At 67.4% G+C, this 181,038-nt stretch carries 168 protein-coding genes, 2 tRNA genes, 2 pseudogenes and 2 riboswitches; of the genes and pseudogenes, 117 read left to right on the top strand and 55 right to left on the bottom strand.

Annotation, left to right across the window (positions count from 1 at the left end; genetic code table 11):
• Positions 1–139 precede the first annotated feature (139 nt).
• The 4 genes from NS1_RS19925 (at position 140) to NS1_RS19940 (ending at position 4,214) form a co-directional block, all read left to right on the top strand.
• On the top strand, positions 140–763 hold the full coding sequence (locus NS1_RS19925; protein ID WP_062986840.1) for a TetR/AcrR family transcriptional regulator: 624 nt from the start codon (positions 140–142) through the stop codon (positions 761–763).
• A complete protein-coding gene (locus NS1_RS19930) occupies positions 760–2,433 on the top strand; it encodes an FAD-binding dehydrogenase (protein WP_062986842.1) in 1,674 nt (557 codons plus the stop codon). The genes NS1_RS19925 and NS1_RS19930 overlap by 4 nt, the downstream gene beginning before the upstream one ends.
• Positions 2,434–2,508: 75 nt before the next feature.
• On the top strand, positions 2,509–3,162 hold the full coding sequence (locus NS1_RS19935) for a TetR/AcrR family transcriptional regulator (protein ID WP_062986844.1): 654 nt from the start codon (positions 2,509–2,511) through the stop codon (positions 3,160–3,162).
• A 14-nt stretch (positions 3,163–3,176) separates the two neighbouring features.
• Positions 3,177–4,214, top strand: coding sequence for an oxygenase MpaB family protein (locus tag NS1_RS19940; RefSeq protein ID WP_062986845.1), 1,038 nt, complete (start codon positions 3,177–3,179; stop codon positions 4,212–4,214).
• Here the strand turns inward: NS1_RS19940 and NS1_RS19945 are convergent.
• Entirely contained in the window at positions 4,201–5,352 is a 1,152-nt protein-coding gene (locus NS1_RS19945) for an epoxide hydrolase family protein (RefSeq protein WP_062986946.1), read from the bottom strand. The two genes, NS1_RS19940 and NS1_RS19945, sit on opposite strands and share 14 nt — an antisense overlap.
• A gap of 63 nt (positions 5,353–5,415) precedes the next feature.
• Here NS1_RS19945 and NS1_RS19950 point away from each other — a divergent pair, with 63 nt between their 5' ends.
• Entirely contained in the window at positions 5,416–6,399 is a 984-nt protein-coding gene (locus NS1_RS19950) for a helix-turn-helix transcriptional regulator (RefSeq protein ID WP_062986947.1), read from the top strand.
• Positions 6,400–6,608: 209 nt separating this feature from the next.
• A complete protein-coding gene (locus tag NS1_RS19955) occupies positions 6,609–7,043 on the top strand; it encodes an ester cyclase (RefSeq protein ID WP_062986846.1) in 435 nt (144 codons plus the stop codon).
• 83 nt (positions 7,044–7,126) lie between these two features.
• On the opposite strand, the gene NS1_RS39175 is transcribed toward NS1_RS19955, so the two are convergent.
• Together NS1_RS39175 and NS1_RS19965 are read right to left on the bottom strand one after the other, a co-directional pair.
• Positions 7,127–8,020 carry an alpha/beta fold hydrolase gene (locus NS1_RS39175; protein ID WP_084503861.1) on the bottom strand — a complete coding sequence of 298 codons (894 nt, stop codon included), beginning with the start codon at positions 8,018–8,020 and terminating at the stop codon, positions 7,127–7,129.
• 18 nt (positions 8,021–8,038) lie between these two features.
• Positions 8,039–8,353: a DMT family transporter gene (locus NS1_RS19965; RefSeq protein ID WP_062986848.1), complete on the bottom strand. Its 315-nt coding sequence runs from the start codon at positions 8,351–8,353 to the stop codon at positions 8,039–8,041.
• Positions 8,354–8,363: 10 nt separating this feature from the next.
• Positions 8,364–8,428: riboswitch (guanidine-III (ykkC-III) riboswitch) on the bottom strand.
• Between the two features lie 769 nt (positions 8,429–9,197).
• Between NS1_RS19965 and NS1_RS19970 the strand changes: the two genes are divergently transcribed.
• The 4 genes from NS1_RS19970 to ligA all read left to right on the top strand — a co-directional run bounded on the left by NS1_RS19970 (position 9,198) and on the right by ligA (position 14,944).
• Entirely contained in the window at positions 9,198–10,421 is a 1,224-nt protein-coding gene (locus tag NS1_RS19970) for a cysteine desulfurase family protein (protein ID WP_062986849.1), read from the top strand.
• On the top strand, positions 10,418–11,536 hold the full coding sequence (gene mnmA, locus NS1_RS19975) for a tRNA 2-thiouridine(34) synthase MnmA (protein ID WP_062986850.1): 1,119 nt from the start codon (positions 10,418–10,420) through the stop codon (positions 11,534–11,536). The genes NS1_RS19970 and mnmA overlap by 4 nt, the downstream gene beginning before the upstream one ends.
• 142 nt (positions 11,537–11,678) lie before the next feature.
• Positions 11,679–12,731, top strand: a complete 1,053-nt coding sequence (locus NS1_RS19980) for a methionine synthase (protein ID WP_062986948.1) — start codon at positions 11,679–11,681, stop codon at positions 12,729–12,731.
• 89 nt (positions 12,732–12,820) lie between these two features.
• Positions 12,821–14,944, top strand: coding sequence for an NAD-dependent DNA ligase LigA (gene ligA / locus NS1_RS19985; RefSeq protein ID WP_373864351.1), 2,124 nt, complete (start codon positions 12,821–12,823; stop codon positions 14,942–14,944).
• Positions 14,945–14,966: 22 nt separating this feature from the next.
• On the opposite strand, the gene NS1_RS19990 is transcribed toward ligA, so the two are convergent.
• On the bottom strand, positions 14,967–15,278 hold the full coding sequence (locus NS1_RS19990; protein WP_062986851.1) for a hypothetical protein: 312 nt from the start codon (positions 15,276–15,278) through the stop codon (positions 14,967–14,969).
• A 229-nt stretch (positions 15,279–15,507) separates the two neighbouring features.
• Between NS1_RS19990 and NS1_RS19995 the strand changes: the two genes are divergently transcribed.
• The 3 genes from NS1_RS19995 (at position 15,508) to NS1_RS20005 (ending at position 17,621) form a co-directional block, all read left to right on the top strand.
• Positions 15,508–16,668 (top strand): AAA family ATPase, encoded by a 1,161-nt coding sequence (locus NS1_RS19995; RefSeq protein ID WP_255284615.1) that lies wholly within the window; start codon positions 15,508–15,510, stop codon positions 16,666–16,668.
• A gap of 22 nt (positions 16,669–16,690) precedes the next feature.
• On the top strand, positions 16,691–17,035 hold the full coding sequence (locus NS1_RS20000) for a hypothetical protein (RefSeq protein WP_062986853.1): 345 nt from the start codon (positions 16,691–16,693) through the stop codon (positions 17,033–17,035).
• A 70-nt stretch (positions 17,036–17,105) separates the two neighbouring features.
• Complete coding sequence (locus tag NS1_RS20005) at positions 17,106–17,621, top strand: GNAT family N-acetyltransferase (RefSeq protein ID WP_062986854.1); 516 nt, start codon at positions 17,106–17,108, stop codon at positions 17,619–17,621.
• Positions 17,622–17,625: 4 nt separating this feature from the next.
• On the opposite strand, the gene NS1_RS20010 is transcribed toward NS1_RS20005, so the two are convergent.
• Positions 17,626–18,276, bottom strand: coding sequence for an ACT domain-containing protein (locus NS1_RS20010; RefSeq protein ID WP_056812152.1), 651 nt, complete (start codon positions 18,274–18,276; stop codon positions 17,626–17,628).
• 233 nt (positions 18,277–18,509) lie between these two features.
• Between NS1_RS20010 and gatC the strand changes: the two genes are divergently transcribed.
• Entirely contained in the window at positions 18,510–18,806 is a 297-nt protein-coding gene (gatC, locus tag NS1_RS20015; RefSeq protein WP_056812149.1) for an Asp-tRNA(Asn)/Glu-tRNA(Gln) amidotransferase subunit GatC, read from the top strand.
• Entirely contained in the window at positions 18,803–20,290 is a 1,488-nt protein-coding gene (gene gatA / locus NS1_RS20020) for an Asp-tRNA(Asn)/Glu-tRNA(Gln) amidotransferase subunit GatA (RefSeq protein ID WP_062986855.1), read from the top strand. The genes gatC and gatA overlap by 4 nt, the downstream gene beginning before the upstream one ends.
• 85 nt (positions 20,291–20,375) lie before the next feature.
• Here gatA and NS1_RS20025 read toward each other — a convergent pair whose 3' ends face one another.
• A complete protein-coding gene (locus NS1_RS20025) occupies positions 20,376–20,807 on the bottom strand; it encodes an SRPBCC domain-containing protein (protein ID WP_062986856.1) in 432 nt (143 codons plus the stop codon).
• A gap of 104 nt (positions 20,808–20,911) precedes the next feature.
• The gene (locus NS1_RS20030; RefSeq protein WP_063816206.1) at positions 20,912–21,670 is read right to left on the bottom strand and encodes a hypothetical protein; all 759 of its coding nucleotides are present in this window, start codon (positions 21,668–21,670) and stop codon (positions 20,912–20,914) included.
• A 167-nt stretch (positions 21,671–21,837) separates the two neighbouring features.
• Here NS1_RS20030 and NS1_RS20035 point away from each other — a divergent pair, with 167 nt between their 5' ends.
• Both NS1_RS20035 and NS1_RS20040 read left to right on the top strand, forming a co-directional pair.
• Positions 21,838–23,001, top strand: a complete 1,164-nt coding sequence (locus tag NS1_RS20035; protein ID WP_062986858.1) for a sensor histidine kinase — start codon at positions 21,838–21,840, stop codon at positions 22,999–23,001.
• Positions 23,002–23,079: 78 nt separating this feature from the next.
• A complete protein-coding gene (locus NS1_RS20040) occupies positions 23,080–23,745 on the top strand; it encodes a response regulator (protein WP_056812133.1) in 666 nt (221 codons plus the stop codon).
• A 10-nt stretch (positions 23,746–23,755) separates the two neighbouring features.
• Here NS1_RS20040 and NS1_RS20045 read toward each other — a convergent pair whose 3' ends face one another.
• Complete coding sequence (locus NS1_RS20045) at positions 23,756–24,652, bottom strand: serine hydrolase (RefSeq protein ID WP_255284616.1); 897 nt, start codon at positions 24,650–24,652, stop codon at positions 23,756–23,758.
• A 155-nt stretch (positions 24,653–24,807) separates the two neighbouring features.
• On the opposite strand from NS1_RS20045, the gene NS1_RS41265 reads away from it, so the two are divergent.
• A complete protein-coding gene (locus NS1_RS41265) occupies positions 24,808–27,165 on the top strand; it encodes a serine/threonine-protein kinase (protein WP_084503863.1) in 2,358 nt (785 codons plus the stop codon).
• Between the two features lie 60 nt (positions 27,166–27,225).
• Here the strand turns inward: NS1_RS41265 and NS1_RS20055 are convergent, their stop codons facing one another.
• From NS1_RS20055 to NS1_RS20065, 3 genes are read right to left on the bottom strand one after another with little or no spacing between them, the layout of a single operon-like run.
• Positions 27,226–29,718 (bottom strand): ABC transporter permease, encoded by a 2,493-nt coding sequence (locus NS1_RS20055; protein WP_062986860.1) that lies wholly within the window; start codon positions 29,716–29,718, stop codon positions 27,226–27,228.
• On the bottom strand, positions 29,715–30,437 hold the full coding sequence (locus tag NS1_RS20060) for an ABC transporter ATP-binding protein (RefSeq protein WP_062986861.1): 723 nt from the start codon (positions 30,435–30,437) through the stop codon (positions 29,715–29,717). The genes NS1_RS20055 and NS1_RS20060 overlap by 4 nt, the downstream gene beginning before the upstream one ends.
• Before the next feature lie 27 nt (positions 30,438–30,464).
• Entirely contained in the window at positions 30,465–30,788 is a 324-nt protein-coding gene (locus NS1_RS20065; protein WP_062986862.1) for a hypothetical protein, read from the bottom strand.
• Positions 30,789–30,945: 157 nt separating this feature from the next.
• Between NS1_RS20065 and NS1_RS20070 the strand changes: the two genes are divergently transcribed.
• Genes NS1_RS20070 through NS1_RS42460 form a run of 3 tightly spaced genes read left to right on the top strand, consistent with a single transcriptional unit; the run spans position 30,946 to position 35,836 of the window.
• Complete coding sequence (locus NS1_RS20070; RefSeq protein ID WP_084503864.1) at positions 30,946–32,265, top strand: sensor histidine kinase; 1,320 nt, start codon at positions 30,946–30,948, stop codon at positions 32,263–32,265.
• Entirely contained in the window at positions 32,262–32,951 is a 690-nt protein-coding gene (locus NS1_RS20075; protein WP_131816592.1) for a response regulator, read from the top strand. Before NS1_RS20070 ends, NS1_RS20075 begins: the two co-directional genes overlap by 4 nt.
• A 44-nt stretch (positions 32,952–32,995) precedes the next feature.
• On the top strand, positions 32,996–35,836 hold the full coding sequence (locus NS1_RS42460) for a serine/threonine-protein kinase (protein ID WP_373864352.1): 2,841 nt from the start codon (positions 32,996–32,998) through the stop codon (positions 35,834–35,836).
• 47 nt (positions 35,837–35,883) lie between these two features.
• On the opposite strand, the gene NS1_RS20085 is transcribed toward NS1_RS42460, so the two are convergent.
• On the bottom strand, positions 35,884–36,384 hold the full coding sequence (locus NS1_RS20085) for an NADPH-dependent FMN reductase (protein ID WP_062986864.1): 501 nt from the start codon (positions 36,382–36,384) through the stop codon (positions 35,884–35,886).
• Positions 36,384–38,711, bottom strand: a complete 2,328-nt coding sequence (locus tag NS1_RS20090; RefSeq protein WP_084503865.1) for an FdhF/YdeP family oxidoreductase — start codon at positions 38,709–38,711, stop codon at positions 36,384–36,386. The genes NS1_RS20085 and NS1_RS20090 overlap by 1 nt, the downstream gene beginning before the upstream one ends.
• Positions 38,712–38,844: 133 nt before the next feature.
• Between NS1_RS20090 and NS1_RS40870 the strand changes: the two genes are divergently transcribed.
• The 6 genes from NS1_RS40870 to gatB all read left to right on the top strand — a co-directional run bounded on the left by NS1_RS40870 (position 38,845) and on the right by gatB (position 44,892).
• Positions 38,845–39,015 carry a hypothetical protein gene (locus NS1_RS40870; protein WP_165610217.1) on the top strand — a complete coding sequence of 57 codons (171 nt, stop codon included), beginning with the start codon at positions 38,845–38,847 and terminating at the stop codon, positions 39,013–39,015.
• A 25-nt stretch (positions 39,016–39,040) separates the two neighbouring features.
• Entirely contained in the window at positions 39,041–39,850 is an 810-nt protein-coding gene (gene fdhD / locus NS1_RS20095) for a formate dehydrogenase accessory sulfurtransferase FdhD (protein ID WP_062986865.1), read from the top strand.
• 108 nt (positions 39,851–39,958) lie between these two features.
• Positions 39,959–40,843: a hypothetical protein gene (locus tag NS1_RS20100; protein ID WP_062986952.1), complete on the top strand. Its 885-nt coding sequence runs from the start codon at positions 39,959–39,961 to the stop codon at positions 40,841–40,843.
• Between the two features lie 28 nt (positions 40,844–40,871).
• Positions 40,872–41,906, top strand: a complete 1,035-nt coding sequence (locus tag NS1_RS20105) for an ATP-dependent 6-phosphofructokinase (RefSeq protein ID WP_062986953.1) — start codon at positions 40,872–40,874, stop codon at positions 41,904–41,906.
• Between the two features lie 38 nt (positions 41,907–41,944).
• On the top strand, positions 41,945–43,342 hold the full coding sequence (locus NS1_RS20110; RefSeq protein ID WP_062986866.1) for an alpha/beta hydrolase family protein: 1,398 nt from the start codon (positions 41,945–41,947) through the stop codon (positions 43,340–43,342).
• Positions 43,343–43,386: 44 nt separating this feature from the next.
• Positions 43,387–44,892 carry an Asp-tRNA(Asn)/Glu-tRNA(Gln) amidotransferase subunit GatB gene (gene gatB, locus NS1_RS20115; RefSeq protein ID WP_062986867.1) on the top strand — a complete coding sequence of 502 codons (1,506 nt, stop codon included), beginning with the start codon at positions 43,387–43,389 and terminating at the stop codon, positions 44,890–44,892.
• Between the two features lie 55 nt (positions 44,893–44,947).
• Here gatB and NS1_RS20120 read toward each other — a convergent pair whose 3' ends face one another.
• Positions 44,948–46,069: a PQQ-dependent sugar dehydrogenase gene (locus tag NS1_RS20120; RefSeq protein WP_062986868.1), complete on the bottom strand. Its 1,122-nt coding sequence runs from the start codon at positions 46,067–46,069 to the stop codon at positions 44,948–44,950.
• Positions 46,070–46,210: 141 nt separating this feature from the next.
• On the opposite strand from NS1_RS20120, the gene NS1_RS20125 reads away from it, so the two are divergent.
• Positions 46,211–47,062: a DoxX family protein gene (locus NS1_RS20125; protein ID WP_062986869.1), complete on the top strand. Its 852-nt coding sequence runs from the start codon at positions 46,211–46,213 to the stop codon at positions 47,060–47,062.
• Here the strand turns inward: NS1_RS20125 and NS1_RS20130 are convergent.
• Entirely contained in the window at positions 47,055–47,549 is a 495-nt protein-coding gene (locus tag NS1_RS20130; RefSeq protein ID WP_062986870.1) for a MarR family winged helix-turn-helix transcriptional regulator, read from the bottom strand. The genes NS1_RS20125 and NS1_RS20130 overlap by 8 nt on opposite strands.
• An 86-nt stretch (positions 47,550–47,635) precedes the next feature.
• Between NS1_RS20130 and NS1_RS20135 the strand changes: the two genes are divergently transcribed.
• Entirely contained in the window at positions 47,636–49,255 is a 1,620-nt protein-coding gene (locus NS1_RS20135; RefSeq protein ID WP_062986871.1) for a DHA2 family efflux MFS transporter permease subunit, read from the top strand.
• A gap of 190 nt (positions 49,256–49,445) precedes the next feature.
• Here NS1_RS20135 and ilvD read toward each other — a convergent pair whose 3' ends face one another.
• Positions 49,446–51,287: a dihydroxy-acid dehydratase gene (ilvD, locus tag NS1_RS20140; protein ID WP_062986872.1), complete on the bottom strand. Its 1,842-nt coding sequence runs from the start codon at positions 51,285–51,287 to the stop codon at positions 49,446–49,448.
• Between the two features lie 291 nt (positions 51,288–51,578).
• Positions 51,579–52,346 (bottom strand): PH domain-containing protein, encoded by a 768-nt coding sequence (locus tag NS1_RS20145; protein WP_255284617.1) that lies wholly within the window; start codon positions 52,344–52,346, stop codon positions 51,579–51,581.
• Between the two features lie 315 nt (positions 52,347–52,661).
• On the opposite strand from NS1_RS20145, the gene NS1_RS20150 reads away from it, so the two are divergent.
• The 8 genes and pseudogenes from NS1_RS20150 to NS1_RS20175 all read left to right on the top strand — a co-directional run bounded on the left by NS1_RS20150 (position 52,662) and on the right by NS1_RS20175 (position 59,965).
• Positions 52,662–54,590 carry an acetolactate synthase large subunit gene (locus tag NS1_RS20150; RefSeq protein ID WP_062986873.1) on the top strand — a complete coding sequence of 643 codons (1,929 nt, stop codon included), beginning with the start codon at positions 52,662–52,664 and terminating at the stop codon, positions 54,588–54,590.
• Positions 54,587–55,090, top strand: a complete 504-nt coding sequence (gene ilvN / locus NS1_RS20155) for an acetolactate synthase small subunit (RefSeq protein ID WP_019048314.1) — start codon at positions 54,587–54,589, stop codon at positions 55,088–55,090. The genes NS1_RS20150 and ilvN overlap by 4 nt, the downstream gene beginning before the upstream one ends.
• A gap of 63 nt (positions 55,091–55,153) precedes the next feature.
• A complete protein-coding gene (gene ilvC, locus NS1_RS20160) occupies positions 55,154–56,167 on the top strand; it encodes a ketol-acid reductoisomerase (protein ID WP_056812085.1) in 1,014 nt (337 codons plus the stop codon).
• 75 nt (positions 56,168–56,242) lie between these two features.
• Complete coding sequence (locus NS1_RS41765; protein ID WP_255284618.1) at positions 56,243–56,443, top strand: hypothetical protein; 201 nt, start codon at positions 56,243–56,245, stop codon at positions 56,441–56,443.
• Positions 56,440–57,024, top strand: a complete 585-nt coding sequence (locus NS1_RS20165) for a nucleotidyl transferase AbiEii/AbiGii toxin family protein (protein WP_062986874.1) — start codon at positions 56,440–56,442, stop codon at positions 57,022–57,024. Before NS1_RS41765 ends, NS1_RS20165 begins: the two co-directional genes overlap by 4 nt.
• Before the next feature lie 95 nt (positions 57,025–57,119).
• A pseudogene (locus tag NS1_RS40875) lies at positions 57,120–57,239 on the top strand (ketol-acid reductoisomerase); the annotation flags it as partial.
• 158 nt (positions 57,240–57,397) lie between these two features.
• Positions 57,398–58,495, top strand: a complete 1,098-nt coding sequence (locus NS1_RS20170) for a DUF4185 domain-containing protein (protein ID WP_062986875.1) — start codon at positions 57,398–57,400, stop codon at positions 58,493–58,495.
• Positions 58,496–58,606: 111 nt separating this feature from the next.
• Complete coding sequence (locus NS1_RS20175) at positions 58,607–59,965, top strand: DUF2252 domain-containing protein (RefSeq protein ID WP_062986876.1); 1,359 nt, start codon at positions 58,607–58,609, stop codon at positions 59,963–59,965.
• On the opposite strand, the gene NS1_RS20180 is transcribed toward NS1_RS20175, so the two are convergent.
• Complete coding sequence (locus NS1_RS20180) at positions 59,935–60,597, bottom strand: hypothetical protein (RefSeq protein WP_218019953.1); 663 nt, start codon at positions 60,595–60,597, stop codon at positions 59,935–59,937. The two genes, NS1_RS20175 and NS1_RS20180, sit on opposite strands and share 31 nt — an antisense overlap.
• Before the next feature lie 88 nt (positions 60,598–60,685).
• Here NS1_RS20180 and NS1_RS20185 point away from each other — a divergent pair, with 88 nt between their 5' ends.
• Genes NS1_RS20185 through NS1_RS20195 form a run of 3 tightly spaced genes read left to right on the top strand, consistent with a single transcriptional unit; the run spans position 60,686 to position 63,723 of the window.
• A complete protein-coding gene (locus NS1_RS20185) occupies positions 60,686–61,411 on the top strand; it encodes a TetR/AcrR family transcriptional regulator C-terminal domain-containing protein (protein ID WP_062986877.1) in 726 nt (241 codons plus the stop codon).
• 54 nt (positions 61,412–61,465) lie between these two features.
• Positions 61,466–62,350: an AAA family ATPase gene (locus tag NS1_RS20190; RefSeq protein ID WP_062986878.1), complete on the top strand. Its 885-nt coding sequence runs from the start codon at positions 61,466–61,468 to the stop codon at positions 62,348–62,350.
• Entirely contained in the window at positions 62,350–63,723 is a 1,374-nt protein-coding gene (locus tag NS1_RS20195) for a vWA domain-containing protein (RefSeq protein ID WP_062986879.1), read from the top strand. The genes NS1_RS20190 and NS1_RS20195 overlap by 1 nt, the downstream gene beginning before the upstream one ends.
• Before the next feature lies 1 nt (position 63,724).
• On the opposite strand, the gene NS1_RS20200 is transcribed toward NS1_RS20195, so the two are convergent.
• The 3 genes from NS1_RS20200 to NS1_RS20210 all read right to left on the bottom strand — a co-directional run bounded on the left by NS1_RS20200 (position 63,725) and on the right by NS1_RS20210 (position 65,446).
• Positions 63,725–64,378, bottom strand: coding sequence for a hypothetical protein (locus tag NS1_RS20200; protein WP_062986880.1), 654 nt, complete (start codon positions 64,376–64,378; stop codon positions 63,725–63,727).
• Positions 64,379–64,503: 125 nt separating this feature from the next.
• Positions 64,504–64,959 (bottom strand): nitroreductase family deazaflavin-dependent oxidoreductase, encoded by a 456-nt coding sequence (locus NS1_RS20205; RefSeq protein ID WP_062986956.1) that lies wholly within the window; start codon positions 64,957–64,959, stop codon positions 64,504–64,506.
• 31 nt (positions 64,960–64,990) lie between these two features.
• Positions 64,991–65,446, bottom strand: a complete 456-nt coding sequence (locus NS1_RS20210; protein WP_056812067.1) for a carboxymuconolactone decarboxylase family protein — start codon at positions 65,444–65,446, stop codon at positions 64,991–64,993.
• Positions 65,447–65,622: 176 nt separating this feature from the next.
• Between NS1_RS20210 and NS1_RS20215 the strand changes: the two genes are divergently transcribed.
• Positions 65,623–68,112, top strand: a complete 2,490-nt coding sequence (locus tag NS1_RS20215; RefSeq protein ID WP_062986881.1) for a tetratricopeptide repeat protein — start codon at positions 65,623–65,625, stop codon at positions 68,110–68,112.
• On the opposite strand, the gene NS1_RS20220 is transcribed toward NS1_RS20215, so the two are convergent.
• Positions 68,072–68,599 carry a DinB family protein gene (locus NS1_RS20220; protein ID WP_062986882.1) on the bottom strand — a complete coding sequence of 176 codons (528 nt, stop codon included), beginning with the start codon at positions 68,597–68,599 and terminating at the stop codon, positions 68,072–68,074. The two genes, NS1_RS20215 and NS1_RS20220, sit on opposite strands and share 41 nt — an antisense overlap.
• An 89-nt stretch (positions 68,600–68,688) precedes the next feature.
• Between NS1_RS20220 and NS1_RS20225 the strand changes: the two genes are divergently transcribed.
• Together NS1_RS20225 and NS1_RS20230 are read left to right on the top strand one after the other, a co-directional pair.
• Positions 68,689–69,648: a helix-turn-helix transcriptional regulator gene (locus NS1_RS20225; RefSeq protein WP_062986883.1), complete on the top strand. Its 960-nt coding sequence runs from the start codon at positions 68,689–68,691 to the stop codon at positions 69,646–69,648.
• A gap of 37 nt (positions 69,649–69,685) precedes the next feature.
• The gene (locus NS1_RS20230) at positions 69,686–70,063 is read left to right on the top strand and encodes a hypothetical protein (protein ID WP_056812055.1); all 378 of its coding nucleotides are present in this window, start codon (positions 69,686–69,688) and stop codon (positions 70,061–70,063) included.
• A gap of 6 nt (positions 70,064–70,069) precedes the next feature.
• Here the strand turns inward: NS1_RS20230 and NS1_RS20235 are convergent, their stop codons facing one another.
• The 3 genes from NS1_RS20235 to NS1_RS20245 form a co-directional block, all read right to left on the bottom strand.
• Positions 70,070–71,341: a hypothetical protein gene (locus NS1_RS20235; protein ID WP_062986884.1), complete on the bottom strand. Its 1,272-nt coding sequence runs from the start codon at positions 71,339–71,341 to the stop codon at positions 70,070–70,072.
• Positions 71,338–71,553, bottom strand: a complete 216-nt coding sequence (locus NS1_RS20240) for a hypothetical protein (RefSeq protein WP_056812051.1) — start codon at positions 71,551–71,553, stop codon at positions 71,338–71,340. Before NS1_RS20240 ends, NS1_RS20235 begins: the two co-directional genes overlap by 4 nt.
• A 645-nt stretch (positions 71,554–72,198) precedes the next feature.
• Positions 72,199–73,536 carry a DNA cytosine methyltransferase gene (locus NS1_RS20245; RefSeq protein ID WP_062986885.1) on the bottom strand — a complete coding sequence of 446 codons (1,338 nt, stop codon included), beginning with the start codon at positions 73,534–73,536 and terminating at the stop codon, positions 72,199–72,201.
• 180 nt (positions 73,537–73,716) lie between these two features.
• Here NS1_RS20245 and NS1_RS20250 point away from each other — a divergent pair, with 180 nt between their 5' ends.
• Both NS1_RS20250 and NS1_RS20255 read left to right on the top strand, forming a co-directional pair.
• Positions 73,717–74,103, top strand: coding sequence for a very short patch repair endonuclease (locus NS1_RS20250; protein ID WP_062986886.1), 387 nt, complete (start codon positions 73,717–73,719; stop codon positions 74,101–74,103).
• Between the two features lie 63 nt (positions 74,104–74,166).
• The gene (locus NS1_RS20255) at positions 74,167–74,943 is read left to right on the top strand and encodes an NgoMIV family type II restriction endonuclease (protein ID WP_062986887.1); all 777 of its coding nucleotides are present in this window, start codon (positions 74,167–74,169) and stop codon (positions 74,941–74,943) included.
• 28 nt (positions 74,944–74,971) lie between these two features.
• Here the strand turns inward: NS1_RS20255 and NS1_RS20260 are convergent, their stop codons facing one another.
• From NS1_RS20260 to NS1_RS20270, 3 genes are all read right to left on the bottom strand, one after another.
• Complete coding sequence (locus NS1_RS20260) at positions 74,972–76,753, bottom strand: DEAD/DEAH box helicase (protein ID WP_255284619.1); 1,782 nt, start codon at positions 76,751–76,753, stop codon at positions 74,972–74,974.
• 59 nt (positions 76,754–76,812) lie between these two features.
• Positions 76,813–78,195, bottom strand: coding sequence for a ParB N-terminal domain-containing protein (locus tag NS1_RS20265; RefSeq protein ID WP_218019954.1), 1,383 nt, complete (start codon positions 78,193–78,195; stop codon positions 76,813–76,815).
• Positions 78,196–78,299: 104 nt separating this feature from the next.
• Positions 78,300–78,974 carry a KpnI family restriction enzyme N-terminal domain-containing protein gene (locus NS1_RS20270; RefSeq protein ID WP_062986890.1) on the bottom strand — a complete coding sequence of 225 codons (675 nt, stop codon included), beginning with the start codon at positions 78,972–78,974 and terminating at the stop codon, positions 78,300–78,302.
• Between the two features lie 329 nt (positions 78,975–79,303).
• Here NS1_RS20270 and NS1_RS20275 point away from each other — a divergent pair, with 329 nt between their 5' ends.
• Together NS1_RS20275 and NS1_RS20280 are read left to right on the top strand one after the other, a co-directional pair.
• Positions 79,304–80,041 (top strand): hypothetical protein, encoded by a 738-nt coding sequence (locus NS1_RS20275; protein ID WP_157125319.1) that lies wholly within the window; start codon positions 79,304–79,306, stop codon positions 80,039–80,041.
• Positions 80,042–80,323: 282 nt separating this feature from the next.
• Positions 80,324–80,791, top strand: coding sequence for an NUDIX hydrolase (locus tag NS1_RS20280; protein ID WP_062986892.1), 468 nt, complete (start codon positions 80,324–80,326; stop codon positions 80,789–80,791).
• Here NS1_RS20280 and NS1_RS20285 read toward each other — a convergent pair.
• Together NS1_RS20285 and NS1_RS42275 are read right to left on the bottom strand one after the other, a co-directional pair.
• Entirely contained in the window at positions 80,773–81,345 is a 573-nt protein-coding gene (locus tag NS1_RS20285; RefSeq protein WP_255284620.1) for an HD domain-containing protein, read from the bottom strand. The genes NS1_RS20280 and NS1_RS20285 overlap by 19 nt on opposite strands.
• Before the next feature lie 135 nt (positions 81,346–81,480).
• Positions 81,481–81,585: pseudogene (locus tag NS1_RS42275) on the bottom strand (AraC family transcriptional regulator); the annotation flags it as partial.
• A 108-nt stretch (positions 81,586–81,693) separates the two neighbouring features.
• On the opposite strand from NS1_RS42275, the gene NS1_RS20290 reads away from it, so the two are divergent.
• Positions 81,694–81,945 (top strand): hypothetical protein, encoded by a 252-nt coding sequence (locus NS1_RS20290; RefSeq protein WP_062986893.1) that lies wholly within the window; start codon positions 81,694–81,696, stop codon positions 81,943–81,945.
• 17 nt (positions 81,946–81,962) lie between these two features.
• Here the strand turns inward: NS1_RS20290 and NS1_RS20295 are convergent, their stop codons facing one another.
• The gene (locus tag NS1_RS20295) at positions 81,963–82,607 is read right to left on the bottom strand and encodes a hypothetical protein (protein ID WP_062986894.1); all 645 of its coding nucleotides are present in this window, start codon (positions 82,605–82,607) and stop codon (positions 81,963–81,965) included.
• 76 nt (positions 82,608–82,683) lie between these two features.
• Here NS1_RS20295 and NS1_RS20300 point away from each other — a divergent pair, with 76 nt between their 5' ends.
• Positions 82,684–83,127 (top strand): NUDIX hydrolase, encoded by a 444-nt coding sequence (locus NS1_RS20300; RefSeq protein ID WP_062986958.1) that lies wholly within the window; start codon positions 82,684–82,686, stop codon positions 83,125–83,127.
• Here the strand turns inward: NS1_RS20300 and NS1_RS20305 are convergent.
• Complete coding sequence (locus tag NS1_RS20305) at positions 83,117–84,409, bottom strand: hypothetical protein (protein WP_062986895.1); 1,293 nt, start codon at positions 84,407–84,409, stop codon at positions 83,117–83,119. The two genes, NS1_RS20300 and NS1_RS20305, sit on opposite strands and share 11 nt — an antisense overlap.
• A gap of 168 nt (positions 84,410–84,577) precedes the next feature.
• On the opposite strand from NS1_RS20305, the gene NS1_RS20310 reads away from it, so the two are divergent.
• The gene (locus tag NS1_RS20310) at positions 84,578–84,781 is read left to right on the top strand and encodes a cold-shock protein (RefSeq protein ID WP_056815711.1); all 204 of its coding nucleotides are present in this window, start codon (positions 84,578–84,580) and stop codon (positions 84,779–84,781) included.
• A 13-nt stretch (positions 84,782–84,794) separates the two neighbouring features.
• Here the strand turns inward: NS1_RS20310 and NS1_RS20315 are convergent, their stop codons facing one another.
• Complete coding sequence (locus tag NS1_RS20315) at positions 84,795–85,577, bottom strand: MHYT domain-containing protein (protein WP_062986896.1); 783 nt, start codon at positions 85,575–85,577, stop codon at positions 84,795–84,797.
• A gap of 421 nt (positions 85,578–85,998) precedes the next feature.
• Here NS1_RS20315 and NS1_RS20320 point away from each other — a divergent pair, with 421 nt between their 5' ends.
• Positions 85,999–86,202: a cold-shock protein gene (locus tag NS1_RS20320; RefSeq protein WP_056812000.1), complete on the top strand. Its 204-nt coding sequence runs from the start codon at positions 85,999–86,001 to the stop codon at positions 86,200–86,202.
• A 72-nt stretch (positions 86,203–86,274) separates the two neighbouring features.
• On the opposite strand, the gene NS1_RS20325 is transcribed toward NS1_RS20320, so the two are convergent.
• Positions 86,275–87,078: a nucleotidyltransferase domain-containing protein gene (locus NS1_RS20325; RefSeq protein ID WP_169812808.1), complete on the bottom strand. Its 804-nt coding sequence runs from the start codon at positions 87,076–87,078 to the stop codon at positions 86,275–86,277.
• Between the two features lie 136 nt (positions 87,079–87,214).
• Between NS1_RS20325 and serA the strand changes: the two genes are divergently transcribed.
• Positions 87,215–88,813 (top strand): phosphoglycerate dehydrogenase, encoded by a 1,599-nt coding sequence (gene serA / locus NS1_RS20330; RefSeq protein ID WP_062986897.1) that lies wholly within the window; start codon positions 87,215–87,217, stop codon positions 88,811–88,813.
• 237 nt (positions 88,814–89,050) lie between these two features.
• Positions 89,051–90,058, top strand: a complete 1,008-nt coding sequence (locus tag NS1_RS20335) for a 3-isopropylmalate dehydrogenase (protein WP_062986960.1) — start codon at positions 89,051–89,053, stop codon at positions 90,056–90,058.
• Positions 90,059–90,212: 154 nt separating this feature from the next.
• Here NS1_RS20335 and NS1_RS20340 read toward each other — a convergent pair whose 3' ends face one another.
• Positions 90,213–91,388, bottom strand: a complete 1,176-nt coding sequence (locus NS1_RS20340) for an MFS transporter (RefSeq protein WP_062986961.1) — start codon at positions 91,386–91,388, stop codon at positions 90,213–90,215.
• 303 nt (positions 91,389–91,691) lie between these two features.
• Here NS1_RS20340 and NS1_RS20345 point away from each other — a divergent pair, with 303 nt between their 5' ends.
• The 4 genes from NS1_RS20345 (at position 91,692) to NS1_RS20360 (ending at position 94,324) form a co-directional block, all read left to right on the top strand.
• Positions 91,692–92,465, top strand: coding sequence for a fumarylacetoacetate hydrolase family protein (locus NS1_RS20345; RefSeq protein ID WP_056811986.1), 774 nt, complete (start codon positions 91,692–91,694; stop codon positions 92,463–92,465).
• 19 nt (positions 92,466–92,484) lie between these two features.
• Positions 92,485–93,960: a glutamate--tRNA ligase gene (gene gltX / locus NS1_RS20350; protein WP_062986898.1), complete on the top strand. Its 1,476-nt coding sequence runs from the start codon at positions 92,485–92,487 to the stop codon at positions 93,958–93,960.
• Between the two features lie 192 nt (positions 93,961–94,152).
• A tRNA-Gln gene (locus tag NS1_RS20355) sits at positions 94,153–94,224 on the top strand.
• Positions 94,225–94,251: 27 nt separating this feature from the next.
• A tRNA-Glu gene (locus NS1_RS20360) sits at positions 94,252–94,324 on the top strand.
• 51 nt (positions 94,325–94,375) lie between these two features.
• Here the strand turns inward: NS1_RS20360 and NS1_RS20365 are convergent.
• Complete coding sequence (locus NS1_RS20365) at positions 94,376–95,077, bottom strand: IclR family transcriptional regulator (RefSeq protein ID WP_062986899.1); 702 nt, start codon at positions 95,075–95,077, stop codon at positions 94,376–94,378.
• 63 nt (positions 95,078–95,140) lie between these two features.
• On the opposite strand from NS1_RS20365, the gene leuC reads away from it, so the two are divergent.
• The 3 genes from leuC (at position 95,141) to NS1_RS20380 (ending at position 98,012) form a co-directional block, all read left to right on the top strand.
• Positions 95,141–96,565 carry a 3-isopropylmalate dehydratase large subunit gene (gene leuC, locus NS1_RS20370; RefSeq protein ID WP_056811977.1) on the top strand — a complete coding sequence of 475 codons (1,425 nt, stop codon included), beginning with the start codon at positions 95,141–95,143 and terminating at the stop codon, positions 96,563–96,565.
• A gap of 34 nt (positions 96,566–96,599) precedes the next feature.
• Positions 96,600–97,208 carry a 3-isopropylmalate dehydratase small subunit gene (gene leuD / locus NS1_RS20375; RefSeq protein ID WP_056811976.1) on the top strand — a complete coding sequence of 203 codons (609 nt, stop codon included), beginning with the start codon at positions 96,600–96,602 and terminating at the stop codon, positions 97,206–97,208.
• Between the two features lie 156 nt (positions 97,209–97,364).
• A complete protein-coding gene (locus tag NS1_RS20380; RefSeq protein ID WP_056811975.1) occupies positions 97,365–98,012 on the top strand; it encodes an HU family DNA-binding protein in 648 nt (215 codons plus the stop codon).
• A 121-nt stretch (positions 98,013–98,133) separates the two neighbouring features.
• On the opposite strand, the gene NS1_RS20385 is transcribed toward NS1_RS20380, so the two are convergent.
• The 3 genes from NS1_RS20385 to cofC form a co-directional block, all read right to left on the bottom strand.
• Entirely contained in the window at positions 98,134–99,081 is a 948-nt protein-coding gene (locus tag NS1_RS20385; protein WP_062986900.1) for an NUDIX hydrolase, read from the bottom strand.
• Positions 99,078–101,246, bottom strand: coding sequence for an RNA degradosome polyphosphate kinase (locus tag NS1_RS20390; RefSeq protein ID WP_062986901.1), 2,169 nt, complete (start codon positions 101,244–101,246; stop codon positions 99,078–99,080). Before NS1_RS20390 ends, NS1_RS20385 begins: the two co-directional genes overlap by 4 nt.
• 72 nt (positions 101,247–101,318) lie before the next feature.
• Positions 101,319–101,990, bottom strand: coding sequence for a 2-phospho-L-lactate guanylyltransferase (gene cofC, locus NS1_RS20395; RefSeq protein WP_056811967.1), 672 nt, complete (start codon positions 101,988–101,990; stop codon positions 101,319–101,321).
• Positions 101,991–102,021: 31 nt separating this feature from the next.
• Between cofC and NS1_RS20400 the strand changes: the two genes are divergently transcribed.
• Entirely contained in the window at positions 102,022–103,017 is a 996-nt protein-coding gene (locus tag NS1_RS20400) for an NAD(P)H-dependent glycerol-3-phosphate dehydrogenase (RefSeq protein WP_056811965.1), read from the top strand.
• 44 nt (positions 103,018–103,061) lie between these two features.
• Positions 103,062–104,153: a D-alanine--D-alanine ligase family protein gene (locus tag NS1_RS20405; protein ID WP_062986962.1), complete on the top strand. Its 1,092-nt coding sequence runs from the start codon at positions 103,062–103,064 to the stop codon at positions 104,151–104,153.
• Between the two features lie 69 nt (positions 104,154–104,222).
• Here NS1_RS20405 and NS1_RS20410 read toward each other — a convergent pair whose 3' ends face one another.
• Entirely contained in the window at positions 104,223–104,999 is a 777-nt protein-coding gene (locus tag NS1_RS20410; protein ID WP_062986902.1) for a DUF3515 domain-containing protein, read from the bottom strand.
• Positions 105,000–105,118: 119 nt separating this feature from the next.
• Between NS1_RS20410 and NS1_RS20415 the strand changes: the two genes are divergently transcribed.
• The 3 genes from NS1_RS20415 to NS1_RS20425 are packed head-to-tail and all read left to right on the top strand — an operon-like array spanning position 105,119 to position 107,119.
• On the top strand, positions 105,119–106,123 hold the full coding sequence (locus tag NS1_RS20415) for a thiamine-phosphate kinase (RefSeq protein ID WP_084503869.1): 1,005 nt from the start codon (positions 105,119–105,121) through the stop codon (positions 106,121–106,123).
• Between the two features lie 11 nt (positions 106,124–106,134).
• Positions 106,135–106,818 carry a uracil-DNA glycosylase gene (locus NS1_RS20420; protein WP_062986904.1) on the top strand — a complete coding sequence of 228 codons (684 nt, stop codon included), beginning with the start codon at positions 106,135–106,137 and terminating at the stop codon, positions 106,816–106,818.
• A 49-nt stretch (positions 106,819–106,867) separates the two neighbouring features.
• Positions 106,868–107,119 carry a hypothetical protein gene (locus NS1_RS20425; RefSeq protein WP_062986963.1) on the top strand — a complete coding sequence of 84 codons (252 nt, stop codon included), beginning with the start codon at positions 106,868–106,870 and terminating at the stop codon, positions 107,117–107,119.
• 186 nt (positions 107,120–107,305) lie between these two features.
• On the opposite strand, the gene NS1_RS20430 is transcribed toward NS1_RS20425, so the two are convergent.
• The 3 genes from NS1_RS20430 to rpmB all read right to left on the bottom strand — a co-directional run bounded on the left by NS1_RS20430 (position 107,306) and on the right by rpmB (position 108,975).
• Positions 107,306–108,094: an enoyl-CoA hydratase/isomerase family protein gene (locus NS1_RS20430; protein WP_062986905.1), complete on the bottom strand. Its 789-nt coding sequence runs from the start codon at positions 108,092–108,094 to the stop codon at positions 107,306–107,308.
• A 92-nt stretch (positions 108,095–108,186) separates the two neighbouring features.
• Positions 108,187–108,687 (bottom strand): GNAT family N-acetyltransferase, encoded by a 501-nt coding sequence (locus NS1_RS20435; protein ID WP_062986906.1) that lies wholly within the window; start codon positions 108,685–108,687, stop codon positions 108,187–108,189.
• A gap of 96 nt (positions 108,688–108,783) precedes the next feature.
• Positions 108,784–108,975: a 50S ribosomal protein L28 gene (gene rpmB / locus NS1_RS20440; RefSeq protein WP_039799620.1), complete on the bottom strand. Its 192-nt coding sequence runs from the start codon at positions 108,973–108,975 to the stop codon at positions 108,784–108,786.
• A gap of 315 nt (positions 108,976–109,290) precedes the next feature.
• Between rpmB and fakA the strand changes: the two genes are divergently transcribed.
• Together fakA and recG are read left to right on the top strand one after the other, a co-directional pair.
• Positions 109,291–111,135 (top strand): DAK2 domain-containing protein, encoded by a 1,845-nt coding sequence (fakA, locus tag NS1_RS20445; RefSeq protein ID WP_062986964.1) that lies wholly within the window; start codon positions 109,291–109,293, stop codon positions 111,133–111,135.
• Positions 111,136–113,394 carry an ATP-dependent DNA helicase RecG gene (gene recG, locus NS1_RS20450; protein ID WP_062986907.1) on the top strand — a complete coding sequence of 753 codons (2,259 nt, stop codon included), beginning with the start codon at positions 111,136–111,138 and terminating at the stop codon, positions 113,392–113,394.
• Between the two features lie 6 nt (positions 113,395–113,400).
• On the opposite strand, the gene NS1_RS20455 is transcribed toward recG, so the two are convergent.
• Positions 113,401–114,825, bottom strand: a complete 1,425-nt coding sequence (locus NS1_RS20455) for a short-chain fatty acyl-CoA regulator family protein (RefSeq protein ID WP_174562667.1) — start codon at positions 114,823–114,825, stop codon at positions 113,401–113,403.
• A gap of 348 nt (positions 114,826–115,173) precedes the next feature.
• On the opposite strand from NS1_RS20455, the gene NS1_RS20460 reads away from it, so the two are divergent.
• From NS1_RS20460 to NS1_RS20470, 3 genes are read left to right on the top strand one after another with little or no spacing between them, the layout of a single operon-like run.
• Entirely contained in the window at positions 115,174–116,697 is a 1,524-nt protein-coding gene (locus NS1_RS20460) for an MmgE/PrpD family protein (RefSeq protein ID WP_062986909.1), read from the top strand.
• Positions 116,697–117,611 carry a methylisocitrate lyase gene (gene prpB, locus NS1_RS20465; RefSeq protein ID WP_062986910.1) on the top strand — a complete coding sequence of 305 codons (915 nt, stop codon included), beginning with the start codon at positions 116,697–116,699 and terminating at the stop codon, positions 117,609–117,611. The genes NS1_RS20460 and prpB overlap by 1 nt, the downstream gene beginning before the upstream one ends.
• Before the next feature lie 2 nt (positions 117,612–117,613).
• Positions 117,614–118,756, top strand: a complete 1,143-nt coding sequence (locus tag NS1_RS20470; protein WP_062986911.1) for a bifunctional 2-methylcitrate synthase/citrate synthase — start codon at positions 117,614–117,616, stop codon at positions 118,754–118,756.
• Between the two features lie 70 nt (positions 118,757–118,826).
• Here NS1_RS20470 and metE read toward each other — a convergent pair whose 3' ends face one another.
• Entirely contained in the window at positions 118,827–121,091 is a 2,265-nt protein-coding gene (gene metE, locus NS1_RS20475) for a 5-methyltetrahydropteroyltriglutamate--homocysteine S-methyltransferase (protein WP_062986912.1), read from the bottom strand.
• A 141-nt stretch (positions 121,092–121,232) separates the two neighbouring features.
• Positions 121,233–121,418: riboswitch (cobalamin riboswitch) on the bottom strand.
• Positions 121,419–121,718: 300 nt separating this feature from the next.
• On the opposite strand from metE, the gene NS1_RS20480 reads away from it, so the two are divergent.
• From NS1_RS20480 to coaD, 3 genes are read left to right on the top strand one after another with little or no spacing between them, the layout of a single operon-like run.
• Entirely contained in the window at positions 121,719–125,117 is a 3,399-nt protein-coding gene (locus tag NS1_RS20480; protein WP_056811932.1) for a pyruvate carboxylase, read from the top strand.
• Entirely contained in the window at positions 125,114–125,677 is a 564-nt protein-coding gene (gene rsmD, locus NS1_RS20485) for a 16S rRNA (guanine(966)-N(2))-methyltransferase RsmD (protein WP_062986913.1), read from the top strand. The genes NS1_RS20480 and rsmD overlap by 4 nt, the downstream gene beginning before the upstream one ends.
• A gap of 3 nt (positions 125,678–125,680) precedes the next feature.
• Positions 125,681–126,166, top strand: coding sequence for a pantetheine-phosphate adenylyltransferase (gene coaD / locus NS1_RS20490; RefSeq protein WP_056811926.1), 486 nt, complete (start codon positions 125,681–125,683; stop codon positions 126,164–126,166).
• Here coaD and NS1_RS20495 read toward each other — a convergent pair.
• Positions 126,163–126,708 carry a GtrA family protein gene (locus NS1_RS20495; protein WP_062986914.1) on the bottom strand — a complete coding sequence of 182 codons (546 nt, stop codon included), beginning with the start codon at positions 126,706–126,708 and terminating at the stop codon, positions 126,163–126,165. The two genes, coaD and NS1_RS20495, sit on opposite strands and share 4 nt — an antisense overlap.
• 252 nt (positions 126,709–126,960) lie before the next feature.
• On the opposite strand from NS1_RS20495, the gene NS1_RS20500 reads away from it, so the two are divergent.
• The 10 genes from NS1_RS20500 to NS1_RS20540 all read left to right on the top strand — a co-directional run bounded on the left by NS1_RS20500 (position 126,961) and on the right by NS1_RS20540 (position 137,200).
• A complete protein-coding gene (locus NS1_RS20500) occupies positions 126,961–127,734 on the top strand; it encodes a DivIVA domain-containing protein (protein ID WP_062986915.1) in 774 nt (257 codons plus the stop codon).
• A gap of 87 nt (positions 127,735–127,821) precedes the next feature.
• Positions 127,822–128,427 (top strand): YceD family protein, encoded by a 606-nt coding sequence (locus NS1_RS20505; protein ID WP_062986916.1) that lies wholly within the window; start codon positions 127,822–127,824, stop codon positions 128,425–128,427.
• 80 nt (positions 128,428–128,507) lie between these two features.
• Positions 128,508–128,690 carry a 50S ribosomal protein L32 gene (gene rpmF, locus NS1_RS39190; protein ID WP_040708879.1) on the top strand — a complete coding sequence of 61 codons (183 nt, stop codon included), beginning with the start codon at positions 128,508–128,510 and terminating at the stop codon, positions 128,688–128,690.
• Between the two features lie 24 nt (positions 128,691–128,714).
• Positions 128,715–129,446, top strand: a complete 732-nt coding sequence (gene rnc / locus NS1_RS20510) for a ribonuclease III (RefSeq protein ID WP_062986917.1) — start codon at positions 128,715–128,717, stop codon at positions 129,444–129,446.
• Between the two features lie 3 nt (positions 129,447–129,449).
• On the top strand, positions 129,450–130,310 hold the full coding sequence (gene mutM, locus NS1_RS20515; protein ID WP_056811911.1) for a bifunctional DNA-formamidopyrimidine glycosylase/DNA-(apurinic or apyrimidinic site) lyase: 861 nt from the start codon (positions 129,450–129,452) through the stop codon (positions 130,308–130,310).
• Positions 130,311–130,374: 64 nt separating this feature from the next.
• A complete protein-coding gene (locus NS1_RS20520; RefSeq protein ID WP_056811908.1) occupies positions 130,375–130,956 on the top strand; it encodes a dihydrofolate reductase family protein in 582 nt (193 codons plus the stop codon).
• A gap of 5 nt (positions 130,957–130,961) precedes the next feature.
• Positions 130,962–131,999 (top strand): PHP domain-containing protein, encoded by a 1,038-nt coding sequence (locus NS1_RS20525; RefSeq protein WP_062986918.1) that lies wholly within the window; start codon positions 130,962–130,964, stop codon positions 131,997–131,999.
• A 92-nt stretch (positions 132,000–132,091) separates the two neighbouring features.
• A complete protein-coding gene (locus NS1_RS20530) occupies positions 132,092–133,603 on the top strand; it encodes a PstS family phosphate ABC transporter substrate-binding protein (protein ID WP_062986919.1) in 1,512 nt (503 codons plus the stop codon).
• A 286-nt stretch (positions 133,604–133,889) separates the two neighbouring features.
• Positions 133,890–135,059: a glycosyltransferase family 4 protein gene (locus NS1_RS20535; protein ID WP_056811899.1), complete on the top strand. Its 1,170-nt coding sequence runs from the start codon at positions 133,890–133,892 to the stop codon at positions 135,057–135,059.
• Complete coding sequence (locus tag NS1_RS20540) at positions 135,056–137,200, top strand: amylo-alpha-1,6-glucosidase (protein ID WP_056811896.1); 2,145 nt, start codon at positions 135,056–135,058, stop codon at positions 137,198–137,200. Before NS1_RS20535 ends, NS1_RS20540 begins: the two co-directional genes overlap by 4 nt.
• 54 nt (positions 137,201–137,254) lie before the next feature.
• On the opposite strand, the gene NS1_RS20545 is transcribed toward NS1_RS20540, so the two are convergent.
• From NS1_RS20545 to NS1_RS40170, 4 genes are all read right to left on the bottom strand, one after another.
• Positions 137,255–138,124 (bottom strand): potassium-transporting ATPase subunit C, encoded by an 870-nt coding sequence (locus NS1_RS20545; protein ID WP_062986920.1) that lies wholly within the window; start codon positions 138,122–138,124, stop codon positions 137,255–137,257.
• 1 nt (position 138,125) lies between these two features.
• Positions 138,126–140,261: a potassium-transporting ATPase subunit KdpB gene (gene kdpB, locus NS1_RS20550; RefSeq protein WP_062986921.1), complete on the bottom strand. Its 2,136-nt coding sequence runs from the start codon at positions 140,259–140,261 to the stop codon at positions 138,126–138,128.
• Position 140,262: 1 nt separating this feature from the next.
• Positions 140,263–141,933: a potassium-transporting ATPase subunit KdpA gene (kdpA, locus tag NS1_RS20555; RefSeq protein WP_062986922.1), complete on the bottom strand. Its 1,671-nt coding sequence runs from the start codon at positions 141,931–141,933 to the stop codon at positions 140,263–140,265.
• Positions 141,934–142,016: 83 nt separating this feature from the next.
• Positions 142,017–142,100 carry a potassium-transporting ATPase gene (locus tag NS1_RS40170; RefSeq protein ID WP_067449012.1) on the bottom strand — a complete coding sequence of 28 codons (84 nt, stop codon included), beginning with the start codon at positions 142,098–142,100 and terminating at the stop codon, positions 142,017–142,019.
• 280 nt (positions 142,101–142,380) lie between these two features.
• On the opposite strand from NS1_RS40170, the gene NS1_RS20565 reads away from it, so the two are divergent.
• The 10 genes from NS1_RS20565 to smc all read left to right on the top strand — a co-directional run bounded on the left by NS1_RS20565 (position 142,381) and on the right by smc (position 153,510).
• Positions 142,381–142,545: a hypothetical protein gene (locus NS1_RS20565; RefSeq protein ID WP_157125321.1), complete on the top strand. Its 165-nt coding sequence runs from the start codon at positions 142,381–142,383 to the stop codon at positions 142,543–142,545.
• Complete coding sequence (locus tag NS1_RS20570; protein ID WP_062986924.1) at positions 142,542–145,064, top strand: sensor histidine kinase; 2,523 nt, start codon at positions 142,542–142,544, stop codon at positions 145,062–145,064. The genes NS1_RS20565 and NS1_RS20570 overlap by 4 nt, the downstream gene beginning before the upstream one ends.
• Before the next feature lie 130 nt (positions 145,065–145,194).
• On the top strand, positions 145,195–145,866 hold the full coding sequence (locus tag NS1_RS20575) for a response regulator (protein ID WP_235569449.1): 672 nt from the start codon (positions 145,195–145,197) through the stop codon (positions 145,864–145,866).
• A 90-nt stretch (positions 145,867–145,956) separates the two neighbouring features.
• Positions 145,957–146,400 (top strand): OsmC family protein, encoded by a 444-nt coding sequence (locus NS1_RS20580; protein ID WP_062986925.1) that lies wholly within the window; start codon positions 145,957–145,959, stop codon positions 146,398–146,400.
• On the top strand, positions 146,397–146,732 hold the full coding sequence (locus NS1_RS20585; RefSeq protein WP_056811877.1) for an acylphosphatase: 336 nt from the start codon (positions 146,397–146,399) through the stop codon (positions 146,730–146,732). Before NS1_RS20580 ends, NS1_RS20585 begins: the two co-directional genes overlap by 4 nt.
• 31 nt (positions 146,733–146,763) lie before the next feature.
• Positions 146,764–147,507: a hypothetical protein gene (locus NS1_RS20590; RefSeq protein ID WP_062986926.1), complete on the top strand. Its 744-nt coding sequence runs from the start codon at positions 146,764–146,766 to the stop codon at positions 147,505–147,507.
• Positions 147,508–148,671, top strand: a complete 1,164-nt coding sequence (locus NS1_RS20595; RefSeq protein WP_062986927.1) for a glutathionylspermidine synthase family protein — start codon at positions 147,508–147,510, stop codon at positions 148,669–148,671.
• Between the two features lie 37 nt (positions 148,672–148,708).
• Positions 148,709–149,164: a DUF350 domain-containing protein gene (locus tag NS1_RS20600; RefSeq protein ID WP_062986928.1), complete on the top strand. Its 456-nt coding sequence runs from the start codon at positions 148,709–148,711 to the stop codon at positions 149,162–149,164.
• An 87-nt stretch (positions 149,165–149,251) separates the two neighbouring features.
• Positions 149,252–149,728, top strand: coding sequence for a DUF1707 SHOCT-like domain-containing protein (locus NS1_RS20605; RefSeq protein ID WP_063816209.1), 477 nt, complete (start codon positions 149,252–149,254; stop codon positions 149,726–149,728).
• Positions 149,729–149,883: 155 nt separating this feature from the next.
• On the top strand, positions 149,884–153,510 hold the full coding sequence (smc, locus tag NS1_RS20610) for a chromosome segregation protein SMC (protein WP_062986929.1): 3,627 nt from the start codon (positions 149,884–149,886) through the stop codon (positions 153,508–153,510).
• A 22-nt stretch (positions 153,511–153,532) separates the two neighbouring features.
• Here smc and NS1_RS20615 read toward each other — a convergent pair whose 3' ends face one another.
• Entirely contained in the window at positions 153,533–154,453 is a 921-nt protein-coding gene (locus NS1_RS20615) for an NmrA/HSCARG family protein (protein WP_062986930.1), read from the bottom strand.
• 123 nt (positions 154,454–154,576) lie between these two features.
• Here NS1_RS20615 and NS1_RS20620 point away from each other — a divergent pair, with 123 nt between their 5' ends.
• Positions 154,577–155,365 (top strand): TetR family transcriptional regulator, encoded by a 789-nt coding sequence (locus tag NS1_RS20620; protein WP_062986931.1) that lies wholly within the window; start codon positions 154,577–154,579, stop codon positions 155,363–155,365.
• On the opposite strand, the gene NS1_RS20625 is transcribed toward NS1_RS20620, so the two are convergent.
• Entirely contained in the window at positions 155,349–155,738 is a 390-nt protein-coding gene (locus NS1_RS20625) for a DUF2237 family protein (RefSeq protein ID WP_014987060.1), read from the bottom strand. The genes NS1_RS20620 and NS1_RS20625 overlap by 17 nt on opposite strands.
• 154 nt (positions 155,739–155,892) lie before the next feature.
• On the opposite strand from NS1_RS20625, the gene ftsY reads away from it, so the two are divergent.
• From ftsY to ffh, 6 genes are all read left to right on the top strand, one after another.
• The gene (ftsY, locus tag NS1_RS20630; protein ID WP_062986932.1) at positions 155,893–157,344 is read left to right on the top strand and encodes a signal recognition particle-docking protein FtsY; all 1,452 of its coding nucleotides are present in this window, start codon (positions 155,893–155,895) and stop codon (positions 157,342–157,344) included.
• A 315-nt stretch (positions 157,345–157,659) separates the two neighbouring features.
• Positions 157,660–159,006, top strand: a complete 1,347-nt coding sequence (locus NS1_RS20635) for an ammonium transporter (RefSeq protein WP_062986933.1) — start codon at positions 157,660–157,662, stop codon at positions 159,004–159,006.
• A 5-nt stretch (positions 159,007–159,011) separates the two neighbouring features.
• Complete coding sequence (locus NS1_RS20640) at positions 159,012–159,350, top strand: P-II family nitrogen regulator (RefSeq protein ID WP_062986965.1); 339 nt, start codon at positions 159,012–159,014, stop codon at positions 159,348–159,350.
• 91 nt (positions 159,351–159,441) lie between these two features.
• A complete protein-coding gene (locus tag NS1_RS20645) occupies positions 159,442–161,886 on the top strand; it encodes a [protein-PII] uridylyltransferase (RefSeq protein ID WP_062986934.1) in 2,445 nt (814 codons plus the stop codon).
• A gap of 132 nt (positions 161,887–162,018) precedes the next feature.
• Positions 162,019–162,333, top strand: a complete 315-nt coding sequence (locus tag NS1_RS20650; protein ID WP_235569337.1) for a hypothetical protein — start codon at positions 162,019–162,021, stop codon at positions 162,331–162,333.
• An 80-nt stretch (positions 162,334–162,413) separates the two neighbouring features.
• The gene (ffh, locus tag NS1_RS20655; protein ID WP_056811842.1) at positions 162,414–163,979 is read left to right on the top strand and encodes a signal recognition particle protein; all 1,566 of its coding nucleotides are present in this window, start codon (positions 162,414–162,416) and stop codon (positions 163,977–163,979) included.
• A gap of 60 nt (positions 163,980–164,039) precedes the next feature.
• On the opposite strand, the gene NS1_RS20660 is transcribed toward ffh, so the two are convergent.
• Positions 164,040–164,831, bottom strand: a complete 792-nt coding sequence (locus tag NS1_RS20660) for a phosphatidylethanolamine N-methyltransferase family domain-containing protein (protein ID WP_062986935.1) — start codon at positions 164,829–164,831, stop codon at positions 164,040–164,042.
• 104 nt (positions 164,832–164,935) lie between these two features.
• Here NS1_RS20660 and NS1_RS20665 point away from each other — a divergent pair, with 104 nt between their 5' ends.
• From NS1_RS20665 to trmD, 6 genes are all read left to right on the top strand, one after another.
• The gene (locus NS1_RS20665) at positions 164,936–165,754 is read left to right on the top strand and encodes a nuclear transport factor 2 family protein (RefSeq protein ID WP_062986936.1); all 819 of its coding nucleotides are present in this window, start codon (positions 164,936–164,938) and stop codon (positions 165,752–165,754) included.
• A gap of 100 nt (positions 165,755–165,854) precedes the next feature.
• A complete protein-coding gene (locus NS1_RS20670) occupies positions 165,855–166,949 on the top strand; it encodes a metal-dependent hydrolase family protein (RefSeq protein WP_062986937.1) in 1,095 nt (364 codons plus the stop codon).
• 209 nt (positions 166,950–167,158) lie between these two features.
• Positions 167,159–167,596 (top strand): 30S ribosomal protein S16, encoded by a 438-nt coding sequence (rpsP, locus tag NS1_RS20675; protein WP_062986938.1) that lies wholly within the window; start codon positions 167,159–167,161, stop codon positions 167,594–167,596.
• A complete protein-coding gene (locus tag NS1_RS20680; RefSeq protein ID WP_056811833.1) occupies positions 167,596–167,838 on the top strand; it encodes an RNA-binding protein in 243 nt (80 codons plus the stop codon). Before rpsP ends, NS1_RS20680 begins: the two co-directional genes overlap by 1 nt.
• Positions 167,839–168,363 carry a ribosome maturation factor RimM gene (gene rimM, locus NS1_RS20685; RefSeq protein WP_062986939.1) on the top strand — a complete coding sequence of 175 codons (525 nt, stop codon included), beginning with the start codon at positions 167,839–167,841 and terminating at the stop codon, positions 168,361–168,363.
• Between the two features lie 3 nt (positions 168,364–168,366).
• On the top strand, positions 168,367–169,044 hold the full coding sequence (gene trmD, locus NS1_RS20690; protein WP_056811827.1) for a tRNA (guanosine(37)-N1)-methyltransferase TrmD: 678 nt from the start codon (positions 168,367–168,369) through the stop codon (positions 169,042–169,044).
• 1 nt (position 169,045) lies between these two features.
• Here trmD and NS1_RS20695 read toward each other — a convergent pair whose 3' ends face one another.
• Both NS1_RS20695 and NS1_RS20700 read right to left on the bottom strand, forming a co-directional pair.
• Positions 169,046–169,414 carry a VOC family protein gene (locus NS1_RS20695; protein WP_056811825.1) on the bottom strand — a complete coding sequence of 123 codons (369 nt, stop codon included), beginning with the start codon at positions 169,412–169,414 and terminating at the stop codon, positions 169,046–169,048.
• Between the two features lie 402 nt (positions 169,415–169,816).
• On the bottom strand, positions 169,817–170,662 hold the full coding sequence (locus tag NS1_RS20700) for a helix-turn-helix transcriptional regulator (RefSeq protein ID WP_062986940.1): 846 nt from the start codon (positions 170,660–170,662) through the stop codon (positions 169,817–169,819).
• Between the two features lie 97 nt (positions 170,663–170,759).
• On the opposite strand from NS1_RS20700, the gene NS1_RS20705 reads away from it, so the two are divergent.
• The 11 genes from NS1_RS20705 to NS1_RS20750 form a co-directional block, all read left to right on the top strand.
• A complete protein-coding gene (locus NS1_RS20705; protein WP_062986941.1) occupies positions 170,760–172,373 on the top strand; it encodes an AMP-binding protein in 1,614 nt (537 codons plus the stop codon).
• Positions 172,373–173,986 carry an AMP-binding protein gene (locus NS1_RS20710; protein WP_062986942.1) on the top strand — a complete coding sequence of 538 codons (1,614 nt, stop codon included), beginning with the start codon at positions 172,373–172,375 and terminating at the stop codon, positions 173,984–173,986. Before NS1_RS20705 ends, NS1_RS20710 begins: the two co-directional genes overlap by 1 nt.
• Positions 173,987–174,124 (top strand): hypothetical protein, encoded by a 138-nt coding sequence (locus tag NS1_RS40175; protein WP_157125322.1) that lies wholly within the window; start codon positions 173,987–173,989, stop codon positions 174,122–174,124.
• Positions 174,125–174,171: 47 nt separating this feature from the next.
• Positions 174,172–176,553: a Tex family protein gene (locus NS1_RS20715; protein ID WP_084503871.1), complete on the top strand. Its 2,382-nt coding sequence runs from the start codon at positions 174,172–174,174 to the stop codon at positions 176,551–176,553.
• 28 nt (positions 176,554–176,581) lie between these two features.
• Positions 176,582–177,478, top strand: a complete 897-nt coding sequence (locus tag NS1_RS20720) for a hypothetical protein (protein ID WP_062986943.1) — start codon at positions 176,582–176,584, stop codon at positions 177,476–177,478.
• A gap of 157 nt (positions 177,479–177,635) precedes the next feature.
• Complete coding sequence (rplS, locus tag NS1_RS20725; RefSeq protein ID WP_062986944.1) at positions 177,636–177,977, top strand: 50S ribosomal protein L19; 342 nt, start codon at positions 177,636–177,638, stop codon at positions 177,975–177,977.
• An 86-nt stretch (positions 177,978–178,063) separates the two neighbouring features.
• The gene (gene lepB, locus NS1_RS20730) at positions 178,064–178,828 is read left to right on the top strand and encodes a signal peptidase I (protein ID WP_373864353.1); all 765 of its coding nucleotides are present in this window, start codon (positions 178,064–178,066) and stop codon (positions 178,826–178,828) included.
• 78 nt (positions 178,829–178,906) lie between these two features.
• On the top strand, positions 178,907–179,611 hold the full coding sequence (locus NS1_RS20735) for a ribonuclease HII (protein WP_084503872.1): 705 nt from the start codon (positions 178,907–178,909) through the stop codon (positions 179,609–179,611).
• Between the two features lie 46 nt (positions 179,612–179,657).
• Positions 179,658–179,963, top strand: coding sequence for a DUF2469 domain-containing protein (locus NS1_RS20740; protein ID WP_011210678.1), 306 nt, complete (start codon positions 179,658–179,660; stop codon positions 179,961–179,963).
• 90 nt (positions 179,964–180,053) lie between these two features.
• Positions 180,054–180,410, top strand: coding sequence for a YraN family protein (locus NS1_RS20745; RefSeq protein ID WP_062986945.1), 357 nt, complete (start codon positions 180,054–180,056; stop codon positions 180,408–180,410).
• On the top strand, positions 180,410–181,038 hold a 629-nt coding region (locus tag NS1_RS20750; RefSeq protein ID WP_169812809.1), incomplete at its 3' end, for a magnesium chelatase domain-containing protein. The genes NS1_RS20745 and NS1_RS20750, both read left to right, overlap by 1 nt.

Genomic DNA, 181,038 nt, shown 5'->3' on the forward strand with positions numbered 1-181,038 from the left:
GTGGGCGCGGACTGTGTGAGAACTCTGACACGTGGTCATCCTGACAGCTGTCGGAAACGGGCACCGGCCTTCGGGCAGTACGCCGTCGCTCCCGATCCCATCGGATACTAAATAGTATCCGATACCTTATAGTATCCATATGGTAGAGAAGTCCCCTCCGATCAGTCGCCGTCGACAGGCGACCCGTCGGCGACTGATCGAAGCCGCGCTCGACGTCTTCGCTGAACGGGGCTTCGGCAGCAGCACGGTGGATCAGGTGTGCGAACGAGCCCAGTTCACCAAGGGCGCCTTCTATTCCAACTTCGCGGCATTGGACGAGCTGTTCCTCGCCGCGTGGGAACAGCGCTCGGCGCAGATGCTGGCCGCCGTCGAGGCGTTGGTCGCCGATCGAGTGTGCGCACAGGTGTCATCGACGCGCGACGTCGTCGAGCAGGTGCTCGAAACGATTCCCGTCGACGACAAGTGGTATCGCCTCACGGCCGAATTCACCGCCCACGCTCTGCGTAACCCGTCGCTCAAGCGGGTGGTGGCCGCGCGTGAGGAGACCATCCTCGCGACGCTGATGCCCCTGCTCGAGCTGCTCGTCGCGCAATTGGGGCGCGAGATCACCGACGCCGCGGCGTTCGGTTCCGCCTTGGTTGCCGTGCACGACGGCACGACTGTGCAATGCCTCATCGACTCCGATACCGACGCCGCGCGAGCCCGTCGGACCGATCTGTTCGTCCTGCTCGTCGAGCACCACACCAGGGAGATCCGTTCATGACCGACACATTCGAACCCGATGTCATCGTGGTCGGCGCGGGCCTGGCGGGCCTGGTCGCCACCCACGAGCTGGCCGCCGCGGGGCGCCGGGTGCTGGTCCTCGACCAGGAGAACCGCGACAACTTGGGCGGGCAGGCGTTCTGGTCTCTCGGTGGACTGTTCCTGGTCGACAGCCCCGAGCAACGCCGCATGGGCATCAAGGATTCCTACGAACTCGCACTACAGGATTGGCTGGGTTCGGCGGCCTTCGACCGGCTCGACGGCGAGGACATCTGGCCGCGCCGGTGGGCGGAGGCGTATGTCCGTTTCGCGGCGACCGAGAAGCGTCGATACCTGCGCGACCTCGGGCTGCGGTTGGTGCCGTTGGTGGGGTGGGCGGAGCGAGGCTCCGGGTCGGCCACCGGTCACGGCAACTCGGTGCCTCGGTTCCACCTCACGTGGGGGACCGGTCCGGAGGTCGTTCGGGTGTTTCGCGAGCCTGTCGAACGCGCCGAGCGGGCCGGGCTCGTCCGATTCGCGTTTCGGCATCAGGTCGACGAGCTCCTCGTCGAGGGTGATGCCTGCGTCGGCGTCCGCGGCACCATCTTGGAAAGCAGTGCCACGGCACGCGGCGTCGCATCGTCGCGATCCGAGGCCGGATCTTTCGAATACCGCGCACCGGCGGTCATCGTCACCTCCGGGGGTATCGGCCACAACCACGACCTGATTCGGAAGAGCTGGCCGACCGAACGGCTCGGCGCCGCGCCGAAGCACCTGATCTCGGGGGTCCCCGCGCATGTGGACGGACGGATGCTCGCGATCAGTGAGCAGGCCGGGGCCAGCATCGTCAATCGCGACCGTCTGTGGGCCTACACCGAAGGCATCCACAACTGGGATCCGGTCTGGCCCGACCACGCGATCCGGATCATCCCCGGTCCGTCGTCGTTGTGGTTCGACGCGACCGGACAGCGCATGCCCGCACCACATTTCCCCGGTTTCGACAGCCTCGCCACGATGAAGCAGATCCTGGCGACGGGGCACGACTACTCCTGGTTCGTGCTCACCCAAACCATCATCGAAAAAGAGTTCGCGCTGTCGGGATCCGAACAGAACCCCGACATCACCGGCAAGAGCATTCGCCAAGTCCTCGGCAATCGTCTCGCCAAGGGCGCGCCGGGACCGGTGGAGAAGTTCAAGCAGAACGGGCAGGACTTCGTGGTGGCCGACACCCTCGCCGAACTCGTCGAAGGCATGAACAAATTGGCCAGAGGCCCGCAACTGGACGCCGCCGACATGGAACGTCAGATCGTGGCCCGTGATCGCGAACTGGACAATCCCTTCAGCAAAGACCTTCAACTGATGGCGATCGAGAACGCCCGCCGATCACGCAGCGACCGACTGGCGCGGGTCGCCGCACCGCATCGGATCCTGGACCCGGCGCACGGCCCGCTCATCGCTGTCCGCCTCAATATCCTGACCCGAAAGACCTTGGGCGGCATCGAGACCGACCTCGACAGCCAGGTGCTCCGCCCCGACGGCACGCCACTGACAGGGCTCTACGCCGCCGGCGAGGTGGCGGGCTTCGGCGGAGGCGGTGTCCACGGTTACAACGCGCTCGAAGGCACGTTCCTGGGCGGATGCATCTTCTCCGGCCGCGCGGCCGGTCGCGCACTCGCCCGAAAATCGGAGTGATGACCGCTAGCCTGTGAATGCAACACTTTGAACATGAACTGTTGCTTACGTTGCTTTGGGTGCTAGCGTAGGGGCATGCATCAGAACGTGGCCGCGTTCCTCGTCGGCGGCATGGGCGGAGGGTCCGACGAACACGACGACCGGACCGCACAGCGGGTTCTCGACGCCGCGGTCACGGAGATCGCGGCCTCGGGGATGGGCAAGCTCAAGATCGACCCGGTCGCCCGTCGAGCGGGGGTGAACCGGGCGACGATCTATCGCCGTTTCGGTGACCTCGACGGCTTGCTCGAGGCGGTGACCATGCGTGAAGGTCGCCGCATGGCCGAGACGGTGGCCGAGGCCGTGGCCGGTCGCACCGATCACCGTGAGCGTGCGGTGGAGGCGTTCGTGGCGTGTCTGCGGATGGCGCGGGAGCATCCGGTGATCGCGCGGGTCGCCGCCCTCGAGCCGCAGGCGCTGATCGAGGCGGGGCTGGCCGACGACGCGGCGTTGCTGTCGCTGGGTGGCGCGGTCGTCGCCGAACAGTTGCGTGCGGCCCGATCCGACGGGCTGGCAACGCATCTGGATCCCGACGAGGCCGGGCGCACCGTCGCGATGCTGTTCGCCGCGTGCGTGGTGCTGCCGACCAAGCACGGTGTCGATCTGCGCACCGACGAATCGGTGCGCGCGTACGCGCGCCGCACCCTGATCCCCATGATCTTCGGGCCCGACGAAGCGGCTCGGCAGTGAGAGGAACGATCCCGATGAGCAACCACAACGACGTGGTACCCCACCAGGACTACGGATTCTTCGGCCCGGATTCGGTGGCCTGGAGAGTGTTCCGGTACCCGACCACCCTGTCGGTGGCGTTCCAGCGCACCGCGGTGACAGAGATGTTCGAGCCGTTCCTGATGGCCTCGGTCGCCGATACCGGCGCGGTCCTGAACCGCCCCGATATCCGCTTCGACCGGACCTTGCAGTACATGGCGACCCTGGTCTTCGGCGACACCGCCTCGGTGCTGAAAGCCTCGCAGGTGCTGGTGAGGATCCACACCAAGATCACCGGAATCGAACCGATCAGCGGATTGCGTTACGACGCCAACGATCCCGACGCGCAGCTGTGGATTCATCTGACCGCGTGGCATTCGGTGCTGTACTGCTACGAGAAGTTCGGCCCCGGCCCGTTGAGCGAAGACGACGACCTCCGCTATTGGGCCGAATGCGCCCGCGCCGCACAGTTCCAGACCATCGATCCCGCCGCGGTACCGCACTCGCGCGAGCAGATGCGCGCCTACTACGCACGCATGAAACCGGTTCTGGCCGCGCGGGTCGTGACCCAGGAGCATGTGGACCATCTCCTCGACGGGGCCAGACTGATGGTGCCGCGGCGTCGGGGAATGCGCCCGCTCGCCGAGGTCAACCGGGTGCTGTTCCGGGCCGCGACCATCGCGACACTGCCGCGGTGGATGCGCACGATGGCCGGTATCCGGCAGAACGCGGTCACCGACGCCGCGATCACCGCGGTGATGCGAGTGCTGTTCGGTGCACTCGACCGCAGCGTCTCCGCGCAACGGTTCATCGTCGCGACCAACAGCCCGCACACCGCACCGGTGGTGGACCCGATCCTGTGTGATGTGGCGCCGAAGAACCCGGTCGTGCGGACCCCGGAGCAGGCGCGCGCCGAATTCGGTGTGCCGACCCCGGCCGAGCAGTACGCGGCCATCCGCACCGCCCGCGGTGCTGCCGAGCTGCCCGACCACGCAGACCGCGACGGCGCCGAACCTCTACTCAGCTTTCAGTGACGGAAATACCGCGGAAGAACGTACGGATATCGTCGGCGAGCAGTTCCGTCTCCTCCATCGCGGGGAAGTGACCGCCCTCGGTGAACTCGCTCCAGTGGTCGACCGCCTTCCACGGGTCCAACGCACGGCGCATGAGCGGGTGGGTGTCGAACACGGCCCATCCGGACGGCACGCCGGAGGCCATGAGCCAGTCGAGTCCGGAGTGCTCGCCCTCGTAGTAGAACTGCGCGCTCGACGCACCGCTGCGGGTGAACCAGTACAGGCTGATGTTGGTGAGTAGCTGGTCGCGGTCGACCGACTCGTCCGGCGTCCGGAACGCGCCGCCGTTCCTGGTCTTGAACTTCTCGGCGATCCACGCGAGCTGACCGACCGGCGAGTCGGTCAGCGCCGCACCGATCGTGTCGGGCCGGTGGTTCTGCATCTCCAGGTATCCGCGCTCGGCCGCGTCCTCGGTGCGCACCGCCTCGATCTGGGCGATCTCGTCCTCGGACAGATCTTCGGGGTAAGGGAACTTGTCGCCGACCAACCCGAGCCACCGGGGGTCCGCGCCGATGTGTGTGCCGATGACGCGCTCCGGGTAGAGCGCCGCGAGGCGGCCGGTGGTGCCCGAACCGATATCGGTGCCGTGGGCCGCGAACCTCTCGTAGCCCAGACGCGTCATGATCTCGGCATAGGCCTCCGTCGTCCGCGCCAGCTCCCAGCCGGTCCCGGACAGCGGGGTGGAGAACCCGAAGCCGGGCAGCGCCGGGACGACCACGTGGAACTCGTCGGTCAGCAGCGGGATGAGGTGCTGGTACTCGACGAACGAGCCCGGCCAGCCGTGGTTCAGGATCAGCGGGGTGGCCTGCGGGTTCGCTGATCGCGCGTGGACGACGTGGAACGTCTGGCCGTCGACGACTGTCGTGAACTGTTCGTACTCGTTGAGCTTCGCTTCCTGCGCACGCCAGTCGAACCCGTCGCGCCAGTACTCGGCGAGCTCCTTCAGATACCCCAGCGGAATGCCCCGGCTGAAGTCGGTGCGATCGTCACGGCCCGGCACGGGGATCGGCCAGCGCGTGCGTGCCAGCCGGTCGCGCAGGTCGTCGACGTCGGCCTGCGGGATGTCGATGCGAAACGGTGTGAGTGCGTTCTCGGTCATGACATCCACGTTCCCGGGTAATGCGGCAGGTTAGCTTCCGCAATTGCTGAAATGATCGAGAACATGTTGGAGACCTCGGCCCGCCTGCTCGAACTGCTGTCGTTGCTCCAGCTCAAACGCGACTGGACGAGCTCCGAGCTCGCCGGTCGGCTCGAGGTGAGCACCAGGACCGTGCGCGCCGACATCGGCAAGCTGCGTTCGCTCGGCTATCCCGTGAACGCGCGCCCCGGCGTCGCGGGCGGATACCGGCTGGCCGCCGGAACGGCGATGCCCCCACTCCTGCTCGACGACGACGAGGCCGTCGCCGTGGCGGTTGGACTGGGTGCGGTCGCGACCCAGCGGCTCGGAGTCGAGGAGACATCGCTCACCGCGCTCGCGAAGCTGGAGCAAGTGCTGCCCTCGCGCCTGCGTCGGCGCGTCGAGGCGGTCCGCGAGGCGACGAGCGTCGTGCCAGGGGCTGAGCCGCCGCTCGATCTCTCGGTTCTCGGCGCGGTCGCCGCCGCGATCCGCGGCCACGAACGGATCCGGTTCGGCTACACCAAGTACGGGGGCGGCGAAGGCGCCCGCCACACGGAACCGCAACGGCTGGTGAGCTGGGGGCCGTTCTGGTACCTGCTCGCGTGGGATATCGACCGGGACGACTGGCGGGTCTTCCGTGTCGACCGCATGGTTCCGCGCGCGCCGACGGGTGCGCGGTTCCAGCCGCGGGTGATCCCGGCCGACGATGTTGTCGCCTACGTCGTCGGACGCGTCAGCAAAGCGGGCTGGAAATACCGCGCCCGGGTACTCGTGCATGCCCCCGCCGCCGAGGTCGCCGCGAAGATCACCATCCCGGTCGATATCGAGGCGGTCGACGAGTCCACGTGCCGTGTCGAGCTGGGTTCCGACGACCCGGACCGGCTCGCGCTGTGGCTGACACAGCTCGACGTCGACATCGAGGTGATCGACGGAGACGAACTCGCCATGGCCTTCGATCGCCTCGCGACGAGATTGCGTCGCGCGGCCGGCGCCGGCCCTTACCTTGTCGGCGAAAAAGGCGCAGAATGATGTGCGTATACCGGCTTCAAGGTTTGCGACCGGTGGGCACTGAATGCCTGCCGGGCACCATCGGGGCGTGCATCCTCCGTGATGGCAGTGCTCTACTGCATCGCCCCCCGAGCGTCACACCATGCTGAACGCCGGGCGCGGCGAAGGCTGCCTGTAGCGAATGCGAGCCCCCTCCGCCGGCTCGGCGTGACTACTAGTTGGGAAACGCCATGTCAGAGGAGAACAAAGCTACAGCCAAGCGCATTTTCGACGCGTGGAACGAGCGAGACCTCGATGTATTCGACGAGCTGATGTCCGCCGACGCCATCGACCACGATCCGCAGAATCCGTTCGCCGAGGTCCATGGTCCCGACGGCATCAAACGGCTCGTGCAGATGTACCTCGCCGCTTTCTCGGATCAACGATTCCTTGTCAACGAACAAATCGCCGAAGGCGACTTCGTCACTACCCGCTGGACGGGAACAGGAACCAATGACGGCGAAATGATGGGCATGCCCGCCACCGGCAAATCGGCAGTCGTTCAGGGAATTACGATCAATCGTTTCCGCGACGGCAAGATCGTCGAGAGTTGGGCGACCTGGGACACGCTCGGGATGATGCAGCAACTCGGAGTCGTCCCGTCGGCACACTCTGCGACAACCTGACCCGTGACAAGGCGCTGAGCCGCAGTCGGAGGATAGTCCGCAACCGTCTCCATAGCCCGGTGCGCTGGACTCGCGGGTGTTCCCTAGGCGAGGAAGGCGCTGATTTCCGCTGCTGTCTCTGCCGGACGTTCGAGGTGTACCAGATGCCCGGTATCGGGTAGGTCTACGCGGCGAATGTCGGGAACCATCGCCGCGACGATCTCGGCGATGACGCGAAAGTCCTCCACATCGTCGGCGCCGGTGATCAGTAGCACCGGCATGGCCAGATCTGGCAAGCACTCGATGTGGGGTCGCGCCAGTGGTATCTCTCGATCGGCGTCCACCCAGACGCGGCAGGCATCCGTGGCGATGGTGGCCCGCAGTTGGGCGGCCATCCCCGGATCGCGGCGGGTAGTGGTGAACAACGGGTGGTGGAACCACATGTCCCTGACACGTTCGAGGTCTCCAGTGCGGGCAGCCCGGCTCAACTCGAGCCAGTGCGCCCGCCACCTGTCCGACCAGTCCCAGCCGGCAAGTCCTGGACTGATCAGCACCAGGCGATCGACCCGATCCGGATAGGTGAGTGCGAAGTCGACAGCGATCCTGCCCCCCATGGAGGCACCGGTCAGCGAGGTCCGTTCGATGCCCAGTCCGTCGAGCAGTGCGGCCAAGTCGTCGGCATGACGAAACTCTGCGGTAGTTCGGTCCTCTGATGCGCCACAGCCGCGGAGGTCATACCGCACGCAGTGGTGTGTCGCCGTGAGCTGTGGCCACAGCGGGTCCCAAGTCGAATGATCTCCCCCCGCTCCGGGTACTAGGACATGCGGTGGGCCTTCCCCGGCGACTTCGGCCCATAGTTCCACGCCCGATGCCGCTGTGATCCGATGTACTTCCGGCACGGCATCTCCTTGACGTAACCCTCGTTGATTCGCAATCTCGTTGTCCCGCAAACTGATCAGAGGCGGGCGACCTTCAAGACCGACAAGCGATCGTCGCACAACTGCGCGGGGTTCGCGTCAGTGCGCCATTTTGAGCCCGACCACGCCGGCAACGATCATCACCAGGAACACGGCCTTCACTACCGAGAACGCCTCGGCGCCGGTGACCATGGCATAGGTGACGGTCAGGACCGCGCCGATCCCCACCCAGACCGCGTACGCGGTGCCGAGGGGGAGATCGCGCATAGCCAGCGCCAGCCCGGCCATGCTGGCTACCAGAGCAACACCGAACACCACAGTCGGGACGATTCGGGTGAACCCTTCGGTCCGACCCAGCGCGGTGGCCCACACTGCTTCCAGCACACCGGAGATGACGAGCAGAATCCATGACATGACGAGCCTCCTGTGGCCGTCTTGTCGCGTTCCGGGTACGGCTACCCTCGTCCGGGACCCCTGTTCGGGCTCATTGCCAAGCTGTCACACCGGCAATCTCTTGGCAAGCGGGTGGTGGGTGAAGTCACCACCCGCCGCGACAGCTCAGCCAGGCACGGGCGTTCTGCGTCTGAGGGGCGCAGAACACGATCATTCCGGCCTGCGGTCCCTGGATTCACCATGATGGCCTGCGCACCCGGAACCTGGCGCGGGACAAGGGAAATGGCACAGGGAGGGGCCTGCCGTGACCGAGAAGACCAAGTATCCGCGATCGCCGAACGCGCGATCGGCGATCGCATCATCGGTGACTCGTTCTTCCGGGAGGGCTCCGACGCGCTGCCGGTGTCGGAGCCGACAACGCCACCAACGGTCGACCTCGATGACACCGATGCCCCTCGGTCAATCCTGATGGGAGATGCCGCGGTCGCGTCCGAGCCGCAGCCGCAGCGGTCATGGCAGCCCGGGGGTCCTCGACTGCGAGCGTTCGGTGCGGTGGAACGCGGCAGCCGAAGGATCGTGCGGGGACCGTGTAGCAACAAGGGCCAGTCTTGTTGTCGCGCGTTCGAGGAAGCGGATGGCCCCGGATGCGATGTTTCGGATGAGTCGCGCCTAGGGGAGTAGCGGTTCTGACGTGTGCGCTCCATGCCTGCTCTGGGGTGGTTATAGACCCGTTGTGGGACGCGTCGGGGAATATTCGGCAGCGGCGCTCGGGTTGAGGATCGTGGGTAAATCGTAGAAAAATCGTAGAAAGCAGGGGTGGACCCCGAAGATGACCAGGTCAGCGGTGGTATAGGCTTTGTCGGTCATGAAGTCGGCTTATTCGGGTCCGGTCAACGGTGCGCCCAAGACGGTCTACCTCGATCACGCGGCGACCACTCCGATGTTGCCCGCCGCCGTCGAGGCGATGACGGCTGCCCTCGGGGCGGTCGGCAACGCGTCGTCGCTGCACGGGTCGGGGCGGGCGGCTCGGCGGTCGTTGGAAGAGGCGCGCGAGTCCATCGCTGCTGATCTGGGTGCTCGACCGTCCGAAGTGATCTTCACTTCCGGGGGCACCGAGAGCGACAACCTTGCCGTCAAGGGGATCTTCTGGGGGCGTCGCGCGGCTGATCCGCGGCGCACCAGGATCGTCACCAGCTCGGTCGAGCATCACGCGGTGCTCGATGCCGTCGAGTGGCTGGAGAAGCACGAGGGCGCGCAGGTGAGCTGGCTGCCGGTCGACGCCGAGGGTGTCGTCTCGCCGCAGGTGCTGCGCGAGGTGCTCGCCGCGCATGCCGACGAGGTGGCGCTGGTCAGCGTGATGTGGGCCAACAACGAGGTCGGCACCATCGAGCCGATCACCGAATTGGCTGCTGTCGCACAGGAATTCGATATCCCGATGCACAGCGACGCCATTCAGGCGGTGACCCAGGTCCCGGTCGACTTCGCCGCAAGCGGGCTGGCCGCGCTCAGCGTGGCCGGGCACAAGGTCGGTGGCCCGCACGGAATCGGTGTGCTGCTGCTGGGCCGCAGTGTGCCGTGTGTGCCGCTGGTCCATGGCGGCGGACACGAACGCGACCTGCGCTCGGGCACCTCCGATGTGGCCGCGGCGATCGGGATGGCCGCCGCGCTGCGCGATGCCGTCGGTGAGCTGCCCGCGCGCACCGAAAAGTTGCGGGCGCTGCGCGACAAGCTGATCACCGGTGTCCAGGTGGCTGTGGCCGACGCCGTGCTCAACGGTCCGGCCGAACGACTGCCCGGTAACGCCCACTTCACGTTCCCCGGTTGCGAGGGTGACTCGCTGCTGATGCTGCTCGACGCCGCCGGTATCGAGTGCTCGACCGGTTCGGCCTGCAACGCGGGGGTCGCCTCGCCCAGTCACGTGCTGATCGCGATGGGTGTGCAACCGTGGCAGGCGCGCAGTTCGCTGCGCTTCACCCTCGGTCACACGTCGACCGAGGCCGATGTCGAAACACTGTTGACCGTGCTGCCGCAGGTCATCGATCGAGCCAGGGCCGCGGGCTTGGCCGGCGCTAGAGGAGGTGTCAGATGAGAGTTCTCGCCGCGATGAGTGGTGGTGTCGATTCGGCGGTGGCCGCGGCGCGGGCCGTGGACGCGGGCCACGAGGTGGTCGGGGTGCATCTGGCGCTGTCGGCGAACCCGGGCACGCTGCGTACCGGGTCGCGCGGTTGTTGTTCCAAGGAGGACGCCGGTGACGCGCGACGCGCCGCCGACGTGCTCGGAATCCCGTTCTACGTCTGGGATTTCGCCGATCGCTTCAAGGAAGACGTGATCGACGATTTCGTCGCCGCCTACGCCGCGGGGGAGACCCCGAACCCGTGCCTGCGCTGCAACGAGAAGATCAAGTTCTCCGCGCTGGCCGACCGCGCTCAGGCCCTCGGCTTCGATGCCGTGGTCACCGGGCACTACGCCCGGCTCGACGAGGGCGTGCTGCGTCGTGCCGTCGACGCCGACAAGGATCAGTCCTACGTGCTGGCGGTGCTCACCGCCGAGCAGCTCGCGCGGGCGATGTTCCCGGTCGGTGACACCCCGAAGCCGCGGATCCGCGAGGAAGCCGCCGAGCGCGGGCTGGCAGTGGCCGACAAGCCCGACAGCCACGACATCTGCTTCATCCCCTCCGGCGATACCCGCGCGTTCCTCGGCGCCAAGATCGGCATCCGCCCCGGCGCCCTGGTCGATTCCGACGGCACGGTGCTCGGCAAGCACGAGGGTGTGCACGGATTCACCGTCGGCCAGCGCAAGGGCCTCGGCCTGAGCCACACCGCCGCCGACGGCAAGCCCCGCTACGTCACCGGGATCGACCCCGATTCGGGCACCGTCGAGGTCGGTTCGGTCGAGGATCTGCAGGTCGACGTCATCACCGCCGACCGCGCGATCTGGACCTCCGGCGTTCGCCCCACCGCGTCGGTCGAATGCGTCGTGCAGGTTCGCGCGCACGGTGGGACCGCGCCCGCCGTCGTCGAGCCCGAGGGTGACGGCTTCGTCGCCAGGCTGGGCGAGCCGCTCACCGGCGTCGCGAAGGGCCAGGCCATCGTGCTGTACCTGCCCGATGACGATGGCGGCGACACCGTGATCGGCAGCGGCACCATCAACGGCACCGACCGCACCGTGGGCATCGCGTCCGATTCGTCGGCGGCCTCGGCCTGATCGCGTCGTGGCGGGTGCGCCGAACTGCGGGGCACACGGCAGGATGACCACCGACCCATACGACACGAAAGGTGTTGAGCGCGTGACGTTGTGGCGTGGCAGCGAGCAGTCCGACGACCCGGCCGCAGCGGAGCCGGTCGACCTGCTCGCCGGGGCGTTCGCCACCGGCATCGGTTCCTGGCCGGGCACCGATCCACTCGAAGCGGCGACCACCATCATCGGTGAACTGCCGGAACTGCCCCACCTCGTCGAGCTCCCCGAACGCGGGATCGGCGCCGACATGATCGGACGCGCCTCCGCGCTCCTGGTCGACCTGCGTTTCGACGCGACCACCCGCGGCTACCGGCTCGCCGACCGACCGGGTTCGATCTCTCGCAAGGCTCGTGACTTCGTGCGGGTGGATCTCGATGCGATCGAGGAAGCCTGGGAGGCAGCGGGTCTCGTCGGCTCCGGTCGAGCGATCAAGATCCAGTCGGTCGGACCGCTCACCCTCGCCGCCGAAGTCGAACTGCCCGGCGGTCATCGCATCCTCACCGATCGCGGTGCGCTGCGCGACCTCGTGGACTCGCTGGCCGAGGGCTTGGCCCTGCACGCTGCCGAGATCGGTAAACGACTCGGAGCGAAAGTGGTTGTGCAGCTGGATGAACCGCAGCTGACGACGGTGCTCGATGGATCGCTGACCGGCCCGAGCGTCCTCAATACGGTCCGCGCGCTGCCCGGCCCCGAGGCGATCCACTTCCTCGACGTCGTGATCAACGCCCTGCCTGGCCCGGTCATCCTGCACACCTGCGCCTCCCGCCCCGCCTTGGCCACCCTGCGCCGCACCGCGGCCACCGCCCTGTCCTTCGACGCGGCCACCATCACCACCGCCGATTTCGACGACATCGGCGAGGCCGTGGACTCGGGCAAGAAGCTGGCTCTCGGCCTCGTCCCCACCGAACCGCCCACGAGCCCGCTCACCTGGCGCGCTGTCGCCGAACCCGCGGTCCGACTCGTGGACGACCTCGGTTTCCCGCGTTCGGCTCTCACCCAGGTTCTCGTCACCCCCACCTGTGGCCTGGCGGGGGCCCCGCTCGCCTGGTCTCGCAAGGCCCTCGCCCTGGCCGCCGACGTTGCCCGCGCGTTCGCCGAAGACCCGGAGTCGCTCACCGTCGAGCGCCCGGAACAGTCGCGGGCGGGTCGGAATCGTCGGTGACGCGGTCCCGGTCGCACTGCACGAAAACTCGCTGCGACGTGCGGGAACGTTCGGCGGATGTGTCGGTGGGCTCGACTAACCTCTAGTGGGTGAGTGACAGCGACAGCGTGGTTTCCGCGAGTGCCGAAGCGGCTACGCCCGAGCAGCGGGTGCGGTGGCAGCAGTTGGCCGACGAGGTGCGGGGGCATCAGTTCCGCTACTACGTGCGGGACGCGCCGATCATCACCGACGGTGAGTTCGACGCCCTATTGCGCGAGTTGCAGGCTCTCGAGGACGCCCAGCCGGATCTGCGGACTCCCGATTCGCCCACCCAGCTGGTCGGCGGCGGCTTCGCGACCGAGTTCACTGCGGTCGATCATCTCGAGCGGATGCTGTCGCTGGACAATGTGTTCGACTACGACGAGCTGCGCGCCTGGGCGAGCAGGGTGGAAGCCGAAACCGGTTCAGCGTTGCACTATCTGTGCGAAGTCAAGATCGATGGCGTCGCGTTGAACCTCGTGTACGAGAACGGCAAGTTGGTGCGCGGCGCGACGCGCGGCGACGGGCGCACGGGGGAGGACGTCACCCTCAACGCGCGCACCATCGAAGACATCCCCGACGAGCTCACACCGACCGGGGAATTCCCGATCCCGGAGCTGCTCGAAGTACGCGGCGAGGTGTACTTCCGGCTCGAGGATTTCGCGACGTTGAACGCCCAGATCGTCGCCGAAGGCAAACCGCCGTACGCGAATCCGCGCAATACCGCCGCCGGTTCGCTGCGTCAGAAGAACCCCGCGATCACCGCCCAGCGCAGGCTGCGGATGATCTGCCACGGCTTCGGCCGCATCGAGGGTTACCGCCCGTCTTCTCAGCACGAGGCGTACCAGGCGCTCGCCGCGTGGGGCCTGCCGGTCTCGGCGCACACCCGACTGGTCGAGGGCATCGACGCGGTGGTCGAGCGGGTCGCCTACTGGGGCGAACACCGCCACGACATCGAGCACGAGATCGACGGTCAGGTGATCAAGGTCGACGAGACGGCCCTGCAACGCCGCCTCGGCTCCACCTCACGCGCCCCACGCTGGGCCATCGCCTACAAGTACCCGCCGGAAGAGGCCACCACCACCCTGCTCGATATCGCGGTGAACGTCGGCCGCACCGGTCGGGTCACCCCGTTCGCGGTGATGGCGCCGGTCTCGATCGCCGGTTCGACCGTGTCGATGGCCACCTTGCACAACGCCTCCGAGGTGAAGCGCAAAGGCGTGCTGATCGGCGACACTGTCACCATCCGCAAGGCCGGTGATGTGATTCCCGAGGTCCTCGGGCCCGTCGTCGACGTGCGAACCGGCGCCGAACGCGAATTCGTCATGCCGACGCACTGCCCCGAGTGCGCCACCGAACTCGCCCCGGCGAAGGAGGGCGACGCCGACATTCGCTGCCCCAACCAGCGGCACTGCCCCGCCCAGCTGCGTGAACGCGTCTTCCACCTGGCCGGTCGCGGCGCCTTCGACATCGAGGCCCTCGGCTACGAAGCCGCCAACGCCCTGCTCACCTCGGGCGCGATCACCGACGAAGGCGACCTGTTCGCCCTCGACGCGCAGGATCTGCTCGGCGTGCCGCTGTTCACCAAACAGGACGGCGCCCTCTCGGCCAACGGTGCCCGCCTGCTCGACAACCTGCACGCCGCCAAGGACACTCCGCTGTGGCGGGTGCTCGTCGCACTGTCCATTCGCCATGTCGGTCCGACCGCGGCCCGCGCGTTGGCCGCCGAGTTCGCCAGCCTCGAGCGCATCGAATCCGCGACAGCAGAAGAACTGTCAGCCACCGACGGCGTCGGCCCCACCATCGCCGCGGCGGTGCTGGAATGGTTCACCGTCGACTGGCATCGCGCGATCGTCGACAAGTGGCGAGCGGCCGGGGTGCGGATGGAGGACGAGCGCGATCAATCCATCGAACGCAACCTCGACGGCCTGTCGATCGTCGTCACCGGTTCCCTACAGACCTTCACCCGCGACGGCGCGAAGGAAGCGATCCTCGTCCGCGGTGGCAAGGCGGCCGGCTCGGTCTCGAAGAAGACCGCGTACGTCGTGATCGGCGAGGCGCCCGGTTCGAAAGCCGCCAAGGCGGAGGAACTCGGCGTCCGGATCCTGGACGAAGACGGCTTCCGACTGCTGCTCGACGGCGGTCCCGACGCGGTCAGGATCGACCCGGTCGAGGATTCGGGCATCAAGGACTAGCCGGTCGCGCCGCCGCGAACGCTCAGTTCGGCGTCACCGTGACGGTGTTGCCGATCTGGGTCTTCATATCGAACGACGCGCACTGCCCGTTGCTGAGCTCCTGGGTGCGCAGGGGCCGCTTCTTGATGTTGGTCTGGATCTCGACAGTCACATCGGTGCTGGTCATCGAGCACACCTTCGACACCGGCGCCTCGGTGTAGGACACCGTTCCCGCACCTTGACAGGAGTTGGTCGAGTTACCCAGGAACACCCGTGCGGTTCCGGTCGGGCACGGATCGGCCATCGCACTCGGTGCGCTGAGTAGCGCGGCCGGAACCAGCGCTCCCGCCGTCACTGCCGCAACGACAACCCCGCGAACCACAACTCGAACGGCCATCACACTGCCCTGCCTCTCCGCGAATTTTGGTCAGCCTACGGGACCGGGCGACCTCATGGCGCGGCAAGTAGTGCGCAGACATGCTGACTCGGCCGCGTCGGCGAGACCCCGCGTCGCCTAGTCTTTCCAGGAATCTCGGAGAGGCGGACCCTTGCTGCGCAGTTTTCAGGTGACGAACCACGGATCTATGGCTCGAGCTCAGCAATTGCGGCTGACCAAAGGCGCGGGTGGCCCGTTGGCGGTGCCGGTGACTGCGGTGCACGGGGTGGCGGCCGCGGGGAAGACGAGCTTGATCGACGCGCTCGGGCAGATGCGGGATGCGGTGCTGAACTCGGTGAGCGGGTGGGACCCGTACGCGGGCCCGGTGCGCCGACCGCATCTCGGGTTCGCCGATAGCCCAACGGAATTCGTCGCGGGGTTCGTTGCCGAAGGTGTGCCTTATACCTATGGGTTCCGGCTCGACAACGCCGATGTGGTCGCGGAGTGGTTGTATACCCATCCTCGGTCGCGCAAGCGGATCGTGTTCGAACGCATCGGTGACGAGGTGAAGATCGGGCCGATGTTCGAGGCGGCTCGTTACGGTGTGGCGGCGCTGGTGCCGTTGCTGCGGCCGAACGCCCTGCTGTTGAGTCTGGCGGGGCAGCTGTACGCCGAGGCGCTGGTGCCCGCGTATCGGTGGTTCGCGGCGAATCTGGCTGTGCAGCAGGGTGATGTCGACACCGACGCGCTCGCGCACGACCTCGGCAGCCACATCTCCCGTTCGCCCGACAACGCGGCGCGTCTGTTGATGCTGCTGCGCACGGCCGATCTGGGGATCGAGGATCTGCTCGTCGCCGAACACGATCCGATGTACGCGGACTACCTGCGGGATCTGGATGCCGAAATCGGTGCGCTGGCAGGTCATCTCGACCACCCCGAGCAGATTCTGGTCGACCGCGAACTGAGCACCCTTCGGGCGGCTCGGGACGCGCTGTATCGACGGATGGTCGACCGTCGCGGCGCGGGGCTGAGTCTGGTGCACGAGGGCATCGACGTCGGGTTCGAGCTGGCCGACGAATCCACCGCCACTCGTTCGCTGCTGCGCGTGCTGCCCGCGATGCTGGAAGCCCTCGACGCCGGCCAGGTGCTCGCGGTCGATGATCTGGGCGCGGGCCTGCCGGTCGAGGAGACCGACCGGCTCGTCCAGTTGTTCCAGAACCCGGAGACCAATGCCCGTGGCGCACAACTGATCTACACCACCGCCGATCGCGCGCTGATCGACCGCGGCAACGGACGCTCCCAGCGCACCCGTACCGCCGTGTGGCAGGTGCGTCGCGAGCAGGGGGTCAGCGAGCTCACACCCCTGTAGGAGGGGGGCCTAGCATGGGCGCATGCTCGAAGTGGTGATGGCGGCAGCGCTGGTGACGATGCTGGTGGTGACGATCGGCGCCGTCGTCGCCGGACGGACCGGCCGGGGGAGGTCGAACCTGGAACACGGGTCGCTGTATGTGACCGGTGTCAGCCCGCTGCCCGCGATGACCGGCGAGCACTACGTGACGATCACCGGCACCGTCACCGGGCCGTCGATCACCGGCAAGGTCGTCTACCGCCGCTTCGCCTGGGACGCCGCCCACTGGCCCGCTCCCGGCGACCACCTCGCCATCGCCTACCCGCCCCACAACCCCGACGACTGGCACGCTGAGCACCCCGGTCTTCGCCCTTACCTCGGCTCCTGAGCGACCTCACCGGCCGCGCCCGGTGTGGGTGAGTTGGAGCTCACAAACGTCCAGGTGGGATCATTTCGGGATGCACGGTACCGACGACCAGACCACCGGACTCCTGATCCGCCCCGCTCACTCCGACGAGTACGACGCGGTCGCCGCGCTGACCGTCGATGTGTACGTGGGTGACGGCTACGTCACCGAGCGCGACGACTACGTGCGCGAACTCGCCGACGTCGCGCGCCGGGCGACCGAGTCCGAGATACTCGTCGCCGTGCACGAGGGATTGGTCGTCGGCTCGCTCACTGTCGCGAAGCCCGGCACGCGGTACGCGGAGATCGCCCAGCCCGGTGAACTCGAGTTCCGCATGCTCGCGGTGTCGAAGCAGGCGCGCGGGCTCGGTGTCGGCACCGCGCTGGTTCGTGCCGTCATCGACGAGGCGAAATCGAGCGGCTTCGAAGCGGTCGCGCTCACCACCATGTTCTCGATGGTCGACGCCCACCGAATCTACGAGCGGCTCGGCTTTGTCGGTGTCCCCGAACGCGATTGGGCCACCCACGACGGACTGCAGCTGTTCGTGATGCGGCTCGCGCTGAGCTGAGCGATCAGTTCAGCACGGTGGCGACGATGCCGGCGAGGTAGCCGAGCCGCGCCACTTCCGACGGCCGGAAGTCGGGTCCGCCGGGGCGGCCGAGCAACAGCGATCTGCCGGTGTTGCCCAGCGGAGCGGCGGCGAGTTTGGTGTCCATGTCGCGCCAGATCTCCGGCACCCAGTCGGCCTCGCCGTCGAGCCACATCGGCTTCTCGATGGGCATCCACGGGGCCGAACCCGCTTGTGTCTCAGGGGCACTCGGGCTGCCGACGATGCGGTAGGCGCCCGCGGGGCCCAAGCCGATGATCGTGGACCAACCGACGCGCAGAACGCGGGGGCAGCCGTCGACGAGAACCTGGAGGCGGTCGTCACGGGCGCTGGCGACCTGGTCGATCAGTTCGAGTTCGCGGTGGGTGTCGAGGACGCCGGAGTACGGGCGAATGGAGTCGACGCTCACATCGCGCACCGATTCCGCGGCGGTGATGAGGGTGTCGGGCAGTGCGCCGGTGGGGACTTCGACGACGAGATCGTCGATCGCGAAGCCGGCGCCGCGTTCCACGACATCGAGCGAGAGGATGTCCGCGCCGACCCCGCCGAGGGCGAGTGCGAGGGAGCCGAGGCTTCCCGGTCGATCCGGAAGTTGCACGCGGAGCAGGTATGACACGTGCGTTCCTTTCCATAACGGCCGGGGTTGTTCGAGACGAATACCCGGTGAAGCAATACTTACACCCCTGAACGCGGGTTCTCGACCCGAAGTATGACCCCATCGGCGCGACATGCGCGAACTTTCGTGTGAGCGGGTGCGTCCGACGTGCGGGGACGGGCGCGTAAAAACCTCGAGGACCCGCCAATTAGGCTGTACGAATACTGCCCACCGAAGCCGAAAGGGGTCCCGCGGTGCCCGCAATCTCCCGCGACGAGGTCGCTCACCTCGCCCGGCTGTCCCGGCTGGCGTTGACCGACGCCGAACTCGACCAGTTCGCCGGTCAGCTGGATTCGATCCTCAGCCACGTGCAGACCATCACCGAGGTCGCCGCCGATGTCCCCGCCACCGCGTCGCCGAACCCGACGACCAATGTGACCAGGCCCGATGTGGTCGTCACCGGCCTCACTCCCGAGCAGGCGCTGGACCAGGCGCCCGCGGTGGAAGAACAGCGTTTCCTGGTCCCGCAGATCCTGGGAGAGGGCGAATGACGGAGTTGACCCAGCTGTCGGCTGCGGAGCTGGCCAGCAAGATCCACGGCGGCGAGGTGTCCTCCACCGAGGTCACCCAGGCGCATCTGGATCGCATCGGCAAGGTCGACGGTGAGCTCAACGCCTTCCTGCACGTCGCCGGTGAGGAGGCACTGGCCGCGGCCGCCGTGGTCGACGCCGCGCTCGCCGCGGGCGATAGCCCTGCCTCGTCGCTGGCGGGAGTTCCGTTGGCGCTCAAGGACGTTTTCACCACCACCGACATGCCGACCACCTGCGCCTCGAAGATCCTCGAGGGCTGGATGTCGCCGTACGACGCGACGGTCACCTCCCGGTTGCGCGCCGCGGGCATCCCGATTCTCGGCAAGACCAATATGGACGAGTTCGCGATGGGCTCCTCCACCGAGAACTCCGCCTACGGCCCCACCCGCAACCCCTGGGACACCACCCGCATCCCCGGCGGTTCCGGCGGCGGTTCGGCGGCGGCACTGGCCTCGTTCCAGGCGCCGTTGGCCATCGGAACCGATACCGGTGGCTCGATTCGTCAGCCCGCCGCGGTCACCGCGACGGTCGGCGTGAAGCCCACCTACGGCACCGTCTCCCGGTACGGCCTCGTCGCCTGCGCGTCGTCGCTGGATCAGGGTGGCCCGTGTGGTCGCACCGTGCTCGACACCGCGCTGCTGCACGAGGTGATCGCCGGGTACGACCCGCGTGACTCCACCTCGCGCAACGTCGCGGTGGCGCCCGTCGTCGAGGCCGCCAAACAGGGCGCCAATGGTGACCTGACCGGCGTGCGCGTCGGTGTGGTGCGCGAATTGCACTCCGACAGTTATCAATCCGGCGTGCTCGCCTCCTTCGACGCCGCGGTCGCGGTGCTGAAGGAACTGGGCGCCGAGGTGATCGAGGTGTCGTGCCCGAGCTTCGAGTACGCGCTGTCCTCGTACTACCTGGTGATGCCCTCGGAGGTGTCGTCGAACCTGGCGCGCTTCGATGCCATGCGCTACGGCCTGCGCGTCGGTGACGACGGCAGCCACAGCGCCGACCAGGTGATGTCGCTGACCCGTGAGGCCGGTTTCGGCCCGGAGGTCAAGCGCCGCATCATGATCGGCACCTACGCGCTGTCGGCGGGCTACTACGACGCCTACTACGGCCAGGCCCTCAAGGTCCGCACGATGATCGCGCGCGACTTCGACGCCGCCTACGAGCAGGTCGACGTGCTCGTCTCGCCGACCAGCCCGTTCACTCCGTGGAAGCTGGGCGAGAAGGTCGACGACCCGCTGGCCATGTACCTGTCGGACCTGTGCACCCTGCCGACCAACCTGGCGGGCCACCCCGGCATGTCGGTGCCGTCGGGTCTGTCGGCCGACGACAACCTGCCGGTGGGTCTGCAGATCATGGCGCCCGCGCTGGCCGATGACCGCCTGTACCGGGTGGGCGCGGCCTACGAGGTGGCGCGCGGCGCGCTGCCGATCCCGAGCGCTGTCTGAGAGAAGTCGCACAAGCGGGGCGCGCCGATTCGAAGGAATCCGGCGCGCCCCGCTTGTTTGTCGGTTGCCTGTCGGTAGTGGGCGCCTACGCCACCGCGCGCCTGCCTACGCCCGCCGTCATCGCGGTGAAACCGGCCCGCAGATCCTTGCCGAGCGCCAACGTCACGACGGGGCTCAACCAGCCCGCGAGGGTGAATCGGGACTCGTAGCGGCACCGGTCGGGGCCGAGCGGCACGACGGTGTGCGAGCGCAGGCTGTGCAGCGCGCCCAGCGGCACGGGCTTCATCGTGTAGCTGAACTCGACGCCCGGGGTATGGGTGCGAATCCATTCCCGCTGTGGACGGCGGTTGTTGCCGAGCTTGACCTGCATGTCGATGGTCGAGCCCGGTTCCAGCGTGCTCGACGCCTCGTAGCAGAAGGTGTTCCACTCGCCGTAGCGCTCGAAATCCGTGAGCACCTCCCACACCTTCGCGGCGGGGGCGTCGATCTCGATCGTTTCGTCGATGACTAGAGACATGCGTGAAAACTAGGACATGTTCTAGTTTTCGGCAACTGCATCATGCGTACCTCCGCCTTCGCTGCGGCCATGCGCAGCTGAGGAACGCTCCGCGTCTGCGCCTGTCATGCGAACCGGCGGCGTAGTTTGCGCATCGCGTCGATGATCACGGCCGAGGCCGCCGTCACCGCGAACAAACCGAGGACCGTGCGGGCGAGCGGCCAGAGATTGGGCCGGTCGGCCGGGTCGGTCTGGGCGAAGACGTTCTCCACCACCGGTGCGCCGTACTCCTGGCGTCGTGAGTTCACGTCCACGGCGGTGAACGCGATATCGGCCATCACGCCGCAGCGGGCCCGGGAGAACTCGTCGTCGCGCTGCTGGCAGGAGGCGTGGATGCGCCGGTTCAGCGCCGCGTCCACCGAGCGGCGCGCCCATCCGCCGAGGGGTTGGTCGACCCGCTCGGCGTAGCGCAGCACGTCGTAGCCCAGGTCGTGAGCCTTGCACGCCGACTCGAACTCGGCGGGCAGCGTCACCGGCGAGGAACAGCCGCCGTTCGGGTTCACCAGCAGACCGTCCAGCGGCGCGGGGTCGTAGCCGAACTTGTAGCCGAAATCGCGGGGGATGAGTGAGGTGGCGTCCGGGCTGTCGTCGATGAGCGCGCGTACCGCGGCGGCGGCCGCGACGTTCTCGGTGCCGCCCGGGGTGGTGCCCATGGCGCCCGGCGCCGACATGACCACGGCGGCGGCCATGGCCAGCCCGGCCGTGCACAGCGCGACACCGCTACGACGGCGGTGCTGCGAGGGAGCGGGGGACGGCGCGGAGGCGGCGGAATCTGCGGTACGGGCCCGAGCGGCGGCGGGTACCGGGCGAAGCGGGGTGTTCATGGCCTCCGACAGTAAGGAGCGGGTCTCGCCGCGGGTATCCCGCTGCGGACCGGTTTATCGGGGCGCGCGGGTGGCATGCCCGGCGCCGGGGTCACACCAGGGTAGGGGGTCGTATTCGGTTCGTGGGTATGAGGTCCGGTGACCGGACGGTTCGTAGGCTGACTGTCATGTCCGCACCACCACGCTCCGCTGCGCGAGGAATACCCGCGCGCACCTGGTTCGACTTCGCAACGGTGCTGGTCGCGCTGATTTTGTACAGCATCGCGTGGCCGACGCTGTTCGTGACCCACGAGGTCTCGCCGGTCACGGCGCCACTGCTGTCGGCGCTGGCGGCCTTCCCTATCCTGTTCGTGCGGGTCAACCCGGCGATGGGCTGGGCGATCTCCGCGGGGGCCGCGCTGCTGTTCTCGATCGGCATGCAGCCGAGCGCGGACAACGACCTGCCCTTCCAAGTCGTGCACATCATCGTGCTGTTCGTGCTGCTGTTCGCGGTGGCGTTGCGGGCCTCGGTGCCGATCGTGGTCGTCGCCTGGGCCGCCACCTCGATGCTGTTCGCCACGACCATGCCCGGGTCGCAGAGCGGTCCGCTCTGGGGCTGGGCGATGGGGTTCGGCGCGCTGGCGCTGTTCGGCTATCTCGTGCGGATCCTGCTGGCCTCGCGGCGCAAGCTGGAGCGGCAGGAAGAGGTCACCGAGCTCGAGCGCGCGCGTCGGGCGATTCTAGAGGAGAAGGCGCGCATCGCCCGCGACCTGCACGATGTGGTCGCCCACCACATGTCCATGGTGGTGGTGCAGGCGCAGACAGCGCCGTACCGGATCACCGACCTCGACCAGGCCTCGCGGGCCGAATTCGAATCCATCGGCGCGACCGCCCGCACCGCGCTCAACGAGATCCGTGGCCTGCTCGGGGTGTTGCGCAGCGATGGCCAGTTGCCCGAACACGCGCCGCAGCCGCGTGCCTCCGACGTGCTCGCCCTGTGCGCGTCGGCGCTGCGCGCGGGTCTGCCGGTCGACTGGACGGTGACCGGGGACCTGGATTCTGTGCCGGAGACGACCGGGCTGGTCGTCTATCGCGTGGTGCAGGAGTCGATGGCCAACTGCGCGCGGCACGCACCGGGCGCTGCGGTGCAGGTCGCGGTGGCGGTCGAGCCCGGCGTGGTGAGCGTGACCGTGCACAACGCCGCCACCGCCACGGTGCCGCAGCCCGGCGCGGGCGGTGGTCACGGCATCGACGGTATGCGCACCCGCGTTGTCGCGGTCGGCGGTGAACTCCACGCGGCGCCCACCCTCACCGGCGGATTCGAGGTCTCCGTGAAACTGCCCACCCACTAGGGCGTACCTCCGCCTTCGCTCCGAACGTGCGCGAAAGACCGAGGAACGCTTCGTGTCTGCGCCCTCTAAGGTGGTTGGGTGGCTATTACCGTGTTGATCGCCGACGACCAGGCGATGGTTCGCCAGGGTTTCGGCGCCCTGCTGGGCGCGCAGACCGATATCAGCGTCGTCGGCGACGCACCCGACGGCAAAGTGGCGGTGGCCGAGGCCAAGCGGCTGCGTCCCGATGTGGTGCTGATGGATGTGCGGATGCCGCAGATGAACGGTCTCGACGCCGCCCGTGCGATCCTGACCGCGAATTTCGATCCGCCGGTGCGGGTGCTCATGCTCACCACCTTCGACATCGACGACTACGTCTACGAGGCGCTGAGCATCGGCGCGAGCGGATTCCTGCTCAAGGACGCGCCCGCCGAGGAATTGGTGCGCGCGGTACGGGTGGTCGCCGACGGTGAGGCGCTGCTCGCGCCCACCATCACCCGCAGGCTCATCGCCGACGTCACCCGCAGGCGCAATTCGGTACGCGCCGCCCCGGCGCCCGCGCTCGGCACGCTGACCCCGCGCGAACGCGAGGTGCTCGAACTGGTGGCCAAGGGGTTGTCGAACACCGAGATCGCCGCGGCGCTGTTCGTGGCCGAGCAGACCGTGAAAACCCATGTCTCCAAGGTGTTCTCGAAGCTCGGGCTGCGCGACCGCGCCCAGGCCGTGGTCCTGGCCTATGAATCCGGCCTGGTCGTTCCCGGCTGAGCCGGCGCGCTCAGCGCGGGCAGACCCCGCCGCGCAGTTCCGGCAGGTGCCGGGCCAGCAGCAGCGCCAGCCGGTCGAGCAGCGCGGTGGTGTCGTCGAACGATCCCGAATCAGCTTGCGCGGCAAGGGCTACCGCGAGCTGACCGCTGCCGACGGGCACCAGTCCGAACTGGCGCACGGTGTAGATTCCGGTGATGTCGTCGGGGCCCCAGCCGCCTTTGAACTCGGTGTCGTCGAGCAGACCGAGACCCCAGCCCTGTTCTTCGGTGATCTCGCCCATCATCGTGGTGACGACCTCGGCGTGCGGCAGGCACGGCAGCCGCGACGCGAACCGCACCTGGTTGGCCAGCGACCACTCGGTGCCACCGAAGGAGGTGCCGTCGAGTTCGGTGCGGGTGCCCGTCTTCCCGGTGGCCGCGTCGCCCGCCTCGTCGAGGATCTGCTGCACGGCGTCGGCGGCCTCCGGTGCGTCACCCAGGGATTCCCACAGACCTTCGGCCGCGTCGTTGTCCGACACCGTGATCGCGGCCTGCGCCATCTCGAAGATCGACTGGTCCTGATCGTGGCGCAACGCGGCGACCGCGAGCGGGATCTTGATGGTGGACCAGGCGATGCCGGTGGTCCAGTCGCCGTAGATCGTCATCCGGCCGCCACCGACCGGCATCAAGGCCATGCCCACCTGTCCGGGGAGATTCGATTGCAGCTGAGTGAACTCCGCGGCCAGCGAATCGGGCAGCACGATGGACAGTCCCGGATGCCAGGCGTCTTCGCTGTTGACGGTGACCGTGGGCGCGCTCACTGCCGTCGGGGTGCCGGGCGTGGCACACGAGGTGGCCAGCGCGGCCGTTGCCAGCGCCCCACAGAGCAGCAGCCTGCGACAGGCAGCCGCCTTTCCGGTCGACTTCACCACCGAATCCTCCCCACCACCCAGTGCGCGTGTGCTTCGGCGGTGCAAACTTCTCGTCGAGCGCGTCCGGACGCTACCGGACGACTGTTAGCAAGTTTCACCGATTTTTGGCGAGAATTCGAATGAGCGTGGTCACACGGTCGGAAGGGGGTCACATGCACGACATCGGTGAGGTGTTCGCCGGGTTCACCATCGAGGCGATGTTGGGCCAGGGCGGCATGGGCACGGTGTATCTGGCCCGGCATCCGCGCCTGGATCGGCTGACCGCGCTCAAGCTGCTCAACCGGGATCTGTTCGCCGACGAACGAGTTCGCGCGCGGTTCGAACGGGAGGCCGACCTCGCCGCCCAGCTCGACCATCCCGGCATCGTCACGGTCTACGACCGGGGGACCGAGGGCGAACAACTCTGGATCAGCATGCAGTACGTCGACGGGATCGACGCCGCGACCGTCGACCCGATGGCGTTGCCGCCCGAACGGGCCGTGCAGATCATCGAGGGGGTCGCCGACGCGCTGGATTACGCGCACGGCAGGGGAGTGCTGCACCGCGATGTGAAGCCCGCCAACATCCTGCTGGCCCGCTCCACCAGTGGCCAGGGCGAACGCGTCTTCCTCACCGATTTCGGCATCGCCCGCCTGCGCGCCGACTCCACCCACCTCACTCAGCAGGGAATGTTCACCGCGACACTGGCGTACGCGTCGCCGGAACAGATGACCGGCGCCGACCTCGACCACCGCTCCGACCAGTACTCGCTCGCGTGTTCGCTGTACTGGTTGTTCACCGGGTCGGCGCCCTTCGACTCCGCCGACCCGAACGAGATCATCCGCGGAACCCTCTACGCCGCGCCGCCGCCCCTCGCGCTGCGCCGTGCGGGTCTACCGCCGATCATGGACGCCGTTCTCGCCGCCGCGATGGCGAAACATCCTGCGGCACGATTCGATTCCTGCGCGTCGTTCGCCAAGGCGGCCCGCCAAGCGCTGACTTCCACGACGCCACCGGTCCTGCCGCGCCCACCCGCCAACCCTGCGCCCGGCTATTACCCACCGGTTCCACAGCAGGCGCCTGTCGCGCCTTTCGCCCAGCCCGGCATGGCGCAGCCCGGCTACCAAGCCCCGCCGATGCCGCCTGCGCCACAACCTCATTGGCAACCGCCCTCCCGGCCGTTCGGGGCCGTCCCCCCGGTCGTCCAGCGCCCGGCCGCGCCCAGCCCCGCGGTGCCGCCTGGAGAGGTGCCTCCGGTGGTCCAGCGTGCGGTGGCGGGTCCCGTTGCCGCACAGTCTGCCCCGGTGGCCGCCGAAGCGACTCCGGTCCCGGGGCAAGATTCCGGAATATCTTCCAGCCCGGTGTCTCTCGATAAGCGGCCCGCCATGGCGGCTCGATCGGATAGCGGGGAGTCGTCCGCTGACGAGATATCAGCTACCGCGGCAACCGATGTGGTGTCGATGCGCGATACGGGCGAGTTGGACGCGGCGAACGCGGCGGCCCTGACCGAGGTGACGTCGATCGTCGGGGCGTCGAACGCGGCCTCAGCGGGGCCCGCGGCGCCGGACGCGGCGTCAGGGCAGTCCAGCGGCAGTGCACCGCAGGGCAATCCGGGTCAGCCGGGCGGTGCAGGACGGCCAGGTAGTGCCGCTCAGCTGGGTGGCGCGGGTCAGCCAAGCGGTGCAGGGCAGTCGGGTGGTGCGGGCCCGCAGGGTGATGTGGGTCGGCCGGTTGCGGCGGGGCAATCCGGCGGGGCGGTTGTGCCGGGGGGCCCGGGTCCGCAGCCGGGTGTGGCGCGACCCGGTCAGCGAGGGCCTTGGATGGTGCCGCATCGGGGGTATTGGCCGGTGCCTCGGCGGGTGTCGGGGATACAGCGGTTCGGGTGGGTGTTGTTGGTGGCGCTGGTACTGGTGCTGGTGGCGTTGGTCGTCGCGCTGGTTGTGGTGGTGTTGCCGGGGGGCGACGACGATCTCGACGCGGAGGGTGGCGCGAACGGGCCGTCGAATTCGGTCGCGGAGGTCGCGGATTCGTTCGCGGAGAGCCGACGGGTCTTTCCGACTCTGGTTCCGCAGGGGGAGATGAGCGACGGTGTGGGGTATCGGGGGGCACGGTGTGTGGGGGTGCGCAGTGTCAGTGAACTGGCGTGGAAAGAGCCTGCGCTGCAATGGACTCCGATCACGACCGGGTGGCAGTGCGAGCGCGCCGACAATCAGGTGGGTGCGGTGAGCTACCTGGTGCTGGAGTACGCGAACACGAGCCAGGCGCGGTCGGTGTTGGAGGCGCTGCCCTCGACGGTTCGCTACGCGGGGGACAAGGACGGCGTGCCGTTCTCGTTGCAGCGGTGGGTGGTTCAGGATCCGGCGAGCACCCGCACGCAGACCGCGCATCAGGTGCTGAGCTTCCCCGACGACTCGGTCCGCGCGAATTACCTCGTCGTGGTGAGTCGCCGGGGCAGCAGCGGCATCGGCGGAGCCCCGCGCCCCTCCGCGCAGGACGAGGTCGTCGCGTGGTGGGAAGAAGTGCCCCTCTGAGCTACCGCGCCGGTCGCCGCGGGCGCCGGGCAGACCCGCCCGACGCCGCAGCGATCTACTTCAGTCGACGGCCAGGGCGGCCACGATCGGCATCCTGGCCGCGCGCAAGGCAGGCGGGATCGATCCCAGCAGTGCCAGCACCAGCGCGACCGCACCGTAGACCGCGATCAGCGGGCTCGGGCGGTAGACGATGTCGATGGTCATCGCGTGGCCGATCGCCACGGTGGCCAGATACTGCACCGCGATGCCGACGACGAGACCGATTGCCGCGCCGATGAATCCGATGCCTGCGGCTTCGGCCAGCACCGAGCGCAGCAGGAACTTGCGGTTGGTGCCCATGGCCCGCAGCACCCCCAACTCTCGACGTCGCTCCAGCACCGACAGCATCAGGGTGTTCAGCAACGCCACTGTCGCCACCAGCACGACGATCCACAGGATCATGTTGCTCATCGCCGCACCCTGCTGGACGCTCGACGAGATCGCGTCGACCATGTCCGCGCCGGTGTCGACATGGATTTCCTGGGGCACCATCGCGCGGACCGCGGCGTGCACCGTGTCGGGGTCGGCGCCGGGCGCGTAGTGGATCGACAGGATCGTCTCGCCGGGCCGCTGGTACCACTCCCGCATCTGGTCGAGGTTCATCATCACCACGCCGGAGACCGCGGTGAAATACGGAATCACCTGCAGCACCGACGTTTTACGCTCGCCGGAAGGAGTGGGCATGGTGATCTCGTCGCCGACGGCGAGTGAGAGCGAGCGTGCCACGTCACGGGTGATGACAACGCCTTCGCGCCGCTCCATCCGATCGATCACCGCCCGGTCCACCGCGCCGAGGCGAGTGTCGGCCGTGCTCGGCGGATAACCCTGCAGCATCACCCGACCGCTGCCGATGGTCGCGAAGGCCATCTGGGCGGGGCTCACCCGCTCGACACCGGGCACAGCCGCCACCCGGTCGGCCAAACCGTCGGGCAGCACGGGGCCGGTCGGGAACTGTTCGACGGGGCTCGGGCTCACGTAGAGGTCGGTGTCGCCGAGACTTTGGAACGAATCGGTCGCCGACTTCACCATGTTGCCCGACGCTCCACCGAGCGCGACCACCGCCGCGACCCCGATCATCACCGTCATCGCGGTCGCCCACACGCGGCGGGGCGCGCGTTCCAGCGTTGTCGCCCCGAGCGCGCCCGGCGCACCGAACCAGCGGGCGATCGCCGCGGACCCGCGCACGATCGGCCCCGTCGCGGCGAAACATAGAAACACCGTCGCGGTGAACGACATCGTGATCGCGGCCAGTGAGAGCCGCCCGAGATCGAGGAACGCGACGACAATCGCCCCGGCGCCGAGGAGCAGCCCGGTGGCCAGCCCTACCCAGCGCAGCGTCGCACCGGTGGCGGCGGCATCGCTGGCCTCGACGGGGGCCAGTGCCTCGACCGGGGCCACCTTGTACACCTGCCTGGCCGCGATCGACGCCGCCAGTACCGTCGCCACCACGCACGCAGCGATCGCCACGGGTATCGCGTAATTCGGCACCTGGAATTCGGTGCGCGCCTCGACCGATTGGACGATCGCGGCGGGCAGCCTGCCGATCGCGAACCGGCCCATCAGCGCACCGATCCCGGCGCCGATCGCCCCACCGATCAGCCCGAGCAGCGCCGCTTCGACGAGCAGATCGCGCACCATCGGCGCACGCTTGCCGCCGATCGCGCGCAGCAGCGACAGCGTCGGCCTGCGTTGCGCCACCGCCATACTCATCGCGTTGTAGATCAGGAAGGCCGACACGATCAGTGCCGCCGCCGAGGACATCAGCGTGGAATACCGCATGATCTGGATCGCGCCACCGGCCTGCGCGGTGCGCAGGCTCGGCTCGGCCACCACGGCACGCCCGTCCACCGCTTCGGTGAGCGCGGTGCGCAGGGCCTCCACGTCGGTGCCGGGCCGCACGACGATCTGGACCGAATCGAGCTTGCCGACCCGGTCGGTGAGGATCTGGATCAGCGGCAGCGGCCCGGCCACCACGTGACCGCTGTTGAGCCGGTCGGTCGCCTCGGAGTCCAGGACGGCGGCCACCTTGGCCGTGCCTGCCCCGATCCGCACCGGGTCACCCTCGCGCAGGCCCATGGCCGCGCCGACCAGCACGCCGCGCTCTGTGCTGAGCAGCTTGGTGGTGTACTGCGACATCGGCCCGGCCAGATCGCTGCCGAGCGCGCCCATCGTCTGATCGGCCCCGATCAGCAGGGCCCGATCGGGCCCGGCGCCCAGCGTCCCGCGCAGCATCGGCACCGCTGTCGCCACCCCGGGCGTCGCCGCGATCCGGGGGAGCAGGGACTGTTCGAATCCCGCGTCGGTGATGCCGGTGACCTCGAGCTCGGCGGTGCCCGCCAGGCCCTTGGTGAGTTTGTCGACCGATCCGGTGACCGAGCCGGAAATGCTCAGCACCGCCACGATCAACGCCGCCGATACCCCCATCACCGCCCCGGACATGAGGGTGCGGCCGGGATGGCGGATCAGTTCACCGAAGTTGAACAGCCGCAGCCGATCCCATGCTGCGCCGATCACGCGTCGACCCGCGCGGAGGACAGCTCGTCGGCGCCGATCCGGCCGTCGCGCAACGTGATCACCCGGTCGCAATAGTCGATCGAACTCATGTCGTGGGTCACCATCACCACCGAATTGCCTTGCGCCGTGATGTCGCCGAGCAGGGCGAGGATCGCGGCGCCGGTCTTGGAGTCGAGGTTGCCGGTCGGCTCGTCGGCCAGAATCAGCGGCGGATCCATGATCAATGCCCGAGCCACCGCCACCCGCTGCATCTGCCCACCGGACAGTTCCCCCGGCCGATGCTGAGCCCGATCACCGAGGCCGACGAGGTCGAGGAGTTCCAGTGCGCGCGGCTTCGCCTTGCGTAATCCGGTGCCGTCCAACAACTTCGGGACGGCCACGTTCTCCCACGCCGACAGGGTCGGCAGCAGGTTGAAGAACTGGAAGACGAAGCCGACCTGTTCGAGCCGGAACGCGGCCTGCTTGTCCTCGTCGAGATCGCCGATCTCGGCGCCGCGGAAGCGGATCGAGCCCTCGTCGGGGCGGTCGAGCGCGCCGAGTAGGTGCAGCAGGGTGCTCTTACCGGAACCCGAAGGCCCGATGATCGAGGTGAACTGGCCTGCTTCGATGCGCATGCTCACCTCGTCGAGCGCGCGTACCTCCTGATCGCCGACCCGGTACTGCTTGACCACCCGGGTCAACTCCAGCATCGGCTGCTGTGGCGATTCGATGTCGGGCATATCTTGTCCCCCAGGGAGTTTCGGATTTCAGCGTACGAGTGCGCGGTCGCGGGTAGTCTGCCCGATCGCCGTGCGTGCGTCGAGAAGCGCACGCAACGCCGGTTGTTCGGCGGCCAGCTCGAGATAGGCCTCCATCGGGGTGCGGCCGTCGATCTCGGCCAGTTCGAGCTTGACGCGCAGATGGTTGTCCCAGCGGTTGGCCAGGGCTTGCAGTAGTCCGTCGACGCCGCCGAAGAGTGTGTCCAGTTCGGCGATGTCGGCGAACAGCGCCGGGTCGTTCGGGTCGATCGTGGCCCTGGCGAGCACGGTGTGCACGATCTCGGTGCGGTGGTGCAGATCGGTCCAGGTCATGGGCTTCACCTTCCGTGAGCGGGTGAACCGAACGCTACGGGCGGTGAGAGGTCGAATCGTCGTGCCGGGGACCCGACTTCTTCTCCTACTGCGGTAGGAGATCGGTACCGTTCGCGGGACGATGTTACGCCCGGTCGGTGGCGACTAGCCTTAGATCATGGATGTGAGCCACGCCATCCCCGCGAAGGCGCCGGGCCGTGCGAGCCTGCGGCAGCGGTTCGTGGCCAGGGCCGAGGCGTCACGTCTGTTCACCACGGTCCGCGAGCGCATCGAATCGTTGCCCTACGACTATCCGCCCGCGGTGATCGTCGGCGCCGACCTCGCACTGCTGGTGGTCACCGGCGCGGCGGTGATCCAGCGACATTCCTACTTCCCGAGCCCGCTGCCGTTGCTGGCGATGGCCGCCGCGTTCCTGCCGATCCCCCTGTTCGCGATCTTCGGCGTGAAACCGCACCCCTTCCTGTTGAAGTCGAGCGCGTTGCTGTCGTGCGGCTTGTTCCTCTTGCAGCCGGTCAACGCCGACTTCGCGCCGTTCGTGTTGGTGATCGTCGCCGGTGAGGTGGCCGCGGTCGCCTCCCGTGGGATGACGGTGGGGTTCACCCTGCTCGCGATCCTCGAACTGGTCGCCTTCGACCTCGCCGGCCATGTGCAGTGGGGTGAGCCGGGGCAGCGGCTACAAGGGCTACCGATGTACGTCATCGGCATCCTGCTCGGCATGTTCGTCGGGGTGCTGCTGCAGTATCAGCGGCGGTTTCTGTACCAGGAACGGGAGAACCAAGCCATTCGCTCCGGCAAGGCCGCCGACGAGGAACGGCGCAGGATCGCTCGCGAAGTCCACGATGTGATCGCGCATTCGCTCTCGATCACCCTGCTGCACCTGACCGCCGCCCGGCGCGCATTACAGACCGACGACGACCCCACCGAGGCGGTGGAAGCGCTCGTGGAGGCCGAACGCCTCGGCCGCCAGGCGATGGCCGACATCCGGCGTACCGTCGGCATGCTCGACGCGGGCCCGGCGCAGATGGCCCCCGAGCCGGGCGTCGCCGATATCGACGAACTCGTCGGCGACTTCCGCCGCGCCGGGCTCACCGTCGACTACGCGCGCACCGGTGAGCTGGCCACCGTCACCGGCGCCATCGGCCACGCGCTCTACCGGATCGGCCAGGAATCGCTGGCCAACGTCACCAAACACGCGCCGGGCACCGCCGCCACGGTCCGCCTCGAGGTCACCGCCGACGCGGCGGTGCTGGCCGTGTCGAATCCGCTTCCGCTCGGGCCCGCGCCGCGCCGCGACACCGGGATGGGACTGCGCGGCATGCGCAAACGCACCGAACTGCTCGGTGGGAAGATCACCGCGGGAAACGGCGACGACCGCTGGACGGTGCGAGTCGGCTTCCCGCTGCGATCGGGCGCGTGCACCGCCATCTCGACCATGCTGCCGGGCAAGCTCTGGAACAAACCCCAGGAGGACACGTGACGACCGCTTCGCCGATCGAGCAGTTGGTGACAGTGCTCGTGGTCGACGATCAGGAACTCGTGCGCGGCGGATTGCGCCGCATCCTGCGCCGCCGCGACGGTTTCACCATCAACGAGTGCGCCGACGGCGACGAGGTCGCTGCCGCCGTCGCCACCCAGCGGCCCGATGTGGTGCTGATGGATCTGCGCATGAAGCGGGTCGGCGGCATCGATGCGACCCGGTTGCTGCGCGCCCGTCCCGACGCTCCGCCGGTCCTCGTGCTCACCACCTTCGACGACGATCAGCTGCTCTCGGGTGCCTTGCGCGCGGGCGCCGCGGGATTCCTGCTCAAGGACTCGCCCGCGGAGGATCTGATCCGCGCGGTCCGCACCGTGGCAGGCGGGGGCGCGTGGCTCGATCCCTCGGTGACCGGACGGGTGCTCACGGCCTACAGAACAGTGAAACCGGTCGGTACCCGAACCGACCGCCGACTCGGCGAACTCACCGCCCGCGAGTACGAAGTGCTCGAATTGATCGCCTCGGGCCGGGTCAACAGCGAGATCGCCGCCGAACTCGGGATCTCGGAAGTCACCGTGAAAAGCCACGTCGGACACATATTCGGCAAGTTGGACCTACGTGACCGGGCCGCCGCGATCGTGTTCGCGTTTGACCACGGCGTAGTGACACCGGGAGAATCTTCCTACTGAGAAGCAGGCCCGGCGGACCTGCCAGAAGTGGGAGGCGGACGCTGGTGCAAGCACCTGGGTCACGGGCGGGGACCAGATTCGGCCCGTACGAGTTGCGGTCGATGCTGGGCAAGGGCGGGATGGGCGAGGTCTACGAGGCCTACGACACCGGCAAAGATCGAGTGGTCGCTCTGAAGTTGCTGTCGCAGGAGCTCGCGCAGGACCCGGCCTATCAGCTCCGGTTCCGCCGCGAATCCCAAGCCGCGGCCAAGCTGGCCGAACCGCATGTCATCCCGATCCACGACTGGGGTGTGATCGACGGGGTCCTCTTCATCGACATGCGCTTGGTGCCCGGCAACGACCTGCGGACCGTGCTGCGCGGGGGCGGGCCGATGAGCCCGGACCGCGCGGTCGCTGTCGTCGAGCAGATCGCCGCGGCGCTGGACGCCGCCCACGCCGGCGGCCTGGTGCATCGCGATGTGAAGCCCGCCAACATTCTGGTGACGCCCGCCGATTTCGCCTACCTCGCCGACTTCGGCATCGCGCACACCGAGGGTGACAGCGCGGTGACCCAGGCCGGGATGGCGGTCGGCTCCTATATCTACATGGCGCCCGAACGCTTCGACGTCGGCCCGATCTCGCATCGCGCCGACGTGTACTCGCTGGCCTGCGTGCTGCACGAATGCCTCACCGGCGCTTCGCCTTTCCCCGCCGCGAGCATGAGCGTGCTGGTTCGCGCGCACCTGTCCGAGGCGCCGCCGCGGCCGAGTGAATTGCTCCACGGGATACCCGTCGCACTCGACGACGTCATCGCGACCGGCATGGCCAAGGACCCGGCCGATCGGTATGCGTCGGCCGGTGAGCTGGCTGTCGCCGCTCGCCGAGCGCTGGCTTCGGCCGTGCGCGACGGTGGCGCGCCCGCGCCCGCACCGGCGGGTGCTTTCGCGTCGTACGCCGGGGCCCGCCGAGTCCCCGGTGGGCATGATGTGACTCCGGATTCTGCGCAAGGGCCCACACTCCGTGGGCCCGCTGGTGTTCCGGGCCGAGCACCCGCTGGTTCAGGCTCCGCGCCCGGGGCCGGACGCGGGTTCGCCGCCGCGGCCGGGTTCGCCGCCGGTGCGGGACGTGGTGCCGCCGGATCGCCGCCCGGTGTCCCTGGCGCCGAGCGTGGCGTCCCCTCCGCGCCCGGTCCGGCGCGTGCTGTGCCCATCGGTTCTGCGAGTGGCGCCCGCAAAGCAACGCCCGACTCGGACGAGCCGCACAACGTCGAACAGGTGCCGACGCCGACGGGGGAGTTCCGGGTGATCGGCGCGGTGACCGCGACCGGTGGCGTGGAGACCTCGCGCAGCCAGTCGGCCGCGACCGGCGCTCAGCCGACGTTGATCATCCGCCCACCCGCCGAGACACGTCCCGGGGCAAACGACACCACCGGTTTCCGCCGCATTCCCGCCGAGGGCACGGGCGAGATCTCGATTCCCGCGGTGATCCAGCCGACGGGCCCCGCCGAAATCCGGCCCGCCGACACCCACTTCACCCCCCTCCCGTCGGCCGATGAGCCGGAAGCTCCCGAGCCGCCCCCGGCCTACACACCCGACCAGGGCCTCCCACGGATGCGCCCGTTCCCGGACGCGCACCTCTACGACGACGCGCAGCCGGGCGAAACGTCGGCACCCCTCCTGCAACCACCGCGGCCCACCGGGGCCACCCCCTACCCGGCGCCCACCGGCCCGCACCGCCTCCCGCCTCAGCATGTCGGCCAGGAGCCCCACCGGGCAGCCCCTACTCAGCGCTACTCCGCCGAACAGCCCCTTCCTGCCGCGTACACCCCGCCGACCGAGCAATACAACGCACCGGCCTCGAACCCCGACCCCCGGTTCCCCGCCCCGGCGCCGTTCGGGCCGCCGACCGAGCAATTCACCGCCCCCGCGTCGAATCCGCCGGCGGGCTTCGCGCCGCCGACGCAGAAATTCGGTGCCGACCTCGACGATCCACACGACCGATTCGGCGGTCCCGCCGAGCATTTCGACGATTACTCCGAGGACCGGTTCGGCGGCCCGCCCGGGCAGTTCAGTCCGCCGACCGAACAGTACGACCCCGCCGAGATGCAACGATCGGCGCCGACCCAGCATTACGGCGCCGACGAACCGGATCCGCAGCGCTCGCAGCCGACGCACCGATACCGTGGCGGCGCGGCACCTTTCGCCGCGCATCAGGCCCCGCCGGAGTTCGACGATCCGGCGCGCTCGGCCGCGACCCGGCAGTACGTGGGTCAGGAGAACGCGTACTCCAACTACGACGAACCGCCCAGCGCCTACGGTGATCATGCCTACCGCGACCAGGCCTATGATCCCGGATACGGTCCCGATCCCGCCTATGGCCCCGACCCGGCGTATGGTCCCGATCCGGCCTGGGCGCACGAGGATTCGGGTCGCCGACGATCGGTCCTGCTGCCGGTACTGGTCGGCGTCCTCGGCGTGGTGGTACTGGCGGTCGCCGGTGCGATCGGCTGGCGCATGATGTCGGCCGTCGAACCCGACCAGACCTCTACCGCGGCAGCGACTTCGCAGGCGCCGGGTGGTTCCGGCCAACCCGCGGGCACCACCCCCCGCGCGACCACCGCCGCTCCCACCACCTCGGCGGGACCGGTCACCCTGCCGGCGGGCGCGCAGCTCTGTGAATCAGGTTCCGGCACCGGCTCTTACAGCAAGGTCGCGGTCGGCAGCGGGGTCACCAGTTGCGGTTTCGCCGAGGCGGTCCGGGAGGCCTACGCCGGTGGCGGCTCGGGAGCGCGGTCGGTGGTGGCGACGAGCCCGGTGACCGGACGCACCTACACGATGACGTGCGCCCCGGAGGGCAAGCTCGTCACCTGCACCGGTGGCGAGAACGCCGTGGTCTACGTCTACTGACGTCCAACGGCCGCGGCTCCGACTTCGGGCCGCGGCCGACAACGATCTCAGCTCGCCGAAGCGACCGCGACCACCGTGTCCCCGAGCAGACTCACCGTGTCCGGATCACTCCACGACCCGGTGATCGACACACCGTCGGCCACCACCTCGGCGCCTGCCTCACGTAGCTCGTCGGCCAGGTCCTGATTGACCGCCTCGCCGGGTCCCACCGTGATCACCGCGACCGGTTTGCCCGCGACAGTCGGCGCCGACTGAGGATTGGCCAGCCAGGCGATCACATTCGCCGCCAGCGGCGGCACGCTCGCCGCCTCGGCCGCGAACAGCAGCACACCGTCGGCTTCCAGGGCGGAGTGGCGCAGCTGGTTCGCGATCAGCGGTCGCTCGTCCTCGGTATCGATCGCGGGACGGTAGGTCGGCAGGGTGTCGAGCTCGGCCAGGCTCACCACGTCGACGTTGTTGCGGATCGCGACCCGCTGGGTCTCGCTCGCCAACTGTTGCACGGTGGAGTTCTCGCCGGGTTCGGCGACGAGTGCGAGCAGATATGCCATCAGTTGTCCTTCGACGGTGTGACAGTCACTTTCACGCTTTTCATCATCGGCTGATCGCTCTCGGTGCTGTAATCGCCGATCGCACACAGCACGTTCATCTCCGGCATGTACCCGGCGGCGCATCCCGGCGGAATGTCGTAGGTGACGACCTTGTACTTGTAGAGCGACCGCGTCGACCCGTCACGGGCGGTGCTGGTGATGTCGACCTCGTCGAACTCTGTCAAGCCGCGGTCGTGCATGTCGCGAGAGTTCATGAAGACCAGCGTGCGCAGGTTCTTCACTCCGCGATAGCGATCGTTGTCGGAGTAGATGGTGGTGTTCCACTGGTCGTGCGAACGCTGTGTCGCCAGGGTGAGCACCCCGGCCGGGTTGGTCGTATCGGGCAGTGTCGCCGCGGAGAACTCCGCCTTGCTCGACGGGGTGAGGAAGATCAGCTCACGCGCGGGCTGGCGGATCCGGAATCCGAGCCCGAGCCGCACCCGCCGGTTGTAGTCCTCGAAACCGTCGAGGACCTTCGACATGGTGTCGCGGATGCGGTCGTAGTCCTCGACGTAGTACTCCCACGGCGTCTTCGTCCGCGGCAGTGCGGCTTTGGCGATACCGGCCAGAATCGCGGGCTCCGACAACAGATGCGGCGACGCGGGCTTCTTCATGCCCTTGGACAGGTGCACCACGGCCATGCCGTTCTCCATCGAGACCACCTGCGGGCCACTGCGTTGCTCGTCGTATTCGGTGCGCGCGAGGCAGGGCAGAATCAGCGCCCGCTTGCCGTGCACGACGTGGCTGCGGTTGAGCTTGGTGGAGACCATGACGGTGAAGTCGGCCTTCTGGAACGCCTCGAAGGTGTAGGCGCTGTCGGGTGCGGCCTGGACGAGGTTGCCGCCCATGCTCATGAAGAACTTCAGCGTGCCCTTGTGCATCGCCTCGATGGCGCCGACCACGTCGTAGCCGTTGGCGCGTGGCACGTCGATCCCGCACACCGCGGCCAGCCGGTCGAGGAATGCGGCGGGCGGATTGTTGTCGATGCCGCAGGTGCGGTTGCCCTGCACATTGCTGTGTCCGCGCACCGGCGACGGGCCCGCGCCCTCGCGACCGAGGTTGCCGCGCAGGAGAAGCAGATTGACGATCTCGCGGATCGTCTCCACGCCGTGCTCGTGCTGGGTGACGCCGAGACACCAGCTGATGATGCTGCGGTCGGAGTCGCAGTAGATGCGGGCGGCCTTGCGGACCTCGGCTTCACCGAGTCCCGACTCGGTCTGGATATCGGCCCAGGTGGTCGCCTCCACCTCGCGCACGTACTCCTCGAAGCCCACGGTGTAGCGCTCGATGAACTCGTGATCGAGGGCCTTGCGGTCGGTCGCGGACTCCTCGAGGACGGCCTTGGCCATGCCGCGGATCAGCGCGAAGTCGCCGCCGATGCGCACCTGCAGGTTGAGCGTGCCGGTCTTGGTGGGGTGGAAGGTGGCCATCGCGAGGAAGTCGTGCGGGATGATCGTGTTGCGCGAGCCCGCTTCGATCAGCGGATTGACGTGCACCACCTGGGCGCCGCGCTGATAGGCCTCGGCGAGCGAGGTCAGCATGCGTGGCGCGTTCGAGGCGACGTTGAGGCCCATGACGAACAGGGCGTCGGCCTTGGCCCAGTCCTCGAGGTCGCAGGTGCCCTTGCCCGTGCCGAGCGAGGCCTGTAGCGCGCGGCCACTGGCTTCGTGGCACATGTTGGAACAGTCGGGCAGATTGTTGGTGCCGTACTCGCGCACCAACAACTGGTAGAGGAAGGTGGCCTCGTTCGCGAGTCGGCCGGAGGTGTAGAACGCGGCCTCGTTCGGGTCCGCGAGCTCGCGGAGCGCCTTGCCCGTCATCTCGAACGCGTCGGCCCAGCTGATCGGCACATAGTGGTCGGTCTCGGGGTCGTAGACCATCGGCTCGGTGAGCCTGCCCTGGTCTTCGAGATCGAAGGAACTCCAGGTGGCCAGCTCGGTCACGGTGTGCTGGGCGAAGAATTCGGGGGAGCAGCGCTTGTGCGTCATCTCCCAGGTGACGTGCTTGATGCCGTTCTCGCACACATCGAGGACCAGGCCGTCGGTCGCGTCGGGCCACGCGCAGCCGGGGCAGTCGAAGCCGCGCTCCTGATGGTTCATCTTCAGGATGGCCTTGGTGCCGATGAACGGCTCGTGCTCCTTGCCGACCATGAATTTCCCGACCGCGATCGCCGCGCCCCAGCCCGCGGCGGGGTGACGGTAGGGCTTGGCTTTCGGCACGGCCGCCCGGTCGGCTTCTCCGCTCGGACCTCGATCAGGATCCCAGGTGGTGTACGGACCGTCAGCCATGACAAATCTTCCCTTCGCGTGCATGCGGGTCGAGAAAGATGAGCTCTGTCCAGTGCCTCGCTTGGATTCTCTACCGCCGAGATCACGGAAGGGATTCGAGACGCTGGTATGCGAAACGTTGCATACTGTCGGCATGGCTGACGACAACGAGTGGTACTACTGCCTCAAGCACCACAAGGCCGAACAGGGCAAGGCCTGCTGGTACGGCGACCGCATGGGCCCCTACCCGGACCAGGCCACCGCGGAGAAGGCGCTCGAGATCGCGAAGGCGCGCAACAAAGCGGCCGACGACCAGGACGACTGACCCACACAGTGAGCAGAGTCATGGGATGAGCAGAGTCACCGCACGGCGCAAGACGACCCGCCTTTCCCCGGCCGGGCGGATCGAGCGACCCGACACGCTCGCCGTCGAGGAACCACTCGAAATCCGGGTCGACGGGCGATCGCTCACCGTCACGATGCGCACCCCCGGCAACGACATCGACCTCGTCCACGGCTTCCTGTTCGGTGAGGACATCATCGGTTCGGCCGACGACATCGTCACCGCCCGTTACTGCGCGGGTACCGACAGCGAAGGCCGCAACACCTACAACGTCCTCGACCTGCGCCTCCGTAACCCGGTGCCGATCCACCCGCGCAAATTCCTCACCACCGGCGCGTGCGGGCTCTGTGGCAAGAGCGCCCTGGACGAAGTGCGCACCCACAGCCGCTTCCCGATCCCGCACGAGTCCGTGTCGATCGGCACCGGCACCCTCGGCGAGCTGCCGAAACACCTGCGCGCCGGGCAGAAGTTGTTCGACGCCACCGGTGGACTGCACGCGGCGGGTCTGTTCACCGCCGACGGCACTCTGCTCGCCCTGCGCGAGGACATCGGCAGACATAACGCCGTCGACAAGGTGATCGGCTGGGCGGTGCGCGAGAACCGCGTGCCCGCGCACGATCTGGTGCTGGTCGTGAGCAGTCGGGCGTCGTTCGAACTGGCGCAGAAGGCGGTGATGGCCGGGATCCCGATCCTGGCCGCGGTGTCGGCGCCCAGCTCGCTCGCCGTCGACCTGGCAGCCGAGTCCGACCTCACACTGGTCGGCTTCCTTCGCGGCGAAACGATGAATATCTATACGGGCGAACACCGTCTGACCTGAGGCTCGGTGCTCGAAGTGGGCGATCGGCATATGTCGCAGTACGGTAACGGTACGGGTCGCCAGCACCGAACGCCCCGGGGGAGTTTACAAAAGAAGATGCTTCAGATAATGAACAATGAACGACGCCACCGCGTCCGGGTGGCGCTGTCCGCGTTGCTGGGCGCGGTCGCGCTCGTTACCGCGGGTTGCGGTAGTGAGCCGAAAGCCGCTCGACCGAGCGTGACGACGACTGTCGCCGTCGCCGATCCCGGCGTCGACAGCGGAGCTATTTCCGTCGCGGTGCCGGGCAGCCTGGCCGCCGATTTCACCGAACTCCAGCAAGGATTCCGCGGTAGCGCGGGGTTGGCGATCATGCCGGTGGGCGGCAAGAAAATGGTGACCTTCGGCAACTGGTCCTCCGGTCCGGCCTGGTCGACGATCAAGGTGCCGCTCGCCATCGCGGCCCTGCGCAACAGCGCCTCCTACGCCACCTATGCCTCCGCTGCCATCACCGCGTCGGACAACGGCGCCGCCGACACCCTCTGGGACTCACTCGGCGGCGGTGGCGCCGCGGCCCAAGCGGTGCAGAATGTGTTGCGCGAAGGCGGCGACGTCCGTACCACCGTGCCGCCGACCCGCACCCGTGCCGACGCGTCGATCTACGGCCAGGCCGAATGGACCCTGGCCGATCAGGTGCGCTTCGCCTCGCAACTGCCGTGCATACCGCAGAGCGAGCGCGTGGTCGGGCTGATGCAGCAGATCATCGCGAGCCACCACTGGGGTCTCGGCGCGTTCGGCAGCGCCGAGTTCAAAGGCGGGTGGGGTCCCGACCCGGCGGGCAAGTACCTGGTCCGACAGTTCGGCCTGATCGATTCGCCCACCGGCCGGATCGCGATCGCCTTCGCCGCGCAACCGGATTCGGGTGGTTTCAGCGACGGAACGGCCATGCTCGACAAGATGGCGACGCTCATCTCGGGGCACCTGAGCGAGCTCGCCGGAGGTCACTGCTCCTGATCGGCGCCGGTGCGGCAAGATGAACAGCATGCGCATCGGAGTCTTGACCGGAGGCGGGGACTGTCCAGGTCTGAACGCGGTGATCCGGGCTGTGGTCCGCACCGCGAACGGACGCTACGGCGATGCCATCGTCGGTTTCGAGGACGGCTGGCGCGGCCTACTCGAGGATCGAAAGATCCGCATCCACAACGACGATCGCACCGACCGCCTGCTCACCAAGGGCGGCACCATGCTCGGCACCGCACGGACCAACCCCGACGTGCTGCGCGCGGGCCTGCCACGGATCCAGCAGACCCTCGACGACAACGGCATCGAAGCGCTGATCCCCATCGGGGGCGAAGGCACCCTCACCGCCGCGAGCTGGCTCGCCGACGAGGGCGTGCCGGTGGTCGGCGTACCCAAGACCATCGACAACGACATCGACTGCACCGACGTCACATTCGGCCACGACACCGCGCTCTCGATCGCCACCGAGGCGATCGACCGCCTGCACACCACCGCCGAATCCCACCAGCGGGTGATGCTGGTCGAGGTGATGGGCCGCCACGCCGGCTGGATCGCGCTGAATTCCGGAATCGCCGCCGGCGCCCATCTCACCCTGGTGCCCGAGGAACCGTTCGACGTGTCCCAGGTGTGCGCGATGATCAAGGCCCGCTTCCAGCGCGGTGACAAGAGCTTCATCTGCGTGGTCGCCGAGGGCGCGCATCCCGCGCCGGATTCCGGATTCGCGTTGCGCGAGGGCGGGATCGACGAGTTCGGGCACGAGCGGTTCACCGGGGTCGCCCAGCAGCTGGGCTCGGAGATCGAGCGCCGCATCGGCAAGGAGGTCCGCACGACGGTGCTGGGCCACATCCAGCGCGGCGGCAGCCCGACGCCCTACGACCGGATCCTGGCCACGCGGTTCGGGGTGCATGCGGCCGAGGCGGTGCATGCGGGGCATTTCGGTCAGATGGTGGCGCTGCACGGCACCAATATCGGGCTGGTTCCCCTGTCGGAGGCGACCAAGCAGCTCAAACGCGTTCCGCCGGAACGGCTCCGTGAGGCGTCGGCCTTCTTCGGCTGAGCGCGGCTCGGTTCTCGCACAGTCGGTACGGTGGGTTCATGCGCACCGGTCGAGTGGTCGTTTCGGTTCTGTTCGTCGTCGCCGCACTGGTCGCGGGGTGCTCGCAGTCCTCGGACGACGCGGCGGCCCCCACGGTGTACGGCAGCTGGCACGGTGACATCGAGGTGCCGGGGCAGCCGATCGCGATCGGGGTGAATTTCGCCGAGGACGGGTCGGCCACCCTCGACATCCCGATTCAGGGTGTGCGCGAGGCGCCGTTGAAAGACGTTCGCACCGAACCCGACCGCGTGGAGTTCGATCTGCCCGACGTGCCCGACGTGCCCGACGTGCCGGGCGAGCCGGGTTTCCGCGGCAAGCTCGACGGTGACCGGCTCACCGGCGACTGGATCCAGTCCGGGGAGAAAGCGCCGGTCACGCTGCAGCGCGGCAAGATCGAGGGCCCCGCCCGCCCCCAGGACCCGAAACCGCCGTACCCGTACCGCAGCGAGGACGTCACCTATCGCAACGGCGACATCACCATCGCGGGCACCCTCACCGAACCCGAAGGCACCGGCCCGTTCCCGGCGATGCTGCTCATCACCGGCAGCGGCCCGCAGGACCGCAACGAAGAGCTGATGGGCCACCGCCCGTTCCAGCTGCTGGCCGACACCTTCACCCGCGCGGGCTATGCCGTGTTGCGCGCCGACGACCGTGGTGTCGGCGGCACCGGCGGCACCCTCGACGACGCCACCTACCCCGAACTCGCCGCCGACGCGGCCGCGGGCGTCGCGTTCCTGCGCACTCGCGCCGAGATCGATCCGGCTCGGGTCGGTCTGTTCGGGCACAGTGAAGGCGGCTACCTCGCCCCGATGGTCGCCGCCCTGCCCGGCACCGATATCGCGTTCGCGGTCCTGATGGCGGGCCCATCGGTGCCGGGCGCCGACGTGCTGATCGAGCAGAACAAAGTGATCATGGCCTCGTCGGGCGCACCGCAGGACCAGATCGACCAGCAGGTCGCCTACGTCACCACCTGGTCGACGCTGCTGCGCTCGGGCGACATCGAGGGCGCGAAGGCCTTCACCCAGCGGCACAACGATTCCCTGCCGGAGGCCGAACGCGCGCCACAGCAGGTGGTCGACGGGTTCAATACCGCGTACATGACCTCGTTCATCACCCACGACCCGAAGCCGACGTTGCAGGCGCTGCGCGTGCCGGTGCTGGCGTTCTTCGGCGACAAGGACCAGCAGGTCCTCGCCACCCAGAACGAGGGCCCGATGCGGGAGAACCTCGCGGGCGCCCCCGACGCGACCGTGCACACCTTCCCCGGCCTCAACCACCTGATGCAGCCCACCGCGACCGGCAAACCCAGCGAATACTCCACCATCGAGACGACCATCGACCCCGCCGTGCTCACCTACGTCACCGGCTGGCTCACCCAGCGCGTTCCGCCTCGCTAGGACCACCGGCCGAGTGCGTCGGCGGGCTTACCTAGACTGCTCGTATGAGCGCACCCACGGTCGAGTTGATGGATTACGCCGATGTCATCTCCCGGTACGAGCCGGTGCTCGGCATGGAGGTCCACGTCGAGTTGTCCACGGCGACCAAGATGTTCTGCGGTTGCCCCACCGAGTTCGGCGCCGAACCCAATACCCAGGTGTGCCCGGTGTGCCTCGGTCTGCCCGGCTCGCTGCCCGTGGTGAACGAGAAGGCCATCGAATCGGCTATCCGCATCGGACTCGCGCTGAACTGTTCGATCACCCCGTGGGGCCGGTTCGCGCGCAAGAACTACTTCTACCCCGACCAGCCGAAGAACTACCAGATCAGCCAGTACGACGAGCCGATCGCCACCGAGGGCTACCTCGACGTGACCCTCGACGACGGGTCCGTCTTCCGTGTCGAGATCGAGCGCGCGCACATGGAGGAAGACACCGGCAAGTCCCTGCACGTCGGCGGCGCGACCGGTCGTATCCACGGCGCCAGCCACTCGCTGCTCGACTTCAACCGCGCGGGTGTGCCGCTGATCGAGATCGTCACCAAGACGATCACCGGTGCCGGTGAGCGCGCCCCCGAGGTCGCTCGCGCCTATGTCACCGCGTTGCGCGAGGTGCTGCGTTCGCTCGACGTCTCCGATGTGAAGATGGAGCAGGGTTCGCTGCGCTGCGACGCCAACGTGTCGCTGATGCCGATCGGCGCCAAGGAATTCGGCACCCGTACCGAAACCAAGAACGTGAACTCGCTCAAGAGCGTCGAGGTCGCGGTGCGCTACGAGATGCGCCGCCAGGCCGCCGTGCTCACCGCGGGCGGCGAGATCATCCAGGAGACCCGCCACTTCCAGGAAGCCGACGGTTCCACCGCGGCGGGTCGCCGCAAGGAGACCGCCGAGGACTACCGCTACTTCCCCGAGCCCGACCTCGAGCCCGTCGCCCCGGCGGCCGAGTGGGTCGAGGAACTGCGCTCCACCATCCCCGAGTACCCGTGGCTGGTGCGCGCCCGCATCCAGGCCGACTGGGGCCTGTCCGACGAGGTCATGCGCGACCTCGTCAACGCCGGCGCCCTCGACCTCATCATCGCCACCGTCGAGGCGGGCGCGCCCGCCAACGAGGCGCGCTCCTGGTGGGTCGCCTACCTGACCGAGAAGGCCAAGGAACGCGACATCGCGCTCGCCGACCTGCCCATCACCCCCGCCCAGGTCGCCGCGGTGATCGCGCTGGTGGAGGCCAAGACCGTCAACAACAAGGTCGCCAAGCAGGTCGTCGACTTCGTCCTCGCCGGTGAAGGCGAACCCGCCGCCATCGTCGAAGCCAAGGGCCTCGGCATGGTCAGCGACGACTCGGCCCTGCAGGCCGAAGTCGAGAAGGCCCTCGCCGCGAACCCCGACATCGCCGAGAAGATCCGCTCCGGCAAGGTCGCCGCCGCGGGCAAGATCGTCGGCGACGTCATGAAGGCCACCCGCGGCCAAGCCGACGCCGCCCGCGTCCGAGACCTGGTTATCGCGGCTTGTAGTTGAGGATGAGAAGCGGCCGCCCGTCCTGCGAACGCAGGACGGGCGGCCGCTTCGTTTCCTAGTCCGGGCCGCCTGCTCCGCCCTGCGGCGGCGGGATGCGGACGACGCGGTCGTCGAATTCGCCTGGCTCGCCGTCGGTTTTGTTGGTGGTGGTGACCCAGATGCTGCCGTCGGCGCTGGCGGTGGCGCCGAGGAGCTTGCCGTACTTGTCCTGTGCGATCAGGGTGGGGGCGGTGGTGACGGCGAAGGTGGTGGGGTCGGCGGCGACGGCGGCCAGGGCCTTGCCTTCGTTCAATGCGATGCCGACACCGTCGCCGGTGGCCGTGCAGCCGCCGACGCCGGGGTGGTCGGGCCAGGTCCAGGAGACGCTGAGAGTGCCGTCGGCGCCCAGGTGTTGGAGACGGTCCTCGGCGGCGGTGCGGTCGGTGACCCACATGCCGTCTTTGCCGTCGCGGCAGATGTCGCCGGCCGAGCCGATGCCCGACGCCACCACCTGCGGTTTGTTCGCGCCCGACGACGGCGATTCCAAGCGGAGCAGTTTGCCGCCGAGCGAGCCGGGATCGGCTGCGGCGCCGGGGTTTCCGGCGTCGCCGGTGAGGATCATCAGCTGCGTCGGCGTCGCCCATTCCAATGCGCCGCGATTTCCGCTGGCGCCCTTGGGAATTCCGGTAAGGATCGGCTTGGCCGCCCCGCCCTTGGACAGTCGGACGACCCGATTGTCACTACCGGTGGTGATGTAGGCGTACATCAGCCCGTCCTCACCGAAGGTGGGGGAGAGTGCGATATCGGAGATGCCGCCGTCGGTCGACCCGTCGACGGGCACGCTGGCGATCTCCACCGGCGTCTCCTGCGGTGTGCTCGCGTCGACCGGTTTCACCTGCAGGATCCGCCCGGTCTTCCGCTCCGCGACGAAGGCGCCCTCGCCCACCGTGATCAGCCCGGCGCCCGATTCCATGCAGGTCGCGATGACGTTGGGATCGGGATCGATACACGGCCCGGTCGGACGCGGGGGCTGCGACGGCTCGTCCTGCGGCTTCTTCGGCTCCGCACCGGACCCGCCCAGCTGCGGTTCGGTGGTGAACGGACTCGAGGCCGACTCGTCGAAACGGGCGCACCCGGCTAGCAAAACGGTGCTGAGTGCCACCCCGACTGCCACGCGGCCCGCAATTCCCGAACTCATATGTCAGACGTTACCGGCACCGGTGCGGGCCTGACGCGCCCGTAGCGTCCGGATGCATCTGTCACCGGCAGTCGAGCGGGGCTGACACGCCCGTTGCCAGGAAGGGCGGCACACCGCGACCACACGTCATAAGGTGAGTCGGTGACCGACAAGTCGAATGACACTCCGAAGGCCGAAGGTTCGGCACCGGCCGGGCAGGGCCCGTCGGCGGCGGGTCGCCCGGTGACCAGCCCGTTCGATTCGCCGACGACGCAGATGCGCAAGCCGGACCCGAAGGACGTTCCACGCACCGACGAGGACCTCGGTCTCGACCCCGGTGACGAGGTTCCCGGTGCGAGTACCGCCAAAACCGGTCCTGGTGGCGGCGACGACGCAAACGGGTACGCGACGATTCCGCCCGCGTCCGCGGCCTCGGCGGCCACCGTCCGCTTGCAGCGCCGCAACCGTGAGGCCCGCCGCGGCACCCTGGATCTCGGCCTGTTCGTGCTGCGCCTGGTGGTCGGCTACACCTTCATCTACCACGGCCTGCAGAAGCTGACCGGCTGGTTCCACGGCCCCGGCCTCGACGGCACCGAAGCCATGATGGAAGGCGGCGGCTGGGACTACCCGTCACTGTCGACCGCGCTGGTGATCGCCGGTGAACTCGGCGGCGGCATCCTGCTGGTGATCGGCCTGGCCACCCCGCTGGCCGCGGGCGCCGTCCTGGCCACGATCTTGAACGCGTGGATGTGGAAGCAAGGGATGGTCCCGGGCTTCCAGTACAACGCGGGCACCCCGACCGGCGTCGAACTCGACTCCGTTCTGGCCGGTACCGCCCTGGCGATCATCCTCACCGGCCCCGGCCGCTGGTCCTTCGACCGCACCCGAGGCTGGGCCACCCGCCCCTCCTACGGTTCCTTCGTGGTGGTCCTACTCGCCATCGCCGCCGCCATCCTCACCTTCTGGTTCCTGCACGGCGGCAACCCGCTGAAGGGCGTCGGCCCCTTCAACTGAGTTGCGGCTGCGGCGGCGCGGGTTCGGCCAGGTGGATGGTCATCGTGGCGTGGACGTCGGCCAGGAAGGCTTCGAATCGTCGCAGCTCCTCGGGGGAGTATTTTCCCATCACCGTGTCCTCCACCTTTGTGCCGAGCGGACCGAAGAAGTCGTTGGCGAGGGTGTGGATGCGGGGTGTGCTGCGCAGTGTGATGACGCGACGGTCGTCGTGTTCTCGGCTACGCGCGATATGACCGGCCTGTTCCAGCCGGTTCAGCAGCGCGGTGGTGGCGCTGTTGGACAACGAGATCCGTTCGCTGAGCCGTGCCGGTGACAGTGTGCTCCCGCGTTCCTCGGCGGTGAGGATCTCGATCAGGGCCTCGGCATCGGTCGAGTGCAACCCGAGCCAGGTCGCGAACCGACGGGCGAGTTCCCGGTAACTCGCGCCGTAGGCCCGCATGCCTTCGTGGATTCGTTCGTACTGGGCGCGAGCGTCCGACTGGCTCATAGATTCCTTTCGCATCGTTTGACATCCTATTGCTCCGAATATACTTTGATCATGGAAATATTCCACCATGGAACTAGGAGTGTGCGATGAGTCAAGAGTCGTCCATCCGCCGATGGCTCGGCTTGATCGCCATCGCCCTCGGCGTGGCGCTGATCGTGGTCGACACCACGATCGTGAACGTGATCATCCCGTCGATCATCAGTGACCTGGATACGGGTTCCACCGAGGCGCAATGGATTCAGGAGTCCTACGCGATCGTCTTCGCGGCCCTGCTGTTGGTGGTCGGCCGGATCGCCGACATGGTCGGGGCGCGCCGGGTGTTCGTCACCGGTGTCGTGGTGTTCGGCGCGACCAGCATCCTGGCCGGGCTCGCCCCGGACGGGGGACTGCTCGTCATCGCCCGATTCCTACAGGGTGCGGGCGCGGCGATGATCCTGCCGACCTCCCTGGCCCTGCTCAATGCCAACTTCACCGGCAAAGCCCGTGGTCAAGCCTTCGCGGTGTGGGGTTCCACGATCGGCGCGGCCGCCGCGCTCGGTCCGCTGCTCGGTGGCTGGCTGGCCGAGCATGTGTCGTGGCGCTGGGCGTTCGGCATCAATGTGCCGCTGGCCGTGCTGATCGTGGTCGGTGTGCTGGCGTGCATCGCGCCGTCGCCGAAGGTCGCGGGCCGACTCGATGTGCTCGGGTCGATCCTGTCGGTGCTCGGTCTCGGGCTGCTCGCCTTCGGGCTGGTCGAGGGACGTACCTACGGCTGGATCACCACTATCCATCCATTGGGCATCGCCGGATTCACCTGGGGGAGTGGGCCTTCGCCGGTGTTGGTCGCGCTCGTGCTGAGCGCGCTGGCGTTGGGCGGTTTCGTCGTCCGGCAGGTGCTGTTGCGCCGCGGCGGTAATGCCGACAAGGCGCTGATGGACCTGAGCCTGTTCTCGCTCGCCTCGTTCCGCAACGGCAATATCGCCACGCTGATCATCGGTCTCGGCGAGTTCGGCATCGTCGCGGTGCTGCCGCTGTGGTTGCAGTTCACCCTCGGTTACAGCGCCCTGCAGGCCGGTCTCGCCCTGGTGCCGATCGCCATCGGCAGCTTCATCGCCAGCGGCGCCAGCTTCGGCATGGCGGGCAAGGCGTCGCCGCTGAACATGGTCCGCCTCGGCCTCGGACTCGAGGTCGTCGGTCTGGCGGCGCTCGGCTTCTTCGCCGCTACCGACAGCTCATGGTGGTCGATCGCGCTGGTCCTGTGCGTGTACGGCATCGGCGTCGGTTTCGCCACCGCCCAGGTGACCAATGTCGTCCTGGCCGACATCCCCGAAGCCGACAACGGCCAGGCGTCCGGCATCCAGAGCGCGTTCCGCCAACTGGGTTCCGCCCTCGGCATCGCCCTGCTCACCACCATCTTCTTCACCACGCTGAGCTCGAACGTCGATGACGACCTCACCGCCATGGGCACGCCACCGGCCCAAGCCCAGCAATACGGCCACGCCATCACCGGCAGCGCGGGCGCGGCGATCGAAGGGTTCGCCGCTCAGCCGGATACGCAAGAGGTAGCCACCGCAGGCCGATCCGCCATGACCGCCGGCGTCAACCTCGGCGCCTACCTGGCCGCGGGCTTCGTCCTACTCGGCCTCGTCGCCACTGCCCTGATTCCCTCCAGAACGGGCCGCGACGACGAGTCGTCGACGTCGACAACGCAACCCGCCCTCGTCTGACACCAAGAGATCTGGCCCCGTCGCACATATGGACGGGGCCAGACCTACTGTGATCGGCGAAAAGAACTACTGATCTCGCAAGAACATGGGTAACTCACCGGGAACGAGCTGACCCGACAACCAGCGCGCCGCCGGTCGCATCGATGACCGGCGGCGCACCTGGGTCTGGCTTGAATACGCGGAGAGGCGGCTAAGGCACGTGCCGGACCGCGCCCTTGTCGGCTGAGGTGGCGAGCGCCGCGTAGGCGCGCAGGGCGGTGGTGACCGTGCGCTCGCGGTTGAGCGGCTGCCACGGACGCTCCGAGGCTTCCATCTTCGCGCGGCGTTCGGCCAGGACCTCGTCGGAGACAAGGACTTCCAGCGCGCGGGTGTGCACATCGATGCGGATGCGGTCACCGTTCTGGACCAGGCCGATCACGCCACCGGACGCGGCCTCGGGCGAGACGTGCCCGATCGACAGACCCGAGGTGCCGCCGGAGAAGCGTCCGTCGGTGATCAGCGCACAGACCTTGCCGAGGCCGAGGCCCTTGAGGAACGACGTCGGGTGCAGCATCTCCTGCATACCCGGACCGCCCGCGGGGCCTTCGTAGCGGACGACGACCACGTCACCGGGCTGGATCTTCTTGCCCAGGATCATCGACACCGCCTCCTCCTGCGACTCGACCACCACGGCCGGGCCTTCGAAGGTGAACAGGTCTTCGTCGATGCCCGCGGTCTTGAGGATCGCGCCGTCGGGGGCGATATTGCCGCGCAGCACGCACAGCCCGCCCTCGACGGTGTAGGCGTTCTCGATGTCACGGATGCAGCCGCCCGCGGCATCGGTGTCGAGCGAGGACCAGCGGTTGCTGGTGGAGAACGGTTCCACCGTGCGCACGCCACCGGGGGCGGCGTGGAACAGCTCGACGGCTTCGTCGGAGGCCTTGCCCGAGCGCACATCCCAGGTGTCGAGGTACTCCTCGAACGAGGTGGTGTGCACGGTGGTGACGTCGGTCTCCAGCAGCCCGCCACGACGCAGCTCACCGAGGATGGCGGGGATGCCACCGGCGCGGTGCACGTCTTCCATGTGGTAATCGGAGTTCGGCGACACCTTCGCCAGGCACGGCACCCGGCGGCTGATCTCGTCGATGCTCTGCAGATCGAAGTCGATCTCGCCCTCCTGCGCGGCGGCGAGGGTGTGCAGCACGGTGTTGGTCGAGCCGCCCATGGCGACGTCGAGCGCCATCGCGTTGCGGAAAGCCTTGGCGTTGGCCACGTTTCGCGGCAGCACCGAGGCGTCGTCGTCCTGGTACCAGCGCTTGGCGATATCGACGATCACCGTGCCCGCCCGCTCGAACAGCGCACGCCGCGCGGAGTGGGTGGCCAGGGTGGAACCGTTGCCGGGCAACGCGAGTCCGAGTGCCTCGGTCAGGCAGTTCATCGAGTTCGCGGTGAACATGCCCGAACACGAACCACAGGTCGGGCACGCGGACCGTTCGACCTCGTCCAGTCCTTCGTCGGACACGGCCTGGCTCGCGCTCGCGGAAATCGCGGTGATCAGGTCGGTCGGCGCCTGGGCGACACCGTCGACGATCACGGCCTTGCCCGCCTCCATCGGTCCACCGGAGACGAACACGGCGGGGATGTTGAGGCGCATCGCGGCGTTGAGCATGCCGGGAGTGATCTTGTCGCAGTTGGAGATACACACCAGCGCGTCGGCGGTGTGGGCGTTGGCCATGTACTCCACGGAGTCGGCGATGATCTCGCGCGAGGGCAGCGAGTAGAGCATGCCGCCGTGACCCATGGCGATGCCGTCGTCGACGGCGATGGTGTGGAACTCGCGCGCGATGCCACCGGCGGCGGCCACCGCCTCGGCGACGATCTCGCCCATGTTCTTGAGGTGCACGTGACCCGGAACGAACTGCGTGTACGAGTTCGCGATCGCGATGATCGGCTTGCCGAAGTCGGAATCGGTCATGCCGGTCGCGCGCCAGAGCGAGCGCGCGCCCGCGGCATTGCGGCCGATGGTGGTGGTGCGTGAACGAAGCGGTGGCATTGAAGTCCTCGTAGTGTCGCTGGGTGCGTGGCAGGCGTGCGAGCAGGGGGCTGACCTGCGTGGCACGTGCGTGTACGCGGTGCGTCCGGCAAGCCGCAACGTTACTCCGGCGGGCGATGGTCGCGTCGCGCCGGTGGTAGGTCCGCGGATGATGGAACCGGGGCTCGAGGCGGGAGTGTCGCTCCGTGAGATGTCGCCGCGGTGGTGCCGTCGGCGCGGGGTTGCCCGGTCGCCGTCAGCTTACCGCTACAACGGCCGACGTCGTCGAGCTGATTCCCGCAGTGCCGACGGTCACTGCTCGGACTTCGGCTCCGCGTCCGGTTCGGCCTTCGCGTCGGCCTCGGCCTTCGCGTCGGATTCCGCCTTCGCCGTAGCACGCTCGGCGGCAAGGCGTTCGGCGTCGGCCGCCTCAGCGGCGGCGAACACATCGGGCAGCCGACCCCCGGACGCCTCGATCAGCTCACGCAGCCGGTCGTACCCGACCGCGGGCAACTTCACCTCGGAGTCGTCGTCGAGCCGGGCTCGCACGTATCCGCGCTTGGGAATGCTGATCCCCTTGACCCGCGCCCAGTCGAGGTGCTTCTTCTTGCCGATCATCGAACTCAGATCCAGCCCGGCCTCGGACACGGTCGTATGCGTGCGCACGACCCACCACACCGCGATGACCGGGGCCAGCAGCAGCGGCCACAGCGCCACCGGCCACCCGACGAACGGGAAGAACACGCAGAACGCCAGCACCAGCACGCCGATATAGGCCAACCGGGGAACGCCGATCACGTGCACACCGGGGGTCGGCGTGTTCGTCTTGCGCGGAACCAGCAGCCAGACGATCACGGCGACGGGCACGATCAACCCGATCCGCACCCCCAGCGACCAATCCTGCACGGTCCCGACGACGACGAAGATCAGGTACGCGAGTACCACTGCTCCGATCGCCGCGAGCCGCCCCGTGCCGGCCGCGCGCAGGCCGCCGGGTCGCGACGGGCGACCCGTATCGGTTCCCTCGTCGGTGGTGTGGGACGATTTAGCCGGTGGCACGGACTGATGCGGTGATGACACCCTCCTATCCTCGCATCTTGGTACACGGACCCACGCAACCACTCGAGTCCCACAGAATGGGACCGGAGCGGAAAGCCTGTTTGACTCGACGCAGTACGCGCGCCTAACGTCGTACGTGTGATTCGAAACGAGCTCGTAATCGGCCGGCGCGTCCAGCGTCGAGCCTGACTGTCTAGTCAATACGTCAGCTCGCGTTTGCGACGCGCCACCCTCGAACAGCCATGTGCTGGGCGGGGGCTTTTTTGTGTTCGGGCGAATGCCAGCGGCCCTTCCGGGCCAGTCCGAGTCAGAACGAGACAGTGAGGAACCAAGACGGTGAGTGCACCAACCGCACGACCCGGGCCATCGGCCCGCAGGTCAGCGCCTTCAGCTACCCCCGGTAGTCCGGCTACCGACCCCGCCCGTCGTCAGGTCGCGCCCGAGCGCGTCACCGGCGCGCAGTCGGTGGTCCGGTCGCTCGAAGAGCTCGACGTCGACACGGTATTCGGCATTCCCGGCGGCGCGGTCCTTCCTGTCTACGACCCGCTGTTCGACTCGAAGAAGGTCCGTCACGTCCTAGTGCGCCACGAGCAGGGCGCCGGTCACGCGGCGACCGGTTACGCGCAGGCCTCGGGCAAGGTCGGTGTGTGTATGGCCACATCCGGCCCCGGCGCCACCAACCTGGTGACCCCGCTGGCGGATGCCCAGATGGACTCGGTCCCGATCGTGGCGATCACCGGTCAAGTGCCGTCGAGCCTGGTCGGCACCGACGCGTTCCAGGAAGCCGACATCTCCGGCATCACCATGCCGATCACCAAGCACAACTTCCTCGTCAAGGACGCCGCCGACATCCCGCGCACCCTGGCCGAGGCGTTCTACCTCGCCGCCTCCGGTCGCCCCGGCGCCGTCCTGGTCGACATCACCAAGGACGCCCTGCAGGCCCAGACCACGTTCTCGTGGCCGCCGGAGATGCGTCTGCCCGGCTACCGCCCGGTCACCAAGCCGCACGGTAAGCAGGTGCGCGAGGCCGCCAGGATGATCCTGGAGTCCAAGCAGCCCGTGCTCTACGTCGGTGGCGGCGTCATCAAGTCCGACGCCTCGGCCGAACTGCTCGAGCTGGCCGAACTCACCGGCATCCCGGTGGTCACCACCCTGATGGCGCGGGGCGCGTTCCCCGACAGCCACACCCTCAACATGGGCATGCCCGGCATGCACGGCACCGTCGGCGCGGTGGCCGCGCTGCAGAAGTCCGATCTGCTGATCACCCTCGGCGCTCGTTTCGACGACCGCGTCACCGGTCAGCTGGACTCCTTCGCCCCCGACGCGAAGGTCATCCACGCCGACATCGACCCGGCCGAGATCGGCAAGAACCGCCACGCCGACGTCCCGATCGTGGGCGACGCGCGTGAGGTCATCGTCGAGCTGATCGAGACCCTCAAGGCCGATCCGCAGTCCGGTGCCGCACCGCTGCTGACCCTCACCGAATGGTGGGCCTACCTCAGCGGCATCCGCGAGAACTACCCGCTCGGCTGGAAGACCCCCAGCGACGGCTCGGTCTCGCCGGAGTACGTCATCGAGACCCTCGGTCGCCTCGCGGGCCCCGAGGCCGTCTACTGCGCCGGCGTCGGCCAGCACCAGATGTGGGCCGCGCAGTTCATCAAGTACGAGAACCCGCGCACCTGGCTCAACTCGGGCGGTCTCGGCACCATGGGTTACGCGGTTCCCGCGGCCATGGGCGCCAAGATGGGCGCGCCGGAGAAAGAGGTCTGGGCGGTCGACGGTGACGGCTGCTTCCAGATGACCAACCAGGAACTGGCCACCTGCGCGATCGAGGGCGTGCCGATCAAGGTCGCCCTGATCAACAACGGCAACCTGGGCATGGTCCGCCAGTGGCAGACCCTGTTCTACGAAAAGCGCTACTCCAACACCGATCTCGGCACGCACTCGCTGCGCATCCCCGACTTCGTGAAGCTGGCCGAGGCGCTGGGCTGCGTCGGCATCCGGGTGGAGAAGGAGTCCGAGGTCGAGGACGCGATCCGGCAGGCCCAGGCCATCACCGACCGCCCGGTCGTGATCGACTTCATCGTCGGCAAGGACGCGCAGGTCTGGCCGATGGTCGCCTCGGGCACCAGCAACGACGAGATCATGTTCGCCCGCGGTATCCGTCCGCTCTTCGACGAGGACGAGTCGGTGTCCGAACCGGCCGTCATCCACGAGGCGATGGAACGCGAGCAGGCCACATTCGAGAAGGGCGACGACGAATGAGCACCACCCACACCCTGAGCGTCCTTGTCGAGGACAAGCCGGGCGTGCTGGCGCGAGTCGCGAGCCTGTTCTCGCGCCGTGGCTTCAACATCGAATCCCTCGCCGTCGGTGGCACCGAGATCCCCGAGATCTCGCGCATGACGATCGTCGTCACCGTCGATGATCTGCCGCTCGAGCAGGTCACCAAGCAGCTCAACAAGCTGATCAACGTCATCAAGATCGTGGAGCAGGACGCCGACGCCTCGGTGGCCCGCGAACTGATCCTGGTGAAGGTGCGGGCCGACGCGTCGGTGCGCACGCAGGTGATCGAGGCCGTGCAGTTGTTCCGCGCCAAGGTGATCGACGTCTCGCCCGACGCGCTGACCATCGAGGCCACCGGCACCCGCTCCAAGCTCGACGCGCTGCTGCGCATGGTCGAGCCGTACGGGATCCGCGAGATCGTGCAGTCGGGAGTCGTGGCCGTCGGCCGCGGGCCCAAGTCGATCACCGCGACCCGCTGAATCGCCCCCAGCAACCTCCGCGATAACTTTTCCTAACCATCATTTTCAGAAGGGACCAATCAAGTGGCAGTCGAGATGTTCTACGACGACGACGCTGACCTGTCGATCATCCAGGGCCGCAAGGTCGCCGTGATCGGTTACGGCAGCCAGGGCCACGCGCACTCGCTGAGCCTGCGCGACTCCGGCGTCGACGTCCGCGTCGGCCTGGCCGAGGGTTCGAAGTCTCGCCCGAAGGCCGAAGAGGCCGGTCTGACCGTCGGCACCCCCGCCGAGGTCTCCGCCTGGGCCGACGTGATCATGGTGCTCGCCCCCGACACCGCTCAGGCGTCGATCTTCACCAACGACATCGAGCCCAACCTGAAGGACGGCGACGCGCTGTTCTTCGGCCACGGCCTCAACATCCACTTCGGTCTCGTCAAGGCTCCGGCCGGCGTCACCGTCGCGATGGTCGCCCCCAAGGGCCCCGGCCACCTGGTGCGTCGTCAGTTCGTCGACGGCAAGGGCGTTCCGGCTCTGATCGCCGTCGATCAGGACCCGACCGGCGAGGGCCAGGCGCTGGCGCTGTCCTACGCCAAGGGCATCGGCGGCACCCGCGCCGGCGTCATCAAGACCACCTTCAAGGAAGAGACCGAGACCGACCTCTTCGGTGAGCAGGCCGTGCTCTGCGGTGGCACCGAGGAACTGGTCAAGATCGGTTTCGAGGTCATGGTCGAGGCGGGCTACGCCCCCGAGATGGCCTACTTCGAGGTCCTGCACGAGCTCAAGCTGATCGTCGACCTGATGTACGAGGGCGGCATCGCCCGCATGAACTACTCGGTCTCCGACACCGCCGAGTTCGGTGGCTACCTGTCGGGCCCGCGCGTCATCGACGCAGGCACCAAGGAGCGCATGAAGGCGATCCTGACCGACATCCAGGACGGCACCTTCGTCAAGCGCCTCGTCGCCAACGTCGAAGGCGGCAACAAGGAGCTCGAGGGTCTGCGCAAGGAGAACGCCGAGCACCCCATCGAGGTCACCGGCGCCAAGCTGCGCGGCCTGATGAGCTGGGTCGACCGCCCGATCACCGAAACCGCGTAAGGTTTCACCGCGTCTCGAAAGGCCCGTTCGCCACGTGCGAGCGGGCCTTTCGGCCTTCTGACGTAACCTGGTGGCGTGACGGAAGCAACGCCAGCTCAGCGACTTCGGCTCGCTCTGGAGATGTCGGAATTCGGCGTGCAGATGTACCGAACACGGATGCGCCGGATGTACCCGAATGCGTCCTCGACCGAGATCGCGGACAAAGTCGCATCCTGGCTCCTATCCCGGTCAGGCGTTGAAGACGCAGCTGGTCGGCCATCCGCCAGGTTTGCGTGAACGCCCTCGAATCAGCGCTGCGGCGTGCGCGAGCCGACATCGACAAGCTGGGCTACCGCTGGGCCCTCGTCGGTGGCTTCGCGGTCTCGGCCCGCTCTATTCCCCGATTCACCCATGACATCGACCTCGCGGTCGCCGTAGCCGATGATGGTGACGCGGAAGCACTGGTGCGCAGCATGTTCGACGCGGGCTACACCGTGTACGCGTCCGTCGAACACGACAATGGACGACTCGCCACGATACGCCTGCGAAGAAACTTCGACGGTGTCCCCGTTCTGGTCGATCTGCTCTTCGCGAGTTCAGGAATCGAGCACGAGATAGCCGCCGCTGCCGACGAGATCGAGATCGTCCCCGACCTCAGTCTGCCGGTGGCGACGACCGGGCACTTGATCGCTCTCAAACTGCTCTCTCGTGATGACGCGACGCGTCCGCAAGATCTCGCCGATCTGCGTGAGTTGCTGAGCGTCGCCACCGAGGGCGACATCTCGATAGCTCGTTCGGCTGTGCGACTGATAGCCGAACGTGGCTTCAACCGAGACCGCGACCTGGGGTCGAGTCTCGATGCCCTGCTCGCATCCTGAAGCCCGCGCATCCCTACTACTCATTGGTAAGCGAGGTGTTCAGAACATCGTCGCCGCCGGGCACACAGTAAGCCTCCCTTCGTGCAGGGCATCGCGGCACTCACGAGCTCGAGGGTCTGCGCAAGGAGAACGCCGAGCACCCCATCGAGGTCACCGGCGCCAAGCTGCGCGGCCTGATGAGCTGGGTCGACCGCCCGATCACCGAAACCGCGTAAGGTTTCACCGCGTCTCGAAAGGCCCGTTCGCCACGTGCGAGCGGGCCTTTCGGCATGCTGACGTAACCTGGTGGTGTGACGGAACCAACACCGGCCCAACGACTTCGGCTCGAGCCGACCAGGGTGGGTGTGCCATTCGCGTCACGGATCTGAACCCTGTGCCTTCGGCTGACCTCGGCGGCGGCGATCTCGCGATTCCGTTCGAGCTGCCCACTGGCGATGTCGGCTTCATCTGGGGCGACTCGTTCTCCGGGGACGGCCCGTACGGCCCACCGATGGGCGGCATCGGGAACTGGCGTTCCCCCATCATCACGCGCACGTCGCAGCGCGACCCCGCCGAGCCGATCGTCATGGCCACCTCGCCGGGCACCGACGGCCGCCAGCTGTGGGACTACCAGCACGACAACGCCGAATACTCCACCGTCCTGCCGTGCGACGCGATGACCGTCGACGGCCGGATCTACCTGTGGGTCATGTACACCCAGGGCCTGGGCAACGAGAAGTGGTGCGAGGTCTGGACATCCGACGACAGCGGCATCACCTGGGCCCGTAGCGGTTCGAAGTTCTGGTGCGGCGCCTTCGCCGGCAAGCGGGTCATGATCTCCTGGGCCAAGGACCCGCACAGCGACTGGGTGCATATCATCTCCACCGGCGGCCTGGCCAGGAACAAGGACATGCTGCTGTGGCGCGCGACGGTCGACGGCCTGTCCGATCCGCACGCCTGGCAGGGCTGGGGCTGGGACGGCGACAACTGGGCCTGGAACCGTGAGCCGACGCCGATCCTGCCTGGTTGGCGGTTCGGCGAGATCTGCCTGCGCTATGTCGAGAACAGGGCCGTGATCTCCGGATTCGACGCGGGGGACTACTCGATCTTCGTCAAGGTCGGCGACCAGATCGACAACACGAACTGGATCACGACCCACACCCACCGGCCGATCACCGGGATGCCGCGCGGTGTCGACACGGTCCCGCGCCTGTACGGCGGCTACATACACCCCTACAGCAGGCTCGAGGACGGCAAGTTCACCCTCATCGTCTCCGAGTGGGCGCAGAACGGGAATCCCTATCGGGCGACCCAATTCACCTGCACCGGGATTCGCCGGAAGGCGCTGGTCCCGGTACCTGACCCCGAACCGACCCCGGAGCCCCAGCCGACGCCCGATCCTCGGCCGACCCCACCACCGGACCCGCATCGGACCTGGTGGCAGGAGCTCGTCCGCCGAGTCGACGAGTGGCGCAGGCGGCTCGGTCCGTAGCGCCGGTCCCCTTGCTGTCGGCGGTCGATAGCTGGTCGGCGGCTAACTCTGTCACCGCATGGTTATCCGCTGGTCCTTGCCGTAACGGCACGGTAGCGCGAGACTTGCTCGATGACGACGGTTGAGGATTTCGATCGGCAGGCGGCGGAGATCGGTAAAGCGGCGCGGAAGCGGGTTCCTCGTAGCGCGTTGGGGGAGTGGAAACCGGCGCCGGGGCGGGAGGACCCGGTGGCGATTCTGTTGAAACAGAACGAGAGCCGGGTGCCGTCGCTGGTGCCGATCCGGATGGCGCGAATGGCGGTGTCGCCGTTCACCTTTCTGCGGGGTGCCGCGGCGGTCCTGGCCAGTGACCTGGGGAGCGGTCCGGATACGGGGCTCATCACGCAACTGTGCGGCGACGCGCATCTGTCGAACTTCGGGCTCTTCGGCACTCCTGAACGCAATCTCGTGTTCGATGTGAACGACTTCGACGAGACGCTGCCCGGCCCGTTCGAGTGGGACGTCAAACGCCTGGTCGCCAGTGTCGCGGTCGCGGCGCTCAACAACGGCTGTTCCGATGAGGACGCGGCATCGGCGGCGGAGGCGACCGCCCGCGGCTATCGCGAGGGCATCGAGGCGATGACAGAGCAGGACAGTCTGGAGATCTGGTACGACCGGGTCGACTCCGACAAGGTTCTCGAGCTGGTCCAGAAGAAGAGGGGCCGCAAGCTGGCTGAGAAGACGATCGCCTCGGCCAAGAAGCGCACCAGTCTGCAAGCACTGGACAAACTCACCGAACCCGATGCCGACGGCATTCCGCGGATCAAGGATCAGCCGCCGCTGCTGGTACCCATCACCTCCCCCGACGCGGCGACCGTGAAGTCGCTGTTCGCCGAATACCGGCGCACGCTGCCCGACCACATGCGCGTGCTGCTCAACCGCTACGCCTTCGTCGAGGCCGCCGTGAAGGTCGTCGGGGTCGGCAGCGTAGGTACCCGATGCTTCGTCGCGCTGCTGATGGACAAGGAGTCCGGCACTCCGCTGTTCCTGCAATTGAAGGAGGCCGACATCTCGGTGCTGGCGCCGTATCAGAAGGCGAGCCGATACAAGCACCAGGGACATCGTGTCGTCGCCGGTCAGCGCTTGATGCAGGCGTCGAGCGATATCTTCCTCGGCTGGGCCACCGGCCCCGCGGGCGTGCACTACTACTGGCGTCAGTTCCGCGACATGAAGGGCTCCGTCGAGATCGACAATCTCACCCACGGGCAACTGGCCAACTACGGCGCCGCCTGCGGCGGCGTGCTGGCCCGCGCCCACTGCCGCTCCGGCGATCCGCTGGCGATCGACGCCTATATCGGCGGCAGCGAGAAGTTCGACACGGCTCTGAGCGATTTCGCCATGTCGTATTCGGATCAGACGATGGCCGATTATCGCCTGCTGATGGCCGCGATCAAGGACGGTCAGGTGGAAGTCGCCGCCAACCCGTACTGATCGGCCTTTGTCGGAGCCGACCGATACAGCGCGATGCCGATCGCGAACAACCACAGCATGGTGAGCCCGCCGACGGTCGCCGTGGTGCCCCACCCGTTGGCCGCATAGAAGTCGGCTGGTGTGTTTCCGAAGAACAGCGACGGCACGAACGCGAAGTTCACCGCCGCGAGCGCCCAGCTGGTCACGATGCACCAGCGGGGTAGTAGCCGCGCGGCGGCGATGGCGAAGGCCACGAGGAACAGTCCTTCCAGCAGGCGTGAGACGGTCCCGTACAGGATGTAGGTACCGGTGACGGTGATCGTGGGGTCGATCGGTTCGGGCGCCGCGATCACCGCACCGACCTCGAGGCCGGTCGACACGAGGACGACGGTGAGCCAGGCGGTTCCGGCCGCCGCGGCCAGCGACCCGAACCATGCGCGTTCCGGGTCGCGGTGTCGCACCACAGCGGCTAGCCCGCTCATGAACACCACGAACAGCGTGACGCCGATCAATCCGAGCAGGCATCGGGTGAGCACATTCGCGTCCGGCGGTGCGCCCGAGTACAGGAAGTACAGCGGTAGTTCGATCAGCGTGCATGCGGCTCCAGCGAAGGCGGCTGCTCCGGTGATGCGCTGAATCTGGTTGATGTCCACAGTTTTCGCCCCTCGCCCCAAATTAGTATAAGACTTAAACTATAACCCCTATGTTAAGTTGTGGAAACCCCGAACGAATGAGGAGACGGTGACCAGCAAGCAGCCCGGTCCGGCTCGACCGCGCGTCGGACGTCCGGCCGAACTGGACGCGGATCGCATCGTCGCAACGGCCATCGCGCTCGCTGATCGCGAAGGTCTGCGCGCCGCTTCGCTGACGAAAGTGGCTGCCGCACTGGATGTCACGCCGATGTCGCTCTACCGCCACATCGGCTCGAAAGGCGGCCTCACCGACTTGATGGCCGACACTGCCTTCGGCCCGCCGCCCGTCATCGGCCCGGCCTGGCGCCCCGCGCTGCGCGAGTGGGCGACCGGTCAGCGAACAGTGTTCGCCCGCCACCCGTGGCTGACCCAGATCCCCATCACGGGCCCGCCCCGCGGTATCAACGCCCTCGCGTGGATGAATGCCGGCCTCGCCGCCTTGCGGGAGACCCGGCTGGACTGGGGCGCCAAGCTCGGGGCGATCACCGTGATCGGCGGCTACGTCCGGCAGGCGTTTGTCACCGACCGTCACATGGCCGAGCAGCGCGGCGCCGAACAGCGCAGCGAGGCTCAATCCCTCGACGCGTACCAGCGCGACGTGTCGACCCTCGACCTGTCTCACTTGCCCGAGATCGCCGCGCTCTTCGCGGATCAGGCTTTCGCCGAGGTCCCCCCGGACGAAGAGTCGGCGGCGGGCGATTTCGCCTTCGGTCTCGACCTTATCCTGGACGGCGTCGCTGCCGCGGTCGCCACGGCCGAAAAGCCGCGGTCGTAGTCACCGGGACTCGCGTCGCCGCCGCGTCGGCTGCAGTGGATACACTCATTACCGATGAGTAACTTCTTTTCCTCGGTGGACCAGGTGACCGACAGGCTGACAGCCGCCGGTTACCTGCCGTCCCTCGATATCGCGACCGCGGTCTTCCTCGCCGACCGCCTCGGCAAACCCTTGCTGATCGAGGGACCGGCGGGCGTCGGTAAGACCGAGCTCGCCAAGGCTGTCGCCGCCGCGGTGCGCGCCGAGCTCATCCGTCTGCAGTGCTACGAGGGCGTGGACGAGGCCCGCGCCCTGTACGAGTGGAACCACGCCAAGCAGCTGCTCCGGATCACCGCCACCTCCGGTGAGGACTGGGACAGCACCCGCGACCACGTCTTCACCGAGGAATTCCTGCTCGCCCGTCCGCTGCTGGCAGCCATCCGCAACCCCGATCCCACGGTCCTGCTCATCGACGAACTCGACAAGGCCGACGTGGAGCTCGAGGGTCTGCTGCTGGAAGTCCTCGGCGACTTCCAGGTGAGCATTCCCGAACTCGGCACCGTCACCGCCGTCCGCAAGCCGTTCGTCATCCTCACCTCCAACGCCCACCGCGACCTGTCCGAAGCGCTGAAGCGTCGCTGTCTGTATCTCCATATCGACTATCCGACAGCGGAATTGGAGAAGGCGATCGTCGCGCTCAAAGTTCCCGAGCTCGACGCCGCGCTGGCCGAACCGGTGGTGGCGACGGTGAGCGCGCTCCGGCAGCTCTCCCTGCGCAAGGCGCCCTCGATCGCCGAAACCGTCGACTGGGCAAGGACTTTGGTCGCGTTGGGAACGCGGACACTGACCGGCGGTGTGGTCCGCTCGACGCTCGGGGTGCTGCTGAAGTACCAGTCGGACCATCGCATCGCCATCGATCGGCTCGGTCTCGACGACCAGGCGGACGGCAGCGTGCGGTGATGAGCCCTTCGCGCATCGTTCCCACGAGCGCTCGGCTCGTCGATTTCGTCACCCTGCTGCGCGAGCACAACATTCACGCGGGTCCCAGCGAAACCATCGACGCGGCAGCCGCGATCGTAGCCCTCGGTGACGCCGACCCCCGCGTCCTGCGCGCGGGCCTGGCCGCCTGCCTGCTCCGCCGCAACGGCCAACGCAAAGTCTTCGACCAACTCTTCGACCTGTACTTCCTCGGCGTCTCGCTGCCGCCCGCGCGCCCGAGCGAGAACGCAGAAGACCTGCGCGAACGTCTGCTCGCCACCCTCGTCCAGGGTGAGGACACCGCCGAACTGGCCCGCGAAGCACTCGACACCTTCGGCGCCTACGGCGGTGCGGGGGAGAGCGCGGGCCGGGTCACCCAGGCCTCCGGTGCGGGCTGGTCCTCATACCTGACCATGAAATCGCTACGCCCGGATGAGATCTCCGAGCAGCTCGCTCAAACCATGGGTGGTACAGGGCAGTTCGACACGGCGGTGCGCACCATCGAGGCCCGTCGCCGCGTCGACCGGTTCCGTACCGATGTGCAAACCGAGGCGCGCCTGCGCTCGGCCGAATTGCGCGGCACCGACTACATCGCCCGCCGCGGCGTCGAGAACTCCGCGGACCGCACGGATTTCCTCGGTGCCCGCGAACAGGACCTCGCCGAGATGCGTCGCCTCGTGCACCCACTGGCCCGCAAACTCGCCACCCGACTGGCGGCGCGCCGCAAGAAGGCGGTCCGCGGCCAGATCGATCTGCGCCGCACCCTGCGTCGTTCCATGGCCACCGGTGGTGTCCCGGTCGATCCGGTACTGCGCGCCCGCAAACGCGGCCGCCCCGATCTCGTTGTGCTGGCAGATGTTTCGGGCTCGGTCAGCGGTTTCGCCGAATTCACCCTGCAACTGGTGCAGGCCCTGCAGGACCAGTTCAGCAAGGTCCGCAGCTTCGGCTTCGTCGACACCTGCGCCGAGATCACCCAGTACTTCACCCCCGGCGAACCGCCACCGCCGGGCTTCGCGCAGAACATCGTGCGCGAAGGCGGCGTCGCCCGGTTCGGATCCAGCAACTACGGCGAGGTCCTCCAGGGTTTCGTCGACCATTACCTCGACGCGGTCGGCCCACGCACCTGCGTGCTGATCCTCGGTGATGCCCGCACCAACCGCACCGACCCGAATCTCGCCGCGCTGCAAGCGATCACCGAGCGCGCGAAGGCGGTCTACTGGCTCAACCCGGAGCCGTCGCGCTCGTGGTCGACCGGTGACTCGGCCGCCGAGGACTACACCGAGATCGTCACCATGCACGAATGTCGCAATGTCGCCCAGCTCGCCGAGGTGATCGGCAGACTGCTGCCCGCCTGATTCAGCGGTATTTCGTGGTGCCTGCCGAGGTGCGCGAATTGCTGACCAGTTTGGCGAAGCACTCGTCGACGGGGATCGACCTGGCGTCACACCAGGCATTGGCGGAGTCGGGATCGCTGTAGGTCGTTCCGGCCAGCGTTATCCACCATCCCCGCAGGTCGAACGTGGCCCAGTCGTCGCTCCAGACCAGTCGGGCCCCGGGATACCGGTCGCGCATCCGTTGATGTTGGGCGAGGATCTCGCTGCTGGTCCAGTTCACCATGTGCCCGTCGACGTCGGGCGCGACCAATCCCGGCTGTTTGGCCGAGAGCTGAGGCACCCACCGGTTGGCCACCCCCGCGCTGACGAAGGGCTGGTCGGCATCGGCTTGTGCGCGCAAGGTAGCGAGAGCCTGGGCTTGGAGGTCTATGGGGGCGGGCGCCGGGACAGGGGCAGGCACCGGCACTGGTGCCGAGGCCGCAATGGTCGCGGCGGTGGGGGAAGGCGCGGCGGTCGAGGAGTTGCGGTCGCGTTGCAGGACGATGATTCCCACCGCGATCACGCCGACTCCCAACGCCATGACAACCACCAGTGCCCCCAGAATCCACGGCCACGGTGACGGCCGTTGCGGCGGTGGCATGGCTTGCTGGTATCCGGGATAGCCGGGATAGCCCATGTTCGCCTCCGCTCTCGCGGCGGCCGAACGGTCCCCATCAGGCGCTCGGTCGCCCGTGCCTGCTGAGCAGTCTATGACTGTTCAGCAGGTCATTCGGCTTCCGTTGCGCAACCGACATCCGTATTTCAGGCGCTCAGCCGCACGACGGCGTACTCGCGCCCGGCCTTGGTCTGGTACTTGTCGTAGCGCGGTTGGGCGGTGGTGATGTGTTCCCAGGCGGTTGCCCGCTCGGCACCGTCGAGCACGTGCGGTGTCACCGCGACGGCATCTCCAGCGGGTAGCTGAATGGTTGCCTGATCGGGCTGACTCATCAGGTTGAGGAACCAGTCGGGGTGTCCGTCCTTGCCGCCGGAGGCGACGAGCAGCCAGGACCCGTCCTCGCCGGGGAACCAGGAGATCGGAGTGTCACGCGGCTGACCACTGCGGCGGCCGACCGTGTGCAGGATCAGCACGTCCATCCCCATGAAGGTGCCATTGCCGCGGCGGATCTTGCGGTTCATCCGCGCGTTCATCCGGTGCTGCATCCAGCGCGAGAATCCGCTGTGTGAGTTGCTCTTGCTCGCTTGCTGATTCGAAGACATGGTGACAGTTCCTTTCACAGGGAGGGGAGCCTCAGCCCCAGGCGCCGGCGATCTGACGGGTGCTGGCGTTGAGCCGGTTGAACATGTTGGTGACGCCGATCATCAGCACGATCGAAGCGAGCTGCTTCTCGTCGAAGTAGCTGGCGGCGCTGTCCCAGATCTCGTCGGTGACCGCGTCGGGACGGTCGGCCATCCGGGTGGCGGCTTCGGCGAGTTCGAGGGCGGCGCGCTCCTCCTCGGAGAAGAACGGGGTCTCGCGCCAGGCCACCACGGTGGCGAGGCGGTCTTCGCTGACGCCCGCTTTGCGCGCGGTGGTGGTGCCACCGAGAACGCAGGCGCTGCAGCCGTTGATCTGGCTCACCCGCAGGTGGACCAGCTCCAGGATCTCGCCGTCCACGCCACCGGTCTCCACGGCCTTGAGCACCTGCTGGATCGGGCCCATCGCGTCGGTGAGGACCATGGCCGGGTTCTTCATCCGAGACTGCATGTCGTTCTCCTTGTTCGGTGCTTGTCCGCTGCTTGCGGTGTGTCTCAATAACAGCCCGTGCGACGCTGGAACAGAATGGCTGTGGGACACTGTGGGACAGCGGAAAACGGCCCTGACCACCGGCTTGTCGGTCGTGAGATTTCTGGTGCAGGCCGGGACAACGGGAGTGGAACACGGTGGTTGCGCAACAGCGGACGGCACGGGCATACCCGCAGGACGAGCTCGCAACGCGGCTGCGACTGATCCAGGAACTCTCCGGCCGCGGCGTGCGCGCCCTGGCCCGCGACACCGGCCTGAGCTCGTCCTCGCTCTCGCGCTACCTCAGCGGCCAGACGGTCCCGCCGTGGCCCGCGGTCCTCGAGCTGTGCCGCCTGGTCAAACGCGACCCGCGCCCGCTGCGCCCGCTCTGGGAGCGCGCCAACAACCCCCTGCCCGCCCCGCCGAAGACCAGCCGTCAGCCCGCCCCGCCGAGCCCACCGGCCGACGCCCCACCCCCGCCGCGCAACGACCTGCCCCGCGACGTGCCCGACTTCACCGGCCGCGAGCAGGCACTGGCCGACGTGCTCGCCGCCGTCCGGGCCGACCGCGTGGTCGCGATCGACGGCATGGCAGGCGTCGGGAAAACCTCCCTCGCCGTGCACGCCGCGCATCGACTCACCGCCGAATACCCTGATGCCCAGCTGTATCTGGACCTCCACGGCTTCACCGACGGACGGCAGCCGCTCGACCCCGACGCCGCCCTTCGTGCGCTGCTGGCCGCCTTGCAGGTGCCCTCGGAGAAGGTGCCCCAGGACGGGGAAGTCGAACTGCGAGCGGCCTGTTGGCGTTCGGAGCTCGCCCGGTTGCGCGCTGTCGTCGTGCTCGACAATGTCGCCGATGCCGCGCAGGTCAGCCACCTGTTGCCGGGCGCGGGCGAGTCGGTGGCCATCATCACCAGTCGCAACCGGTTGCTCGAACTCGACGAGGTCCCGCCGGTGACCCTCGACGTGCTCACGCCGGAGGAGAGCGCCGAACTGCTGGTGCGGGCCAGCGGCGACGCTCGCGTCGGACGGCTGGCCAAGGAGCCCGAGCAAGCCGCCGAAGTGCTGCGCCTGTGCGGCAACCTACCCCTGGCGCTGCGCTTGGCGGCCGCTCGTCTCCGGCATCGCCCGGGCTGGTCGGTCGGCATCCTCGTGGAGCGAATGGCCGAGGGCGCCAGCGAATTCGACACCGCCTTCGGCATGTCGGTGCGTCAGCTCAACCGCGACCAGCGCCGCCTGTTCCGGCTGCTCGGCCTGATCCCCGGCTCCACGTTCACCGATTACGTCGCCGCCGCGGTGGCCGACGTCTCGCTGCGCAGCGCCCGCGCCATGCTCGAGGACCTCCTCGACGCGCATCTCGTCCAGCAACCCGCCGACGGTCGCTACCGACTCCACGACCTGGTCCGCCAACACGCCCGCACCGCGACCTTCGAACACGACACCCCCGCCGACCGCGAACGTGCCCTGCACCGCATCCTCGACTACTACGTGCACACCGCGGCCGCCGCCGACACCGCCATGCCGTTCCTGTCGCCGACCCGCCCCGTCTCCGCCGGTTCGCCGCCCGCCGAGCTCCCGCATTTCCCCGGTCGTGACGCCGCGTTCTTCTGGTTCGTCTCCGAGTACACCAACCTGATGGCTGTGTTCTACGCCGCCGTCGAAGCCGGCGCCGACACCCACGTGTGCGAACTGCCCCGCTTCATGCGCGCCTTCTTCGCCCGCCGGTGCGGCACCACACATCTCAACGCGCTCTTCGAACAATCCCTCACCGCCGCACAGAATCTCGGCGATCCACGGCAACTCGCCGAAGCGCACAGCGATCTGGGTTTCGCCCGCTACAACGCGGGCCGCATGACCGAAGCGGCCGCCGCCTACGCCGCCGCCGCGCCCCTGGTCGTCGAAGTGGGTGACCCGCTGCCCCGCGCCGAACTGACGATGCGCTGCGCCCAATTACGCTGGGACGAAGGCAGTATCGAAGAACCGCTGGAACTGTTCCGGCAAGCCCGCGACCTCTACACCACCGGCGGTTGCCCGACCAGCGCCGCCGACGCCATCGCCGGCGAAGCCTGGGCCATGCTCCAGCTGGGGCAGCGCGACCGGGCCGCCCACCTGGCCCGCGAAGCCCTCGCCGTCCCCACCGTCCACCCGTCGCTCCAGGCCCAGATCACCCTCGGCGTGGCGATCGCCGCCGACGAACCCGAAGAGGCCCTCGGCCACCTGGACCGCGCCCTCGCCCTCGCCCGCGAGGACGGCCACAAACACAATGAAGCCTGGTGCCTGAACTGCCGGGGTGTCGCCCTGCGTGAAATGGGTCGCTACGAAGAAGCACTCGCCAGCCACCGAGAAGCCTTCGCCCTGTTGGACGCGCTCTTCGAAGACCACTGGAAGATCCACTTCCTCAACAGCTACGCCGAAACCTGCCGTCTCGCAGGACTACCCGACGAGGCCCTCGACCTCTATCGCCAAACCCTCACCCTGGCAACGGAACTGGGCTATCGCTTCGAGGAGGCGACAGCCCACCAGGGCATCGCTGATGTCCTCGACGCGACCGACCCGGCCGCCGCCACCGAACACCGCGCGGCAGCCGAGTCCCTCTTCGCCGACATCACCCCATCGACTTCGCTCCATCCAGCGACTCCCGGATGATGTCGGCGTGGCCGGAGTGCTGGGCGGTCTCGGTCATGATGTGCATCAGCGTGCGGCGCGCGGTCCAGCGTCCGCCGGGCTCGAACCACGGCGCCTCCGGCAGGGGCTGACTCACGTTCAGATCCGGGAGGGTGCGCACGAGCTCGTCGGTGCGTGCGGCCACCTGCTCGTATTCGGCCAACACACCCTCGAGCGTGTCGCCGGGCAGCATCCGGAAGATATCGCTCCACTGCGCGATCTGCTCCTCGGTCATCGAGTCGAAGTCGGGGGCTTTCGCGGGCCCGTCGAGGATGAAACCCACCCAATTCGCTTCCACCGCGGCCACATGCTTGATCAGTCCACCCAGGCACAGCTCGCTGGCCGTCGTGCGCAGACCCGCCTGCTCGTCGGTGAGGTCGCGGACGGTGAAGCGCAGGAAGTGCCGGTGCTTGGCGAGCATCTCGAGGATGTCGGTGCGCTCGGTATCGATCTGGGTGCTCGTGGTCATGTCCGGATCCTTTGCTTGTCGGTGTTGTGAAACCCAAGGTAGAACCCATTGCGGCCAGTTTCTGACCGCAATTGCGAGATAATCGGAATATGGCCGATACGAGCGCACGCACCCTCCGACTGCTGTCGCTGCTGCAGACCCATCGCTACTGGTCCGGAACGGAACTCACTGAGCGCCTTCGTGTTTCGGCCCGCACCCTGCGCCGCGACATCGACCGCCTTCGTGAACTCGGCTACCCGGTCGACGCCCGCCCCGGTGTCGACGGCGGCTATCAACTGGCCGCGGGCGCCGCCCTGCCACCCCTGGTCCTCGACGACGACGAGGCCGTAGCCATCACCGTCTGCCTGCAAGCAGGCTCCCAGGGTGCGGGCGACGGCCTGGCCGAACCCTCGATCCGCGCACTCGGCAAATTGGTCACCGTCCTACCCACCCGCCTACGCAGTCGCGTCGATGCCCTGCGCGCCATGACCGAATCCTCGGCCTGGACCGCCGTCCCCCTCTCCGACGTCGACCCCGCCGTCCTCACCGACCTTGCCCTCACCTGCCGTCGCGAAGAACGCCTCACCTTCACCTACACCGCCGCGGACGGCCGAACCAGCACCCGAGAAGTGGAACCCCACCGCCTCGTCTCCCTCGGCCGCCGCTGGTACCTCGTCGCCTACGACCTCACCCGCCACGACTGGCGCACCTTCCGCGTAGACCGCCTCACCGCCTCCGCGACCACCGGCGCCCGCTTCCGCCCCCGCACCCTCCCGGCCCCCGACGCCGCCACCTTCGTCCGAAACGCCGTCGGCGCCCGCCGCTCCGGCTACACCGTCACCGCCGAGATAGAAGCCCCCGCCACCGACGTCCACACCCGAGTAGGCCGCTGGTGCACCATCACCGCCCTCCCCGGCGACCGCACCCACATAGAATTGACCGTAGACAGCCTCGACTGGCCGATTCTGTTGCTGGGCAAGGTAGAAGCGGATTTCCGCGTCCTCGGCCCACCGGAACTGGTTACGCAGCTGCGGGAGTGGGGGAACCGCTTCACCCGCACTCAGCCATGAGTTCGCCCTGTCTGCCTCGGCGCGCTATACCTAACCCATGAATCTGTCCCAGCTGAGCTCGGCGATCGAGGCGGCTGTCGCCCAACATCTCAACGAACTCGGCAAAGCCGTCGGATTGCTGCCCTTGACCTGGTTCGTCGCGCCGTCGGTGACCAGCGACGACAGCATGGAGGCCGTCCTGTCCGTCGAAGGTCAAGCCGGTAGCCATCTTTCGCAACACCCGGGCCGGGTGGTCGATCAATGGGCCAACGTCCTCGGACTACGCCGGGTGTTCTCGCCGACCCCCGGGGTGCACGCGGTGGAAGGTCTCCTCGAGCCTCAGCCCGGGGAATATCGGTTCGAGATCCGCATCTGGGGTGTCGTCGACCCCGCTGTGCTGCACGCTCAACGGGATTGGGGCCGGTGGCAGGGCTGACCCGGGTCAGCCGCGATACCGCCCCTTCTGCCGCCGCTGATAGAACAGCAGATCCACCTCCACCGGCTCGACCAAAGCCGTGATCTCGGCCAACCTGGCGTCGTACCGGAGCTCGGTGATGCACCGATGCAGATAAGCCCGCCGCTCCGGCCCCAACTGCGCCCAGATCGCCCCGAACCGCGACTGTCCCCGCTCCCCGGATACCGCAACCAGATCGAGTAGTGCAGGCCAGCAACCGGTTTCGGTCGCCCGCGCGGGCAACTCCGCCACCGCCGACTCCGGCAGCAGAGCCAGCGCGTACCCCGCCGCGCTCCTGACCTCGTCATTCATCCGCGACATTAACGTGAACAACCCACGCCAACTCTGCGCATCCGCGCGCGCGCCCATCTGCGCGACAAAGTCCACACCGACATTCGGATCACCGAACACCGGATTGCCGACCAACGTCCACAGCCCCAGTGGCGTGAGATACCCGACCAGCGTGAGGAATTCGGGCACCGCCCCCAGCATGAGCGCGTTGCGTACCAACCGCGTGACATCATCGGGCTGCGCGCCCCCGAACAGCATGTCGCCCACCCGACGGACCACATCGGGCGCGCACCGCGAAAACACCGACAGCGCAGCGTGTTGCAGGTCGGAAGAACCCGTCATCACCGTCTGCGCCATCCGCGGCACCCGTCGATGCGGCCCGTCGAGCAGCTGGCGAACCACCGCGCTCAGCACGTCGGCGTCATAGGAGAACGCAGCCGAGAAGATCAGCCCCGCGTCATCGAGCACCCCCGTCTCGACCGCCGACATCAATTCCGCTGTGGCACAGGCCAAAAACGGACCGACTGTCACATAGTCCCGCCGTCGCAGCAGCTCGTTCATGATGGCGACGATCGGTTCCGGCGCCATCTGATCGGACAGCTGCTCGATAGCGCGCGGATCGAGATAGGGCGCACAATCCGCCGCGTAGCCCGGCTCGAGCATCGTCAACGTCTCAGCGGCCTTGCCCGGATGCTCCAACCCCACCGGCCCCGCCGCCCGCCCCGTCATCATCGGCGGAACCAGCTTCTGCACCAATGGAATCGTGATCGTCAGCGGAACGAACGGCACCAGCGCGCTGATCCGCCGAAACATCTCCGTGTGCTGATCCAACAACACCCCCGAGATCTGCTGATTCAACGCATGCAACCGATCGGCCCCGAGATACCGCAGGTGATCCAGTCGCTGCGGATGAACATGCAACGTCCGAGCCAACAGAATCAACTGCGCTCGCGTAGTCAGGTCCGTCATCTGCCGCCGAACATGATCTTCTTCGTCACCCGGCGCAACGGCCGAGGCAACGCGGAGACCATCGAATCGATGGACTTGTCCAACGCGGCCGCCTCGAACGTACTCGCGGCCCTCATCAACTCGAACAGATCCCGAGCCTCATCCGCCGGCAGCTGCTCCAACGCGGGCAGTGTCTCCGGCAAGCCACCTTCACGGTCACTTCTGACAGTCATGCGGCTCCTGGGTAACGCGATCTCTACTCCGAGGGTCCCCTCTTCCGCTGTCGCGCGCTACAACTTCGCCGAATCACTGTGCATGACAACGAAAACCCCAGCCCAGGTACATGTAAACCGACGTATCACTTTGTTGGCGCACAGCCTGAGCTCCAGGGCGAGCACAGAATCAGCCGGCGCTTACTTCCTCGCGGCCCACAGCGCAGCCTCCAGGTCCGCGGCACGTTGATACAGCCACCACGAGCAGATGATCCGATCGGTTCGAGCTGTACCGCCGCGATAGGTCCGGACCCGAAGTCGTCACTTCGACGGGTTGCTCGCCATGGCTGAGCAGATGGTCTCGACCCGCCTGTGGAATAGTCGCCGATCTCCTGCGCTGTCCCTGATCCGCATTAGTCCGAGCGCACTCCGCCCCTGATCAAAGAATCGGACGAGGTAGCCGATGGCGCGAGACCTGTCTGTATCTCCGTTGCGTCGTCAGGTCCCCCTCGGATCTGGGGAGCTGGGAATTAGCCGACGTAGCCGCGCTCGGCTCTCTATCTGGGAGAGATGGCGGGCGGCTGATTGTCCATACCCGCCGGAGACGTAGTGGGGGAGATTATTCGCGGCATACCCGCTGGAGGCAAGGGGTCATCGTTAACTAGGTTAGCTAACGCGTGATATATGGTTCCGGTAGTATTCATGCCGGATGTGATCGCCCTGGCCGGTAAATGCCCGGAATTCTCCGATCCGATACGCGAGAACGCTGGCAATTTCATCTTTGATGATCTCGAAGTCCTTGTCCAGCAGGGAAATTCGGCGATCGATTTCGGGATCGTCAATAGAAAGTTTCGCGCGCTGGATGATCTGCGCGGCGGTAAGGAATATGTGCGGGTCTCGATGTGCCTGATCGCGCAGAACCTTGTAAATAGGGTCGGTGAGCGGATCGTCGTTGCGCTGCCTCGGCACGCCGATGTGGTTGAGCGCGCTAGCAATGGATTGCCCGAGCGCTTTAGCGACTGGCGGCGGGAAAGCATTACCGATCTGCCTGTACTGCGCGGTCTTTTTACCCGTGAAGATCCATGCGAATTCACCGTTCTCGGAGTTCTCCAGCTCGGAACGGTGTGCCTCATCCTTGGCCCAGACCCAGCCTTGCAAACGCGCAACCATTTCGACTGTAAGTTTGGGTCCGAACTCCGTCATTGGCCGCTTATCGTAAGGCGGTGCCGTGTCGTGGACGCCGTAGGCGTCTACGCCGAGTTCCGCCCAGGCCCGCTTTGCTCGGGTCGGTCCAAGGTCGGCACCGCCATGTTTCTTCGATCCGCCAACAATCGTTGGAGCGATGCCATTGGCTTTTTCGGCCCACGCGGCCGCGCCCTCCCAGCCCCGGTTCATCATCAGTGGTAGCAGCGTTTCTCCGACTGTCTTGACCTCGTCCGTGCCCGTGGGCCACTTGAAATACTGGAAGTCTTCGGGCGCCATCGCAATAAGAACGAATCGTGGACGCAATTGAGGAACTCCGTAATCGGATGCCTGAATGAGACGCCATTCTGCCGAGTAGCCGAACTTGCTGAGGCGATCGAGCACGTGCTGCCGGTAGCCCGCAAATCGCGGCATACTCAATCCGCGAACGTTCTCGAGCAGTAAGGCGCGTGGTCTGAGTACATCGACCTGTTCGACGGCCCAGGCGAACAGGTCCCGCTCGTCATTCGCGCCGAGCTGCTTGCCGGCGATGGAAAACGGAGGGCACGGAACGCCACCTGCGAGAAGGTCGATCTGCCTCCCATCCTGCGCCTGGGCGTCAGGTGCAAATGCCTTTGGGTTGAATACTGCCGGATCGGCGACGTCGCCGACCTCGACCTTCCATGGACGATTTCGCTTGATCGTGTCCGCAGCGATCGGATCGAGCTCGATAGCCAGCTTGTGCTCGAACCCTGCTCGCTCGAGCCCGAGGGCCTGGCCGCCAGCTCCTGCGCAAATCTCGATGACGCTGAGCTCAGTCACGCCGTGGCCCTTCTGTGAAGTGATGTATCGACCGATCTTGTGGGATGCGAAGGACTATCATGCCGTGCAGTCGGGGGCCAGTCGAAAGCTGGGTATGGAATGGATCGAGAGGACGGGCCGTCGCCGGGGCCTGAGCGAAGTGGCGTACCGACAGCCTCTTCGCCTGGCCGCGGGCGAAACATGCGAGCGATCAGGCGCGCCGACACCAAGCCGGAAGTGGAGCTCCGTAGCTCATTGCATCGGCTGGGGTACCGGTTCCGTAAGGACTTCCCAATTGCCGTCGCAGGACGCAGACCGGTTCGTCCGGACATCGTGTTCACGGCTCGCCGGGTCGCCGTATTCGTTGACGGTTGCTTCTGGCATGTATGCCCTGACCACGGAAGACTGCCGACCACAAACGAGTGGTATTGGTCGCCTAAGCTCCGGCGTAATGTCGAGCGTGACCGTGAAGTGGACGCCGCGTTGTCGGCGGCCGGGTGGACAGTCATCCGGGTCTGGGAGCACGAGCCGGTCGCGTCTGCGCTGACCACTGTGGTCGACAAGCTCGATCGGGGTCCGAACATATGAGCGATCGTATGCGATCAGATAACTGTGGTCACGGCAACTCACCCGAGCGGTTAGATTTGCAGCATGGGGATGCCATTCGGAACGGACTTGCTCGGGTGGAAGCGCAGCCGAAAGAACAAGCTGGGCTGGCAGTGGGTACCGAACACCGCCGATACCGACAACATTTCGAGCCTCCGGCTGGCGGCGCATCTGCTCGAGTACCTCGGCGCCCCGAACCCGAACGATGGCGGACCTGATCCTGTCGAGCCGCCCGACAATCCGGGAGGCTTGCTCGAGACACAAGTCACGGCAGACCTCGCTACCGAGCTTCCGCAGCTGGATCCGCGGCGCAATTGGGATGTGCGCAAAGGGCAGAGCATCGTCAAATACGCCCAGTACCAGCATCTTGCCGCCATCGATCGGGCGATCGCGAACGACCCGAACCTTCGCGTGACGCTCGGGACCGACTACCTGATAAAGCCAGACGTCCTGGTCGGACTTCTCGGAACCCCGACAGCGACCGACCATCCGTGGCTGCACGCCGCGCTTGCCTGCAAATGGACCATACGATCCGACCGGGTGCAGAACATCCGTCATGAAAACCGCAACATGATCCGGCACCGGCGGGGGCGGTTGCCGCATTTGGTGACCATCACTGCGGAACCTCTTCCGACACGTCTGGCATCGATCGCGCGCGGCACCGGGGAAGTCGACGCCACGTACCACCTGGCGTATTCCGCTATGGCACATGCAGTGGCAGCGGTCGGCACCGGCGAACAGCAAGATGCATGGGCAGAGGTCACTGAGCAGGGACGACTGCTCGACTACGCGCTACTTCCTGCGTCGCTCGCTACCTGGTGAATCGAACCGGTGGCCAACCATAGGTCAGCTATCCGGGGGGAAGGACCTCCTCGTCGAAATGCCGAAGCAGTGCGCGCAGGTCGGCAGCGTCCATGCCTGCACCTGCGGCAGGCTCCTCTTCCAAGTCGGCCAGCTGCTGGACATCTGGATCATCGAGAATCGCCGCCATGAATTTCAGCTTCGCGTCCAGACGGAGACGTACTACTTCGTCGATGGTGCCGCGGGTGGCAAGAACAGTCACTCGCGTCTCCGTTTCCGGCGGCAGTCCGAGGCGATGGATACGGTCCAGGCTCTGTAGGAATCGACCGGCCATGAAGTCCCTGTCGACATAGACCGCGTCATGGCATACATAGTGGAGGCTGATGCCTTCACCGAGCGTCGCCGGGTTGGAGATGAGGACGTGGCAGTCAGGATCTTCCCGGAATCGGCGTAGCTGCTCGTTGCGGTCTAGGGTTCCGCCGTACACCGTCGCTGGTCCGTAGCTCTCGAGCAGCTTCTCGAGAGTTGTCAAGCTTCGGACAAATGTCGTCCATACCAGTGTCTTCCGGCCGGCAGCTGCGTTGTCGGCGACGATCTTCACGGTTTCCCGGTACTTGGGCGAAAACTCGATTCGCGGGAGTTTCTGGAACAGGTCGAAGAGAGAATCACCTGGCGAAGGCTGAAGTGGCGGGAGCTGGTATTCCAGCGGCTCGAATCGGCTCGAGCCTTCGAGGAGCAGTGCCGGGCTCGTCGCGGCCATTAGCATCCGAAGCATCGCCCGCCCGAGGGCCTCGATGCTTCCCCTCGAATCTTCTGCACGGGTGGAAAAATTCCCTTTCAGCGCTTCGTAGACCTCCGCATGTATCGGCGGCATGTCCACGTATCGGATTCGCGGTTCGAAGGGCGGGAGACCGAGCTCGTCCTTTGTTGTGCGGGTGAACAGTGGACGCAGCACGGCGCTGGCACGCGCAAGATCACCACCATTGACGGCCTCGATCACCGCCCGTTTGCCGTGACCCGGCCAAACAAACGAGAGCAAGCTCTCGAGGTCCCGCGCACCGTTCGGAGCCGGCGTCCCTGTCAAGATCAAGCGCCGGTTAGCCAAGGGGCCAAGAGCAAGGGCCGCGGAACCGTAGGTTCCGCGCGCACCCAGCTTGATTCGGTGTGCCTCGTCTAGCACGATCATCGAGGGCTTTGCCCGAAGCCAGGCAACCAGGGTGTCCAGCGAACGGTCGAGACGTTCGTAGTTCACGATGCAGAGTTCTGCGTGAGGATCGGTGGAACGTCCGGTCACGGCACTGCTCAGTGGTTTTGTGAAGCAGTATGTGTTCTCGTATTCCCACGATTCGTACGCGGACTTCGGCCCGACGACGAGGAGCCGTTCCGCTTCTCCGCGCGCGCGGGCCGCAGCGTAGACAGCCAGTGCCACACGGGTTTTGCCTGCGCCGGGAACGCTGAAGTTCGCTCCATGCCGCAGCGACAGAAGCCTCGCTATGTCTCTTTGCTGGAATGACGTGAGCTCAGCGATCCACTCGTTGCCGAGCAGCCCTGTGACGGCGTCCGGCTGAACAGCTCCCGATGAGTTATCGGTCACCCCGTTCAGGTTCCGCTCTACGGCCTCGGCGTCGTCGAGCACGCCGGTGACAAGCGCCTTCAGTTCGTCGGCCCACTCCACGTCAGGATCCGACCAGCTACCGAGTTCGCCCAGATTGACGAGAAAATCATCGAGATCGACTTCTGCAGACAGGTCCCCTCTCGCACCGGAAGTGCTGAGTCGAGCTGCCAGCAGCTGAAATTCACGCTGGAACGCGGGTGTCGTGAGCAACTCCACGCGCGTCCGTGTCATTCCGAACCGCAGCCGGAGCGACGGATCGTTCCTAATGATGCTCATCAGCGCTGGGGCCTGGTCTCAACTGCGGCGGAGAGCCAGTCGAGGCCGCTGCCAGGAATCTTGACCGATCGCTGCGCTTCGATCGCAAGCTGCTCCAGGACCATATGCACCTGAATGAGTGCGTCGTCGAACGCATCTTCGTCAAGACTGGAGTTGCCCCGGGCCAAGACAAGGTCTGTAACGGCCTGTTCGAGATCCTTGCACGCCGCAACGACTCGGTCGGGCGCGGCAAGACGCTTTTTCCGGAGCATGGCGTCACGACCTGCAACGGTGATCGCATCGCCGAATGCCGCCCGGTACGACAAAATCAGCTTGGTGGCAGCGGTTTTCGTAGGCTCTCCGACCGCGTCACCGGCAGCTTCGACAGCCTTGGCTTGCAAGAGCTTGTCAGTGATCGCGCGGGCTGTCGTCACATCGGCACCGGGTGCTCTCGTGCTACGGCCAAGGCCAGGAATTGCGACAGCCGCCACGGTGCCTGGCTCGGTCTGGCCGAATTCCTCGATCAATCCTTTGTCGAGATATCGATCCTGGAAATCCGACCCGATGAACCGGACGTCGGTCTTTGCGTAATCCAGCACGATCGCGGCGAGCCGGGACTCCTTGAGCAACTCCGCTCGTCCAGGGTTCTTCTTGTGCTCTTCGCGGTACACGCGGTAGAGCTCGGCAAGCTTCTCCTTGGACTCTTCGAAGTCCATGAGCCGCATCGACTCCTTCTCAGGCGTCCGGCTGCGTTCGATGCAATTCTGCAGCTCGGCCAGGACCCAAAAGTCCCGCTCACATACTGTTGTGGTCGTATGAAATGCCTTTGCGATGACCGATATTGGGCGGTGAAGCTGGTCACGCTGTTCTTCCAGCGCGAGCAGATGGTTGATATACGAGTAGTCGCGCCGTTTGTCGCGCCGCAGTTGCAGAGAGACCTCGACGGCGTTGATGTCGTCCCATGTGCACGAGGCCGGCAGCACCCCGACGCGCATGCTGGTGGCTTTTGAGCCCCCGCGCAACGCAGCGCAACGGGTATTTCCGTTGACCAGAATGCCTTCGCGGGTGATCAGGCCGGGTTCAATTTGACCGAACTCCTCAAGGTGATCTGCCAGCTTGCCGAAGTCAGGGTCAGGCAGCGTCGGGTCCGCAGGTCGGTATGTCAGCAGACGCTTGAGGTAGTCCTGGCTCTCCTGACTCCACGGATCAGCTGACAACGCAGCGTCGCGAACCTGATCCAGGCTGCGCTGTGCGCGAATCCGATGTGTACCGGGGTTGTAGTACAGCACGTTTAGCGGCATGTCGATGACCTGGACATGCAGGGGGGCATCGCGCCACTCCAGTGTCAGTGTCTCGGCGACGCTGCCGTTGCGGTCGAGGTCCTCGAGTCGCTGTGCAACCATTGTCCGAACAGCTTCCGCCGTGGGGGGAACGCCTAGATTTGTGAACATATTCGTGCGGTCTCTTTCGATCGAACTGTGCGAACTAGGGCTCAGGCTGCGCTGCACTACGCCAGTTGGTCGCGAACCTCATCCCGGGATTCCGCCGGAAGCGTCCGGTAAAGAGCCCAGAGGTCTTCGGCTTCGCTGAAGCTCCGCGCATCGCGCTCGACCCACTGGCTCAGCATCCGCTTCTCATAGACCGGCAGCTTATCGACCCTATCCAGTACATCCGCGAGGTCCACGGCCGAATCTCGGCCCCCGATACGGCACCGGCTGCACTCGATGAGCAGTTGCACCTCTGTTTCACCGTTGGGCAGCTTCACCGCGCGCCGGGCAACGTCGAGCTGCGACGGGACGTAGGTGCCGGCATAGTTCTCACCCGGGCCGATGCCACAGGAGCGGCATTTGCGTCCGTCCCGCACCATCAGCTCGTGCCGTTCGGCTGCCGTGACGGAGGCGCCTGCAGGTCGCGTCGCTTTGCCCGGTTCCCACACGGCTGCGCCTTGTTCGACAAACCGCTGTTCGTGCGGACCCAGGGATGCGTCTTCTCGGTTGGTGTCGATCCGCCAGCCGAAGTCGCGAAGGTCCCGCATCCGCCGGTCGATCTGGGACGTGGCCGGAAACGCATCTCTGAGCTGACTCTTCGTGAAGAGTTCACCGACCCCGATCTCCTGCACCAACCACAGCGCGCAGGCCTTCATGGTTCCGAGCTTCGGGTCATCCCAGGCAGGCATCTCCATCGCGACTCTTCCTCTCGTGTCGATGTACCAGGGAAACTGCTGAGTCGGATCGGTTCAGCTGCCTGGCGACGTCAACTGAACAGCAAAACTCCGTCCATGAAAAGCCTTGTGGTGTCCTGACTTTCCAGACCTGGCCGGTCCGGAAAGTCAGGACAGCCGGCCCGTTTCCCTGGGGCGTTCAACCGGGCACAATTGGTTCGATCGAGTGCCGTATGCATTGGGGGCGAGCCGAATTGATCGTGTGTTCGGAGTACGAGGTCGACGGGGCCTGGACAGCCAGGCAAGCACGGTTCTATTTCGAAGTTCGCAAGTTGATGTGTTGCACCCGCATGTCTCACCGCAGGTTTGCGAGCGAAGCCAAGATCAGCAAAGACGCAGTGTTCAGGCTGCTGAAGGGCCAGTACAAGCGCGGTCCACGGGTTTCGACGCTGGAGGAGATCTACGACTTCGTCAAGTCGGTGATCGATGGAGACTTGGATGTCATCGCGCGGGAGGATTTCCTCGACCTCCGGCAGGGTTTCGCTGGTAAACCAGGCGGGCAAACCGGCTCCACTGGGCAGAAAGTTGCGGTTGCATGCCCGCAATGCGGGACACCAGCCCCTGTCGAGTTTTCTGAAACCGCAGGCACAGGCCTTCGGAAAGCAGATGGTGCGTCGGAAGTGGATTTGCCGGTCCCCCCGGCGCATGGGGACCGGCGCATCAGTGCCGACCTTGTGGTCGATATTGCGTGGCCGAGCCGACCGCTGCTGTGGCCGCCGGCAACTGACCTTGCGGGCTATCTCATTGCGGGCCAACTGGAGAACTCGAACCGTCTCATTCATCATGTCGCTACGGAAGCTGATCCCGAGGAGGCGGCTAGCGCGGTGATCGCCTGTCGCGATCTCGATCTGCCGGATGCTGTTGACGCAATCATCAACTATGCCGGGCTGCGGGAGGAGCGAGAAGTACTCCAGATCCTCCGTCCACTACTTCGGCATGAACGACACGTTGATGCCGGTGCGCTGCTGGACCGAGCGCTGGATGCTACGGATCGTCTGCAGGGGGCGCTCACGGCCGATGCCGGATAGCTCAACGTCGGCCGGCTCCGGCCCATTGTGGTCGACCTTGACTTCGTCGGCCACGAGCCTGACCTCCTGCAACCTGTTCTAGCAGTTGCGATTGCATCGAGCAGTTCGTAGCCACTGGTGGATTATTCAGCGGATCACCGTTTCGAGGTGTGCCGCCTTGCACTACTCAGAACGATGCCGACGAGGGAGCGGCGCATGTCGGCTGGTTCGACAACTATGCCGAAAGTTTCGACGCGATCTGGGCTGACGCGCAGCCCTGGATTCCGGACTGAGAGGTCAACGATGGGCAAAATCGAGTACTACCACGATCTGAAGGCGCCGAAGCCGAATTCGCTTGTGGTGGAATGCAATCTGCTGATAGCTGATGGTTCCGGGGCGATCCTGTTACAGCGGCGGCGTGATACCGGGCAATGGGCGCTGCCCGGTGGAGCCATGGACTTCGGCGAAACTGCTGCCGAATGTGCTATCCGGGAATGCCGGGAGGAAACGGGCATCACAGCTCAGATCACTGGATTCCTAGGCATTTACAGCAATCCGCACCACATCGTGGCCTACACCGATGGTGAGGTGCGGCAGCAGTACGAGAACACCTACATCGGGCGACCGGTGTCGGGCGAACCGACGATCAATGATGAAGCCGATGGTGTTGTCTTCGTTGCTCCGGATGATTTGGGCAACTACGACATCCATCCGAGTATGCGCCAGCAGATCGGTGACTTCCTGTCTGGCAGCTACCCGTATCTGGGCTGATTCGCCATCGCTTGTTCGATTCTCGTCGCGGCTGCCATGATTTCTGGTTCGGCGCGTTGAATGAACCTGCCCACCAAGGTATCCGGTCCGTAGCGGCCGATGATCTCGGCGATCCGCGCGGATGGGGCCGTGGGACTTCCGTCGGGTGTTGTGGTCATGTCGGCGTAGATCAGTGCGTCTACCAGGAGATCATTGTCGGGGAGCGGGAACTCGCTCTCCAACTCGCGGCGTAGTCCGCGCTCCTCGGCCTCGAGCAACGCGCAACTGTGGTTGGCGACCAGCCGCGTCAACTGTTCGTCGGCGCCGTGCTGGTCACGGAGGAATCGAGCGCCGTCGAGCGGGTGAAATCCGGTCAGTGCCAGGTCAGGGGCGTAGCCGATATCGTGCAGAATGGCGGCTGCCCACAGTAGGTCGTTGTCGTTGCCCACGATCGCGGCCAGAGATTTTGCTGCGCGAGCGACGCCTTGGGCGTGGGACCAGCGACGAGGCAACGCATGCTGCAACTTTGACCGTGCGGTGGACTGCGCCCACTCGATGTCGATGCGACAAGCCACAGGAAAGAAATTACCTGAGTGCTGTTCGGAAATGGGTCGACCAGCCGAATCCGAGACCTTGCAGGATCTGAGCTCGGCGCGCGTCGGAGGTTTGCGAACCGAGGTGGGTGGGTTCGCGCGGTGGTCGACGATCTCTTAGCGTGGTTGGCGCGTGCCGAGGGTGTGTCCGAAGGTGCGGCGGAAGACATCGATGAACGCGCTGGCGGAGGACCATCCGCACTGGTGTGCCACTGTGGTCACTGAAGTGTTTTTCGGCGACACGGATTAGATGGTGAGATCGCGTTCTACGCTGAACTCATCGAACAGTGAATTTCACATACCGACGCAGCCCAGCTTTGGAGGGACAAAATGGAAACGGATCTGTCGTTCTTCCGTTCGGAATCTGCTCAGCGGCTGCGCGCCCAGGGGCGCGAGGAGGGCCTCGAAGAGGGGGTCGGGTTGGGCGTTGCTCGCTCGGTGCTGACTGTCCTCACTGGTCGCGGAATCGAGCTCTCGGCGGCCCAGCGTGAGCTGCTCGCCGGCACGACCGACCTCGATCAGCTCAACGCTTGGTTGTTGCAGGCAGTGACCGCGACCCGGGCAGACGAACTCTTCGGCTGAGCGGATTCCGGCGCCGATCAGTCCGTCTGGCGGACCTTGATGGCGTCTCGGGAGATGTAGACGTCGTATTCGCCGGGGGTGGCTATGGTGGCGTTGCCGTAGGCGGAGCGGACGAAGGGGTTGGTGTACCAGCGGTTTTCGTTCATGTCTTCGAAGAAGTCGCGGTCGCCGCCGTTGAGGAAGGTCTGGTCTTGGGCGGGGGATTTGCCGTCTAGGCGTTGGCCGTACAGGCGGCTGAGCTTGTAGCCGGAGTGGAAGCCGAGGGCGTTGACCCACGGTTCGAGTTCGACGATGTTGGACTGTAGGGCGAACATGTCGCCCTCGATGCGATGTGTTGTCGGCTGACCCGGGTTTCCGTCTTCGTCGAACTGGGTGAGGACGAGGTCGAGTTGGTGTTCTTGGCCGGCAACGGGTTTGGCTACGACGTGGGCGGCTTTGATTTCGCCGGTGAGGCCGAGGTAGGTCTGGAGGAGGGTGGCGATCCAGAGTAGGAGGACCGCGACCACGAGGACGGCGGCGCCGGGGACCGCGCGGCCGAGAACGGCTCTGGGTCCGCGACGGCGGGTGGCGGCCAGTGCGGCCGTGATCAGCAGGGCGACGGCGAGGGCGATCATGGCCAGGAGACCGACCTGGGCCAACCCGAAGGACACCGGGAAACTCATGATGTGGGTATACCCCGAAACTACTGGGGGAGTCGCGGTCTCGAAGTTCTCGAGTGGGGAATTCGATCAAGGAGGGGTGACGGTGGACAAATATCGGGTTCTGGTGGGGGTTCATCTGGTGTTGGTCGATGCGCAGGGGCGGGTGTTGTTGGGGCGCAGGGCGAATACGGGGTTCGGGGACGGGTTGTTCCATGTGCCCGCGGGGCATCTGGAGGCGGGGGAGTCGGCGGTGGCCGGGTTGATCAGGGAGGCGCGCGAGGAGGTGGGCATCGACATCGATGCTCGCGATGTGGAATTCGCGCATGTGTTGCTCAGTGACGAGCGGGTGCAGATGTTCTTCACCGTGCGGCGCTGGACGGGTCCGGTTACCAACCGCGAGCCCGAGAAGTGTTCGGAACTCGCATGGTTCGATCCCGTGGGCTTGCCTGACGAGATCGTCGTCTACTGCCGGGTGGGCATCGGCAAGGTGGTGGCGGGGCAGGCGTTTTCGGAATACGGGTGGGAATCGACTACGGGCTGACGGTCGGGGTCGCGGCGCGGCGGCGCATCAGGGCCAGGACCGCGATCGCGCAGCCGAGGGCCACGACGATCGCGACCAGGCCGGGGCCGATACCTCGGTCGACGTCCGCGGTGCGGTACCAGGACGACGAATAGGCGAGGTGACCGAAATTGCTGTCGCTCAGGGCGACTCCGACCGAGGGCACGAATAGGATCGCCAGGCCGACGGTCGCGGACGGGGGGCTCTGCGGAACCGACGTGCCGAGGCAGTATCCGGCGACCGAGCCGAGGGCGAGGCAGCCGAAGGTGGCGGTGAGAGTGGCGGGTGGGGCGAAGACGTCGGCGGCGAGGACGAAGCAGGCCAGGGCGAGCACGCCCGCAGCGGCTACCAGCGGACGTGGTGTGCGCATACCGATCAGGAGGCCGGCGGCGGTGGCTGCCAGCGTGGCGACGTCGATCCAGCCCGAGCGCGGCAGCGTGATGACGAGGCTGCCCGCGACGGAGAAACTGCTCATCAGCAGGACCAGAAGGCCGTCGCGTCCCGGCAGGATCAGCGCGGCGGCGACCGCGGTCGCGATGGCGGCGATCGAGGCGATGATCAGATAGGGGGCGCTGGTCTTGTGGGAGGCCACGGCGAGCGCGGTGATGATGGTCGCCGTGTAGGCGACGACGGCGGCGAACACAGGAGCCAGCGGGATGGCGGTTTCGGTGCTCCAGCGGGGCGAGGCCGCGGTGGTGAGCGCGAAGTAGGCGAGGGCGAGCACGCTGGCCGCGATGAACCACAGGGGCAGCGTGCCGCCGAGCGCGCTGCTGAACCCGTCGGAGTTCGGGTCGGTGGGCGACTGGGTCAGGTCGCCGAGGATGGTGCCGCCGAGCGTGCCGAACAGGTAGACGGTTCGCAGCAGTGGTTCGTTCCAGACCGCGATCGCGAGCGCGCCGATGACAACACCCGCGAGCAGCGCGTCGATGAAGTTCAAGGTGGGCAGCGACAGGACGTCGAGGTGACCGTCGGCGCTGTCCGGAATCAACGCGAGATGGTTCACCAAGATGCCGACCAGCGCGGTCAGCGCGGTCCAGCGGGCCGTTCGCGGGCTGCCGATGGCCACCGTGACGGCGGCGGTGATCACCGCGATGAACGCCGCTCCGGTCATCGCCCGCGGAACGTTGAACACCAGCAGGTCGACATGCAGTGATGCCGCCAACGACGAGAAACTGATCGGCAGCATGATCGCGAGCGCCGCGACCGAGGTGGCGACGAAGATCGTGACGGTTTCGGCCGCGCGGCGAACGGTCGAAGGCTGCACCGAATCCCCGTTCTCGCGGCTGACCCGATCCGGGCGGACCGTGTCCGGAGCATAGCCATTTCGTCACCGGGCGATCGGCTCCTCGAATCGAATGCCGTTCGTGTCGCGGGCACCGGCATGCGACGATTGACGAATCAGGTTGGCAGGCACAGGAGTCGGAGGCCGATGATGCCAAGCGGGGTTGTGACCTGGTTCGACAGCGGCAAGGGTTTCGGGTTCATCACTCCCGACGCCGGTGGACCAGACGTGTTCGTCGAGTACACCGAGCTGGCCGGCGGGGGATGGCGCACGCTGCGCGACGGTCAGCGGGTGGAATACACCGTCACCGAGACTCGGCGCGGACCCGAAGCGCACGATGTGCGGGCCGGGTGATCAGACGAGAGCTTCAGTTCTGGCCGCTCGGCCAGAAGCGGCTCGCGCGCTGACCGTGGACCGGGCGGGTGAGGTTGGGATCCTCGGCCTCGGTGATGCCGACCTGCATCAGCAGGATCATGGTCACCATGCTGATACCGATGATCAGCGGCGTGAGCAGCTGTGCGGCGCTGGCGCCGGTGGCGTGGGCGACGTGGGCGCTGGTGTGCGCGCTCATCGAGAACATGCCGGTGTAGTGCATGCCGGTGACGGCTACGCCCATCAGCAGGGCGGCGCCGATGGTGGCGAGGAAGCCGTGGATGTGCAGGGCGAACCACAGTGCCGCGATCGAGGCGATCACCGCGATGGCGAGCGACGCGGCGACCACGACGGGGTCGTAGATGATCTCGGCGTCGGTTTTCATCGCGTACATGCCCGCGTAGTGCATGGCCCCGACGCCGAGTCCGGTGATCGTGCCGCCGACCGGTAACGCGACGCTGTCCCAGCTGCGGCGCACCACGATCGACAATCCGAGCCACACCACACCCATGGCGACGGCGGCGCTGAACAAGGTGATGGGGACGTTGTAGCGGATGGTCACGCCGTGCACCGAAAAACCGAGCATCGCGATGAAATGCATGACCCAGATACCGGTACCACCGAGTGAGATCGCGGCCGCGGTGAGCCAGCCGCCGTGCATTCCTGATGCGCGCGAGCGAACCATGCAACGCAGCGCCAGCATCGACCCGACGACCGACATGACATAGGCCAGCAGGGGGGTCACCCAGCCGTAAGTGAAATGGTTGATATCCAGCACCGTCTACTCCTTGCGTGATTTCGCGGCGAGGCGTGCGAGCCCTCACGAACTCGGAAAATACGCTGGTAGAGAATTTGCCGTACTGGGTTTATCGAAAATGTAAAGGGTTGCTGACGGTGTCTCGTCACAAATGCGTAGGGTGCTCGATGGTGAAGCGTTCCAGTCGGTTCGGTACGTGCGTCCACAGCGGATCCGGCATCCGTGGAGCAACTACCTCGGCATACGCTGAGCATCCGCCCGAAAAAGCGGGCTGCGTCACGTCCGTGACAGCGCCGGCCGGCGGCATCCGAGGGTTGCGTTCCTCACAGTTCGCACACTTCGCACTGTGCGATGTGGCCGAATTCGTCGGATCATGGCATGGTGGACACCGAGACCAGGGCCGGACTATTAGGACCTAGCTCATCTACAGAAGGTTTTTGAAATGGCACAGGGTGTTGTTAAGTGGTTCAACGGCGAAAAGGGCTTCGGCTTCATCGCCCAAGACGGAGGCGGCCCGGACGTCTTCGTTCATTACTCCGCGATCGGCGGCTCCGGCTTCAAGTCCCTCGAAGAGGGCCAGCGCGTGGAGTTCGAGGTCGGTCAGGGTCAGAAGGGCCCCCAGGCTCAGGACGTTCGCGCCATCTGATTCTGCGCTGACCAGCGTACGAATGTGAAGCTCCGCACCGGATGGTGCGGAGTTTCTGCTATTCAGGGGTAGTCACCGCAGCGCTTCGGCGCGGAAGAACTCACCGGTGACGGCCATCGATGCGGTGAGATCGCGTGGTCCGCGCGCGGCGAATTCCACTCTGGCTGTCTCGAATTCGGCGTCGATGAACGCCGTGATCAGCGCGGGCGGGGCGGCCGAACCCATCTCTCGCGTCTTCGACTTGAGATCTGTCAGCTCGGTGATCGCGGACACCAGGTCGGTCGGCAGCGCGCACTCGGCGATCAGTGTCGGCAGGTGCATCGGCGCCACCGCGGCACCGGTGTGCTCGCGCAACCAACGCAGCGCCATCGCGGGCCGCAGCGCGTAGAACACCTTTTTCAAACCGCCGTTGCGCTCGAACAGCGCCCATTGGCGCGCACCCAGGTGTAGGTAGTGCCGGGCGATCCGGTCGCGATCGGCCACCTCCGTGGCCACCTCGCGCAGTCGGGTGCGAAACGCCTCGTCGCCGCGGTAGACGATCGGCGACATCAACCATTCGACGAGCACCGCGTTGCCCGCCACCAACAGGCGCAGCGCCTTCGCCAGATCCCAGCCGTTCACGTCGAGCAGGCCGACCAGCGGTGTTTCGATCACATCGCGGGTGCGCCACGGGGACAGGTAGGTGTCCAGGCCGGCCACATACACGAAACGGCAGTCGTAGTCGGAGTCCGGCGAGGGGAAACCCCAAGCACGGCTGCCGCTTTCGATGGCGAGCCGGATGGACACGTTGTGCTCGGCCGCCACCCGATCGAGCTCTGTGTCGACGGCGGCCACCACGGCCGGGTCCATCGATTCGGGGACGGTGCGCAAGGACATGCGGTGATGGTAGAGGGGGCGGCGCCCAGGGTTCACCCGGTTTTCGGGCAGGGGGGGTAAGGGCAGCCGAAGTTCGGGCGACTATTCTGGGCGGCGGTAACTGCCGACCCCCATTCTTCCCCAGGAGTACCCCACAGTGAGCCAAGCAGGCCGTCCTGTAGTTCTGATCGCCGACAAGCTCGCCCAGTCGACCGTCGACGCACTCGGTGACGGTGTCGAGGTTCGCTGGGTCGACGGACCCGACCGCCCGGCGCTGCTCGCCGCGGTCCCCGAGGCCGACGCGCTGCTCGTGCGCTCGGCCACCACTGTCGACGCCGAGGTGCTCGACGCGGGCAAGAAGCTGCAGATCGTCGCCCGGGCCGGTGTCGGCCTCGACAATGTCGACGTGCCCGCCGCCACCGAGCGTGGCGTGATGGTCGTCAACGCGCCGACCTCCAACATCCACACCGCCGCCGAGCACGCCGTCACGCTGCTGCTCTCGGCCGCGCGCCAGATCCCGGCCGCCGACGCGACCCTGCGGGAGAAGACCTGGGCGCGCAGCAAGTTCAACGGCGTCGAGATCTTCGGCAAGACCGTCGGCGTGATCGGCCTCGGCCGCATCGGTCAGCTGTTCGCGCAGCGTCTGGCCGCTTTCGAGACCAAGATCGTCGCCTACGACCCCTACACCTCGCCCGCTCGCGCCGCCCAGCTCGGCATCGAGCTGCTGAGCCTGGAGGAGGTGCTCGAGCGCGCCGACTTCATCTCCATCCACCTGCCGAAGACGCCCGAGACCAAGGGCATGCTCAACGCCGAGACACTGGCCAAGACCAAGCCGGGCGTCATCATCGTCAACGCCGCCCGTGGTGGGCTGATCGACGAGCAGGCGCTCGCCGATGCCATCAAGTCCGGCCACGTGCGGGCCGCCGGTCTGGATGTGTTCGAGACCGAGCCGTGCACCGACTCGCCGCTGTTCGACCTCCCGCAGGTCGTCGTGACGCCGCACCTCGGCGCTTCCACTTCGGAAGCCCAGGACCGCGCGGGCACCGATGTCGCCAAGTCGGTGCTGCTGTCGCTGGCCGGTGAGTTCGTGCCGGGCGCGGTGAACGTCACCGGTGGCGCCGTGAACGACGAGGTCGCCCCCTGGCTCGACGTCGTCCGCAAGCAGGGCGCGCTGCTGGGCGCCATCGCCAGCGAGCTGCCCGTCAGCGTCGAGGTGCAGGTCCGTGGCGAGCTGTCCGCGCAGGACGTCGCCGTGCTGGAACTGTCCGCGCTGCGCGGTGTGTTCTCGGCGCTGGTCGAGGACCAGGTCACCTTCGTCAACGCCCCGGCGCTGGCCAAGGACCGTGGCATCACCGCCACCGTCACCACCGCGTCGGAGAGCCCGACCCACCGCAGCGTCGTCGACCTGCGCGCCGTGTTCGGCGACGGTTCGACGCTGAACGTGGCAGGCACCCTGACCGAGCCGAACCTGGTCGAGAAGATCGTCAACATCAACGGCCGCAACTACGACATGCGCGCCGAGGGCCTGAACCTGGCCGTGCTGAACTACAGCGACAAGCCGGGCGCGCTGGGCAAGATCGGTACCCTGCTGGGCGAGGCCGAGATCGACATCCTGGCCGCGCAGCTGAGCCAGGACGTGGATGCCGAAGGCGCCACCGTGGTGCTGCGCGTCAACGCCGAGGTTCCCGCCGAGGTGCAGACCGCGATCGCCGAGGCCGTCGGTGCCTCGAAGGTCGTCCTCGTAGACCTGGTCTGATTCATCGGAGCGCTGGCGCGCTCGAGTCGCGGCCCCGCCGGTCCCGACGAAATGCGGGGCGATACTCGCGCCTTCGGCGCATTGTCTCGCCCCGCCTTTCGTCGAGACGGCCGCGACGCCCGCTGCGCGGGCAAGCCTCCTCGGGGTCGGCCTCGACGGGGCTGGGTCGGTGCGTAACGGCACCGCTTACGGTTGGTCGTGGCGACCCGCCGATTCTCTGAACGGGAGCTGGACTTCATGAAACTCGCAGTAATCGCCGGTGACGGCATCGGTCCCGAGGTCATCGCCGAGGCGCTCAAGGTGCTCGACGTGGTGGTGCCCGGTGTCGAGAAGACCGAATACGACCTGGGCGCCGCGCGCTACCACCGCACCGGGGAGATCCTGCCGGAGTCGGTGCTGCCCGAGCTCAAGCAGCACGACGCTATCCTGCTCGGCGCGATCGGCGATCCGTCGGTGCCCAGCGGTGTGCTCGAGCGTGGGCTGCTGCTCAAGACCCGTTTCGCGCTGGATCACCACGTGAACCTGCGTCCGTCGAAGCTGCACGTCGGTGTCACCAGCCCGCTGGCGGGCAACCCGGATATCGACTTCGTGGTCGTGCGGGAGGGCACCGAGGGTCCGTACACCGGCACCGGCGGCGCGATCCGCGTCGGCACGCCGCACGAGGTGGCGACCGAGGTCTCCAACAACACCCGCTTCGGCATCGAGCGGGTGGTGCGCTACGCCTTCGCCACCGCGCAGGCCCGCCGCAAGCACCTCACCCTGGTGCACAAGAACAATGTGCTCACCTTCGCCGGCTCGCTGTGGCAGCGCACCGTCGACGAGGTCGCCGTCGAATTCCCCGAGGTGACCACGGCTTACCAGCACATCGACGCCGCCACCATCCACATGGTGACCGATCCGGGCCGTTTCGACGTGATCGTCACCGACAACCTGTTCGGCGACATCATCACCGACCTCGCCGCCGCCGTCAGCGGTGGTATCGGCCTGGCCGCCTCGGGCAACATCGACGCCTCGGGCGTCAATCCGTCGATGTTCGAGCCGGTCCACGGCAGTGCCCCCGACATCGCGGGCCAGTCCAAGGCCGACCCGACCGCCGCCATCCTCTCGGTGTCGCTGCTGCTCAACCACCTCGGCAACACCGAGGGCGCGGCCCGCATCGAATCCGCTGTGGCCAAGGACCTGGCCTCGCGTACCGGTGCAGCCTCCACCGTGGAGGTCGGCGACCGCATCGCGGCCATCGTCTGATCCCACCGCACGTAAAAGGCTCGCTCCGGCTGAATGTCGGAGCGAGCCTTTGTCATCTGCGGGTAGGAACGGAACTCGTTCGGCGAGTGGGGAATACAGGTGTTCGGCTGTGCCGGAAAGCAATTCGCGGGCCGGGATGCCCCCTGTCGCGCAGCTACTTTCGGGGCCCTCGGGGTACCAAGGGCACCGCTGCCAGAGCGGCGACCGCCGCCAAGGCGTACACCACGGGGAAGCCGGTTGCTGTGATGACGGCACCGAAAAGGGGTGGGACGGCCGCTATTGCGAGGTTCTGGCCGGTGTTCTGGACGCCGAGACCTCGGCCGCTCCAGAACGGGCCCGCGATTTCGGCCACGGCGGTGAAGGCCAAGCCGTTGTCGGACACCGAGATCACCGAAGCCGCGACCATCAACGGGACAGCTGCCCACCACCAGTCGGTCCAGGCGGTGATCGTCAGGGCGGCCATGGCGACCGCGGCGGCGACGGCTACCTGGCGCAGGGGGCCGAGGCGGGAGCCGACGCGGTCCGACCAGGCTCCCGCGCCGATTCTTCCCGCGGCGCCGAGGAACTGGGTGGCGGTCATCAGCGCGCCCGCGGCGGCCAATGACCAGCCCAGGTCGACGTGTAGCCACAGCAGGCCGAAGGTCCACAGGGTGGCCTGGGGGACGACCAGCAGGATCGAGACGCCGTGGATGCGCCACAGGGTGGAGTCCCCGCGATAGGGGTTGGCGCGGTCGGCGGCCTTCGCCGCCGGTCGCGGTGGGTCGACGATGCCGACCAAGCAGCCGATCGCGGCGACACCGGCGATCAGCGCGGGCACGAACAGGGCCGCGGGGATGCCGTGGTGCGCGGCCACCCACGGGATGGTTAGGGCGCCGATGCCGACACCCAGCGGTTGCGCGGTCTGGCGGATACCCATGGCCAGACCGCGCCGATCCGGCGGGAACCAGCCGACGATCACGCGGCCACTGGCGCCGTTGGAGCTGGCAGCGCCGATACCGCCCACGAACAGCAGCACGCCGAACGCGACCGGGTTGTCCACCACGGCCGCGCCGATGCCTGCCGCGAACATCAGCAGCGTTCCCGCTACCAGCACGATGCGTTCGCCGATCCGGTCGACCACGTACCCCCACGCGATCAGGGTGCAGACCAGACCTACGGTCGGTAGTGCCACCAGCGCGCCGGCGGACGCGAGCGAATCGCCACGGGCGGTGAGCGCGGGCAGCAGGAACGGGGTGCCGTGGATGAAGATCGAACTCGAGGTCTGCGCGAAGACGCCGAGGGCGAGCATCGACCAGCGTCTGCCGTCACCGATCTGCGTTACTTCGGCCATCGGCCGCGCGTCTGTCACGATTCTCACCTCGCCGGATTGCACGATTGCATCTCACTATCTGAGATTGATGTCTCATTGCTTGAACATTGATGATCACGCTACACCTGCGACCCGTGGATGTTGCCCACCGGAGAGGTGTCTGACGGGTCACATCACGGCACTAGCGAATCCCGCACGCGGGCAGTGGCTTCGAATCGCACTGGTGTGAGCTTGTCCACACTTTTCCCGAACCGCTATCGAGCGACTCCGGTCGCATCACGGGCGCGTTCGGGCAGGTAGCCCCGTCTCGATAGACTCCGGGGCATGCGCTTAGGTCGAGTTGCCAGTCCCGATGGAGTCGCTTTCGTGAGCATCGAGGGCGACGGAAGCGATGCCGTCGCCAAGGAGATCGCCGAACATCCGTTCGGCTCGCCGACGTTCACCGGGCGGAGCTGGCCGCTGGCCGATATCCGCCTGCTGGCGCCGATCCTGGCGAGCAAAGTGATCTGCATCGGCAAGAACTACGCCGCCCACGCGGCCGAGATGGGCGGCGAGGCGCCGGTGGACCCGGTGATCTTCATCAAACCGAACACCTCGATCATCGGCCCGAACGCATCGATCATCCTGCCGCCCAGCTCTTCTCAGGTCGATTTCGAGGGCGAGCTGGCCGTGGTGATCGGCCGTCCGTGCAAGGACGTCTCGGCGGCGAAGGCATCCGAGGTGATCCTCGGCTACACCGTCGCCAACGATGTCACCGCTCGTGATCAGCAGCGCCACGACGGCCAGTGGACCAGGGCCAAGGGCTACGACACGTTCTGCCCGCTCGGCCCGTGGATCGAAACCGCGCTGGACCCAAGCGATCTGGAGATCACCACCGAAGTCGACGGTGAGGTCCGCCAGCGCAGCCGCACTTCGCTGTTCCTGCACGATATTCCGAAGATCATCGAATGGATCAGCTCGGTGATGACCCTGCTGCCCGGTGACGTGATCCTCACCGGCACACCGGAAGGCGTCGGTCCGCTGCAGGCCGGGCAGAACGTGTCGGTCACCGTCGAGGGCATCGGCACCCTCACCAATCCTGTTGCCACCAAGCGCTGATACAGCGGAGAAGAGAGTCATGACTGAAGTCCGGGTTCGTTTCTGCCCGTCGCCGACCGGCACGCCGCACGTCGGCCTGGTGCGCACGGCGCTGTTCAACTGGGCGTACGCGCGCCACCACGGCGGCAAGTTCGTGTTCCGCATCGAAGACACCGACGCCGCACGCGATTCCGAGGATTCCTACCGCGCGCTGCTCGACGCGCTGCGCTGGCTCGGGCTCATCTGGGACGAGGGCCCCGAGGTCGGCGGACCCTACGAGCCCTACCGGCAGTCCCTGCGCCGCGATCAGCACCTCGACGTGGTGCGCAAGCTGCTCGAGGCGGGCGAGGCGTATGAAGCGTTCTCGACGCCGGAGGAGGTCGAGGCCCGGCACCGGGCGGTCGGTCGCGATCCGAAACTCGGCTACGACAATTTCGATCGCGATCTCAGCGCCGAGCAGATCGCGGCGTACAAAGCCGAGGGTCGCCCCGCCGTGGTCCGACTGCGGATGCCCGACGAAGATCTCGGATGGAACGATCTCGTTCGCGGGGAAACGACCTTCAAAGCCGGTACCGTTCCCGATTTCGCCCTCACCCGTGGCAACGGCGACCCGCTCTACACATTGGTGAATCCGGTCGACGACGCGATGATGCGGATCACCCATGTGTTGCGGGGCGAGGATCTGCTCTCCTCGACGCCGCGTCAGCTCGCGTTGTATGCCGCGCTGCAGCGTATCGGGGTTGCCGAGTTCACACCCGAGTTCGGGCATCTGCCGTTCGTGATGGGCCAGGGCAACAAGAAACTGTCCAAGCGCGACCCGGAATCGAATCTGTTTCTGCACCGCGACCGCGGATTCATCCCCGAGGGTTTGCTGAATTACCTCGCCCTGCTCGGCTGGAGCATCGGCGAGGACCGCGATGTGTTCTCGATGCTGGAAATGGTCGCGGCTTTCGATATTTCCTCGGTGAATTCGAATCCGGCCCGCTTCGATCAGAAGAAGGCCGACGCGATCAACGCCGAGCAGATTCGACTTCTCGAGCCCGGCGATTTCGGTCACCGTTTGCGTGAGTTCCTCACCGCGCAGGGCCACATCGGCGCCGAAATCGACGAGAAGACCTTCCTGGTCGCCGCCGAACTCGTGCAGACCCGCATCGTGGTGCTCGGTGACGCGTGGGACCTGCTGAAATTCCTGTTCGTCGCGCCCGAGGAGTTCGCGATCGACCAGGCGGCGGGCACCAAGAACCTCGGCGCCGAGGCCGACCCGGTGCTCGACGCCGCGATCGCCGCTGTGGAGCCGCTGAGCGAGTGGACCACCCCGGCACTGGAGGAGGCGCTGAAAAAGGCGCTGATCGACGATCTGGGGCTCAAGCCGCGCAAGGCATTCGCGCCGGTGCGGGTCGCGGTGACGGGCTCGCACATCAGCCCGCCGCTGTACGAGTCGATGGAATTGCTCGGCCGCGAGGTCTCGCTCGACCGGCTGCGTGCCGCGCGCGGTTGGGCTCCTGCCGCGCAGTAGCTGTGCGGAGCGGGTGCGGCCACTGCGTCGCATCCGCTCCCAAGGGTGCGAAAACAGCCGAAAAGCGGGTTCTGACCAGGCGATTTGTAGTTTACCCCCTAGTGTTTGGTAATCTTCTCATCGCCGCGGAACACGGCCTCGCAACACCGACAACCACTCGGTGGAGATTGCAAGGTCGGGCGTTTCGGTCTTTGGGGTATGGTGTAATTGGCAACACAGCTGTTTCTGGTACAGCCATTCTAGGTTCGAGTCCTGGTACCCCAGCAAGGTTTCACACTGTGAGATCGTCCTGGCCCCGTCGTCTAGCGGCCTAGGACGCCGCCCTCTCAAGGCGGTAGCGCGGGTTCGAATCCCGTCGGGGCTACAAAGCAAAGTAAGGCTCCCGGTCGAATCCGACCGGGGGCCTTCTTCGTTTCTACAATCGCTTGTGCAATGCCTCGGCGGCCGCGACCAAATCGGCGGCCCAGCGCGCGCCCGGTCTGCGGCCCATTCGATCGATCGGTCCGGATACCGAAACGGCGGCCACGATCATCCCACCGGCATCGCGCACCGGCGCCGACACACTCGCCACACCCTGCGCGCGCTCGGCGGCGCTCTGCGCCCAGCCCCGCTTGCGTACCTCGGCCAGTGCCCGGTCGCCGAACACCGCGTCGGCGAGGACCGTGCGCTGCAACTCGGGATCGGCCCACGCCAGCAACACCTTCGCCGCCGAACCCGCGGTGAGCGGTAGCCGCGAACCGATCGGCACGGTGTCGCGCAGGCCGACCGGCGGCTCCAGCGCCGCGACGCAGACGCGGGCGTGTCCGTCGCGGCAGTACAGCTGGACGCTTTCGCCGGTGATTTCGCGCAGACGGGGCAGAATGGCAGCGGCGGCCTCCACCAGTGGATCGGCCGCCCCCGCCGACAACTCGGTGAGCGCGGGCCCCGGCCGCCACAATCCGTTGCCGTCGCGCGCCAGCAGCCGGTGCGTTTCCAGCCCGACCGCCAGCCGGTGCGCGGTGGCACGCGGCAGGCCGGTGCGGGTGCACAGGTCATTGAGACCGCAGGGCTCGTCGGCGACGGCGTAGAGCACCGCCACGGCTTTGTCGAGAACACCGATACCGCTATGCTGTCTCATAGAACGATACTAACGTCTCAAATGCTGAGATACCAAGTATGCCCGTCGAAAGGTGATCAAGCAATGGCCGAGCGCGCTCGCACACTGGCCGAGAAGGTGTGGGAACAGCACGTCGTCGCCAAAGGCGAAGGCGATGGTTCCTCCCGTGAACCGGACCTGATCTACATCGATCTGCACCTCGTGCACGAGGTGACCAGCCCGCAGGCCTTCGACGGGCTACGCGCGGCGGGCCGTCCGGTGCGCCGAACCGATCTCACCATCGCCACCGAGGACCACAACGTCCCCACCGCCGATATCGACAAGCCGATCGCCGACCCGATCTCGCGCACCCAGGTGGACACGCTGCGCCGCAACTGTGCCGAATTCGGCGTGCGCCTGCACTCGATGGGCGATGTGGAGCAGGGCATCGTGCACGTCGTCGGCCCGCAGCTGGGCCTCACCCAACCCGGCATGACCGTCGTCTGTGGCGACAGCCATACCTCCACCCACGGCGCGTTCGGCGCACTGGCGATGGGCATCGGCACCAGTGAGGTCGAGCACGTGCTCGCCACCCAGACGTTGTCGCTGCGCCCGTTCAAGACGATGGCCATCACCGTCGACGGCGAATTGGCGCCCGGCGTCACGAGCAAGGACCTGATCCTGGCCGTGATCGCCGAGATCGGCACCGGCGGCGGTCAGGGCTATGTGCTGGAGTACCGCGGCGAGGCGATTCGCAAGCTGTCGATGGAAGCGCGGATGACGATCTGCAACATGTCCATCGAAGCGGGCGCTCGCGCCGGCATGATCGGCCCCGACGAGGTGACCTACGAATTCCTGAAGGGCCGCCCGCACGCTCCGCAGGGAGCCGACTGGGATGCCGCAGTGGCCTCCTGGGACGCGCTGGTCACCGAGGAGGGCGCGGAGTTCGACGCCGAGGTCCACATCGACGCGAACACGCTGACCCCGTTCGTCACGTGGGGCACCAATCCCGGCCAGGGCCTGCCGCTGGGCGCGAATGTGCCCGACCCGGCCCAGATCACCGACGAGAACGAGCGTGAATCCGCCGAGAAGGCGTTGCGCTACATGGACCTGACGCCGGGAATGCCGCTGCGTGAGGTGAGCGTGGACACCGTATTCGTCGGCTCCTGCACCAACGGCCGGATCGAGGATCTGCGCGCCGTCGCCGATGTTCTGAAGGGCCGCCAGGTCGCCGACGGCGTGCGAATGCTGGTTGTGCCGGGCTCGATGCGGGTGCGCGCGCAGGCGGAAAAAGAAGGACTCGGCGAGATTTTCACCGCCGCGGGCGCGGAATGGCGTCAGGCGGGCTGCTCGATGTGCCTCGGGATGAATCCTGATCAGCTCGAACCGGGCCAGCGCTGCGCCTCGACCTCGAACCGCAATTTCGAGGGCAGGCAGGGCAAGGGCGGTCGCACGCACCTGGTCTCACCGCTGGTCGCGGCCGCCACGGCGGTCCGTGGAACCCTGTCCTCGCCTGCTGATCTGGCCTGAGCCACCGATCACCACAGATCGAAAGGGAATCGTTATGGAAGCCTTCACCGTTCACAAAGGCATCGGTGTGCCGCTGCGCAGGTCCAATGTCGACACCGATCAGATCATCCCCGCCGTTTACCTGAAGCGCGTGACCCGTACGGGTTTCGAGGACGGCTTGTTCGCCGGTTGGCGTACCGATCCGGAGTTCATTCTCAACAACGAGCCGTTCAACCGTGGCAGCGTGCTGGTGGCGGGCCCGGATTTCGGCACCGGCTCTTCGCGAGAGCACGCTGTGTGGGCGCTGTCGGACTACGGCTTTCGGGTGGTCATCTCGTCTCGTTTCGCAGACATCTTCCGTGGAAATGCGGGTAAGGGCGGGTTGTTGGCCGCACAGATGTCACAGAACGATGTCGAAATGCTCTGGAAGCTGATCGAGGAACAGCCCGGCATCGAATTGGTTGTCGACCTGTCCGCTCGCACCGTCACAGCGGGAACCGTCGTGTTGCCGTTCGATATTGACGACTACACCCGCTGGCGTCTGCTGGAGGGTTTGGACGACATCGGCCTCACGCTGCGACAGGCCGACGTCATCGGCGAGTTCGAAAAGGGAAGGCCGTCATGGAAACCCGTGACGCTGCCGGAGCCTATTTCACGGGCGTAATCAGCTGGGGCGCTTAGGCGGGCTTCCCGGGCGGCGGTAGCTGGACGTGTGCTAAACCACATGAATTTTGGCGTGGCACATAGACTCTTGCTCAAACTGGGTTTACCGTGGTACCTAGTCGGTCCGACGACGGGCCATTAGTCTGCGGAGGATTCAATGAACAAGGCGGAACTGATCGACGTTCTGACCGAAAAGTTGGGTACGGACAGGCGGACGGCTACTGCGGCTGTCGAGAATGTTGTCGACACCATCGTCCGTGCCGTGCACAAGGGTCAAAGCGTCACCATCACCGGATTCGGTGTGTTCGAACAGCGCAAGCGTGCTCCCCGGGTTGCCCGTAACCCCCGTACCGGTGAAACCGTGAAGGTGAAGGCCACTTCGGTGCCTGCCTTCCGACCGGGCGCACAGTTCAAGGCGGTCATCGCGGGTAAGCAGAAGCTGGCCTCGTCCGGGCCTGCCGTCAAGCGAGGCGTGAATGCCCCGGTGGCGGCGAAGAAGGCGGCAGCCAAGAAGACCGCGGCGAAGAAGACCGCGGCCAAGAAGGCGACGCCGTCGAAGGGTCCCGCGAAGACCACGGCCCGCAAAGCCGCCACCAAGGCACCTGCCGCCAAGAAGACCACGGCGGCAAAGAAAGTGACGGCGGCCAAGAAGGCGCCCGCCAAGAAGGTGACGGCGGCCAAGAAGGCGCCCGCCAAGAAGGTCACAGCCGCCAAGACCACGGCGGTCAAGAAGACCACTGCTGCGAAGAAGGCTCCCGCTAAGAAGACTGCTGCTAAGAAGACTGCCGCCCGTCGTGCTCGTTGATCCTGCCGCAGCGGGATCAGGTCGGGGAATGTGCACGTAGGCCGCATCACCCACCACTGGACCGAGAACGGCCCCGGGAATCCCGGGGCCGTTTCGGCTGTTTCGATCCCGTCCGATGGACTCAGGTGGTGACGATTGCCGTCGACAGCGAACGGTCCATATGGTTCGCGGCGACCAATCGGTCCCCGACGAACGACAATGCCCAGACGCTGCCCTTGCGATTGCGTGCCGAGGGCAGCGTGAGCCCGCCCTGCTCGGCCAGCCACTGTGTCAGATCGGGAATCACCCCGCCCTGACTACATACCACCGGCACCCCTCGATCGGTTACCAACGACAGAAATCGTTGCCGCGCGGCGCTTTTCGCTGAATCGTAACCTTTCTCGGAAAACATTGGCTCGCAATTGATTTCGGCGTCGAGCTGTTCCGCCAACGGGGTCACGGTTTGGATGCAGCGCAGTGGATCGGCGGAATAGATCTCGGATGCGCCGAACGCCAACAGATTCGGCGTCAATCCCTTCGCCTGCTGTTCCCCGGAGGCCTCGAGCGGACGCAACTCGTCGGGTCCGTCGAAGTGGTTGCGCTTGCCCGCCTTGGCGTGGCGCACCAGCAGCACCGTGTTGGTGCGGGCGGGCAGCCGAGCGAAGATCCGGACGATCTGGCGATCCATCGGATACGACAACTGGTCCATCACCTCGGCGAGGGGGAACCACCGCATCTGGTCGACTTCGTTGTTGACGGCGAAGTCGCCCTCAGCGGCCTCGGCGGCCCAGTAGTCGACCCGCTTGAGCTGACGGTGGCCCGGGATCGGATAGGTGACATGGCCGAGATAGCGCCCCAGCGTGGCCGGTAGACCGGTTTCCTCGCCTACCTCACGCACGGCCGCGACCACCGGGGTCTCGCCGGGATCGAGCTTGCCCTTGGGCAGCGACCAGTCACCGTATTTCGGCCGGTGGATGACGCCGATCTCCGGGCCGCCAGCGCCCGCACGCCAGAGGACCGCTCCTGCCGCGTGAATATTGGGCCTTACCCGCGGGTCTCGCAACGACGCGTCCTCGCTCTGCGCGCTCATGGCTGGTCGGGGCGACGCAAACGCATGAGGAAGGCCTGGTGGTCACGTACCTGGTCGGCTTCGACATCGGTCGGGCTGGCCTGCCAGGTTCCGTCCGGGAGCAGGATCCAGCAGCGAGTGGCCGGATCGAGCGCGGAATCGAACACCTTCCCGAGTTGGTCGACCAGCTTGGGATCTTTCACCTGCACCATCACTTCGACCCGGCGGTCGAGATTGCGGTGCATCATGTCGGCGCTGCCGATCCACGTCTGTTCCTGCGCGCCGAATTCGATGAGCCGGGAATGTTCGAGGAACCGGCCCAGGATCGAGCGCACCTCGATGTTCTCGCTCAGGCCGGGCACACCGGCGCGCAGGCCGCAGATGCCCCGCACCACGATCTGTACCGGCACCCCCGCCTGCGAGGCGCGGTAGAGCGCATCGATGATCTGCTCGTCGACGATCGCGTTGGCCTTGATCCGGATCCGGGCGGCCGAACCCTGACCGGCCAGCTCGATTTCGCGATCGATCCGCTCGATGATGCCCGCGCGCACGCCGAGCGGCGCCACCATCAGGTTGCGGTAGTCCTCCTTGCGGGAGTATCCGGTCAGCGAATTGAACAGGTCGGTGAGATCGGCGCCGATTTCCGGTGCGGCGGTGAACAGCCCGACGTCTTCGTAGAGCCGTGCGGTCTTGGGGTTGTAGTTGCCGGTGCCGATGTGGCAGTAGCGCCGGATCGTCGAACCCTCGCGACGCACCACCAGGCAGGTCTTGCAGTGGGTCTTGAGGCCGACCAGCCCGTAGACCACGTGCACGCCGGCCTGTTCCAGTTCGCGCGCCCATTTGATGTTGGCCTGCTCGTCGAAGCGGGCCTTGATCTCGACCAGCGCGACGACCTGCTTGCCCGCCTCGGCGGCTTCGATCAGCGAGTTGATGATGGGGGAGTCGCCGGAGGTGCGGTAGAGCGTCTGCTTGATCGCGAGCACCTGCGGGTCGGCGGCGGCCTGTTCGATGAAGCGCTGCACGCTGGTGGAGAAGGAGTCGTAGGGGTGGTGCACCAGCACGTCGCCCTCGCGCAGCGCGGCGAAGACATTGCGCGGAGTCTCGCGCTCGCCGAAGGCCGCCGGGGTGGCGGGCACGTACGGCGCGTCCTTGAGCTCGGGTCGGTCGACGCCGTAGACCTGCCACAGGCAGGACAGGTCGAGCAGTCCGGGAACCTGGATGACATCGGCGGGGTCGACCTCGAGCTCACGTAATAGAAGCTCCAGCATGTGCTCGGTCATGTCGTCGGAGACCTCGAGGCGCACCGGCTTGCCGAAGCGGCGGCGGGCGAGTTCGCGCTCCATCGCCTGCAGCAGGTCTTCGTCGCGATCCTCGTCGACCTCGAAATCGGCGTTGCGGGTGATCCGGAACGAATGCGTCTCCACCACGGTCAGACCGGGGAACAACAGGTCGAGGTGGGCGGCGATGAGGTCTTCCATCGGCAGGAACGCCGCGATCGCCGACGGCGCGCCGGTACGGCGCACACGCACGAAGCGGTCGACGTTGTCGGGCACCTTCACGCGGGCGAAGTGCTCGCCGCCGGTGCCGGTGTCGCGCACGGTCACGGCGAGATTGAGGCTCAGGCCGGAGATGTAGGGGAACGGGTGCGCCGGGTCGACGGCGAGCGGTGTGAGGACCGGGAACACCTGGTCGGTGAAGTAGTTGGAAAGGCGTTGGCGCTCATCGTCGTCGAGATCGCTCCAGCCGATGATGTCGATGCCCTCGGCGGCCAGTGCCGGGTTCACCTCGTGGATGAAGACGTTGGCGTGCCGCTCGGCGAGTTCCTGGGCGCGGGCGGTGATCATCTCCAGCTGCTCCGACGGTGAGCGACCGTCGGCCGAGCGCACCGACAGGCCGGTTTCGGCCCGGCGCTTCAGACCGGCGACGCGCACCATGTAGAACTCGTCGAGGTTGGACGCGAAGATCGCGAGGAACTTGGCCCGCTCCAGCAACGGCAGCGAGGCGTCCTCGGCCAGCGCCAGGACGCGGGCATTGAAGTCGAGCCAGCTCAGCTCGCGGTTGAGGTAGCGATCTCGCGGCAACCGCTGCGTGCTCGCGTCGCCGCCCGAGGCGAGGGCGGCCGCAGGTGGCGGGGAAATCGGGGGCAGCTGCTTGATGGTTTCCGTATCGCTCACGAGATCAATCATCCCTCGAGGAAGGGCCGCCGCGCATCACGACATCGCACGGATCGTTCCGCTCGGTCCGAAGTTGGCGATCACCTAGCACACACTGCGAACGGGATCACTTCTGTGCGGCGAGAATCCGATCTCGCGCAGCGTCGAGGTGGTGAATTCACCGACGCCGAGCGCGCGGACGATCTCCAGATCCTCGGGGGTGTCGACATCGCAGCGCAGGCCTGGCCAGTGCCCGGACAGCGGCACGGCGCCGCCGTCGCGGTGTGCGCGGGCGGAATCGGCGCCGAAGCGGGGCGACAGCAACGCGGCGGTATCGCGGACCAGCAATGCGGCGGTGCCGGTGCCCGTGTGATCTATCACCACCGATCGAGCGCCGACGGCGACGGTGAGCACGTCGGCCAGCTCGGAGGGGCGAAGGGCGGGCAGGTCGGCCTGCAGCGCGAGCAGGTGGGTGGGGCCGTAGCGATCGCGCACGTCGGCGGCGCCGGCGGCGAGCGCGGTATTGAGCGGATCGGCACCGGCAGCGGGTTCGTCGATCACGTGCGCGCCGAGCTCGCGGGCACGGTCGGCGACCAGGGGATCGGGAGTAACCACGGTCAGCGACGACAGCTCGGGCACGGCGGAAGCGGCCACGACAGTGTCGGTGAACATGGCCAGCACGAGCTGGGCGCGCTGCTCGGTGCTCAGCAGGCTCGCCAGCCTGCTCTTGGCCCGGCCGATGTGTTTGACCGCCATCACGGCGTGCACGGTGTGCATGGCTTCGATCCTTGCATGGCATATTGGGCTGATGACGAGGGCGGCGGTTATGGGTGCGGGGTCGTGGGGTACGGCGTTCGCGAAGGTGTTGGCCGAAGCAGGGACCGACGTGACGATCTGGGCCCGGCGCGACGAGGTGGCGCGGGCGCTCGATACCGAGCACCGCAATCCGTTCTACCTACCCGGCGTTCAGCTGCCGCCGGTGCGGGGAACCGATGATCACCGGGTCGCTCTCGACGGGGCCGACCTGGTGGTGCTCGCGGTTCCGTCGCAGTCGCTGCGGGCGAATCTGGACCTGTGGAAGGGCGATATCGGATCCGACGCCACCCTGCTGAGTCTGGCCAAGGGGATCGAGACCGGGACACTGCTGCGGATGAGTCAGGTGATCGCGGAGGTCACCGGGGCCGAGCCGGGACGCATCGCGGTGTTGTCGGGTCCGAACCTGGCGCACGAGATCGTCGAACGTCAGCCCGCGGCGACGGTGATCGCCTGCACCGATACCGAGCGCGCCGGAGTCGCGCAGCGGGCGTGTGCCACCGGATATTTCCGGCCGTACACCAACACCGATGTGATCGGCTGCGAGATCGGCGGTGCGTGCAAGAACGTCATCGCGCTCGCGTGCGGCATCGCTTCGGGAATGGGGCTGGGCGACAACACGGTGGCCAGCCTCATCACGCGCGGGCTCGCCGAGGTGATCCGGCTCGGTGTGGCGCTCGGCGCGCAACCGGTGACGCTGGCCGGGCTCGCGGGCGTCGGCGATCTGGTGGCTACCTGTACTTCGCCGTTGTCGCGCAACCGGTCCTTCGGGTATGCGCTCGGCGCCGGTGGCACGATGACCGCCGCGCAGGAAGCGACCAATGGGCAGGTGGCCGAAGGTGTGAAGTCGTGCACATCGGTGCGGGCCCTGGCCGCCGAGCACGGGGTGGAGATGCCGCTCACCGACGCGGTGCACAGGGTGTGCCATGAGGGGCTATCGGTGAGCGAGGCGGTCGGCAGCCTGCTCGGTAGGCGGATCAAGCCCGAATAAGGGCGATAGCGCCATGGCGGCGAGAACCCACTACGGTGACGTTCATGACGGAACGGATCAGGGTGGCTGTGGTGTTCGGCGGGCGCAGCAGCGAGCACGCCGTCTCGTGTGTGTCGGCGAGCAGCGTGCTGCGCAACCTCGATCCGACGCGCTACGAGGTGGTGCCGATCGGCATCACCCCCACCGGCGGCTGGGTGCTGGCCGACGGGATCGGCGATCTGGCGCTGAGTCACGGTGTGCAACCGCAGGTCGACGCGTCGGGAACCGCCCTCACGCTGGCCGCTGACCCTGGTCGCTCCGGCGCGCTGGTCGCGCTCGACTCGAGCGCCGTGCTCGGCAACATCGATGTCGTGTTCCCGATTCTGCACGGTCCCTTCGGGGAGGACGGCACGTTGCAGGGGATGCTCGAACTTGCCGGGATTCCCTATGTCGGCGCGGGCGTGCTTGCCAGCGCGGCGGGCATGGACAAGGAGTTCACCAAAAAGTTGCTGGCGGCCGAATCGTTGCCCGTCGGCGTGCAGGTTGTGCTGCGTCCCGGCGTCGAAACGCTGGCCGGGACCGACCGGGCCCGGATCGGTCTGCCCGCCTTCGTGAAGCCCGCGCGCGGTGGTTCCTCGATCGGCATCACCAAGATCACCGACTGGGCCGATCTCGATGCGGCCATCGCCGTCGCCCGTGCGCACGACCCCAAGGTGATCATCGAAGCGGGCATCGTCGGACGCGAAGTCGAGTGCGGCGTACTGGAATTCGCCGACGGCGAGGTGCGTGGCAGCGTCGTCTCCGAGATCCGGATGCCCGATGCCGACGCCGCCGCGCCCGAGTTCTACGACTTCGCCACCAAATACCTCGATGACGTGTGCGAATTCGATGTGCCTGCCAAGCTCGACGACGATGTCGCCGACGAGATCCGTGAGCTGTCGGTGCGCGCGTTCCGCGCGCTGGACTGCCAGGGGCTGGCGCGCGTCGACTTCTTCGTCACCGAGAACGGTCCGGTGATCAACGAGATCAACACGATGCCCGGCTTCACGCCGATCTCGCAGTACCCGCGGATGTGGGAAGCCACCGGCATCGACTACCCGACGCTGGTGTCGACGCTGATCGAGACGGCGGTCGCTCGCGGAACCGGTTTGCGGTAGGAGTTCTGTTCGGCCGCAGGGCTTTCGGCGGGGTCGTGCTCGAAAGCCCTGCGGCGCCAGCTTGTTAGCTCAGAGTTCGCCCGGAGTCGGTTCGCGGGCAGGCAGATTCGCAGTGATGATGTCGGACACGTTCTGCACGGCGCTGGTGCCGGAGCCGTCGGGGACGGTCAGGGCGATGTAGGTCTCGCGGTCGACGGCGAACCAGGTGCCGGTCTTGCCGACCTCGTCGCGGACCTGGAACCACTTCACGCCGTCGATCACCGTCAGCGGGGACGCGCGGTTGAATTCGAGGGGACGGTCCAGGCCACAGCGCAGCGTGATCGGGTCGCCGCCGTCGGGGAGCTGCCAGGCACGGGTGGCGGGCGGGCTGGGTTCGACGAGGGTGGCCTTGGTGTAGTCGCCGAGTTCGGCGGGCAGGGCGGGGAGCAGAGCCTGGCAGGCAGGACCGTCGGCGGCGGGGGCAGGCACAGGTCCGAGGGCGAGGGGTTCGCGTTCGACGGGGGCGCGCAGGGCGATGAAGGCGGCGACCAGCACAGCGACGATCAACACGACGGGCAGGGCGACCGCGGTGGCGATGAGCGCGGGGGAGTGCTGCGACTCGAAGTCGTCATCGTAATCGTCATCGTCATCGTCGGAGTCCGCGTCCGGCTCGGCATCGGGGCCGGACGCGGCGTCGGAATCCGCGTCCGAGCCGTCGTCGGCCGGGGCGGAATCCTCGGCGGTCGTGTCGGCTGATCGCGCGGTGGTGGCGGACGTCGGCTCGTCGCCCGACGATGCCGCGTCGGCGGTGGCGGTGTCGTCGGGGGTGCTCGCCTCGTCGCGATCCTCCGGTGTCGAGTCCGCCATAGCTGTGTGGTCCTTCCATTCGCGGGTTCGCCTGCGTCGTCGGTGGTGCCCGATCGCCTTCGAAAGGGTACCGTCGGGGCGATTTCGTCGGTCACCAGCACAGCGGGAAGGGGTCGGTCATCAGCGAGGACAGCCGTCCGCAGACGGTGCGTGAGCTGGGCGAATTCGCCCTGATCGACCGGATCAACGCCGGTCGGGAGCAGGCCGCGCACGTGCTGATCGGACCCGGTGACGATGCCGCGCTGGTCGCCGCGCCCGACGGTCGGTTCGTGGTGAGCACCGACATGCTCGTCGAAGGCAGACACTTCCGGCTCGACTGGTCCTCGCCTGTCGACATCGGCCGCAAGGCCATCGCGCAGAACGCCGCCGACGTGGTGGCGATGGGCGCGCGGCCGACGGCGTTCGTGGTCGCGCTCGGCTGCCCCGCCGACACCCCCGTGTCGGTGATCGAAGGGATCGCCGACGGGATGTGGATCGAGGCGGGCCGCGCCGGGGGGTCCATCGCGGGCGGCGATCTGGTGCGCAGCGAACAACTGGTCGTCTCGGTGACCGCGTTCGGTGACCTCGGTGGGCAGAACGCGATCACTCGATCCGGCGCCGCCGTCGGCGATATCGTCGCGGTGGCAGGCGAACTCGGCTGGTCCGGTGCCGGGCTGGCCGTATTGACCGGTGGCGCGGACACATCCGATCCGGACTTCACCTATGCCCTTGCGACCCATCGTGTTCCGCAACCGCCCTACGCCGCGGTCCTCGACGCCTTCGGCACGCACACCCCGACCGCGCTCACCGATGTCTCCGACGGCTTGCTCGCTGACCTCGGCCACCTCGCCGCCGCCTCGAACGTCGCCATCGACGTCCACCGCGCGGCACTGACCGACCCCGACCTGGACGCCGTCGCGAAATTGCTCGATGCCGATGCGGCGCAATGGATTCTGGCCGGCGGCGAAGACCACGCCTTCGTCGGAACCTGGCCCGCCGGAGTCTCGGTTCCCGCGGGCTGGCGGCCGATCGGCGTAGTAACCGCAGGCAGTGGCGTCACCGTCGACGGCGTGGCGCCCACCGGTGGCACCGGCTGGGAATCGTTCCGTGGGGTGGACGCTACGCCCACCGACGACGAACGATAGGTTGTGCGGTCATGGGTGCGAAACCACTGTCGGAGATCATCGATCCGGGCTGGGCCCGGGCACTGGAGCCGGTCACCGACCGCATCAGTGAAATGGGCGAATTCTTACGTGAAGAGAACGCGGCGGGCCGCGGCTACCTCCCCGAAGGGGAGAACGTACTGCGCGCCTTCCAGCGTCCGTTCGACGCGGTGCGCGTGCTCATCGTCGGCCAGGACCCGTACCCCACGCCCGGCCACGCGATGGGACTGAGTTTCTCTGTCACGCCGCAGGTTTCGCCGGTGCCGCGCAGCCTGTCCAACATCTTCGCCGAATACAGCAAAGACCTCGGCTTCGATACCCCGACCTGTGGTGACCTGAGCCCCTGGTCGGATCAGGGTGTGCTGCTGCTGAACCGAGTACTCACCGTCGCCCCCGGCGCGCCCGCTTCCCATCGCGGCAAAGGCTGGGAAGCGGTCACCGAGCAGGCGATCCAGGCGCTGGTCGCCCGCGACGAGCCGCTCGTGGCCGTGCTGTGGGGCAACGACGCTCGCTCGCTGAAGCCCACCCTCGTCGCCGCCGAGGTGCCCTACGTCGAATCGGCGCATCCCTCACCGCTTTCCGCCTCGCGCGGGTTCTTCGGTTCACGACCCTTCTCCCGGGTCAACGAACTGCTCGACGAACTCGGCGCCGATCCTGTCGACTGGCGGCTGCCCTGACCCGGGGCGTCGTCCGCACCAGAAGAGAATGATGAAGGAGCACAACCCGATGCACATCTCCACCGTTCGCGCTGCCCTCGCGACCGCCGCCGTGGCCGCCGCCATCACCGCGGGCGCAGGCTCGGCCACCGCCGCAGGCCTGCAGCTCGAGCCCTACGACGAGCAGGCCGCCCCGGTGGCCACCACCCAGGTCGGCGAGGAATGGACCTCTACCGGCACCTCCACCATCTCGTCCGGCGTGAACGCGAAGGTGACCTGCCTGCTGCAGAACACCTTCAGCGCCCTCGGCGCTGCGTGCTGAGTTGTTAGCGGCTGGCGCCGCGGGGGTTTTCGGCCCTGCGGGCCTCGCATCCGAAGGGCGATACTGCGCCTTCGGCGTTCCGTCTCGCCCTTCGGATGCGAGGCGGCCGAAAACCCGTGAGGGCTGAGTCCCGGCGTGGCGTTGGTCGCGCCGGGTTGTCGGTTCAGTCGCGGGGGTTGGTGACTTCTATGTGAGGCCGACGTAGTTCGGCTTGCGCTTGGCCACGAAGGCGTCTACGCCTTCGCGGCCGGTGTCGCTGTTCGCCGCGGCCGAGATGCTGTCGCGTTCGGAATCGAGCTGCTGGTCCAATGTTGCCGTCGGTGACTGGGCCAGCAGCTTTTTCATGGCCGTGTAGGTGGGGCGGGGGCCGGTGACGAAGGTCTGCGCCACGCGGAACGCTTCGGCGCGGATGTCCTCGTCCGCGACCGTGCGGCTCAGGACGCCGAGGCGCACGGCCTCTTCGGCGTCGAGTACGGCGTCGGTGAGCAGGATCTCGGTCGCCCGGCTCCGGCCGACGATGCGGGGCAGTGACCAGGACATGCCACCGTCGGGGGACAGGCCGATGCCGGGATAGGCGGGGCGCAGTTTCGTCGAGGGGCCGCCGATCGCGATGTCGGCGGCGCAGACCAGGCTCATGCCCGCGCCCGCCGCCCAGCCCTGCACGGCGGCGATCACGGGGACGGGGGCGGCCGCGAGCGCGCGGACGAAATCGTGGAGTTGGTCGGCCAGCTCGTGCAGATAGGCGCCGCGGTCATCGGAGGCGGCGAAATTGCGGACATTGCCGCCCGCGCAGAAGTTCGCGCCCGCGCCGGTGAGCAGCACGGCGCCGACCGACGGGTCGAGTGCGCGCAGGGCGGCGGTGCCCGCGTTGATCAGGTCGAAATCCATCGAGGTGCCTGCGGCGGCGGTGGCGATGGTCAGCTGCAGGACGCCGTCGATGACCTCGGCGGCAAGGACCGGTTCGGTGGTACTCATGGGCGTCACCTTAATCGGGCCCGCGCGCGGGGCGTTCCGCAGCCTTTGCGCGCAGCCGGAGGTACGCCCCGGTCCGGCGGCAGCAGCGTTTCTCAGTCGCGACGCCACAGTTGTTCGGGCAGCAGGGTGAACGGGTCGGTTCGGCTGATGCCGGTGTCGGCGAAGCCGTGCCTGCGGTAGAAGGCGTGGGCGCGCGGATAGTCGGCGAAGACCCACAGGGTGCACGGTGATCCGGGGGTGGCGGCTTCGATCAGAGCGTCGGCGATACCGGTGCCGTGCCAGGCGCTGCGGACGTAGAGCGCTTCGAGTTCGGCCTCGGTGGACGCCGACCTGCCCGGCTGTCGACCGGGTACGGACGACTTCGTCCCGGAAGCGAAGCCGATCAGCCGGTCGCCGACCAGCGCGACCGGCAACTGGTGGATCCCGTCGACGCGACGACGTTCCCAGGTGAGCGCGGAGCGTTCGAGGTCGAAGCCGTCGAGGATGTGACCGGGGACGAGCGTTCCGTAGGCTTCGCGCCAGCTGGCGATGTGGCAGGCGGCGAGTTCGGTGACCCGGGTCGCCGTCAGCGGCGCGATTCGCCAGTCAGCCACGGCGAGCCCGTTCGACGTTCGGCCGTTGTACGACAAAGCCCCGGATCACCCGCGAGGGGTGCCGGGGCACTGTCGGCAGAATGTACGGGCTGAAAATCAGCCGCGGGCGACCTTGCCCGCCTTCAGGCAGGAGGTGCACACGTTCATCCGGCGGGTGTTGCCAGGGGCAACCTGCGCACGCACGGTCTGGATGTTCGGGTTCCAGCGACGGTTGGTGCGCCGGTGCGAGTGCGAGACCGACTTCCCGAAACCGGGGCCCTTGGCGCAGACGTCGCAAACGGCAGCCATGTCGCGAGCTCCTTCATGTCATAAGCGGACAGCGGCGCACGTATGCCCGCTGAACCGGAAACTGATGTCGTCAAATGCCTTGCCGACTGATGTCGGCCAGCGCAGACCCACGTGGGCCGCACGAGGCAACCCTGCAAGACTAGCGGGCCGGGCCTCGAACTTCCAAACCGGGGTATCCCGGTCGACAGGCCGAGCGTAGCCCGGATGAGGGCCCTTCCGAGGTCAGCATAGCGCTGTCGGTCGCTGGCGCTAACCTGGCGTGCGTGCTCGGCGCGCGAGCACGCAGAACGGGGAAGCGAGGTGGCGGTGTCGCACGTGCGGGAGTCTCTCGACGGCCCCGATCTGCTGGTCTGGGCTCGCGGTTGCCGCACCGACCTGGAACTACGCCGCGCCGAGATCGACGCGCTCAACGTGTTCCCCATCGCCGACGCCGACACCGGTACCAATCTGCTCGCCACCATGCGAGCGGCCGTCGCGACGGCCGATCAGATCACCGACGACGCACCTTCCGCTCATCTGATCGCGCAGGGCTTGGCCCGCGGCGCGACGACGGGCGCGCGGGGAAACTCGGGGATCATCCTGTCCCAGGTCCTGCGGGGCGTCGCCGAGGCCGTCACCGCCGGTCCGCTGACCGGTGAACGTCTGCAGGTGGCACTGCGGCGCTCGGCGGTGCTCGTCCGCACCGGGCTGAGTGCCCCGGTCGAGGGCACCATCCTGACCGTGCTCGAGCGTGCCGCGGTCGCCGCGGCCGAGTCGGCCGATCAGTCGCTCATCACCGTCGCCCGCTGCGCCGCCGACGGCGCCGCGCGCGCGTTGAGCGAGACGCCGGCCCAGTTGGGTGTGCTGCGCGCGGCCGGGGTGGTCGACGCCGGGGCGCGGGGACTGCTGGTGCTGCTGGACTGTCTCGTGGCCGAAGTCTGCGGTGAACCGACCGACCGGGTCAGGTACACCCGGGGCGAACGACCCGACCACGGGCCGCATCGGCGACCGGTCGACGGACACGACGAGAGCGACCCCGGTGAGATCGGTCACGACGACGAAGCGGACAGTCGACGCGCGATGGCGGACGGTCACGAGCGCCGGACCGCCGACGCCCGCGTCGACAACGATCACCGGGATCAGGACGCCGATCCGCACTTCGAGGTCATGTACGTGATCTCCGGCACCGACGACACGGCCGCGAGCGGGCTGCGGGATCGACTCGCGGTGCTCGGGGACTCCGTGGTGGTGGTCGGCGACGGTGCGACCACCTGGTCGGCCCATGTGCACTGCCGCGACGCGGGGGCCGCCATCGAGGCGGGCCTCGCGGTGGGCACCGTGACGGGCATCCGGATCGAGAGTTTCGCGGTGACCGCGCCCCACAGCGGCAACCACGGGCACGGCGCCGACGCGCTCGGCCTCACCGACCACACGCACGTCGACACCGTGACGATCGAGCCGCGCACGCACCACGACGGCGACCGGCCACCCGGTCTCGCGGACCGAGACCTCGACACCCCCGACGCGGACCGCGGCGTGCTGGCGGTGGTGGGCGGTGCCGCCGCCGCGCGCCTGTTCGAGGACGCGGGCGCGGTGGTGTTGCGAGGGGATCGGCAGCTCGACACGAACACCCTGCTGCGGGCGATCCGCGGTATGCCCAATCGTGAGGTGCTGGTCCTGCCCAACGGGGCCCTGCCCGCGCAGGAACTCGTCGCGGTCGGTGCGGCCGCGCGTGACGGGTCACGTGATGTGTTGTTGCTGCCGAGCGCGTCGATGGTGCAGGGCCTCGCGGCCTTGGCCGTGCACGATCGCGGGCGGATCGCGGTCGACGACGCGTTCGCGATGTCGGAGGCGGCCGCGACCACCCGGTGGGGTGCGCTGCGCGCGGCGCGGGTGCGGGCGCTGACGATGGTCGGAATGTGTTCTCCGGGCGACGGATTGGGTCTGGTCGGCCACGATGTGGTGGTGATCGACCCCGATGTGGTCGGCGCGGGAAGCATCCTGCTGGACCGAATGCTCGGTCTCGGTGGGGAATTGGTGACATTGCTGATGGGCGCCGACGCGGGGCCCGAGTTGGCGCAGGTGCTCGCCGATCACGTGCGAGCCGGTTTCCCCGGTGTCGAGGTGGTCGTGTATTCCGGTGGACAGCAGGCGGATCTGGTGCAGATAGGGGTCGAGTAGATGGCGACGTTGAGTGACCGGCTCGACCACGTGCTCGGCGTCAAGGCGGCCGACCGGCTGACCGAGGCGTTCGACATGACCACCGTCGAGGATCTGTTGCGCCACTATCCGGTGCGCTACGCGACCCAGGGCCAGCCCCTCACCGAGGAGGAACCCGAAGAGGGCGCGCACATCACCGTCATCGGCCGCATCGCGAAAACCGAACTGCGCCCGATGAAGAACCGCCGTGGCTCGCTGTTGAAGGTGCAGCTCGACACCGGCGCCCAGCGTCCGCTCGAGGCCACCTTCTTCAATGGCGACAAGGTGCGCTATCTGGTGAAAGAGGGTGTGCGAGCGATGATGTCGGGCACCGTGCACTGGTGGCGTCCCGACCGCTGGAACCTCTCGCACCCCGACTACCTGATCCTGCCCGACAAGCCGGAAGCCGGCGTGGAGGAACTCACGTCCGTGCGTGGCAGCGGTGCGCTGCGCGGCCTCGCGCAGAGCGCGAAAGGCGTGGGGGGAGTGGATGCCTCGTTCTTCGAACGCGAATTCGTACCCGTGTATCCGGCGACCGCCAAGGTCCAGAGCTGGGACCTGTTGGCCTGCATCCGCCAGGTGCTCGACCAGCTCGACCCCATCGAGGACCCGCTGCCAGCCGAACTGCGCGAGGAACGCCAACTCCTCCCGCTGTCGGAAGCCCTGCGCCTGATCCACCTTCCCGAGCACAAGTTGGACATCGAGAAGGCAAGGGACCGGCTCCGTTTCGACGAGGCGCTCGCCCTGCAGCTCGTGCTGGCCGAGCGCCGTCACGAGGTGGAGGGCCGCACCGCCCCGGCCTGTCCACCGTCGACCGAGGGAATCGCCGCCGCCTTCGACGAACGACTGCCCTTCGAGCTCACCGAAGGTCAGCAGCAGGTGCTCGCGGAGATCTCGCGAGACCTGTCGCGTACCCGCCCCATGCACCGGCTGCTCCAGGGCGAGGTGGGCTCGGGCAAGACGATCGTGGCGCTGAACGCCATGCTGCAGGTGGTGGACTCGGGCCGCCAGTGCGCGCTGCTCGCACCGACCGAAGTCCTCGCCGCGCAGCACTATCGGTCGCTGCGCGCCATGCTCGGTGACCTCGGCAACGCGGGCGAACTCGGCGCCGCCGAGAACTCGACCAAGGTCGTCCTGCTCACCGGATCGATGTCGACGGCCGTGAAGAAGGCGGCGCTGCTGGACGCGATGACCGGTGCGGCGGGCATCGTCATCGGCACCCACGCGCTCATCCAGGACGCGGTCGAGTTCTACGACCTCGGCCTCGTGGTGGTCGACGAACAGCACCGCTTCGGCGTCGAGCAGCGAGATGCGTTGCGCGCCAAAGCGAAAGACGGCATCAGCCCGCATCTGCTGGTGATGACGGCGACGCCGATCCCGCGCACCATCGCGATGACCACCCTCGGCGACCTCGAAACCTCCACGCTCACCCAGCTGCCCAAGGGGCGCTCGCCGATCGTGTCGAAAGTCGTTCCGCGCAAACTGCATCCGGGGTGGGTGGATCGCGCCTGGGAACGCATCGTCGAGGAGGTCGGCCAGGGCCGGCAGGCCTATGTCGTGTGCTCGCGCATCGGCGAGGACCCGGACGCGCCACCGGCCAAGGGCAAGAAGGCGGAGAAGGAAGGCCCCACCACCGCGGCCGCTGTCGAGATGTACGAGACGCTGGGCGCCGGTCCGCTCGCCGGTGTGCGCGTGGGCCTGTTGCACGGCAGGCTGCCCTCCGACGAAAAAGACCACGTGATGCCCCAATTCAACGACGGCGCGATCGACGTCCTGGTCTGCACCACCGTCGTCGAGGTCGGTGTCGACGTGCCGAACGCGACCGTGATGGTGATCGTCGACGCCGACCGGTTCGGCGTGAGTCAGCTGCACCAGTTGCGCGGCCGCATCGGCCGCGGCAAGCATCCCGGCCTGTGCCTGCTGGTCACCGATGCCGCACCCGGCGGGACGGCGATGGCGCGGCTCGAGGCGGTGGCGGCGACCACCGACGGCTTCGAACTCTCGGTGCTCGATCTGCGCCAGCGCCGCGAAGGTGATGTCCTCGGCTCGGCGCAGTCCGGTACCGCCCGGTCGCTGCGGCTGCTCTCGCTGCTCGACGACCTCGAGGTGATCACCGCCGCACAGGAACTCGCTCGCCAGGTCGTCGCCGAGGACCCAGGTCTGGTGAACCACCCGGGCTTGGCGGGCATGATGTCCGCCGCCGTCGACGGCGAACGCATCGAATACCTCGCCAAGTCCTAGCCGAGGTCAGCGAGGTACGCGCGGGTACGGCAGGTCGGTGCTGGTGTGTTCGGTCACGGCCAGCGGACGCCCGATCTGCGGGAACGCGCGCTGAGGGCACGCGGGCCGCTCACACACCTTGCACCCGGCCCCGATCGGCACCGCCACCTGTGGATCGTCCAACTGCAGTCCCTGCGAATACACCAGCCGGTCGGCGTATTCGATATCGCAGCCGAGCCCGATGACGAAGTTCTTCGACGCCGCCCCGAACCCCTGCGCGGCGGCGGGAGTGGTGCGCGCGATCCACAGATACCGGCGCCCGTCGGGCATCTCCGAGACCTGGGTGAGGATGCGGCCGGGGTGCGCGAAGGCCTCGTGGGTGACCCACAGCGGGCAACTGCCGCCCACCCTGGAGAAGTGGAACGCGGTGGCGGACTGCCGTTTCGAGATATTGCCCGCGCGATCGGTGCGCACCAGGAAGAACGGCACACCGCGCTGACCCTGCCGCTGCAGGGTGCTGAGCCGATGGCAGACCGTCTCGAAACCGACCTCGAAGCGCAGCGCGAGCAGGTCCACGTCGTAGCGCAGTTCCTCGGCCGAGCGCAGGAATCGCCCGTAGGGCAGGATCAACGCCCCGGCGAAGTAGTTGGCCAGCCCGACCCTGGCCAGCGTGCGGGATTCGCCGGTGAGCGCCCGGGATTCGGCGAGCACGTTGTCGATCTCGCGGCCGTAGAGCAGCAGACCGAGAGTGGTCGCGATCTGGAAGGCACGCTGCCCCGGGCGCAGTCGCCTGGCCAGCGTGAGGGTGCGGGTGTCGGGGTCGTAGTGGCGTTTCGGGATGGCCGGGTCGGCGCCGTCGCCACGTACCAGCACCGTGACGCCCGCGCGTTCCTCGGCGATTCTGGCAAGCTGACGATCCAGCGAGCCGATGCTCAGCCCGGATTCCTCGAACAGTTGCTCGGCGGCGTGGTCGAGGGTCGAGATGTGGTTGCGATGGTCGTAGAAGAAGTCGCGCACGTCCTCGTACGGCATGGGTGTGCCCGGCGCGCCCGCTGGCGTGTCGACGCGCGAGGACAGCAGGTCGAGCTGGTCGGTGGCCGCGCGCAAGCGCCGGTGCATCGCGATCACGATGCGCGCCACCTCGGGCAGCCTGGTCGCCAGTTCCTCGACCTCGGTGATCGGTGCGGTATCGCCGCCGCCTGCGGCTTCGACCAGCACCTCGTGCAGGTCCGAGACCAGCCGCGCATCGGAGTCGGCGGCGAAGAACTGCACGTCGAGGTCGAAGGTCGAGTTGAGTTTCAGCAGAACAGGAATGGTCAGCGGTCGCTGATCACGCTCGAGCTGATTGAGATAGCTGGGTGAGAGGTCCAGCGATTTCGCGAGCGCTGCCTGGGTCATCCGCCGTTCTTCGCGCAGCCTTCGTAGCCTGGCCCCCGCGTACATCTTCCGCACGTCGCAGATCCTAACGCGAGCTGTTCGCAATGTTTGCTGAAAGTGGCGAATGCCTCGGGAGAAGTCCAGCGCTGCAAGGGATTTTACCTGTGACTACCCGTGCGTAACATGCGAAGGAGTAGGCGGGGGCATGAGAAAGTCGCCCTCGCGACGACGGAGTCATCGGGAGAAAATCACCATAGCGCTTCGGTATCACCGATTTGAGGCTGATCGAAAATCTTCGCAATAGTTGCTGATCCGTCGTCCATCGCACACAAAAATACGCTTGTTCAGCCCATATTCAGTGGTTGCTCCGATGCGTAGCGTGCGAATCACGGCTGGGATCGACCGGCTGGAATCGGAGGATCAATGAAAACTCATATCGTGCGCAGCGTCGGGGCCGCCGAGGACTTCCCGCGGTCGCAGCATCTGGCCACGCTGATCGCGGAGGTGGCTGCCGATCCGGTGGCGGTGTCCGGCGAGGTCACCGAGATGATCGTGAACCGAATCATCGACAACGCCGCGGTGGCCGCGGCGTCGGTGCTGCGCGGTCCGGTCCGTACCGCCCGCGCGCAAGCGTCGGCGAATCCGCTGTCCGCCGCCTCGTCACGCCATGGCGCCACCGTGTTCGGACTGCCCGGCGCGCAGCGTGTTTCGCCCGAGTGGGCGGCATGGGCGAACGGAGTGGCGGTGCGCGAGCTCGACTTCCACGACACCTTTCTCGCGGCGGAGTACTCGCATCCGGGCGACAACATCGCGCCGATTCTGGCCGTCGCCCAGCACGCGGGACGCGGCGGCGCCGAGCTGATCCGCGGTCTCGCCACCGGCTACGAGATCCAGATCGACCTGGTGCGCGCCATCTGCCTGCACGAACACAAGATCGACCACGTCGCTCACCTCGGCCCTTCGGCCGCCGCGGGCATCGGTACCGTGCTCGGGCTCGACCCCGAAACCATCTATCACGCCGTCGGCCAGGCGCTGCATACCACGACCGCGACCCGGCAGTCGCGCAAAGGCGAGATCTCCAGCTGGAAGGCGTACGCGCCCGCGTTCGCCGGGAAGATGGCCGTCGAGGCGGTCGACCGGGCGATGCGCGGTGAAGGTGCGCCCGCGCCCATCTGGGAGGGCGCCGACGGAGTGATCGCGTGGCTGCTCGGCGGCACGGACGCCGAATACCGGGTGCCGCTGCCGAGTCCGGGCGAGGCCAAGCGTGCCATTCTGGACAGCTACACCAAGGAGCACTCGGCCGAATACCAGAGCCAGGCCCCGATCGATCTCGCGCGTCGACTGCGCGACCGGATCACCGATACCGCCCGCATCGCCTCGATCGTGCTGCACACCAGCCATCACACGCACTCCGTGATCGGCACCGGATCCGGCGACCCGCAGAAGTTCGATCCGCAGGCCAGTCGCGAGACCCTCGACCACTCGCTGCCCTATATCTTCGCGGTCGCCTTGCAGGACGGCACCTGGCACCACGAGCGCTCCTACGCGCCAGAGCGTGCCCAGCGGCCCGACACGGTGGCGCTGTGGCGCAAGATCGCCACGGCCGAGGATCCCGAGTGGACCCGCCGCTATCACGCGACCGATCCGGCCGAGAAGGCCTTCGGCGCCCGCGCGGTGGTGACCCTCGACGACGGCGAGGTGATCGTCGACGAACTGGCGGTCGCCGATGCGCATCCGCTGGGCGCGCGGCCGTTCGCGCGTGAGCAGTACCTCGAGAAGTTCCGCGTCCTCGCCGACGGCGTGGTCACGCCCGCCGAACAGGACCGCTTCCTCGACGCCGCCCAGCGCACACCGGAACTCGGCGCCGGCGAGCTCGATCAGTTGAGTTTCGCGGTCGACCCCGCGCTGTTCGACCGGCTGCCCGCCGCGCGGGAAGGGCTGTTCTGATGACTGTTTCGGGACTGCTCGCCACGCACACCACCGCCGCGCAGAAGCGCGCGACCTTCCGTGCCGGGCTGGCTTCCGGTCGGCTGCAACGACTGCCCGGAGCGGTGAACCCGCTGGTGGCCAAGCTGATCCAGGAGATCGGGTTCGATGGCGTCTATGTGTCAGGCGCGGTGATCTCGGCCGAGCTCGCCCTGCCCGATATCGGTCTGACCACGCTCACCGAGGTCGTCGAACGTGGCCGCCAGATCGCGCGCGCCACCGATCTGCCCGTTCTCATCGACGCCGACACCGGCTTCGGTGAACCGATGAACGCGGCCCGCACGGTGACCCTGCTCGAAGACGCCGGCCTGGCCGGATGCCATCTCGAGGACCAGGTCAACCCGAAACGATGCGGACACCTCGATGGCAAAGCCGTCGTCGACACCGCTGAGATGGTGCGCCGCATCCGCGCCGCCGTGGCGGTGCGCCGCGATCCGGACTTCGTGATCTGCGCCCGCACCGACGCGCGTGCGATCGAGGGTCTCGACGCGGCGATCGAGCGGGCCAGGGCCTATGCCGACGCGGGCGCGGATCTGATCTTCACCGAGGCGCTGGCCGAGGAAGCCGAGTTCGCGAAGTTCCGGGCCGCCGTGGATATCCCGCTGCTCGCGAACATGACCGAATTCGGCAAGTCCCCGCTGCTGAGCGCGCGGACACTGACCGATCTCGGCTACAACGCGGTGATCTACCCGGTCACTACGTTGCGACTGGCGATGGGCGCGATCGAGGACGGCCTGCGCGGGATAGCGACGGCTGGAACGCAATCGGCGTTTCTTGATCGCATGCAGCACCGGTCGCGGCTCTATGAACTGCTCGGCTACCGGCACTACAACGAATTCGACTCCGGCATCTTCGATTTCACGGCGGGTGAGTGAGCATGACCAGTGGACAAGCAACGCCCTCCGTCATCGCCAAGGGTCTGGCCGGGGTGGTGGTCGACACGACGAGCATCTCGAAGGTGGTCGCCGAGACCAACTCGCTGACCTACCGCGGCTATCCGGTGCAGGACCTGGCCGCGCGGTGCGGTTTCGAGGAGGTCGCCTCCCTGCTGTGGCACGGCGAACTCCCTGACGAGGGCCAGCTGCAACTGCTCTGCCAGCGAGAACGCGCCCAGCGCCGGATCGACCGGTCGGTGCTCGCGCTGCTGGAGAAGATGCCCGACACCTGCCACCCGATGGACGCGGTCCGCACGGTCGTGAGCTACCTGGGCACCGAGGACGCCGCGTCGGAAAGCGAGAGCGAGCGCGAAAGACTGGACGCCGCACTGCGATTGACCGCTCTGCTGCCGACGGTGATCGCGACGACGATGCGCAGGCGGCGCGGGCTCGACCCGATCGCACCGCACTCCCAGCTCGGCTTCGCCGAGAACTTCCTGTACATGTGCTTCGGTGCGGTTCCGGAACCGCGGATCGTGCGCGCGTTCGAGATCTCGCTGATCCTCTACGCCGAGCACGGGTTCAACGCCTCGACCTTCGCCGCGCGCGTGGTGACCTCCACCGGCTCGGATATGTACAGCGCGATCACCGCGGCGATCGGCGCCCTGAAGGGCCGCCTGCACGGCGGCGCCAACGAGGCGGTGATGCACACGATGCTGGAGATCGCTGATCCCGCTCTCGCGAAGCTCTGGGTCGCCGAAACACTCACCGCCAAGCGCAAAGTGATGGGCTTCGGGCATCGCGTGTATCGCAACGGCGACTCCAGGGTGCCGACCATGAAGGCCGCCCTCGACGACGTCGCGGCGGTGACCGGTGGCCAGCGGTGGGTTCGGATGTACGACGAACTCGCCGCCGCGATGGACGACAAGACCGGCATCGCGCCGAACCTCGACTTTCCCGCAGGACCGGCCTACTACCTGATGGGCTTCGATATCGAGATGTTCACGCCGATCTTCGTGATGAGCCGGATCACCGGCTGGACCGCGCATATCGCCGAGCAGTCGGCCGCCAACGCGCTGATCCGGCCGCTGTCGGAGTATCGCGGCATGGCGCAGCGCCCGGTTCCGGTCGCCCGTGCGAGCTGACTCACCGACCACCCTGCCCCGGACGGAGGTCCTTCGTCCGGGGCAGTGGTCTATGGACTGATCCGGTCGGTCAGCGCAGTGCCGCGGCGGCCGTCACGAGATTCCGCAGCGACGCTTCGACCTCCACCGGTCCGCGAGTCTTCAGTCCGCAGTCCGGGTTCACCCAGAGGCGCTCGGCCGGAACCGCTTTCAACGCCGCCGACAGCGAGGCCGTGATCTCCTCGACCGACGGCACCCGCGGCGAGTGGATGTCGTAGACGCCCGGCCCGACGCCGAGCGCGAAACCGGCCGCGTTCAGATCGTCGAGGACCTCCATGTGCGAGCGCGCCGCCTCGATCGAGGTGACATCGGCGTCGAGGCCCGCGATCGCCGAGATGACCTGGCCGAACTCCGAGTAGCACAGGTGGGTGTGCACCTGGGTGGTGTCGGCGACCCCGGCGGTGGCCAGACGGAACGAATCCACCGACCACTGCAGGTACGCGGGCTGTTCGGCGGCACGCAGCGGCAGCAGCTCGCGCAGGGCCGGCTCGTCGACCTGGATGATCCGCGTGCCCTGGGCTTCCAGGTCGACGGTCTCGTCCCGGATGGCGAGCGCGACCTGGCGGGCCGACTCACCCAGCGGCTGGTCGTCGCGGACGAACGACCACGCCAGGATGGTCACCGGGCCGGTGAGCATGCCCTTGACCGGCTTGGTGGTCAACGACTGGGCATACCCGATCCAGGACAGCGTCATCGCCTCGGGCCGGGTCACATCGCCGAACAGGATCGGCGGGCGCACGCAGCGAGTGCCGTAGGACTGCACCCAGCCCGCGTCGGTGACGGCGAAACCGTCGAGCAGTTCGGCGAAGTACTGCACCATGTCGTTGCGTTCGGGTTCGCCGTGCACCAGCACGTCGAGACCGAGCTTTTCCTGCAGGGTGATCACGTCGGCGATCTCGGCCCGCATCCGCTGGGCGTACTCGGCCTGGTCGATCTCGCCCTTGCGCAGCGCGGCGCGGGCCAGCCGGATGGCGGAGGTCTGCGGGTAGGAGCCGATGGTGGTGGTCGGCAGCACCGGCAGGTCGAGGTGATCACGCTGCAGGGCGCGACGCTGGTCGGCGGGGGAGCGGGTCAGGTCGTTCTCGTCGAGCGCGGCCAACCGAGCTCTGACCTGCTCGTTGTGCAGCCGCGGGTCGGTCCGGCGTGAGTCGGCGGCGGCGCGGGCCGCGGCCAGTTCGTCGGCGACGGTCTCGACCCCCGCGGTGAGCGCGGTGGCCAGGACGCGCACCTCGTCGACCTTCTCGGCGCCGAAGGCCAGCCACGAGCGCAGCCGCTCGTCCAGTCCGGTCTCGGGGGTCAGCGAATACGGCACGTGCAGCAACGAGCACGAACTCGACACCGCCACCGAGTCGGCGCTGCCGAGCAGCGTGCCCAGGGTGCCGAGGACGGCGTCGAGGTCGGCGCGCCAGACATTGCGGCCGTCGACCACGCCTGCCACGAGCAGTTTGCGAGCCAGGGCGGGCAGCGCGGCGACCGTTGAGAGGTCGGCTCCCGCGGTGAAATCGAGAGCGACACCCTCGATCTCGGTCTCGGCCAACACCGCCAGAGCGGCATCGGGGTGCCCGAAGTAGGTGGCGACCAGGATCGCGGGCCGGTTCTGCGCGGCCGACAGTGCACTGTAGGTCCGGCCGACCAGGGCGATCTCCGCCTCGGTCAGGTCGGTGACCAGCACCGGCTCATCGATCTGTACCCACTGCGCGCCCGCGTCCGCCAGCTGGGCCAGCAGGTCGAGGTACAGCGGCACCAGCTCGGGCAGACGCTCCAGCGCGGCACCGCCGGCGGCCTTGGCCAGCTTCAGGAAGGTGATCGGACCGATCACCACCGGACGCGCGGGGACGCCGAGCTCGATCGCCTCGTCGAGTTCGGTCAGCAGCTTGCCCGGATGCAGGGAAAACGTAGTGGAAACGTCGATCTCGGGCACCAGGTAGTGGTAGTTGGTGTCGAACCACTTGGTCATCTCGAGCGGAGCGACCGTGTCGGTGCCGCGCGCGGCCGCGAAATAGCGGTCGAGCGGATCGGCGATTCCGGCGACGCGCGGCGGTAGCGCGCCGAGCAATTCGGCGGTGTCGAGCATCTGGTCGTAGTAGGAGAAGGTGCCCACCGGCACCGAATCGAGTCCCGCCGCGGCCAGTTCGGTGAGCTGGGCTCGACGGAGCTGCCGACCGACCGCGTGCAGGTGCGCGGCATCGGCGCGGCCGGCCCAGTAGGACTCGGTGGCGCGCTTGAGTTCCCGGTTCGGGCCCACGCGCGGTAGGCCGAGAACCGTTGCGGTGAAAGGAGTGTGCGAAACAGTCACGGAGATTCTCCAGTGTGGTGCGGGGAGAGCCGTCGCCTTTCGCGGGCACACGCCACAGGACCGGACACGTCGCGAAAGGTACGACAGGTCGGCATCGGTGGTCCGCGCGCCCGATCCACGAGGCGGTGGCCGCCGGATACGGCGTATCCGGCACAGTCGGCAGGTCTTCGGACTCGCGGGCACCGGTCGTGTGATCGACCGACCTACTGGCCGTCGCTTCCCAGGCATGCTGCCCAGTGCTGATGACGGCGGTCGTTCCTGCTCACCGCTGCGGGACAGTCCCGGATTCTCACCGGGTTCCCTCTCACCCGGTGCGGAACATGATCCGCACCCGGGTTTCGACGCCTACGCGGGAGGTCGGGGCTCCGACTCTTCCACCGCGCGGGCGAACCAGCTGCGCCCTCAGCATAGGCCCACATGGGGGCGCGGGACACCGCCCCGTGGTGAACAGGGCCGTGACCTGCGGTTGCGCCGAGGTCGACCACGCGCACCGCGAGCGGCTCCGCGCGGTGAGATGTGACGGCCTGATGAACGCAACTTCGCAGGTGGGCGGGTGTGCGGTGTGAAGATTGCTGCGAAGCCACCTTGCGTGTCCGACCCCGCCTCACGGCCGGGTACCGTAAGCAAATGTTCTCGAAAGTCTTGGTCGCAAATCGTGGTGAGATCGCTATCCGTGCCTTCCGCGCGGCCTACGAACTCGGCATCGGAACGGTCGCGGTGTTCCCGTACGAGGATCGCAACTCGGTGCATCGCCTCAAGGCGGCCGAGTCCTACCAGATCGGCGAAGAGGGCCATCCGGTTCGCGCGTATCTGTCGATCGAGGCGATCATCGAGGCCGCCAAGAGCGCGGGCGCCGACGCGATCTACCCCGGCTACGGCTTCCTGTCGGAGAACCCCGACCTCGCCGCGGCCTGTGCCGCCGAGGGCATCACCTTCATCGGCCCCACCGCCGCGATCCTCGAGATGGCGGGCAACAAGGCCACGGCCATCGAAGCGGCCAAGGCGGCCGGGCTGCCGACGCTGAAGTCCAGCGCGCCCTCGGCCGATATCGACGAATTGCTCACCGCCTCAGCCGAACTCGAATACCCGATCTTCGTCAAGGCCGTCGCCGGTGGTGGTGGTCGTGGCATGCGCCGGGTCGCCACGCCCGAGCTCTTGCGCGAGTCGATCGAAGCGGCGTCGCGGGAAGCGGAATCGGCGTTCGGTGATCCGACGGTGTTCCTCGAGCAGGCCGTGGTGAATCCGCGCCACATCGAGGTACAGATCCTGGCCGACCAGCACGGCAATGTGATGCACCTGTTCGAACGCGACTGTTCGCTGCAGCGTCGTCACCAGAAGGTGATCGAGCTCGCGCCCGCTCCGAACCTGTCTCCCGAACTGCGCGAACGGATCTGCGCCGACGCGGTGGCCTTCGCCCGCCAGATCGGCTACATCAACGCGGGCACCGTGGAGTTCCTGCTCGACGAGCGTGGCAACCACGTGTTCATCGAGATGAACCCGCGCATCCAGGTGGAGCACACCGTCACTGAGGAGATCACCGACGTCGATTTGGTGCAGTCGCAGCTGCGTATCGCGGCGGGGGAATCCCTCGCAGACCTGGGTCTGAGTCAGGAAACGGTGCAGATCCGTGGTGCCGCGCTGCAGTGCCGCATCACCACCGAGGACCCGGCCAACGGGTTCCGCCCCGACACCGGTCGCATCACCGCCTACCGCACACCGGGCGGCGCGGGCATCCGTCTCGACGGTGGCGCGAACCTGGGCGCCGAGATCGGCGCCTACTTCGACTCGATGCTGGTCAAGCTCACCTGTCGTGGTCGTGACCTGCCCGCCGCCGCCGCTCGCGCTCGTCGCGCGCTGGCCGAATTCCGTATTCGCGGCGTGACGACCAACATCCCGTTCCTGCTGTCGGTGCTCGACGATCCCGATTTCCAGGCGGGCCGGGTGACCACCTCGTTCATCGACGAGCGTCCCGAGCTGCTCACCTCGCGCGGATCAGCCGACCGCGGCACCAAGATCCTGACCTATCTGGCCGACGTCACCGTCAACAAGCCCAACGGCGACCGCCCGACCACGGTGTACCCCTACGACAAGCTGCCCGCCGTCGACCTGACGCTGCCGCCGCCGGACGGCTCGCGCCAGCGACTGATCGCCCTCGGGCCGGAGGGTTTCGCCCGCGCCCTGCGCGAGCAGAAGGCGCTCGGCGTCACCGACACCACCTTCCGGGACGCGCATCAGTCCCTGCTGGCCACCCGCGTGCGCACCAACGGTCTGCTCGGTGTGGCGGGACACGTCGCGCGACTGACCCCCGAGCTGCTCTCCATCGAGGCGTGGGGTGGCGCGACTTACGATGTGGCACTGCGATTCCTGCACGAGGACCCGTGGGAGCGCCTGGCGGCCCTGCGTGAAGCCGTGCCCAACATCTGCCTGCAGATGCTGCTGCGCGGTCGCAACACCGTCGGCTACACGCCCTACCCCGAACAGGTCACGCGCGCCTTCGTTTCCGAAGCCGCCACGACCGGTATCGACATCTTCCGCATCTTCGACGCGCTCAACAACGTCGACCAGATGCGTCCGGCGATCGACGCGGTCCGCGAAACCGGTACCGCCGTCGCCGAAGTCGCGCTGAGCTACACCGGCGACCTGCTCGACCCGAACGAGTCGCTCTACACCCTCGACTACTACCTGAAGCTGGCCGAGCAGATCGTCGACGCGGGCGCGCACGTCCTCGCGATCAAGGACATGGCCGGTCTGCTGCGCGCCCCCGCGGCCGCGAAACTCGTGACCGCGCTGCGCAGCAACTTCGATCTGCCGGTGCACGTGCACACCCACGACACCCCCGGCGGACAGCTGGCCACCTACCTGGCGGCGTGGCAGGCCGGAGCCGACGCGGTCGACGGCGCGTCCGCGGCGATGGCGGGCACCACGAGCCAGCCCGCGCTGTCGGCGATCGTGGCCGCCACCGCGCACACCGAGCACGACACCGGCCTGAACCTGCAGAACGTGTGCGATCTCGAGCCGTACTGGGAGGCGCTGCGCAAGGTCTACGCGCCGTTCGAGTCGGGCCTGCCCGCGCCGACCGGGCGCGTGTATACCCACGAGATCCCGGGTGGTCAGCTGTCGAACCTGCGTCAGCAGGCCATCGCGCTCGGCCTCGGCGACCGGTTCGAAGAGGTCGAGGCCAAGTACGCGGCCGCCGACCGGCTGCTGGGTCGTCTGATCAAGGTGACCCCGTCGTCGAAGGTGGTCGGTGACCTCGCGCTGGCGCTGGTCGGCACCGGCGTCGGTATCGAGGACTTCGCCGCCGACCCGGGCCGTTACGACATCCCCGACTCGGTGATCGGCTTCCTGCGCGGCGAGCTCGGCACCCCGGCGGGCGGCTGGCCCGAGCCGTTCCGCAGCAAGGCGTTGGCCGGGCGCAACGAACCCAAGCCCGAGACCCCGCTGAGCCCGGCCGACCAGAAGGCGCTCGACGGCTCCTCCGACGAGCGCCGCGCCACGCTGAACCGGCTGCTGTTCCCCGGCCCGACCGCCGAGTTCAACACCCACCGCGAGAAGTACGGCGACACCACCGGACTGTCGGAGAACCAGTTCTTCTACGGCCTGCGCCGCGGCGAAGAGCACCGCGTGCAGCTGGAGAAGGGCGTCACCCTGCTCATCGGCCTCGAGGCGATCTCCGAGCCCGACGAGAAGGGCATGCGCACGGTCATGTGCATCATGAACGGGCAGCTGCGCCCGGTCGCGGTGCGGGACAGGTCCGTCGCCTCCGAGGTGCCCGCCTCCGAGAAGGCCGACAAGAACAACGCAGGCCACATCGCGGCGCCGTTCGCCGGTGTGGTGACCCTGGCGGTGTCCGAAGGTGACGAGATCCACGCCGGTGACACCGTCGGCACCATCGAGGCGATGAAGATGGAAGCCGCCATCACCGCGCCGCGCGGCGGCGTTGTCGGCCGGATCGCGACCGCCAAGGTGCAGCAGGTCGAGGGCGGCGACCTGCTGGTGGAACTGGTCGCACGCGAGTCGGAATGACACGCATCGTCGCGGGTGTGGCGGGCGGGCGGCGCTTGAAGGTGCCGCCCGCGGGCACCCGGCCCACCTCGGATCGGGTGCGCGAAGCCCTCTTCAGTGCGATCGACGCCCGCCTCGATCTGGACGGCACGCTGGTCCTGGACCTGTACGCGGGCTCGGGCGCGCTGGGTCTGGAAGCGCTCTCGCGCGGGGCCGAACAGGCGTTGCTGGTCGAGTCCGACCGCAAAGCGGCCGAGGTGGTGCGCGCCAATATCGCCGAGCTCGGTCTGCCCGGTGCGGAACTGCGGCTCGGCAGCGTCTCCTCGGTGTTGAAGCAGACCGCGCCGAGGGCCTACGACGTGGTGTTCTCGGATCCGCCGTACGACGTGAGCACCGAGGACGTGATCGCCGACCTCGCCGCCCTTGCGGACAACGGCTGGCTCGCGACCGACGCGCTGGTGGCGGTGGAGCGGTCCAGCCGTTCCCCCGAAATCACTTGGCCCACAGGCTATGTGGCGTTGAAGGTGCGCAAGTACGGGGAGACCAGGGTCGAGCTCGCCGAGTTCGGTGCTAGCGTCTGAGGTATGGCTGCAGCACTGTGCCCCGGCTCCTTCGACCCGGTCACCAATGGTCACCTCGACGTGTTCGCCCGCGCGGCCGCACAGTTCGACGAAGTGATCGTCACGGTGAACGTGAATCCCAAGAAACAGGGCATGTTCACCGTCGAAGAGCGCATGGAACTCCTGCGTGAATCGGTCGCCCACCTGCCGAACGTGCGCGTCGCGTCCTGGCAGGGGCTGACGGTCGATTTCGCCAAGCAGGAAGGCATCAGCGCGATCGTCAAGGGTCTGCGCGACGCGGGCGACTTCGGCTACGAACTCCAGATGGCCCAGATGAACCACAAGCTGGCGGGCGTCGACACCTTCTTCATCGCCACCAACCCGTCACTGAGCTTCCTGTCCAGCTCGCTGGTCAAGGAAGTGGCCGCCTATGGCGGCGACGTGAGCGATATGCTCCCGCCGGCCGTCCACAAGCGTCTACTCGACCGCCTCGCCGAACGTAAGGGCTAGGTCGTCGCGGGCAGGCGGAACAAACCACGCAGGGCGAGGAACCGCATGCCGCCGACCGCGGCTGTGATGGCCAGGACCGTCAGTGCTTGCGTGATGTCACCCAGGCTGGGCGCCCAGAAATCCAAACCGGCCAAACACGCGGTCGTGATCGCGAGGCCGATCAACGCGATCCCGCCGCCTTCCCACTGCGCCGTGAACCAGGTGACCCGGTCGGTGGCGTGGAACGTGAGCTGGCGGTGGAATTCATTGGCGATGATCGTGCTGACCACCGATCCGGCCACATTGGCGACCAGTGGACCGATGCTGTGCATCGCGAAGAACAGCAGGACGTACGCGATATTGCTCGACCCGCCGACGAGGGCGAATCGGAAGAGTTGGGGTAGAGCGCGGTCGCCGCGTAGGTAGGTGAGCGCGCCCTCGAACTGCGGGCGCAGCGCGGGTGCGACTTCACTCGGCGTCACCACGGGAAACGGGCCGGTCCAGGGAGTGAACATGCCCGCGACGTGCGACACCGGACTCCTAGGTGTTTCCAGGAGGGTCATGTTCGACTCCGATCCCACATGAACAGACGTCGAGGAGTACAACAGCGAAGAGGTTGCGGTGCTTCCCGGCGGACGGCGTTGTCGTGCTCACTGATGGTAGCCGAAGTGGAGGGCTGCACTCCACTTGATATCTGTGCGATCTTGGACACTGTCGCGACACACCGCGTCGACATTCGGCACAGCCGCCCGAGACGGGCACACTGGGCGTCGGCGGTAGTGGTTTCGCCGTGAGTCCGCAGGAGGGTAGTGAGCATGTATCGCGTATTCGAAGCACTCGACGAACTGGTCGCCATCGTCGAAGAGGCGCGCGGCATCCCGCCGACCCGCAGCTGCATCGTGCCGCGCGGCGACGTCCTCGAACTTCTCGACGATGTTCGCGACGCGCTGCCCGGTGAACTCGACGACGCCCAGGACGTGCTCGATCACCGCGACAAGATCGTCGGTGACGCCCGCAGCGGCGCCGAGACGACGGTCACCACGGCCAACGAGCAGGCGCGCGTCACCATCGACTCCGCGCGCGCCGAGGCCGATCGCATCCTCGCCGACGCCAAGGACCACGCCGACCGCATGGTCGCCGAGGCCACCGCCCACGCCGACCGCCTGGTGACTTCGGCCCAGGCCGAGGCCGATCAGGTCGTGGCCGACGGCAACGCCGAATACGACGAGCTAACCGGCCGCGCCCAGATCGACGCCGACCGGGCCATCGAATCGGGCAAGGCCTCCTACGAGCGCTCGGTCGCCGACGGCAAGGCCGAACAGGCTCGCCTGGTCGCGCAGACCGAGGTGGTGCGGGTGGCGCACGCCGAATCCGCCCGCCTGATCGACGAGGCGCAGGCCGAGTCCGACCGGGTGCGCACCGAATGCGACGACTATGTCGACGAGCAGATGGCCGATTTCGGCAACAGGCTCGCCGCCATGGAAGAGACGCTCAACACCACCCGGCGCTCGATCACTCGTGGTCGTCAGCAGATGCGCGGCGGACCGGCCGCCGAATACCCCGAATACGCTGCTGAGCACCGCCGCTGAGCCGATCGCGCGTTTTGAATTCCGGCGGGGTCCTGCCGTACTGTGGAGTGGTTGCCCATTATCCCCTCGACGGTAAGTGAGTCAGTGATGTCCGCCGGTTCCGGTTCGTCCGCGCGTCCACGCAAGACCAATGGTCCTGTGTCGGAGGCGGGTTTCGTGCTGGACGTCCGCAATCTCGGCCGTCGGCCGGGAACCATGCGGGAGCTGCATCGCACGGTCACCGACCACGAGCGGCTGGGTCTCGACCTGATCGCCATCCCGGCCGACGCCGAGGTGGAACTCGACCTGCAACTGCAGGCCGTCTCGGAGGGCGTGCTGGTCACCGGCACGGCATCCGGACCGACGGCCGGGGAGTGCTCGCGCTGCCTCGAACCGTTCGACGACCAGGTGGAGATTCGTCTGACGGAGTTGTTCGCCTATCCGGACAGCACCACCGAGCAGACGACCGAGGATGCCGAGGTCTACCGCATGGAAGACGACCTCGTCGACCTCGAGCCGGTGATTCTCGATGCCATCGGGCTGGAGCTTCCGCTGCAGCCGCTGTGCTCGCCGGACTGCGCGGGCCTGTGCCCCGAGTGCGGTGTGCGGATGGCGATTGCGGGTCCTGATCATGGGCATGAGATACTGGACCCTCGCTGGGCGAAGTTGGCGAATTTCGCCACTGAAGAGCCCGGTAACGGCGACCCCGCCTGAGGGTTCCACCACCAAGACCAAACCGCTGCCGCGGCATCTGATGCCGGTGTAGTCAGCGAAAACCAAGAGGAGAAGTAGCCGTGGCTGTTCCCAAGCGTCGGATGTCGCGTTCCAACACCCGGTCGCGGCGCAGCCAGTGGAAGGCCACCGCGCCGACCCTGGTCACCTGCCCGAACCGCGCGTGTGGTGAGAAGACCCTCCCGCACATCGCGTGCCCGTCCTGCGGCACCTACAAGGGCCGCCAGGTCACCTCTGCAGTCTGATCGTTGTAGATCATTCCTAGCAACGTGACAGCCAGTAAAGACAATGTAGGCGCGGCGGATCACGCCAGCCTTCTCACCGCCCTCGGTGTCGACGTACGACCGGAGCTTCTGCGCCTAGCGCTGACGCACCGGTCGTACGCGTACGAGAACGGCGGTTTGCCGACCAACGAGCGCCTGGAATTCCTCGGCGACTCGGTACTCGGCCTCAGCATCACCGAGCGCCTGTATACCGAGCATCCGGAGAAGTCCGAGGGTGAACTCGCGAAACTGCGCGCCAGCGTGGTGAACATGCACGCGCTCGCCGAGGTGGCGCGTGGTCTCGGCGACGGCGGACTCGGCCAGTATCTGCTGCTCGGGAAGGGCGAAGAGCTCACCGGCGGCCGCGACAAGCCGAGCATCCTCGCCGACGGCATGGAGTCGCTGCTCGGTGCGGTGCACCTCGAGCACGGCATCGAAACCGCGCGTGGTGTGGTGCTGCGGCTGTTCGCCGACCTGCTCGAGCGTGGCCCCCGCATGGGCGCCGGCCTCGACTGGAAGACCAGCCTGCAGGAGCTCACCGCCGAACGCGGTCTCGGGGTTCCCGCCTACGAGATCACCTCCACCGGACCCGACCACAACAAGGAGTTCACCGCCACCACGGTGATCGCCGGTCATGCGTACGGTTCGGGCATCGGCCGTTCCAAGAAGGAAGCCGAGCAGAAGGCAGCCGGTACGGCCTACAAGGCTCTGACCGACGTATCCACGACCGAAGCCTGATCCGTGCCCGAATTGCCCGAGGTCGAGGTCGTTCGGCGCGGTCTCGCCGATCATGCGGTCGGCCGGGCGATCGAGACCGTCACCGTCACCCACCCGCGTGCCGTGCGCAGGCACGTCGCGGGTGGTGCTGATCTGGCGGCACGGCTCACCGGACTGCGGATCGACTCCGCGCAGCGACGTGGGAAATATCTCTGGCTCACCTTCGACGAGCCAGATACCGCGCTGGTCGTGCATCTGGGCATGAGCGGTCAGATGCTCGTGCAACCCGCCGACGCGCCCGTCGAGAAGCACGCGCACATCCGGGCCGTGCTCGGTGACGGCGCCGAATTGCGATTCGTCGACCAGCGCACCTTCGGTGGTTGGGCGCTGGCCGACCTCGTCGAGGTGAACGGGACCGTGGTGCCCGATTCCGTGGCCCACATCGCGCGCGATCCACTCGACCCGCTCTTCGACCGCGAAGCCGTGGTCGCGGCCATCCGCGCCAAGAACACCGAGATCAAACGCGTGCTGCTCGATCAGACGGTGATCTCGGGCATCGGCAACATCTACGCCGACGAGGCGCTGTGGCGGGCCGGTCTGCACGGCACCCGCGTCGCCGCCGATCTCACCCGCCCGGTCCTGCGCACCCTGCTCGACGGGGTCACCGCGGTCATGACCGAGGCGCTGGCCGTCGGCGGCACCTCCTTCGACGCCCTGTATGTGAATGTGAACGGCGAGTCCGGCTATTTCTCCCGGTCGCTGGCTGCCTATGGACGCGAGGACGAACCGTGCGATCGGTGCGCGACGCTGCTGGTTCGGGAACAATTCATGAATCGGTCGTCGTTTTCCTGTCCCAAGTGTCAACGGAAGCCGCGCCGCCGCTGATCCGGGCACGCTAACGTTTCTCCTGACAGGTCGTGACAGACCGGGTCCGTGCAGGGAGGACGTTATGCGCAAGCTGACCTATTTCGTGGCATCGACAATCGACGGCTTCATCGCCGCCGAGGACGGAACGCTGGACTTCTTTCCGGTGGGCGGTGACCACGGTCCCGCGATCATCTCGCAGTATCCGGAAACCCTGCCGACCAAGGTGCGCGAGGCGCGCGGGATCGCGGCGGGCAACATCTACTTCGACACCGTGATCATGGGCCGCAAGACCCACGATTTCGGCGTCCGCACCGGCACTGCGAGCCCGTATGAGCACCTGCGCCAATATGTGGTGTCCACGACGCTGCCCGAAGCGCCGGCGCCGGGCGTGGAACTGATCGCCGAGGACCCGACCGCCGCGGTGCGCGAACTCAAACGCGAGGACGGACTGGGGATCTGGCTCTGCGGTGGCGGTGAACTGGCGCAGACGCTGCTACCCGAGATCGACCAGGTGTTCCTGAAGCTGCACCCGGTGGTGCTCGGCACCGGAAGACCGCTGTTCGGCGGCGGGGCGAAACTGCCCGCGCCGGAGCGGTTCCGGGTGATCACCAGCCGGGTGTACGCCGATGGGGTCGCGTTCCTCAAGTACGGCCGGATCAAGTAGTCGCGATGACATCGGCGGCGAGTCCGGGTCCGGTGGCGGCGCTGCGTGAGGTCGGGTTCTGGCTCGAACGCAGTCGTGCCGAAACACACCGGGTGAAGGCCTACCGCCGCGCCGCCGATGTCGTCGCCGGACTCGCCGACGCCGAGTTCGCCACTCGCGCGAGCGAACACAGCTGGCGCGAGCTCGCCGGGATCGGGCCGAAGACGGCGGCCATCATCGAACAAGCCTGTGCCGGTGAGGTTCCCGACTATCTGGCCGAGCTCCGCGAGGAGGCGAAGCCGATAGCACCGGCGGGCGAGGAGTTGCGCGCCGCGCTCCGGGGGGATCTGCACACCCACTCGGACTGGTCCGACGGTGGAAGTCCGATCGCGGAGATGATGGGCGTCGCGGCCGCGCTCGGCCACGAATACTGCGCGCTGACAGACCATTCGCCCCGCCTCAAGGTCGCCAACGGCCTGTCCGCTGACCGGCTCCTGCGCCAACTCGACGTGATCGCCGAACTCAACGAGCAGATGGCGCCGTTTCGCATCCTCACCGGCATCGAGGTCGACATCCTCGACGACGGCACCCTCGACCAGCGGGCCGATCTCCTCGAACGCCTGGATGTCGTTGTCGCCAGCGTGCATTGGCACCTGCGCGACGACAGCGACACCATGACCAAGCGCATGGTCTACGCGGTCGCCAACCCCAACGTCGATATCCTCGGCCACTGCACCGGCCGCCTCGTGGAAGGGGCCAGAGGCATCCGCCCCGAGTCGTCGTTCGATGCCGAACTCGTCTTCGAAGCCTGCCGCCGCTACGGCACCGCCGTCGAAATCAACAGCCGCCCCGAACGCCGTGATCCACCTGGGCGTTTGATCGAACTGGCCGTCGAGATGGACTGCCTGTTCAGCATCGACACCGACGCCCACGCACCGGGCCAACTGGCTTGGCAGGGTTACGGATGTGAGCGGGCACTGGCCCACGGGGTCACCGCCGAGAAGGTGATCGACACCTGGCCGGTCGAGGAGCTGTTGGCCTGGTGTCGGGAGTCCATTGGGTGAAGTCTTGCCCAACAACTGATCTCACCTCCGACCGGTCGTCTGTGGCCTGGTAGATATCAACTCGCCGATGGTGGCTGAGTGCGGGGGATCCGATGAACGTTCCTATTGAGATCGTGCTGTCCGGGGCGGGTATCGTGGTGGCGTCGGCCGCATTCGTGCGCGAGTTCGTCCTGGTCGGGCGTCGGCGGCTGGGTTACCGCGTGCAGATGGATACGCCGGTCACCGGTGAGACCGAATCCGCTTCGCTGGTAGGTGCGCTGCGGAATCTGAGCACCCCGGAGATCCCCGGAATGCCGCTGGATCTTTCGAGGCTGTCGGTGGTGCTGGTTCGCGTCGAGAACAGTGGCACCCTCGCCATCGACGCCGACGACTACCGGATGCGCAGCCCCGAATCCGCGCTGATCGGGCTGCACGTCACCTTTCCCGGTCGGGAGGTGATCGGCATGGCGGTGACCGAACTCGAGGGGGTATTGCCCGACAACCTCGGTCCGGGTTCTGGCATCGGGAAGCGGACGCGGGGCGAGGGCCCGCGCTTCGAGGGCATCATCGACCTGCCGAAGGTGCCACTCGAACGCGGCCAGCACTACAAGATTCTGGCGGTGCTGAAGCGCGAGCACGGCACAGGAGTGCCGGCGGAACCGATCCTGACCGGGGCGGTGAAGGGCGGCAAGGTTGTCGAGACCAAGAGCAAGACGGGGCCGTCGCGAAAGCTGATGGCGCTGTGCGGATTCCTCGTAGCGCTGATCACGGTCCAGGCCGTGCTCGCGCTGCAACCGGATCCGCCGCCGCGTGACTGTGCCGCGGGTGAACTCACCGTCGTCGGTTCGACGGCGATGGCGCCGATGATCCGCAAAGCCGCGCAGGACTACGAGAAGACGTGTACCGACGCGAAATTCACCTTCGCGTTCGCGGGGACCGAACCGGGCCTGCGTACCCTGGCTCGCGACGGTCAGACGCAGAACACGCTCGCGATCGGTGACGGCTCCAAGGGCAATTCCTTCGAAGCCCTGACCGAACATCCACTTGCTCTCGGGTCGTTCTCGATGGTGGTGCACCCCGGCGTCGGCCTGACGAACCTCACGGCCGCGCAGATCCGAGACCTGTATCGGGGAGATGTGAAGAACTGGAACCAGATCGGCGGCCCCGACCTGCCGGTGGTGCTGATCGATCGCACCGCGGGCTCGGGCACCCGGCGCGCCCTCGAATCCCGCCTACTCGAGGGCAACCGCAAGGTGTTTCCCTACACCAGTTGCATCGGGATGGCGGCCGGTGGTGCGCAATGCGAGGTCGACCTCACGGACGAAGTGGCAACATTCGTTGCCAAAATTCCTGGCGCAGTGGGATACATGGAGACCTCAGCCGTCGGCGCCGAGGTCAGGGCGGTGTCGATCGACGGTGTCGGTGCTTCGGCGGACTCGATGCGGGCGGGTCGGTACCCCTTCGTCGGAGTCGAGTACGCCCTCACCCACGGTCCGGTCGCCGGTGATTCGCTGGTTGCCCAGTTCATCGACTATCTGACCCACGGTAAGGCCAGGCTCACCATGATCGAGTTCGGAAATATTCCGTGTGTGGATCCCGTAGAGCCCGCCGTCTGTACGCCGTAGACCGCATCTGACCGCGTAATCTCCTGTCAGGCTGTAGGAATCGAGACCGAACATTTCCAGCAACACGCTGGTTTACTCTGCGGTAGCGGGGTACGTTCCTTGACGGCCCCTCTGTTCAGGCGGGCACCCGAAACGGTGCGCATTGCGTCTGGCCAGGCCAACCATGCCCCATGGACGGCGGTGAAGCTCTCGTCTCCACCTCCGCCGAGGCGGCCATCTCTTGTTCGCGCAAGTGTTGCGAGGTTGCGTCCCTGGAAGGAAGGTCATGAGTACAGACACGTCGGCAATGTCGCCGACCGGTTTGTCCGCGTCCGATCTCTATTCGATCGATCACCACGGTGGTCCGCTGCGGATCGCGATGGTTGTCCCACCCTATTTCGATGTCCCACCCAAGGCCTACGGCGGCGTCGAGGCCGTAGTCGCCGATCTGGTCGACTCGCTGTGTGAGCGCGGCCATCACGTCACACTGTTCGGTGCGGGTATAGATGGTACCCAAGCGAACTTCGTTCCGCTGTGGGACCGGATTCAGCCTGAACGTTTGGGCGATCCGTTCCCGGAAATCGTGCACGCGCTGCGGGTGCGCCGCGCGATCGAGCGGCTGGCCGATACCGAAGGCATCGACCTGGTCCACGACCACACTTTCGCGGGCCCGCTGAACGCGCCCGCCTACGCCAATCTCGGGTTGCCGACGGTGGTCACCGTGCACGGCCCGGTGCAGGACGACTGCTACCGCTATTACAAGGAACTGGGCCAGGAGTGTTCGCTCGTCGCGATCAGCGACCGTCAGCGCGCGCTGGCGCCCGATCTGCCGTGGGCGGGCCGGGTACACAACGCGCTGCGGCCCGATCAGTGGCCGTTCGAGACCGAGAAGCAGGACTACGCGCTGTTCCTCGGCCGTTTCAGCGACGACAAGGGTCCGCATCTGGCGCTCGACGCCGCCCACGCCGTCGGCATGCCGCTGATCCTGGCGGGCAAATGCAGTGAGTCGCCCGAAAAGGCCTACTTCGAGGAGTTCGTGCGCCCGCGAATGACCGACCAGGATCAGATGTTCGGTCTCGCCGACGCGGCCGCCAAGCGTAAACTCCTGTCCGGAGCAAAGTGTCTGCTGTTCCCCATTCGATGGGAGGAGCCGTTCGGCATGGTGATGATCGAGGCGATGATCTGCGGAACGCCGGTGGTCGCGTTGCGCGGCGGTGCGGTGAGCGAAGTGGTGGTCGACGGGGTGACGGGGCGGATCTGTGACGATCCCTCCGAACTGCCCGCCGCCATCGCCGAAGTCCAGACCTACGATCCGGCCCTGTGCCGGAAGCACGTGGTCGACAACTTCAGCGCCGACACCCTCGGCCGCGGCTACGAACAGGTGTACCGGGAACTGCTCGCCCGCACCACGATCGGTTACGACACCGCGTATGCGATGCCGTTGCCCATCGGGGTGGCGGCCAACGGGCGCGCATGAGCACGGACAGCGCCTCGGCGCCGAGCCCCTTCAACGCGGGGGAACCCGCGGGGCTCGGTGGCGGTGGCGGCAACATCACCCTTGTCGAAGGCGGCACGTTCTGCCTGTCCGACCGACTCGGCGATATCGAGCCGGGTAAGCCGCAGGGCCTGTTCTTTCGTGACGCCAGGGTGATTTCGCGCTGGGAGCTGATGATCGACGGCAAACGGCCCGAGGCGCTGTCGGTGCTGAGCCCGGAGGCCTTCGCGGCACGGTTCGTGCTGCGCAGGCCTCCGCAGCAGGGTCGGGCCGACAGCACCCTGCTCGTGGTGCGTGATCGGCTCGTCGCCGAGGGCATGCACGAGCTGATCACGCTGGAGAACATGAGCCGCGAGGCGACGGCGGTGGTTCTGGAGCTGCACGTCGACGCCGATTTCGTCGACCTGTTCGCGGTGAAGGAAGGCCGCACGCACGGGCGCCGCGCGGAGATGACGACCACCGACGGTGAACTGCTGCTCCACGACCGTGCCGATCTGTCGCGTGGGCTCGCGCTCACCTCGACGATCGAGCCGATGGTGTTGCCCGGCACCATGATCTGGCGAGTGGTGGTCCCGGCGGGCGGGCGCTGGCAGACCGAGATCACCGCGCAACCGGCGGGCGCCGCGCAGCGCCCGCAGACCAGCGGCACGCCGGGCGAGCGCTACCGGGCGAGCGAGCCGGTGCGCAAGATCCAGGCGTGGCGGGCCACGGCCACCGATATCTCCGCCGATTCGGGTCTGCTCAACCAGATCCTGCGCCGCAGTGAAAGCGATCTGGGCGCGTTGCAGATCCACACCGATTCGGGCACCAACCGGCCCTTCGTGGCGGCGGGCGCGCCGTGGTTCATGACGCTGTTCGGCCGCGACTCGCTGCTCACGGCATGGATGTCGCTGCCGCTGGAAACCGATCTGGCACTGGGCACTTTGCAGCAGCTGGCCGAGTTGCAGGGCCAGACGATCGACCCGCTCGTGGAGGAGGAGCCGGGCCGGATCATGCACGAGATGCGGCGCGGGCCCTCGGTGGGCCAGGTGCTCGGTGGGCAGATCTATTACGGAACCGTCGACGCCACACCGCTTTTCGTGATGCTGCTCGCCGAATGTCTACGGTGGGGCGCGGATCCGGGATCGATCGCCACCCTGCTGCCCGCGGCCGACGCCGCGATCAGCTGGATCACCGATTTCGGCGACCGCGACGACGACGGTTTCGTCGAGTACGTGCGCGCCACCGACCGCGGCCTGATCAATCAGGGCTGGAAGGACAGCTTCGACGGAATCAACGACGCCGCAGGACATATCGCCGAAGCGCCGATCGCCTTGGCCGAGGTGCAGGGGTATGTGTACGCGGCGTTCCTGGCCCGCGCGGAATTGGCCGACCAGTTCGACGACCCCGATCTGGCCGTGCGGATGCGGGAACGCGCCGACGAGTTGCGCACCAAGTTCGCCGAACAGTTCTGGCTACCCCATTACGGCTGGTACGCGGTGGCCTTGGACGGTCGCAAGCGTCAGGTCGACGCGTTGACCAGCAACGCGGCGCACTGTCTGTGGTCGGGCATCGCGACCGACGAACACGCCGAGATCCTGATCCGGAATCTGGCTCGGGCAGAGATGGATTCGGGATTCGGCCTGCGGACCTTGGCTTCGGATATGGGTGCCTACAACCCGATGAGTTACCACAGCGGGTCGATCTGGCCGCATGACACGGCGATCGCTGTCGCCGGGTTGATGCGATACCAGCATGTGCCGGGCGCGGTGGAACTGGCCACGAAGCTGTCGGGTGGGCTGCTCGATGCCGCCGCCGCGTTCGACGGTCGACTGCCCGAGTTGTTCTGTGGTTTCCCTCGGTCGAGATTCGCGGCACCCGTGCCGTATCCGACCTCGTGTTCGCCGCAGGCGTGGGCGAGTGCGGCGCCGTTGCTGCTGGTTCGATCGTTCCTCGGGCTCGATCCCGATGTGCCGGCCAAGACGTTGACGTTGCGGCCGCAGGTTCCCCCGGCCTGGGGGTGCGTGCGGATGTCGGAGTTCCGGCTGGGCGAGGGGGTGACCGTGGATCTCGAGGTGTGCGGCTCCGCGGTGACGGTGACCGGTCTGCCGGATGGTTGGGCATTGGTGACAGACGAGGACTAGCGCGACAAGCGAATCGGGGCCGGATCTGTCCAGATCCGGCCCCGATCGCTGTATTCAGCCCGCGAACGGGTAGCGGGCGTCGAGATCGAGGTTGAGTTCGACGACGTTCACCCGCGGCTCACCGAGGAAACCGAGTGTGCGCCCATCGGTGTGCGCGTCGAGGATCTCACGGACCTGCGTGGCGGTGATGCCGCGCGCCTTCGCCACCCGCTCGACCTGGATGGCCGCGTACTCGGGGGAGATATGCGGGTCGAGGCCGCTGCCGCTCGCCGTGACCGCGTCGGCGGGCACCGCTGGATCGGCGGAGGCGTCCCCGATGATCGGGATGATCCGGCCGACCGAGTAGTCCTCACCTTCCTTCGCGCACTCCACGGCGACACCGCGGAACGTGGCGAGGAACGGCTGCGCGGGGCAGAGCTCGTTGACGCTGACCACCTGCACCGGCTGCGACACATCGCCGTCGGCATCACGCGACCCGATCACCGAGAGCACCGCGCCCACACCATCTTTCGTGCAGAACTGGCGGGCGCCGTCGACCCCCTCACGGTCGCCGACCTCCTTCGAGCGCGAGCACACGGTGGTGAGCAGGCTCGTGCGATCGGCCGAGTCGACGATATCTTCTGGACCGAGGTTGCTCGCGCCGGTGGACAGCGGGTCATAGCCGTCGCCCGCGGCAGACGGGCGACTCTGGAAGTACTGTCCCATCGCCTTGCCGTCGGCGTCGGTGAACGACTGCCCGATCAGGCTGGAGCCCACCAGTTTGCCGTCCCGCTCGATGAGCGAGCCGTTGGCCTTGTCGTCGAGCCCGGGCAGCTGCGCGATCGCGAAAACCGCCACGGGATACACGATTCCGGTGATCACGGTCAGCACGAGCAGGGCGCGCAGGGCGGCCAGGTGCTGGCGGATCCAGGTAGACATACGCATTTCAGGACATCCCGGGGAGGAGTTGGACGAACAGATCGATGATCTTGATGCCGAGGAACGGCGCGATGATGCCGCCGAGGCCGTAGATCGTCAGGTTGCGGCTCAACAGCTTCGAGGCATTGCTCGGCCGGTAGTTGACACCGCGCAGCGCCAGTGGAATGAGCGCCACGATGATGATCGCGTTGAAGATGACCGCGGACAGGATCGCCGACTGCGGGCTGGCCAGACGCATGATGTTGAGCGCGTCCAGGCCGGGGAACAGGCCAACGAACAACGCGGGAATGATCGCGAAGTACTTGGCGATGTCGTTGGCGATGGAGAACGTGGTGAGTGCGCCGCGGGTGATCAGCAACTGCTTGCCGATCTCCACGATCTCGATCAACTTGGTCGGGTCCGAGTCCAGATCGACCATGTTGCCCGCCTCTTTGGCGGCCGAGGTACCGGTGTTCATCGCTACACCCACGTCGGCCTGCGCCAGCGCGGGAGCGTCGTTGGTGCCGTCGCCGGTCATCGCGACGAGTCGGCCACCGTCCTGCTCCTTCTTGATCAGGGCGAGCTTGTCCTCCGGCGTCGCTTCGGCGAGGAAGTCGTCCACGCCCGCTTCGTCGGCGATCGCTTTGGCCGTCAACGGGTTGTCGCCGGTGATCATGACCGTGCGGATACCCATGCGGCGCATCTCGTCGAAGCGTTCCCGCATGCCCTGTTTGACGACATCCTTGAGGTGGATGACGCCGAGCAGTCGTGGGGTGCCGTCCTTGACCTCACCGACCACCAGCGGTGTACCGCCGGACGCGGAGATGCCGTCGACGATTGCCGAGGCCTGCTCGGGAACCGAACCACCCTGGGCGCGAACCCATTCGATGACGGCGCCAGCTGCCCCCTTGCGCAGTTGGTGCCCGTCGGCGAGGTCGACACCCGACATGCGGGTCTGCGCGGTGAATTCCACCCAGGTGGCACCCGGCAGTTCCCCCGCGCTGCGTTCGCGCTTGTTGAACGTCTGCTTGGCGAACACGACGATCGACCGCCCCTCCGGCGTCTCGTCGGCGAGGCTGGAGAGCTGGGCCGCGTCGGCGAGTTCGTCGTCGAGAATTCCTGGCACCGGCACGAATTCGGCGGCCTGACGGTTGCCGAGGGTGATGGTGCCGGTCTTGTCGAGCAGCAGCGTGTTCACATCGCCCGCGGCCTCCACCGCGCGGCCCGACATGGCCAGCACATTGCGCTGCACGAGGCGGTCCATCCCGGCGATACCGATGGCCGAGAGCAGTGCGCCGATGGTGGTCGGGATGAGGCAGACCAGCAGCGAGACCATCACGATCCCGGTGATGCCGTGCGCGTCCAGTGCCGAAGTATCCGGCACCCCGGGGTTGTTCGACTTGGCGAAGATCGCCAAGGGCTGCAGCGTGGTCACCGCGAACACGAAGATAATCGTGAGCGCGGCCAGCAGGATGTTGAGCGCGATCTCGTTGGGCGTCTTCTGCCTGCTCGCGCCTTCGACGAGCGCGATCATCTTGTCGATGAAGCTGGCCCCCGGCTCCTGGGTGATCTTGACGACGATCCGGTCCGAGAGCACCGTGGTGCCGCCGGTGACCGCGGAACGGTCGCCACCGGATTCGCGGATCACCGGCGCGGACTCACCGGTGATCGCCGATTCGTCCACCGAGGCGATGCCTTCGACGACGTCACCGTCACCGGGGACGACCTGGCCGGCCTCCACGACGACGAAGTCACCGCGACGCAGTTCGGGCGCGGCGACCCGTTCCTCGACAATTCGCCCACAGGGTGTCCAGTCGGCCAATCGGCGAGCGACGGTGTCGGTCTTGGCTTTTCGCAGGCTCTCGGCCTGCGCTTTGCCGCGTCCTTCGGCGACGGCCTCGGCCAGGTTCGCGAAGATGACCGTGAGCCACAGCCAGACGACGATGGCCCAGGAGAAGAAGCTCGGATCGGCGATCGCCAGGATGGTCGACCACGCCGCGCCGATCTCGACGATCAGCATGACGGGGTTCTTCCACAGTGTCCGTGGGTCGAGCTTGCGGACCGCGTCGGGCAGGGAGGTGAGCAGCAGCTTCGGGTCGAGGACGCCCTTGCGCACGCCCTTGGTCCGCGGCGTGGCCGGGGATTCGAGTGTGGGAGTTGTCATTTCAGTGAATTCCTTCGGCGAGCGGCCCGAGCGCGAGGGCGGGCAGGAAGGTGAGCGCGACCAGGATCACCGTCACACCGACGACCATGCCGACGAACTGCGGCCGGTGCGTCGGCAGCGTGCCGATCGACGCGGGCGTGGTGCCCTGTTTGGCGAGTGAACCGGCCAGTGCCAGCACGAAGATGATCGGCAGGAACCGGCCGAACACCATGGCCAAGCCGAGCGCGGTGTTGTACCACTCGGTGTTGCCGGTGAGACCGGCGAAGGCGGAACCGTTGTTGTTGGCCGCGGAGGTGAAGGCGTACAGCACTTCCGAGAGGCCGTGTGGACCGCTGTTGAGCATGCTCGCCCGTTCGCCGGGCAATGCCATCGCGACGGACGTGCCGATCAGCACGATCAGCGGGCTCACCAGGAAATAGGAAGCGGCCAGCTTGATTTCGCGCGGGGTGATCTTCTTGCCCAGGTACTCCGGCGTGCGGCCGACCATCAGACCTGCCACGAACACCGTGATCACCGCGAGGATCAGCATGCCGTAGAGGCCGGAGCCGACACCGCCGGGCGCTACCTCGCCCAGCTGCATGTTGAACATCGTCATCATGCCGCCGAGGCTGGTGTAGGAATCGTGGAACGAGTTCACCGCGCCGGTCGAGGTGAGCGTGGTCGCGCCGGCGAAGGTGGCCGAATCGGCCACGCCGAAACGGGTTTCCACGCCTTCCATCGATGCGCCGATCGCGGTCGGCACCGTGCCATGGGCCCGCAGCTGGAAGAAGTTGGTCAGCGTGATGCTGGTCAGGGCGATCGTGCCCATCACCGCCACGATCGCGTAGCCCTGCTTGGTGCTGCCGACCATCCGGCCGAACGTGCGCGGCAGCGAGAACGAGATCACCAGGAGCAGGAAGATCTCCAGGAAATTCGTCCACGTACTCGCGTTCTCGAACGGGTGCGAGGAGTTGGCGTTGTAGAAGCCGCCACCGTTGGTGCCGAGCTCCTTGATGACCTCCTGGCTCGCGACCGGTCCACCGGTCAGGGTCTGCTGCGCGCCGCCGACGGTCTGGGCGACCTGGTCGTGCAGGTGGAAGTTCTGGATGACGCCACCGGCGACCAACACGATCGCGAAGACGAACGCGATCGGCAGCAGGATGCGCAGCGTGCCGCGCACCAGGTCGACCCAGAAGTTGCCCAGCTCACCGGTGTGGCGGCGGGCGAAACCGCGCACCAGGGCCACCGCCACCGCCATGCCGACGGCCGCCGAGACGAAGTTCTGCACCGCCAGACCGGCCATCTGCACCAGGTGCCCCTGGGTGGACTCGCCGGAGTAGTTCTGCCAGTTGGTGTTGGTGACGAAGCTGACCGCGGTGTTCCACGCCAGCGCCGGGGTCATCTCGGTGCCTGGATCGTTCAGATGCAGCGGCAACGCGCCCTGGACCAGCTGGAAGAAGAACAGGAACAGGATGCCCACGGCCGAGAACGCCAGCACGCTGCGGGCGTAGACCGGCCAGGTCTGCTCGACCTCCGGTTTCGCGCCGATGGCACGGTAGATCAGCCGCTCGGCACGAGAGTGCTTGTCGGCGTTGTACACCCGGAACATGTAGTCGCCGAGCGGCACATGCACCAGCGCCAGCGTGATGACCAGGGCCGCGACGAAGGCGATCCCCGCTGTTGTCGTGTTCACCTAGAACCTCTCGGGGAAAAGCAGGGCCGCGGCCATGTACACGGCGACGAGAACGGCCAGGACGAGACCGACAAGGTTCGCGATCACAGCTTCTCCACCCCTCGCTGGATCAAGCCCAGCAGCGCGAAGATCGCCACGGTGAGCACCGTGAACACCACGACAGACATTTCCAACCTCCTTGTGCTCCGAGGTGGAGCAACTAAGTGAGTGAAACGCCGGATGGCGGCTCGGCGTGGTTTCCTTACGACTCCTTAGCGCCCGGCGGCCCGGCCTTTGCGGAATGTTGACGCGCGGGCGACCAGCCAGTGTGAGGATGCCGTCAAGGCCGGGCCGATAGCCGTCAACACACCGTAAAGATCGAGATCAACCCGCATATCGCGCGGTAGAAATTGGTGCACCGGGAGGCGAAGGCGCCCGGGTCCCTTGTTCATGGAAAGTGAGATCGCGGTGTCTGTTGTGACCCTTGCGGTGATCTTCGGTTTCGTCGGGTCGCTGCTGCTGATCCGCGTACTCGGTCGGTTGAACGCCTCGCACGCGCCGATGATGACGGTCGGCGTCCTGCCGGTGCGCCGTCCGGCTCCGGCTCGTCGGCACGCGATGATGGACAGGTGAAACGCGGACAACTGCGCATCTACCTCGGTGCCGCGCCGGGCGTGGGCAAGACCTACGCCATGCTCGGCGAGGCGCATCGGCGCCTGGAACGCGGCCGGGATGTGGTCGCGGCCGTCGTGGAGACGCACGGGCGTAAGAAGACCGCCGAACTGCTGGACGGCATCGAGCGGATTCCGCCCAAGATGGTCTCCTATCGAGGGACCGAGCTGCCCGAACTCGACGTCGACGCGGTGCTCACGCGCAAGCCCGCGGTGGTGCTGGTCGACGAACTGGCGCATACGAACGCACCGGGCAGCGTGCACGAGAAGCGCTGGCAGGACGTGGAGCAAATCCTGGCCGCGGGTATCGACGTGATCTCCACGGTGAACGTGCAGCACCTCGAAAGCCTCAACGATGTGGTCGCACAGATCACCGGTATCGAGCAGCGCGAGACCGTGCCCGATGCCGTGGTGCGCGGCGCCGATCAGGTGGAACTGGTCGATCTGACACCGGAAGCGTTGCGGCGCAGGCTTTCCCACGGCAATGTCTACGCCGCCGACAAGGTCGACGCGGCGCTGCGCAACTACTTCCGGCCCGGCAATCTCACCGCGCTGCGTGAACTCGCGCTGCTGTGGCTGGCCGACCAGGTGGACGCGGCGCTGGCCCGGTACCGGGCCGACCACAAGATCACCGAGCTGTGGGAGGCGCGCGAACGCGTCGTCGTCGCGGTCACCGGTGGTCCCGAGTCGGAGACGGTGGTGCGCCGGGCCGGGCGGATCGCGTCCAAGTCCAGTGCCGATCTGGTCGTGCTCCACGTGGTGCGTGGTGACGGACTGGTCGGGATATCGACCGAGCGGATGACCAAGCTGCGCGATCTCGCCGCCGGCCTCGGCGCCTCGCTGCACACGGTGACCGGCGACGACGTGCCGTCCGCGCTGCTCGACTTCGCGCGCGAGGTCAACGCCACCCAACTGGTGCTCGGTACCTCGCGACGCTCGCGCTGGGCGCGGATGCTCGACGAGGGCATCGGCTCGACCGTGGTACAGCGTTCGGGCAAGATCGATGTGCACATGGTGACCCACGAGGAGGCCAATCGCGGGGTGCGCAGGCATTGGCTGCGTCCCGGGCGGCCGGTGAGCGCGTGGCTGGCGGCCGTGGTCGTGCCGATCCTGGTGAGCGTGATCTGCGGGGTGTTCCTCGATGGGTGGTTGCAGCTGGGCGGGCTCAGCGCGATGTTCTTCGTCGGGGTGGTCGCGGTCGCGCTGTTCGGCGGTGTCGTCCCCGCCGGTCTGTCGGCGTTGCTGTCGGGGTTGCTGCTGAACTGGTACTTCACCGACCCGCGCTTCAGCTTCACCATCGCCGAGCCGGACAACTTCGTCACCGTGGTGGTGCTGCTCATCGTCGCGGTGGCCGTGGCGGCGCTGGTCGACGTCGCGGCCAAGCGAACAGTGCAGGCGCGCAAGGCATCTCGGGAAGCGGAGCTGCTGACGATGTTCGCCGGATCCGTGCTGCACGGCGCCGACCTGCCCAACCTGCTCGAGCAGGTTCGCGAAACCTATGGCCAGCGCGCGGTGAGCGTGCAGTGCGGGGATCAGATCGTCGCCGCGGTCGGTGCTGAGCCGCCGACGCGACCGTCCGAAGCCGAGACCGTCATCGAAGCGGGTGACGCGCAGAGTCACTTGCTGCTGGCCGGGCGGGCGATCGACTCCACGGATCGGCCGGTGCTCAACGCCGTCGCCAACCAGGCGGTCGGGCTGGTGCGTCAGGCTCGGCTGACGGAGGAAGCCAGTGCGGCGGCGGCGCTCTTGGAAGCCGACCGGCTGCGCCGCGCGCTGCTGTCGGCGGTCAGCCACGACCTGCGCACGCCATTGGCGGGGGCGAAAGCGGCCGTGTCCAGCCTGCGCAGCGACGACATCGAATTCTCGGCCGAGGACACCGGTGAACTGCTGGAAGCGATCGAGGAGTCCGTCGACCAGTTGACCGCGCTGGTCGGCAACCTGCTCGACTCCTCGCGACTGGCCGTCGGGGTCGTCACGCCGCAGTTGCGGCAGGTGTACATGGACGAGGCGGCGCATCGCGCGCTGGTGAGCGTCGGCATGGGCACCCGTGGGCTGCGCCGGGCGGCGATGGAGCGGGTGAAGGTCGAGGTCGGTGAGGTTTCCGTACTGGCCGACAGCGGCCTGCTCGAACGCGTACTGGCCAACCTGATCGACAACGCCCTGCGGCATTCGGGCCGCGAGTCGCCGGTGCGGGTCACCGCCGAACACGACGGCGACCGAGTGTCGATCGCCGTCGTCGACCTCGGCCCCGGGGTCCCGTCGGGCACCGAGGAGCAACTGTTCGAACCCTTCCAACGCCTCGGCGACCGCGACAACACCACCGGCGTCGGCCTCGGCCTGTCGGTTGTCCGTGGTTTCGTGGAGGCGATGGGCGGCACCGTCCACGCCGAACCGACCCCGGGCGGCGGCCTGACCATGCTCGTCGACCTGCCATCGGGAACACCCGCGGCGGACCCACCAGTCGACGCCCGAGGAAAGTGAGCACATGGGTAACCCACCGGGGACGGGCGCACCTGCCGGCGCCCACGACCGCCGGTCGCCGACGTCGCACGACGACGCGAGTGAGACCGGCTCGCCGACGCGGGGAGGCGGGCAGGCTCCGCCGATCAAAGTGCTGGTGGTCGATGACGAGCCGCAAATCGTGCGTGCTCTGCGGATCAATCTGTCGGTGCGCGGGTACGAGGTGATCACCGCGGGCAACGGGGCCGCCGCCTTACGCGCCGCCGCCGAGAAGCATCCCGACGTGGTCATTCTCGATCTGGGCCTGCCGGACCTGGACGGGATCGAGGTGCTGGCCGGGCTGCGCGGGTGGACCTCCGCGCCGGTGATCGTGCTGTCGGCGCGGACGGATTCGGCCGACAAGGTGGAGGCGCTCGACGCCGGCGCCGACGACTATGTCACCAAACCGTTCGGGATGGACGAACTGCTGGCTCGGCTGCGGGCCGCGGTTCGGCGCGGGGCCAGCGCGACCGACGCCGTCGACCCGGTGGTGGTCACCGACTCGTTCACTGTCGACCTCGTCGCCAAGAAGGTCACCAAGCAGGGTGCGCCGGTGCACCTGACGCCCACCGAGTGGGGCATGCTCGAGATGCTGGTACGTAATCGCGGAAAGCTGGTGGGGCGCAAGGAATTACTGCGTGAGGTGTGGGGGCCCGCCTATGCGACCGAGACCCACTACCTGCGCGTCTACCTCGCGCAGTTGCGGCGCAAACTCGAGGACGATCCGGCCAACCCGCGCCATCTGCTGACGGAGGCCGGGATGGGATACCGCTTCCAGGAATGAGCGTGCGCCCGGTCACGTGCCCGGAATGCCGGGAGTGGCGTGGACGTTCCCAGGCGTGGATCGTCCTCGAGCGAATGGCAGGATCAAGACATGGCTGAGCAGACCGCACCCGTGACCAACGCCCCCACCGAACTGTGGGTCGAGCGCACCGGAACCCGTGCCTACACCGGGCGCAGCAACCGTGGCGCGGAGGTCTTGATCGCCTCCCAGGGTGTCCCCGGCGCCTTCACGCCCGGTGAGCTGCTCAAGATCGCGCTGGCCGGGTGCACCGGGCTCAGCTCGGACCTGCCGTTGTCGCGTCGCCTCGGCGACGAGTTCGACGCCACCATCCGCGTCTCGGGCGATGCCGACCGCGAGAACGAGCTCTACCCGCAGCTCGACGAGGTCCTCGAACTGGATCTGTCCGAACTCGACGAGGCCGCCCGCGAACGACTACTGGTCACCGTGCAGCGTGCCGTCGACAAGGTGTGCACCGTCGGTCGCACGCTCAAAGCGGGCACGAAGGTGACGTTGACCTTCGACATCGACGCATGAGCGAGGAGCCGGTCCGGCTGAGCGCGTGGGTGCACGGCTACGTGCAGGGCGTGGGATTCCGGTGGTGGACGCGGTCGCGCGCACTGGAACTCGGCCTCGTCGGCTACGCGCGCAACCATCGCGACGGTCGCGTCCACGTTGTCGCCGAAGGGCCACGAACGGCGGGCGAGAAATTGCTGGAACTGCTACGGTCCGGCGAAGCGCCCGATAGCTCTCGAGCCGTCGGGCACGCGACACATGGTCTGTCCGGGCGTGCTCCTGGGCGGGTAGACCTGGTTGTGGAAAGCTGGGAGCCCGCGCGGGGCGACATGACCGGATTCGAGGAGCGCTAGTGGTGACTTCGGGGGCTAGGGGGCGGCAGCGGTGAGCACACAGAACCCCGGACCGCCCGATCGACCGGAACAACCCTCGAACGGCGAGCCGGGCAGGTCCCCGTGGACGCCACCCGATCCCGGCGCGGGATGGTCCGCACCGGAGGGGAGTTCGACGCCGTCCGAACCCGACGCGGGGTCGACGCCGCCTGCTTTCGGCACCGGCGGGCATCCCGTCGGCCAGCCGCAACCCGGCCGGATGGCGCGGCAGGAACCCGGCGTCACCCAGCCGCGTCCGCCGACCGTCGGCGAGGCGCGCGCCCGAGACAAGGCCCGCAGGCAAGCCGAAGAGGCCGAGCGCGCGGCGGCCGCGGCGGCGGAGGAGAAGCGGCGCAACCGCAAACGCGTGATGATCGGCGGTGTCGCCATCGTCGGCGTCGCCGCGCTCGTCGGCGGCGGCTACCTCGCCTACCGGGCGATCACCGCACCCGACCAGGTGACGGCCTCGTGCGTGCAGATCGACCAGAACGGGCAGGAAGTCGTTGTCCCCGACGAGAACTGCGGCGACGGCAAGACCAACTTCCGCAGTGAGGGCTCCGGCGGTCACGGCGCCGGACTGCTGATTCTGGGCTGGCCGCAGTACCGCTACCACTACGGCGGCACACCGACCATCGGCAAGCCACCGACGGGCGGCACCTCGGTGAAACCGCGCAATGCCCAGATCACGACCAAGAGCGGCACCACGGTGCAGCGCGGCGGGCTCGGCAGCAAGTCGACCGGCGGGAGTGGGTCGTAGATGCGGCGCAACAAGAGCACCCCACGCCGGGACTGGCAGCAGATCGTCGAAAAGCAGGGCCTCGTCTACGGTGCGCCGGGGCGCGATGCCAGCGGTCAGCCTCGGCCGTACTGGGACGAGTCGGTGCACTACGAGTTCTCGATGGACGAGATCCTGGCGCTGGAAGCCGATGTGGAACTGCTCCAGTCGATGTGCCTGCACGCGGTCGAACACGTGGTACTCACCGAGCGTTTCGCCGATTTCGGTCTGCCGGAATGGACGTGGGCCCCGATCGCTGAATCATGGCGTCGCAGTGACCCTTACGTGTACGGCCGCTTCGATCTGCGCTATGACGCGCGCCGCCCGGCCAAGCTGCTCGAATACAACGCCGACACTCCCACCTCGTTGCTCGAGGCCGCGATCATCCAGTGGCACTGGCTCCAGCAGGTGCATCCCGGTGGCGACCAATGGAATTCGCTGCACGAGAAGCTGGTGGAGCGCTGGACCGAACTGCGCGGCGTGCTGCCCGGTACCGAACTGCACTTCACCTGGTCCGGCGCCGACGCGACCGGCGAGGACAACGTCACCACCGCCTACATGCAGGAGACAGCGGCCGAAGCCGGGTTCGACACGGTCGCGCTGCCGATCGAGGAAGTCGGTTTCGACACCGAGCTGAACCGGTTCGTCGATCTGGCCGAGGCGCCGATCGAGGCGATCTTCAAGCTGTATCCGTGGGAGTGGATCCTCGACGACGACTTCGGCAAGCGCGTGGTCGGCAGCCTGCCCGCGACCGCGTGGATCGAACCGCTGTGGACCACGCTGCTGAGCAACAAGGCGATCCTGGCGATCCTGTGGGAGATGTATCCCGGCCACCCCAACCTGTTGCCCGCCTATCTCGACGACCCGCACGAGCTCACCGAATACATTCGCAAACCCAAGCTCGGCCGCGAGGGCGCGAACATGACCATCGTCGGCCCCGGGATGGAGACCGCGACCGGCGGCGTCTACGGCGCCGAGGGTTTCGTCTACCAATTGCTCGACCCGCTACCGGAATTCGACGGAATGCGGCCGGTGCTCGGCGCCTGGGTCGTGGGTGACACCGCGGCGGGGCTCGGCATCCGCGAGACCGCGGGCCTGATCACCGATGACGGTGCCGCGTTCGTCCCGCACCGCATCGTCGACTGAAACCACTGACCTCACAACATTGTTCGAAAGGACCACGATGACCGCCCTCGCCCTGGAATCGGGTTATTGGAGTGCGCTCGGTGAAGGCGTCGGCGCCATCATCCTGTACTGCCTGATCGGCCTCGCGCTGATGCTGATCGGCTTCTTCGCCATCGACCTGACCACGCCGGGCAAGCTGCGCGACCTGGTGGTCGCGGGCAAGCCGAACGCGATCATCGTCTCGGCGGCCGGAATGATCAGCATGGCGTTCATCGTCGTGTTCGCGGTGCTGGCCACCGGCGGCAGCGGCAAGCTGTCGGAAGGTCTGATCGCGGCGATCATCTACGGCCTGGTCGGCATCATCGCGCAGGTGATCTCGGTGCGGGTGATCGAGAAGGTCACCGGCATCGACATCGGCCGCACCCTGCACGCCGAGACCTACACCCCCGAGGTCCTCGTCGTCGCCGCCGCGCACTTCGCGCTGGGTCTCGTGGTGGCCTTCGCCATTCTCTGAGCCGGGACGATCGGTTGACATCGCACTGTGGAGGGTGGACGCTGGAAACCAGCACTCCACCGTGGATGTGACCGAGAGGACGTCGGCATGGATATCACCCCGGGTACGCGCGCGTCCGACGCCGAACGCAACGCGATCGTCGCCCAGTTGGGCACGCATCTGGCCGACGGCAGGCTCGACCTGGGCGAATACGATCTGCGGGTGGCCACGGTCTACGCGACCGCCACGCGTGACGAACTCGCCGTCGTCCTGTCCGACCTGCCGCCGTTGACGACACAGCAGCAGGCCCCGGCACCCGCCGAGCGCAAGCCCGGTACGCGATTCCCGATCTGGCAGCGCATCGAGGCGGGCAGCTGGCTCGGCGTCAGCGTGATCGTGCTGGTCATCTGGGGTCTGATCTCGCTCACCGCGGGCGAACTCACCTACTTCTGGCCGATGTGGGTGATCGGCCCGTGGGGCGCGGTCCTGGTCTTCCGCATGATCACCGGCTGGGAAGCGAGCCCTGGCACCGCAACCCATATCCGTCAGCTGCAGAAGCAGATGAAGCACATCAACCCGCACTGACCGCAAACCTGCCGCTACGTCCGCTAGGCTTTCGCGAGCACATGGGTAACTCGTCGGGAACCGGCTGCCCGAGTCACCCCCATCACCGCTGGCCGCGTGCGATGCCTGCACGCACCTAGGTCTGGCCTGAGTCGCGGAGAGGCGGACGAGTTCTCTTGCATCTGAAGAGCTTGACGTTGAAGGGTTTCAAGTCCTTCGCGTCTGCGACCACTTTGCGCTTCGAACCGGGCATCACCTGCGTCGTCGGGCCGAACGGGTCCGGCAAATCCAATGTCGTGGACGCGCTCTCCTGGGTGATGGGCGAGCAGGGTGCCAAAGCGTTGCGGGGCGGGAAGATGCAGGACGTCATCTTCGCCGGGACCGTGGGGCGGGCACCGCTGGGTCGTGCCGAGGTGACGCTGACCATCGACAATTCCGACGGCGCGCTGCCCATCGACTACGCCGAGGTGTCGATCACCCGGCGCATGTTCCGCGACGGCGCGGGCGAGTACGAGATCAACGGCAGCACGTGCCGGTTGATGGATGTGCAGGAACTGCTGTCCGACTCCGGTATCGGGCGCGAGATGCACGTCATCGTGGGTCAGGGCAGGCTGTCGGCGATCCTGGAATCGCGGCCGGAGGATCGGCGCGCGTTCGTCGAAGAGGCCGCGGGCGTGCTCAAACACCGCAGGCGTAAGGAGAAGGCGGTCCGCAAGCTCGACGCGATGCAGGCCAACCTCGCCCGGCTCACCGACCTCACCACCGAACTGCGCCGCCAGCTCAAGCCGCTCAGCCGCCAGGCCGAGGTCGCCCGCCGCGCGCAGACCGTGCAGGCCGATCTGCGCGACGCCCGGCTGCGCCTGGCCGCCGACGACCTGGTGACCCGCCGTGGCGAGCTGGAGTCCCAGCTCAGCAAAGAGGCCTACGCCCGCGAACAGCAGATCAACGTGCAGACCGAACTCGACGCCGCCAATGCCGCACTCGCGCAGCAGGAGTTCCAGCTGTCGCGGCTGAGCCCCAGCGCCGAGGCCGCCGCGCAGACCTGGTTCCAGCTCTCGGCACTGGCCGAACGGGTGAACGCCACCATCCGCATCGCCAGCGACCGGGCCAGGCATCTGCACACCGAGGCGCCGGTCGGCACCGGCCGCGACCCGGAGCAGCTCGAGGCCGAGGCCGAGCGGATCGAAGCCGAAGAGGCCGAACTGCGGTACGCGGTCGAGATGGCCACCGAGACCCTCGAAGCAGCGCGCGAAGCCCTCGCCGAGCGGGAACACGCCGCCAAGGCCGCCGAACAGGCGCACCTGGCCGCTGTGCGCGCGATCGCCGACCGCCGCGAAGGGCTGGCCCGGCTGTCGGGCCAGGTCGACACGTTGCGCACTCGCGCCCAGTCCGTGGACGCCGAGATCGCGCGCCTGTCCGTGGCCATCGCCGACGCCCGGCACCGCGGTGAGACCGCGCAGGTCGAGTACGACTCGGTGCAGGACGAACTCGGTGAACTCGACGCGGGCGAGAAGGGCCTGGACGCCCAGCACGAACACGCCGTCGCCGCCCAGGGCCTGGCCGACGAGCGCGTGCGGGAACTGCGGGAACTCGACCGGGAGGCGAGCAAGCTGGTCGCCCGGCTCGGCGCCCGCATCGAAGCGCTCGGCATGAACCTGGCCCGCAAGGACGGCGCGGCCTGGCTGCTCGAACACGGCGTGAGCGGGCTCGGCGGGCGGCTGTCGGGCCTGTTGCGCGTGCAGTCCGGCTTCGAGGCCGCCGTGGCCGCGCTGCTCGGTCCGCTGGCCGATGCCATCACCGCCGATACCGCGACCGCCGCCGACTCGGCGGTGCGGGAACTGCGCAGTGGTGACGGCGGTCGGGTGGCGTTCGTCTTCGCCACCGACCGGGCGATACCGGCCGAGCGTTCCGCGTTGCCCGCCGGTGCGCAGTGGCTCGCCGACGTGCTCGAAGGCGATGAGCAGGTGCGGCCCGCGCTGGCCGCGCTCACCGCCGACGTCGTGGTCGTCGATGATCTGGCGACCGCCACCGAGCTCGTCGCCCTGCGCCCGGAACTGCGGGTGGTGACCCGCGACGGTGACCTGGCCGGTGCGGGCTGGGTCGTCGGCGGCTCCGAACGGATGCCGAGCCAGCTCGAGGTCCAGGCCGATATCGACGCCGCCACCGCGGAACTGGCGGCGGCGCAACGGCGGGCCGAGGAGTTGGAGGCGGCGCTGGCCGGCGCGCTCGCCGAACAGACCGACCGCAAGGACGCCGCCGACCACGCGCTGATGGCGCTGCACGAATCCGATCAGGCGCTGCTGGCGATCTACGACCGACTGGCCAGGGTCGGGCAGAGTGCGCGCGCGGCGCAGACCGAAGGGGAGCGGCTGGCCACCCAGCGCGCGGAAGCCGAAGCGGCGCGGGAGAAGTCACTCGCGTCCCTCGCCGAACTCGAGGACCGGCTGCGTCACGCCGAGATCGAACACGACGGCAGCGACGACAGTTTCGGCGCCGCGAGCACCGAGACCGCGGGCTACGCCCGGGAAGAAGCCGCCGCCGCGCTCGCCGAAGCCCGGACCATGGAGGTCGAGGCTCGGCTGTCCGTGCGCACCTCGGAGGAACGCGCGGAATCGGTGCGCGGCAAAGCGGATTCGCTGCGCAGGGCCGCCCGTGGCGAGCGGGAGGCCAGGGCCCGCGCCGAACGCGCCCAGGCCGCTCGGCGCCGAGCGGCCGCCGTAGCCGCGGCGGTCGCCGAATCGGGTAGCAAGATCAAGCACGAACTCGAGCAGGTCGTGGCCACCGCCGCGGCCCGACGTGACGAATTGGTCCGTCGCCGTGGCGAATGCGCTGCCGCGCTGGAACAGGTGAAGGAACGCGCACGCGCCCTGAACACCCAGCTGGCCCAGCTCACCGACGCCGTGCACCGCGACGAAGTCGCCAAAGCCCAAGCGGCACTGCGTATCGAACAGCTCGAGACGACCATCTCCGAACAGTTCGGTATCGCGCTGGCCGACCTCGTCGCCGAATACGGGCCCGACGTGGTGCTGCCGCCCTCGGCGCTGGAGATGCACGAGTACGAGCAGGCCAAGGAGCGCGGCGAACAGGTCAGCGCGCCGCAGCCGATGCCCTACGACCGGCCGACGCAGGAGCGCCGCGCCAAACGGGCCGAGAAGGACCTCACCACACTCGGCAAGGTCAATCCCCTTGCGCTGGAGGAGTTCGCGGCCCTCGAGGAGCGCTACACCTTCCTCGCCACCCAGCTCGAAGACGTGAAGAACGCGCGCAAGGACCTGCTCGACGTGGTCGCCGAGGTCGACGCCCGCATCCTGCAGGTGTTCACCGAGGCCTACGCCGATGTGGAACGCGAATTCGTCGGCGTCTTCGGAAAACTGTTCCCCGGCGGCGAGGGCAGGCTGGTGCTCACCGATCCGTCGGACATGCTCACCACCGGCATCGAGGTCGAGGCTCGTCCGCCCGGCAAGAAGGTCAAGCGCCTGTCGTTGCTCTCCGGCGGTGAGAAGTCGCTCACCGCAGTGGCTCTGCTCGTGGCGATCTTCCGCGCCCGCCCCTCACCGTTCTACGTAATGGACGAGGTCGAGGCGGCGCTGGACGACACCAACCTGCGCCGCCTGATCGGCCTGTTCGAACAGCTGCGGGAGAAGAGTCAGCTGATCGTCATCACCCACCAGAAGCCCACCATGGAGATCGCCGACGCCCTCTACGGCGTGAGCATGCGGGGCGACGGCATCACCCAGGTCATCTCGCAACGCCTGAACCGGGCCGAGGTCACCGACCCCGACCCGGTGTCGGCCTCCGCCTGAAGCCGGGGAGGCGAGCAGAGTCTCAGTGGAGCTCGCTCGCCGGGGCCGTGGCGTCGATCCGGTCGAGGATCCGTTGGGTGCCGCCGCGTGCCAGCCAGTCGCGCAGGGAGGTCAGCTCCGGGTACAGGGCGCGTAGGGCGGGGATGTCGGCGTGCCAGCCGCCGGTTTCGCGGATCAGGCGCCAGGTGTTGCCGAGTTGGGGGCCGACCGCGTCGGCTTCCTCCTCGCCGATCTCGCGGTAGTGGACGGGGTGACCGATGGCGGCGCCGATGGTCGCGGCCGCGTCGACCGGGGTGATGGCGTCACCCGCCAGTTCGAGGGTGCGGGCGTGCCAGGTTTCGGGGTCGGCGAAGGCCAGGGCGGCGAAGGCGCCGATGTCGTCGATGGCGATCATCTGGAGCGGGCGATCGGCGGGGAACAAGTGGGCGTGTTCGCCGCCTTCGCGGATGCCGTCGACGGGCGAGCCATGGAGGAGGTAGTTCTCCATGAAGCGCACCGGGCGCAACACGGTGTAGCGCAGGCCGGACGCCGCCAGGGCCCGCTCGATCTCTTGTTTGCCCCGCTGACCCCACGATCGCGCGTCGCCCATCGTGGCGACGCCGGTGAACACGATCTGCTCGACACCGGTGGCGCGGGCCGCGTCGATCATGGCGATGCCGCGGCGGCCCTCGGTGTCCTCGCCCCAGCCTTTCTCGCTGTAATCGGCTGGGGGGACCAGGAATACGGCTCGTGTCCCGGTTGCCGCGACACGCAGGGATGCCGAGTCGTCGAAGTCGCCGACCGTCAGTTCGGCGCCCGCGTCGGCCAATGCGCGGGCGGCGGGGGAGTCGGGGTCGCGGACCAGAGCGCGAACCTCGTGTCCCCGGCTGAGCAATCGGTGGGCGGTCGCGCCGCCCTGCTTGCCCGTCGCGCCGGTGACCAGAACGGGAAGTACTGATGTCATTGCGGAGGAGCTCCGTTTCGTGATCGATCGTGTGCCTACAATCGGGTCGGCTGACCCGTATTCCGGACGGTACGGGTGGGCACACCCGGTTGGCCAGGTCCGGTGCAGGGAAGGCGTAACGAAATGACGGTCGACCACGGCATGGAACCGGCGATCCGATCCGACGCGCGTCGCAACCGCGCGCTGATCCTGGCCGCCGCCCAGCGGGCGCTCGCCGAACGCGGCACCACGGTCTCGCTGGCGGAAGTGGCTCGCCGCGCGGGTGTCGGCGCGGGCACCGTCCATCGGCATTTCCCCACGAAAACTGATCTGCTGGAAGCGGTTATGCAACAACGCGTCGACCGATTGGCGGCGTTGGCGGCCGAACACCTCACCGATCCGGACCCGGGTGCGGCCTTCTTCGCCCTGTGCACCCACGTGATCGTGACGACGCCCGGCAACAAGGACCTGTGCGACCTGGTGCAATCCGACGACGGCTGGCCCCGCGCCCTACTTCGCGACGCGGGCAACCGCTTCCACCGGGCACTGGGCGCTCTACTCGCCTCGGCCCAACGTCAGGGCGCGGTCCGGCGCGATGTGGTGATCACCGATGTCTTGGACATCTTCACCGGATGCGTTGCGATCCAACGACATCGACGGGCCGAGGATCCACTCGCCCCGGCCGTCGTCCTCATCCTCGACGCGCTGCGAACGCGCCCGTCACCCGTAACGGAACTCGCGAAAATCGACCGTAACGAAACGACGGAAAGTAACGAAACCTCGGCTCCATGCCCCATCTGTGGCGCGCCTGTCCGCCGACCGGGTATCGGTAGGCCGGCCCGCTACTGTTCCCCGGCCTGCCGGCAGAAGGCGCACCGCCGACGCGATCTGCGAAACGCCCGGGGCGGCGGGGGAGCTAGAGCAGATCGCTGACGTCGTCGGGGACGTCGACTGCGTATTTTCGCAGGATATCCATGGAGATGACCTCCAGCGCGTTCTCGTGGGTTGCGGCCAGGACCACGGGTGCGGCTACGCCGTCCTCGTGGGCGTGCAACCAGCGGACCGCCACCACGCACCAGCGGTCGCCCGGTTGCAGGCCGGGAAAATTGTTCTCTGGGCGGGGGGTGCTGAGGTCGTTGCCGATGGAGGCCTGATGCTCCAGGAATTCCGCCGTCACGACGGTGCACACGGTGTGGCTGCCGAGATCCTCCGGACCGGTGCTGCAGCAGCCGTCCCGGTAGAAGCCCGTGAGAGGATCGGCGCCGCACTCTTCCAGCGGCCCCCCAAGCACGTTTCGATCGGTCACTCCGCTGATCCTATGGGGCAAGCGCCAGAAGTTCCGCAGGACAACGAATCTGTAGTGTTTCCGCCATACCGCGACGCGCCCGGATACGCCTCCTCGACCTGCTGCGCAGACGCCGCCGACGTGCGGTAACTCCCCGCACGAATAGACTCGCCGGGTGAGTTCGCAAGCGTGGATCCTGATCGCCGCGATCGCCGCCGTCCTGTTGGTGGCGCTCGTCGCGGGTTTCGTCCTGTACAAGCGACGCCAGATTTCGCTGGCCCCGCCCGAGCCGGACAAGGAGTTGACGGACCGCTCCGGTGGTTACACCGCGTCCGGGGGGTTCAACTTCAGCCAGGGCGGCTCGACGGCGACAGTGATCGAGCCCGAACCCGTCCCGGAGCGCACCGATACCGACGGTCAACCGCACGTCGGCGACGACGCCGCGATCCCGCGTGACGCCCCGCGCCGCGGCATCACCGATGTTCCGCTGCCCGAGGGCGATGTCGTCATCGACGAGACCGTGGTGGTCCCCGACGACGCGTCCGCCCTCGACACCGCCGCACCGGCCGAGCCCGACACCGAGACCGCGCCTTCTGACGCTGCCCCCACGCGGGAAGCGCCCACCGACTCCGCGCCGACCGAGACTCCTTCCGCACCGGCCGAGGTCGACCCGGTCACCACCGCGATCGAAGAGATCGACCCCACCACGGGCCGTCTCGTCCGCCTGCGCGGCCGTTTGTCTCGCTCCCAGAACGCCGTCGGCAAGAGCCTGCTCGGCCTGCTCGGCGGCGGCGACCTCGACGAGGATTCGTGGGAGGAGATCGAAGACACCCTGGTGCTGGCCGATATCGGCACCGCGAGCACCGCGAAGATCGTCGAACGCCTGCGCGAAGAGATGGCCTCACGCAGCGTGCGCACTCCCGAACAGGCCCGCGCCGCCCTGCGTGACGTGCTCGTCGAGGCACTGCGCCCCGAGCTCGACCGTTCCATCCACGCCCTCCCGCACGGCGACAAGCCCGCGATCCTGCTCGTGGTCGGCGTCAACGGCACGGGTAAGACCACCACCACCGGCAAACTGGCCCGCGTGCTCGTCGCCGACGGCCGCCGCGTGCTGCTCGGCGCCGCCGACACCTTCCGCGCCGCCGCCGCCGATCAGCTGCAGACCTGGGGCGAACGGGTGGGCGCCGAGACCGTGCGCGGTAAAGAGGCCGCCGACCCGGCCGCCGTCGCCTTCGACGCGGTCACCGCGGGCATCGACCGCGGCGTCGACGCGGTCCTCATCGACACCGCGGGCCGCCTGCACACCAAGACCGGCCTGATGGACGAGCTGGGCAAGGTCAAGCGGGTCGTGGAGAAGAAGGGCGAGGTCGACGAGGTGCTGTTGGTCCTCGACGCGACCGTCGGCCAGAACGGCCTGATGCAGGCGCGCGTGTTCGCCGACGTCGTCGATATCTCCGGCGTGGTGCTCACCAAGCTCGACGGCACCGCCAAGGGCGGCATCGTGTTCCAGGTGCAGCACGAACTCGGTGTGCCGGTGAAACTCGTCGGCCTAGGCGAGGGCGCCGACGACCTGGCGCCCTTCGAGCCAGGCGCGTTCGTCGACGCCCTGCTCGGGGGCACCGCGTAGCGGTTTCGTCGATGCCCGTCCGATCCAGCGATCGGGCGGGCATCGCTGCTTTTCAGGGGCTGACATCACGGTTTCCGGACAACGACGTCGAGGCGAATCGCCGCGCGAACTCGTGGCGAATCGCACATCCGTACCGATCTCACCGTGAGCTGACAGGCTCATGCCAACCACACGAAACGTGGATGCAACACAACAGCGCTATCCGTTCACTCAGGTGAAACACCACAGCTCAACGGATGAAACACCGAGTGGCGACCCTTCTGTACAGGTCCTTTTGCCGTCATCGGCAGGGCCCGAGATGAGGAGGAACACAAGGTGGCATTTCCACTGATCGGCGCACCGGACGCCGGTGACACCGCCTGGATGCTGGCGTCGGCGGCCCTGGTGCTGTTGATGACGCCGGGTCTGGCGTTCTTCTACGGCGGTATGGTCCGTGGCAAGAACGTGCTGAACATGATCATGATGAGCGTCTCCGCGATGGGCCTGATCACCATCCTGTGGTGTCTATACGGCTTCTCGATGGCGTTCGGCGAGGACAAGGGCAAGCTTGTCGGTGATCCGCTCCAGTACTTCGGCCTCAAGGGCGTCCTGGGCGGCGACTATCTAGCGACTACCGACCCCGCGGCCCCCGCCGCCATCCCGCTGTTCGGCACGATCCCGCTCTCGGTGTTCGTCGCCTTCCAGCTCATGTTCGCGATCATCACGGTCGCACTCATCTCGGGCGCGGTCGCCGACCGCTTGAAGTTCGGGTCGTGGCTCGTATTTGCCGGAATCTGGGCCACGGTCGTCTACTTCCCCGTCGCGCACTGGGTGTTCGCCTTCAGCGGCTACACCGGTGAGAACGGCGGCTGGATCGCCAACAACCTCAAGGCGATCGACTTCGCCGGTGGTACCGCGGTCCACATCAACGCCGGCGCCGCCGGTCTGGTGCTCTGCCTGATCCTCGGTAAGCGCAAGGGCTGGCCGAAGACGCCGTTCCGTCCGCACAACCTGCCGTTCGTGATGCTCGGCGCCGGTCTGCTGTGGTTCGGCTGGTACGGCTTCAACGCGGGTTCGGCGCTGAGCGCCAACGGTGTCGCGGGTGCCACCTTCCTCACCACCACGATCGCCACCGCCGCCGCGATGATGGCCTGGCTGCTCGTGGAGAAGATCCGCGACGGTCACCCGACCTCGCTCGGCGCTGCCTCGGGCATCGTCGCCGGTCTGGTCGCGATCACCCCGGCCTGTTCCTCGGTCAACGTGGTCGGCGCCCTGGCTGTCGGTGTCGTCTCCGGTGCGCTGTGCGCCCTGGCCGTCGGCCTGAAGTTCCGCTTCGGCTTCGACGACTCGCTCGACGTCGTCGGCGTCCACCTCGTCGGTGGTCTGGTCGGCACGCTGATCGTCGGACTCGTCGCTACCAGCGAAGCTCCCGCAGGTGTCGATGGACTGTTCTACGGTGGTGGAGTCGAGCAGTTGAAGCTGCAGGCTGTCGGTGCCTTCGCCGTTCTCGCCTACTCGCTGGTCGCCACGGCCATCATCGCGTACGCGATCAAGTTCACGATCGGCCTGCGCGCCAGTGAAGAGTCCGAGGCTGCGGGCCTCGACGAAGCCGAGCACGCGGAAACCGCATACGATTTCGCTGCTGTGGGTGGCACGGCACGCACGCTCGTCAAGGAGGCATGACGAACATGAAACTGATTACGGCAATCGTCAAACCGTTCACGCTCGAAGATGTGAAGTCCGGGCTGGAACAGGCAGGCGTGCTCGGCATGACCGTCAGCGAAGTCCAGGGATACGGCCGACAGAAGGGCCACACCGAGGTTTACCGCGGTGCCGAGTATTCGGTGGACTTCGTGCCCAAGGTCCGGGTCGAGGTCGTCGTCGACGATGCGTCGGTCGAGAAGGTCGTCGAGGTGATCGTCGAAGCCTCGCGCACCGGCAAGATCGGTGACGGCAAGGTGTGGGTGACCCCGGTGGACACCATCATCCGCGTCCGTACCGGCGAACGTGGAAGCGACGCACTGTAATTCAGTAGGGCACGCACGATAAATCGATCGAGCGGCGGCCCCGCTCCCACCGGTGAGACTTATCCGGTCGGGGCGGGGCCGCCCGCATGAAATGGTGGTGTGGGCTGTGGCACAGCGGAACGGTGGTATTCAGAACAACGGAGCGGCGGATCTGGTCAAGGCCAGGGCGCAACTGCTCGACGGAGCGGGCACCCGCAATCCGCGGCTCGATCCGGAATCGCTGCGCGAGGCCTTGGTCGACCTGTTCGAACTGTGGCTCACCAGCAAGGGCAACGAACTCGGCATCACCGCCGACAGCGGCCTCTCGGTCGTGGCGGTGGGTGGACTCGGACGCCGCGAAATGCTGCCCTACTCCGATCTCGACCTCGTGCTGCTGCACGACGACGTCGACCCCAAGGTGGTCTCGGAGGTCGCCGATCAACTCTGGTATCCGCTGTGGGACGCCCACATCAAGCTCGACCACAGCGTGCGCACCGTGCCGCAGGCGCTGCGGGTGGCCGCCGACGACATGATCGCCGCACTCGGCCTGCTGGAGGCGCGCCACATCGTCGGCGACCAAGACCTCAGCAATCTGCTCATCGGCGGCGTACGCCGGGAATGGCGTACCGGCATCCGGTCCCGCTTCGACGATCTGATCGCCCAGACCACCGCACGCTGGCAGCGCAGCGGCGAGATCGCCCACCGTGCCGAACCCGATCTCAAGAACGGTCGCGGCGGGCTGCGCGACATCCAGCTGCTCGACGCGCTCGCGATCGCCCAATTGACCGACGCCATGCCGGGATTGGGCCCCGAGGTCCCCGGCGGCGGCCTGAAACAGGCACACCGCAGGCTCCTCGACGTGCGCACCGAACTGCACCGCGTCGCGGGCCGGGCCCGCGATCAACTGCGCGCCCAGGACGCCGACGAGATCGGCGCCGCGCTGCGCATCGGCGACCGCTTCGATCTCGCCCGGACATTGACCGATTCGGCGCGTACGGTGAGCTATTCGTGCGACGTCGGTCTGCGCACGGCCGCCAACGCGTTACCGCGGCGCGGCCTGGCCAGACTGCGCCGGATGCCGGTGCGCCGACCACTCGATGAGGGGGTGGTCGAGCACTCCGGTGAGGTCGTGCTGGCCAGAGACGCCCGCCCGCAGCGTGATCCGGGGCTGATCCTGCGCGTCGCGGCGGCGTCGGCGCAGACCGGGCTGCCGATGTCGGCGACCACGCTCAACCGGTTGTCCGAGGACGCGCCCGAACTGCGCGAACCGTGGCCCAAGGACGCGCTCAACGATCTGCTCGTCCTGCTCGGCGCAGGCCGAGGCAGCATCGACGCGGTCGAGGCGCTCGATCGAACCGGATTGTGGGGCAGACTCTTTCCCGAATGGGGCGCGGTCCGCGATCTGCCGCCGCGCGACGCGATGCACACCTGGACCGTCGATCGGCACCTGATGGAGACCGTCGCCTTCGCGAGCAGCCTGAGCACCAGGGTCGCCCGGCCCGACCTGCTCGCGCTCGGCGCGCTGCTGCACGACATCGGCAAGGGGCGACAGGGCGACCACAGCATTGTCGGCGCCGAACTCGCTACGCATATCGGCCGCAGGCTCGGAATGTGGCCATCGGACGTGCGCACCCTCAGCGCGATCGTGCGCCACCACCTGCTCCTACCCGACACCGCGACCCGGCGCGACCTCGACGACCCGGCCACCGTGCAGCACGTCGCCGACGCGCTCGGTGGAGACGTCGGCCTACTCGAACTGCTGCACGCGCTGGCCGAGGCCGACTCGATGGCCACCGGCCCCGGTGTCTGGGGCGACTGGAAGGCCTCGCTGATCGGGGAACTGGTGCGTCGCTGCCGACTCGTCATGGCGGGCGAGCCACTGCCGCAACCGGAACCGATCGACCCTGAGCTCCTGGACAAGGCCAGGGCAGGCGGCGTACACGTCACCCTCGCGCCCGGCGACGGCAAGCACACCTTCGTGGTGACGGTGATCGCCCCCGACGAGCCAGGCCTGCTCTCCGATGCCGCCGGTGTTCTGGCACTACACGCGTTGCGGGTGCTCTCGGCCTCGCTGGGCAGCGCCGGGGATTCGGCGATCAACACCTTCGTGGTGATGCCGAAATTCGGCGATCCGCCGGACGCGGGCCTGCTGCGTCAGGAACTCATCCGGGCCACCACCGGCGCGCTCGACCTGCCCGCGGTGCTGGCCAAACGCGAAACCGACGCTGTCGGGACCGGGCCCGGCCGGTACGCGCGCGCCGCGCCGCGCCTGATCTGGTCACCGATCAGCACTCCCGGACCGGTGATCCTCGAGCTGCGAGCCGACGACCGGATCGGTTTGCTGAGCAGACTTGCCGGTGCCTTCGCCGCGACGGGAGCCAACGTCAGGTGGGCCAAGGTGGTCACGATGGGCTCGGCCGTGGTCGACGCCTTCTGCCTCGATCTGGGCGACGCCGACAGCCCGGCCCTGCGCGACCGCATCGAGAAGGCCGTCCTCGAGGTGGTTCCGCAGCCTGCTCCCGCCCCGCCGCCGACCGCGACAACCGAGGCCGACTGACCACGCAAGGACACGGTTTACTCACTGATTGCTATCAGGTTGCTACACGGCGTCCTCGCGGCCCGATAAGTCGATATGGGACCTATAGCATTCCCCTGGTCCGGCTGTCACTCGTACGAGGGGAGCTGATCCGTGGCTATCGAAGTCGTTTCCGCGTCAATGATGACCAGCGACGCGACCGCGCACATCGCGCGGTGCGTCGGTGGTGACCTGTGGGTGGTTTCGTGGTTGCCGGGTCGCACCCTCAGTGGTGCGCAGGCATTGGCCGCGATGACCATCGCCTCGACCGGCGCCCACCACGCCGACAGTGCCGATTCCGAATGGCTTCGGATCGAGGCGCTGTCCCGGGAACTCGGCCTCACCGGCAGAGAAGCGGTGTACCTGGTGGACATCGAATCGCACGAGTTGCGCCGCACGGCGCCACCGCACGTGCAACATACCGAATAACCTCCATTACCCTGGGAGGGCAATAGACGTCCGGCTTCGGTCAGACGACCTGAGACCCTTTCAGATCAGGAGCGCGATCGGTGTTCGAATCCCTGTCCGACCGGCTTACCGGTGCACTGCAGGATCTGCGCGGTAAGGGGCGTCTGTCACCGGCCGACATCGACGCCACCGCGCGCGAGATCCGCCTCGCACTCCTCGAGGCCGACGTCGCGCTGCCCGTGGTGCGCGGCTTCATCGCCAACGTCAAAGAACGCGCCAAGGGCGCGGAGGTCTCCGGCGCGCTCAATCCCGCGCAGCAGGTCGTCAAGATCGTCAACGAGGAACTCGTCGCGATCCTCGGTGGCGAGACCCGTCGCCTCAACCTCGCCAAGAATCCGCCGACGGTCATCATGCTGGCCGGTCTGCAGGGTGCGGGTAAGACCACGCTCGCGGGCAAGCTGGCCAAGTGGCTCAAGGGTCAGGGGCACCAGCCGTTGCTGGTGGCCTGTGACCTCCAGCGTCCCGGCGCGGTCACGCAGCTGCAGGTAGTCGGTGAGCGCGCGGGCGTGCCCGTGTTCGCCCCGCACGGCGGCACCTCCATCGGTGGCGGCGAGAACCCGCTCGGGATCACCGCGGCCGACCCGGTCGCCGTCGCCGCGGCCGGTATCGAAGAGGCCAAGGCCAAGCAGTACGACGTGGTGATCGTCGATACCGCCGGTCGCCTCGGTATCGACGCCGAGCTGATGCGTCAGGCCGCGGGCATCCGCGATGCCGTGCAGCCGGACGAGACCCTGTTCGTGCTCGACGCGATGATCGGTCAGGACGCGGTCAGCACCGCCGAAGCCTTCCGCGACGGTGTCGGGTTCACCGGCGTCGTGCTCACCAAGCTCGACGGTGACGCCCGCGGTGGTGCGGCGCTGTCGGTGCGCAATGTCACCGGTGCGCCGATCATGTTCGCCTCCACCGGCGAGAAGCTCGAGGACTTCGACGTCTTCCATCCCGACCGGATGGCCTCGCGCATCCTCGGCATGGGCGATGTGCTCACCCTCATCGAGCAGGCCGAACAGGTCTACGACGCCGAGCAGGCCGAGGAGACCGCGCGCAAGATCGGCAGCGGCGAACTCACCCTCGAGGACTTCCTCGACCAGATGCTGGCCATCCGCAAGATGGGCCCGATCGGCAATCTGCTCGGGATGCTGCCGGGCGCCGGTCAGATGAAGGACGCGCTGGCCGCGGTCGACGACAAGCAGCTCGACCGGGTGCAGGCGATCATTCGGGGCATGACCCGCGCCGAACGGGACAACCCGAAGATCATCAACGCGTCGCGGCGCTTGCGCATCGCCAACGGTTCCGGGGTGCAGGTCTCCGAGGTCAACCAGCTCGTCGACCGGTTCTTCGAAGCCAAGAAGATGATGGCGATGATGGGTCGGCAGATGGGGATGCCGGGAGCTCGCCGCGGCAACAACAAAAAGGGCGGTAAGAAGGGCAAGAAGGGCGGGCGTGGGCCCACTCAGCCGAAGATGCGCGGCGGGTTCCCCGGAATGCCCGCCGGGATGCCGGGCTTGCCGCCGGGCATGGATCTGTCGAACATGCCGCCCGGTCTCGATCAGCTGCCGCCCGGCCTGGAGGGGATCGATCTGTCCCAGCTGAAGTTCCCCAAAAATTGAGTCGTTCGTACTGAAAGCCGTGGTAGGTGAGTGATCACCTACCACGGCTTTCTCATCGGCTCAGATCACGCCAGGGATCAACGCTTTGCGGGTGGTGGGGTAGTCGGCGAACTTCTCGCGGTACCACCGGTGGGTGGCGAAAGCACGTGGCACCAGGTTCCCCGCGGTGATCAAGAAGATCGCGACGCCGGCCAGCGACCAGGTGAGCAGGGCGAATCCGGCCCAGGCGATCAGTTCGCCGAGGTAGGCCGGGCTGCTGACGAAGCGGAAGCCCGCGCCGTGCGGGACCCGGTACTCGGCGGCGCCGGGGTTGTTCTTGTCCCGCAGATTGCGCACGATCGCCTCGGACCGCACCAGCAGTCCGAAGCCGCACAGGTACACGACCAGCCCGATCAGAAAGCGCGGATCGGTGAGCCAGGCGGTGCCGTACTGGTTGTTGTAGTCGTTGCTGAAGAACGCGCCGTTGAGATAGCCGTGCAGCGCCGTCACGAACACGCCCGCCGCGACCACCGAGACATTGAAACTGCTCGTCTTGCCCGGCACCTGCCGAATGGAGAGCGGGAAGAACCAGCCACGGTTGCCGTAGTGCAGCAACCAGATGGCGGCCAGCACCAGCGGCACGGGTTCGAAGCGATCGGGGCCGCTGAGATAGAACACCGCGAACACGACGGTCGCGGGCAGTTCCATCAGCCACCAGCCCAGTTTGGGGTTGAGATTGAAGCCGACCTTGTTCGAGGCGAAGCGGCCGTAGGGGCTCTGCGCGAACAGTCCACCGACGATCACGAACGCGGCGAAGCCGAAGGCGATGGCCAGCACGGTGTCGTAGGTGGTGTTCCCGGTGTACCAGTCCATCGAGATCCTCTTGTCCAACAGGCGCCGGGCACGATCGCCGACGCAAAACTAGAACACGTTCTATCATGGATCGCGCAGGGGAAGCGTGAGTATGGAGGACGTACATGCCGTTGGATCGGACTGCCGAGGACCTGCTCGCGGCTGTGCAGGCATCACCGCGTGCCGTGGCCGCGCACGACAAGACCGCCTGGGTCGGGCTGTTCGCCGAGCAGGCCGCGGTGCACGACCCGTACGGCTCGCGTGAGCACATCGGCCCCGACGCGATCTCGCGCTTCTACAATGTTTTCATCGCGCCGAACTCCATCGCCTTCCGCATCGATCGCGACCTCGTCGCGGGGTACACGGTGGTGCGTGACCTGCACATCGAGACCACGATGTCGACCGGCGCCACCGTCACCGTGCCGATGCATCTGCGCTACGACCTGGTCGGCACCGACGGCGGCTGGCGGATCGCCCGGCTCGCCGCGCACTGGGAGCTGGGGGTGATGATCGCGCGACTGCTGCGCACGGGGCCGTCCGGAGTGCTCGCGGGCGCGAAGCTCGGACCGCAACTCGTCGCCGAGCTCGGAATCGGCGGTGCGATGGGAATGATGCGAGCCCTGCGCGGTGTGGGCGGGTCGGGCAAGCGCCTCGTTCGCCGACTGTTCGCCGCGGCCGCATCCGGCGACTCGGGTGGCGTGCGGGCGCTGCTCGATGAGCGGACGGTGATCGAGCTGCCCGTCGGGCACCCGATCTCGGTGGCGGAATTCGCCGACCGCGCGCGAGACATGGAGTGGGACAAGATGATCGCCGCGGGGCGCACCGTCAGTGTGAGCGTGAGAGTCGGTGCGTCGCGAGGCGTGGCCTTCGTCGATTTCGCGCCGGACCGGCCGCGCATCACCGCAGTGCGGGTCTTTCTCGACGGCGATCCTTCGGACGACTGACACTCGCCCGGTTCTGCCGCGATGCGCGGTGCCTCGGCGCGTGTGCGTGTGCTGATCGTGCGCGGTAGGTTCGGTCTCAGGCCGATGACTGGAGGTTCGTGTGCATCTGCGTGGTGTGGTGCTCCCCGGCGACCGGGAGCGCGACCTCTGGGTCGTCGACGGCGTAGTGACGTTCGAGCCGATGCGCGGTGCCGAAACCCTGTGCAACGCAGGGTGGATCGTGCCGGGCCTGGTCGACGCCCACTGTCATGTCGGAATCCGCTACGGCGGCGGCGACGAGACCCACGAGGGCGCGATCGAGCAGGCCGAGACCGAACGTGACGTGGGCGCGTTGCTCCTGCGCGACGCCGGCTCGCCGATCGACACCCGATTCATCGACGAGCACGCCGAGCTGCCGCGGATCATCCGCGCGGGCCGACACATCGCCCGGCCCAAGCGCTACATCCGTGAGCTCGGCATCGAGCTCGACGACGAACGCGACCTGCCCGAGATCGTCGCCGAGCAGGCCCGCTTCGGCGACGGCTGGGTCAAGATCGTGGGGGACTGGATCGACCGAACCGTCGGCGACCTGCGGCCGCTGTGGAGTGACGACATCCTGAAGCAGGCCATCGACGCGGCCCACGCGAACGGAGCCAGGGTCACCGCGCACGTGTTCGGTGAGGACGCGCTGCCCGGCCTGATCAACGCGGGCATCGACTGCCTCGAGCACGGCACCGGCATCACCGACGACACCATCGAGCTGATGGTGGCCAACGGCACCGCCCTGGTCCCCACCCTGATCAATATCGACACCTTCCCCGGCATCGCCGACAGCGCCACGAAGTTTCCGGTCTACGCCGCCCACATGCGCGATCTGCACCGCCGCGTCCGCGACACCGTCGGCAAAGCCCACGAGGCGGGCGTGCCGATCTACGCGGGCACCGACGCGGGCGGTTCCATCCGGCACGGCCGCATCGCCGACGAGATCACCGCTCTGTCCGGCGCGGGCCTGTCACCCCACGAGGCCCTCGGCGCCGCCTCCTGGAACGCCCGCACCTGGCTCGGCCGCCCCGGCATCGAAGAGGGCGCCCCGGCCGACTTCGTCGTCTACGCCGACGACCCCCGCGTGAACCCCCAGTCGCTCACCGACCCACAATGGGTTGTCCTGCGTGGCCTGGTGGTGAAGACCCCCGATCCGGTCACCGGGCACCGCTGAATCGGCGTTGCGCGGCGTTAGCGGAGGCGATTTCCGGCCGTCGCGGGTCGTCTGGCAGAATGAACCCTCGTCCTTCCTGGACAGTGTCAGCCCGTCTCCGGTTACGTACCGCGCGGCGGTCACGCACACATGCGCGAAACCGGACCCGCAGACCATGTGGGTCGCTGAATCGCGTGGTGACCAAAACTACCGAAAGAAGACTGAACAGCATGGCTGTCAAGATCAGGCTCACCCGTCTCGGCAAGATCCGCAACCCGCAGTACCGCGTCGTCGTCGCCGACTCCCGTACGCGTCGTGACGGCCGGGCCATCGAGTCCATCGGCCTGTACCACCCGAAGGAAGAGCCTTCGCTGATCCAGATCGATGCCGAGCGCGTCGCGTACTGGCTGTCCGTCGGCGCGCAGCCGACCGAGTCGGTGCAGCGTCTGCTGGAGATCACCGGCGACTGGCAGAAGTTCAAGGGCCTGCCGGGCACCGAGGGCACCCTGAAGGTCAAGGCCCCGAAGACCTCCAAGCTGGACCTGTTCAACGCCGCGCTCGCCGCCGCCGACAACGCGCCCACCACCGAGGCCGTCACCCCGAAGAAGAAGGCCGCCAAGAAGGACGAGGCTGCCGCTGAGGAAGCCGCCACCGAGGCTGCCGAGTAATGACTGCTGTTGTTGCCGATGCCGTCGAACATCTGGTTCGCGGCATCGTCGCCAACCCTGACGACGTCCGTGTCGAGCTGCTCACCGGCCGTCGTGGACGCACCGTCGAGGTACACGTCCATCCTGAAGACCTGGGCAAGGTGATCGGGCGCGGTGGTCGTACCGCGACCGCGTTGCGCACCCTGGTCGCCGGCATCGGCGGCCGTGGGATCCGGGTCGACGTGGTCGATACCGACGCCTAGATGGAACTCGTCGTAGGTCGGGTCGCCAAGTCGCACGGCGTGCGCGGCGAACTCGTCGTCGATGTGCGCACCGACGAGCCGGACGTCCGGTTCGCGCCGGGCGTCACGTTGCGCGGCAGGATGCCGAAGTCCTCGGCGACCCGTGACTACACCGTGAAGTCGGCCCGAGAGCACTCGGGCCGACTTCTGGTGTACGTCGACGGTATCGACGACCGCACCGCCGCCGACGCTCTGCGCGGCACCTTGTTCGTCGTCGACAGCGATTCGCTGCCGCCGTCGGAGGATGACGACGCCTTCTACGACCACGAACTCGAAGGTCTTCGGGTCGAGTTCGCCGACGGCACCCTCGTCGGCACGGTCACCGAGGTGCTGCATTCGGCCGCGGGCGAACTGCTGTCGGTGCGTTCCGCCGACGACGGTCGCGAAATTCTCATTCCCTTTGTCACCGCCATCGTGCCGACGGTCTCGCTCGCCGATGGACTGGTGGTCATCACACCGCCCGAGGGCCTGCTCGATCCGGAGTAATTCGTGCAACTCGACGTCGTCACGATCTTCCCGGAGTATCTGGAGCCGCTGCGCACCGCGCTGCTCGGTAAGGCCGTCGACAAGGGCCTGATCTCGGTCGGTGTACACGACTTGCGCAACTGGACCCATGACGTGCACAAGTCGGTCGACGACTCGCCTTACGGCGGTGGTCCCGGCATGGTCATGAAGCCCACCGTCTGGGGCGACGCCTTGGACGAGGTGTGCCCCGACGACGCCCTGCTCGTCGTCCCCACTCCGGCCGGCGTGCCGTTCACCCAGGCCACCGCGCAGCGCTGGGCCACCGAGAAACATCTCGTCTTCGCCTGCGGGCGCTACGAGGGCATCGATCAGCGCGTGTTCGACGACGCCGCCCGCCGCGTCCGCGTCGAAGAGGTGAGCATCGGCGACTACGTCCTCATCGGCGGCGAGGCCGCGGTGCTCGTGATGACCGAGGCCGTGGTGCGGCTGATTCCCGGCGTGCTCGGCAATCAGCAGTCCCACCAAGAGGATTCGTTCTCCGATGGACTCCTCGAAGGTCCCAGCTACACGCGGCCGGTGTCGTGGCGCGGCCTCGATGTACCCCCGATCCTGCTCTCGGGCGACCACGCCAAGGTAGCCGCGTGGCGCCACGAACAGTCACTGGAACGCACCGCGCGGCGTCGGCCCGATCTGCTGCCCTGACCTATCCCGCGATCACGCGGGTGGTGATACAGAACGGATGGCCGGCCGGGTCGAGCAACACCCGCCAGCGTGGATCCGGTTGTACCGGTGCGGGTTTCGCGCCGATCGCGAGAGCGTGCTGTTCGCATAGATCCAGATCGGCATCGGCGGCCAGGTCGAGGTGTACCGCGGCGGTGCCCGGCCACTGCGGCGGGTAGTAGTCCGCTACGTGCTGTGCGGCGATGGTCAATCCCGACGGGATGCGGATCCCGACGCTGTGCGCGTCGTTCCACAGGACGCGGCCACCGAGCAGCCCGAGGTAGAAGCGGGCGAGGGACTCGGGGTCGTCACAGTCCAGTGAGAGGCCGGCCAGTTGAAAAGGCTCCGTCATCGGACCGACGGTACCGGGCTGGATGCGCCCCGAGCTTGTTTTGTCCCAAAGACATTTGGGTATCCATTGAGGTCATTCGTTGTGTGAACGTCCAAAGTGAGGATTGCTGGTTCCATCCGGAATCTGTTCGGCCCCTGCGTCTTTCGGCACGATCGTCTCCGGTGCGGTGGATCCCAACGGGCGGTGCGTCGATGTTCCCAGTACAAGCATTGCATCCGTGGACGATCGGCCGTTGCCGACGCGCGTGTGGCGCGATGTTCGATATCGGCGGTTCGCGCCGCCGCGAGCGATCGAGTCCGCCCGGGTGGCGGTTGCCGGGCGTCGAAACATTTGTGTCGCCCGAATAAAAGTGATATATCGCACATAACGGACAGCGGGTGAAGGGGCCGGTGCGGCGGCAGTTCAGGGCAGCAAGCCGTGTCGACGTGCCAGCGATACCGCTTCGTGGCGAGTGCTGGCATCGAGCTTGCTCATCGCCTGCCGCAGATAGCTCTTGACGGTTTCGGCCCCGAGCGAGAGCCGAAGCGCCGCTTCCTGATTCGTGCAGCCGAGCGCGATCTGGGCCAGCACATCGAGCTCGCGCCGCGACAGCCGCGGCGTCTCGGCGCCGGGCCCGCCGGTCAGCACCCCGGTCAATCGGTCGCACACCCCGGAAAGCTGTTCGCGCAGTGCGGGATCGCCGGTCGCGGTCGCGAGGGCGCGAAGTTCGGCGTGGATCTCGCGTAGCTCCTCGGTCACCGCGGGCGTGGACGCGGGCGACGGCGTCGCGAGGTCGAGCAGTCGGACCCGCCGGTCCACTTCGTCGCGGACCGTGATCTCGGCGGCCAGCCTTCTACCCGCCTGCAGGATCACCTCGGCGGTGCGGTCGCCGAGCGGGGTCGCGCCACGGGTGGCCGCGTAGAGCACCGCGCGAGGCCGGTCGGCGACCAGGACCGGCACGGCCATCACCGACCGCAGCCCCTCGCCGACCACCGCGGCGTCGTAGTGGTGGGTGATGGTGGAGGCGCCCCGATAGTCGGCCACCGACGCGGGTCTGCGGTACTCCATGGCCTGCCCGCCGAGCCCGGAGGTGCGTAGCACCGACAGCCCGCGCAGGCCCGTGGTGACGGTGCCCGCGAACTCGGTGAGCAGCAGGGTGTCCTCGTCCACCGCGCCGCCGAACACCACCGGGACGCTCGCCCGGCGCGCCACCCAGCGGATCTCGGCGCGCAGCGCGTCACCGTCGCGCGGGCGCAACAGGGAAGTCATGGATCACCCCTTTTCGGGGGTAGTGGTCGGCGTGAGCTATGCCACATTCTAGGTCACACCCGGGCGGCCGTTGCCCGGGCGTTGAGGAGAAGCTGCGATGACTACCGACCTGGACGCGCGGGTGCGCGACCTGCTCGACCACTACGACGGACCGGAGGCCTGCGCGGCCGAACTGCTCTGCGATCGGCATCCGGCCGGGCAGACCGCGTTCACCGTGGTCGAAGCCGATCTGAGCGCGCACGAGTTGACCTACGGCGAGCTGCGGGAACGCTCGGCTCGGTTCGCCGCCGCGCTGGCCGAACTCGGCGTCGAGCCCGGCGACCGGGTCGCGACGCTGATGGGAAAGTCCGCCGAGCTCGTGGTGGCCCTGCTCGGCATCTGGCGCCGTGGTGCGGTGCACGTCCCGTTGTTCACCGCCTTCGCGACACCCGCCATCGAGTTCCGGCTGAGCGCGAGCCACACGAAGGTCGTTGTCGCCGACGCCGACCAGGCGCCGAAGCTCGCCACGACCGACTACCGGACGATTATCGTCGGCGACGCCGAGATCCCCGGCGCGCTGCTGTTCGATGAGCTGCTCGCCCAGCACCGGTCCGACGATCCGCGCGCGAGGCCGGTGGCGGTCGGCGGCGACGGTCTGCTGGTCCAGTTGTTCACCAGCGGCACCACCGGAACCCCCAAGGGCGTACCGATCCCGGTCCGCGCGCTGGCATCGTTTCACGCCTACCAGGAATTCGCCCTCGACGTGCGTCCCGAGGACGTCTTCTGGAACGCGGCCGACCCGGGCTGGGCGTACGGCCTCTACTACGCGATCCTGGGACCGCTGGCCACCGGCGCGCGCAGCCTGCTGCTGCACGCGGGCTTCTCGGCGTCGCTCACCTGGGACGTGCTGCGACGCTTCGGCGTCACCAACTTCGCGGCGGCGCCGACCGTCTACCGGGCGTTGCGCGCCGACAGCGATCCGGCTCCGGACGGATTCGCCCTGCGCAGAGCGTCGTCGGCAGGCGAGCCGTTGACCCCGGACGTGGTGGCGTGGTCGCAGCGGACCCTCGGTGTGGCGGTGCGCGATCACTACGGCCAGACCGAGCACGGCATGGTCATCTGTCACGCGTGGCACCCCGCCCTCGATGCCGCCGCCCCGCTCGGTTCGATGGGCCGGCAGCTGCCCGGGTGGTCCTGTGCGGTCCTGGCCGAAGACGCCGACGTCGAGGCGGCCCCCGGCGAGTTCGGCCGGGTCGCCATCGATACCGACCACAGCCCGCTGCTCTGGTTCCTCGGCTACCTCGATGATCCGGAACGCACCGCTACCCGATTCAGCGCCGACGGACGCTGGTATCTGACCGGTGACGTCGGCGCCCGCGACGCCGATGGCTGCTTCCACTTCAGCGCCCGCGACGACGACGTGATCATCATGGCCGGCTACCGGATCGGCCCGTTCGAGGTCGAGAGCGTGCTGGTCCTGCACGACCAGGTCGCCGAGGCCGCCGTCGTCGGGATGCCCGACGAACTGCGCGGCGAGGTACTGGAGGCCTTCGTGGTGACCCGCACCGGTACCGAGGGCAGCGCCGAGCTGACCGCCGAACTGCAGCAACTCGTCAAGGACGAGTTCGCCGCCCACGCCTATCCGAGGAAAGTCCACTTCGTGGACAGTCTGCCCAAGACGCCGAGCGGCAAAGTGCAGCGATTCCTGCTGCGTGGCAAGGAGATTCGCTGATGTCCGAACTCAGTTACACCTGTGGTCCGGCCGATACTCCGCTGCTCGGTGACACCATCGGCGCGAACCTCGACCGCACCGTCGCGGCCCACCCGACGCGCGAGGCGCTCATCGACTGTCCGACGGGACGCCGCTGGACTTACCGCGAGCTGGGCATCGCTGTCGATGCCGTCGCGACCGGTCTCACCGCGCGCGGCATCGGCCCTGGTGACCGGGTCGGGATCTGGGCGCCCAACTGCGCGGAATGGCTGCTCGTGCAGTACGCCACGGCGAAGATCGGCGCGATCCTGGTCAATATCAATCCCGCCTACCGCACCAGCGAACTGGACTACGTCCTCAACCAGGCCGGGGTGTGCCTGCTGATCGCCGCACCGGAGTTCAAGACCTCGGACTATGTCGCGATGATCGAGCAGGTCCGGCCGAACTGTCCCGCCCTGGAGCAGGTGCTGATCCTGGGCACCGAGCAGTGGCGGCAGGTAGTCGAGACGGTGCCCGACGCCGAACGGTTGGCCGCGATCGCCGAGACGCTGTCGGCCGACGATCCGATCAATATCCAATACACCTCGGGAACAACGGGTTTCCCGAAGGGCGCGACATTGAGCCACCACAACATCCTCAACAACGGGTTCTTCGTGGGCGAGCTGTGCGGATACACCGAAGCCGACCGCGTTTGCATCCCGGTTCCGTACTACCACTGCTTCGGCATGGTGATGGGCAATCTCGCGGTCACCTCGCACGGTGCGGCCGTGGTGATTCCGGCGCCGTCGTTCGATCCGGCCGCGACGCTGGCCGCCGTCGCCGCCGAACGCTGCACCTCGCTCTACGGTGTGCCGACGATGTTCATCGCGATGCTGTCCGAACTCGACAGCGGCGCCGCACCGGAGCTGTCCAGCCTGCGCACCGGCATCATGGCGGGCTCCCCGTGCCCGGTGGAAGTGATGAAACGAGTGATCGACCGGCTCGGCATGGCCGAGGTTGCGATCTGCTATGGAATGACCGAGACCTCGCCGGTCTCCACGCAGACCCGTCGCGACGACAGCATCGACCGCCGCACCGCCACCGTCGGCCGGGTCGGCCCACACCTCGAGGTCAAGGTGGTCGACCCGGCGACCGGGCGCACCGTGCCACGCGGCGAACCGGGTGAACTGTGCACCCGCGGCTACTCGGTGATGCTCGGCTACTGGGACCAGCCCGACAAGACCGCCGAGGCGATCGACGCCGCCCGCTGGATGCACACCGGCGACATCGGCGTCATGGACGACGACGGCTACCTCTCGGTCACCGGCCGGATCAAGGACATGGTCATCCGCGGTGGTGAGAACGTCTACCCCCGCGAGATCGAGGAGTTCCTCTACACCCATCCCGACATCGTCGACGCCCAGGTCATCGGCGTCCCCGACGACAGATACGGGGAGGAACTCATGGTCTGGATCCGCCTGCGCGAGGGCGCGGAAGTCCTCGATGCCGCCGCCGTGCGAGCCTTCTGCACCGGGCGCCTCGCCCACTACAAGATCCCGCGCTACGTGCATGTGGTCGACGAGTTCCCGATGACGGTCACCGGCAAGGTCCGCAAGGCCGAGATGCGCGAACAAGCCAGGGAGATCCTCGGCTGAGTGGCTGCGGCGCACCACGATTCGATCCATCACGCACGCTCGCGCTGGGTGTTGACCAACGGCCAGATCGAGCAAGTCGGTGATGCCTACCCCTCACTCGATGCGTTCTGGCAGTGGGCAGTGACGGCAATCCGCTGACCTGGGTGCCAGCGGGGTGTCGGTCATGAGCTGTAGTCTCTGCGGCTGTGACGACAGCGCCTGAGATCGCCGACAGCACGACCACCATCGCCAGCGTAGGCAGGCGGATCGCCGATGAACTGGGGGTGCGCGAGACCCAGGTCCGCGCCGCCGTCGAACTGCTCGACGGCGGTTCGACGGTTCCGTTCATCGCGCGGTACCGCAAGGAGGTCACCGACGGGCTCGACGATGCCCAGTTGCGCCAGCTCGAGGAACGACTCGGCTATCTGCGTGAGCTCGACGAGCGCCGCGGCGCGATCATCGAATCCATTCGCGGCCAGGGCAAACTCGATCCCGCTTTGCACTCGCAGCTCATGCTCGCCGAGACCAAGGCGCGTCTGGAAGACATCTACCTGCCCTACAAACCCAAGCGCCGCACCAAGGCTCAGATCGCGCGCGAAGCCGGACACGAGCCGGTGGCCGACGCGCTGATCGGCGACCCGAGCACCGATCCGGCCACCTACACCGCCGAACAGCTCGACGGTGCCCGCTCGATCCTGGTCGAACGCTTCGCCGAAGACGCCGACCTGGTCGGTGAGCTGCGCGAGCTGATGTGGAATCGCGGCCAGGTCACCTCGACGGTGCGGGCGGGCAAAGAGGAGGCCGGGGCCAAGTTCTCCGACTACTTCGAGTTCAGCGAGCCCTTCCACAAACTGCCCTCGCACCGGATCCTGGCGCTGCTGCGCGGGGAGAAGGAGGAGATGCTCACGCTGCATCTCGAAGCTGACATCGACGAGCCCGCGCCCGGCGAGCGCACGATCTACGAGGGCCGCATCGCGGTCGCCTTCGGCATCGCCGACAAGGGCCGCCCGGCTGATTCCTGGCTGCTCGACACCGTCCGCTGGGCCTGGCGCACCAAACTGCAGGTGAGTCTGGGGATCGACACCAGGATGCGGTTGCGTCAGGCGGCGGAGAAGGACGCGGTCGACGTGTTCGCCGCCAATCTGCGCGACCTGCTGCTCGCCGCGCCCGCGGGCACCCGCACTACCATGGGCCTCGACCCGGGCTACCGCACCGGCGTGAAGGTCGCCGTCGTCGACGCCACCGGTAAGGCCGTCGCGACCGAGGTCATCTACCCGCACAAGCCGCAGGGGCAGACCGAGAAGTCGCTGGCGGTGCTGGCCGCGCTCGTCGCCCGCTTCGGCGTGGAGCTCATCGCGATCGGCAACGGCACCGCCTCCCGTGAGACCGATGCGCTTGCGGTGGAACTGATCTCGCGGATCCCGGAGAACAAGCCGACCAAGATCGTGGTGTCGGAGGCGGGCGCCTCGGTGTACTCCGCCTCGGCCTACGCCTCGGCCGAACTGCCCGACATGGACGTGTCGCTGCGCGGCGCGGTCTCCATCGCCCGGCGTCTGCAGGACCCGCTCGCCGAACTGGTGAAGATCGATCCCAAGTCGATCGGCGTCGGCCAGTACCAGCACGACGTGTCCGAGACGCTGCTGGCGCGCTCGCTGGGCGCGGTCGTCGAAGACGCGGTGAACGCGGTCGGTGTCGACGTGAACACGGCCTCGGTGCCGCTGCTCTCGCGCGTGTCGGGCGTTTCCTCGTCGGTGGCGGAAAGCATTGTGGCCCACCGTGATCAGAACGGGCCCTTCAACAGCCGCAAGGCTCTGCTCGAGGTTCCGCGCCTGGGGCCGAAGGCTTTCGAACAGTGCGCGGGCTTCCTGCGCATCCGCGGCGGCGTCGACCCGCTGGACACCTCCGCCGTGCACCCGGAGGCCTACCCGGTGGTGCGCCGCATTCTCGAGCACACCGGCCGGGAGATGGCCGAGGTCATCGGCAACACCAGCACCCTGCGTGCGCTGAAGCCCGGCGACTTCACCGACGAGAAGTTCGGTGTGCCCACCGTCAGCGACATCATCGCCGAGCTGGAGAAGCCGGGCCTCGACCCGCGTCCGGAATTCAAGACCGCCGAATTCGCCGCGGGCATCGAGAAAGTCGCCGACCTGAAGCCCGGGATGGTGCTCGAAGGCGTCGTGACGAATGTGGCCGCGTTCGGCGCGTTCGTCGATGTCGGCGTCCATCAGGACGGGCTCGTGCACGTGTCGGCGCTGTCGCACACCTTCGTCAAGGATCCGCGCGAAGTGGTGAAGTCCGGCGACGTGGTGAAGGTGAAGGTCCTCGAGGTCGATGTCGCGCGTCAGCGGATCGGACTCACCTTGCGTCTCGATGACGAGCCGGGCAAGCCCGCGCAGGGGGACAATCGTGGTGGCGGTGCGCCGCGCGGTCAGGGTCGTGGGCAGCAAGGCGGGCGTGGTCCTGCTCCTGCCCGTAATCAGGGACAGGCCAGGCAGGGCAACGGCGGTGGCAACCAGCGCAAGCAGGCCGCCGCACCGACCGGATCGATGGCCGACGCGCTGCGCGCGGCAGGCTTCGGCAACAAGTAGGTAGGAACTCGAAGACAGGGCGGGCGGCATGCGACGGTGGCTCGAGGACGAGGTGATCGCGCACGGCCGCCTGCCCCTGCTCTGTTTCCTGCTGGGGTTCATCCTCGGCTTCGTGGTGATCCGGGTCAGCGTGCGGATGATCCGGGCGCAGGTGCGCTGGTGGCCGGGCAATGTGAAAGCCGGCGACACCCACATCCATCACATGGTGTTCGGTGTGATCACCGTGCTGCTGTCCGGCATCGGGCTGATCGCCACCGCCGAGGACTCCACCCAGGTCACCTCGAGCGTGCTGGCCGCCGTGTTCGGGATCGGTGCCGCACTGGTGCTCGACGAATTCGCGCTGATCTTCTATCTGCGTGACGTCTACTGGTCCGAACAGGGCCGCACCTCGGTGGACGCCGTATTCGTCGCGCTCGCGGTGACCGGTCTGCTGTTGCTCGGTGTGCAACCGGCGACGTTTCTGGACTACGACGACTTCCGGGCATCTAGCGGTATCGGGGTGCGGGTCGGCGTGGCTATCACGATCGCGGTGAATCTGTTGCTCGCCGGGGTGGTGATCGGCAAGGGCAAGATCTGGACCGGGCTGTTCGGCATGTTCTTCACCCCGCTGCTGCTGATCGGCGCGGTGCGGTTGAGCAGGCCGGGTGCGCCGTGGGCGCGTTGGCGCTACGGGCACCGGCCCAAGACCATGAACCGGGCGATCGAACGGGAACGGCGGTATCGCCGCCCGGTCATCCGCGCGAAGATCTTCATCCAGGACCTGATCGCTGGCAAGCCCGACGTCGAGCACGCCCGCAAGGCCGCCGAGGTGGAGTTGGCGCGTACCGTCGTCCCGGCGCCGTCGGCCCCGGCGCCGCACCCGCACCTGCTGCCACGTCGCCGAACCGACCACGCCGACAGAGCCGACCACGCCGACGAGCAGTGAGGCCCGATTTCGATCGCTGCTATCCGGTCTGGCACAATGAGCAGGTTGCCTTGGGCGAGTCATGTCCGAGAGCACTCCTGTTCTGAGCATGAACCGGTCGAGCGCGTGAGTGCCGCCAGGTTCCTCTGTTCACGCAAAGAATCCGAAAAGGTGGAAAATGAACACCCTTGATTTCGTCGACGAGAAGTCGCTGCGTAGCGATGTCCCCAACTTCCGTCCGGGCGACACCCTGAACGTGCACGTGAAGGTCATCGAAGGCTCGAAGGAGCGCATCCAGGTCTTCAAGGGCGTCGTGATCCGGCGTCATGGCGGCGGCATCGGCGAGACCTTCACGGTCCGCAAGGTGTCCTTCGGCGTCGGTGTCGAGCGCACCTTCCCCGTGCACAGCCCCAACATCGACCACATCGATGTCGTGACCCGCGGTGACGTGCGTCGCGCCAAGCTGTACTACCTGCGCGATCTGCGCGGTAAGGCTGCCAAGATCAAGGAAAAGCGCTGATCTCGCAGTAGCACTTCGCAGTACCAGAATTCTTCAGGTAGCCCGGTACCCGACTCACGTCAGGGTGCCGGGCTACTCTGTTCGGCGTGGCAGACGAAAGTGGGTCGGTGTCGGTGTCCGATTCGGGTGACGAAGGTGGACGGCGCAGAAAAAAGCGCGACGACAAGAAGCAGCGCCCGTTTTGGCAGGAGCTGCCGATACTGGTCGTGATCGCGGCTGTGATCGCCGCGCTCATGGTGACTTTCGTCGGTCGGCCGTATGTGATCCCCTCGCAGTCGATGGAGAACACGCTGCTGATCGGTGATCGCATCTACGTCCAGAAGATCAGCTACTACGGCTCCGAACCCGAGCCGGGCGAGGTGGTGGTCTTCGTCGGACCGCCGTCGTGGAACGGGCACTACAAGTCGGTGCGCTCAGATAACTCCGTCGTGCGCGGACTGCAGAACTTCCTGTCTTACTTCGGGCTGGTGCCGCCGGACGAGAACGATCTGGTCAAGCGGGTCATCGCGGTCGGCGGGCAGACCGTGCAGTGCTGCGATCCGCAAGGCCGCGTCATGGTCGACGGCAAACCGCTCGACGAGCCGTACATCAAAAAGGATTACCCCTGGTACACCGACCGTCCCAACGCCGTGTACCCGGCGGGTCGGGTGTTCGGCCCCGTGAAGGTGCCGGAGGGCAATCTGTGGGTGATGGGCGACAACCGCAACGAGTCGGCTGATTCGCGCGCCCACGTCAGCGACGATCTGCAGGGCACGGTGCCGGTGGACAACGTCCGAGGTAAGACGGTGTTCAAGATCTGGCCGCCGAACCGAATAGGTCCGGTCAAGACCCAGAACGCACAAGAGAACTGACACGGTGAGGACGGGCGTCGCGGGTCGAGTGCGTACCCGCGACGCCCAGCGGAACTGACGCGACGGGACAATCGAACTGTGGGGCAGGATCGGACCAGTTGGCCGCCGCGAATGGTGATGCGCCGGGCGAGCGGACTACGCACGCTAGAGGCGGCGCTCGTGCGTGGTGGCCTCGCGCCGGTGGCAGGTGTCGACGAGGCGGGGCGCGGACCCTGCGCGGGCCCGTTGGTGGTCGCCGCGTGCCTGCTGGCGCCCAAGGCCTATGACAAGCTGGCCGGGCTCGACGACTCGAAGAAACTCACGGAGGCGGCTCGTGAGGAGCTGTTCCCAGTGGTTCAGAGATTGTCGCTGTCCTGGAGCGTCGTCGTGGTGCCCGCGTGGGAAATCGACTCGATCGGCATCCACGTGGCCAATATCGAGGGCATGCGCCGAGCCGTCGTCGGCCTCGAACGCACTCCCGGCTACATCCTGACCGACGGATTCAAGGTCCCCGGCCTGCCCGCTCCGTCGCTACCGGTGATCGGCGGTGACGGCACCGCGGCCTGCATCGCGGCCGCGAGCATCCTGGCGAAAGTGACCAGGGACCGGATGATGGTCGAGCTCGACGCACAGCTGCCCGGCTACGGTTTTGCCGCGCACAAGGGCTACAACACGCCCGAGCACACCGCGGCCCTGCGGCAGCTCGGACCGAGCACCGAACACCGTCGTTCCTGGCGGAATGTGCGCGAGCTCGAGGTGCCCGGAGGTAGCCGAGTGGCTACTCGGGCCGCACATGCGCGATGATGTCAGCAATGAACGCGGCGCTGCTAGCAGGAGGACGTCCCACCCGATGAGTGCTGAGGACCTCGAGAAGTACGAAACCGAGATGGAACTGTCGTTGTACCGCGAGTACAAGGACATCGTCGGCCAGTTCTCGTACGTGGTGGAGACCGAACGGCGCTTCTACCTGGCCAATTCTGTCGAACTGCGACCGCAGAACGCCGACGGCGAGGTGTATTTCGAAGTGCGGATGAGCGATGCGTGGGTGTGGGATATGTACCGCCCGGCCAGGTTCGTCAAGCACGTTCGGGTGATCACGTTCAAGGACGTGAACATCGAGGAGCTGGAGAAGCCGGACCTGCGCCTGCCGGAGTAGTTGTCCACAGGGGCGCGGTTATCCACAGGTTTTCTGTTTGCCCAGCTCGCGGGGTCAGCCTCGCGAGGGCTTGTGGCCATGCTTTCGCTCATGGCACACAAACAGGCGCTCGGCGCATACGGGGAGAAGCTGGCGGCGAACTATCTCTGCGAGACCGGGATGGAGATCGTCGCCCGCAATTGGCGGTGTCGATACGGTGAGCTGGATCTGATCGTCCAGGACCCGTCGGTCACCGTCTTCGTCGAGGTGAAGACGAGGTCGGGGCTGGGGTTCGGTACTCCCGCCGAGGCGGTCACCTTCAGCAAGCAGCAGCGGATCCGGCGGCTGGCGCTGTTGTGGCTGGCCGAGCAGGACGGGCCGTGGCGCCGGATTCGCTTCGACGTCGTCTCGGTGCTGGTCGCGCGCGGGCGCGGGCCGGTCATCGATCACCTCACCGCGGCCTTCTGATGGCACTCGGGCGGGCGTTGTCGGTGGCGGTGACCGGGGTCGACGGACAATTGGTGGAGATCGAGGCCGATATCGGTCAGGGTCTGCCCTCGGTGAATCTCGTCGGTCTGCCCGATACCGCGCTGCAGGAATCACGCAATCGGGTGCGTTCGGCGGTGGCGAATACGGGGGAGAAGTGGCCGGACGGTCGCGTGATCCTGGCGCTCTCGCCCGCGACGCTGCCGAAGGTGGGCAGTGTTTACGACCTCGCACTGGCCGTTTCCGTGCTCGATGCCTCCGGTGCCGTGCCCGGTGATCGGCTGGTGAAGACGGTGCTGCTGGGGGAGTTGGCGCTGGACGGGCGGGTTCGTCGGGTGCGTGGGGTGCTGCCCGCGGTGATCGCGGCGCGGGCAGCCGGGCTGCCCACGGTTGTCGTGCCTGCCGAGGCAGTGGCGGAAGCGGGGTTGGTCGAAGGGATCGAGGTACTCGGGGCGACGAGCCTGCGGGCGGTGGTGGCTTGGCTGCGCGGGGAGGGCAAGCTACTCGAACCCGACGGTGTGGTGCCGGGAGCGCAGACGCCGTGCGGTGACCTCAGTGATGTGGTCGGTCAGGACGAGGCGCGGTGGGCGTTGGAGGTCGCGGCGGCAGG

The sequence above is a fragment of the Nocardia salmonicida NBRC 13393 genome (genome assembly GCF_001613085.1).
Taxonomy (GTDB): domain Bacteria; phylum Actinomycetota; class Actinomycetes; order Mycobacteriales; family Mycobacteriaceae; genus Nocardia; species Nocardia salmonicida.

What these genes read in the sequence shown, in the direction of transcription:
- NS1_RS19925 (WP_062986840.1), top strand. Translation starts at nt 140, where the DNA reads ATGGTAGAGAAGTCCCCTCCGATCAGTCGCCGTCGACAGGCGACCCGT.
- NS1_RS19930 (WP_062986842.1), top strand. Translation starts at nt 760, where the DNA reads ATGACCGACACATTCGAACCCGATGTCATCGTGGTCGGCGCGGGCCTG.
- NS1_RS19935 (WP_062986844.1), top strand. Translation starts at nt 2,509, where the DNA reads ATGCATCAGAACGTGGCCGCGTTCCTCGTCGGCGGCATGGGCGGAGGG.
- NS1_RS19940 (WP_062986845.1), top strand. Translation starts at nt 3,177, where the DNA reads ATGAGCAACCACAACGACGTGGTACCCCACCAGGACTACGGATTCTTC.
- NS1_RS19945 (WP_062986946.1), bottom strand. Translation starts at nt 5,352, where the DNA reads ATGACCGAGAACGCACTCACACCGTTTCGCATCGACATCCCGCAGGCC.
- NS1_RS19950 (WP_062986947.1), top strand. Translation starts at nt 5,416, where the DNA reads ATGTTGGAGACCTCGGCCCGCCTGCTCGAACTGCTGTCGTTGCTCCAG.
- NS1_RS19955 (WP_062986846.1), top strand. Translation starts at nt 6,609, where the DNA reads ATGTCAGAGGAGAACAAAGCTACAGCCAAGCGCATTTTCGACGCGTGG.
- NS1_RS19965 (WP_062986848.1), bottom strand. Translation starts at nt 8,353, where the DNA reads ATGTCATGGATTCTGCTCGTCATCTCCGGTGTGCTGGAAGCAGTGTGG.
- NS1_RS19970 (WP_062986849.1), top strand. Translation starts at nt 9,198, where the DNA reads ATGAAGTCGGCTTATTCGGGTCCGGTCAACGGTGCGCCCAAGACGGTC.
- mnmA (WP_062986850.1), top strand. Translation starts at nt 10,418, where the DNA reads ATGAGAGTTCTCGCCGCGATGAGTGGTGGTGTCGATTCGGCGGTGGCC.
- NS1_RS19995 (WP_255284615.1), top strand. Translation starts at nt 15,508, where the DNA reads ATGGCTCGAGCTCAGCAATTGCGGCTGACCAAAGGCGCGGGTGGCCCG.
- NS1_RS20000 (WP_062986853.1), top strand. Translation starts at nt 16,691, where the DNA reads ATGCTCGAAGTGGTGATGGCGGCAGCGCTGGTGACGATGCTGGTGGTG.
- NS1_RS20005 (WP_062986854.1), top strand. Translation starts at nt 17,106, where the DNA reads ATGCACGGTACCGACGACCAGACCACCGGACTCCTGATCCGCCCCGCT.
- gatA (WP_062986855.1), top strand. Translation starts at nt 18,803, where the DNA reads ATGACGGAGTTGACCCAGCTGTCGGCTGCGGAGCTGGCCAGCAAGATC.
- NS1_RS20025 (WP_062986856.1), bottom strand. Translation starts at nt 20,807, where the DNA reads ATGTCTCTAGTCATCGACGAAACGATCGAGATCGACGCCCCCGCCGCG.
- NS1_RS20030 (WP_063816206.1), bottom strand. Translation starts at nt 21,670, where the DNA reads ATGAACACCCCGCTTCGCCCGGTACCCGCCGCCGCTCGGGCCCGTACC.
- NS1_RS20035 (WP_062986858.1), top strand. Translation starts at nt 21,838, where the DNA reads ATGTCCGCACCACCACGCTCCGCTGCGCGAGGAATACCCGCGCGCACC.
- NS1_RS41265 (WP_084503863.1), top strand. Translation starts at nt 24,808, where the DNA reads ATGCACGACATCGGTGAGGTGTTCGCCGGGTTCACCATCGAGGCGATG.
- NS1_RS20060 (WP_062986861.1), bottom strand. Translation starts at nt 30,437, where the DNA reads ATGCCCGACATCGAATCGCCACAGCAGCCGATGCTGGAGTTGACCCGG.
- NS1_RS20065 (WP_062986862.1), bottom strand. Translation starts at nt 30,788, where the DNA reads ATGACCTGGACCGATCTGCACCACCGCACCGAGATCGTGCACACCGTG.
- NS1_RS20070 (WP_084503864.1), top strand. Translation starts at nt 30,946, where the DNA reads ATGGATGTGAGCCACGCCATCCCCGCGAAGGCGCCGGGCCGTGCGAGC.
- NS1_RS20085 (WP_062986864.1), bottom strand. Translation starts at nt 36,384, where the DNA reads ATGGCATATCTGCTCGCACTCGTCGCCGAACCCGGCGAGAACTCCACC.
- NS1_RS20090 (WP_084503865.1), bottom strand. Translation starts at nt 38,711, where the DNA reads ATGGCTGACGGTCCGTACACCACCTGGGATCCTGATCGAGGTCCGAGC.
- NS1_RS40870 (WP_165610217.1), top strand. Translation starts at nt 38,845, where the DNA reads ATGGCTGACGACAACGAGTGGTACTACTGCCTCAAGCACCACAAGGCC.
- fdhD (WP_062986865.1), top strand. Translation starts at nt 39,041, where the DNA reads ATGAGCAGAGTCACCGCACGGCGCAAGACGACCCGCCTTTCCCCGGCC.
- NS1_RS20100 (WP_062986952.1), top strand. Translation starts at nt 39,959, where the DNA reads ATGAACAATGAACGACGCCACCGCGTCCGGGTGGCGCTGTCCGCGTTG.
- NS1_RS20105 (WP_062986953.1), top strand. Translation starts at nt 40,872, where the DNA reads ATGCGCATCGGAGTCTTGACCGGAGGCGGGGACTGTCCAGGTCTGAAC.
- NS1_RS20110 (WP_062986866.1), top strand. Translation starts at nt 41,945, where the DNA reads ATGCGCACCGGTCGAGTGGTCGTTTCGGTTCTGTTCGTCGTCGCCGCA.
- gatB (WP_062986867.1), top strand. Translation starts at nt 43,387, where the DNA reads ATGAGCGCACCCACGGTCGAGTTGATGGATTACGCCGATGTCATCTCC.
- NS1_RS20120 (WP_062986868.1), bottom strand. Translation starts at nt 46,069, where the DNA reads ATGAGTTCGGGAATTGCGGGCCGCGTGGCAGTCGGGGTGGCACTCAGC.
- NS1_RS20130 (WP_062986870.1), bottom strand. Translation starts at nt 47,549, where the DNA reads ATGAGCCAGTCGGACGCTCGCGCCCAGTACGAACGAATCCACGAAGGC.
- NS1_RS20135 (WP_062986871.1), top strand. Translation starts at nt 47,636, where the DNA reads ATGAGTCAAGAGTCGTCCATCCGCCGATGGCTCGGCTTGATCGCCATC.
- ilvD (WP_062986872.1), bottom strand. Translation starts at nt 51,287, where the DNA reads ATGCCACCGCTTCGTTCACGCACCACCACCATCGGCCGCAATGCCGCG.
- ilvN (WP_019048314.1), top strand. Translation starts at nt 54,587, where the DNA reads ATGAGCACCACCCACACCCTGAGCGTCCTTGTCGAGGACAAGCCGGGC.
- NS1_RS20175 (WP_062986876.1), top strand. Translation starts at nt 58,607, where the DNA reads ATGACGACGGTTGAGGATTTCGATCGGCAGGCGGCGGAGATCGGTAAA.
- NS1_RS20190 (WP_062986878.1), top strand. Translation starts at nt 61,466, where the DNA reads ATGAGTAACTTCTTTTCCTCGGTGGACCAGGTGACCGACAGGCTGACA.
- NS1_RS20195 (WP_062986879.1), top strand. Translation starts at nt 62,350, where the DNA reads ATGAGCCCTTCGCGCATCGTTCCCACGAGCGCTCGGCTCGTCGATTTC.
- NS1_RS20200 (WP_062986880.1), bottom strand. Translation starts at nt 64,378, where the DNA reads ATGGGCTATCCCGGCTATCCCGGATACCAGCAAGCCATGCCACCGCCG.
- NS1_RS20205 (WP_062986956.1), bottom strand. Translation starts at nt 64,959, where the DNA reads ATGTCTTCGAATCAGCAAGCGAGCAAGAGCAACTCACACAGCGGATTC.
- NS1_RS20210 (WP_056812067.1), bottom strand. Translation starts at nt 65,446, where the DNA reads ATGCAGTCTCGGATGAAGAACCCGGCCATGGTCCTCACCGACGCGATG.
- NS1_RS20220 (WP_062986882.1), bottom strand. Translation starts at nt 68,599, where the DNA reads ATGACCACGAGCACCCAGATCGATACCGAGCGCACCGACATCCTCGAG.
- NS1_RS20225 (WP_062986883.1), top strand. Translation starts at nt 68,689, where the DNA reads ATGGCCGATACGAGCGCACGCACCCTCCGACTGCTGTCGCTGCTGCAG.
- NS1_RS20230 (WP_056812055.1), top strand. Translation starts at nt 69,686, where the DNA reads ATGAATCTGTCCCAGCTGAGCTCGGCGATCGAGGCGGCTGTCGCCCAA.
- NS1_RS20235 (WP_062986884.1), bottom strand. Translation starts at nt 71,341, where the DNA reads ATGACGGACCTGACTACGCGAGCGCAGTTGATTCTGTTGGCTCGGACG.
- NS1_RS20240 (WP_056812051.1), bottom strand. Translation starts at nt 71,553, where the DNA reads ATGACTGTCAGAAGTGACCGTGAAGGTGGCTTGCCGGAGACACTGCCC.
- NS1_RS20250 (WP_062986886.1), top strand. Translation starts at nt 73,717, where the DNA reads ATGCGAGCGATCAGGCGCGCCGACACCAAGCCGGAAGTGGAGCTCCGT.
- NS1_RS20255 (WP_062986887.1), top strand. Translation starts at nt 74,167, where the DNA reads ATGGGGATGCCATTCGGAACGGACTTGCTCGGGTGGAAGCGCAGCCGA.
- NS1_RS20265 (WP_218019954.1), bottom strand. Translation starts at nt 78,195, where the DNA reads ATGGTTGCACAGCGACTCGAGGACCTCGACCGCAACGGCAGCGTCGCC.
- NS1_RS20270 (WP_062986890.1), bottom strand. Translation starts at nt 78,974, where the DNA reads ATGGAGATGCCTGCCTGGGATGACCCGAAGCTCGGAACCATGAAGGCC.
- NS1_RS20275 (WP_157125319.1), top strand. Translation starts at nt 79,304, where the DNA reads ATGTCTCACCGCAGGTTTGCGAGCGAAGCCAAGATCAGCAAAGACGCA.
- NS1_RS20280 (WP_062986892.1), top strand. Translation starts at nt 80,324, where the DNA reads ATGGGCAAAATCGAGTACTACCACGATCTGAAGGCGCCGAAGCCGAAT.
- NS1_RS20290 (WP_062986893.1), top strand. Translation starts at nt 81,694, where the DNA reads ATGGAAACGGATCTGTCGTTCTTCCGTTCGGAATCTGCTCAGCGGCTG.
- NS1_RS20295 (WP_062986894.1), bottom strand. Translation starts at nt 82,607, where the DNA reads ATGAGTTTCCCGGTGTCCTTCGGGTTGGCCCAGGTCGGTCTCCTGGCC.
- NS1_RS20310 (WP_056815711.1), top strand. Translation starts at nt 84,578, where the DNA reads ATGCCAAGCGGGGTTGTGACCTGGTTCGACAGCGGCAAGGGTTTCGGG.
- NS1_RS20320 (WP_056812000.1), top strand. Translation starts at nt 85,999, where the DNA reads ATGGCACAGGGTGTTGTTAAGTGGTTCAACGGCGAAAAGGGCTTCGGC.
- NS1_RS20325 (WP_169812808.1), bottom strand. Translation starts at nt 87,078, where the DNA reads ATGTCCTTGCGCACCGTCCCCGAATCGATGGACCCGGCCGTGGTGGCC.
- NS1_RS20335 (WP_062986960.1), top strand. Translation starts at nt 89,051, where the DNA reads ATGAAACTCGCAGTAATCGCCGGTGACGGCATCGGTCCCGAGGTCATC.
- NS1_RS20340 (WP_062986961.1), bottom strand. Translation starts at nt 91,388, where the DNA reads ATGGCCGAAGTAACGCAGATCGGTGACGGCAGACGCTGGTCGATGCTC.
- NS1_RS20345 (WP_056811986.1), top strand. Translation starts at nt 91,692, where the DNA reads ATGCGCTTAGGTCGAGTTGCCAGTCCCGATGGAGTCGCTTTCGTGAGC.
- gltX (WP_062986898.1), top strand. Translation starts at nt 92,485, where the DNA reads ATGACTGAAGTCCGGGTTCGTTTCTGCCCGTCGCCGACCGGCACGCCG.
- NS1_RS20365 (WP_062986899.1), bottom strand. Translation starts at nt 95,077, where the DNA reads ATGAGACAGCATAGCGGTATCGGTGTTCTCGACAAAGCCGTGGCGGTG.
- leuC (WP_056811977.1), top strand. Translation starts at nt 95,141, where the DNA reads ATGGCCGAGCGCGCTCGCACACTGGCCGAGAAGGTGTGGGAACAGCAC.
- leuD (WP_056811976.1), top strand. Translation starts at nt 96,600, where the DNA reads ATGGAAGCCTTCACCGTTCACAAAGGCATCGGTGTGCCGCTGCGCAGG.
- NS1_RS20380 (WP_056811975.1), top strand. Translation starts at nt 97,365, where the DNA reads ATGAACAAGGCGGAACTGATCGACGTTCTGACCGAAAAGTTGGGTACG.
- NS1_RS20385 (WP_062986900.1), bottom strand. Translation starts at nt 99,081, where the DNA reads ATGAGCGCGCAGAGCGAGGACGCGTCGTTGCGAGACCCGCGGGTAAGG.
- NS1_RS20390 (WP_062986901.1), bottom strand. Translation starts at nt 101,246, where the DNA reads ATGATTGATCTCGTGAGCGATACGGAAACCATCAAGCAGCTGCCCCCG.
- cofC (WP_056811967.1), bottom strand. Translation starts at nt 101,990, where the DNA reads ATGCACACCGTGCACGCCGTGATGGCGGTCAAACACATCGGCCGGGCC.
- NS1_RS20400 (WP_056811965.1), top strand. Translation starts at nt 102,022, where the DNA reads ATGACGAGGGCGGCGGTTATGGGTGCGGGGTCGTGGGGTACGGCGTTC.
- NS1_RS20405 (WP_062986962.1), top strand. Translation starts at nt 103,062, where the DNA reads ATGACGGAACGGATCAGGGTGGCTGTGGTGTTCGGCGGGCGCAGCAGC.
- NS1_RS20410 (WP_062986902.1), bottom strand. Translation starts at nt 104,999, where the DNA reads ATGGCGGACTCGACACCGGAGGATCGCGACGAGGCGAGCACCCCCGAC.
- NS1_RS20420 (WP_062986904.1), top strand. Translation starts at nt 106,135, where the DNA reads ATGGGTGCGAAACCACTGTCGGAGATCATCGATCCGGGCTGGGCCCGG.
- NS1_RS20425 (WP_062986963.1), top strand. Translation starts at nt 106,868, where the DNA reads ATGCACATCTCCACCGTTCGCGCTGCCCTCGCGACCGCCGCCGTGGCC.
- NS1_RS20430 (WP_062986905.1), bottom strand. Translation starts at nt 108,094, where the DNA reads ATGAGTACCACCGAACCGGTCCTTGCCGCCGAGGTCATCGACGGCGTC.
- rpmB (WP_039799620.1), bottom strand. Translation starts at nt 108,975, where the DNA reads ATGGCTGCCGTTTGCGACGTCTGCGCCAAGGGCCCCGGTTTCGGGAAG.
- recG (WP_062986907.1), top strand. Translation starts at nt 111,136, where the DNA reads ATGGCGACGTTGAGTGACCGGCTCGACCACGTGCTCGGCGTCAAGGCG.
- NS1_RS20460 (WP_062986909.1), top strand. Translation starts at nt 115,174, where the DNA reads ATGAAAACTCATATCGTGCGCAGCGTCGGGGCCGCCGAGGACTTCCCG.
- prpB (WP_062986910.1), top strand. Translation starts at nt 116,697, where the DNA reads ATGACTGTTTCGGGACTGCTCGCCACGCACACCACCGCCGCGCAGAAG.
- NS1_RS20470 (WP_062986911.1), top strand. Translation starts at nt 117,614, where the DNA reads ATGACCAGTGGACAAGCAACGCCCTCCGTCATCGCCAAGGGTCTGGCC.
- NS1_RS20480 (WP_056811932.1), top strand. Translation starts at nt 121,719, where the DNA reads ATGTTCTCGAAAGTCTTGGTCGCAAATCGTGGTGAGATCGCTATCCGT.
- rsmD (WP_062986913.1), top strand. Translation starts at nt 125,114, where the DNA reads ATGACACGCATCGTCGCGGGTGTGGCGGGCGGGCGGCGCTTGAAGGTG.
- coaD (WP_056811926.1), top strand. Translation starts at nt 125,681, where the DNA reads ATGGCTGCAGCACTGTGCCCCGGCTCCTTCGACCCGGTCACCAATGGT.
- NS1_RS20495 (WP_062986914.1), bottom strand. Translation starts at nt 126,708, where the DNA reads ATGACCCTCCTGGAAACACCTAGGAGTCCGGTGTCGCACGTCGCGGGC.
- NS1_RS20500 (WP_062986915.1), top strand. Translation starts at nt 126,961, where the DNA reads ATGTATCGCGTATTCGAAGCACTCGACGAACTGGTCGCCATCGTCGAA.
- NS1_RS20505 (WP_062986916.1), top strand. Translation starts at nt 127,822, where the DNA reads ATGTCCGCCGGTTCCGGTTCGTCCGCGCGTCCACGCAAGACCAATGGT.
- NS1_RS20520 (WP_056811908.1), top strand. Translation starts at nt 130,375, where the DNA reads ATGCGCAAGCTGACCTATTTCGTGGCATCGACAATCGACGGCTTCATC.
- NS1_RS20525 (WP_062986918.1), top strand. Translation starts at nt 130,962, where the DNA reads ATGACATCGGCGGCGAGTCCGGGTCCGGTGGCGGCGCTGCGTGAGGTC.
- NS1_RS20530 (WP_062986919.1), top strand. Translation starts at nt 132,092, where the DNA reads ATGAACGTTCCTATTGAGATCGTGCTGTCCGGGGCGGGTATCGTGGTG.
- NS1_RS20535 (WP_056811899.1), top strand. Translation starts at nt 133,890, where the DNA reads ATGTCGCCGACCGGTTTGTCCGCGTCCGATCTCTATTCGATCGATCAC.
- NS1_RS20540 (WP_056811896.1), top strand. Translation starts at nt 135,056, where the DNA reads ATGAGCACGGACAGCGCCTCGGCGCCGAGCCCCTTCAACGCGGGGGAA.
- NS1_RS20545 (WP_062986920.1), bottom strand. Translation starts at nt 138,124, where the DNA reads ATGCGTATGTCTACCTGGATCCGCCAGCACCTGGCCGCCCTGCGCGCC.
- kdpB (WP_062986921.1), bottom strand. Translation starts at nt 140,261, where the DNA reads ATGACAACTCCCACACTCGAATCCCCGGCCACGCCGCGGACCAAGGGC.
- NS1_RS40170 (WP_067449012.1), bottom strand. Translation starts at nt 142,100, where the DNA reads ATGTCTGTCGTGGTGTTCACGGTGCTCACCGTGGCGATCTTCGCGCTG.
- NS1_RS20580 (WP_062986925.1), top strand. Translation starts at nt 145,957, where the DNA reads ATGGCTGAGCAGACCGCACCCGTGACCAACGCCCCCACCGAACTGTGG.
- NS1_RS20585 (WP_056811877.1), top strand. Translation starts at nt 146,397, where the DNA reads ATGAGCGAGGAGCCGGTCCGGCTGAGCGCGTGGGTGCACGGCTACGTG.
- NS1_RS20595 (WP_062986927.1), top strand. Translation starts at nt 147,508, where the DNA reads ATGCGGCGCAACAAGAGCACCCCACGCCGGGACTGGCAGCAGATCGTC.
- NS1_RS20600 (WP_062986928.1), top strand. Translation starts at nt 148,709, where the DNA reads ATGACCGCCCTCGCCCTGGAATCGGGTTATTGGAGTGCGCTCGGTGAA.
- NS1_RS20605 (WP_063816209.1), top strand. Translation starts at nt 149,252, where the DNA reads ATGGATATCACCCCGGGTACGCGCGCGTCCGACGCCGAACGCAACGCG.
- NS1_RS20615 (WP_062986930.1), bottom strand. Translation starts at nt 154,453, where the DNA reads ATGACATCAGTACTTCCCGTTCTGGTCACCGGCGCGACGGGCAAGCAG.
- NS1_RS20620 (WP_062986931.1), top strand. Translation starts at nt 154,577, where the DNA reads ATGACGGTCGACCACGGCATGGAACCGGCGATCCGATCCGACGCGCGT.
- NS1_RS20640 (WP_062986965.1), top strand. Translation starts at nt 159,012, where the DNA reads ATGAAACTGATTACGGCAATCGTCAAACCGTTCACGCTCGAAGATGTG.
- NS1_RS20645 (WP_062986934.1), top strand. Translation starts at nt 159,442, where the DNA reads ATGGTGGTGTGGGCTGTGGCACAGCGGAACGGTGGTATTCAGAACAAC.
- NS1_RS20660 (WP_062986935.1), bottom strand. Translation starts at nt 164,831, where the DNA reads ATGGACTGGTACACCGGGAACACCACCTACGACACCGTGCTGGCCATC.
- NS1_RS20665 (WP_062986936.1), top strand. Translation starts at nt 164,936, where the DNA reads ATGCCGTTGGATCGGACTGCCGAGGACCTGCTCGCGGCTGTGCAGGCA.
- rpsP (WP_062986938.1), top strand. Translation starts at nt 167,159, where the DNA reads ATGGCTGTCAAGATCAGGCTCACCCGTCTCGGCAAGATCCGCAACCCG.
- NS1_RS20680 (WP_056811833.1), top strand. Translation starts at nt 167,596, where the DNA reads ATGACTGCTGTTGTTGCCGATGCCGTCGAACATCTGGTTCGCGGCATC.
- rimM (WP_062986939.1), top strand. Translation starts at nt 167,839, where the DNA reads ATGGAACTCGTCGTAGGTCGGGTCGCCAAGTCGCACGGCGTGCGCGGC.
- NS1_RS20695 (WP_056811825.1), bottom strand. Translation starts at nt 169,414, where the DNA reads ATGACGGAGCCTTTTCAACTGGCCGGCCTCTCACTGGACTGTGACGAC.
- NS1_RS20700 (WP_062986940.1), bottom strand. Translation starts at nt 170,662, where the DNA reads ATGACTTCCCTGTTGCGCCCGCGCGACGGTGACGCGCTGCGCGCCGAG.
- NS1_RS20705 (WP_062986941.1), top strand. Translation starts at nt 170,760, where the DNA reads ATGACTACCGACCTGGACGCGCGGGTGCGCGACCTGCTCGACCACTAC.
- NS1_RS20710 (WP_062986942.1), top strand. Translation starts at nt 172,373, where the DNA reads ATGTCCGAACTCAGTTACACCTGTGGTCCGGCCGATACTCCGCTGCTC.
- NS1_RS20720 (WP_062986943.1), top strand. Translation starts at nt 176,582, where the DNA reads ATGCGACGGTGGCTCGAGGACGAGGTGATCGCGCACGGCCGCCTGCCC.
- rplS (WP_062986944.1), top strand. Translation starts at nt 177,636, where the DNA reads ATGAACACCCTTGATTTCGTCGACGAGAAGTCGCTGCGTAGCGATGTC.
- NS1_RS20740 (WP_011210678.1), top strand. Translation starts at nt 179,658, where the DNA reads ATGAGTGCTGAGGACCTCGAGAAGTACGAAACCGAGATGGAACTGTCG.
- NS1_RS20745 (WP_062986945.1), top strand. Translation starts at nt 180,054, where the DNA reads ATGGCACACAAACAGGCGCTCGGCGCATACGGGGAGAAGCTGGCGGCG.